Annotated in this window: 170 protein-coding genes, 1 tRNA gene and 1 pseudogene (1 of these 172 running past the window's edge); 71 read left to right on the plus strand and 101 right to left on the minus strand. The window is 62.2% G+C overall.

Annotated features, from left to right (window positions below; genetic code table 11):
• The 4 genes from dnaK to AC1RTP_RS15555 form a co-directional block, all read right to left on the minus strand.
• A protein-coding gene (gene dnaK, locus AC1RTP_RS15540) for a molecular chaperone DnaK (protein ID WP_498608527.1) crosses the window boundary here: on the minus strand, nucleotides 1-986 show its 5' portion. The gene continues 952 nt to the left of window position 1, outside the view; 986 of the gene's 1,938 nt are visible here — the first part of the coding sequence; it begins with the start codon at nucleotides 984-986; its stop codon lies beyond the left edge, outside the window.
• A 70-nt stretch (nucleotides 987-1,056) separates the two neighbouring features.
• Nucleotides 1,057-1,602 carry a nucleotide exchange factor GrpE gene (gene grpE / locus AC1RTP_RS15545; RefSeq protein ID WP_498608528.1) on the minus strand — a complete coding sequence of 182 codons (546 nt, stop codon included), beginning with the start codon at nucleotides 1,600-1,602 and terminating at the stop codon, nucleotides 1,057-1,059.
• Between the two features lie 385 nt (nucleotides 1,603-1,987).
• Nucleotides 1,988-3,037 (minus strand): ferrochelatase, encoded by a 1,050-nt coding sequence (hemH, locus tag AC1RTP_RS15550; RefSeq protein ID WP_498608529.1) that lies wholly within the window; start codon nucleotides 3,035-3,037, stop codon nucleotides 1,988-1,990.
• Between the two features lie 39 nt (nucleotides 3,038-3,076).
• Nucleotides 3,077-3,475 (minus strand): VOC family protein, encoded by a 399-nt coding sequence (locus AC1RTP_RS15555; protein ID WP_498608530.1) that lies wholly within the window; start codon nucleotides 3,473-3,475, stop codon nucleotides 3,077-3,079.
• Nucleotides 3,476-3,621: 146 nt separating this feature from the next.
• Between AC1RTP_RS15555 and AC1RTP_RS15560 the strand changes: the two genes are divergently transcribed.
• Nucleotides 3,622-4,044, plus strand: a complete 423-nt coding sequence (locus AC1RTP_RS15560) for a hypothetical protein (RefSeq protein ID WP_498608531.1) — start codon at nucleotides 3,622-3,624, stop codon at nucleotides 4,042-4,044.
• A gap of 25 nt (nucleotides 4,045-4,069) precedes the next feature.
• Here the strand turns inward: AC1RTP_RS15560 and recN are convergent, their stop codons facing one another.
• Both recN and AC1RTP_RS15570 read right to left on the minus strand, forming a co-directional pair.
• Nucleotides 4,070-5,716, minus strand: coding sequence for a DNA repair protein RecN (recN, locus tag AC1RTP_RS15565; RefSeq protein WP_498608532.1), 1,647 nt, complete (start codon nucleotides 5,714-5,716; stop codon nucleotides 4,070-4,072).
• Entirely contained in the window at nucleotides 5,716-6,615 is a 900-nt protein-coding gene (locus tag AC1RTP_RS15570; RefSeq protein WP_498608533.1) for an NAD kinase, read from the minus strand. The genes recN and AC1RTP_RS15570 overlap by 1 nt, the downstream gene beginning before the upstream one ends.
• Nucleotides 6,616-6,754: 139 nt before the next feature.
• On the opposite strand from AC1RTP_RS15570, the gene AC1RTP_RS15575 reads away from it, so the two are divergent.
• The 4 genes from AC1RTP_RS15575 to AC1RTP_RS15590 all read left to right on the plus strand — a co-directional run bounded on the left by AC1RTP_RS15575 (nucleotide 6,755) and on the right by AC1RTP_RS15590 (nucleotide 8,662).
• Complete coding sequence (locus tag AC1RTP_RS15575) at nucleotides 6,755-7,132, plus strand: VOC family protein (protein ID WP_498608534.1); 378 nt, start codon at nucleotides 6,755-6,757, stop codon at nucleotides 7,130-7,132.
• Nucleotides 7,133-7,258: 126 nt separating this feature from the next.
• Nucleotides 7,259-7,702 carry a hypothetical protein gene (locus AC1RTP_RS15580; protein ID WP_498608535.1) on the plus strand — a complete coding sequence of 148 codons (444 nt, stop codon included), beginning with the start codon at nucleotides 7,259-7,261 and terminating at the stop codon, nucleotides 7,700-7,702.
• A 49-nt stretch (nucleotides 7,703-7,751) separates the two neighbouring features.
• Nucleotides 7,752-7,994 (plus strand): hypothetical protein, encoded by a 243-nt coding sequence (locus tag AC1RTP_RS15585; protein WP_498608536.1) that lies wholly within the window; start codon nucleotides 7,752-7,754, stop codon nucleotides 7,992-7,994.
• On the plus strand, nucleotides 7,991-8,662 hold the full coding sequence (locus tag AC1RTP_RS15590; protein ID WP_498608537.1) for an alpha/beta fold hydrolase: 672 nt from the start codon (nucleotides 7,991-7,993) through the stop codon (nucleotides 8,660-8,662). Before AC1RTP_RS15585 ends, AC1RTP_RS15590 begins: the two co-directional genes overlap by 4 nt.
• Here AC1RTP_RS15590 and AC1RTP_RS15595 read toward each other — a convergent pair.
• On the minus strand, nucleotides 8,659-9,516 hold the full coding sequence (locus AC1RTP_RS15595) for a DUF3667 domain-containing protein (protein ID WP_498608538.1): 858 nt from the start codon (nucleotides 9,514-9,516) through the stop codon (nucleotides 8,659-8,661). The genes AC1RTP_RS15590 and AC1RTP_RS15595 overlap by 4 nt on opposite strands.
• Before the next feature lie 89 nt (nucleotides 9,517-9,605).
• On the opposite strand from AC1RTP_RS15595, the gene AC1RTP_RS15600 reads away from it, so the two are divergent.
• Genes AC1RTP_RS15600 through gloA form a run of 3 tightly spaced genes read left to right on the plus strand, consistent with a single transcriptional unit; the run spans nucleotide 9,606 to nucleotide 11,602 of the window.
• Nucleotides 9,606-9,866: a hypothetical protein gene (locus AC1RTP_RS15600; RefSeq protein ID WP_498608539.1), complete on the plus strand. Its 261-nt coding sequence runs from the start codon at nucleotides 9,606-9,608 to the stop codon at nucleotides 9,864-9,866.
• An 8-nt stretch (nucleotides 9,867-9,874) separates the two neighbouring features.
• Entirely contained in the window at nucleotides 9,875-11,179 is a 1,305-nt protein-coding gene (locus AC1RTP_RS15605; RefSeq protein ID WP_498608540.1) for a PQQ-dependent sugar dehydrogenase, read from the plus strand.
• 12 nt (nucleotides 11,180-11,191) lie between these two features.
• On the plus strand, nucleotides 11,192-11,602 hold the full coding sequence (gloA, locus tag AC1RTP_RS15610; protein WP_498608541.1) for a lactoylglutathione lyase: 411 nt from the start codon (nucleotides 11,192-11,194) through the stop codon (nucleotides 11,600-11,602).
• Nucleotides 11,603-11,647: 45 nt separating this feature from the next.
• On the opposite strand, the gene AC1RTP_RS15615 is transcribed toward gloA, so the two are convergent.
• From AC1RTP_RS15615 to AC1RTP_RS15630, 4 genes are all read right to left on the minus strand, one after another.
• Nucleotides 11,648-12,958, minus strand: a complete 1,311-nt coding sequence (locus tag AC1RTP_RS15615) for a TolC family outer membrane protein (RefSeq protein ID WP_498608542.1) — start codon at nucleotides 12,956-12,958, stop codon at nucleotides 11,648-11,650.
• Nucleotides 12,959-13,001: 43 nt separating this feature from the next.
• Nucleotides 13,002-13,325 carry a rhodanese-like domain-containing protein gene (locus tag AC1RTP_RS15620; protein ID WP_498608543.1) on the minus strand — a complete coding sequence of 108 codons (324 nt, stop codon included), beginning with the start codon at nucleotides 13,323-13,325 and terminating at the stop codon, nucleotides 13,002-13,004.
• Between the two features lie 9 nt (nucleotides 13,326-13,334).
• Nucleotides 13,335-13,988, minus strand: a complete 654-nt coding sequence (locus AC1RTP_RS15625; RefSeq protein ID WP_498608544.1) for a protein-L-isoaspartate O-methyltransferase family protein — start codon at nucleotides 13,986-13,988, stop codon at nucleotides 13,335-13,337.
• Between the two features lie 149 nt (nucleotides 13,989-14,137).
• Nucleotides 14,138-14,782, minus strand: a complete 645-nt coding sequence (locus AC1RTP_RS15630) for a TetR/AcrR family transcriptional regulator (RefSeq protein WP_498608545.1) — start codon at nucleotides 14,780-14,782, stop codon at nucleotides 14,138-14,140.
• Between the two features lie 149 nt (nucleotides 14,783-14,931).
• Here AC1RTP_RS15630 and AC1RTP_RS15635 point away from each other — a divergent pair, with 149 nt between their 5' ends.
• Nucleotides 14,932-15,915 carry a catalase family peroxidase gene (locus AC1RTP_RS15635; RefSeq protein ID WP_498608546.1) on the plus strand — a complete coding sequence of 328 codons (984 nt, stop codon included), beginning with the start codon at nucleotides 14,932-14,934 and terminating at the stop codon, nucleotides 15,913-15,915.
• Here AC1RTP_RS15635 and AC1RTP_RS15640 read toward each other — a convergent pair.
• Nucleotides 15,912-16,817: a LysR family transcriptional regulator gene (locus AC1RTP_RS15640; RefSeq protein ID WP_498608547.1), complete on the minus strand. Its 906-nt coding sequence runs from the start codon at nucleotides 16,815-16,817 to the stop codon at nucleotides 15,912-15,914. The genes AC1RTP_RS15635 and AC1RTP_RS15640 overlap by 4 nt on opposite strands.
• Nucleotides 16,818-16,929: 112 nt before the next feature.
• Here AC1RTP_RS15640 and AC1RTP_RS15645 point away from each other — a divergent pair, with 112 nt between their 5' ends.
• Nucleotides 16,930-18,351, plus strand: coding sequence for an aldehyde dehydrogenase family protein (locus AC1RTP_RS15645; protein ID WP_498608548.1), 1,422 nt, complete (start codon nucleotides 16,930-16,932; stop codon nucleotides 18,349-18,351).
• A 47-nt stretch (nucleotides 18,352-18,398) separates the two neighbouring features.
• Here the strand turns inward: AC1RTP_RS15645 and AC1RTP_RS15650 are convergent, their stop codons facing one another.
• Complete coding sequence (locus tag AC1RTP_RS15650) at nucleotides 18,399-20,489, minus strand: acyltransferase family protein (protein WP_498608549.1); 2,091 nt, start codon at nucleotides 20,487-20,489, stop codon at nucleotides 18,399-18,401.
• Nucleotides 20,490-20,615: 126 nt separating this feature from the next.
• Between AC1RTP_RS15650 and AC1RTP_RS15655 the strand changes: the two genes are divergently transcribed.
• Complete coding sequence (locus tag AC1RTP_RS15655) at nucleotides 20,616-20,921, plus strand: hypothetical protein (protein ID WP_498608550.1); 306 nt, start codon at nucleotides 20,616-20,618, stop codon at nucleotides 20,919-20,921.
• On the opposite strand, the gene AC1RTP_RS15660 is transcribed toward AC1RTP_RS15655, so the two are convergent.
• On the minus strand, nucleotides 20,918-22,369 hold the full coding sequence (locus AC1RTP_RS15660; RefSeq protein WP_498608551.1) for a S41 family peptidase: 1,452 nt from the start codon (nucleotides 22,367-22,369) through the stop codon (nucleotides 20,918-20,920). The two genes, AC1RTP_RS15655 and AC1RTP_RS15660, sit on opposite strands and share 4 nt — an antisense overlap.
• Nucleotides 22,370-22,442: 73 nt before the next feature.
• Here AC1RTP_RS15660 and AC1RTP_RS15665 point away from each other — a divergent pair, with 73 nt between their 5' ends.
• From AC1RTP_RS15665 to recQ, 5 genes are all read left to right on the plus strand, one after another.
• Complete coding sequence (locus AC1RTP_RS15665) at nucleotides 22,443-22,700, plus strand: YkgJ family cysteine cluster protein (protein ID WP_498608552.1); 258 nt, start codon at nucleotides 22,443-22,445, stop codon at nucleotides 22,698-22,700.
• Between the two features lie 14 nt (nucleotides 22,701-22,714).
• Nucleotides 22,715-22,981 (plus strand): YkgJ family cysteine cluster protein, encoded by a 267-nt coding sequence (locus tag AC1RTP_RS15670; RefSeq protein WP_498608553.1) that lies wholly within the window; start codon nucleotides 22,715-22,717, stop codon nucleotides 22,979-22,981.
• Between the two features lie 417 nt (nucleotides 22,982-23,398).
• Nucleotides 23,399-24,547, plus strand: coding sequence for an MFS transporter (locus AC1RTP_RS15675; RefSeq protein ID WP_498608554.1), 1,149 nt, complete (start codon nucleotides 23,399-23,401; stop codon nucleotides 24,545-24,547).
• A gap of 146 nt (nucleotides 24,548-24,693) precedes the next feature.
• Entirely contained in the window at nucleotides 24,694-25,527 is an 834-nt protein-coding gene (locus AC1RTP_RS15680; RefSeq protein WP_498608555.1) for an undecaprenyl-diphosphate phosphatase, read from the plus strand.
• 3 nt (nucleotides 25,528-25,530) lie between these two features.
• Nucleotides 25,531-27,351 (plus strand): DNA helicase RecQ, encoded by a 1,821-nt coding sequence (gene recQ / locus AC1RTP_RS15685; protein WP_498608556.1) that lies wholly within the window; start codon nucleotides 25,531-25,533, stop codon nucleotides 27,349-27,351.
• Nucleotides 27,352-27,369: 18 nt separating this feature from the next.
• On the opposite strand, the gene AC1RTP_RS15690 is transcribed toward recQ, so the two are convergent.
• Nucleotides 27,370-28,290 (minus strand): helix-turn-helix transcriptional regulator, encoded by a 921-nt coding sequence (locus AC1RTP_RS15690; RefSeq protein ID WP_498608712.1) that lies wholly within the window; start codon nucleotides 28,288-28,290, stop codon nucleotides 27,370-27,372.
• 203 nt (nucleotides 28,291-28,493) lie between these two features.
• Between AC1RTP_RS15690 and AC1RTP_RS15695 the strand changes: the two genes are divergently transcribed.
• Entirely contained in the window at nucleotides 28,494-29,060 is a 567-nt protein-coding gene (locus AC1RTP_RS15695; protein ID WP_498608557.1) for a PEP-CTERM sorting domain-containing protein, read from the plus strand.
• A gap of 53 nt (nucleotides 29,061-29,113) precedes the next feature.
• Nucleotides 29,114-30,010: a DMT family transporter gene (locus AC1RTP_RS15700; RefSeq protein ID WP_498608558.1), complete on the plus strand. Its 897-nt coding sequence runs from the start codon at nucleotides 29,114-29,116 to the stop codon at nucleotides 30,008-30,010.
• A 1-nt stretch (nucleotide 30,011) separates the two neighbouring features.
• Here AC1RTP_RS15700 and trmB read toward each other — a convergent pair whose 3' ends face one another.
• Nucleotides 30,012-30,692: a tRNA (guanosine(46)-N7)-methyltransferase TrmB gene (gene trmB, locus AC1RTP_RS15705; RefSeq protein ID WP_498608713.1), complete on the minus strand. Its 681-nt coding sequence runs from the start codon at nucleotides 30,690-30,692 to the stop codon at nucleotides 30,012-30,014.
• Between the two features lie 127 nt (nucleotides 30,693-30,819).
• Here trmB and AC1RTP_RS15710 point away from each other — a divergent pair, with 127 nt between their 5' ends.
• From AC1RTP_RS15710 to AC1RTP_RS15720, 3 genes are all read left to right on the plus strand, one after another.
• Nucleotides 30,820-31,323, plus strand: a complete 504-nt coding sequence (locus tag AC1RTP_RS15710; protein WP_498608559.1) for a hypothetical protein — start codon at nucleotides 30,820-30,822, stop codon at nucleotides 31,321-31,323.
• Between the two features lie 103 nt (nucleotides 31,324-31,426).
• A complete protein-coding gene (locus AC1RTP_RS15715) occupies nucleotides 31,427-32,158 on the plus strand; it encodes a hypothetical protein (protein WP_498608560.1) in 732 nt (243 codons plus the stop codon).
• A gap of 66 nt (nucleotides 32,159-32,224) precedes the next feature.
• Entirely contained in the window at nucleotides 32,225-32,458 is a 234-nt protein-coding gene (locus AC1RTP_RS15720; protein WP_498608561.1) for a hypothetical protein, read from the plus strand.
• Here AC1RTP_RS15720 and AC1RTP_RS15725 read toward each other — a convergent pair.
• From AC1RTP_RS15725 to AC1RTP_RS15745, 5 genes are all read right to left on the minus strand, one after another.
• A complete protein-coding gene (locus AC1RTP_RS15725) occupies nucleotides 32,455-32,949 on the minus strand; it encodes a hypothetical protein (protein ID WP_498608562.1) in 495 nt (164 codons plus the stop codon). The two genes, AC1RTP_RS15720 and AC1RTP_RS15725, sit on opposite strands and share 4 nt — an antisense overlap.
• The gene (locus tag AC1RTP_RS15730) at nucleotides 32,949-33,644 is read right to left on the minus strand and encodes a DUF4197 domain-containing protein (RefSeq protein ID WP_498608563.1); all 696 of its coding nucleotides are present in this window, start codon (nucleotides 33,642-33,644) and stop codon (nucleotides 32,949-32,951) included. The genes AC1RTP_RS15725 and AC1RTP_RS15730 overlap by 1 nt, the downstream gene beginning before the upstream one ends.
• 106 nt (nucleotides 33,645-33,750) lie before the next feature.
• A tRNA-Gly gene (locus AC1RTP_RS15735) sits at nucleotides 33,751-33,824 on the minus strand.
• Nucleotides 33,825-33,868: 44 nt separating this feature from the next.
• Nucleotides 33,869-34,261: a YidB family protein gene (locus tag AC1RTP_RS15740; RefSeq protein ID WP_498608564.1), complete on the minus strand. Its 393-nt coding sequence runs from the start codon at nucleotides 34,259-34,261 to the stop codon at nucleotides 33,869-33,871.
• Nucleotides 34,262-34,333: 72 nt separating this feature from the next.
• Nucleotides 34,334-35,233: a LysR family transcriptional regulator gene (locus tag AC1RTP_RS15745; protein ID WP_498608565.1), complete on the minus strand. Its 900-nt coding sequence runs from the start codon at nucleotides 35,231-35,233 to the stop codon at nucleotides 34,334-34,336.
• 101 nt (nucleotides 35,234-35,334) lie between these two features.
• Between AC1RTP_RS15745 and AC1RTP_RS15750 the strand changes: the two genes are divergently transcribed.
• Together AC1RTP_RS15750 and AC1RTP_RS15755 are read left to right on the plus strand one after the other, a co-directional pair.
• Complete coding sequence (locus AC1RTP_RS15750; protein ID WP_498608566.1) at nucleotides 35,335-35,769, plus strand: carboxymuconolactone decarboxylase family protein; 435 nt, start codon at nucleotides 35,335-35,337, stop codon at nucleotides 35,767-35,769.
• Nucleotides 35,770-35,890: 121 nt separating this feature from the next.
• Nucleotides 35,891-37,477: a methyl-accepting chemotaxis protein gene (locus AC1RTP_RS15755; protein ID WP_498608567.1), complete on the plus strand. Its 1,587-nt coding sequence runs from the start codon at nucleotides 35,891-35,893 to the stop codon at nucleotides 37,475-37,477.
• Between the two features lie 122 nt (nucleotides 37,478-37,599).
• On the opposite strand, the gene AC1RTP_RS15760 is transcribed toward AC1RTP_RS15755, so the two are convergent.
• The 7 genes from AC1RTP_RS15760 to AC1RTP_RS15790 form a co-directional block, all read right to left on the minus strand.
• Nucleotides 37,600-38,163: a hypothetical protein gene (locus tag AC1RTP_RS15760; RefSeq protein WP_498608568.1), complete on the minus strand. Its 564-nt coding sequence runs from the start codon at nucleotides 38,161-38,163 to the stop codon at nucleotides 37,600-37,602.
• Nucleotides 38,150-38,539 (minus strand): hypothetical protein, encoded by a 390-nt coding sequence (locus AC1RTP_RS15765; protein ID WP_498608569.1) that lies wholly within the window; start codon nucleotides 38,537-38,539, stop codon nucleotides 38,150-38,152. The genes AC1RTP_RS15760 and AC1RTP_RS15765 overlap by 14 nt, the downstream gene beginning before the upstream one ends.
• Nucleotides 38,540-38,600: 61 nt before the next feature.
• Nucleotides 38,601-38,858, minus strand: a complete 258-nt coding sequence (locus AC1RTP_RS15770) for a hypothetical protein (RefSeq protein WP_498608570.1) — start codon at nucleotides 38,856-38,858, stop codon at nucleotides 38,601-38,603.
• A 96-nt stretch (nucleotides 38,859-38,954) separates the two neighbouring features.
• Nucleotides 38,955-39,482 carry a hypothetical protein gene (locus tag AC1RTP_RS15775; protein WP_498608571.1) on the minus strand — a complete coding sequence of 176 codons (528 nt, stop codon included), beginning with the start codon at nucleotides 39,480-39,482 and terminating at the stop codon, nucleotides 38,955-38,957.
• Nucleotides 39,483-39,556: 74 nt separating this feature from the next.
• Nucleotides 39,557-40,087, minus strand: coding sequence for an Imm42 family immunity protein (locus AC1RTP_RS15780; protein ID WP_498608572.1), 531 nt, complete (start codon nucleotides 40,085-40,087; stop codon nucleotides 39,557-39,559).
• An 85-nt stretch (nucleotides 40,088-40,172) separates the two neighbouring features.
• Nucleotides 40,173-40,583 carry a hypothetical protein gene (locus AC1RTP_RS15785; RefSeq protein WP_498608573.1) on the minus strand — a complete coding sequence of 137 codons (411 nt, stop codon included), beginning with the start codon at nucleotides 40,581-40,583 and terminating at the stop codon, nucleotides 40,173-40,175.
• A gap of 176 nt (nucleotides 40,584-40,759) precedes the next feature.
• Complete coding sequence (locus tag AC1RTP_RS15790) at nucleotides 40,760-41,014, minus strand: hypothetical protein (protein WP_498608574.1); 255 nt, start codon at nucleotides 41,012-41,014, stop codon at nucleotides 40,760-40,762.
• A gap of 100 nt (nucleotides 41,015-41,114) precedes the next feature.
• On the opposite strand from AC1RTP_RS15790, the gene AC1RTP_RS15795 reads away from it, so the two are divergent.
• Entirely contained in the window at nucleotides 41,115-41,903 is a 789-nt protein-coding gene (locus AC1RTP_RS15795) for a hypothetical protein (RefSeq protein ID WP_498608575.1), read from the plus strand.
• A gap of 10 nt (nucleotides 41,904-41,913) precedes the next feature.
• Here the strand turns inward: AC1RTP_RS15795 and AC1RTP_RS15800 are convergent, their stop codons facing one another.
• The 6 genes from AC1RTP_RS15800 to AC1RTP_RS15825 form a co-directional block, all read right to left on the minus strand.
• The gene (locus AC1RTP_RS15800; protein WP_498608576.1) at nucleotides 41,914-42,900 is read right to left on the minus strand and encodes a TraB/GumN family protein; all 987 of its coding nucleotides are present in this window, start codon (nucleotides 42,898-42,900) and stop codon (nucleotides 41,914-41,916) included.
• Nucleotides 42,901-42,938: 38 nt separating this feature from the next.
• Nucleotides 42,939-44,108 (minus strand): purple acid phosphatase family protein, encoded by a 1,170-nt coding sequence (locus tag AC1RTP_RS15805; RefSeq protein WP_498608577.1) that lies wholly within the window; start codon nucleotides 44,106-44,108, stop codon nucleotides 42,939-42,941.
• Entirely contained in the window at nucleotides 44,108-45,472 is a 1,365-nt protein-coding gene (locus tag AC1RTP_RS15810; RefSeq protein ID WP_498608578.1) for a Gfo/Idh/MocA family protein, read from the minus strand. Before AC1RTP_RS15810 ends, AC1RTP_RS15805 begins: the two co-directional genes overlap by 1 nt.
• A gap of 30 nt (nucleotides 45,473-45,502) precedes the next feature.
• Nucleotides 45,503-48,460: a TonB-dependent receptor plug domain-containing protein gene (locus AC1RTP_RS15815; protein ID WP_498608579.1), complete on the minus strand. Its 2,958-nt coding sequence runs from the start codon at nucleotides 48,458-48,460 to the stop codon at nucleotides 45,503-45,505.
• A gap of 15 nt (nucleotides 48,461-48,475) precedes the next feature.
• Entirely contained in the window at nucleotides 48,476-51,469 is a 2,994-nt protein-coding gene (locus AC1RTP_RS15820) for a TonB-dependent receptor (RefSeq protein WP_498608580.1), read from the minus strand.
• An 85-nt stretch (nucleotides 51,470-51,554) separates the two neighbouring features.
• Nucleotides 51,555-54,890 (minus strand): TIM-barrel domain-containing protein, encoded by a 3,336-nt coding sequence (locus AC1RTP_RS15825; RefSeq protein WP_498608581.1) that lies wholly within the window; start codon nucleotides 54,888-54,890, stop codon nucleotides 51,555-51,557.
• A 281-nt stretch (nucleotides 54,891-55,171) separates the two neighbouring features.
• Between AC1RTP_RS15825 and AC1RTP_RS15830 the strand changes: the two genes are divergently transcribed.
• Genes AC1RTP_RS15830 through AC1RTP_RS15855 form a run of 6 tightly spaced genes read left to right on the plus strand, consistent with a single transcriptional unit; the run spans nucleotide 55,172 to nucleotide 62,342 of the window.
• Complete coding sequence (locus AC1RTP_RS15830; RefSeq protein WP_498608582.1) at nucleotides 55,172-56,308, plus strand: SIS domain-containing protein; 1,137 nt, start codon at nucleotides 55,172-55,174, stop codon at nucleotides 56,306-56,308.
• Nucleotides 56,295-57,245, plus strand: a complete 951-nt coding sequence (locus tag AC1RTP_RS15835) for an ROK family protein (protein ID WP_498608583.1) — start codon at nucleotides 56,295-56,297, stop codon at nucleotides 57,243-57,245. The genes AC1RTP_RS15830 and AC1RTP_RS15835 overlap by 14 nt, the downstream gene beginning before the upstream one ends.
• Nucleotides 57,246-57,250: 5 nt before the next feature.
• On the plus strand, nucleotides 57,251-58,555 hold the full coding sequence (locus tag AC1RTP_RS15840) for a D-tagatose-bisphosphate aldolase, class II, non-catalytic subunit (protein ID WP_498608584.1): 1,305 nt from the start codon (nucleotides 57,251-57,253) through the stop codon (nucleotides 58,553-58,555).
• Between the two features lie 34 nt (nucleotides 58,556-58,589).
• Nucleotides 58,590-59,357, plus strand: coding sequence for a DeoR family transcriptional regulator (locus AC1RTP_RS15845; protein WP_498608585.1), 768 nt, complete (start codon nucleotides 58,590-58,592; stop codon nucleotides 59,355-59,357).
• Nucleotides 59,358-59,363: 6 nt separating this feature from the next.
• Complete coding sequence (locus tag AC1RTP_RS15850) at nucleotides 59,364-60,449, plus strand: N-acetylglucosamine-6-phosphate deacetylase (protein ID WP_498608586.1); 1,086 nt, start codon at nucleotides 59,364-59,366, stop codon at nucleotides 60,447-60,449.
• A gap of 15 nt (nucleotides 60,450-60,464) precedes the next feature.
• Nucleotides 60,465-62,342, plus strand: a complete 1,878-nt coding sequence (locus tag AC1RTP_RS15855) for an MFS transporter (RefSeq protein WP_498608587.1) — start codon at nucleotides 60,465-60,467, stop codon at nucleotides 62,340-62,342.
• Here the strand turns inward: AC1RTP_RS15855 and AC1RTP_RS15860 are convergent.
• Nucleotides 62,339-63,097, minus strand: coding sequence for a type 2 periplasmic-binding domain-containing protein (locus AC1RTP_RS15860; protein ID WP_498608588.1), 759 nt, complete (start codon nucleotides 63,095-63,097; stop codon nucleotides 62,339-62,341). The two genes, AC1RTP_RS15855 and AC1RTP_RS15860, sit on opposite strands and share 4 nt — an antisense overlap.
• 117 nt (nucleotides 63,098-63,214) lie before the next feature.
• On the opposite strand from AC1RTP_RS15860, the gene AC1RTP_RS15865 reads away from it, so the two are divergent.
• The 3 genes from AC1RTP_RS15865 to AC1RTP_RS15875 all read left to right on the plus strand — a co-directional run bounded on the left by AC1RTP_RS15865 (nucleotide 63,215) and on the right by AC1RTP_RS15875 (nucleotide 66,511).
• Complete coding sequence (locus AC1RTP_RS15865) at nucleotides 63,215-65,020, plus strand: FAD-binding oxidoreductase (protein ID WP_498608589.1); 1,806 nt, start codon at nucleotides 63,215-63,217, stop codon at nucleotides 65,018-65,020.
• 262 nt (nucleotides 65,021-65,282) lie between these two features.
• Nucleotides 65,283-65,546 (plus strand): translation initiation factor IF-1, encoded by a 264-nt coding sequence (gene infA, locus AC1RTP_RS15870; RefSeq protein ID WP_498608590.1) that lies wholly within the window; start codon nucleotides 65,283-65,285, stop codon nucleotides 65,544-65,546.
• 83 nt (nucleotides 65,547-65,629) lie between these two features.
• Nucleotides 65,630-66,511 (plus strand): TolB family protein, encoded by an 882-nt coding sequence (locus tag AC1RTP_RS15875; protein WP_498608591.1) that lies wholly within the window; start codon nucleotides 65,630-65,632, stop codon nucleotides 66,509-66,511.
• Between the two features lie 75 nt (nucleotides 66,512-66,586).
• Here AC1RTP_RS15875 and AC1RTP_RS15880 read toward each other — a convergent pair whose 3' ends face one another.
• The 10 genes from AC1RTP_RS15880 to leuS form a co-directional block, all read right to left on the minus strand.
• Nucleotides 66,587-68,143, minus strand: a complete 1,557-nt coding sequence (locus AC1RTP_RS15880; protein WP_498608592.1) for an SEL1-like repeat protein — start codon at nucleotides 68,141-68,143, stop codon at nucleotides 66,587-66,589.
• Between the two features lie 7 nt (nucleotides 68,144-68,150).
• Complete coding sequence (locus AC1RTP_RS15885; protein ID WP_498608593.1) at nucleotides 68,151-70,364, minus strand: putative bifunctional diguanylate cyclase/phosphodiesterase; 2,214 nt, start codon at nucleotides 70,362-70,364, stop codon at nucleotides 68,151-68,153.
• A 7-nt stretch (nucleotides 70,365-70,371) separates the two neighbouring features.
• Nucleotides 70,372-72,522 (minus strand): HDOD domain-containing protein, encoded by a 2,151-nt coding sequence (locus AC1RTP_RS15890; protein ID WP_498608594.1) that lies wholly within the window; start codon nucleotides 72,520-72,522, stop codon nucleotides 70,372-70,374.
• Nucleotides 72,523-72,671: 149 nt separating this feature from the next.
• Nucleotides 72,672-73,943 carry a multidrug effflux MFS transporter gene (locus AC1RTP_RS15895; protein WP_498608595.1) on the minus strand — a complete coding sequence of 424 codons (1,272 nt, stop codon included), beginning with the start codon at nucleotides 73,941-73,943 and terminating at the stop codon, nucleotides 72,672-72,674.
• Between the two features lie 144 nt (nucleotides 73,944-74,087).
• On the minus strand, nucleotides 74,088-75,287 hold the full coding sequence (locus AC1RTP_RS15900) for a THUMP domain-containing class I SAM-dependent RNA methyltransferase (RefSeq protein WP_498608596.1): 1,200 nt from the start codon (nucleotides 75,285-75,287) through the stop codon (nucleotides 74,088-74,090).
• Between the two features lie 145 nt (nucleotides 75,288-75,432).
• Nucleotides 75,433-75,849: a CopD family protein gene (locus AC1RTP_RS15905; protein ID WP_498608597.1), complete on the minus strand. Its 417-nt coding sequence runs from the start codon at nucleotides 75,847-75,849 to the stop codon at nucleotides 75,433-75,435.
• Between the two features lie 5 nt (nucleotides 75,850-75,854).
• The gene (locus AC1RTP_RS15910; RefSeq protein ID WP_498608598.1) at nucleotides 75,855-77,126 is read right to left on the minus strand and encodes a glutamate-5-semialdehyde dehydrogenase; all 1,272 of its coding nucleotides are present in this window, start codon (nucleotides 77,124-77,126) and stop codon (nucleotides 75,855-75,857) included.
• Between the two features lie 5 nt (nucleotides 77,127-77,131).
• Nucleotides 77,132-78,148 (minus strand): DNA polymerase III subunit delta, encoded by a 1,017-nt coding sequence (holA, locus tag AC1RTP_RS15915; protein ID WP_498608599.1) that lies wholly within the window; start codon nucleotides 78,146-78,148, stop codon nucleotides 77,132-77,134.
• Nucleotides 78,149-78,157: 9 nt separating this feature from the next.
• Entirely contained in the window at nucleotides 78,158-78,769 is a 612-nt protein-coding gene (locus AC1RTP_RS15920) for an LPS-assembly lipoprotein LptE (RefSeq protein WP_498608600.1), read from the minus strand.
• Nucleotides 78,770-78,776: 7 nt separating this feature from the next.
• Nucleotides 78,777-81,398 carry a leucine--tRNA ligase gene (gene leuS / locus AC1RTP_RS15925; protein ID WP_498608601.1) on the minus strand — a complete coding sequence of 874 codons (2,622 nt, stop codon included), beginning with the start codon at nucleotides 81,396-81,398 and terminating at the stop codon, nucleotides 78,777-78,779.
• A 70-nt stretch (nucleotides 81,399-81,468) separates the two neighbouring features.
• Between leuS and AC1RTP_RS15930 the strand changes: the two genes are divergently transcribed.
• From AC1RTP_RS15930 to map, 4 genes are all read left to right on the plus strand, one after another.
• Nucleotides 81,469-82,329, plus strand: coding sequence for a DUF6597 domain-containing transcriptional factor (locus AC1RTP_RS15930; protein WP_498608602.1), 861 nt, complete (start codon nucleotides 81,469-81,471; stop codon nucleotides 82,327-82,329).
• 82 nt (nucleotides 82,330-82,411) lie between these two features.
• The gene (locus AC1RTP_RS15935; protein WP_498608603.1) at nucleotides 82,412-83,008 is read left to right on the plus strand and encodes a hypothetical protein; all 597 of its coding nucleotides are present in this window, start codon (nucleotides 82,412-82,414) and stop codon (nucleotides 83,006-83,008) included.
• A gap of 76 nt (nucleotides 83,009-83,084) precedes the next feature.
• Entirely contained in the window at nucleotides 83,085-83,450 is a 366-nt protein-coding gene (locus AC1RTP_RS15940) for a VOC family protein (RefSeq protein WP_498608604.1), read from the plus strand.
• A 15-nt stretch (nucleotides 83,451-83,465) separates the two neighbouring features.
• Nucleotides 83,466-84,257 carry a type I methionyl aminopeptidase gene (map, locus tag AC1RTP_RS15945; protein ID WP_498608605.1) on the plus strand — a complete coding sequence of 264 codons (792 nt, stop codon included), beginning with the start codon at nucleotides 83,466-83,468 and terminating at the stop codon, nucleotides 84,255-84,257.
• Between the two features lie 91 nt (nucleotides 84,258-84,348).
• Here the strand turns inward: map and AC1RTP_RS15950 are convergent, their stop codons facing one another.
• The 5 genes from AC1RTP_RS15950 to AC1RTP_RS15970 are packed head-to-tail and all read right to left on the minus strand — an operon-like array spanning nucleotide 84,349 to nucleotide 87,101.
• Entirely contained in the window at nucleotides 84,349-84,666 is a 318-nt protein-coding gene (locus tag AC1RTP_RS15950; RefSeq protein ID WP_498608606.1) for a barstar family protein, read from the minus strand.
• Nucleotides 84,666-85,088, minus strand: coding sequence for an ExbD/TolR family protein (locus tag AC1RTP_RS15955; protein ID WP_498608607.1), 423 nt, complete (start codon nucleotides 85,086-85,088; stop codon nucleotides 84,666-84,668). Before AC1RTP_RS15955 ends, AC1RTP_RS15950 begins: the two co-directional genes overlap by 1 nt.
• A gap of 5 nt (nucleotides 85,089-85,093) precedes the next feature.
• Nucleotides 85,094-85,750 carry a MotA/TolQ/ExbB proton channel family protein gene (locus AC1RTP_RS15960; protein WP_498608608.1) on the minus strand — a complete coding sequence of 219 codons (657 nt, stop codon included), beginning with the start codon at nucleotides 85,748-85,750 and terminating at the stop codon, nucleotides 85,094-85,096.
• Complete coding sequence (dapB, locus tag AC1RTP_RS15965; RefSeq protein WP_498608609.1) at nucleotides 85,750-86,559, minus strand: 4-hydroxy-tetrahydrodipicolinate reductase; 810 nt, start codon at nucleotides 86,557-86,559, stop codon at nucleotides 85,750-85,752. Before dapB ends, AC1RTP_RS15960 begins: the two co-directional genes overlap by 1 nt.
• Before the next feature lie 14 nt (nucleotides 86,560-86,573).
• Entirely contained in the window at nucleotides 86,574-87,101 is a 528-nt protein-coding gene (locus tag AC1RTP_RS15970; protein WP_498608610.1) for an outer membrane protein assembly factor BamE, read from the minus strand.
• 105 nt (nucleotides 87,102-87,206) lie between these two features.
• On the opposite strand from AC1RTP_RS15970, the gene fur reads away from it, so the two are divergent.
• Complete coding sequence (fur, locus tag AC1RTP_RS15975; protein WP_498608611.1) at nucleotides 87,207-87,635, plus strand: ferric iron uptake transcriptional regulator; 429 nt, start codon at nucleotides 87,207-87,209, stop codon at nucleotides 87,633-87,635.
• Nucleotides 87,636-87,685: 50 nt separating this feature from the next.
• Here fur and hrcA read toward each other — a convergent pair whose 3' ends face one another.
• Nucleotides 87,686-88,702, minus strand: a complete 1,017-nt coding sequence (gene hrcA, locus AC1RTP_RS15980) for a heat-inducible transcriptional repressor HrcA (protein ID WP_498608612.1) — start codon at nucleotides 88,700-88,702, stop codon at nucleotides 87,686-87,688.
• Between the two features lie 4 nt (nucleotides 88,703-88,706).
• A complete protein-coding gene (locus tag AC1RTP_RS15985) occupies nucleotides 88,707-89,402 on the minus strand; it encodes an HAD family hydrolase (protein ID WP_498608613.1) in 696 nt (231 codons plus the stop codon).
• Nucleotides 89,403-89,526: 124 nt separating this feature from the next.
• On the opposite strand from AC1RTP_RS15985, the gene AC1RTP_RS15990 reads away from it, so the two are divergent.
• Both AC1RTP_RS15990 and AC1RTP_RS15995 read left to right on the plus strand, forming a co-directional pair.
• Nucleotides 89,527-90,150, plus strand: a complete 624-nt coding sequence (locus tag AC1RTP_RS15990) for a hypothetical protein (protein ID WP_498608614.1) — start codon at nucleotides 89,527-89,529, stop codon at nucleotides 90,148-90,150.
• Nucleotides 90,151-90,163: 13 nt separating this feature from the next.
• Nucleotides 90,164-90,733, plus strand: a complete 570-nt coding sequence (locus tag AC1RTP_RS15995; RefSeq protein WP_498608615.1) for a hypothetical protein — start codon at nucleotides 90,164-90,166, stop codon at nucleotides 90,731-90,733.
• 137 nt (nucleotides 90,734-90,870) lie between these two features.
• Here AC1RTP_RS15995 and rsmA read toward each other — a convergent pair whose 3' ends face one another.
• The 4 genes from rsmA to AC1RTP_RS16015 are packed head-to-tail and all read right to left on the minus strand — an operon-like array spanning nucleotide 90,871 to nucleotide 96,423.
• The gene (gene rsmA, locus AC1RTP_RS16000) at nucleotides 90,871-91,641 is read right to left on the minus strand and encodes a 16S rRNA (adenine(1518)-N(6)/adenine(1519)-N(6))-dimethyltransferase RsmA (RefSeq protein ID WP_498608616.1); all 771 of its coding nucleotides are present in this window, start codon (nucleotides 91,639-91,641) and stop codon (nucleotides 90,871-90,873) included.
• A gap of 15 nt (nucleotides 91,642-91,656) precedes the next feature.
• A complete protein-coding gene (pdxA, locus tag AC1RTP_RS16005) occupies nucleotides 91,657-92,736 on the minus strand; it encodes a 4-hydroxythreonine-4-phosphate dehydrogenase PdxA (RefSeq protein ID WP_498608617.1) in 1,080 nt (359 codons plus the stop codon).
• A gap of 16 nt (nucleotides 92,737-92,752) precedes the next feature.
• Nucleotides 92,753-94,141: a peptidylprolyl isomerase gene (locus AC1RTP_RS16010; protein ID WP_498608618.1), complete on the minus strand. Its 1,389-nt coding sequence runs from the start codon at nucleotides 94,139-94,141 to the stop codon at nucleotides 92,753-92,755.
• Nucleotides 94,142-94,182: 41 nt separating this feature from the next.
• Entirely contained in the window at nucleotides 94,183-96,423 is a 2,241-nt protein-coding gene (locus tag AC1RTP_RS16015; RefSeq protein ID WP_498608619.1) for an LPS-assembly protein LptD, read from the minus strand.
• Nucleotides 96,424-96,523: 100 nt separating this feature from the next.
• Here AC1RTP_RS16015 and AC1RTP_RS16020 point away from each other — a divergent pair, with 100 nt between their 5' ends.
• The 5 genes from AC1RTP_RS16020 to AC1RTP_RS16040 are packed head-to-tail and all read left to right on the plus strand — an operon-like array spanning nucleotide 96,524 to nucleotide 101,613.
• A complete protein-coding gene (locus tag AC1RTP_RS16020) occupies nucleotides 96,524-97,576 on the plus strand; it encodes an aminoglycoside phosphotransferase family protein (protein ID WP_498608620.1) in 1,053 nt (350 codons plus the stop codon).
• A gap of 10 nt (nucleotides 97,577-97,586) precedes the next feature.
• The gene (murU, locus tag AC1RTP_RS16025; RefSeq protein ID WP_498608621.1) at nucleotides 97,587-98,282 is read left to right on the plus strand and encodes an N-acetylmuramate alpha-1-phosphate uridylyltransferase MurU; all 696 of its coding nucleotides are present in this window, start codon (nucleotides 97,587-97,589) and stop codon (nucleotides 98,280-98,282) included.
• Complete coding sequence (gene pepP / locus AC1RTP_RS16030) at nucleotides 98,279-99,604, plus strand: Xaa-Pro aminopeptidase (protein ID WP_498608622.1); 1,326 nt, start codon at nucleotides 98,279-98,281, stop codon at nucleotides 99,602-99,604. Before murU ends, pepP begins: the two co-directional genes overlap by 4 nt.
• Nucleotides 99,601-100,737 carry an FAD-dependent monooxygenase gene (locus AC1RTP_RS16035; RefSeq protein ID WP_498608623.1) on the plus strand — a complete coding sequence of 379 codons (1,137 nt, stop codon included), beginning with the start codon at nucleotides 99,601-99,603 and terminating at the stop codon, nucleotides 100,735-100,737. The genes pepP and AC1RTP_RS16035 overlap by 4 nt, the downstream gene beginning before the upstream one ends.
• A 9-nt stretch (nucleotides 100,738-100,746) precedes the next feature.
• Entirely contained in the window at nucleotides 100,747-101,613 is an 867-nt protein-coding gene (locus tag AC1RTP_RS16040) for a TIGR02285 family protein (protein WP_498608624.1), read from the plus strand.
• Nucleotides 101,614-101,745: 132 nt separating this feature from the next.
• Here AC1RTP_RS16040 and AC1RTP_RS16045 read toward each other — a convergent pair whose 3' ends face one another.
• From AC1RTP_RS16045 to AC1RTP_RS16055, 3 genes are read right to left on the minus strand one after another with little or no spacing between them, the layout of a single operon-like run.
• Nucleotides 101,746-103,221 (minus strand): NAD(P)(+) transhydrogenase (Re/Si-specific) subunit beta, encoded by a 1,476-nt coding sequence (locus AC1RTP_RS16045; protein ID WP_498608625.1) that lies wholly within the window; start codon nucleotides 103,219-103,221, stop codon nucleotides 101,746-101,748.
• Nucleotides 103,218-103,535, minus strand: coding sequence for an NAD(P) transhydrogenase subunit alpha part 2 (locus AC1RTP_RS16050; RefSeq protein ID WP_498608626.1), 318 nt, complete (start codon nucleotides 103,533-103,535; stop codon nucleotides 103,218-103,220). The genes AC1RTP_RS16045 and AC1RTP_RS16050 overlap by 4 nt, the downstream gene beginning before the upstream one ends.
• A gap of 11 nt (nucleotides 103,536-103,546) precedes the next feature.
• On the minus strand, nucleotides 103,547-104,659 hold the full coding sequence (locus AC1RTP_RS16055; protein WP_498608627.1) for a Re/Si-specific NAD(P)(+) transhydrogenase subunit alpha: 1,113 nt from the start codon (nucleotides 104,657-104,659) through the stop codon (nucleotides 103,547-103,549).
• A 165-nt stretch (nucleotides 104,660-104,824) separates the two neighbouring features.
• Here AC1RTP_RS16055 and AC1RTP_RS16060 point away from each other — a divergent pair, with 165 nt between their 5' ends.
• Nucleotides 104,825-105,307 (plus strand): NUDIX hydrolase, encoded by a 483-nt coding sequence (locus AC1RTP_RS16060; RefSeq protein ID WP_498608628.1) that lies wholly within the window; start codon nucleotides 104,825-104,827, stop codon nucleotides 105,305-105,307.
• Between the two features lie 30 nt (nucleotides 105,308-105,337).
• Nucleotides 105,338-106,447 carry a tRNA 2-thiouridine(34) synthase MnmA gene (mnmA, locus tag AC1RTP_RS16065; RefSeq protein ID WP_498608629.1) on the plus strand — a complete coding sequence of 370 codons (1,110 nt, stop codon included), beginning with the start codon at nucleotides 105,338-105,340 and terminating at the stop codon, nucleotides 106,445-106,447.
• Here mnmA and AC1RTP_RS16070 read toward each other — a convergent pair.
• The 4 genes from AC1RTP_RS16070 to AC1RTP_RS16085 form a co-directional block, all read right to left on the minus strand.
• On the minus strand, nucleotides 106,433-106,864 hold the full coding sequence (locus AC1RTP_RS16070) for a response regulator (RefSeq protein ID WP_498608630.1): 432 nt from the start codon (nucleotides 106,862-106,864) through the stop codon (nucleotides 106,433-106,435). The two genes, mnmA and AC1RTP_RS16070, sit on opposite strands and share 15 nt — an antisense overlap.
• A gap of 9 nt (nucleotides 106,865-106,873) precedes the next feature.
• A complete protein-coding gene (locus AC1RTP_RS16075) occupies nucleotides 106,874-107,653 on the minus strand; it encodes a 5'-3' exonuclease (RefSeq protein ID WP_498608631.1) in 780 nt (259 codons plus the stop codon).
• Nucleotides 107,654-107,674: 21 nt separating this feature from the next.
• The gene (locus AC1RTP_RS16080; RefSeq protein WP_498608632.1) at nucleotides 107,675-107,929 is read right to left on the minus strand and encodes a hypothetical protein; all 255 of its coding nucleotides are present in this window, start codon (nucleotides 107,927-107,929) and stop codon (nucleotides 107,675-107,677) included.
• Between the two features lie 243 nt (nucleotides 107,930-108,172).
• The gene (locus AC1RTP_RS16085; RefSeq protein WP_498608633.1) at nucleotides 108,173-108,844 is read right to left on the minus strand and encodes a glutathione S-transferase family protein; all 672 of its coding nucleotides are present in this window, start codon (nucleotides 108,842-108,844) and stop codon (nucleotides 108,173-108,175) included.
• A 30-nt stretch (nucleotides 108,845-108,874) separates the two neighbouring features.
• Between AC1RTP_RS16085 and AC1RTP_RS16090 the strand changes: the two genes are divergently transcribed.
• Nucleotides 108,875-109,246 carry a group III truncated hemoglobin gene (locus AC1RTP_RS16090; RefSeq protein ID WP_498608634.1) on the plus strand — a complete coding sequence of 124 codons (372 nt, stop codon included), beginning with the start codon at nucleotides 108,875-108,877 and terminating at the stop codon, nucleotides 109,244-109,246.
• Here the strand turns inward: AC1RTP_RS16090 and AC1RTP_RS16095 are convergent.
• The 3 genes from AC1RTP_RS16095 to AC1RTP_RS16105 all read right to left on the minus strand — a co-directional run bounded on the left by AC1RTP_RS16095 (nucleotide 109,239) and on the right by AC1RTP_RS16105 (nucleotide 112,573).
• Nucleotides 109,239-109,793 carry an EAL domain-containing protein gene (locus tag AC1RTP_RS16095; RefSeq protein ID WP_498608635.1) on the minus strand — a complete coding sequence of 185 codons (555 nt, stop codon included), beginning with the start codon at nucleotides 109,791-109,793 and terminating at the stop codon, nucleotides 109,239-109,241. The two genes, AC1RTP_RS16090 and AC1RTP_RS16095, sit on opposite strands and share 8 nt — an antisense overlap.
• Nucleotides 109,783-112,071, minus strand: coding sequence for a TonB-dependent receptor (locus AC1RTP_RS16100; protein ID WP_498608636.1), 2,289 nt, complete (start codon nucleotides 112,069-112,071; stop codon nucleotides 109,783-109,785). The genes AC1RTP_RS16095 and AC1RTP_RS16100 overlap by 11 nt, the downstream gene beginning before the upstream one ends.
• Nucleotides 112,072-112,165: 94 nt before the next feature.
• Entirely contained in the window at nucleotides 112,166-112,573 is a 408-nt protein-coding gene (locus tag AC1RTP_RS16105) for a DUF2946 family protein (protein WP_498608637.1), read from the minus strand.
• A gap of 76 nt (nucleotides 112,574-112,649) precedes the next feature.
• Between AC1RTP_RS16105 and AC1RTP_RS16110 the strand changes: the two genes are divergently transcribed.
• Nucleotides 112,650-112,934, plus strand: coding sequence for a hypothetical protein (locus AC1RTP_RS16110; protein WP_498608638.1), 285 nt, complete (start codon nucleotides 112,650-112,652; stop codon nucleotides 112,932-112,934).
• Here AC1RTP_RS16110 and AC1RTP_RS16115 read toward each other — a convergent pair.
• The 3 genes from AC1RTP_RS16115 to AC1RTP_RS16125 are packed head-to-tail and all read right to left on the minus strand — an operon-like array spanning nucleotide 112,913 to nucleotide 115,367.
• Nucleotides 112,913-113,197 (minus strand): DUF6587 family protein, encoded by a 285-nt coding sequence (locus AC1RTP_RS16115; RefSeq protein WP_498608639.1) that lies wholly within the window; start codon nucleotides 113,195-113,197, stop codon nucleotides 112,913-112,915. The two genes, AC1RTP_RS16110 and AC1RTP_RS16115, sit on opposite strands and share 22 nt — an antisense overlap.
• A gap of 3 nt (nucleotides 113,198-113,200) precedes the next feature.
• Nucleotides 113,201-115,090: a ferrous iron transporter B gene (gene feoB / locus AC1RTP_RS16120; RefSeq protein ID WP_498608640.1), complete on the minus strand. Its 1,890-nt coding sequence runs from the start codon at nucleotides 115,088-115,090 to the stop codon at nucleotides 113,201-113,203.
• 4 nt (nucleotides 115,091-115,094) lie between these two features.
• Nucleotides 115,095-115,367 (minus strand): FeoA family protein, encoded by a 273-nt coding sequence (locus AC1RTP_RS16125; RefSeq protein WP_028102662.1) that lies wholly within the window; start codon nucleotides 115,365-115,367, stop codon nucleotides 115,095-115,097.
• A gap of 165 nt (nucleotides 115,368-115,532) precedes the next feature.
• On the opposite strand from AC1RTP_RS16125, the gene AC1RTP_RS16130 reads away from it, so the two are divergent.
• Nucleotides 115,533-115,742 carry a (2Fe-2S)-binding protein gene (locus AC1RTP_RS16130; protein WP_498608641.1) on the plus strand — a complete coding sequence of 70 codons (210 nt, stop codon included), beginning with the start codon at nucleotides 115,533-115,535 and terminating at the stop codon, nucleotides 115,740-115,742.
• An 8-nt stretch (nucleotides 115,743-115,750) separates the two neighbouring features.
• Nucleotides 115,751-116,425: an energy transducer TonB gene (locus tag AC1RTP_RS16135; RefSeq protein ID WP_498608642.1), complete on the plus strand. Its 675-nt coding sequence runs from the start codon at nucleotides 115,751-115,753 to the stop codon at nucleotides 116,423-116,425.
• Between the two features lie 50 nt (nucleotides 116,426-116,475).
• Here AC1RTP_RS16135 and AC1RTP_RS16140 read toward each other — a convergent pair whose 3' ends face one another.
• Together AC1RTP_RS16140 and AC1RTP_RS16145 are read right to left on the minus strand one after the other, a co-directional pair.
• Nucleotides 116,476-117,156 carry a Fe2+-dependent dioxygenase gene (locus AC1RTP_RS16140; RefSeq protein WP_498608643.1) on the minus strand — a complete coding sequence of 227 codons (681 nt, stop codon included), beginning with the start codon at nucleotides 117,154-117,156 and terminating at the stop codon, nucleotides 116,476-116,478.
• Between the two features lies 1 nt (nucleotide 117,157).
• Nucleotides 117,158-119,449 (minus strand): TonB-dependent receptor, encoded by a 2,292-nt coding sequence (locus AC1RTP_RS16145; protein WP_498608644.1) that lies wholly within the window; start codon nucleotides 119,447-119,449, stop codon nucleotides 117,158-117,160.
• Nucleotides 119,450-119,606: 157 nt separating this feature from the next.
• Between AC1RTP_RS16145 and bfr the strand changes: the two genes are divergently transcribed.
• Genes bfr through AC1RTP_RS16160 form a run of 3 tightly spaced genes read left to right on the plus strand, consistent with a single transcriptional unit; the run spans nucleotide 119,607 to nucleotide 120,978 of the window.
• The gene (gene bfr, locus AC1RTP_RS16150) at nucleotides 119,607-120,083 is read left to right on the plus strand and encodes a bacterioferritin (protein ID WP_498608645.1); all 477 of its coding nucleotides are present in this window, start codon (nucleotides 119,607-119,609) and stop codon (nucleotides 120,081-120,083) included.
• Nucleotides 120,080-120,559, plus strand: coding sequence for a helix-turn-helix domain-containing protein (locus AC1RTP_RS16155; protein WP_498608646.1), 480 nt, complete (start codon nucleotides 120,080-120,082; stop codon nucleotides 120,557-120,559). Before bfr ends, AC1RTP_RS16155 begins: the two co-directional genes overlap by 4 nt.
• Nucleotides 120,556-120,978 (plus strand): VOC family protein, encoded by a 423-nt coding sequence (locus AC1RTP_RS16160; protein WP_498608647.1) that lies wholly within the window; start codon nucleotides 120,556-120,558, stop codon nucleotides 120,976-120,978. The genes AC1RTP_RS16155 and AC1RTP_RS16160 overlap by 4 nt, the downstream gene beginning before the upstream one ends.
• Here the strand turns inward: AC1RTP_RS16160 and AC1RTP_RS16165 are convergent.
• The 7 genes from AC1RTP_RS16165 to AC1RTP_RS16195 form a co-directional block, all read right to left on the minus strand.
• A complete protein-coding gene (locus tag AC1RTP_RS16165; protein WP_498608648.1) occupies nucleotides 120,975-121,904 on the minus strand; it encodes a PfkB family carbohydrate kinase in 930 nt (309 codons plus the stop codon). The two genes, AC1RTP_RS16160 and AC1RTP_RS16165, sit on opposite strands and share 4 nt — an antisense overlap.
• A gap of 31 nt (nucleotides 121,905-121,935) precedes the next feature.
• On the minus strand, nucleotides 121,936-123,288 hold the full coding sequence (locus AC1RTP_RS16170; RefSeq protein ID WP_498608649.1) for an MFS transporter: 1,353 nt from the start codon (nucleotides 123,286-123,288) through the stop codon (nucleotides 121,936-121,938).
• Nucleotides 123,285-124,226, minus strand: coding sequence for a PfkB family carbohydrate kinase (locus AC1RTP_RS16175; protein ID WP_498608650.1), 942 nt, complete (start codon nucleotides 124,224-124,226; stop codon nucleotides 123,285-123,287). The genes AC1RTP_RS16170 and AC1RTP_RS16175 overlap by 4 nt, the downstream gene beginning before the upstream one ends.
• Nucleotides 124,227-124,237: 11 nt before the next feature.
• On the minus strand, nucleotides 124,238-126,133 hold the full coding sequence (locus AC1RTP_RS16180) for an alpha-amylase family protein (protein WP_498608651.1): 1,896 nt from the start codon (nucleotides 126,131-126,133) through the stop codon (nucleotides 124,238-124,240).
• A 13-nt stretch (nucleotides 126,134-126,146) separates the two neighbouring features.
• Nucleotides 126,147-128,450: a TonB-dependent receptor domain-containing protein gene (locus AC1RTP_RS16185; RefSeq protein ID WP_498608652.1), complete on the minus strand. Its 2,304-nt coding sequence runs from the start codon at nucleotides 128,448-128,450 to the stop codon at nucleotides 126,147-126,149.
• 160 nt (nucleotides 128,451-128,610) lie between these two features.
• Complete coding sequence (locus AC1RTP_RS16190) at nucleotides 128,611-129,636, minus strand: LacI family DNA-binding transcriptional regulator (RefSeq protein ID WP_498608653.1); 1,026 nt, start codon at nucleotides 129,634-129,636, stop codon at nucleotides 128,611-128,613.
• Nucleotides 129,637-129,648: 12 nt separating this feature from the next.
• Nucleotides 129,649-130,260, minus strand: coding sequence for a glutathione S-transferase family protein (locus tag AC1RTP_RS16195; RefSeq protein WP_498608654.1), 612 nt, complete (start codon nucleotides 130,258-130,260; stop codon nucleotides 129,649-129,651).
• A 134-nt stretch (nucleotides 130,261-130,394) separates the two neighbouring features.
• Here AC1RTP_RS16195 and purB point away from each other — a divergent pair, with 134 nt between their 5' ends.
• The 6 genes from purB (at nucleotide 130,395) to AC1RTP_RS16225 (ending at nucleotide 136,359) form a co-directional block, all read left to right on the plus strand.
• The gene (gene purB, locus AC1RTP_RS16200) at nucleotides 130,395-131,768 is read left to right on the plus strand and encodes an adenylosuccinate lyase (protein WP_498608655.1); all 1,374 of its coding nucleotides are present in this window, start codon (nucleotides 130,395-130,397) and stop codon (nucleotides 131,766-131,768) included.
• 125 nt (nucleotides 131,769-131,893) lie between these two features.
• The gene (locus AC1RTP_RS16205; RefSeq protein ID WP_498608656.1) at nucleotides 131,894-132,418 is read left to right on the plus strand and encodes a cytochrome b; all 525 of its coding nucleotides are present in this window, start codon (nucleotides 131,894-131,896) and stop codon (nucleotides 132,416-132,418) included.
• Nucleotides 132,419-132,432: 14 nt separating this feature from the next.
• Complete coding sequence (locus tag AC1RTP_RS16210; protein WP_498608657.1) at nucleotides 132,433-132,978, plus strand: YceI family protein; 546 nt, start codon at nucleotides 132,433-132,435, stop codon at nucleotides 132,976-132,978.
• 15 nt (nucleotides 132,979-132,993) lie between these two features.
• Nucleotides 132,994-133,560, plus strand: coding sequence for a YceI family protein (locus tag AC1RTP_RS16215; RefSeq protein WP_498608658.1), 567 nt, complete (start codon nucleotides 132,994-132,996; stop codon nucleotides 133,558-133,560).
• A 192-nt stretch (nucleotides 133,561-133,752) separates the two neighbouring features.
• Nucleotides 133,753-134,163, plus strand: a complete 411-nt coding sequence (locus AC1RTP_RS16220; RefSeq protein ID WP_498608659.1) for a PEGA domain-containing protein — start codon at nucleotides 133,753-133,755, stop codon at nucleotides 134,161-134,163.
• Nucleotides 134,164-134,205: 42 nt separating this feature from the next.
• Entirely contained in the window at nucleotides 134,206-136,359 is a 2,154-nt protein-coding gene (locus AC1RTP_RS16225) for an Lnb N-terminal periplasmic domain-containing protein (protein WP_498608660.1), read from the plus strand.
• A gap of 4 nt (nucleotides 136,360-136,363) precedes the next feature.
• Here AC1RTP_RS16225 and AC1RTP_RS16230 read toward each other — a convergent pair whose 3' ends face one another.
• Entirely contained in the window at nucleotides 136,364-137,461 is a 1,098-nt protein-coding gene (locus tag AC1RTP_RS16230) for a hypothetical protein (protein ID WP_498608661.1), read from the minus strand.
• A 130-nt stretch (nucleotides 137,462-137,591) separates the two neighbouring features.
• Here AC1RTP_RS16230 and AC1RTP_RS16235 point away from each other — a divergent pair, with 130 nt between their 5' ends.
• Nucleotides 137,592-137,861: a GlsB/YeaQ/YmgE family stress response membrane protein gene (locus tag AC1RTP_RS16235; RefSeq protein WP_498608662.1), complete on the plus strand. Its 270-nt coding sequence runs from the start codon at nucleotides 137,592-137,594 to the stop codon at nucleotides 137,859-137,861.
• A gap of 188 nt (nucleotides 137,862-138,049) precedes the next feature.
• Nucleotides 138,050-140,212: a S46 family peptidase gene (locus AC1RTP_RS16240; protein WP_498608663.1), complete on the plus strand. Its 2,163-nt coding sequence runs from the start codon at nucleotides 138,050-138,052 to the stop codon at nucleotides 140,210-140,212.
• A 118-nt stretch (nucleotides 140,213-140,330) separates the two neighbouring features.
• Here AC1RTP_RS16240 and AC1RTP_RS16245 read toward each other — a convergent pair whose 3' ends face one another.
• Nucleotides 140,331-140,654, minus strand: a complete 324-nt coding sequence (locus AC1RTP_RS16245; RefSeq protein WP_498608664.1) for a DMT family transporter — start codon at nucleotides 140,652-140,654, stop codon at nucleotides 140,331-140,333.
• Nucleotides 140,651-141,268 (minus strand): glutathione S-transferase family protein, encoded by a 618-nt coding sequence (locus tag AC1RTP_RS16250; protein ID WP_498608665.1) that lies wholly within the window; start codon nucleotides 141,266-141,268, stop codon nucleotides 140,651-140,653. Before AC1RTP_RS16250 ends, AC1RTP_RS16245 begins: the two co-directional genes overlap by 4 nt.
• A gap of 91 nt (nucleotides 141,269-141,359) precedes the next feature.
• On the opposite strand from AC1RTP_RS16250, the gene AC1RTP_RS16255 reads away from it, so the two are divergent.
• The 5 genes from AC1RTP_RS16255 to AC1RTP_RS16275 are packed head-to-tail and all read left to right on the plus strand — an operon-like array spanning nucleotide 141,360 to nucleotide 147,105.
• Entirely contained in the window at nucleotides 141,360-142,259 is a 900-nt protein-coding gene (locus tag AC1RTP_RS16255; RefSeq protein WP_498608666.1) for a LysR family transcriptional regulator, read from the plus strand.
• Between the two features lie 51 nt (nucleotides 142,260-142,310).
• Complete coding sequence (locus AC1RTP_RS16260; protein WP_498608667.1) at nucleotides 142,311-142,874, plus strand: NADPH-dependent FMN reductase; 564 nt, start codon at nucleotides 142,311-142,313, stop codon at nucleotides 142,872-142,874.
• 37 nt (nucleotides 142,875-142,911) lie between these two features.
• Nucleotides 142,912-144,621 carry a M14 family zinc carboxypeptidase gene (locus AC1RTP_RS16265; protein ID WP_498608668.1) on the plus strand — a complete coding sequence of 570 codons (1,710 nt, stop codon included), beginning with the start codon at nucleotides 142,912-142,914 and terminating at the stop codon, nucleotides 144,619-144,621.
• Between the two features lie 10 nt (nucleotides 144,622-144,631).
• Nucleotides 144,632-146,788 (plus strand): FUSC family protein, encoded by a 2,157-nt coding sequence (locus AC1RTP_RS16270; protein WP_498608669.1) that lies wholly within the window; start codon nucleotides 144,632-144,634, stop codon nucleotides 146,786-146,788.
• An 8-nt stretch (nucleotides 146,789-146,796) separates the two neighbouring features.
• Nucleotides 146,797-147,105 (plus strand): YkgJ family cysteine cluster protein, encoded by a 309-nt coding sequence (locus AC1RTP_RS16275; protein WP_498608670.1) that lies wholly within the window; start codon nucleotides 146,797-146,799, stop codon nucleotides 147,103-147,105.
• Here the strand turns inward: AC1RTP_RS16275 and AC1RTP_RS16280 are convergent.
• The 15 genes from AC1RTP_RS16280 to AC1RTP_RS16350 form a co-directional block, all read right to left on the minus strand.
• The gene (locus AC1RTP_RS16280) at nucleotides 147,074-147,889 is read right to left on the minus strand and encodes a hypothetical protein (protein WP_498608671.1); all 816 of its coding nucleotides are present in this window, start codon (nucleotides 147,887-147,889) and stop codon (nucleotides 147,074-147,076) included. The genes AC1RTP_RS16275 and AC1RTP_RS16280 overlap by 32 nt on opposite strands.
• Before the next feature lie 12 nt (nucleotides 147,890-147,901).
• The gene (locus AC1RTP_RS16285) at nucleotides 147,902-149,326 is read right to left on the minus strand and encodes a sensor domain-containing diguanylate cyclase (RefSeq protein WP_498608672.1); all 1,425 of its coding nucleotides are present in this window, start codon (nucleotides 149,324-149,326) and stop codon (nucleotides 147,902-147,904) included.
• 2 nt (nucleotides 149,327-149,328) lie between these two features.
• Complete coding sequence (locus AC1RTP_RS16290) at nucleotides 149,329-151,278, minus strand: S9 family peptidase (protein WP_498608673.1); 1,950 nt, start codon at nucleotides 151,276-151,278, stop codon at nucleotides 149,329-149,331.
• 4 nt (nucleotides 151,279-151,282) lie between these two features.
• Nucleotides 151,283-152,758, minus strand: a complete 1,476-nt coding sequence (locus AC1RTP_RS16295; RefSeq protein WP_498608674.1) for an APC family permease — start codon at nucleotides 152,756-152,758, stop codon at nucleotides 151,283-151,285.
• Nucleotides 152,759-152,875: 117 nt separating this feature from the next.
• Nucleotides 152,876-153,988 (minus strand): NADH:flavin oxidoreductase/NADH oxidase, encoded by a 1,113-nt coding sequence (locus AC1RTP_RS16300; RefSeq protein WP_498608675.1) that lies wholly within the window; start codon nucleotides 153,986-153,988, stop codon nucleotides 152,876-152,878.
• A gap of 212 nt (nucleotides 153,989-154,200) precedes the next feature.
• On the minus strand, nucleotides 154,201-154,713 hold the full coding sequence (locus AC1RTP_RS16305) for a DUF1993 domain-containing protein (protein ID WP_498608676.1): 513 nt from the start codon (nucleotides 154,711-154,713) through the stop codon (nucleotides 154,201-154,203).
• 58 nt (nucleotides 154,714-154,771) lie between these two features.
• On the minus strand, nucleotides 154,772-155,761 hold the full coding sequence (locus AC1RTP_RS16310; protein ID WP_498608677.1) for a succinylglutamate desuccinylase: 990 nt from the start codon (nucleotides 155,759-155,761) through the stop codon (nucleotides 154,772-154,774).
• 80 nt (nucleotides 155,762-155,841) lie between these two features.
• Entirely contained in the window at nucleotides 155,842-160,542 is a 4,701-nt protein-coding gene (locus AC1RTP_RS16315) for an NAD-glutamate dehydrogenase domain-containing protein (protein ID WP_498608678.1), read from the minus strand.
• A gap of 170 nt (nucleotides 160,543-160,712) precedes the next feature.
• On the minus strand, nucleotides 160,713-162,053 hold the full coding sequence (gene astB / locus AC1RTP_RS16320) for an N-succinylarginine dihydrolase (RefSeq protein WP_498608679.1): 1,341 nt from the start codon (nucleotides 162,051-162,053) through the stop codon (nucleotides 160,713-160,715).
• Nucleotides 162,054-162,061: 8 nt separating this feature from the next.
• On the minus strand, nucleotides 162,062-163,531 hold the full coding sequence (gene astD, locus AC1RTP_RS16325) for a succinylglutamate-semialdehyde dehydrogenase (protein WP_498608680.1): 1,470 nt from the start codon (nucleotides 163,529-163,531) through the stop codon (nucleotides 162,062-162,064).
• Complete coding sequence (gene astA / locus AC1RTP_RS16330) at nucleotides 163,524-164,576, minus strand: arginine N-succinyltransferase (protein ID WP_498608681.1); 1,053 nt, start codon at nucleotides 164,574-164,576, stop codon at nucleotides 163,524-163,526. The genes astD and astA overlap by 8 nt, the downstream gene beginning before the upstream one ends.
• A gap of 14 nt (nucleotides 164,577-164,590) precedes the next feature.
• Nucleotides 164,591-165,622 (minus strand): arginine N-succinyltransferase, encoded by a 1,032-nt coding sequence (locus AC1RTP_RS16335; protein ID WP_498608682.1) that lies wholly within the window; start codon nucleotides 165,620-165,622, stop codon nucleotides 164,591-164,593.
• 129 nt (nucleotides 165,623-165,751) lie between these two features.
• The gene (locus AC1RTP_RS16340; RefSeq protein WP_498608683.1) at nucleotides 165,752-166,996 is read right to left on the minus strand and encodes an acetylornithine/succinyldiaminopimelate transaminase; all 1,245 of its coding nucleotides are present in this window, start codon (nucleotides 166,994-166,996) and stop codon (nucleotides 165,752-165,754) included.
• 155 nt (nucleotides 166,997-167,151) lie between these two features.
• Nucleotides 167,152-168,087, minus strand: a complete 936-nt coding sequence (locus tag AC1RTP_RS16345; RefSeq protein WP_498608684.1) for a GlxA family transcriptional regulator — start codon at nucleotides 168,085-168,087, stop codon at nucleotides 167,152-167,154.
• 3 nt (nucleotides 168,088-168,090) lie between these two features.
• Nucleotides 168,091-169,008 carry a DMT family transporter gene (locus tag AC1RTP_RS16350; protein WP_498608685.1) on the minus strand — a complete coding sequence of 306 codons (918 nt, stop codon included), beginning with the start codon at nucleotides 169,006-169,008 and terminating at the stop codon, nucleotides 168,091-168,093.
• Nucleotides 169,009-169,133: 125 nt separating this feature from the next.
• Here AC1RTP_RS16350 and AC1RTP_RS16355 point away from each other — a divergent pair, with 125 nt between their 5' ends.
• The 3 genes from AC1RTP_RS16355 (at nucleotide 169,134) to AC1RTP_RS16365 (ending at nucleotide 170,772) form a co-directional block, all read left to right on the plus strand.
• Nucleotides 169,134-169,547, plus strand: a complete 414-nt coding sequence (locus AC1RTP_RS16355) for a MarR family winged helix-turn-helix transcriptional regulator (RefSeq protein ID WP_498608686.1) — start codon at nucleotides 169,134-169,136, stop codon at nucleotides 169,545-169,547.
• Nucleotides 169,541-169,825, plus strand: a complete 285-nt coding sequence (locus tag AC1RTP_RS16360) for a hypothetical protein (RefSeq protein ID WP_498608687.1) — start codon at nucleotides 169,541-169,543, stop codon at nucleotides 169,823-169,825. Before AC1RTP_RS16355 ends, AC1RTP_RS16360 begins: the two co-directional genes overlap by 7 nt.
• A 110-nt stretch (nucleotides 169,826-169,935) precedes the next feature.
• Nucleotides 169,936-170,772 carry an HDOD domain-containing protein gene (locus AC1RTP_RS16365; RefSeq protein ID WP_498608688.1) on the plus strand — a complete coding sequence of 279 codons (837 nt, stop codon included), beginning with the start codon at nucleotides 169,936-169,938 and terminating at the stop codon, nucleotides 170,770-170,772.
• On the opposite strand, the gene AC1RTP_RS16370 is transcribed toward AC1RTP_RS16365, so the two are convergent.
• Nucleotides 170,773-171,183, minus strand: a complete 411-nt coding sequence (locus AC1RTP_RS16370; RefSeq protein WP_498608689.1) for a DUF4019 domain-containing protein — start codon at nucleotides 171,181-171,183, stop codon at nucleotides 170,773-170,775.
• Nucleotides 171,184-171,304: 121 nt separating this feature from the next.
• A complete protein-coding gene (locus AC1RTP_RS16375) occupies nucleotides 171,305-172,672 on the minus strand; it encodes an FAD/NAD(P)-binding protein (protein ID WP_498608690.1) in 1,368 nt (455 codons plus the stop codon).
• A gap of 72 nt (nucleotides 172,673-172,744) precedes the next feature.
• On the opposite strand from AC1RTP_RS16375, the pseudogene cysC reads away from it, so the two are divergent.
• A pseudogene (gene cysC, locus AC1RTP_RS16380) lies at nucleotides 172,745-173,221 on the plus strand (adenylyl-sulfate kinase); the annotation flags it as partial.
• Here cysC and AC1RTP_RS16385 read toward each other — a convergent pair.
• The 3 genes from AC1RTP_RS16385 to AC1RTP_RS16395 are packed head-to-tail and all read right to left on the minus strand — an operon-like array spanning nucleotide 173,173 to nucleotide 176,031.
• On the minus strand, nucleotides 173,173-174,102 hold the full coding sequence (locus AC1RTP_RS16385) for an arginase family protein (RefSeq protein ID WP_498608691.1): 930 nt from the start codon (nucleotides 174,100-174,102) through the stop codon (nucleotides 173,173-173,175). The pseudogene cysC and the gene AC1RTP_RS16385 overlap by 49 nt on opposite strands.
• Nucleotides 174,099-175,343 carry a hypothetical protein gene (locus AC1RTP_RS16390; RefSeq protein ID WP_498608692.1) on the minus strand — a complete coding sequence of 415 codons (1,245 nt, stop codon included), beginning with the start codon at nucleotides 175,341-175,343 and terminating at the stop codon, nucleotides 174,099-174,101. Before AC1RTP_RS16390 ends, AC1RTP_RS16385 begins: the two co-directional genes overlap by 4 nt.
• Nucleotides 175,327-176,031, minus strand: coding sequence for a methyltransferase (locus AC1RTP_RS16395; RefSeq protein ID WP_498608693.1), 705 nt, complete (start codon nucleotides 176,029-176,031; stop codon nucleotides 175,327-175,329). The genes AC1RTP_RS16390 and AC1RTP_RS16395 overlap by 17 nt, the downstream gene beginning before the upstream one ends.
• Between the last annotated feature and the right edge of the window lie 141 nt (nucleotides 176,032-176,172).

A 176,172-nucleotide genomic window follows, 5' to 3' on the forward strand; every position in this document is an offset into this window, starting at 1 on the left:
CCGGCGTCCTTGATCGCGGTGCGGCAAGGCTCGATGGTGGCGGTGATCAGCTCCTCAACCAGGGACTCCAGCTTGGCGCGGGTCATCTTCAGGTTCAGGTGGACTGGAGCGCCGTTCGCCATGGCGATGTAAGGCTCGTTGATTTCGGTCTGCTGCGAGGAGGACAGTTCGATCTTCGCGCGCTCGGCCGATGCCTTGATACGCTGCAGGGCGATTGGGTCCTTCTTCAGGTCCAGGCCGTTGATCTTCTTGAACTCTTCGATGATGTAGTCGATCACTCGCTGGTCGAAGTCTTCGCCGCCCAGGAAGGTGTCGCCGTTGGTCGACAGAACTTCGAACTGCTTCTCGCCGTCCACGTCGGCGATTTCGATGATCGACACGTCGAAAGTACCGCCACCCAGGTCATACACGGCGATCTTGCGGTCGCCCTTGTCGGTCTTGTCCAGGCCGAATGCCAGTGCGGCTGCGGTAGGTTCGTTGATGATGCGCTTGACTTCCAGGCCAGCGATACGGCCGGCGTCCTTGGTTGCCTGGCGCTGCGAGTCGTTGAAGTACGCAGGCACGGTGATGACCGCTTCGGTCACTTCTTCGCCCAGGTAGTCTTCGGCGGTCTTCTTCATCTTGCGCAGGACTTCTGCGGAGATCTGAGGAGGAGCCAGTTTCTTGTCACGTACGCCGATCCAGGCGTCGCCGTTGTCGGCTTTCATGATTTCGTAAGGCATCAGGGAGATGTCCTTCTGGACTTCTTTCTCCTGGAATTTACGGCCGATCAGGCGCTTCACCGCGAACAGGGTGTTCTTTGGGTTGGTCACAGCCTGGCGTTTGGCAGGTGCGCCAACCAGGATTTCGCCGTCTTCTTGGTAGGCGATGATGGAAGGGGTGGTACGCGCGCCTTCCGCATTCTCGATGACCTTCGGCGCGCCATTTTCCATGATGGCGACGCAGGAATTGGTGGTGCCCAGGTCAATACCGATGATTTTGCCCATGATTTGTTCTTCCTTGTGTACTAAGTTTAATTACTTCTTATATGTGGAATTTGTGTTTCTTTTCAAGTGCTTACTTTGGCTGGGCAGCCGTCACGATGGCGGGACGCAGCAGGCGATCCGCAATCATGTAACCCTTTTGCAGCACTGCTACAACGGTGTTCGCTTCTTGTTCGGCAGGCACCATGGCGACGGCCTGGTGCTTGTTCGGGTCCAGCTTTTCGCCGGCCGCCGGCATCACTTCCACCAGGCGGTTGCGCTCGAAGGCGGAGCTCAGCTGCTTCAGGGTCATTTCGACGCCTTCTTTCAGCGATTCCAGGGTCGGGTTTTCGACTTTCAGGGCCATTTCCAGGCTGTCCTTCACCGGCACCATGGCTTCGGCGAAGCTTTCAACGGCGAATTTGTGCGCCTTGGAGACGTCTTCCTGCGCGCGGCGGCGGATGTTTTCGCTCTCGGCCTTGGCACGCATGAAAGCGTCGTGCATTTCTGCCAGTTTTGCCTCGGTCTGGGACAGCTGGGCTTCCAGGTCGGACATTGCCGGCGCTTCGGCTGGAGTCGTTTGCTCTTCTGCCTGGTCCACTTCGGGGTTCTGGCTTGGCTGGTTTTCCTGGTCTTGCATCTAAAAGACTCCTACAAAATCAAATTTAATCAAAAGCACCAGCAAGAAATGGGGCTTTCCCCTATCTTTTCAAGGGGTATTCTGCCCCTCTGTGCAAAGGATCGGCGCACGCCGTTGGGAGCGTTGTTGTAACAGCAGAGTTACAATTTTTACAAAGCTCAGTGATACGTAAACCGGGGTTTTGACTAAGATGAATCTATGCGGTGCCTGGACACCGCGCCCCTCGGAGCGCATCATGAAGTTGCCATTTATTACAGCATCGATCATCGCGTGGAGCTTCCTTGCAACAGCGGTGATCGTCTTCAGCGAACTCTTTCCCTAACCAGTTATTTTAGCAGGTTAGCACTCAACACCCGCAAGTGCTAACAACGCTGGCTTGCGGTGATCAGCGCATCTTGCGCATGGACGACATGGTCGGCCAGCCGATCATGTGCTGTTCGGCGACTTCCGTCAGGGCGGAAATCCAGGCCGGATGGCTGTTCAGGCAAGGGATGTAATTGAATTCCTTGCCGCCGTTGGCCTTGAACTCGTGCCGCACTTCCATCGCAATTTCTTCCAGGGTTTCCAGGCAATCGCTGGTAAAGCCCGGGCAAATCACGTCCAGCTTGCGCACGCCGTCTTTTGCCAATTGCGCCACGGTTGGCGCGGTGTAGGGCTGTAGCCACTCAGCCTTGCCGAAGCGGGACTGGAAAGTGACCAGGTAGTCGTTTTCATTCAGGCGCAGCTTTTGCGCCAGCAGGAGCGCCGTTTCCATGCATTCGCGCTGGTAGGTGTCGCCCAGGTCGATGGTCCGTTTTGGCACGCCGTGGAAGCTCATCAGCAGCTTTTCGCCGCGGCCGTGGGTTTCCCAGTGGGCAAGGACGGTCTTTTTCAGTGCATCCACATAGCCGTCGTGGTCGTGGTAATCGCGCACGAAGCGCAGCTCGGGCACGTTGCGCACCTTCTTATAGTGGTCAAACACGGCGTCGCTGACCGAGGCGGTGGTGGTGCCGGAGTATTGCGGGTAGGCCGGCAGGATGAGGATGCGGTCATGGCCGTCGGCTTTGAGCTTGCCCAGCACTTCGGGCAGGGACGGGGAGCCGTAGCGCATGGCCATGGCGACGGTCACGTCATTGTGGCCGCGCTCACCGAGCAGGCCGCGCAGCAGCTTGGCTTGCGCTTGCGTGTGGAATTTGAGCGGCGACCCGTCGCTGGTCCAGATCGAGGCGTATTTTTGCGCCGACTGCTTGGCGCGGAATGGCAGGATGATGCCGTTCAGGATGAACCACCAGATGGCCTTCGGGATTTCGACCACGCGCGGGTCGGACAGGAATTCCTTCAGGTAACGGCGGACGGCGCCTGGCGTTGGTTCATCGGGAGTGCCGAGATTGACCAGAACCACAGCGGTTCTGGTCACGGTGCCTTGTGGGATTTGTGGTTCTTTGGCGAACGGCATGGAGGCTCTTTTCTTATTCGTGAGCCAACCATTATAAATTCATTCCTGTGGCGCGACCCAGACCAGGTTCCACAGGTGGCCGTCGATGTCCTCAAAACCCTGGTCGTACATGAAGCCGTGATCCTCGGGCGGATGCGGAATGCGGGCGCCTCCCGCTTGTGCCTTGGCGATCAGGTTGTCGACTTCCTCGCGGCTGTCGCACATCAGGCAGATCACGACTTCATTCGCCTCTTTCGCCTGCACCACCGGCTTGTTGATCAGCGACTTGAAGAAGGTTTCTGTCGTCAGCATGGCGTCGATTCCGCCTTCGACGACGTGCATGTAAGCCGCGTCCTGGTTGCTGAATTGTGGATTGAACGTGAATCCCAGTGCGGCAAAGAAGGCCTTGGATTTTTCCAGGTTCCTGACCGGCAGGTTAAAGATGACTGACTTTTTCATAGCGTCTCCATGTCAAGGTGGTGGGTCTTACATCCCTACGACGAACAAGGGCGGGCCAAATCGACAGTTACCTCAAATTTTGACTCACAGTCGATTTTCCCGTGTACAATTAGTTAGCAATTCTTTAACAACTCTTTGGAGAGTACATGAAAATCATTGGAGTCAGTCTGGCCGCCCTCGCGGTCTGGTGTTCCGTTGTTCCCGCGTACGCCCAGCAGCAAGAGCAAACTGCACAAGCTGTCGAAACTCCACAAACCTTTGAGAGCGTCACCGTCACCGCACGGCGCTTCAAAATTGTGCCGCAGGAGTTCGCAGATTACGAGTACGCCTACCATCTCAACAACGGAGACGTGGCGCGCTTCAGCCGCAAGGTGGGGCGCTACTATGTTTCTGTCAAAGGCCAGCCTGTAGTGGAAATCTTCTCCACCGCCATTGACCGTTTCGTCACCAAGCGCGGCGCCAAGCTACTCTTCACCGAGGGTGGCGAAGCGCTGACCATCGATAACTACGAGCAGCTGCAGATTGAATCGGGCTTGCCAGTGACAACCTTGGCGGCAGCGCCGAAATAATCGAGGCCGCCACGCCTCCAGGTATTTAAGAGGCCAGCAACTCTCGGGCGTGTTTGCGGGTGGTGGCGGTGATTTCGAGGCCACCCAGCATGCGCGCCACTTCTTCGATGCGCGCCTTCTGGTCCAGTACTTCGATGCGTGAGGCGGTGCGGCCATTGTCTGCCGGGCCCTTCGCAACCTGGAAGTGCTGGTTACCCTGGCTCGCCACTTGCGGCAGGTGGGTCACGCACAGCACCTGGCGCTCCTGGCCCAGCCGCTTGAGCAAGCGGCCGACTACTTCGGCGACGCCGCCGCCAATGCCGCTATCGACCTCGTCGAAGATCAGGGTCGGCACCGTCGTCGCGTGCGAAGCAATGACCGAAATCGCCAGCGAGATACGCGCCAGTTCGCCGCCCGAGGCCACCTTGGCCAGCGGCCGTGGCGCGACGCCGGCATGGCCGGCCACCAGGAACTCCACCTGCTCCACGCCGTACGCGCCAGGCTCACAAGGCCGCAGCGCAATTTCAAAGCGCCCGCCGGACATGCTCAATTCCTGCATGCCTTGCGTGACGGCTGCGCCTAACGCTTGCGCCGCCGTCGCGCGCGTTGCCGACAGCTCGGTCGCTACAGCGAGATATGCAGCCTTCAATTTCTCTTCCTGCTTGCGCAAGCCTTCCAGGTCCGCTGCATCGGCCAATTGCGCCAGTTTTTCCGACAGGCGCTCGTGCTCGTCCGGCAGGTCGTCCGCCAGCACGCGGAATTTACGGGATGCCGAATGCAGCGCCTCCATGCGTGCATCGACCTGGCGCAGGCGCTCGGGATCAAGCTCCACGTGATCCATGTAGTTATTCAGCGCGTACACCGATTCCTGCAACTGGATCCGCGCGGATTCGAGCATTTCGACCACCGGCTGCAGTTCGGCATCAACCGATACCAGCTTGCCGAGGCGCGTGCTGATTGCGGTTACCTGCGACAGCACCGGGTGCTCGTCCGCTTCCGACAACACGCCCAGCGCCTCCTGCGCGCCTTCCAGCAAACTGGCGGCGTGAGACAGACGCGAATGCTCGTTGCCGATTTCCGCCCACTCGCCTTTTTTCGGCGCCAGCTTATCCAGCTCCGTCACCTGCCACTCCAGGCGCTCGCGCTCAAACTGCAGGTTGGCCGCGTTGGCCTCGTATTCTTCCAGCTGCTTCGACAATGCGCGCCAGGCGCGGTAAGCCGTGGTCACATCGCGCACATTGGCGCCGCACTGGTTGTCCAGCAGCTCGCGCTGCGAATCGTTTTTCAGCAGGGACTGGTGGGCGTGCTGGCCGTGGATATCCACCAGCATATCGCCCAGTTCGCGCAACTGGCCCGCCGTCGCCGCCACGCCGTTGATGAAGGCTTTCGAGCGCCCGGCATTGTCGATCACGCGGCGCAGCAGCGCACCGCCTTCCTCCACCGCGAACTCATTCGCCGCCAGCCAGGCCTGCGCCTGTTCGGTCAATGCGAAATCGGCGGTGATGTCGGCCTTGGCCGCGCCTTCGCGCACCATGCTGCCATCGCCCCGGCCGCCCAGCGCCAGCGTCAGTGCATCAATCAGTATGGACTTACCGGCACCGGTTTCGCCGGTGAAAACTGTGAAGCCTGAGGAAAATTCCAATTCAATCGAATCGACAATAACGAAGTCGCGGATGGACAGGGTTCGAAGCATCAGATTTTGCCGTCAGTAGAAGGGTATTCGTTCCAGTGCAGCTTTTCGCGCAGGGTGTTGTAGTAGCTCCAGCCCTCCGGATGCAGGAAGGTGATGGTGTGCGGCGAGAGGCGGATATGGATCTGGTCACCGTTGGCCGCACTGGCGAAAGTCTGCATGTCAAAGTTTACGGTGATGTCCTTGCCGCGCTTGATCTCGATCACGATCTCGCTGGAATCAGGTAGCACGATCGGGCGGTTGGACAGCGCATGCGGCGCAATCGGCACCATGACGATACCGCCCAAGGTCGGGTGCAGCAGCGGGCCGCCGGCCGACAGCGCGTAGGCGGTGGAACCGGTCGGGGTCGAGATAATCAAGCCGTCGGAGCGTTGGTTGTACATGAACTGGTTGTCGACGTCGACGCTCAGCTCCACCATGCCGGCGCCGGCGCCGCGCGAGACCACCACGTCGTTGACTGCGGTGCCGAAGAAGATCGCTTTACCGTCGCGCATGACGCGACCTTCGAGCAAGGTGCGGCGTTCCGCTTTATGCGTACCGCCCAGGATACGTCCCAGCACGGGCAGCATGTCTTCCTGACGAATGTCGGTCATGAAGCCGAGGCGGCCCTGGTTAATCCCGATCAGCGGCGTGTCGTAAGAGGACAGCTGGCGCGCGATGCCCAGCATGGTGCCGTCGCCGCCCATCACCACCACAGCATCGGCGCGCTCGCCAATGCCCTGCACGCTCATGGAAGGAATGTCGGTGATGCCGAGATGCTCCGCCGTGTCGGCTTCCAGCACGACGCTATAGCCGCCCTGCTTCAGGAAATTGATGACATCGCGCACCGGTTCTTCGATGCCGGTGGTGTTTGGTCGGACAACCAGGGCAATCGTGTTGTACATCGGGTGCGTAACGGACATATCAATCTCGGTCAAAAATATGGGGTGGCAACACGCAGCAGAGTAACCCATAATGCTTGCTCATGCCATGCATTGCAACGCTGGCCGATACGCTCAAAAATACTGTATGTTTGCACAGTATATATCAAGGGAGGCGGGTATGGCAAAAGCATTGGGCATCGGCGGGATTTTCTTCAAATCCAAGGATCCGGTGGCGCTGATGGCCTGGTACCAGGCTTGCCTGGGTCTACCGGCAGAAGCCAAGGAATATGCCTCCTTCGCGCCCGCGACAATGCCGTCGAATGGCGCTACCCTATTCAGCCCCTTCAAAAGCACCACATCCTATTTCGCCCCGTCCAAGCGCGACTTCATGATCAATTTCATCGTGGATGACCTGGACGGCGCGCTGAAGCAGGTGGCCGATGGCGGCGCGACCCTGGTGGGCGACCCGCAATCCTTCGACTACGGCCGCTTTGGCTGGTTCATTGATCCCGACGGGAATAAGGTCGAGCTGTGGCAGCCGACTGCTGCGAAGTGAGGAATCGCAAGGCCTGACGAAACTGCTGATCCGGCTCAAAACGCGGCCAGAAGCCGCTTTCCATGCGGCAAGCTTGTTGTACAATCGTAAGTCTTAAGAGCTTGTCCAACCCCGCCCATCCGCGCCATGGATTCCGTATCAGAAGCACAATTCGAGCTTGACCAATTGCGCCACCAAGCCAAGAAGCAGTTACTTGGGACCGTGGTGCTGGGTGTCATGGCGGGTTTGCTGGCGCTGGTCGGCCAGAGTGCGCTGGGGCAGGCGCGTCCTTTGCTTGAGACATCCTTCGGCACTTGGCAATCCTTCTACACAGTCGTGCTGTGGGCGCTGGCGATTGCCTGGCTTGTCGCCCTGGTACAGCAAGCCCTCCACTACCAGAACATCAGCGAACAGTTCGAATCACGCCGCCGCCTCGACACGGTCTATGCCGAACGCGCCGCCAAGGCGCAGGCCGCAGAAGAGGATCGCCAGCGCCAGCGCGCCGAATCCGAAGCGCGCCAAACCGCCGAGCGCGCCCGGCGCCTCAACAAAACCAACCGCAGTACCAAGTTCGACTTCTGGCAGGAATGATCAAGTAACGATCTGATAACATTGACGTCCTTATCTTGAGGAGGATGCTTTGCTTATTTTGTTTGCTGCGTTGATGGCCGGCTATGTCATCGGAAAATTCATGCCAACGGGTAAGGCCGCCTATGGCGTCTGCACCCCAGTCAGCATTGCTTGCTATGCCCTCGTGAAATCGATGCTAGGCGATTTGCCAGCAATTGAAATACTCATTCTGGGTGGAGTTGTGCAGTCGCCAATCCTAATGCTGGGCGTGGTCCTCGCCCGCCGTAATAGCAAACGCAATTCCTACGAATGATCCCCATCCTCGTGCTGCTGCCCGGGATGGACGGCACGGGCGAGCTTTTTGCGCCGTTTCTCGCGGCGCTTGGCGAGGGGTTTGATGTGCGGGTGGTGAAATATCTTGGCGATCATTGCGGCGGGTATGAGGAGCTGGAGGCGCTCGCGCGGGCGGCGATTCCGGAAGACCGGCCTTACGTTCTTTTGGGCGAGTCTTTCTCGGGGCCGATTGCGATGTCGATTGCGGCATTGGCGCCGGGGCAGTTACGGGCGCTAGTGTTGTGTTGCACATTTGCGCGCAATCCAAGACCTGCGTTGGCGACGTTGAAGGCGCTGATTGGTGTATTGCCGCTCAAAGTGCTGCCGGCGGGCAGGCTGGTCGGCGCGCAGATGCGGGCGGCGTTCAAGGCAGCAATGGATCGCGTGACGTCCGCTGCACTTAAGGCACGTTTGCGTGCGGTGCTGGCGGTTGATGTCAGCGGCCGGCTGGCGCTATGCGAGGTGCCGATCCTTTACCTGCGGGCGAGGCGCGATCTTCTGGTGCCGCCCAGTGCGGCGGACGTCATCAAGGGCATCAGGCCGGCGACGACGGTGATCGAATTCGACGCGCCGCACTTCCTGCTGCAAACGGCGCCAGAGCAGGCCGCGCGCGAAGTCGCGGCCTTTGTGCGGGCCTGCGCGGCTTAGTGCACTGTGACGATTGCGAGGCCCATCGCGATGAAGATGGCGATGGCAAGCGATATGCCGTGCATCAGGCCTAGCAGCAGCCAGCGCCACGCAGTGCCCCACTTTCCTTTCTGGTAGACGCGCTGCATTGCCCAAGGCAGGTAGCCAGCCACCCAGCAGAACGCCACGAACTTCAGGAACCCTTCCGGCAGGAACATGAAGAGGCCAAGCATGACGAAGGCGAATGCGTTCGTGTGCAGAGCGAACAGCAGATGCTCGCCATACCGCTTGCCGGTGCCGAGGTAGAGCACCTTCAGCCAAAGCGCGAACAGTGGCATCAGCAGGAAGATCGCATACGGCGCGTATTTGTAGAAGCCAGCCTGCATGACGGCGCTCTTCTCTTTGTCCGGCAAGTGGTTGAAGCGGTCGATGGAATGGTAGATGCCCGGTGCTTTGCGCTCCAGCATTTCCTGCACCTGGTCGACGTCACCCGGCGCTTTCTCTTTTTCAGACGCGACTTGCTGCTGCATGGCCGGCTGCTCGGGGTGCGGGTCGACGTTCACGATGCCGACATCGGTCAGCTTCAGTACGGCGAAGAAGATAATGCTCAGCGAAAGATACAGGCGCAAGGGCTCGACATAGCGCTTGCGGCGCCCCGCAATGTATTCCGTGGTCAGCAGGCCGGGGCGGAACAGCAGCCGCGTAATCGTGCCCCATAAGCGCCCTTCCAGCGCCACGTAGTGCCCAATGAACTCGTGCAGGAATTCTCCGAGACTCGGTGCGTGCAAGCGCGTCTCCTGTCCGCACATATGGCAGAAGTTGCCGGAAGTGGTGGCGCCGCAGTTGCGGCAGCTATGGTCGGTAATGTTAGTCATCCTGCAATGCTACCGGTGGAATTGCTTCTGTTCAAGCTGGCGACCCTGGCTGTGTCGCTTCGCTACCATGGATCGAGGAGGACCTCACCATGGAACCGAACAGCAAAGACCGCAAGGTCAACACGCAAGAACCCGTGGACCGCAGCGGCGGCAAGCGCCTGCCGCATGAGCGCGACGAGTCGCCGCAGGGTGAAAGCCAGCAGAAAGAGCGCAGTGTGATCCGCCAGGCGGCAGAGGACGTCGAACAGGGCCTGGTCGACACCGACCTGCACGGCAGGCCCGGTCTGCAAAAGCCCGCCGCCGGCAATCAAGCGAAGGCGAATCCCCTGCCCGGCACCAAACGCGATTGAGGCCCATCATGCGAACCGCGATACTTTCCCTCCTCGCCTGCGCCGCCGGCACTGGCGCAGCCCTTGCCCAAACCTATCCGATGGGCTGGGGCCCCAACCCCGCCCTGGCGGAGCCGAACAAGACACTGATCCCGACCATGAACGTGGCGCCGGTCGAGCGTTGGAAAGGCGACGAAAAGCCGGTGCCCGCTTCCGGTTTCAATGTCAGCGCTTATGCGCGCGATCTGTCGCACCCGCGCTGGCTGTACGTGCTGCCGAACGGCGACGTGCTGGTGGCAGAGACCGCCGCCCCGCCCAAGCCGGAAGACGGCAAGGGCATCAAGGGCGCGATCATGAAACACGAGATGAAGAAAGCCGGTTCGGCCGCGCAGTCTGCCAACCGCATCACGCTGCTACGTGATATCGACGAGAACGGCGTGGCAAAAACGCGAGGCACTTTCCTCAAGGACCTCAACTCGCCCTTCGGCATGGTGCTGGTGGATAAGGACCTGTACGTCGCCAACACCGACGCGGTCATGCGTTTTCCTTACACGGAAGGCGCAACCTCCATCACGTCGGCCGGCATCAAAGTGCTTGAGTTACCAGGTGGCCCGCTAAACCATCACTGGACCAAGAACATCACGGCCAGCCCGGATGGCCGCTTCCTCTACATCACGGTAGGTTCAAACAGCAACGTCGGTGAAAACGGCATGGAGAAGGAGGAAGGCCGCGCCGCCATCTGGGAATTTGAACGCGCCACCGGCAAATCCCGCCTGTACGCAACCGGCCTGCGCAATGCAAACGGCATGGCGTGGGAGCCCAGGACAAAAGCACTGTGGACGGTGGTGAACGAGCGCGATGAACTGGGCGACGACCTGGTGCCCGACTATCTTACCTCCGTGAAGGACGGCGCCTTCTACGGCTGGCCCTACAGCTACTACGGCCAACGCATCGATACGCGCGTCAAGCCGCCGCGGCCAGAGATGGTGCAAAAGGCCATCATGCCGGACTACGGCCTTGGCTCGCATACCGCTTCGCTCGGACTGTCGTTTTATGAAGCGAAGCTGTTCCCGCCCAGCTGGCAAGGCGGCGCCTTCATCGGCCAGCACGGCTCCTGGAACCGCAAGGAATTCAGCGGCTATAAGGTGGTGTTCGTGCCGTTCGCTGACGGCCGGCCTTCGGGTCCACCGATAGACTTCCTGGCCGGCTTCCTGACGCGCGAGGGCAAGGCGAAGGGACGGCCGGTCGGCGTGGCGGTAGACAAGGCCGGGGCGCTATTGGTTGCGGACGACGTGGGAAATATTGTGTGGCGTGTGAGCCCTGCGACGCGCTGATACAATCAAGCCATGCGAATCCTACACACGATGCTGCGGGTTGGTGACCTGCAGCGATCCGTCGACTTCTACACCAAGGTGCTGGGCATGAAACTTCTGCGCACCAGCGACAATCCTGAATACAAGTACACGTTGGCTTTCCTCGGCTACGGGCATAACCCGGAGCATGCGGAGCTGGAGCTGACGTACAACTACGGCGTGGACAAATACGATATGGGCAATGCCTACGGCCATATCGCTATTTCGGCGACTGATATCGTTTCGGCTTGCGAAGCGGTGCGCGCCAATGGCGGCAATGTGACGCGCGAACCGGGACCGGTGAAAGGCGGCACTACCGTGATTGCCTTTGTCACCGACCCGGACGGGTACAAGATTGAGCTGATTGAGCGCAGCTTTGAGGGCCAGGGGGCCGGATTGCGCTAGAAGGAAGGTGCCCGACCCTGCGGGTCAGGCACCGGTTTACCGGTTTTAGTGCTGCAGCAGTGCGTTGATCGGCTCCAGGTCCGCTTCCTTCAGCGAACCTGCGGCCGACTTCAGGCGCAGGCCATTCATGATGGTGTCGTAGCGCGCTTTCGACAGGTCTTTCTGCGTGGTGTACAGCTGGCGCTGTGCATTCAGCACGTCGATATTGATACGCACGCCCACCTGGTAACCCAGCTTATTCGATTCCAGCGCGGATTTGGACGACACTTCCGCCGCCTCCAGCGCCTTCACCTGTGCCAGGCCGCTGTTCACACCAAGGAAAGCCTGGCGCGCGGTCTGCGCTGCCTGGCGGCGCGATGCCTCCAGGTCGTTGCGGGCCTTGTCTTCCAAAGCGATCGATTCACGCACTTTGCTGGTCACGGCGAAGCCGTTGAAGATCGGTACATTCCAGGTGATGCCAATACCGTTGTTCTTGTTGATGGCGCCGCCCGGGCCGCTCGCGGTCTGGCGGGTCGAGTTGGCGATCAGGTCAACAGTCGGCATATGGCCTGCGCGCTGCTTGCCGATTTCGCGCTTGGCGATTTCCACATTCAGCTTGGCGCCGGTCACGCCGTAGTTCTGCTCTTCCGCTGCCGACACCCAAGGTTCCAGGGTTGCAGGCTGAGGGCTGGCAATGGCCACGCCGGTACGCAGCGGCGCCAGGGTGCCAGGCACTTCGCCGATGATCTGTTGCAGCGCGGTGCGCTTTACTTCCAGGTCATTCAGCGCGGCGAATTCCTGCGCCACCACCAGGTCGTACGCAGCTTGCGCTTCATGGGTATCGGTGATGGTCTGGGTGCCCACTTCGAAATTGCGCTTGGCCGATGCCAGCTGTTCGGTGGTTGCTGCCTTCTGCGCCTGGGTCGCGGTCAGGTTGTCCTGCGCGGTCAGCACGTCGAAGTAAGCCTGCGATACGCGCAGGATGACGTCCTGCTGCGATTGCGCGAACACGGCTTCCGAAGCGGCGACAGCCAGCTTGCTCTGCTGGTAGCTTTCCCAGTTGGCCCAGCGGAACAGCGGCTGGGTCAGCTGCACTTGCACCAGTCCACTGTAGTTGTCGTGGTTGACGAAACCGGTCTTCTCAGGCGACACCTCACCATCGTTCTTCAGGTGCTGGCCGCTGGCGAAGATGGTTGGCAGCAAGCCAGAACGCCCCTGCGTCGTTTTTTCCTGGCCGGCCGCCAGTGCGGCGCGTGCGCTGGCGTAGGTGGCGTCGTTGGCGAGCGCCTGTTTGTACACCTGGACCAGGTCAGCCGCTTGCGTATTCAGCGAGAACATTGCGCTGGCAACCAGCACGGCGAGAAGGGGTTTCTGCATTTGCATCTCCGTTGGAGTCGTCAAAAAGGTTTAGTTTTCGTGCCTAGTACTTCGGCATTGAGCTGTCTACCTGCACAGCCCAGGCGTGAATACCGCCTGTCAGATTGCTTACCTTGCTGAAACCATGATGCTCGAGGAAGGCTGCCACGTTGAGGCTGCGCGCCCCGTGGTGGCAGATGCAGACAATCTCCGCATCCTCGTCGAGAGCGTCGATGCTGGCCGGGATGGTCTGCATCGGCATGAGGGTCGAGCCTGCGATATGGCAGGTCTCATATTCCCAGTTCTCGCGCACGTCCAGCAGGAATGGTTGTGACTTGGCTGAGTCATTCAGCCAAGCTGCCAGTTCCGGTGCAGTAATGTGCTGCATGGCGTTCCCTTAGAAAGTGAACGCCGAAGGTTTCACCGCCAGGTCGAGCGGCTTGACATCGGTTTCAAACAGTTTGACGGTGTCGTAGCCGTGTTCGCCGGTGCGGGTAATGCGCTGCGCGGACATCACAGGCGAATCGCCGAGGATGACCACGATGCGGCCGCCTACCTTCACTTGCTGCAGTACTGCTTCCGGCAGTACCGGCAGCGAGCCGGAGAATACGATCACGTCGAACGGCGCACCGTTGGACCAGCCCTGGGCGCCATTGCCCAGTTCCACGGTCACGTTGGCGATGCCGTTGTCCGCCAGGTTCTTTGCCGCCAGCGCCTTCAGTTCAGGGGCGATTTCGACGGCGGTCACGTGGCGTGCACGGTGGGCCAGCAGCGCGGCCAGGTAGCCGGTGCCTGCGCCGACCAGCAGCACGTTTTCATGTTTTTTGATCTGTGCATCTTGAGCGATGCGCGCTTCCAGCTTCGGGGTCAGCATTTGCTCGCCACCCGCCAGCGGGATGAAAGTGTCGACAAAAGCCAGGTTCTTGTAGGCTTCTGGCACGAAGTTCTCGCGTTTTACGACCAGCAAGAGATCGAGGATGTCCGTATCCAGCACGTCCCAAGGACGGATTTGCTGTTCGATCATATTGAAACGGGCTTGTTCGATATTCATCTTTGTTGACTCGGTGAGGGATAAATAATCCGTCATTTTATCGTTTGTCTGGTCAGGTGGGCATATTAACGATTAAGACAACGGATCGCGGGAAATTGCGACAGTCTGCAGATTTGGGGGGGTGAACGCGCAAAATCGGGACTAAAGCTTCATTCCTGAGGGGCGAGCCCCTGCTGGACCAGGCCGAGGAAGCAGTCCATGAAGGCGTCGGCATCCACCCCTTCGTGCGTTTCACAAGGGAAGAAGCTGTGCTTCCACATCATCAGCGTGAGCACCGGGGCGATCAGGACGTTGGTCATCATCACCGGGTCCAGCGGGCGGAATTCGCCGCGCGCCACGCCGCGTTCGAGGATGCGGGTCAGGAGCGCGCTGCCGCGCTCGATGACTTCTTCGTTATAGAACTGCGCCAGTTCGGGGAAATTGCCGGATTCGGCCATCATCAGCTTGGTCAGGCCGGCGACCCTGGTGGCGCCAACCTGGGTCCACCAGGTGCGCAGCATCTGGCGCAACAGCTCGTCGCTGGGCATGTCGCGCGCGGCGGCGGCATCGCTTTCCGCCTGGCCGATGGTTTGCACGATGGTGTCGCGCACCACGGCCTTGAACAGGTCCTGCTTGTTTTCGAAATACAGGTAGAGCGTGCCCTTGGAGACGCCGGCGGCGCGCGCCACGTCTTCCAGTCGGGTGGCGGCAAATCCTCGATCGACGAACAGCTCCAGCGCGGCCGCCAGCAATTCCTGCGGACGCGCGTCCTTGCGCCGCTCCCAGCGGGGCTTGGTATCTGTCGGGGCTTGCATGATAAATATTAAGAATTAGTAACTTACTCGTGAGTCATTTATCTTAATTCCCCGGCCTATAGACGTCAAGCTTCCGGCGGCTTTCTTGATTCGCCTCAACTTTTTGCTAAATTGGACATTACTTTCCAATTTTGAATCGAGGAGTGACCGTGAATTCGACAATCCGATCCGCGATGGCCTTGGCGTTGGCGTTCAACCTATCGAGCGCCTATGCACAAGAAGAGCAAAAGCCCTTGCCCGCCGCATTGGTGGAGGCAATGAATAAGCTGTCCGGCGGCCCCCACCAGGGCTTCCGCGCCAATCATGCAAAGGGGGTCATGGTCACTGGCACGTTCACCCCATCGGCACAAGCGAAGGCACTTAGTAAGGCGCCGCACTTCCTGAAGCCCGTGCCGGTCACGGTGCGCTTCTCGAATGCCACAGGTGTTCCAGCTATGCCGGATGCCGATCCTCATGCGCGCCCGCATGGGATGGCGATACGCTTCCAGTTGGCCGGCAACGCGACGACGGATATCGTTTCGATTTCGGCGAATGCCTTCCCGGCCGCGACACCCGAAGAATTCCTGTCCATGCTGCAAGCGGTTGCCGCCAGCGGCCCGGATGCTGCCAAGCCAACTCCCATCGAGAAATACCTGGAATCCCATCCTACGGCATCGAAATTTGTGACCACGCCGCGCCCTGCGCCGGAAAGCTTTGGCACACTGGCCTTTTACGGCGTGAATGCGTTCAAGTTCACAAACTCCAAGGGTAAGAGCAGCTATATCCGCTACCAGATTATGCCTATGGCGGGCGAGCACTTTCTGGCGGAAGCTGCAAAGCCGGAGCCCAATTACTTGATGGACGAACTGCCAAAGCGCGTCGCCATGGGACCAGTGAAATTCAAGCTGCTGGCGCAAGTCGCCAATGCAGGAGACAACACAAAAGACCCTACCTCGGTATGGCCGGCCACGAACAAAATTGTCGAACTCGGCATCATCACCCTGAACAAGACATTGGGTGACCAGGTAGCCGAGCAGAAGAAGATTCTGTACAACCCAGTCTCCCTGCCAGCTGGTATTGAACCTTCGGATGATCCGATACTCGCAATGCGTTTCCCAGCTTATGCAGTGAGCTATGGGCAGCGCGGGAACTAAGCGAAGCTGTTTTGACCAAGCTCCCGGATGAGGTCAACCAGGGCGCGAAGTCCCGCCGGCACGTGCCGCCCAGGCGGATAGTACAGCGCCAGCCCTGGATAGCGCGGCGTCCAGTCCTGCAGCACGCGAACGAGCCGTCCAGCCGCGATGTCGTCACGCACATACCAATCGGCGAGATAGGCGAGGCCGGCGCCGGCAAGGGCGGCCTCGCGCATCAGGCCCGGCTCGTCGAGCGTGAGTGGCCCGTTCACCTCGACATTCATCGGTTCGCCATGCCGGAAAAATTCCCAGCGCGACGGAGCACCGCTGGGAAACCGGGCACGCAGGCACGGATGCATGGCAAGGTCAGCCGGCGATGCGGGGATCGGGAAGCGTGAGAAATGCTCGGGTGAGCCGACTACCGCCATTTCGAGATCGCCGCCGATCGCAATGCGGACCATGTCTTGCGGCACCGTCTCGCTCAATCGAATCCCCGCATCGAAGCCCTCGGCCACGATGTCGACCATACGCCCCTCGGTCACGATCTCCACTCTCATGTCGGGATAGCGCTTCAGATACGCCAATATGATCGGCGCAAATACCATGCGGGCGGCGCCCAGGGAAGTATTGATGCGCAAAGTGCCAATGGGGGATTGGCGATTCAGGTTGGTTTCCTCCATGGCGCTGAGAATCTCGGACAACGCTGGCGCGACCCGGGCTACAAAGTGCTCCCCGGCTTCGGTCAGTGAGACACTTCGCGTGGTCCGATGAAACAGGCGAACGCCCAGTCGTGTCTCCAGGCCCGCGACGGCATTGCTCACGGCCGTGGTCGACAGGCCGAGTTCATTTGCCGCGCGCCGAAAGCTCCGGCAGCGGGCGACTGCAAGTACGGCCTCCATGCCAACTAAACCTGATTTTTGCATTGTCCCGTTTTTCGAAATAAAGCATCAACTTTAATCCATCTTATCAGAACAAAAGGGGCGCCATACACTGCATGCACACCTCCCGACAATCCGGGATCACTCAGGAGCGACCATGCAATTCATTGACCAGATCTACATTGACGGTGCCTTTGCAGCACCTCATGGCACGGAAACCGTAGACATCATCAACCCGACCACCGGAAGGCCACTTGCCCGCGCAACGCTCGCCGATGCCGAGGATACGCGGCGCGCCATTGCCGCAGCAAAAAAGGCGCAGCCCTCATTTGCACGCACGACAGTCGCCGAGCGCGTAGCCATGCTCAAGCGGCTACATGCGGCCATCCTCGCATGCAGCGATGCATTGCGCGATGTGACGATTGAAGAATATGGCGCGCCTGTTTCAAGGGCGGCGTGGATCGCCCGCTTCTCAGCGCAATCGTTCCTTGACGCCGCGGCGACATTGGAGGCTTACGAATTCAGCCGTGTAATGGGAGCATCCACCGTCATCATGGAAGCGGTGGGCGTCGCCGCCCTCATCACGCCCTGGAACAGCACTGCCGGTTCGATCTGCAGCAAGTTGGCGATGGCGATCGCGGCCGGCTGCACATCGGTGATCAAACCGAGCGAATTGAGCCCGATGCAGAACAAGATCGTCACGGAAGCGATTCATGCGGCGGAGCTGCCGGCCGGCGTTGTCAACATCATCACAGGACGCGGCGACATGGTTGGCGCAGAACTGAGCACGCACCCGGACATCGCGAAGATCTCATTTACCGGCTCCACTACGGTGGGAAAGATCATCCAGCGCGCGGCGACCGACTCCATGAAACGCGTCCACCTGGCATTGGGCGGGAAATCCCCGTCCATCATTCTTGACGACGCGGACCTGGCGACGGCGGTGCCGCTCGCGCTCAATGCCGCGTTCATGAATAACGGTCAGGCATGCATCGCGGGCAGCCGGTTGCTGGTCCCGGCGCAGCGCCTGGAAGAAGTCATCGCGATCGTCAAAGAGACAGTCGCATTGATGAAGGTTGGCGACCCGGCCGACCCATCGACCATCATTGGCCCGCTGGCCAGTCGCACTCAGTACGAGCGCATCCAGCATTACATCCGGCTCGGTCTCTCCGAAGGCGCCACCTTGGTTACCGGCGGCGAGGGACATCCGGCCGGGCTCGAAGAAGGCTATTTCGTGAAGCCGACCGTTTTCACCAACGTGCGCAACGAGATGAGCATCGCACGAGAAGAAATTTTCGGTCCCGTCTTGTCCATCCTGACCTATGCCACAGAAGAGGAAGCCATCGATTTGGCCAATGACACGATATTTGGCCTGCATGCCTATGTGATGTCGTCCGATCCGGCCCGGGCAAAGGCTGTGGCGGCCAGGCTGCAAGCCGGTCGCGTCATGATCAACACGCTCCAGCACGACCCCTTGGCACCGTTCGGCGGATACAAACAGTCAGGCATTGGGCGCGATTACGGTCTGCTTGGCCTGGAATCCTATCTCGAGGCAAAAACGCTACTTGGCGCGCTGTGAATCGATGCGTCGAGGGCCGCGCGTGAGTGACTGCGAAAAATCCATGGTTAGCTCCTTCCAGGCCAGAGCTGGGTTTCCAGCGCGTGGCTATTACGGATGCGCTGGCTCAAAACTTCGACACCTTGCGGGCTCAGGTGGAAGTGATCGAGAATCATGGGCACGCCCTGCGGTGTGATCAGCGGGCAGCCGCCTTCGCAATACAACTGCAGGCGGTTCAGGTAGCCAAAGCGGTTGTCGTGGGCGAAGGCTTGCATGGCGTCGGCGTAGGCCAGGTAGGCTGGTTCCATCATGTTGCCGGCAATCGCCGCCAGCGACTGCTTGCGGTCCAGGCGCAGCATAGCCATCGCCAGGTTATCGCTGAAGGTGAGCGGCGGGCCGGCCAGCAGCAAGGGCGCGCCGCCGGCACGGAAGCGTTGCAAGTCATCCAGGGCGACGCGGAAATCGTCCTGCCACAAAGAGGCGACCACGACGCCATCGAGCTTGTGGCCTGCGGCAAACTGCTGTGCGTATTCCAGCATACGCACACAGTAATGTTCCTGGTGGCGGTAGGCGGCCCGGAAGGGTTTACAGGCCGAGCCGGTAATCTGCAGGAAGTTCACATCGGGATAAGCACTGGAAAGTGCGGCGCGCAATTCGGCTGCGGCGCTGTCGCCGTACACCAGCACGTTCTTGCGGCCTTCGGCCAGAGTGATGCAGTCAGGGTTGGCGGCGTAATAGCTTGCGAACGATGCCGGTGCGTTGGTGATCTCCATCAGGTGGCAGGTGCTGTAGCGCTCAATGCGGTTGCGCTCCAGCTGCAGGCGGCCGACGTAATGGTAGTCAGCCGCGCGGCGCGCGCGCAGGCGGTCCATGGCCAACGCGGTTTCAGGCGTGTCTGGCGACATCACGGCGTGGGTGCCCGCAAATGTGTCCTCGTCACCGTACGCGATGGAACCAGGTGCGCCCTGCTTCGCGCTTTGCGCCTGCGCTGGCGCTTTCGCCACGCTCGGCGCCAGAGGCAGGTACTGTCCAAGATTGACGACCTCGCGTTGCGGCAGGCCATCCATGCGGTGCAGCTGCCAGCCAAGTCCGCCGAGCACGAACAAACTGCTGGCCAGCGCCAGCGGCACCACGGCCTTGCCGGGCAGCGCGAAACGGATGCGTCCCTCGACCAGCTCGCAAGTGATCCAGGCCAGCGCCAGGCTCAGCGCCAGTGCTGTCCACAGCACAGAGTCCGCAACTTTGCCGCCCTGCAGGATATGGGCGAATGCCAGCAGGGGCCAGTGCCACAGGTAGAGCGGATAGCTGATGCGCCCGAACCAGGTCATGGGCGCGAAGCGGAACAGCGAGGCATTCAGCGTGGCGCCTGGCCCGGCGGCCAGAAGCGTCGCCGTACCGCCGACCGGCAGCAGCGCCCAATAACCCGGGAAGAGGCTGTTCTTGTCGATCAGTTCGAAGGCGGAAATGATGGCGGCCACTGCGGCCAGGGTCCATACCGGCGCCGGCGTAGGCCGCTGCGGTGAAGAGGCATGCCAATACGCCACCAGGCCGCCAGCGGCCAACTCCCAGAAGCGCGACAGCGGCGAGTAGAAGGCAGCTTCCGGCGCGTGGAGGGAAGCCGTGACGCTGTAGGCAAAGGAAGCCAGCGCCAGCAAGACTGTCACGGGCACGAAAGCCTTTCGCCAGCGCGAAAGAAGCCACAGCAGCAATGGCCAGGCCAGGTAGAACTGCTCTTCCACGCCGAGCGACCACAGGTGCAGGAATGGCTTGGAGTCGGCACTGTTATCGAAGTAGCCGGTCTCTTGCCACAGCAGGAAGTTGGAAGCAAAGCCTGCGCCGCCGGCTGCGTGGCGCCCCAGTTGCGAGAGTTCTTCCGGCAGCAGGACAAACCAGCCAAACACCAGCGTCGCCACCATCACCAGCAGCAAGGCCGGGAAAATGCGGCGCACGCGGCGCGCATAGAAATCGCCAATGCTGAAACGTCCCTCTTCCAGCGAGCGCCACAGGATGCCTGTGATCAGGTAGCCGGAAATGACAAAGAAAATGTCCACCCCGACAAAGCCTCCCGGCAGCGCATCAGGAAAGGCATGGAACAGCACCACGGCGAGCACGGCCAGGGCCCGCAGGCCATCAATATGGGGATAGTGAACAGGGGACATAAAAACTAGCCAACAAAGCAATACTTGTTGTTATAAAGATCCAATTTTACGATTTAATTGGTAAATCAGGAGATTTAGGTATTTACTGCTAAGTACGCGTCAAAGAACGTGTCTGGGAGAGTAAAAATGCATAACAAGACAACTTTGCAAGTCCTGGCCGCCGCCTCGGGACTTGGGGATGAGCGCATCCAGGAGCTGTGGGAAGGTGCGGATATGTTTGCGCGCGCCCAAGCCGGCAACCCCGATTCCCCACGCTACCAGCAAGTGCTGCACGAGCGCATGGCGGTGATGGTCGAACGCGAGGTGGCAAAGCGTCATTCATCCGATGGCGAGCCATGGGTGCTGGCCGACGCCCACCTCGGGCAAATCGAGGTGTCGCTGACCGACGCGCTCAAAGCCTTCGGCAGCCGAACGGATCACGTCATTCATTAACGAGGCAACGCAGCCAGCACGGCCTTGCGCACCGCCGCGTCGTCGCGGATATCGACTTGCAGCGGCACGTCCGGATGCCACGCTTCGTTGTTGCCGCGCAGGTGGTTGCGCCAGACCTTCATGGGCAGCATCAAATGGTTGCCGCTTGGCATGCCGACCCAGGTGATCTCGATGTAAGCCGTGTCAGCGCTGGTGGCCTGTCCCATGTGGATGGAGCCCGGCACGCTGCGCACCAGGTCGGCGAAGTTCAGGCAAGAGCTGACGCAATCCTCATCCGTCACAAGCACCACCGGACCGCTGAAGCGGCGCAGCTTGCCGTGCCGGGCCGCGATATCGGCGCGCGTCAGGCGCGGTTTGCCCGGCGTCACGATCCACTGTTCTCCCGCGGCCTTGGCGATGCGCAGTCGGTCTCGCATCGCTGCCTCCCTTTTGGCGTCGTCGCTGTCGCGGCCATAGGACGCGGCAAAGTTCTCGGCGCGGGTCTCCATGCCGGCAACCGAATAATCCGATACGCGCCATTCCGCATAAGTAATCGGCAACCCTTCCAGCTTGTCCTTGTCGAAATCCAGGCCGCCGGTAGCTGCGTTGAAGATGCGGTCGCCAATTGCGCTGTTGCCGCCGCCGTTGCCGCGCGAATCGAACACAATGGCGCGCACGCCCTGCAACTGTGGCAACTCCTGCACGATCTTGTCGATCTGCTGCGCCGCTGCCTGGTCGGGGGCGAAATTACCGGCGCGGATCCACAGCACGCCATCCTGCAGCGTATAGCCATTGACGTGATCCGTGTCCGAACGCGATTTGTTCATTTCCCGATCGTCGGCGACCTTCACTTGCTGGTAATTCTGCGCAAATTGCAGCACCTTGCCCTGGGAGGTGCGGAAGCTGCATTGCTTCATTTCTTCACCCGGCATGTCCAGCTGCGTGAACACGGTAGCCAAGGCATGGCGTATGCCGGGCAGGTCGCGCACATCATAGTATTTCGCGATCTGGCGAATGCGCTGCTCCGGTTGCAAGCCGTCGCAGGAAAGCAGTTCGGCGCCCACCGGCGGCAAAGGCTTTGGCCAGTTGGGCATGACTGCGCCCACGCGATAGGTGCCGTTCACGTAGTCCAGGCGCCAGCCCGCGAGCGTGATGCTGTCGTCAGCCTTGCGAATATCGCTGGAATAGAACAGGTGGCCGTCCTTGAAACCGGCGGCGTAGGAGCGCACTGCGGCCAGCATGCTGTCATAGCTGTTCACGCGCGGCAGCAGGGCGCGCGCCTGCTCATAGCCCTTAGCTTCCCATGTGCGGAAGTCCGGGTTCTGCTCGTCGATGTAGCCGGGGTGGCCGGCGCGGATGGCGACGCGGGCGGCGTCAAGGTCGGCGGCCGCGAGGGCGCGCCAGTCGGTAGCAGCGCAAGCCGCACCTGCCGCGAGCAGGCCAGCCAACAAAATGACGGAATTTTTCATGAACGCCATTATGCAAGTCACCGCTGCCGAAAAGTCTATCGAATGTCCACACCAGGGCTAGAATGAGCCGACCATGAACCGCGCCCCGATCCCGTGCCGCCCACAATGCGGCGCCTGCTGCACGGCGCCCGCGATCTCCAGCGCCATCCCCGGCATGCCCGAGGGTAAGCCGGCTGGCGTGCCCTGCATCCAGTTGGACGAACAGCGGCGCTGCAAGCTGTATGGCTCGCCCGCACGGCCGAAGGTATGCGTCGACTTTGCCGCCGACGAATCGGTTTGCGGCGAATCGCGCGAGCAGGCCATGCGTTGGCTGGGTTGGGCGAAAGGGTAAAATACTGCCCCATTATGAGTTTCCAATGCCGCCCAGCCTGCGGCGCCTGTTGCACGGCGCCCTCCATCACCTCCCCGATTCCCGGAATGCCGAACGGTAAACCGGCGGGCGTGCGCTGCGTACAACTGGGCGAAGACAATCGCTGCATGATCTTCGGCCGCCCCGAACGGCCCGCCTTCTGCGCCGGCCTGCAGCCGTCCGCCGAAATGTGCGGAGAGACGCGCGAACAGGCCATGCAGTGGCTGGGCGATCTTGAAGCCCTCACCCGCCCGGGCAATTGATGTTAAGGCACGTTCTTGCATTGCTGATGCTGGCAAGTGGCGGGCTGGGATGTGTTGCTGCATTGGCCGGGACATGGCCGCTTCCCCTCGCACAATGGCCCTGGGTGGCCGCACTGGGAATAGCGTCGGGCGCCCTATTGCTATGGTGGATGGCAGCCGGCCTGTGGAGCGGGCTTCTATGTTCCGCGCTGCAGGCATTTCGATTCTTCCCTTACGACGGCACGAGTGGGTTTGGTAGCAAGTGGGGCCTGAGCCTCTCAACTGTCCTGCATTTGCCAAACGGTGTCCTGGTCGTCAACGTCCTGGCATTGGCCATGGGGCTTACATGCGCCGGCCTCCTATGGCGGAATCGCCTGCCGGCAGCACGCTGAAGCGCTCCGCATCATGCAGCTTGGATTCAAGCTAGAATGTTCAGCTATGAATCAAATTATCGACCACCGCCACCGCCACCGCCTTTCGACCCGCCTCGCCTTCCTGACGGCGGGACTTGCCATGTCCGCCTGGGCGCCGCTAGTGCCATATGCCAAGGAGCGCTTGGCGCTGGGTGAGGGTCCGTTGGGACTGCTTTTGCTGTGCTTGGGGCTGGGCTCGCTGCTGGCCATGCCGCTGACGGGAGCGTTGGCGGCGCGCTTTGGCTGCCGCAAGGTGGTGCTGTGGTCGGCCCTGGCAGTGTGCCTGGCCCTGCCCGGCCTGGCGCTGGCGCCGACGCCGCTGCTGCTGGGCGTGGTGCTCTTCTTCTTTGGCGCTTCGCTCGGCACCATGGATGTGGCGATGAATGTGCAGGCCGTGATGGTGGAAAAAGCCAGCGGCGGCGCCTTGATGTCCGGCTTCCACGGCATGTTCAGCCTGGGCGGGTTTGCCGGCGCGGGTACGATGGCTTTGCTGCTGTGGCTCGGCAGTGGCCCGCTGGTCGCCTGCCTGGCCATTGTGGCCCTGGTGGCGCTGCTCCTGTGGCGCGCTGCTCCGGACCTGCTGCATGAGCCGGAAGCGCGCGACGGCGACAGCCCGAGCTTCGTTATGCCACACGGCGCAGTGATCTTCATCGGCGCGCTGTGCTTCATCGTCTTCCTGGCCGAAGGCGCCATGCTGGACTGGAGCGCCGTCTTCCTGACTGCAGAGCGCGGGCTGGAGGAAGGCCGTGCCGGCCTTGGCTACGCCGCCTTTGCCGTCGCCATGACCGCCGGCCGCCTGACCGGCGACCGCGTGGTGGCGCGCTTTGGCGGGCGCCGTGTGCTGCTGGCCGGTGGCCTGTGCGCCGCGGCCGGCTTCTTCACAGCCGTCTGCGCGCCAAGCCCGGGCGCGGCCTTGTCCGGCTTCGTGCTGGTCGGCCTGGGCGCCTCAAACATCGTGCCTATCCTGTTCACCGCAGCCGGCAACCAGCGCGCCATGCCGGCGAGCCTGGCCATTGCCGCCATCACCACCATCGGCTACGCCGGCATCCTGGCCGGGCCGGCCCTGATCGGGCTGGTCGCCCACCTGTCGAGCCTGGAGCTCGCGTTTGCCGCACTTGGCGGCGCCCTGTTGCTGGTCGCCGCCAGCAGCCGCCTGGTGCGCGTGCACTCCTGACGCAGCGCAAACCGGGGCCCTGGCAACGGGGCTAATCTTGGCTTATTTGGTCCGCCGAGTGCATAGGCCAGGGGCGCGCGTGGTAAGCTTCGTGCCCGCGTGGCATCCCGTCCGCCCTCCCTACCGACACTCTTAACAAAATCACAATGGATATCGTTCTTGCGCTGAAGGCTCTGATCATGGGTCTGGTCGAAGGTTTCACTGAATTCCTGCCGATTTCGTCCACTGGCCACCTTGTACTGGCGGGCAGCCTGCTGAACTTCACCGGCGAAAAGGCCAAAGTATTCGAGATCGCGATCCAGGGCGGCGCCATGGTTGCGGTGATTTGGGAGTACCACAAGAAGATTTGCGAAGTGTTGTTTGGCATGTTCCGCGAAGAGCGCGCGCGCCGCTTCGTCCTGAACGTGGTGGTGGCCTTCATCCCGGCCGCAGCACTGGGCTTCCTGTTCAGCAAAAAAATCAAGGCCGTGCTGTTTGCGCCAGTGCCGGTGGCGCTGGCCTTCATCATCGGCGGCTTCATCATCCTGTGGGTGGAGCGCAATGCCAAGAACAATCCGGTGGCCGTGCGCGTGCAGTCGGTCGATGACATGACCATGCTCGATGCGCTGAAAGTCGGCATCGCCCAGGTGTTCGCTCTGATCCCCGGCACCAGCCGTTCCGGCGCCACCATCATCGGGGGCATGATGTTCGGCCTGTCGCGCAAGGTGGCGACCGAGTTCTCCTTCTACCTGGCGATCCCGACCCTGCTGGCAGCTACTTTCTACTCGCTGTGGAAAGAACGCGCGCTGCTGTCCGTATCGGACGTGCCGCTGTTCGGCATCGGCTCCGTGGTGGCCTTTGTATCGGCCTTCGCCTGCATCCGCTGGCTGCTGCGCTACATCAGCACCCACACCTTCACCGTATTTGCCTGGTACCGCATTGTGTTCGGCATCGTGGTGATCATCTCCGCCTACTCCGGTCTGGTCGTCTGGGCCGAATAAAGCATGCCTGAACAGGACACCAGCCAACGCGCCCTCCACCTGCTCCAGACCGTATTCGGCTACCCAGCCTTCCGCGGCCAGCAGGGGCAGATTGTCGAACATGTCGGCAATGGCGGCGATGCACTGGTGTTGATGCCGACCGGCGGCGGCAAGTCGCTGTGCTACCAGATCCCGGCCATGATCCGGGACGGCGTGGGCGTAGTGGTGTCGCCGCTGATCGCGTTGATGCAGGACCAGGTCGACGCGCTGGCCGAAGTCGGCGTGCGCGCGGCCTTCCTCAATTCCACGCAAACGTATGAAGAAGCAGCGCGCATTGAACGCCTGGTGCGCACCAATCAGATCGACTTGCTGTACGTGGCCCCGGAGCGCCTGCTGACGCAGCGCTGTTTCGACCTGCTGCAGGATTCGCAGATCGCATTGTTCGCCATCGACGAAGCGCACTGCGTATCGCAATGGGGCCATGACTTCCGCCCCGAGTACATCAAGCTGTCGGTGCTGCACGAGCAGTTCCCGAATGTGCCGCGCATCGCGCTGACCGCGACTGCCGACCAGCAGACGCGCGCTGAAATTATCCACCGCCTGGCGCTGAACGATGCCGCGCAGTTCGTATCGTCCTTCGACCGGCCGAACATCCGCTACCAGATCGTCGAAAAGACCAACGGCCGCAAGCAGCTGCTGGACTTCATCACCACCGAACATGCCGGTGACTGCGGCATCGTCTACTGCCTGTCGCGCAAAAAGGTGGAAGAGACTGCGGAATTCCTGAACGAACACGGCGTACGCGCCATGGCCTACCACGCCGGCATGGAACACGCGAAGCGTGCCGACAATCAAGCCCGCTTCCTGCGCGAAGAGAACATTGTGATGGTGGCGACAATCGCCTTCGGCATGGGTATCGACAAGCCGGACGTGCGTTTCGTCTGTCACCTGGACTTGCCAAAGTCGATCGAAGGCTACTACCAGGAGACCGGCCGTGCGGGCCGCGACGGCATGCCGGCCAGCGCATGGATGTCCTACGGCTTGCAAGACGTTGTGCTGCAGCGGCGCATGATCGACGAGTCGGAAGCGGACGAGAACTTCAAGCGCGTCCTGTCGACCAAGCTCGATTCCATGCTTGGCCTGTGCGAGACCCTGAGCTGCCGCCGCATGCGGCTGCTGGAATACTTCGGCGAACCGGCCACCCCTTGCGGCAATTGCGACACGTGCCTGATTCCACCGGTGTCGTTCGACGGCACGGTGCCGGTGCAGAAACTGCTATCCGCGATTTACCGCTGCGACCAGCGCTTCGCCGCCGGCCATGTGATCGACGTGCTGCGCGGCGCCGAATCCGAGCGCATTCTCACCTGGCACCACGACAAGCTGTCGGTGTTCGGCATTGGCGCCGACCGCAGCGAGCAGGAATGGCGCGCCATCTTGCGCCAGGTGATTGCGCTGGGCCTGGTGACGGTCGACCACGAACAATTCAGCTCCCTCAAGCTGACCGACGCCGCGCGCCCGGTGCTGAAGGGCGGCCAGAAAGTGCAGCTGCGCCAATACCAGAAGCCGATCAAACAGAAACGCAGCAGCTCAGCACCGAAGGGCTATGAAGAGAGCAGCCTGGATGGCGACGAACAGCGCCTTTTCGACCGACTGCGCTCCTGGCGCATGGGGGCTGCACGCGAACACGGCGTGCCAGCCTATGTGATATTCAACGACGCTACCCTGCGCGAGATTGCCAAGGTGCGCCCATCCACGCTGGGCGAGATGCGAGGCATCTCCGGCGTCGGCGAGAAAAAGCTCGTCTCCTACGGCGACGAAATCGTCAGCCTAATCGCCAGCCTCTAAGAAATGTCCACCTTGGGGTCAGGAACAGAAGTGGACATTTCCTGCAGAAATGTCCACTTCTGTTCCTGACCCCAAGGTGGACATTACCTCTCGATAACGCCCTGGCGGTGCGCCTGCCGCTTCGCGGAAGCGGTGGGTGAAGTGGCTCAGGTCTGCGTAGCCGCAGGTTTGCGCGACTTGCTGCAAGGGCAGGCGTCCCTGCCTCAACAACCCTCTTGCGCGTTCGATGCGGCACGTTGCAATCCACGCCGACGGCGGCATGCCGAAACTGACGCGGAACATGCGGGCAAGGTGGTATTCCGACATGCATGCCAGTGTCGCCAGCATGCCCAGCGTGATGTTCTGGTCGAGGTGGGCTTCGATGTAGTCATTCAAGCGGCGGCGCACCAGCGGCGCCAATCCACCTCGCAAGCGTTGACCAGGCTTGCTCATTGACTGCGATAGCAACAGTTCGCTTAACGCCTCGTGTGTGATCTCGTTGGCGCGCAGCAGGCGGTCGGCGTCGTCCCAAGGTTGCTGCAGCAAGGCGCCGCACAGGCGCACCAGCTTTTCGTTCTCAAAATATGTGCGGTCCTGCAGTGTGAGCTCGCGCGGCTCGCGGTCCAGTTCCGCAACAGCGCGCTGGGTGAAGTGCTCGGGCATGAAGTAGATGTGCAGCATGCGCAATTGGCCGCGCACCACCCACTCCGAATCATGCCAGTCCGGCAGTGAGCAAAGCCGCTGCGGTGCGCCGTATTGGCCCGGCAAGCCTTCCCGCTCGACGCTGTAGCCGCCGCCAAGGTAGCAAGATAAGGTGTGGTGGCCAGGCTGGTGGTAGCCCGTAAGTGCCTCCTCCGTGCTGCGATGCCAAACTGCCGCCGCGAGCCCGTCACCGAGCCAGGCGAAGCGCTCCAGCGTCGCGTCGGTGCTGGACATGGTGCGGAATACCGCATGCGACATCGCGTCGCGCGGCACGGCTTCACCGAGTTTTCCAGAAAGGGGCTTCACGGCAAAAAGTCTAGCATGCAGCCTTTTTCGCTGCCTGCCGCCACCAAAGAACTGCGCAAGATCAGACAAGTGAAATTGCTTTAGGGAATTGTAATTCGGAAAATTGGCTTTTTTTATAAGATTCCGAAAAGCACTTTAACCTGAAAGGAGATGGAATGAAGAAATTTGCATGCCTCGCTGCCCTTGCCTTCAGCTTCTCGGCTGCACATGCGGCCCCGCTCACTCTCGACCTGACCAGCGGTACCTGGAGCAACGTCAATAACTCGGCGGTAGTTGATACATACACCGAGGCCGGCTTCCGCCTGCGCACGGTGCGGGCCGGCGACCATTTTGATCCGGCGTACATCAGCGATATCGGCATTCACAACGGCTTCCAGAATGGCGATGACGTGAGCTGGGTGCTCGACTTCTTCGGCGCCAGCTTCAGCCTCCTGAGCTTCAACCTCGCCGGCTTCGACGCCGGTGCAACATCGATCACGCTGACCGGCTCCAACGGCGCCACGCAAACCCTGTCCGGGCTGGGCGACTTGGCCATCAACGGCATGGGCGACGTGACCTCGGTCGTATTCAACATCGACCAGGATGGCGGCACGCAGGGCGTCGGCTTCTCCGCAATCAGCGTCGACAATGCGCCCGCGCAGCAAGTGCCCGTGCCAGGCTCGCTGGCCCTGCTCGGCCTCGGCTTGAGCGCGATGGGCTTCTCGCGCCGCCGCCAGAAGTAATCCGCAAGTTCAGACAACTGCCGGTGTGCTGAGGGCTGCACACTGGCAGGACTATGAATATTGCCCTCTACCTCACCACGGTGCTCATTTGGGGCACCACCTGGATCGCGATCAAATTCCAGCTTGGCGCTGTGCCGGCGCCGGTGTCGATCGCTTATCGTTTCTGGATTGCTTCGCTAGTGCTGATACTGATCCTGCTCGTGCGAAGGCAGCAAATCCTGCCGCCGCGCTCCGCCTGGCGCTACCTGCTGGCGCAGGGTCTTGCGCTGTTCTGCTGTAATTTCCTGTGCTTCTACTACGCCACCATGACGGTGCCAAGTGGGTTGGTAGCGGTGGTGTTTTCCACCGCGCCGATCTGGAATGCGATCAATGGCCGCATCTTCATGAAGCGTCCGATCCGGCCACAGGTGCTGGGTGGGGCGGTGCTTGGACTGGCAGGCATTGTGCTGCTGTTCCTGCCTTCGATGAAAGGGCTCTGGAACGACAGCGGCATGCTGTCCGGCCTGGGCCTCGCGCTGCTTGGTACGCTGTGCTTCTCGACCGGTAACCTGCTCTCGAGCCGCATGCAGGCGCTGGGCATGCAGCCCTGGCTGACCAATGCCTGGGCCATGTTGTGCGGTACGACGATCCTGACGATTGGCGCGCTGGCCCTTGGCATGCCGTTCAACTTCGACCCGAGCCCGCGCTACGTCGGTGCGCTGATTTACCTGGCCGTGCCGGGATCGGTGGTGGCCTTCACGGCTTACCTGATGCTGGTGGGGAGGATCGGGCCGGACCGGGCGGCTTACTGCACGGTGCTGTTCCCGGTGGTGGCGCTGACGGTGTCCACCGTCTTCGAGGGATACCAGTGGAGCAGTATGGCGCTGGCCGGGCTGCTGCTGGTGATCGGAGGGAATTTGCTGGCGTTCATGCCGGCGCGGGCGAAGGCCCAGGCGCCGGCGACTGCCTGAATTACTTCTTGGTGAAGACCAGGTCCCACACGCCGTGGCCCAGTTTCAGGCCGCGGTTTTCGAACTTGGTCAGCGGACGGTACGAAGGCTGCGGCGCGTAGCCTTCGGCAGTATTCTGCAGGGCCGGTTCGGCGCTCAGCACTTCCAGCATCTGCACCGCGTAGTCTTCCCAGTCGGTAGCCAGGTGGATATAGCCGCCCGGCGCCAGGTGCTCGCACAGGGTCTTCACGAAAGGCGACTGGATCAGGCGGCGCTTGTTGTGGCGCGCCTTGTGCCATGGGTCCGGGAAGTAGATATGCACGCCAGCCAGCGAATTGGCCGGGATCATATCGCGCAGAACTTCCACCGCATCGTGCTGGATCACGCGCAGGTTGGTGATGCCTTCATCGCCGATCATCTTGAGCAGGCTGCCCACGCCAGGGGTGTGCACTTCCACGCCGATAAAATCCTTCTCCGGCATGACCTTGGCGATGTGGGCGGTGGTGCCGCCCATGCCGAAGCCGATTTCCAGGATCACCGGCGCCTTGCGGCCGAAGGCCTTCTCGTAGTCCAGCGCTTCTTTCGTGTGTTCGACCAGGAATTGCGGGCCGAACTCTTTCAGGCCACGTTCCTGGCCCGTGGACAGGCGGCCAGCACGCGTAACAAAGCTGCGAATGCGGTGTTCGGTCGGGTCATAGAGCATTTTGCCCTTTGGCGTGGATTCGGAAGACATGGCTGAAAAGTGCTGGAAAAAGGGGCGATTATACCATTCCGTTTTTTGCGCCCGGCCTGCGATAATAGCGGGTCTTGTCCCTTAGGAAGCCCCTGAAATGGCCCTCGCACTGAATATCCTGATCATCGTCCTGGCGCTGGTAACGCTGTATTTCCTGCTCAAAGGCGGGCCAAAGGCAGACACGTCGCCGGTGGGCAAGCCAGTCGGCGGTTCCTACACCCCGCTGCCGCAGGGCGAAGCGGTGCACCATTGGACCGATGACGGCCGCTTCCAGCTGGAAGTGCTGGGCGAATCGCGTTATTCCGACACCATCCGGGAACTGGCCGGCGATCACGGCGACGCCGCTGCCGACACCCGCCTCAAAGCCCTGCTGCTGGCGGACGATAACAATCCTTACGAAGACAAGGCCGTTGCAGTCTTTCTCAATAAGGAGATGGTGGGCTACCTGGCGCCGAAAGACGCGCAAGCCTTCCGCATCATGCTGGCGCGCCAGGAAATCACCGGCCAGCTCACCTCTACCGACGCCGTGATCCGCGGCGGCCAGTTGTACGAAGGCAAACGCCTGTCCTATACCGTGCTGCTTGACGTTCATGTTGCGTAAATAGCACCAAGTAAATACCGCACCCCGCGCACCATTGAATGCACGGGGTGTTTGTGACATTATCGGCCACTTGTTGTTTTGATAATCAATAAGGGAGCCGTGAATGAAGACCAAGTACGCCTTGCTGTTACCTGCCCTGCTGCTCGCCGCCTGCGCCAAGAAAGCGCCAGAGCCGGTGTCCGCAGCGGAAGCCGCACCGGCACCTGCCGCCGCCGCTGCGCCCGCCCCAACTCCTGCGCCCGCACCTGCCCCGGCAGCAAACGCTCCCGCCGCTGCAGCCGCCAACGGCGGCCCGCTGCCAACTCCGCAAATCAACATGGAAAACCTGAGCGACGAGCAAAAGGAGATGGCCAAGCGCCAGGCCAAGCTTGATTATTCCAATATGGAAGACGGCTACATCAACGACGCCAACGCGCAATGGGCCCAGTCGGCCACCGCTACCTCGGAATACGGCGGCAGCAGCTACGTGCCTGCCAATGCCACCGGCAAGGTCGATGGCAAATACTTTTCGACTAAGAGCAGCGACGTCGGTTTCGATTCCCTGGAAGTGACGTTCGAGAAGCCGGTCAACGCTACCCAGTTGCGTGTCGCACTCACTGACGGCTACGGCCTGGATGGCATCACCAAGCTGGAATTGCAGGACACCGACGGCAAGTGGAACACCGTCTGGAGTGGCGTCCACACCGTCAAAGCCGACAAGCGCGGCGCCCGCACCTGGTTCGTGCAGCCGATCGAAAAGACCAGCTACAAGGCCAAGGCCGCGCGCATCACCAAGTCCAACAACATGACCAGGGACTACCTGTACGTTGACGCAGTGCAGCTGGTAGGTTCCTGACTGTAACTAACGACTCGCCTTGCCCAACAGGCGTATGATGGTTGTAGCTGCTTGCAGGAGGCAACCATGGAACGTGAACGGGCAAAGGCGGGCGATGCGGTGCGGCCCTTGGGCTGGCACCATAAGATGCTGGTCATCCGCACCACGCCAGGCCGCAGCGGCCTGGGTGATGACGACGACGTGATTTGCCGCTGGCACGACAGCGACGGAGAGCATCAGCAAACCTTCAAAGCAGGCCAGCTGGAAGTGCTTAACTCAGCAGCGCAAGCACGCAACCCGCGCCGCCGAACCCTGATTTAAATTCCTCCGCAAGCCACCGAGCTGCCATCGCGCGATGCCTGGCAATGATTCGCCTGGCCGCCGCACGCGACATTGTGGCCATCCGGCGATTGCTCACAGTAGTTAGCTTTGCCGCCGCAGGCCACGGCTTGTCCATTCGGCGACTTCTCGCAATACGATGCGGCGCCACCGCATGCCACCTTCTTGCCGTCGCCCGATTTCGTGCAGAACGAAGCTTCGCCGCCGCAGGCTACCTGCTGGCCATTGGTGGAGGTTTCGCAGAATGTCGCCCTGCCTCCGCAGGCAACTGCGCTACCGTCGCTCGACTTCTGGCAGAAGGCGGCCTGGCCGCCGCAAGCGACAGACTTGCCGTCGAATGAGACCTGGCAGTACGTCGCGCCTTTGGCCACGGTGACAGGGGCGGACGGCTGTGCATCTGATGGCGACGGCACGATGGCCACGCAGCCTGCGCACATCAAAGTGGCAAACAACGAGGTGATCGCCCGGATCATCACTTCAGCAGGCCGAAGACTTTGGCGATTGCCTTGCTGCCGTACGAGACAGGGTTCTCACGGATTTTCTTCTCTTCTTCGCCGATCATCAGGTACAGGCCATCAAGCGCGCGCTGGGTAACGTAGCCTTCCACCGTCGCCTGGTCTTCGCTGGCCAGGCCGTATTTGGTCGCGGAAGCCATCGCGGTGTTGAATTTTCCGGACAGCTTGGACTTGTCCGTCACGCCTTTCACGATCGGCTTGAATTTCACGCTCAACTGCGCCGCCGTTTTCTCCTTGAAGAAATCGGTGACGGAAGTTTCGCCGCCAGTCAGGATGGCTTTGGCATCGCTCAGCGACATCGATTTAACAGCATTCACCAGCAAAGGTTTCGCCAGCGGGACGGCTTGTTCAGCGGCGTGGTTCATGGATGCCTCCAGCTCATCCAGCTGCTCGCCATGGCCGGTCATTTCCAGCAGCGGACGGGCTTTCTGCAGCACGCCCGGCAGCTTGATGCGCACCGCATCGTTATTCAGAAAACCGCCTTCAACGCCCAACTTGCCGACAGCGGCCACCGAGCCCGCTTCCAGCGCAGCTTTCAGGCCACCGTTGGCTTCCTTGTCGGTCAGGGCATCCAAGGGGCCGCCTGCATGCACGCCGGCGGCGAGCGCCAGGCCGGCCAGCATTAGTGAAATATTTTTCTTGATGATGCTCATGGCGCTGCTCCTGAATGGAAATTGGAAAGTGTCACGAAGGGAGACGAATGTCTCCTTTGGGGAATCGATTGTCTCCCTTTCGGAATCGAATGGAAGCGAGGAAATCTGGAGCGGGTGATGGGAATCGAACCCACGTCTAAAGCTTGGGAAGCTGCCGTTCTACCATTGAACTACACCCGCGTGCCACGCATTCTATTCGGCTTTAGGCACTATTGGCAACCTTGCTAGGAGCGCCCGAACAGGCCGCCCAGGACAGCACCGAGTCCACCGCCATCTTGCGGGATCGTGCCATCCGGTGTGAGCTTATCGACTACTTGCGGCAGCAATTGCGAAAGGTGGCCGGCAACGTCCTGTGGGTTGATGCCTAGCTGGCTGGCGATCTGCTGCAAATGTTCGTTGCCCAGCACCGACTGCAGCTGGTCCGCACTGATTGGCTGGTTTTGACCGGTGCCGATCCAGGACGCGATCACGCCGCCCATGCCGCCCTGCTGGAACTGTGTCACCAATCCTTGCAGGCCGCCGATGCGCGGATCGTTCAGCATCGTGGTGACCGCTTCCAGCATTCCTTCGGGATGATTACCGCCCGAGAACTGGTTCAGCACATCGAGAATACCCATGGCACACCTCCTCAAATAAACGGACAGAATACCAACAGTAACACATCAAACTCAGCAATTACTTAGCGCGAGTCAGCGCCATAACGGATCATTCGCGAACAAGGCAGTGGCCCAATCGGTGAAGGCGCGTACGCGAGCCGACAGCCGCCGTGCGTATGGATAAACGAGGCTGATCTGCATGCTGCCCAACTGCCAGTCGGGCAGCACTTCCACCAGCGCGCCGCTACGCAAATGCGGCGCGGCTTCCGCGCGCGGGATGTTGAGGATGCCGAGGCCCGAAACACCAGCGGCGATGTAAGCGGCGGCGCTATTGAAGCGCATCGCCGGCTGCTGGTCGATGATGTAGCGCTGTTCGCCGCGCAGCAAGGTTTGTATGTGCTGACGGCCCGTTGCGGCAAATACGAAGCCGAGGTAACGGTGTGCGGGCAAATCCTCGACCGCGGCAAGGCGCGGAGCAGCGGCGAGGTAGCTCGGTGCTGCGCAAAGGCAGAAGCGCATATTGCCAAGCACCCGCGCGACCAGGTCCTGGTCCGCCACAGGCCCGCCGCGCAAGGCGCAATCAATCCCTTCCTGCACGATGTCGACGACCCGTTCGCCGCAGCCGATATCGAGCTGCACGTCCGGATAGCGCGCCGCAAAATACGGCAGCGCGGGGATGATGAGGGAGGTTCCGACGGGCGATGGCATTTCCACCCGCACGCGGCCACGCAAATCGTGGCGCGAAGACTCCAGGTCATCGAGGTCGTCGAGCAAGGCGCGGGCGCCTTCGTAATAGGCGGCACCGTCGGCGGTGGGCGAGACGCGGCGCGTCGTCCGGTGCAGCAGCTTCATGCCGAGGTGGGCTTCCAGGCCCTGGATCTGGCCGGAAATCGTGGTCTTGGGCACGCCCAGCGCATCCGCCGCGCCGACGAAACTGCCTACTTCAACGATGCGGCAGAAGGCGCGCATCGCGTCCAAACGGTCAAAAGCCATGATTAGCCGACTTTCCGTATATTCAAAACGCAAAAAGCCAGTTTATCCGCAATCTCGTCCGGACTAAAGTGGATTCATCACAACTCACGGAGGAATCCACCATGCTACGCATCGACTACTTCAAAGCCGCCCCAACCGCCATGAAGGCCATGATGGGCCTGGAACGCGCCGCCGCCGAATCGCTGCTGCCGCTCAAGCTGCGCGAACTGGTCAAGATCCGCGCGTCGCAGATCAACGGCTGCGCTTATTGCATCGACATGCACAGCAAGGACGCCATCAAGAACGGCGAGGAAGTGCGCCGTCTTCTGGTTCTCTCAGCCTGGCGCGAAACGCCTTTCTTCGACGAACGCGAACGCGCCGCCCTGCTGTGGACTGAAACCCTGACCGAGCTGTCGAAGCATGGCGCGCCGGACGAGGTGTACAGCTCGGTAGCCGCCCAGTTCAGCGAACAGGAACTGTCGGAGCTGACCTTCGTGATCGGCGCCATCAATGCCTGGAACCGCTTTGGCGTCGGCTTCGCGATGGAACTGCCATAAATTAAATCCGCGACAATAGTTTTGGCGGAAATACCACGAAAAGGCCACGCTTCCGAGCGTGGCCTTGCTTCGATCTGCTAGTATGTTCAGCGATATTTCCCAACTGAAACTAAGTGTCAACATGCGCAGCACACTCACCGCAGCCGAACGTGAAACCCTCCTCGAAGACGGCAAGCCAATCGTCATCACCACGGACCTGCAAGGCCGCCTGACTTACGCCAATTCGACCTTCATCACGGTCAGCGGCTATACCGACGAAGACCTCGCCGGACGCCAGCAAAAATCGCTCTACCACCCGGACATGCCGCGCGATGTCGACGAAGACATGCTGCGCACCACCTTGTCGGGCGAGCCATGGCGCGGCCTGGTCAAATACCGCTGCGCCGATGGCGGCTATTTCTGGTGCATCGCCAACGTTACGCCAGTGATCGAAAAGGAGCGCACCACCGGCTTCATGTCGGTCTGCACCAAACCAAAGCGCGAACAGGTCCAGGATGCGGAAGCCTTGTACCGCACCGTGCGCGGCGCCAATCCTGACGGCGTGCGCATTGCGCGCGGCAGCGCCGCCCCGCGAGGCTGGAAGAAGTACTCCAAGGCGCTGCGCGATATCTCGCTGACCCAGCGTATGACTCTCTGCTTCGGCAGCATGACGCTGCTGTCACTGTCGATGGCGCTGCATGCCGTGCTGCCCTACTCCACGACCGCATTACACGTGCAAGCGCTCTTGCTGGCTGGTGTCGCCCTGTACGGCTGGTACAACTTGCACCACGCGGTCGTGGCGCCGATCCAGGCCTGCATCAAAGCCACCCGCATTCTCGCCGGCGGCGACTTGACTACGCGCATGGCGGTGGATCGTCACGATGAACTGGGCCAGCTGCAAGCGTTTGTGCGTCAGCTGAACCTGAACCTGGCCTCGATTCTCGGCGACATCCGCGGCAACTTCGCGCTGACGCGCAGCACCACCACGCAAGTACGCACCGCCAACGCGGACCTGGCGGCGCGCACCGAAGCGCAGGCAGCCAACCTGGAACAGACCTCTGCGCATATGGGCCAGATCACCGGCACTGTGAGCCAGACTGCCGACAACGTAAACACCGCCAACGGCGTGGCGACCGAAGCGACCGCGCTAGCCGGACGCACTGGCGTGGCGGTCGCTCAAGTCGTGACAGCGATGGACGAAATCCGCCAGTCCTCGCACAAGATCGTGGATATCATTAGCCTGATCGACGGCATCGCGTTCCAGACAAATATCCTGGCGCTGAATGCAGCGGTGGAAGCAGCACGCGCCGGCGAAAGCGGACGCGGTTTCGCCGTAGTCGCCAGCGAAGTGCGCAACCTGGCGCAGCGCAGCGCGGCAGCGGCCAAGGACATCAAGGCCTTGATCGATACCTCGGCACACAAGATTGAAGACGGCGCCAGCGTGGCAACGACGGCCGGCAACGATATGGATGCGGTGATTGCCGCCATTGGCCGCGTAGCCTCCATCATGGGCGACATCCGCGGCGCAACGCGCGAACAGAGCGACGGCGTGAACCAGGTCAAGGACGCCATCGTGCAGCTCGACGAAGTGACGCGCCAGAACAGCCAGATGGTGGAGGAAGCATCCACCGCCACCGGGGTGCTGGACCTGCAAGCGCAGGCCGTGGCCAAGGCGCTGGAAGTATTCAAGCTGCCGCCGCAGAGCAGCGGCAAGGCCAAGCGCGCTTAATTTACCGAATCGGAATTATGCTGCCCGCGGCGCCAAGCCGTCGGCAGCTTCCGCCCCAACTCGGACCTTCGCGATTATTATCGAAATCGTCCCATTGCGGACCCTCGCAATTGGACTTGTAGCTAGTAGTCAGAGCCAAAGTCATTGATGGCTAATGGCATACCAAATAAGCTCTCCAATTTATCGGCATTGTTCCGAAGCCAGGATAAGGCATCCTCATCAAAATGGGCCACTTCGAAGAAGACCACAGAGCCCCGGTTTTCCTGAAGCTTCGCCTCAAATGAAACAAAGCCAGGACCCTTCGCCCTACGCATGAAACAGATCGACAAGCCTTCTGTGTTTTGAACGTCAATCGAGATTGCCTGGTGTTTTCGAGCTATGCCAATGGACTGCGAGCCAAAGTCTTTCCACGCAATTAGTTGCCAAGGCTTGGCATTTGCGCTGAGTTCGGCCACAACCGGTGGCACGCCATCGTAATTACTCCGGCCGGGGGGAATGGTGAATGGCCATGAAACGCTTTCGTCGAGAACTTCTACTTGAATCGTGCGCATCTGTTTCTTGAAGTCGATAGTTGAGCTTTGAAGCGAGTCGTCCGGTTCTGGCCGGGATCTGCCTGCTTCCTGGATATCACCGTGCCTGAAGCGGTTAGCCCAATATCGAAAGTGAAGCCTGTTAATCGGAGTCATCGTACCCGATATCAAGACGGGAAATTTCGAAATCGACATGTCCATCGCTCAGTGCCCCCATCTCGATCAAAAATCCTTGTACTTCGACCAGACCTTGGCTTTGATCAAGGACGCGTCCCCGCCCTCGATAAGCGTAGTGGCCGATGCGTTCGATCCACTCAGTGGAAAGTGCTTCCTTTTCTGCATCTGGCCAGTCTGAAAGGTATGTGGCAAGAACATCTGCGTCCAAGACACGCAGTCGATTTTCAATAATGTCACCGACCTTCAAATTACATGGGTGGCAAAACGCCACGAGTTCGCCTTTCGCACTGCGCAGGGTGACTGACGCAGACTCCTCATCTGGCGGGTCGATCAAAACCACAGTGAGCTTGTTCATTTCTTCAAGATGCGTTGCAGGTTAAAAATGAGATGGAAGTCCGCAATTGGCCGTACGTCGCCTATAAGGTTTTATTGTCTGGCTGTAGTACGGTCAATATCTCCTCGTGGAAGAGATCAGCCGCTGCATTTTCAGCACTCCAAGCCGGTGAACTGGAGAAGATCTGCTTGGCTTCGCGAAGGTCAACATTTAGCACAGAGCGAATTGCTTTGATTACTTCAATTGGAGAGACTTCATTCTGACGTAAGTCAGCCAATGCGAGCTCAAGGGGCCTCCCATGCGAAAGAGATTTTTCTAGAAGCTCAGTGGCGTTCACCATTTAGATCCTAACGTGCTCAAGGCTCTACTCCAAATGAAGATCAAGGGCTGCTGTTGGCCGATTACTTCCGTCGGAGTAGCCCAGAATTGACAGCAACTAAGGGCGTTCCCGCTCGATCTTTGCCGAATCTAGCAGTAGGTTCCAGATCTCTCGCTGACCTGGGCTGTGCAGATACGCATAAGGGATGTTCTCTCCATCCCTATAAACTTCGCCACCACCGCATTCGAAACACAAGACAAAGTCGTAAGTATGCCCATTCGAGACTACCCGTGCGCCATGCCTTGGATTAAAGCAATTAGCAAATACTTTGGGAACTGGCTGACGAATCCACTGAACCAAATTATCGGAAATCCGCTTTGCCTCGGTGCTCGATATCGAAATTTTACCCAAGGAAAACCAGCCTTGGAAACATGAGCCGGCACACTGCTCATCCGGAGCCTTGGCTCCCCATGATTTCGATGGCGACAGGGAAAAGACCTGTACGCTGTCCGCCTTGGCGATATCGGCAATAAGCGTGGCCTTACGAGAATCTGCATGAACATTCAGTGTCCAAACAGCACAGATCAAAAATAGAAGAATTCTTTGCACTCGGTTTCCCAATTCGTCTTCTAGTAACGCTTCCAAGTATATCTACGGGTGAAGGTTAAACCTTACGCACTCCGCTGTCCGCTCCTGGCCGCATGCCGTCAAGTTGGCCGCTACTTCCCGCCTTGATCAACCCAATCAAGGAACCCGCGTACAACTGCGCAAAATGTTCCGACTTCCACTTTCATGCTTTCTAAAGCGTCATCGCCCCTTTTAAAAAGCAATCGTACACTGCCACCGTCTCGAACTATGAAGGATTTCGAATTGTCGAATGACTCACCGCCGTTAGTCAGAAAGTCGTATTGGGAAAAGCGTTCAGAATCCGCGACAACTTCTTCAGTTGAACGGTCATCGTCAAGGTAAAGCGCCTTGTCGATGAGGTCCCATGCTAATGCATCGCTCTGTTCCTGGAAAAGTTTGCAATCCATCTGTGGAAGATGCTCCAGGATCACCTGAAGGTGGCTCGCAGTCACGTTCAGCATGCAGGCCGGCTCATCAAAATCACCTAGTACCTTATCGCCTGCGCGAATGCACATTCTGCCAAACACGTGGCGCGGCTCACTTCCAAACGGTTCATGAGCGCAAACAATGGCGAATTGGGTCTGGTCCCCAAAGTGCCTATAAATCGATACTTCTGAAGTCATTCGATTGTCGTGAGTTTAAATACTTGGGAGCCAATTGCGAGCGGCGGCTTCTGGCCGGCTGCCGCCATAAGCGTGGGGGTTGAGATTACTTCTGGCTCGACGCGGGATTTTGATTTTGATAGCCCGAGGTAATGCAATCCGGGAAAAAGCCGTACTTGCCAGCTTTGTACGTAGCCAGGAGTTCGGTAAGCACTCTGACCTGCCAAGCTTGTATCTTCGGCCAAATCTTGTAGTCCATCCCTCCGACATAGCCGAGCAATTGCGTCCCTGGCAGTTGCGAGGTCATCGAGTGGTCTGCGTACTTCAAAGCATCGGCAATCTCTGGAAGTGGTCCATCGCATCTGACCAAGTAGTAGTGATAGACGATCTCGAACTGTTGTCTTTGCTCTTCCCATTCGCCCTCACTGAGCTTGATACCAGATCGTGCCTGGAATGCTGTCAAATCGCTCGCTAAGCGGCCCGACAGATACCAGACGAATCCATCGTCATACGCCAAGTTGCTTCCAGGCTGGGCCTTGGCAACGGAGCAAACGATTAAAACTAAAAATGCTGCGCACCATGACTTCACCGTTAACTCCCAATGTCACACTACAAATTGTTGGCCCGCTACTGGCCGACGACCGCTAGATTACTGCACCAACGCCAACTCAACATCTTCGGGGCCGAAAGCCATCAGCCACTGCGTAATTCCATTCGCATCACAACATCCAACTCATAGCCGGGCGGGGTGGAATAAATTTCGATGATGCACGCAAAGTCCCCGATCTCCGGCTGGCGCAAGTTGAATTCGTCTTTAGCACTAAGAATCGGCAGGTTTATCTTCTTCAGCCTTACTGCATCGTACTGTTTAAAATTCAATCCAAAATTTCCTTGTTCAAGTAGATCCCTTGGCCTCCGCAAGTAGCCGTTTGCCATCCAGTCCAGCATACCATCTTGCCATGACGAAAAATGCGTAGATTTTCACGCCGAGCTTTTCCATGTCGCGAGCCCGAGGTATATAGGTTACGGGTTACCCGCCCAAGTGCGTATGGCGTTTCCGCTGAAATGGGTCGCTGTTTTCTGCTGTTTTCCGCTGTTTTTTTTGGAACCTTCCGCGCGCAGGGTGATCCAAACAAAAACAGCGGAAAACAGCGCGATTCAGCGCAAAACAGCGGAGGAAAACAGCATGAAAGACATAGCGACCCTGGCGATACCCACCGCCACCTTGTGTCGGCTACTGCAGTATGCCGATTCCCATCAAGCCGAACCGTGTGCCGGCGAACTCGCCGCGATCGCGATTGAGGAATGGCTTGCCAGAGCCGACGGAGCGAACGCGCCCAGTATTCGTCTGCGTGGTTACCAATGGAAAGCAGCCTTCCTTCCCGAAGGCACCCAGCTACGCGCCTGGAACCGCATCGGTTTCGCTTACGCCGAAGTGATTGGGGATAACATCGTGTATCTGGGCGAAGCAGTATCACCACACGAATTCATTTGCCGCTGCAAAGGCATTTCCCGGAGTGCCTGGGCGGAGATAGCCTTGCTCTTCCCCGGCGAGAATCACTGGAAGCGAGCTGACGACCATCGCCGCGCACTTTCTCGACAATCCATGCCGCAGGCCGCGCCCACGCCCCCGTCGTCACCGCCCGAACTGCCCGCGCCGAAATTTTCGAGCGTGCTACCACCAGTCCGCTCGCGCCTTCCTCGAGTGCTACCGATTCCGACGCAAGCCCGCCTTCAGGCTGAATCTCAAAAGACAATGGCGGCAGAAAGAGCGCGCCTTAACGCACCTGATCGCCGCCACGGCTACCGCAGGCAGGAGGATTTGCTGCTTGACTAGTACTCAGGAACTACTCTGGTGCTTCCACTTTGTAGCCCTTGGCCTTTAACTCCGCAACCGGGCCTTTCGGGTTGAGGATCTGGTGCAGCGACAGCACGGCGAAAGTCGTGTTGTTCGTATCCAGAGCACGCTCCGCATTGGCCACCCAGTTCTTCTGCAAGTTCACCGTCACATCCTTCAGCTTCTCCTTGAACGCGTCGTTATTGAGGACGGCGTCCTTGCAGGATTCTTCACGGTCGGCAAAGCTCAGGGAAGAGATCTTCGACATATCGCCAACGGCCCACGCATTGGCACGTACGCGCATGGCATCGATGTCGGATTCAAGGCGTTCTACTGTCTTGGCAAAGCAGTCCGTGTCCTTAACGGGCGAGTTCTTGAATGCCTTCAGGGTCTTGCCTGGCTCCTCCATCTCCATTTCGACATTGCTGGAAGTGGTCTTGACCTTGTACTGCTTGGCCAGTTTGTCCAGCCGGGAGAACACTTCGGTGCTCATGGTCAGGCCATTCTTCTCCAGGCCTTTCTTGTACAGCGTTTCGGCTGCGAACATCGGGCGCTCACGCTCGATACCATTGTCCTTGCCGATGTATTTGGCCTTGAGCACTTGCCAGCGATCGTAAGTTTCGGCTGGCAGCACATCGACCAGTTTCGCGCCGTCGGGATTGTCCCGGAAGCCGATCAGGGATGGCAGCATTTTCAGTCCGCCCCAAAAGCCAACCCCGATACCGAAGCCTGGCTTGGGCAGGTATTCTTGCGACTTGGAGATGATGGTTTCTACTTCATGGGAGCGCCAGTCCATCTTGACCGGCAGCGGCGCGTAGTCGCCGAAGACGTACAGCACGTGATCGCCTTTGCTGATTTTCCAAAGGCCTGGGCCAGGGCGCTGGCCGACGATCAGAACTTGTTCGGTATCCGCTGCGGACGCAGGAACTTCTTCCTGCGCCCACGCCGCGCCGGCCAGCAGGCAGAGGGCTGCGGCGGCGATAGTGCGTTTGACCATAATTACTCTGTTTGCCAAAAAGGCAACAGAGTAACATGTTATCGGCGCACTGGGATGGTCAGCGTATGCACCGGCACGCCTTTATCGCTGACGACCTTGACGGTCAGCGTGCGGTCGTTGGCTTCGACGCGCGCCAGCTGGTCCTGGCCCAGGATCAGCGTGTGATAGGTATGCGCCTTGTCGGGAGCGTGGTAGGAGAAGGTGTGGTCATGGCCGGCAATCACCAGGTCAACGCCTGCCTGGTTAGCCAGCGCAGTCCAAGCGGCGCCGTTATCCGGCAGCCAGCCCCAGTCGCCCTGGTGCATCGCCACGACGCGGAACGGCGCCTTGGCGAAGTGCTGGTTGCCGCTCACTTCCCCGCGCAGCCATGCCAGCTCGCTTTCACGGTAAGGCACGGTACGATTGAGCTGCGCATAGACGTTGGTGTCGTCCGGCTTGTCCTCGGCGGTGTCGAGCACCAGCAGGTGCACTGGCCCCATGGAGCGCGAGTAGTAATACGTGCCTTCAGGCGTCGGCACGTAGCCAGCCAGCTCGCGTGCATAGGCACCGCGCAGCTCGTGGTTGCCGCGTGCGAACAGCAGCGGCTTGCCCGCTCCCATGGCAGCGACGGTTGGACGCAGCCACTTGGCCCACACCTGCTCTTCCGAATCCACCCAGTGGAAGGCATCGCCCAGGTGCACCAGCGCGTCGGTGCTGTTCCAGTCGACCATCTTCATCAGGCGGCTGATGCGCGCAGTGTCTTCGTGCGTGTCGGTGACGACGCTGAAGGCGATGCGCGGCTGCTGCGGACTGAAGGTGGTGAACGCCACTAGCGCGCTGCAGGTGCTCAGGCCCTTGTCCGGCCAGTAGGGCTTGAGCTTGACCACGCGCGTGGCGACGGCTTCGTAGGAATAGCGCTTGCCAGGTTCGAGACCGGTGATCGTCACCACGTGGCGCTGGCCGACAGGCACCAGGCCGTCGACCTGCGGTTCGATCTCGCGCACCTTGTCGCCATCGTGCAAGCGCACTTTGGCGTGGCTGGGCGCATCCGTCATCCACATTACCGACGCCGCGGTGTCGGAGAGTGCGGACAAATACGGGCCTTCGATGATGACAGGTTTGGTGTCGAAGACCTTGTACGGTTCGGACTGGGCCCCTGCCATCCCTGGCGCGGCCAATACTGCAAGGCCAAAGCACAGGGATGCCAGCGCAGTGTGGGCGTGCTTCATCAGTAGCTGTCGTTGAAGGCGAAGATCGGCTTGCGCTTGCTCCACTGGCCCCGGGTGAAGTCTGGGAAGTCCAGCGTCTGGAAGTTCTGCGCGATCGATTGTTCGGACAGCGGCGTGATGGCGCTCCAGGTCACCGCATCGTAGATATCGATCGGCATTGGCGCGCGCGCCTTCAGCGCTTCCACAAAGGCGTGGATCACGAAGTAGTCCATACCGCCGTGGCCCGCGCCTTCCGCCTGGGTGGCGTACTTGCGCCACAGCGGATGGTCGAACTGGTCTTGGTAGGCCTGGAAATCATCCCACTGGTGCGGCTTGCTCTTGCCTTCGACGTGGATGGAATGGTTCACGTCCATCCACAAGCCGTTGGTGCCCTGCACGCGGAAGCCCAGCGAGTAAGGGCGCGGCAGCGAGGTGTCGTGCTGCAGGATGATGGTTTCGCCGTTTTCGCAGGACAGGGTAGTGGTTACCACGTCGCCCAGGCTGAACTTCACCTTGCCGCTCGGATGATCGGTGCCGCCTTGCTTGACGATGTAGTCGTGCAGACCGCGCGCCTTGGTGGCGAAGGTGTTGATGCGGGTGAAGCGGTTGCCGCGGTTGATGTTGGTGTACATCGCGCACGGGCCGATGCCATGGCTTGGATACAGCTCACCGTTGCGCTCAACCGAATGCTGCGTGCGCCACTTGGCTTCCGACCAGCCCTTGTCGCCGAACTCGACGCCGCCGCCGTAAGGCTTGGCCGGGTCGCCGCTATTGAACTTCACGGCGCGCAGGTCGTGCTGGTAGCCGCCCTGCAGGTGCACCAGTTCTCCAAACAGGCCGGAACGCACCATCTGCAGCACCGCCATCACGTCGCGGCGATAGCACACGTTCTCCAGCAGCATGTAAGGGGTGCCGGTTTTCAGCTGGGTGTCCAGCACGTCCCAGTGGTCCTTCAGCGTGACGCCAGCCACCACTTCGCAGCCGACAGGAACCTTGGCCTGCATGGCGTCGATCGCCATTTGCGTATGCCATTCCCACGGGGTTGCGATGATGACGCCATCCAGCTCTTTCGAGTCCAGCATGCGGCGGTAGGCGTGCTTGTCGCCGTTTTCGCCGAAGGTGCGCGGTTTCTTTTTGCCGGCCTTATCGAACTGCGCCAGGGCTTTACCCAAGTTGATCGGTTCGATATCGCACAGCGCAGCCACTTCCACGTCGTCGCGCCGAACCAGCTCGCGCAGCAGCACCTGGCCGCGCGCGCCGGTGCCGATCATGCCCAGGCGGAGCTTTTCGCGGCCACCGGCCGCAAAGGCGGTCGGCAGCAGCAGGCTGCCCGCCAGCGCGGCGCCAGCGGTGAGGAAGTGTCGTCGGTTGAATTGCTTGTCCATCTTTTCAAAACCTCTCAGTGATAATGCAGATTACCAGAACTTGTAGCTGGCCGAGAGCGCGAAGGTGCGGCCGAACAGGTTCTGTTGGTGGTTGTAGCCTTCCCAGCCGTTCGGGTCGTAGTACGGCATCTTATTGGTGACGTTCTTGATGTTCAGGCCCACGTCCAGGTTCTTGACCGGCTTCCAGTTGATGCCAAGGTTGACCGTGTAATACGAAGGCTGGCCGCCGCACAGGTTCTTCGGCAGGTCCACGCCGCCGGCGGTGCAGTTCTCCGGCGCGTTGTCGGTGTCGTATTCGCCGTAGGCCCACTTGGCGCCGCCGGTGTAGTTCACGAACAGGCTGGTGACGAAGTTCTGGTAGGCCCAGTCAGCGTTCAGGGTCGCACGCAGGCGCGGCGAATCATAGTAGCCAACGTAGTTGCCGGAGAAGCCGCCGCCGTCGTCGTAGTTGTAGGTTTCGCGCTTGCGGATGGTGAAGGCAGCGCCGGTACCCAGCTTGCCCCACGAGCCGAGCGAGAAGCGTGCGCGCGCATCGATATCGAAGCCGTCCAGCAAGGTGCGGCCGCGGTTCGAGTAGGAGTTGATCAAGCCGCCGATATTGCCCACCGAGTACTTCGGCAGCGTGCCGGTGCAAGCCGCGGCGTTGGCAGGGTTGGCGCACATGGTGGTGACGGCTGCCATGTTGGCGCGGTCGGCATCGGTCAGGTCGTTGCGGATCGCCTGGTTGGTGCCGGCCAGGGTTGGGCCGTACTTGTCGACCAGCTCAGTGAACAGCTGGTTGAAGTCCTGGCGCACGATCTCGTTGCGGCGATAGACGAACCAGTAGTCCAGAGAGATGCTGACATCCTTGGCTGGCTGCAGCACCAGGCCCAGGGTCGAGATCTTCGCTTTCTCCGGTTGCAGGTCCGGGTTCGGCGGGGTCAGGCCGCCGACGGTGGTCGAGCAGTTCGAGTTGAGCAGGGATTTGCCCAGGTCTTTTTCGGTCGCGCTGACGGACTTCATCAGCAACTTGGCGATGGCATTGGTTTCGTCGCAGCGCACGGTGTCGCGGATGCCGCCCACCTGTGCGAACACGCCGCCGCTGCCCGATTCGGCCAGGTTAGGCGCACGGAAGCCTTCCGAATAAGTACCGCGCAGCATGACCTGCGGCAGCGCCCGCCATTGCACGCCGATCTTCGGCGCCAGGTTGGCCTTGAAGTGCGGGTATTTGTCCAGGCGGGCCGCGGCGTTCACTTCGAGCTTGTCGGTGACCGGCACAACTACTTCGCCGAACAAGGCGCTGATACTGCGCTTGCCGTCGAACCAGGAACCGCCCTGCTGCGTGATCAGGCCATTCGCGGCATCGGCATTGCCAGGGGTGTCGAAGCTTTCGCGCATCAGGTTGGTGCCGACGGCCGCGCGCACTTCACGGTCGTCCAGCTTGAACAGCGTACCTTCGACCTTGGCGTCGAAAGTAATCAGCTTCGTCCAGGACTGGATGTCGAAGGTCGGATACGCCTCTCGGATCAGGGCCGCATTGGCTTCGCTGATTTCGCCGAACTTGAAGGCGGGATTGTCCGAGATATAGGTGCGGCCGGTGACCGGGTCCTTGTAAGTCGGGCCAAAGGCTTTCTCGAAGCCCTTGGTGTTGATATTGGTGGTCTGGTACAGAGTAGAGTGGCTGCCTGCCACGCCCAGCGCGGTTTCAAAGTCCCAGTTGTCGGTCAGCTTACCTTTCAGGCCGGCCAGCACGCGGTAGTTGTCGTCCAGGTTCTTCTGGCCGAAGTGACCGACCGCGTCCTGCATGATGTAATTCAGGCCCGCGGCGCCACCCATCATGGCCGCCATATCCGGATCGAGCTTGCCCTTCAGGTAGACGTTGTTAGGGCCGAGGTAAGGCTGGGTGAAGGTATTCAGCTGGGTGCCGGTATTGCGCGAGAACCAGTTGTTGACCGAGCCGCTATTGAAGCTGCGCGGGCCGTTTTCGCCGCGCATCTTGATGTGGGTGTACGACGCTTCAGCGAAGGCTTCCAGGTCGTCGCCGAACTTTTTGCGGCCGGACAGGAAGGCCGTCACGCGGTCCGAGGTCGGGCCGGTGTCCAGCGAGTACGGCAGGTTGTTCCACACGCAGCGCGTGCCGGAGGCTTCGGTGATGGCGGTGGTGCAGCCTGGCACCGCGCGCTGGGTGCGGGCATTCTTGTTGGCCGGGTCGAAGACGAAGAAGGTGCCCGGGTTAGGCTGGCCTGGTTCGCTGCCGACGCCGACGCGGAAGTTCGAAATGAAGTTAGGGTTGTTGACGTAGAAGTACTCCGGGCGCTTGTCGTAGGTGTCCGCCAGCGCAATGCGGTCGCGGTGGTAGACGTTCAGCGAGGCCATGACGTTGTAGCCGTCGTTGCCCATGTCGCCCTGGCCGTACACCAGGCTGGCCTGGTGCTCGCCGTAAGCCGATACCTTCTGCGAATGGTCGGTGCTGACTTTCGCTTCTAGTCCCTGGTAGTTCTTTTTGGTGATGACGTTGATCACACCGGCCACCGCGTCGGAGCCGTAGACCGCGGAGGCGCCGTCGGTCAGGATTTCCATGCGTTCGATCGCCGCAGCAGGAATGGCGTCGATGTTGACGAACATGGTCTGGAAGCCGGCCGGCGCGCCATAGAAGGAGAGGCGGCGGCCGTTCAGCAGCACCAGGGTGCCTTGCGCACCCAGGCCGCGCAGGTTGGCTTGCGAGCCGCCGTCGGAACCCGTGAACATGGAGCGGAAGTCCTGCTGCGCTGGGCGCGCGGCAGGCAGGTTGTCCAGCACCTGCATCAGCGTGCGGGCGCCCATGTTTTCAATCTGCTTGGCGTCGATCACCTGCACCGGCGATGCGGTTTCGGCGTTGATGCGCTTCAGGCTGGAGCCCGTCACTTCTACGCGCTGCAGCTTTTCGCCGTCGCCGTCACCATCGGCAGCCAGGGCGCCGCCGGCTAGTCCCGCAGCCATCAGCGCTGCGATCAGTCGTTTCAATTCCATCTGTCTCTCTCCTTTTTAGAAGTTATATTCGGCAGTCAGGCGCACGGAGCGCGGCGAGGTTCGCGAGCTCACTTCCAGGTAGTGGCGGGCGATGGCGCCCGCGTCCTCGCGGGTTTCGTTGTAGCGGGTCACGGTCTGGCGATTGAACACATTGAATACGTCGACCTTCAGGCTCAAGCCCTTGGCCCAGGCCGGGGTGTAGGCCACGTTCAGGTCCAACTGGGTCTGCCATGGCATGCGGCCCTGGCTGCCGCGCGGTGCTGGTTGGCCGTTGCAGAAGAAATAGGCGTCGCCGTAGTCGTTATCCCAGTGCAGGCTTTCAGGCAGTGCGCCGATGCAATTGCGCGGTGCGCCGGAAGTGAGCGCCAGGTTGCCGCCCACCATCCACTCCGGCGTCGCCTGCCAGAAGCCGTAAGCCTTGAACTGGTGACGATGGTCGCTAGGCAGGTAACCGTAGGCGTTGTACATCAGCTCCTTGTGGTCGTCGCTCACCGTCAGCGCCACGTCGCCGCCGCCGATGGTGTCGGTCTGGCCTTCCATATTGCCCTTCAGCGAAGACAGGGTGTAGGTCAGCTTGCCGTACCAGCCGTCGCTCATTGGGTGCTCGACCGAGAGGTTCAGCGCGCGGTAAGTGCGGTTCGGTTTCGGATTGCCCCATTCGGCAGCCGAAATGTCGACCTGGCGCAGGCCCTTGCCGTCGGCGAAGTCGATCCACAGGTTGTTGTCGCGACCCGGATTGATGATGGCGCACTGGAAACCGCTCCAGTTGCTGGTGTCCACGTTATTGCGCGCAGCCCAGGCGTCGATCGGGCGCTGGTCGCAGGTGTCATCGTTGGTGTCGTTCAGCTTGCGGTACAGCAGGCCGGCGCCCACCACCAGCTTGCGGCTGATGGCTTTCTCGAAACCGAGCGCGAATTCATCCTGCGACAGCGGCTTCAGGCCGATCGCCGTCACTTCGCGCGCATCGCGGCCCACGCCGTAGGAATTATTGGCCGAATACGGCTTGCTGATGGCGTGCAGCCCTGTCGGCGCGCCGGTTGCCGGGTCGACGCCGGTGTAGGTGAAGAACTCGCTGGTGCCGAGCGCCGGGCTGGCCATATTGCTCGACAGGTTGGACGGCACCGGCAGGTGGTAGCGGCCGGCATTGGCGAATACCTTCAGCGAACTGTCGCCGTAGGCATCCCAGGTGGCGCCCAGGCGCGGTGCGATCATGTTGCGCTGTTCGATGAAGGCGTTGCCTTCGCTGGTGTAGTTGGTGAACTGCTCGCGGCGCAGGCCCAGGTCGAGCAGCAGGCGATCGCTGACCTGGTAGTGGTCCTGCAGGTATTGCGCGGACTGCGTACTGGTCGGCCGTGCCAGGCGGTTGCTGATATCCTTGGTGACGTAGTAACCCTGGGCGCCGTAGCCGCCACCCTGCGCCGGCGTTTCGAAGGCGCCGTTGATCGGACGGTTAGGGTCGCTGGCCTTGCGGTAGCTCCAGCGGTAGCCGCCAGCCAGGGTAGTGCCAACCAGCGAGTCGACTTTCAGGCGATCGATACCTGCGCGCAGCGAGTGCGCGCCCAGCTTATACTCGGCGTCCAGACGCATGCCCTTCTGGTTGTCATGTGAGGATGGATCAACCAGGCTGCCGGTCACGGTCTGCGGATTATTGTAGGTCAGGCCAAGCACTTGCGACGTGACGGAGGAAGAAGTCTGCGCCAGGGCCGGGTTATACCCGTCCGGAATGCGGCGGTGCGAGGTGCGCGAATCGCCGTACAGCGCTGTGACGGTCAAGTCGTCGGTCAGGTAGCCGGTGTATTTGAAGATGCCGATATTGGCGCCCGGCGCTGTCGCCGAGGAGCAGCAGTTGATGTACTTCTGCGCCGTTCCGCCAGGGACATCGTTATGCGTCAGCGTATCGTAGCTGTAGCCGTAAACCTGGCTGCGCGTGGTGGTCTGGTCGTACAGCTTGGTGAACTCGAAATGGTGGCTATCGGTCAGGTTGTAGTCGATTTTGGCCAGGTAGCGCTTGACGGTTGTGTCGCTGGCGCTCCAGCCGTCCTTGGTTACCTGCCCGCCGCTGGTGGCCTTGCCGATCGATTCGGAATCGGTCTTGGTCTGCTCCAGCGCGACGAATGCAAACAGCTTGTTCTCGATGATCGGTCCGCTGCCGTAAAGGCCCGCCACTTTACTGGTGGTGCGGTTGTCGCGGTTCCACCACAGCAGCTTGCCATCAGTATCGGGATTGGCGCCGGTGTTCGGGTAATAGGTGTTCTCCGGCTTGCCGCGCAGGGAGGCAGGAATCGTGGCCAGCTTTCCACCGAACTGGAATTTGTTGCCGCCGCTACGGGTGGTGATGTTGATCACGCCGCCGGTGGATCGGCCGAACTCGGCGCCGTAGCCGCCCGACAGCACCTGCATGTTGGAGATCGCGCCGAACGGCAGTTCCGCAGCCCCGACTTGGGTCAGGATATTGGTAATCGGGAAGCCGTTGACGTAGAACGAGTTCTCCGACTGCCCCGAGCCGGCAATCGAAGGCGCGCTGCCATACTGGCCGTTGGTGCCGCGCGAGACGCCCGGCGTCAGTTGCACGACGGACGCGATGTCGTTCGCCACTGGCAGCTGCTTCAGCTCTTTCGCCGTGAAGACCACGCCGTTATTGGTGTTGGAGACGTCGATGCGGTTGCGCACCGAGCTCACGACAACCTTTTGCAGGTCGGCGCCGCCGAAGTTGGCTTCCACGCCGCTGCCGACACGCGCTTCCACTTCCTGGGTCGCTTCCACCGCACCGGAACGCAACACCTTGACTGCGTAGCGGCCCGGCGGCATGGAGTTGGCCACGTAGCGGCCCGCCGCATCAGGGGTCAGCGTGCGCTGCACACCGGTCTCGAGGTTCTGCACCACGATGCTGGCGCCGGATGGCGCTTTCACTTCGCCGAAGATGGTGGTGGTGGCGTTGGACTGGCCCCAGGCCTGGCCGGCCAGCGCCAGTCCAATCATGATGGCAAGGGCCTTTTTACGAGTATGCATGCAGTGTCTCCGTCTTTCGTATGGTTGTAAGCCGCCCGCCCCGGTCCGAAGAGGGGCTGGCGTTTTTATGACGATAAGGGTGCGGTCAGCGCATTCGGACGGTGGCGTCCTCTGTGCCTATCAGTACAGCGTTGGCCCAGTTGCCGCAGACCTGGGCAGGTTGGGCGCCGCGTGCGCCCAGGGTTCGCAGGCTGAGTTGCCTCAATCCGCGTACATCGATTTCCGGCTTGACCACCGCGGGTGCGGTGACAAGGCCGCTGTCGTACAGCAGGCGTTCGCCGCTCCAGACCTGGAACTGCAGGCCGCCCGCGCTGCGGCAGCTGTCGTCCACACCAAGGTCGGCGCGCAGCAGGTTCCAGTTGCCATCCAGCTGCAGGTCGACGCGGCTGGCCGCGCCAACGCCCAGGCCCTTGCGGAACCAAAGGCCGTTCATGCGCATTTCCTTGCCTTTGCCAGCCGGGCGGTCGCGTGATACGCCCTTAGGCAATGGCAAGTCCGACAGGAAGCTTTGCTGCTCCGCGCCTTCTTTTGCACGGGCCTCCAGGATGCGGAAGGTGGACAGTGCGATCGGGCCTACTTCCGCCGGCTGCAAGGCGTTGACGGCCTTAGCCGCTGCGCCTGGCTGCGCCGCCGTCACCATTGGATCGGTGGCTGCTGCGCCTTCGCCGTCAGGATTCTGTGTGCTCAATACGCGGAAGCGCAGCAGGCGGCCTGCCGTGGCAGGGAAGTTGATGGTTTGCGTTTCCTTCTGCAGCTTCAGGCGCCCGGTGAAGCTTGGCTTGCCCCACTCGCCGTTGCTGTCGGCGATGTAGATTTCGTAGTCGCGCACCTGGCCGTGCTGCCAGTGCTCGTCATTGCGCGGTGCGATCTCGATACCGTCGATCAGGCGGCGCTCGGTGAAGCCGACGGTCCATTCGTGGGCGCCGATGCGAATCGACTGGTTGCGGGTGGTGCGGAACCAGGTGCCCGGTTTGTCGTCGAAGGCGTTTTCCAGCGGATGGCCTGGTTCTTCGGCCGGGCGGTTCACCACCAGCAGCGCGTCAGGCGGCAGTGCGCGGCCCAGTTCAGGCGCGGATGGGAATACGCCGTCTTGCGAGGCCAGGGCTTGCGCGCCCTGCACGGTGATGCGCAGTGGCTGGCGGATGTCCTGCTTGGCAGTTTTGACGTACACGGTGCCGCTGCGGTCTTGCTGGTCGTAGAACCAGCCCTCCACTGCCGCGTCATATGCTGCGCGGTCCGTAAGCGCCGCCAGCGTGCGGCCCGCAGCGTCCACGGCGCCTGGGCGCTGGCGGGACAGCATGCGCAGGGCGTAGCTGCGCTGCGGCTCCTGGCCGGCGTAGCTGCCTTCAACCGGTGCGATATCGACGGCCACGGAGCCGTTGGCTTCGTGCATCCGCAGCACTTGCTGGCTCGATGCGCCCTTCTGGTATTGGCGCGTATTGCCGTCGTCTTCGTACAGCGTGAACGAGGATTCACCGTGCGGGTAGAGGTCCAGGGTCAGCACGTCCTTCGGCTTCTCGCCGTCGTACAGCACTTCCGGATACATCGGCAGGATGGCGCCGGCGCGGACGAAGACCGGCAGCTTGTCGAGCGTGACTTGCAGGTCCAGGTCGCGCCCCGCGGCGCCGGCAGTCGCCTGGCGGCCGTCCCAGTATTCAAACCAGGTACCCTGCGGCAGGTGGATCGCCTTGCGCCAGCCTTGCGACACGGCCTGGCTGCGGTACACCGGCGCCACCAGCATGTCGCGGCCCAGCAGGAACTGGTATTTGTGCGCTTCGGTGAAGGCGGTTGGATCGGAAGGGTAGTCCCACATCAGGCCGCGCACCAGCGGCGCGCCGGTCTGCTCTGCTTCGCGAGCCAGCGTGTACATGTACGGCGTCAGGCGCAGCTTGAGTTTCAGGTAGCGGCGGTTGATGCTGCGGTATGGCTCATCAAACCACCATGGGTGCTTGCGCTCATTGGCCGACCAGCCGGACATGCCCATCAGCACAGGCGTAAAAGCCTTCCACTGCAAATCACGCGTGTAGGTCTCGGGGCTGCCGCCAAAGATCGCATCGACGTCGCCGGTGGCATAAGCCTGGCCCGAGAGGCCGGAGCCCACCAGGGTTGGCACGTGCCAGCGGATGTAGTCCCAGCTTGCGCTCTGGTCGCCGGTCCACGCCACGGCGTAGCGCTGCGTGCCGGCCCAGCCCATCACGGTCCAGATGAAAGGGCGACTGTCCGAATTTTCCAGGATGCCGTCGTAGGCGGACTTGTTCGCGTCCAGCGAGAACTGGTAGCCTTTGCCGGTCCATGCCACATCCAGCTTTTGCACGCGGGTGCCGGCGGCGCCGACTTCCCATTTGATTTTGTCGACGCCGTTCTCGGTCCACAGGCCGGTGCGGAAGCCGTATTTCGCCAGGCCCTGCACGGTGTCCGGCAAGCTGCTGTAGCCGCAGCCATAGCCGTCGTTCGGCAGGATCCAGCCGCCCGGCATATCGTTCTCGCGGTACTTGCGCGCCACGGCATCGACAACATCCGGCGTCTTGCCGGTCGGGCCATCGCTCCAGCCTTTCGGCACGGTGCCCGGCTTCTTCACGTTGTCGCCGTCGTTGTAGCAATCGGCGTCGCCGTATTCCAGCGCCCAGCGCGGCAGCATGCGCGCGCGGCCGGTCCATTCGGTGTATCGCGCCAGCACGTCGCGCACGTCCTTGCCGACGAAGTAGTAAGCGTCGAAGCGCGGCTCGGCGTGCTGCAAAGCCACCACGTCCTGCTGGCGCAAATCGTAGCTGCCGTCGGCCCAGGTATTGCGCAGCATGCCCCAGCCGCGCGAGCTCATAAGGAAAGGCGCCGGGCTTGGGCGGTCGCCCTCTTCCCATCCGCCGGAGTAGGACACGTCCAGCTGGCGGCCCTTGAATTCATAGCGGCCATTCTGCTGGCCGCCGCCGAAGAAGCGCTCCGCTTTATCGCTTGACAGGGTTTGCACGCTGGCCTTGTCTCCCAGTTCCAGCGGCTGCACCTCGCGCCACAGCGGCTGCGTTTCGCCGGCACGGTACAAGGTAAAGCGCAGCGGGCTGCGGTCGATGCGCAGGGTCAGTTTGGCAGTGCGCAGCAAGATATGGGCAGGCTGCTCGCTTACACTATGCTCGATATGGGCGGCCGGCTTGCCGATTACGATGGCGGCGGCCTTGTCGCCGGCGTCGGTCAGCTTGCCTTTCGGGCCGGCCCAGATGCGCAGCACATCATCTTGCAGCAGGGTGACGCGCACCAGCGCGCCGGATTCAGTCATCAGGTCCCAGGACTGGCCGCCGTTTTCAGCGGTGGCGGCTGGGGTAGCGCTCATGCTGCGCAGCTTGCCCAGCGGCGCGGCCAGAACGGAACTGCCAGCCAGGACCAGAACAGCGGCGGCGATTGCGGTACGAGTGAGATTCTTCGTTTTCATGAGGCTACTTTAGAAATAAAAGCAAAAAAGGTCAACAAAAAGAAAGTAAAACGAGCGTTTCAATCGTTTTTTTGCATATTTATCTTTCGAAATGACCTCTATTGCGGCGCAATATCTTTCGTTTAGTAGTGCATACGCAACGTTTCGCGCCAAAAAAGCGCGCATCGATGCCTGTTTCAGCATAGTTGGGTACAAGTTATTTCTTTCGATTTACTTTCGTATTTGACTTTTCGAAATATGTTATTTATGCTTTCGGCTAACTTATAACTTTTCTTTTTTCGATGACTACCCTCCTCCAGCGTGACCAACAAGCCTGGCGCGATATCCGCGGCCTGGATACCGCAGAAGAGATTGCGCAACAGCCAGCCCTGTGGCGTGAACTGGGCGCCAGCCTGCAAAGCCGCGCCGCCGATGTTGCGGCCTTCCTCGGCGGCTGCCTGCACAATCCGCAGCAGCGCGTGATCCTGACCGGCGCAGGCAGCTCTTGCTACGTTGGCGAAATCGTTGCCGATGAACTGAACGCCGCCTGGCCTGCGCAAGTGCGTGCAGTGGCGACTACCAGCCTGCTGACCCACCCTGAGCTCTATCTGGAAGCGGATGCCCCGACCCTGCTGGTTTCCTTCGCACGCAGCGGCAGCAGCCCGGAAAGCCTGGCCGCGGTTGAACTGGTGCGCGAAGTAGTGGCCGATGCGCGTTTCCTGAATATCACCTGCAATCCGCAAGGCCAGCTGGCGCGCCAGGGCGACACCGATGCACGCACCTTCAACCTGCTGATGCCTGCCGCCAGCTGCGACCGCGGCTTCGCCATGACCAGCAGCTTCACCTGCATGCTGCTGGCTGCCTTGTGCACGCTGGGCCGCGGCGAATGGCAGCAGCACCTGGCAGCGCTGGCGCAAGCTGGCGATGCAGCCCTGCACGACTGGGCAGCGCCTGTCGCGGCACTGGCCGCGCAGCCGGTGCAGCGCGTGGTCTACTTGGGCAGCGGTCCACTGGAAGCGCTGGCCAAGGAATCCGCATTGAAGATCCTGGAATTGACGGGCGGTCGCGTGCTTGCCATGTCGAACACCGCCCTCGGTTTCCGCCACGGTCCGAAATCGGCGCTGAATAAAGACTCGCTTGTGGTGGTTTTCCGCAGCAGCAAAGCGCTGTCGCGCCGCTATGAAGAAGACTTGCTGCAAGAGCTGCGCCGTGATGGCATTGCCGGCAGCGTGGTCACCGTGGGCGCCGACTCCGATTTCTCCGTTGCCGCACCTGCGCTGCCGGACGCCTGGCTGGCGCCACTGTGGCTGCTGATGGCGCAGCAATACGCGCTGCACCAATCGGCCGTCCTGGGCCTGACCCCGGACAATCCTTTCGCCGACGGCACCGTCAACCGCGTGGTGCAAGGCGTTACTATCTATCGTCATGACCAATTCTGAGCAACGCGCCTACCACGGCATCGACATCGGCGGCACCAAAATTGAACTGGTGTCGTGGGTCGATGCCGGCGGTGAGTTGCAGGAAGTTTTCCGCGAGCGTGTCGCCACGCCGGGCAACGACTTCAAGGAATTCGTCAGCGCCATCGTCGGCCTCGTAGCGCGCGGCGACGCCGCCCTCGGGCCGCAAGCCTCGCCGGCTCCAGTCGGGATTGGCCTCCCCGGCGTGATCGACAGCGCCACCGGCCGCCAGATCAGCTCCAACGTACCTGCACTGAACGACCTTAACGTCGCTGCCGCGTTGCAGGAAGCGCTGCAACGTACCGTCGTCATCGGCAACGACTGCCAGTGCTTCGCCCTGTCGGAAGCGCAAGGCGGCGCCGCAGCCGGCCTGCCAAGCATGTTCGGCGCCATCATCGGCACCGGCGCCGGCGGCGGCTACTGCGTCGATGGCCACCTGCTGCGCGGCTTCAACGCCATCGCCGGCGAGTGGGGCCATTGGACCGTGCCCGCGCCGCTATTGGAACAATACAAATTGCCGGTACTGGACTGCCCTTGCGGCAAAAAGGGCTGCGTGGAGCGCTATGTCTCCGGCCCCGGCCTGTCGAAACTGCACGCCCACCTGGGCGGCGACGGCGCCGAGCCGCTGGCCATCGTAGCGCGCGCCAACAGCGGCGACGCCCTGGCAGTAGAAGCGCTGGCGATCCACCTCGACCTGCTGGGGCATGCCCTGGCCGGGCTGGTGCTGGCCTATGACCCGCACGCCATCGTGCTGGGGGGCGGCCTGTCAAAGCTCGAGCACCTGTACCAGCAACTGCCGGCAGCCATGCTGCGCCACCTGTTCCGCGGCGTGCAAGCGCCGCCCGTACTGCCGCCCCGCTTCGGCGACGCCGGCGGTGCACGCGGCGCCGCCCTGCTGGCCCGCCAACAAACAAAATAAACGATATGAATGCTTCCGAATCCCCAGTCCTGCAAATCGTCAAAGCGCACCGTCGCGGCGAGAAGGTCGGCCTGTACAGCGTGTGCTGCAGCCACCCCACCGTGCTGCGCGCCGCGCTCAAGGTAGCCGCCCAATACGGCACGCCCCTGCTGGTGGAAGCCACCTCCAACCAGGTGGACCAGTTCGGCGGCTACACCGGCATGCAGCCGGCGGAGTTTCGCGACTACGTACACCGCCTGGCGCAGGAACAGGGCTTCCCGGCCGAACGCCTGGTGCTGGGCGGCGACCACCTCGGCCCCAACGCCTGGCAGTCGCAGGACGCGGCGACCGCCATGGCCTTGGCCGAAGTGCTGGTCGACGCTTACGCAACTGCGGGCTTCCACAAGATCCACCTCGACTGCAGCATGCGCTGCGCCGACGACGCGCCGGTGCTGAGCGACGAAGTGGTCGCTGCGCGCGCAGTGCGCCTGGCCATTATCGCCGAGCGCGCCGCAGCCAGCGCCGGCCTGCCGCCGCCGGTCTACGTGATCGGAACCGAAGTGCCTGTGCCGGGCGGCGAAGCCTCGCTCGCGCAGGCCTTGGCCGTCACGGCGCCGCAAGCGGCTGCGCGCACGCTGGAGATCCACCGCAGCGCCTTCGCCGACGCAGGCCTGCACGACGCCTGGCAGCGCGTCATTGCAATGGTGGTGCAGCCGGGCGTCGACTTCGACCAGGCCAATGTGCAGCACTACAATGCCAAAGCCGCCGTCGAACTGTCGGCCTTCGTCGCCGGCCAGCCCGGCCTGGTGTTCGAAGCCCACTCCACCGACTACCAGCGCGAATCGGGCCTGCACGACATGGTGCGCGACCACTACGCCATCCTCAAGGTCGGCCCGGCAGCCACCTTCGCCCTGCGCGAGGGCTTCATGGCGTTGTGCCTGATCGAAGAAGCCTTGCTGGGCAAGGAAAACGCCTCGCGCCTGATGGACGTGCTGGATGAAGTCATGCTGGCCAAGCCTAAACACTGGCAGAAGCACTACCTGGGCAGCCCGCAGGAGCAAGGCCTGATGCGCCGCTACGGCCTGTCCGACCGCTGCCGCTACTACTGGGGCGAGCCGGAAGTGGCGGCCGCCGTCAGCCGCCTGTTCGCCAACCTGGCCGGCCGCAGCATCCCCCTGCCTTTGCTAAGCCAATACCTGCCCGAGCAATTCCTCGCCGTGCTGCAGGGCGAACTGGCCGCAGAACCGCAAGCGCTGGTGGAACACAAAATCGGCCGCTTGCTGGGGCAATATGCAAGGGCTTGCAGCGCCAACACCGCCGTCATCTGTTAAGCTCGACGTTTTCGAATTACCCTCGACAGAAGATATGCGAAATACCAGCCAACGCCGCGAAACCATCCTGCAGGCGATCGTACAACATGGTTCGGTCCAGGTATCCGACCTGGTGGACAAGCTTGGCGTGTCCGCCGTCACCATCCGCAGCGACCTCAGTGTGCTTGAGTCGCAAGGCCTGGTGCAGCGCAGCCACGGCGGCGCCCTGCTGGCACGCACCCCGCCTACTGAACACACGATCCGCCAGAAGGATTCCCTGAACCAGGCGCAGAAAGAGCAAATCGGCCTGCTGGCCGCACGCATGGTGCAGCCGGGCGACAACGTCATCATCGACTCCGGCACCACCACCATTTACCTGGCGCGCCACCTGCGCGAAGCCGGCGACATCACGGTACTGACCAATGGCCTGAACATCGCCTGGGAACTGGCCGATGCACCGGGCGTCGACCTGATCCTGACCGGCGGCCGCCTGCGCAAGCAATCGCTGTCGCTGCAAGGCGCCCAAGCCGAAGCCTGCCTGGCGGCCTACAACTTCGACACCCTGTTCCTGGGCGTCGACGGTTTCGACCTGCAGTTCGGCATCACCACCCACCACGAGGCGGAAGCGAACCTGAACCACAAGATGGTGGAACGCGCCAAGAAAGTGGTGGTACTGACCGACGCCTCCAAGTTTGGCCGCGTGTCCCTGCACCGCATCGTGCAGCTGGACCGCGTGCACGCCGTGATCACCGACGCCAGCATCAGCGCCGAGTACCGCGAAGGGCTGGAAAAGCGCGGCATCGAAGTCATCATCGCGGAGTAAAGTGTAATGCTGCAAGGCCGTATCCTCACACCCGGCGGCTGGATTGAAGGTAGTATCGCCTTCGACCAGCGCATCACCAGCATCACCGAAGGACCGTCCGGTGCCGGCCTGACCATCATCCCCGGTTTCGTCGACCTGCACGTGCACGGCGCCTCCGGCGTCGACATCATGGAAGGCGGCGATGCCGGCGCCGTCGTGGCGCGCAGCCATGCCCGCCACGGCACCACCGCGCTGCTCGGCACCACCCTGACCGCAAAAGAAGATTCGATCCGCCACGCCCTGCAAGGCCTGGCCGGCGTCATCGCCAACCGCCCGCAGCACGGCGCCCGCATGCTGGGCGTGCACCTGGAAGGACCTTTCCTGAACCGCCGCCGCCTCGGCGCCCAGCCGCCCGACGTGGTGACCGGCAGCCGCGCCCTGGTGGAAAGCTATAACGCCATCGCCCCGATCCGCGTGCTGACCATGGCGCCCGAAGTCACAGGCCACCTGGAACTGATCCCGCACCTGAAGGACATGGGCATCCGCGTCCAGATCGGCCACAGCGCCGGCAGCTACGACGACGGCGTGGCCGCCCTGCGCGCCGGCGCCGCCGGCTTCACCCACCTGTTCAACGGCATGAGCGGCATGAGCCACAAGGAGCCGGGCATGGTGGACGTGGCCATGGCGCATGCCGAATACGCCGAAATCATTCCCGACCTGCTGCACGTGCACCCGGGCGCCATGCGCGCCGCGCTGCGCGCCATCCCGCGCCTGTACGGCGTGACCGACGCCACCTCCGCCACCGGCATGCCGGACGGCGAGTACGCGCTCGGCACCCAGCGCGTGTTCAAGTGCATGGGCTGCGTGCGCCTTGCCACCGGCTCCCTGGCCGGCTCGGTGCTGACCATGGACCAGGCGCTGCGCAACTTCGTCAGCCTGGGCATGGAAGTCGCAGAAGCATCGCAGCGCCTGTCGCTGTTCCCGGCCGATTACCTGGGCGAGTCGCAGCGCGGCCGCCTGGCGTTGGGCGCGTGGGCCGACATCGTCGTGCTGGACCAGTCTTTACACCCCGTGGCCGTCTTCGTTGAAGGCGAAGCCATTCCACTCTTATAAGAAACAGGAGATCCAATGCAGGCCTTATCCATGCGCTACTTACTTTTTATCGCCGGGATGGGCGGCCTGCTTTACGGGATCGACGTCGGCATCATTGCCGGCGCCCTGCCTTATCTTGAATCGACCGCCTCCGCCGCGTGGAAACTGAGCGCGCAGCAACTGAGCTTCATCGTTGCCGCCGTGCTGCTTGGCTCCGTGCTGTCCTCCCTGTTCGCCGGCGCTATCGCCGACGCCATCGGCCGCCGCTGGGCCATGGTGCTGGCCGGCGCCCTGTTCACCGCCAGCATTCCCATGATCGCCCTGTCGGACGGCTACACCCCTCTGCTGCTGGGACGCCTGCTGCAAGGCATCAGCGGCGGCCTGATTGGCGTGGTGGTCCCGCTCTACCTGGCCGAATGCCTGCGCGCCGACAAGCGCGGACGCGGCGCCGCCCTGTTCCAGCTGTTGCTCACCATCGGCCTGGTGGCAGCGGCCCTGATCGGGCTGGTGCAGGCGCAGAACGTGGAAGGCGCCACCCAAGCCGCGCAAGCCTTGCCGGAAGCCGCCCGCGCCAGCGCCGTCTTCGATGCCAAGGATCACGCATGGCGCAGCATCTTCTGGATGTGCCTGGCCCCGGGCCTGGTATTCACCTTCGGTAGCCTGCTGCTGGCCGAATCGCCGCGCTGGCTGGTACAGCGCGGCCGCCAGGAGAAAGCCCGCGCCGCCCTGCTGCGCACCCGTCCCGCCGATGAAGTCGACGCCGAACTGCGCGACATGCAGCGCGCCGCCGGCGTAGCGGTACGCGCCAGCGCCGCCGCAGGCGAACCGACGGACGGCGACATCGCCGCAGCGCGTGGCGTCGTTGCAGGCCGCGGCAGCGTGCCAGCCGCACATGGTGCAGCCAATACAGGCGCCAGCCCAGCCGACGACCGTCTCCTGAGCCGCCGCTACGTGCTGCCCTTCCTGCTGGCTTGCCTGGTGCTCGCCTGCACCCAAGCCACCGGCATCAACTCCGTGCTGGCCTACGTGGTCAACATCCTGAACCAGGCAGGCCTGCCAGGCGCCACAGCCAACAAGGCCGACGTCGGCCTCAAGCTGCTGAACGCAATCATGACCGTGGTGGCAGTGCTGCTGGTCGACCGCAAGGGCCGCAAGTTCCTGCTGATGCTGGGCAGCGGCGGTATCGTGGTAGCCCTGCTGGCTGCTGGCTTGCTGTTCCGCAGCGCAGAGAGCGAACAGCGCGACGTGCGCGCCGTCGTGGCAGCGCAAGCCAAAGGCGACATGCTGTCGCTGCGCCTCGATTCGCACACGCTGGAAGCGCTCGGCGCCCCGGCCAGCAAGGACGCCGCGCCGCAGCTGCTGACCGTCTCCTATTCCTACGGCCCCTTCACCAATGTGCAGACGCGCCGCAGCGACGACCCTGCGCTGGCGCCGATGGTGCTCTCGCGTGAAGACACCGTGCAGCCGGACAGCGTGATCGGCGCATTCTTCCGTACCCTGCACCTGAATCCCTTTGCCGACCCGGCACAAGGCCGCGACGCCCAGCTGCGTATCGAGCAGGCGCAGATCGGCGCCCTGCCGTCAGTGGCGCATGGCTGGCAAGTGACGCTGGCGATCTGCCTCTTCGTCGCCAGCTTCGCCGTTGGCCCTGGCGTGTGCGTCTGGCTCGCCCTGTCCGAACTGATGCCGACCCGCATCCGTTCCAACGGCATGAGCATTGCGCTGCTGGTCAACCAGTTCGTCTCCACCACCATTGCGGCGGTGTTCCTGCCGACAGTGGGCCAGCATGGCTATGCAGCGATGTTCTTCTTCTGGGCCGGCTGCACGGTGGTGTACTTCCTCGCCGCCGCCTTCCTGCTGCCTGAAACCAAAGGCAAGACCCTGGAAGAAATCGAAGCGCACTTCGCGCGCTAATCTTCCTGCAGCTGGTAGCGTCTGCGCAGCGCCTGCAAGGCGCCGGACGCTTCCAGCTGGCGCAGCCCCGCCTCCAGGGCCGCCAATGACGCGGCAGCCTTCGGGCTGTCCGCCGCAAAGCCCACCGTCAACGGCAGCCGCCGTTCCAGGCAGCCTGCGCGCCGCAAGCGCCGCGACGCGTGCTCTTCCGCCGCCAGTCTCTCCATCACAGCCTCGTGTTCCAGCACGACAGGCACACGCCCATGCAGCAGCATGCGCAGGTTGTTCACGCCGGCCGCCTGCCCATAAGCCAGGTGCAGCTTCTCGGCCTGCTGCCGATTGCGGCTAACGTATGCATCCATCGCACCGTCGTCGTAACCGTAATCGTCGATGATGCCAAGCTGCTGGCCGGCCAGCGAAGCCATCCCGCTGAAGCGCCAGGTCGAACCAGGCAAGGTGTAGAAGCAGGCCCGCGAATGCGCCAACGGCACGCTCAGGCGCAAGCGCGCATCGATGGCAGGCGCGTACACGCCATCGATACGACCACGCACGGTTTCCTGCATGGCCCGATTGAGCGGCATCAGCACCGGCACTGCATCAAAGCCCTGCAAAGCCAACGCTTCGGACGCCGCATCGACCAGGTAACCGCCCGCCACTTGTTCGCCTTTCGTGCAGACGAAGGGACACCATGCATCCGACGCCAGGCGCACCGGCTCGCCCGCCTGGGCTAGCGGCGCAGCGATCAACAGCACGGCAAGTGCGGCGAAGTTGGGCATGACCGTTCCATCATACCCGTTCACCCCTCCGCAAAGCGCTTCGCCACATTTCGGTGGCAATGCAATCAATTGCCGTATAACATTGCTAAATTACTAATAACAACGAAAGACAGCGCAATGAAACGACGGTCCCTGCTCAAAGCTGCAATGATTCCAGCCCTGCCGCTCGCTCCTGCATGGGCGGCGCCCGCGCCCATGCCTGCGGCGCGCCTGCGCCCACGCGTGCGCCCAGGCAGCGCAGGCTGGCCGTCCGCAGCCAAGTGGCAGGAATTGCGGACAGCAGTCGGCGGCCGCCTGCTGCGCCTCGAACCCTTCTTCGCCGCCTGCGCCAGCCCCGCCGCTGCGGCATGCGGCAAGGCGCAAGAGGAGATCAAAAACCCCTACGCGATCGGCGACCAGCCAGCACTGACCCAAACCAGCGGCTGGCTCGACGCCTGGGACTCCAAACCATCCGCCTACGCATTGGCCGCCGAAAACACGGCCGACATCGTCGCCGCCGTCAACTTCGCCCGCACCCACAACCTGCGCCTGGTGGTCAAAGGCGGCGGCCATAGCTACCAGGGCACGTCCGACGCACCCGACTCCCTGCTGGTATGGACGCGCAAGATGAACAGCATCGCCATGCACGAAGCCTTCGTCGCACAAGGCAGTAGCGAAGCCCCGCAGCCCGCCGTCTCGCTGGGAGCCGGCGCCATGTGGATCGACGCCTACGACGCCGTTACCACCAAAGGCGGCCGCTATGTGCAGGGCGGCGGCTGCGCCACGGTCGGCGTAGCGGGCCTGGTGCAAAGCGGCGGTTTTGGCAGCTTCTCGAAAAACTTCGGCACCGCATCGGCCGGCCTGCTGGAAGCGGAAGTGGTGACGGCCGACGGCAAGGTATTGATCGCCAACGCCAGCCAGAACGCAGACCTGTTCTGGGCATTCAAAGGAGGTGGCGGCGGCAGCATCGGCGTCATCACCCGCCTCACGCTGCGCACGCGCGAACTGCCCGCAAGCTTCGGCGGCGTGATGTTCAAACTCAAGGCGACTAACGACCAAGCCTACCGCGCACTGATCGAACAGCTGCTGTCCTTCTACGCCAGCGCCCTGTTCAACCCGCAGTGGGGCGAGCAAATCGGCTTCGAAACGGACAACACCGTCAAGATCAGCATGGTGTTCCAAGGCCTGAGCCAGCAACAAGCCGCAGCAGCCTGGGCGCCCATGCTCGACTGGCTGAAAGCCCGCCCTGAATACAACTTCGAAGAAGAATTCAAATGCATCGCACTGCCTGCCCGCCACTTCTGGAACGTCGACTTCTTCCGCAAGCACGCACCAGGCCTGATCGCCGAAGACAATCGCCCCGGCGCACCCGCCCACCACATGATCTGGAAAGGCGACCACGAACAAGCCGGCTGGTACATCCACGGCTACAAATCCGCCTGGATGGATGCCGCTCTGCTGGCGCCCGCACGCATGGCCTCGCTGGCCGACGCCGTATTCAAAGCCTCTCGCCACTGGCACGTCGGTTTCCACTTCAATAAAGGCCTGGCCGGCGCACCGGCAGCGGAAATCGAAGCAGCCCGCAACAGCGCAATGAACCCCGCCATGCTGAACGCCTTCGCCCTGGTGATTATCGCCGGCGGCGGCCCAGCGCAATTCCAAGGCATGCCTGGCGCCCTGCAAGAACGCGCCATCGCAAGGCAACGCGCCCGCGATATCGGCAAAGCGATGGACGAACTGCTGGTAGTACAGCCCGATGCCGGCTCATATATATCGGAGAGCGACTATTTCCTCGCCAACTGGCAGTCCGCATTCTGGGGCAGCAACTACCCACGCCTGGCGCAGGTAAAGCAGAAGTACGACCCCCAAGGCCTGTTTTTCATCCGCCACGGCATCGGCAGCGAGCGCTGGAGCGACGACGGCTTCACTCCGCGCCACCCCTGACCACTAAAAAATAATTTGTGCACCGCACAAAACCTGTGTTATACTGCGTTCTGTGGTGAAGTACTCGAGAACTTCATCCTGTAGCACCAAACATTGGTCACAGGCTGGCACCTTGCAGATAGCATGGGCTGACCGCTTCGCACCGCGCAGATAGCGCGGGCTGTAGCAGCGATTGAAACATTGGCATTACATTGAAACGAAGCCCGCAACAACGCGGGCTTTTTTTTCGCACCTCGCCCTCCCAATCGCAAAGGAAAACACCATGGCAAAAGAAGAACTCATTGAAATGAACGGCGTGGTCACCGAGATCCTGCCGGAGCAACGCTTTCGCGTAGACCTGGACAATGGTCACAAGCTGATTGCCTACACCGGCGGCCGCATGAAGAAAAACTTCATCCGCATCATCGCTGGCGACAAGGTAACGCTGGAGCTTTCTCCTTATGACTTGAACAAAGGCCGCATCGTATTCCGTCACATCGAACAGCGCGGCCCTTCCGGCCCGAGGCCGCAACAGCGTCGCCGCTGACAAGGCAAGGCCACCTCCGTGGCCGCTGCCGTATTTTTGCCGACTGTCCTGCAAATCCTGCGCTTCGTCGCAAGGCTCCGCGCATGGTTTTGGCGCTGCGGCACAATGGCCGCATGATGAATATCACCTCTCTCCTGTTAGCGGCGGCCTTGTCCGCCGCAGCGCCAAGCGACGGCCTGTTCGAACCGGGCCTTGTATCCGACAATGGCGTGTTCGGATTTACGCTCTCACCCGACGGCCAGCACGCATTGTGGGTGCAGTCAGGCGGCGCGCGAACCAAACTCGTGATCGTTGAATCGCACAAAGTGGACGGCAAATGGCAAGCGCCAACACCGGTGCCGTTTTCCGCCACGGACGGTTCGCGCGACATCGACCCGGCATTTGCGCCGGACGGCAAATCCGTCATCTTCCAATCCAACCGCCCGGTGCCTGACAAGCCGCAACGCAAAGGCTTCGACATCTACTCGGTAGCACTGCAGGACGGCCGCTGGGGTCCCGCCGTGCACCTGGGCCACGACATCAACAGCGACGAATCCGAATCATCCGGCTCGATCGCAGCCGACGGCACAATCTACTTCATGAAGAACGGAACCGAAGGCAAATCCGACCTGTGGCGCTCGCGCCGTGTCGACGGCAAATACACCGCCCCTGAACGGCTGGCGGAACCGGTCAACACCGGCCCATGGCGCGAATCAAACCCGTTCATCGCCCCCGATCAAAGCTACGTGCTGTACTTCTCCGACACCCCCGGCGGCGCCGGCGACATGGACCTGTACATCAGCTTCAACGGCAAGGAAGGCTGGAGCACCCCGAAAAATATCGGCGCCCCCTTTAACACCGCCCAAGCCGAGTTCACCCCCTTCGTCCACGGCAGTCGCCTCTACCTGGCACGCCAGGCAAAAGACGGCGAACGCTTCATCGAAAACATCTACTCCTACCCCTTCAACCCAGATAACTATCGTTGATAAAAGTCGGGGTCAGGTCGAGCAAATGGACAAAACGCGTGCGTTTTGTCCATTTGCTCGACCTGACCCCGACTTTTACGCTGGAAGTTGTTGGGTGGTGAGGCGGGCGGCGGCGGTGTTGAGGTGGCGGGCGGCGTTGGGTTGGCCGCTGCGTTCGGCCAGCGATAGCCAGCGCCAGGCTTGTTCGGCGTCGGCTTCCGTGCCTTGGCCGGAGAGGAACATCAGGCCGGCGTTGAGCTGGGCGCGGGCGTGGCCTTGGCGGGCGGCGGCGAGGTACCAGGACAGCGCTTGCTTGAAGTCGCGCGGCAGGCCTTGGCCGTTGTCGTAGCGCAGGCCGAGCGTGAAGCAGGCGAGCGTGTGCCCTTGTTCGGCGGCCTTGCGGTACCAGGCGTTCGCTTGGGCCAGGTCGGGCGCTGGTCCGTCGTCGCGGTCGTGGATCTGGCCGAGCATGAATTGGGCGGCGACGTAATCCTGGTCGGCGGCGCGACGGAACCAGCCCAGCGCTTTGCGTCCGTCTTGCGGCACGCCTTGTCCCATGTCGTAACGCAGGCCCAGGTCGAATTGGGCGCGCAGGTGGCCCTGGTCGGCAGCCTTGCGGTACCAGAAGATGGCCTCCTGCTGGTCGCGCGCTACGCCGTGGCCTTGTTCGTACAGCAGGGCGAGGTGGTATTGCGCGGCGGGGTGGCCGGATTCGGAGGCTTTGCGGTACCAGTGCGCGGCTTCGCGGTAGTCTTGCGCTACGCCGAGGCCTTGGTCGTAGCGTTGGCCGAGGTTGTTCTGGGCGCCGGCGTGTCCTAATTCGGCGGCGCGGCGGTACCACTGCAGCGCCAGCACTTCGTCGCGCGCGACGCCGTTGCCGTTGTCGTAGATCAGGGCCAGGTTGAATTGGGAGCTGACGTGGTCTTGCTCGGCGGCTTGCGTGTACCACTTGATGGCGCGTGCGGCGTCGGGGGCGACGTCCTGGCCTTTGTCGTAGCGCAGGGCGAGGTTGAACTGGGCGGCTGCGTAGCCTTGTTCGGCGGCCTTGCGGAACCAGCCCAATGCCTGCTTGCCGTCCTGCGTGACGCCCTGGCCGTTGTCGTAGCGCAGGCCGAGGTTGAACTGGGCGCGCGCGTATCCCTGGTCGGCGGCTTTGCGGTACCACATGATCGCTTGCGCGTAATCCTGCGGGACGCCTTTGCCGGTGTCGTACATCATGCCGAGGTTGTTCTGCGCGCCGGGGTCGCCCTGTTCGGCGGCCTTGGCGAACCAGTAGCGCGCGTGCTCGGTGTCTTGCTGCACGCCCTGGCCTTTGGCGTACAGCCAACCAAGGTTGTACTGGGCTGCGGCGTAGCCTTGTTCGGCGGCCAGCTGGTACCAGTGCGCTGCTTCGGCGAAGTCGACTTCGACGCCCTGCCCTTTCTGGAACATCACGCCGAGGTTGTATTGCGCGTGTTCGAGGCCGGCGTTGGCGGCCTGGCGGTACCAGGCGACGGCCAGCTCATAGCTTTGTGCTACGCCCTGGCCGTTGAAATACATGAAGCCCAGGCTGTGCTGGGCGTTGGCGACGCCGCGTTCGGCGAGCTGGCGCACGCGCAGGAATTCGGCGACAAAATGGTCGTTGCTGCTTGTTTCGGTTGCGACGCGCTGCATGCTGCCCTTATGCCTGGATCGCCAGGCGCGGGCCGGCCGGGATGGCGGGTGCGTCGGCCTGGTTTTGCGCCGCCAGCACTTCCATGAAGGTGGTGAGGGCGATCGGGCGGTGGTACAGGTAGCCCTGCATGGTGGCGCAGCCGTTGGCGGCCAGGTAGCGCGCCTGCACTTCGGTTTCCACGCCTTCGGCGACCAGGTGCAGGCCGAGGCCGCGCGCGATCGAGATGATGGCCAGGATCACCGGATAGTGGCCATGTTCGTCGTGGATCTCTTTGACGAAGCTCTGGTCGATCTTGATGGTGTGGATCGGGAAGCGGTGCAAGTAGGACAGCGAGGAGTAGCCGGTGCCGAAATCGTCGATAGCGACCGACACGCCCAGCTGGCAAAGCTTGTTCAGCTGTTCGATGGCGTATTGAGGGTTGCGGATGCAGATGTTTTCGGTGATCTCGACTTCGATTTGCGATGGCGAAATCTGGTAGCGCGCCAGCGCATTGCGCATCTTCTCGAAGAAGTCGCCTCGGTCCAGGTATTGCGGCGAGAGGTTCAGCGACAGGCGGATATTGTCGGCGCCATTGGCGTTCCACAGCAGCAGGTCGCGGCACAGGGCGCCGATCATCCAGTCGGAAATCGGCAGCATCAGGCCGTTCTCTTCGGCGAACGGCAGGAACTCGCCGGCCGACAGCAGGCCGCGCGTCGGGTGGTTCCAGCGCATCAGGCCTTCGGCGCCGATGATGCGGCCGGTGGCCATGTCGACTTGCGGCTGGTAGTACATTTCCAGCTCGTTGTTTTCCAGCGCCTTGCGCAGCGACTGCTCCAGCACGATCTTCTGGTGCGACATGTCCTGCATCGCCGGATGGTAGAAGCTGTGGCCGTTCTTGCCCTGCGCCTTGACCTGGTACATGGCGATGTCGGCGTGACGCAGCAGTTCTTCGATCGAGTCGCCGTCGCTCGGGTAGACCGCAATACCGATCGAGGCGGAGATGTGCACAACGTGTCCATCCAGGTCGAACGGCTGCTGCAGCACTTCCTGGAATTTGTCGGCGATGGCTTTGGCGTCGGCGCGGTCGCGCAGCTCCGGCAGCACGATGGTGAATTCGTCGCCGCTGTGGCGTGCCAGGGTGTCGCCCTTGCGCAGGCATTCCTTCAGGCGCCGTGCGGCTTGCTGCAGCAGCTCGTCGCCCTTGACGTGGCCCAGCGTGTCGTTGACCAGCTTGAAGCGATCGAGGTCGATGAACATCACGGCCAGCTCGGCGAGCTTGCGCTTGGCCTGGATCACGGCCAGGCCCAAACGGTCCTTGAACAGGATGCGGTTCGGCAGGTCGGTCAGGATGTCGTGGTAAGCCTGGTAGGAGATCATCTCCTCGGCGCGCTTGCGGTCGGTGATGTCGCGCGCCACGCCGTAGGTGCCGAAAAATTCGTGCTTGGCCACTTCCTCGCCCGGCACGTGCATGCCGATCGCGTTGAGCGAGATCGTCATCAGGGTGTTGTTGAAGGTGCGGTCGCCGGCGGCGCTGTTATTGCACTTCAGGCGCAGCTCCACATTGCGCGAGGCGCGTTCGTCGACACGGCGCTCGTTGAACACATAGCGTGCTCGTTCCTGGTCTTCGTCGTGCACCAGCACCGAGTAGTGGCGGCCGATCAGCTCTTCGCGCGAATAGCCCAGCAGCTGGTAGGCGCGGTCGTTGACGAAGGTGAAGCAGCCTTCGTGGTTCAGGGTGTAGATGATGTCGGGCGAGCTGTCCACCAGGTAGCGGTACATCTTTTCCGAGTTTTCCAGGCGCTGGGCGATGCGCGTGTTCTCCACCGCCAGGCGGCGCTTTTGCAGCGCATTCTCCACGGTCTTGAGCAGCTCGGGCGGGTTATAAGGCTTGCGCAGGTAGTCGTAGGCGCCGCGCTTCAGGGCGCCGATGGCGGCTTCGATGCCGGCTTCGCCGCTCATCACGATCACGTCGCAGTCGATCTCGCGCGCGTTCACGAAATCCATGATGTCGTGGCCGCTCATGTCGGGCAGGCGCAGGTCGAGCAGCAGCAGGTCGAAGCGCTGGCGATTCAGTGCGGCCAGTGCTTCGGCGCCATTGGTGGCGGTGACCAGCTGGTAGCTGTCCTGCACGCGCAGCAGTTCGTACAAAGAGGATAGGAGTCGCGGTTCATCGTCTACCAGCAGCAAACGTGGCTGGAATTCCGGTGCCGGGGGCTGGGGCGTCGGGATGATCGGGTTCATGCGGGCCTTATACGGAATCCACCACGCCGCGCGCCGGCAGCGCCGCGAGCTGGCTGGTGCTGCCGCGTGCCGGCAGCAGGAGTTCGAACGATGTGCCGTGAGCACCGCTGCGGCAGCTGATCATGCCGTTCAGTTTTTTGACCAGGCTATGTACGATCGACAGGCCCAGGCCATGGTGCTTGCCTTCCTTGCTGCTCTTCACGGCGGTAAACAAATTGGCCAGCACTTCCTGCGACAGGCCGGGACCGGCGTCGCTGACCACCAGCTCCACATACAGCCGGCGTTCGCGGTTGACCAGCCCGCGGTTGGCGATCTCGATGCGGCCGCCGCCCGGCTGGGCTTCGATCGCGTTCTTGACCAGGTTGACCAGGATTTGCTTGAGCAGGTCGGCGTCGCCGTCGACCTCCTGCGGACCGTCCTGCATGCGCGTGAGCACCTGTACCGAGGCAGGCAGGAAGTCGGTGGCGCGGAACAGGCGCAGCACATCTTCCACCACGCGCGCCACGTTCGTCACGCTGCTGGCGTCCGATGGCTGCAGGTCGGCCAGGCTGTTGATCAGGTGGCCGACGCGGTCGATCTCTTCGTTCAGGATCGACATTTCGGACACCACCGGTTCGCGCCGCGCCAGCTTGGCGTCCAGCACCGACAGGTAGTTCTTGATGATCGACAGGGGGTTGTTCACCTCGTGCACCACACGGCGCGAGGCTTCGCGGTATTCCTCGGCGACGTGCGCCACCTGGCGGCGCGCGTGGCCGCGTTCGGACAGCGCGGTTTCCAATGCATTGGCGGCCTGGCTGCTGAAGGCTTGCAGGAAGCGTTCTTTCTTTTGCACCAGCGGCAGCTGCCAGGCCGGTACGCCGCCTACGATCATGCCCAGGCAGCGCTGGCCGGCCACCAGGGGCAGGCACACCAGCGCTTCGCTGCCGACGATGCGGAACAGCTGTTCTTCGGCGATGCCTACGTTGCCAGCGACGCGCGCGGCGAAGGCCAACTGGCGGTTATTGGCGGCATCGGCCAGCAGGCCCGGTTTATTCAGTGGCACGGTGTATTCGGACAGGCGCTGCTGGGCCTCGCCGCTGCCTGCGCCTTGCAGTGCGTGGCCGGTGGGGCTCTCCAGCAGGATCACCGTGGTTTCAAGGTCGAACAGGATGCGCGCGGAACGGGTCATGGCGTCCAGCATGCCGCCTTCGCCTTGCTGGCGCGCGAAGCTCTGGCCCATCTCCTGCACCAGTACCATATTGCGCACTTCTTCGGAGAGGCGGGCCTGCACCGGGTCAACCGGAGCTGGCGGCGCGGCGGGCGGCGCCGGCACGTCGTCGGCGCCGGCCAGGTCGATGCCCAGCGCTTCGGCAGCGCGCGCCACCTGGCGGGCGGCCGATTTGACGAAGGCATCGAGCTTGTCTTCTTCGATGCCGCACAACGCGGCCGCTTCAACGGCGCCCTGCGGCGTTTCGGCGTGGTAGCACAGCTGGTGCGCCAGGCGCACGATGCGGATCAATGGATGCGCCGCTTCCAGGCGCGGCACCGGCTCGTGGTGGTACAGCACCGAGTCGGCCAGGAAGGAGTCGAGGTTCCAGCGCTCGATCAGCCAGGCGCCCGCTTCGGCGTGGGTGATTTCCAGCGTGCGCTGCTCCACTGCGCACAGCTCTTCGTCGTCGCGCGCGGTGAAGTTGTAGGCGTATTCTTTAGGCGCGGTCGCGAGCAACGCAAGGCGGCCGACGTTGTGCAGCAGGCCGGCCAGGTAGGCTTCTTCCACATGCGGGTAGTCGATCACGCGCGCGATGTCGCGGGCGATGACGGCGGTGGTCAGCGAGCCCTTCCAGAAGGCGCGCAGATCGGTGCTGCCGCTATGGGGGAAGTTGTTGAAGGTCTGGAATACCGACTCGGAGATCACCAGGGTCTTGATCATGTCGGTGCCGAGGGAAACCAGGGCTTGCTCCAATCCCACCGTCCGGTTGTGGCGCTGGTAGGCCGAGCTGTTTGCCACAGCGAGGATCTTGCTGGCCATCCCGGCATCCTTGGCGATTAAAGCGGCCAACTCCGGCATGCCGGCGTCATCGGCTTGCAGGAGCTCAATCAGCTTGATCAGGATCTGCGGCATGGCTGGAAGCCGCGCGATCAGCAAGCGATTGCGGATGTCTTGGTCGGGGTGTTGCATTAGGCTCTATTCCTGCTTGCAATCCACTGGCAAATTGGCATAAATATACTATAACTTAGCAGCAATACAAATTTCTGACGGCAATAAGTTGCATTTGTGTAGAAAGAACTACACTATTGGTATCCATTTACTCTGTACCAACAATATTTTCAAATAGGCACTATCTTGCGCCGTAGCACGCGCGCCGTCAACCATAGGCCGAGGGCAGTCATCGTCAGCGTCAATTGGCCGCAGGCCAGCCAAAGTAGCGAGTGGGAAGCCAGCGGTGCGAGGACGCCGGCGACCAGGGCGCCCAGCAGCGTGGTGGCGAACGATTGCACCGAAGCGACCGTGCCGCGGATGTGCGGGAACAGGTCCAGCGCGAGCAGGGTGGCGGCGGGTGCCGCCAGCGACATGCCGAAGGTGTAGAAGAACAGCGGCAGCACGCTCCACGGCAGCGCAGGGGCGGCCAGCAGATGGTAGGCCACGTTGACAGTGGCGGCGGTGATCAGGAAGCAGAAGCCGAAAGCAATCTGGCGCGAGAAGCTTGTCTTGCCGGCGATGCGGTTGGCGGCCAGCGCGCCAAGGAAGATGCCGGAAACGGCCGGCACGAACATCCACGCGAATTGCTCGGGGCCCAGGTGCAGCTGGGTGGGCAGCACTACCGGTGCGGCCGTGATGTAGAGGAACAGGCCGGCGAAGTTGAAGGCCACCACGCCTGTCTTCAAATGGAATAGCGGCGAGGACAGGATGGATTTGTAGTTGCGCCACAGGTAGCGCGGGTTGAAAGGCTGTCGCTTGTCGCGCGGCAGCGTGTCGGGCAGGCGGCGGTAGCAGACGATGAACAGGCCCACCGTATACCCGGCCAGCGCGAGGAAGATGGTGCGCCAGTCCGAGTACTTGACGATGAAGCCGCCCAGCACGGGCGCTATGGCGGGCGCGATGGAGAAGATCATCGTCACCATGGACAGCAGTCTTGCGGCGGCGGCATCGGCGTACAGGTCGCGGATGATGGCGCGCCCCACGACGACGCCGGCGCCGGCCGACACGCCCTGCAGCACGCGGAAGAACCACAGGTATTGCACCGAATGCGCGGCGGCGCAGCCTACGGTGCCTAGGAGGAAAGCTACCAGCGAGACCAGGATCACATTGCGCCGGCCGAATGCATCGGACAGCGCGCCATGCCAAAGCACCATGCCGGCGAAGGCCAGCATGTAGGCGGTCAAGGATTGCTGGACTTCGATCGGCGTCGCGTGCAGCGTTGCCTGGATATTGGGGAAGGCGGGGAGGTAGGCGTCAATCGAGAAGGGACCCAGCATCGACAGGCTGGCAAGCACCGCCGCCAGCGCCCCGGGCCCCAGCGGTTTCCGGTGCGGCGCCTCTGGCTCAGGAATATTGGAGGGGGGGTCGGGCGGAAGCGGAGGAGTAGGCGTAGAAAGCATCCGGCGATTTTACGCCGATCCCGCGCCACTTGCTCACGACAAATGTCCACCTTGGGGTCAGGAACAGAAGTGGACATTTTCGGAGGAAATGTCCACTTTGGTTCCTGACCCCAAGGTGGACATTTGGCGGGCCAGCGGCGGCGGTTACTCGGCTGCGTCGCCTTGCGGCTTGCGGTTGAAGCCGGCCACCATGTCGAAGCGGAACAGGCGGCACTCGAGCGCGCCGTTGAAGAACGGGGTCTTGCGCGATTCTTTCAGGCGCAGCAATTTCGGCAGGCCCAGGTCGGCGGTGAACAGGTAGGCGGTCCAGCCGGAGAAGCGCTGCTTCAGCGTGGTCGAGAAGGCGCTGTAGAAGCTGCGCGCCAGTTCGTCTTCTTCCAGGCTGGCGTCGCCGCGCACACCGATACGCTCACCGTACGGCGGGTTGGTCAGCAGGATGCCCGGCTCTTTGGTCGGCGCCTGCACTTGCTGGGCTTCGATCTGCTTGAGCGGTACTTCGAACATGATGCCGGCGCTGCGCAGGTTGTGGCGCGCCATCGCGACCATATCGCCGGAAATGTCGGAGCCGAAAATCGTCGGTTCGGTCGGCAGCGGATTCGGTTTGAAGTCGGTCTTCATTTTGTTCCACGGCTCGGGATCGAAGTCGTGGAATTTCTCGAAGGCGAAGCGGCGGCGGGCGCCGGGCGGGATGCCCTGCACCATCTGCGCGGCTTCGCACAGGATGGTGCCGGAGCCGCACATCGGGTCGAACAGCGGCATGCCTGGCTTCCAGCCGGAGACGCGCAGCAGGCCGGCGGCCAGGTTTTCGCGCAGCGGCGCGTCGCCGGTCTCTTCACGCCAGCCGCGCTTGAACAGCGCTTCGCCGGAGGTGTCGAGGTAGACCATGAACTGGCGCTGGTCGAGGAAGCCGAAGATGCGCATGTCGGGGTCGCGCGTGTTGACCGACGGGCGCTTGCCGTACATGTCGCGGAAGCGGTCGCAGACGGCGTCCTTGATTTTCAGCGTGGTGAATTCCAGCGATTTCAACGGCGACTTGATGGCGGTGACGTCGACGCGGATGGTGTGATGGATGCCGAACCATTCTTCCCATGCCTGGCCGAGGACCAGGTCGTAGATGTCGTTTTCGTTCTGGTAGTGGCAGACGCCCATGCGCATCAGCACGCGCGAGGCGATGCGGGAGTGCAGGTTGATGCGGTAGGCGTCGTACAGGTCGCCGGAGGCGTGGACGCCGCCGGGGACTTGGTTGTGCACCTTGAGCGTTGGGCTCATGGCGGCGATTTCAGTGAGTTCTTCCGCCAGGGCGGCTTCCAGGCCGCGCGGGCATGGGCAGAAATAAGATGGCATTTTTGGGGGACCCTTTATCCGTTGTTTGATCAAAAACCGGTAATGCGGTGTCTGACCCGCAGGGTCAGACACCGGGTATGCCGAAGCCAGAGGCCGCAGCGCAGACAGTGTCTGACCCTGCGGGTCTGACACTGGTTTACCGGTTTCAGAAAGGCTTGACGACGACCAGTATGACGATCGCCAGCAACATCAGCACCGGCACTTCATTGAACCACCGGTAGAACACATGTCCGCGGGTGTTTGCGCCGCGTTCAAATTTTTTCAGCAGCGAGCCGCATGCGTGGTGGTAGCCCATTACCAGGAACACTACGAACAGCTTGGCATGCAGCCAGCCCGGCATCTTCGCGCCGTATTGCAGCACCGCCAGCCAGATCCCGAACACCACCGCCGGCAGCGCCAGCATGGTGGTGAAACGGTACAGCTTGCGCGCCATCGTCAGCAGCCGCTCGGTCGCCGGTCCCGGCTTTTCCATCGCCAGGTTGACGAAGATGCGCGGCAAGTAGAACAGGCCGGACATCCAGGAGACGATAAAGACGATATGCAGCGCTTTAATCCAGAGCATTCAGATTACTTTCTAATCTCACCGTGGCCGAACACCACGTATTTAAGGGAAGTCAGCCCTTCCAGGCCAACCGGGCCACGTGCGTGCAGCTTGTCGTTGGAGATGCCGATCTCCGCGCCCAGGCCGTATTCGAAACCGTCGGCAAAGCGCGTGGAGGCGTTGATCATCACCGAGGCGGAATCGACTTCGCGCAGGAAGCGCATCGCGGCCGAGTAATCCTCGGTGACGATCGCTTCGGTGTGCTTGGACGACCAGGTGTTGCAATGCTCGATTGCGGCATCAAGGCCGTCGACCACGCGCACGGCGAGGATAGGCGCCAGGTATTCGGTGGCCCAGTCTTCCTCGGTGGCGTGCGCCAGGTGCGGGTAGCTGGCTGCGGCCAGGATGACGTGCGCTTCGGCGTCGGCACGCAGTTCGACCGATTCGGTCAGGTAGCGCGCGGCCAGTTGCGGCAGGACCTCTGCGGCGACGGCGCGCGAAACGAGCAGCGTTTCCATGGTGTTGCAGGTGCCGTAGCGGTGGCATTTGGCGTTGAAGCCGATGTCCAGCGCCTTGGCCATATCGGCCTTGGCGTCGATATAGACGTGGCAGATGCCGTCCAGATGCTTGATCATCGGCACGGTGGCTTCTTCCATTAGGCGCGCGATCAGGCCTTTGCCGCCGCGCGGCACGATCACGTCCACGTATTGCGGCATGGTGATCAGGGCGCCCACGGCGGCGCGGTCGGTGGTGTCGACTACCTGCACGCCGTCAGCCGGCAGGCCGGCGCCTTGCAAGCCTTCGGCCACCAGCTTGGCCAGCGCGCGGTTGCAGTGGATGGCTTCCGAGCCGCCGCGCAGGATGGTGGCGTTGCCGCTCTTGATGCACAGGCCGGCCGCGTCCACGGTCACATTCGGGCGGGCTTCGTAGATGATGCCGATCACGCCCAGCGGCACGCGCATCTGGCCGACCTGGATGCCGGACGGGCGGATTTTCACGTTCGAGATTTCGCCCACCGGGTCCGGCAGGGATACGATCTGGCGCAGGCCTTCCACCATGGTGGCGATGGCCTTGTCGGTCAGGGCCAGGCGGTCCAGCATGGCGGGCGCCAGGCCCGCGGCGCGTGCGGCGGCCAGGTCTTGCTCATTGGCGGCGCGCAGGGCCGGCGCTTCGCGCTCGATGGCGGCGGCGATCAATTCCAGTGCGCGGTTGCGGGTCGCGCTGTCGGCGCGCGCCATGCCGCGCGATGCGGCGCGGGCGCGGCGCCCGATATCTTCCATATACTGCTTGATGTCCATATTCTTTAACCTCGTGCGACCTTCAACGCAAGCTGCAGCATGGCGTCCCACTGGTCGCCGGCGAACGCCTTGGCGCGCAAGCCCTTGACCATGCGGTCGACCTGGGCGGCCTGCTGCATCGCCGCCTCCAGGGTGGGCAGCGAGATGCGGCGCAGCGCCGGCTCCATCAGCCGTTCGCGCGGGCCCCAGATGCGGTATTCCTTCAGGAGCGCCGGCAGCGGACGGCCCTGGGCCATGCCTGCCTTTAATTTTAGCAGCGTGCGGATTTCTTCGGAGACGGCCCACAAAACCAGCGGCAGCGCTTCGCCCTCGCCCTTCAAGCCCTCCAGCATGCGGATCAGGCGCGCGGTGTCGCCGGAGAGCATGGCTTCGGACAGCTTGAAGACGTCGTAGCGCGCCACATTGAGCACGGCGTCCTGCACCTGCTCGTGGGCCAGCTTGCCCGGCTCGTGCAGCAAGCCGAGTTTCTGGATTTCCTGGTGTGCCGCCAGCAGGTTGCCTTCGACGCGGTCGGCGATGAAGTCAAGGCTGGCACGCTCCGCGCTCTGCCCTTGTGCGGCGAGACGGTTCGCAATCCATCCCGGCAGCGCGTTGCGCTCGATGTTCGGGATGTCGATGTACACGGCGGCCTGCTGCAAGGCCGCCACCCACGCCGCCTTCTGCGTCTGCCAGTCAAGCTTGGGCAGGGTAATCAGCGTGAGGTTGTCGGGGGAGAGATCTTTGGCGTAAGCCTGCAGGGCGGCGCCGCCATCCTTGCCCGGCTTGCCGGACGGGATGCGCAGCTCGATCAGCTTCTTGTCGCCGAACAGGCTCATGGCCTGGTTGGCGGCGAGCAGCTCGCCCCATTTGAAACTGCGTTCGACGGTGAGCACGTCGCGTTCGGAGTAGCCCTGCGCGCGCGCAGCGCGGCGGATCTTGTCGGCCGCCTCCAGCGCCAGCAAGTGCTCGTCGCTGGTGATCACATAGAGAGGGGCCAGCGTCTTGGCAACGTGGCCGTCCAGGGCGTCGGCGCGCAACTGCATGGCGGCCTCTTAGCGCGTGGTGTCAGGCGCAACCAGCACGCCAGGCAGCACGCCCGATGGAACCGGGGCCGGCGCCGGTGCGCCAGGTTTGATGGCGGCGATGCGGCGCATCATTTGCTGCACCAGGTCGGTCTGCATATCCTTGTACAGCAAGGCTTCTTCCTGCTCTTTCGCCAGCAACTGGGTTTCGTTGAAGGTGATCGGGCGGCCCAGGGTGATCTGGGTCGGCGCCAGCAGCTCGTTGCCGGCCTTGTCGGTCACGCGGAACAGGATGTTGTAGCTCAGGAGGTATTCACGCACGCGGCCATTGCTGTTCAGGGACAGGATGGTCTTGCTGCGGGTCTTTTCCGGATTGCTCAGCACTTCGATCACGCCGTCCGCTTCCTTGGCGGTGGCGGCGACCGCGGTGTGGCCGTTGGCGCGGATATTGCGCTTGAGGTCAATCGCCAGCGGCGACGACTCCGGCAAGCCCACGTACAGAGCGTCGAAAGGCAGCGTGTAATTGCCGCCCGAGCCGCGCAGGTGGAAGCCGCAGCCGGTGGCCAATACGGCCACGCCCAGGGCGGCAGCCGCCAGCATGGCGCGACGCACCGCGCCGCGGGAGAACAGAGTCGTCGTCATCTTTACCTTACACCACAATGTTAACCAGTTTGCCCGGTACCACGATGACCTTCTTCGGCGTGCCTTCGAGGAACTTCTGCACGCTTTCCTCGGCCAGCGCGGCGGCTTCGATGGCGGCCTTGTCGGCAGCCTTCGGCACCTTGACGGAGCCGCGCAGCTTGCCGTTCACCTGGATCATCATTTCGATCTCGGACTGCTCCAGCGCGGCCGGGTCGACTTGCGGCCAGGCTGCGTCGAGAATGTCGCCAGCATAGCCCATCTCCTGCCACAGCACGTGGGTGATGTGCGGGGCGACTGGGTTCAGCAGGCGCAGGAAGATCGCATAACCTTCGGACAGCACGGCTGCTTCCACGCCTTTCGCCGATTCCAGGGTGTTCAGCATCTTCATGCAGGCCGATACCACGGTGTTGTACTGGATGCGCTTGATGTCGTAGTCGGCTTGCTGCAGCACCTTGTGCACTTCGCGGCGCAGCGCCTTGCCGTCGTCGGTGGCGGCAACGGCGGCCAGCGGCGAGCCGGCGGCGCGGATCGCGTCGCGCTGGGCAAAGCCGAAGTTCCACACGCGCTTCAGGTAGCGATTGGCGCCTTCCACGCCGGAGCCGGACCATTCCAGGGTTTGCTCTGGCGGCGAAGCGAACATGGTGAACAGGCGCGCGGTGTCGGCGCCGTACTGCTCGATCTGCACTTGCGGGTCAATGCCGTTGTTCTTGGACTTGGACATTTTCTCGATGCCGCCCAGGTTCACCGGTTGGCCGTCGGCCTTCAGCACGGCCGATACAGGGCGGCCGCGGTCGTCGGTGGTCAGGGTCACGTCGTCCGGATTGAACCAGTGCTTCTTGCCGGAGGCTTCTTCGCGGTAGTAGGTCTCGTTCAGCACCATGCCCTGGGTCAGCAGGTTGGTGAACGGTTCGTCGAACTTCACCAGGCCGAAGTCGCGCATCACCTTGGTCCAGAAGCGGGCGTACAGCAAGTGCAGCACGGCGTGCTCGATGCCGCCGATGTACTGGTCCATCGGCATCCAGTAGTCGTTGCGTTCATCGATCATCGCCTTGTCGGAACCTGGCGAGGTATAGCGCATGTAGTACCAGCACGAGTCGACGAAGGTGTCCATGGTGTCGGTTTCGCGGCGCGCCGGCTTGCCGCATTTCGGGCAGTCGCACTTCAGGAAAGCTTCATGCTTGTTCAGCGGGTTGCCGGTGCCGTCCGGTACGCAGTCTTCCGGCAGTACGACAGGCAGGTCCTTTTCAGGAACCGGCACGCTGCCGCAGCTGTCGCAGTGGATCATCGGGATCGGGGTGCCCCAGTAGCGCTGGCGCGAAATGCCCCAGTCGCGCAGGCGGAAGGTGGTCTTCTTCTCGCCCAGGCCTTGTGCGGCCAGGTCGGCGGCGATGGCTTCCAGCGCTTCGCTGTAGCGCAGGCCGTCGTACTTGCCGGAGTTGGTGACCACGGAGACGGCCTTGTCGCCGTACCATTCCTGCCATGCTTCGTCGCTGTAGGCCTGGCCTTCGGCAGCGATCACTTGCTTGATCGGCAGGTTGTATTTCTTGGCGAAGGCGAAGTCGCGCTCATCGTGCGCAGGCACGCCCATCACGGCGCCGTCGCCGTAGGTCATGAGGACGTAGTTGCCGATCCAGACTTCGACTTGGGCGCCGGTCAGCGGATGGGTGACGAACAGGCCGGTCGGCATGCCCTTCTTCTCCATCGTCGCCATGTCGGCTTCGATCACGGAGCCCATCTTGCATTCGGCGATGAAGGCTTGCAGTTCAGGCTTGTCTTGCGCGGCGTGGGCGGCCAGCGGGTGCTCGGCTGCCACGGCGCAGAAGGTCACGCCCATCACGGTGTCTGGGCGGGTCGTGAACACGAACAGCTTGCCGTCATTGATCAACTGGCCGTCGTTGCCCTTGATCTGGTGCGGGAAGGCGAAGCGCACGCCGGTCGATTTGCCGATCCAGTTCGACTGCATGATGCGCACGCGCTCAGGCCAGCCTGGCAGTTTGTTGTCGACGTAGTCCAGCAGCTCGTCGGCGTAGTCGGTGATGCGCACGTAATACATCGGGATTTCGCGCTTTTCGATCAGCGCGCCCGAACGCCAGCCGCGGCCGTCGACCACCTGCTCGTTCGCCAGCACGGTCTGGTCGACCGGGTCCCAGTTCACGGTGCCGGTTTTCTGGTAGATGATGCCTTTTTCCAGCATCTTCAGGAACATCCACTGGTTCCACTTGTAGTATTCAGGCTTGCAGGCGGCCATCTCGCGCGACCAGTCGATCGCCAGGCCCATCGACTGCATCTGCTCTTTCATGTGGTCGATGTTGGAGTAGGTCCATTTGGCCGGCGGCACGTTGTTGGCCATCGCCGCGTTTTCGGCTGGCATGCCGAAGGCGTCCCAGCCCATCGGCATCAGCACGTTGTAGCCGTTCATCCGCAGGTAGCGGTACATCACGTCATTGATCGTATAGTTGCGCACGTGGCCCATGTGCAGCTTGCCCGAAGGGTAAGGCAGCATCGAGCAAGCGTAATACTTGCCTTTTGGGAAACGCGGGTCGTTCTCGACGGCTTTGTAGGCGTCGATCGCCTTCCAGTGCGATTGGGCGGCTTTTTCGACTTCTGCTGGACTATATTTTTCTTGCATGATGTGGCGCACTAAAATAGATGGGATATGAACCCTTCATTATAACAATGCATTGGTGCGGCGCGTCAGAATGAGATATCAGGAATTTCCGCCTCCTGCGGGGCTGGCTGGGCTGGTGGACTGCCTTTGGCTGTCCGAGGCTGCTGCCGCCCCTGCTGCGGCTGCGGTCTCGAAACGCGTGCTGCCCGATAATTGCACCGATATCTTATGGCAGGACAGCGGGGACGCCTTCTTTGTCGGCATGATGAGCACCTGGTTTGATGTGCCGGCTTCCCGCCAAGTGCGGACGGTGGCGGTGCGCTTCCGGCCGGGGGCGGCCAGCTTGTTCCTGGGGCCGGTGCCCTTGGCGGGCCTGGTCGATACGCGGGCCGATCTCGATCTGCTGTGGGGGCGTTCCGTCGCCGAGCGCCTGGGTGATGCACTGTGGTCGGTCGCGCGCAATGATGCGGAACGCCTGGCGCTGCTGACCGAGGCCCTTTACGCCCGCCTCTCCCTTGCTGCGCCGGGCGCCCGCGCCGCAAGCGCGCTTGCCTCCCGCGTGGAGCATGATGCCGCAGCGGCAGCTGCCCGTCTTACCTCAGCCGCGCCAGCGGGCCAGCTCCTGGCTTTGCGCGCAGTGGCCGAGCTCGAAGCAAGCGACGGCGCACTGCGCGTTGAAACGCTGGCCGACAAGCTTGGCGTTTCTCGCCAATACCTGGCCGCCCAGTTCCGCGACCATGTCGGCTTGTCACCCAAGCTGTTCGCCCGCATCTGCCGATTCCGCAGCGCCCGCGCCGCCGCGCTCGCCACCGCGCCCTGCGACGCCGCCCCGCACGACCACGACTGGGCCACGCTCGCCCTCGACAGCGGCTACTTCGACCAATCCCACCTGATCCGCGACTTCCAGGACTTCACCGGCGCCTCCCCCGACGTCCATATGAACAAGCGGTGACGCTCCCCACCCTGTCGCGAGAAAGTGCGATTTTCAGGCCAATTCAGGGCAAAAATCGCACTTTCTCGCGCCGGAGGTAAACATGGAACCCAATGTGTGTATAGCCATTTCAAGCAAAACACTGCGCGCCATCTTCGACTACCAGGAGGAGCAAGAATGGGCGCTCGATCCCGCCAGCCTGGCTGAGTTCGCCATTCACGACTGGCTAGAGCGCCAACGCGAGGCCGCCAAACCGCAAGGCCAGCGCGGCTATTTCTGGAAGAAGCTATTCCTGCCTGATGGCACGCGGCTGCGCGTCTCCAACCACAGCACCACACGCTACGCCGCCATTGTTGGCGACGATCTCGTCTACGAAAGCATGACCATGTCGCCGAACCGGTTTGTGCAATCAACCCTGGGCTCCGCGCGCAACGCCTGGAATGTGGTCTATGTTCAGATGCCGGGGCAACGCGAATGGAAGATGGCCTTCCGCATGCGCTGCGAGCAAGAAGCCGAGGCGCGCCGCAAAGCCAGTCGAGTAACGCCGCCCAAACCTGTCGAACCGCCTGCGCCAGCGGCCAGCTCGGAGCTGCCGCCACGCTCGCTGCCGGACGGCCCCTTGCTCGCGCCGAAACTCAGGCCCGGCGCCGAAGAACGCCGCCTCAGCTACCGCCGGGCGGAAGACCTGCTGCTCGACTAGTTTCCATTTTTCCAATCGCGGGGGCGAACCGCGTGGCAAGATGCAGCCATTGAATACCAACCAAGAGGAGAACATCATGATCAAAGGCCTGCGCACCGCCATCTACCCTACCCCCGACCTGGAGGCCGGCAAGGAGTGGTACAGCAAAGTTTTCCAGACCAAGCCCTACTTCGACCAGCCCTTCTACGTCGGCTTTGAAATCGGCGGATTCGAGCTCGGCCTGGTGCCCGATGGCAAACCCGTCAAGCATGGCGTCCAGGCTTACTGGGGCGTGGAAGACATCGCCAAAGAAGTCAAACGCATCGTCAAGCTGGGAGCAAGCACTCACTCTGACATCCAGGAAGTAGGCGAAGGCATCAAGGTCGCCGAACTGGCCGATCCCTTCGGCAACCTGCTCGGCCTGATTGAGAACCCGCATTTCGACTTGTCCAGGGTCGCGTGATACCATGCACCCCCTATGGCCAAACGCAATAACAAATCTATCCTGATCAAGACGCCCGACCAGGTCGAGCTGGCCCGCGTGGCCGGCCAACTGGCGGCTGACGTGCTGACCTTCATCGCGCCGCACGTCAAGCCGGGCGTCTCCACCGCGCAGCTGGACCAGCTGTGCAACGACTACATCGTCAACACCCAGAAAGTCATCCCGGCCAATGTCGGCTATGGCGGCTTCACCGGCACCGTATGCACCTCGGTCAACGAGGTGGTCTGCCACGGCATTCCGACGCCGAAGAAGGTGCTGAAGGACGGCGACATCATCAACATCGACGTCGCCGTTATTAAAGACGAATGGTTTGGCGACACCAGCCGCATGTACTACGTCGGCACTCCGTCCAAGGCAGCGCAAAAATTATGCGAAGTGACGTATGACGCCATGTGGGCCGGCATCCGTGCGGTCAAGCCGGGTAAGCGCCTCGGCGACGTTGGCCACGCGATCCAGAAACTGGCCGAAGCGGCGGGCTACAGCGTGGTGCGCGATTATTGCGGGCATGGCATTGGCATGGTGTACCACGAAGACCCACAGGTCCTGCACTACGGCCGTCCGGATACCGGGCTGCTGCTGGAGCCTGGTATGGTTTTCACGATTGAGCCGATGATCAACGCCGGCAAGCATGCCACGCGCGCGCTGCCGGATGGGTGGACGGTGGTGACGGCCGATCGCTCGCTGTCGGCGCAGTGGGAGCATATGGTGGCGGTTACGGAGACGGGCTTCGACGTGTTGACTTTAGCGCCGGGCGAGCAAACCCGGTAACCCAGTGTCTGACCCGCAGGGTCAGACACTGATACGCGACGGCCGCAGGCCAAGGTGTCTGACCCTGCGGGTCAGACACCGGTTCACCGGTTTAGCGCAACGTCAGTTTCAACGCCGGCTTCTCGCCGTAATCCTCGTAGCGCTCATTGATCCCGCCCACGCAGAAGGAAATCTCCTCCAGCAAATCAGCCGGCATCTTCTTGGAATCGGTAATGACAAGCTCCAGCACCTCATTCGGCTTGAGCCTGAAGCGCGTCATATTCTCGTCATCGCGCAGGTAGGAAAGGCAATCGACCCAGGCATCAATGGTCGCGCCATAACCAGAAGGGAATCCAAGTTCCGCCTGGCACGTCGCATGGAAAGCAGCTTCATCGCCGATCGCGGCGCCGTTCAAAGTGGCAGTAGCCATTATTTCTTTTCCTTCGGATCGGTGACAAACCCAATGCGGGTCAGGCCATGCGACTGTGCAGCCGCCATCACCTGCGCCACCACTTCATAGCGGGTATCCTTATCCGCCCGCAGCTGCAAATCCGGCTGCTGCGGCAAAGCCGCCGCCTCGCTCAGGCGCTGCTCCAGCTCGCCCGCCTGCAAGGCATCGTTATTCCAATAAACCGTACCAGCGGCATCGATCGCCAGCGACACAGCCTCCTGCTCCTGTTGCAAGGCCTTGGCCTGCGCCTTCGGCAACTCCAGCTGCACCGCGTTGGTAAACATCGGCGCGCTGATGATGAAGATCACCAAAAGCACCAGCATCACATCCACCATCGGCGTGACATTGATGTCCGCCATGGATTCCTTCTGCCGGTGATGGTTGAAGGAGCCGAAAGCCATAAGCCTTAGTCCCTGGTCAGGTAAGCGTGCAAGTCGTGCGCGAACGCGTCCAGTTCGGACAGCGTGATGCGATTGATGCGGTTAAAACCGTTATACGCCAGCACTGCCGGAATCGCCACGGTCAGGCCAACGCCGGTCATGATCAGCGCCTCGCCCACCGGGCCGGCTACCTTGTCGATCTGCACCGTGCCCTGCGCCGACACCGCCGCCAGCGCATGGTAGATGCCCCAAACGGTGCCCAGCAAGCCGACAAACGGCGCGGTCGAAGCGATCGACGCCAAGAGCGTCAGCCCTGACTCCAGCCGGGTAGTAGAAACGTGGATCGCATCGCGCAGCACGCGCGTCGCCTGCTCGCCGCGGCCCATCTCCGCCGCAATACTGCCAGCCTTGGCATGCGCCAGCTGGCCGGCGCCGGCATGCGCCACCGCCGCGAAAATACCTTCTTGGTCGCGCGCGCCCATCAGGGCCACGCCGTCCGCCACCGAAGGGGCATCCCAGAACGCCTGCACCGCCGGCGCCGCGCGCCGGATGCGCCACGACGACCAGCCCTTCCACAGGATGAAGAACCACGACGCCAGCGACATCGCCAGCAGCAGGTAAGCCACGGCGTGCGACAGCGCGTCGCCTCGCTGCCAATAGCTGGCGAAGGTAAAGTGCTCCATCAGCCCTTCAGGCCCAGCACGTCGTACATATCGTACAAGCCGGCCTTCTTGTCGGCCAGGAAGGCTGCCGCACGCAGCGAGCCGTTGGCATAGTGCTGGCGCGAAGAAGACTTGTGGCTGATCTCGATGCGCTCACCTTCGGTGGCAAACATCACGGTATGGTCGCCGATGATGTCGCCGCCGCGCACGGTGGCAAAGCCGATCGAGGAAGGATCGCGCGCACCGGTCACGCCTTCGCGTGCGAACACGCCGCACTCTTTCAGGTCGCGCCCCAGCGCATCGGCGATCACCTCGCCCATTTTCAACGCGGTGCCGGACGGCGCATCCACCTTGTGGCGGTGGTGCGCCTCGATGATCTCGATGTCGTAGCCGATGTCGAACTGCTTGGCCGCGAATTCCAGCAGCTTCAGGGTCACGTTCACGCCCACGCTCATATTCGGCGCGAACACGATGGCGGTCTTTTCAGCCGCAGCCGCGATGGCAGCCTTGCCCGCTTCGTCGAAGCCGGTGGTGCCGATCACCATCTTCACGCCATGCTCGGCGCAATAAGCCAGGTGGGCCAGGGTGCCTTCCGGTCGGGTGAAGTCGATCAGCACGTCGGCGCCGGCCAGGCCCGTCGCCAGGTCGGCCGAAATGGCCACGCCGGCTGGCTGGCCCATGAAGGCCGCCGCATCGCTACCCAGCGAAGGCGCACCCTCGCGGTCCAGCGCGCCCGACAGGCGCGCCTCTGGCGTCTTCTGCACCGCCTCGATCAGCATATGGCCCATGCGGCCGCTGGCGCCGGCGATGGCGATATTCAATTGCTTCATCACTTTTTCCTTAATTACTGCTTCTGGCCCGATTCCTGGCCGCCCGGCAGCGGGGACTTGCCCGACTTGACGCTGGCCTTGGCTTCTTCCGCCTCTTTGAAATCCTTGAGCGGGCCGGCGATGCGGGAGATGTATTCACGCTCGCTTGGCAGCTCCCCGCCTTCAAAGCGCTCCACTTTGTTGTCCTTGTCGAAGTAGACCACGACCGTGCTGGTGGTCAGCTCGCCGCTGCCCTTAGCCAGGCGGAACGGGTAATCCCAGCGCTGGCCATGGAAGGCGTCCGCCATCAATGGCGTACCGAGCAGGAACTTGACCTGGTCCTTCGTCATGCCGGCTTTGAGCTGGGCCAGCATCTCCTTGGAGACGAAATTGCCTTGCTGAATGTCAGGACGATAAGGCGAGAAGAACCACAGGAATTTCTGGACCTGGGTGATCTGCGTGGTCTGCGCGCCCTGCGCAGCCTCCACCGGAGCCACCGGCGCCGGCGCGCTGGCGCAGGCGGCCAGGAGGGCTGCAGCCAGCAGCGGGGTGCTTCGTTGCAAGAAAGACAGCGGGGTCAAACGCATATATGCATACCTCAATTCCGTGAGCAGAAGTGCCTAAAACGCTATATCATAAAGCACTTCCCGCAACTGACGTTAGCAAACATGAGTAACAGCCCTACCGACCTGAAGGCGTCCGGCCTGAAGGCTACCTTGCCGCGCCTGAAGATCCTCGACATTTTCCAGAGCAGCCCCGTGCGCCATTTGACGGCGGAAGACGTGTACAAGCTGCTGCTGGCGGAGAATATGGACGTCGGCCTCGCCACGGTGTACCGCGTGCTGACCCAGTTCGAACAAGCCGGCCTGCTCAATCGCAACCACTTCGAAAGCGGCAAGGCGATTTTCGAGCTCAACGAAGGTTCCCACCACGACCACCTGGTCTGCCTCGATTGCGGCCGCGTGGAAGAATTCGTTGACGAAGAAATTGAAAAGCGGCAACAAAGCATTGCCGCCGAGCGCGGCTTCAAGATCGCCGAGCATGCGCTGGCGATTTACGGCACCTGCACCAAGGCGCAGTGCCCGCATAAGCATTAAACCCGGAAATTCTGGGTCAGACCCAAGGGTCTGACCCAGGTTTACCGGGTTTAATGGTTGCTTAAAGCATTCGACAGCAAGCGCGAAGTAATATCCACAATCGGAATCACCCGCTCATACGCCATGCGGGTCGGTCCGATCACCCCCAGCGTCCCCACGATCTTGCCATTCGCTTCATAAGGCGCGGTCACCACGCTCATTTCTTCCATCGGCACAAGCTGCGACTCGCCGCCGATAAAAATCTGCACCCCCGACGCCTTGGACGACACATCCAGCAGCTGCATCAACCCCGTCTTCTGCTCGAACAAATCAAACATCGCCCGCAGCGAGCTCATATTCGACGACAAATCCGTCACCGACAGCAGGTTGCGCTCGCCCGCGATCACCATATCGTCAGCCGATTCCGCCATCGCCTGCGAGCCCGCTTCCACCGCCGCCTGCATCAAGCGCCCCATATCGTCGCGCAGCTGGCGCAGCTCATGCTGCAAGCGCCCACGCACATCCTCAAAGGACAGCCCGGAATAATGCTGGTTGATGAAATTGGCCGACTGCTGCAGCTGGGCCGGCGTGTAATCGACATCGGTCAGCAGGATGCGGTTTTGCACATCGCCCGAAGGCGCCACGATCACCAGCAGCACCCGTTTCTCGCCCAGGCGCAAAAACTCAATCTGCTGGAACACCGATTCATGGCGCGGCGCCAGCACCACCCCCGCGAACTGTGTCAGCGAAGACAGCATCTGCGCCGCATTGGCGATCAGCTTTTGCGGCTGCGGCGAAGCGGCCTGCAAGCGCGCCTGCACCGCGCTCTCATCGATATGCTGCACCGTGAGCAAGGTGTCAACGAAGATACGGTAACCGCGCGGCGTCGGCACCCGGCCGGCCGAGGTATGCGGGCTGGCCACATAGCCCTGCTCCTCCAGGTCGGCCATGATATTGCGGATGGTGGCGGGCGACAGCTCCAGTCCGGAAATCTTGGACAGGGCGCGCGAGCCGACCGGCTGGCCGTCGGCGATATACCGCTCCACCAGGGCTTTGAGCAGGGTTTGGGCACGAAGATCGAGTTGCATAAGCCTATTCTGCCAACTGTTGTTCCAGCCACGCAAGCAATTCATCAAGCGTAGCGCATACCGCGTCCGGTACCGGCGCCCCTGCGGGCAGCGCCTTGCCATGGCGGTTCATCCACACCGCCCGCATGCCGGCCGCCTGCGCCCCGGCCACGTCGAGCGCCAAGTCGTCGCCGACATAGACCGCATCCTGCGGCGCCACGCCCAGCGCATCGCACGCCGCCCGGAAAATCCCGGCATCCGGCTTGAGCGCACCGAAATGGGCCGCCGCCAGCGATACCTCGAAATGGTGGGCAAGCCCGATGACTTCAAGGTCGGCATTGCCATTGGAAATGGTGCCCAGCTGCACATGCTGGCGCAGCTTGAGCAAGCCCGGCAGCACATCGTCATACGGCGTGACCGCATTGCGCGCCGCGAAAAAGTGCGCCATCGCGCCCTCCACATGGGCAGCATCCTCGCCCGCCGCCGCAAACGCCGCCTGCAAGCTGGCACGCCGCAGCGACCCAAGGTCGACCAGCAGCTCGGGCTGGGCTGCCGCCAGTTCGGCACGGTGGGCGCGCAGCGCATCGATCGACCACTCCGAGGCCACTTTGGGCGCATGCGCCGCGAGCCAGGCGTGCAGCGTCAATTCCGCCTCGGCGATGACGGGCGCGATCGGCCACAGGGTATCGTCGAGGTCAAACAGGATGGCTTTGGGCTTCATGGCCGCATTGTACTCCGCCCGGTTGCAAGCTGTTACAAGGGAAAAGCTGGGCAAATCGGCTAAAGAAGTGGCAAATGCACTAAAATAGGCGCCGATTTGGTCAATCCGACGTGGAGAATGTGCAATGAAGAGTAAGTACCTGAATGCCGCTGCCGCGCTGCTGTGCGCCGCCGGCTTGGCAGCGTGTGGTGGCAAAGGCAACGGCAGTATCGCCCTGGGCGTCCAGGTGTTCGGCCTGGACCGCAGCGGCCTGGTGCTGCAAAACAATGGCGGCGACGACTTAACCGTATCCGGCACCGGCAATGTTTACTTCGCCACCCTGATGGCGCCCGACGACACCTACAACGTCACGATCAAGACCCTGCCGGACGGCGTCACCTGCACCCTGGCCAACAATAGCTCCAAGATCAACTACTACACCTATTTGCAAACCACGGCCAGCTGCGCCGCCGTGCCCTACGTCCTGGGTGGCAAGATCAACGGCCTGAATGGTAACGGCCTGGTGCTGACCAACGGCTCGCTGACCCTGGCGGTGCCGCAAGGCGCCAGCACTTGGGAATTCGCGACCAAGATCGGCAATGGCAGCATTTACGGCGTGACCGTGCTGGCGAACCCGACCCGCGTCGAAAACGGCGTCACCATCACGCAGAACTGCACGGTGACCAATGGCACCGGCAAAATGCCGCAGTTCAACTTACCAGATCCACAGGGTCGGGTTCTCGACATTGTCGTGAACTGCGTCAACTAATTTAGGAAAGCAGATGAAAGCACAACTCATTGGCGCGGCCCTGCTGGCCGCCACCCTGGCCGCCTGCGGCGGCAAAGCCAGTTTCGTCGTGGGCGGCCAGATTACCGGCCTGAGCAACCAAGGGCTGGTACTGCAACTGGATGGCGGCAACGACCTGACGGTGGCCTCCGGCGCCGCCACCTTCAGTTTCCCCAACACCATCAGCTACGGCACCGAGTACAACGTCACCATCAAGACCCAGCCTGACCACATGACCTGCGCCGTAGCCAACCCGACCGGTTCGGCTGGCCACACCACCAGCATCAACGTTGTGATCAACTGCGCGCAAAACTCCTACACACTGGGCGGCAGCGTGACCAACCTGACCACCGACGGCCTGGTGATCGTCAACGGCGCGAATGGCAGCCTGACTGTACTCAAGGGCGCCACCACCTTCACCATGGGCGGCACCATCCCTGTCGGCACCGCCTACGGCCTGTCCGTCCTGACCCAGCCGACCGGCCAGACCTGCACCATCACCAACGCTTCGGGTGTCATGGGCGACGCCAATCGCTCGAACGCCGCGATCAGCTGCGCCCCGTGATATAAGCAAGTGGAATGACTGGAATTCCAAAAATAAATTGGAACAATATGCCGCGACGCAGCATAATCAATCCCGTCTCCTCCACTTCTTAACAGAAATGGATTTAGCCCGCTCTCAAGCGGGCTTTTTTTTGCGCGTTAAACAGGCAGGTTGGCGAGGGCGACGTAGGATTCGACCGGCACCGCTTCCGGGCGGTCTTGCGGGTTGATGCCGGCGGCGACCAGCTGTTCCGGGGTGAACATGCCGGCCACGCAGTTGCGGATCACTTTGCGGCGCTGGGAGAAGGCTTTCTGCACCACGGCTTCCAGGCGGGCCTGGTCGCATGGCAGTGGATTTTCAATCGGGACCATGCGCACGATGGCCGAATCGACTTTCGGCGGCGGGTCGAAGGCGTCCGGCGGCACGATGAACAGCAGCGCCATGCGGTAGCGCCATTGCAGCATCACGGACAGGCGGCTGTAGGCCTTGGTGCCAGGTTCGGCCACCATGCGCTCAACCACTTCCTTTTGCAGCATGAAGTGCTGGTCTTGCACGACGGGCGCGAATTCGGCCAGGTGGAACAGCAGCGGCGAGGAAATGTTGTACGGCAGGTTGCCCACCACGCGCAGCTTTTTCCCTTCCGGTACCGGGATGTAGCCGAAGTCGAACTTCAGCGCGTCGCCGGCGTGGATGGTGAGCTTTTCGCGCGGATAGCGCTTTTCCAGGCGCGCCACCAGGTCGCGGTCCAGTTCCACCACGTGCATATGCGGCAGGGATTTGAGCAGCAGGTCGGTCATGGCGGCCAGGCCGGGCCCGATTTCCACCATGGTGTCGCCGGCCGCTGGCGCGATGCTGTCAATGATGTCGCCGAGGACGCGGTCGTCCTGCAGGAAGTTCTGGCCGAAGCGTTTGCGGGCAATGTGTTTCATGTTTTTTCTTTCTACTTATTGGCCGGACGTGCTGGCCTGGGCCATTTCCAGCGCGGCCGTCAGGGCGGCCTGCATGCTCGAGCAGTCGGCGCGGCCCAGGCCTTGCGCGGCCAGGTCGAGCGCCGTGCCGTGGTCGACCGAGGTGCGGATCAGCGGCAGGCCAAGGGTGATATTGACGCCGTGGCCGAAGGTGGCGTACTTCAGGACCGGCAGGCCCTGGTCGTGGTACATGGCCAGGACGCAGTCGGCGTCTTTCAGGTATTTGGGCTGGAACAGGGTGTCCGCCGGGTACGGGCCGCGGGCGTCGATGCCGCGCGCGCGGGCCGCTTCCAGCGCCGGGGTGATAGTGTCGATTTCCTCGCGCCCCAGGTAGCCGTTCTCGCCGGCGTGCGGGTTCAGGCCCGCCACCAGGATGCGCGGGGCGGCGATGCCGAACTTGGCGCGCAGGTCGGCGTGGATGATGTCCAGCGCCTCACGCAGGCTGTCCTGGGTAATGGCGGCGCTCACGTCTTTCAGCGGCAGGTGGGTGGTGGCCAGGGCCACGCGCAATTGCGGCGCATCTTCGGCCCCGACGACGGCGTGCGGCTGGCCGGCCAGCATCATCACCACGCGCGCGGTGCCGGTCCGCTCGGCGAAGTATTCGGTGTGGCCGGAGAACGGTACACCGGCGTCGTTGATGGTGGATTTCTGCACCGGCGCGGTGGCCACAGCCTCGAACCAGCCGGCCTTGATGCCTTCGATGGCGGCGTCCAGCGTGGCGAGCACGTAGCGGCCGTTTTCCTTATCCAGCACACCCGGTTGCACATGGGCGCCCAGCGGGATGTCCAGCGCGCACAAACGGTCGGCGCCGAAATGCGGCAGGCCGGCATTGCGCGCCGCCATGGTGGTGACGGCGCTGATGCGGATCTCGGGATCGATTTCGGCCGCAGTCATGGCCAGGAAGGCAGCGTCGCCCACCAGCACCGCATTGACCTGGTGCCGCATGCCCCACGCCGCACGGATGGCGATTTCCGGGCCGATGCCGGCCGGCTCGCCGGTAGTGATCGCAATGACAGGGCGCACACCCGGGCGCCGTAATTGCAGGTTGGCGCTCATGGTGTCCCCCGCCTGCTTATTTCAGCGATTCGTCGCGGTATTCGACGTAAGCACGGTCGCGCACTTCACGCTGCCAGTCTTCCGCCGCGTCCACCAGCTTGCGCTCGCGCAGGGCATTGCGTGCAGCGCTGCGCTGCTTCTCTTTCGAGACGTCGTCGCTCTTACGCTCCAGCACTTCGATCAGGTGGTAGCCGAAGGAGGTTTCCACCGGCTCCGATACCTGGCCGACCTTGAGCGCGTTCATGGCTTGTTCCATTTCCGGCACGGTATCGCCCGGGTACAGCCAACCCAGGTCGCCGCCCTTGCTGGCGGAACCGTCGTTGGAGAACAGGCGCGCCAGGTCTTCGAACTTGGCGGCCTTGTTGTCCAGGCGCTCTTTCAGTTCCTGCAGCTTGCGCTTGGCGTCGGCCGCGCTCATGGTCGGCGTGATCTTCAGCAGGATGTGGCGCACGTGGGTCTGCTGCACGGTTTCCTGCGCTGCCGAATCGGCCATGCTGCGCTTGTCAACCAGCTTCAGGATGTGAAAGCCGGCGGCGCTCTTGATGATCTGGGTCACCTGGCCCGGCTTCAGCTTGTTCAGCGCATCGGCGAACAGCGGAGGCAGGGTGGTGCTTGGACGCCAGCCCACGGAGCCGCCATGCAGCGCGTCGGAAGCGTCGGAATAGGTGGCGGCCATCTTGGCGAAATCGGCACCGGTACGCAGCTGGCGCGCCACTTCTTCGGCGCGCTTCTGGCGCTGGCCGATCACTTCCGGCGAAGCGTTTTCCGGGATGCGCACCATGATCTGCGAGATGTTCATTTCGAACTGCTCGGAAGCGGCGGCCTTTTCGGAGGCGATGAAGTTGTCCACTTCCGCTTCCGAGATATTGATCTTGTTGTCGACCTCATACTCGCGCAAGCGCTGCATGGTGATCTCTTCGCGAATCTCTTCGCGGAAGGAAGCGAAGGTGGTGCCCTCTTTTTCCATCTGGTTGCGCAGCTGCTGCACCGTCATCTTTTGCTGCTCGGCGATACGCGCGATGGCGCGGTCCAGCATATTGTCGTCGACGCGCACGCCCATTTCCTTGGCCAGCTGCAGCTGGGCGCGTTCCACGATCATGCGCTCCAGCACCTGCTTGCGCAGTTCTGCCGCTTCCGGCAGGGCCACTTTCTGGTCCTTCATGCGCTGCATGATGGTGGTCACACGCTCGTTCAGTTCGCGCTGGGTGATCACTTCATCGTTGACGATGACGGCGATGGCGTCGATCGGCGAGTTGGCCGACTGGCCCGGCGGCGTGAAGCCCTTCGATTGCGCTGGTGCAGCCACCGGTTTGGCAGCTGCGGTGGCAGGCTTGGCGTCTTGCGCCAAGGCCGGAACGGCGAGGGTGGCACACAGCAGGGCAGCAGCTAATTTAATCGGGTGCATATCTGAAACGCTCATGTATCAGTGTTGAGGAAGTCGAAAGCTTAACGCACGCTTTCATTCACGCGGCGATAGCCAGGGATGCTGTTTTTCAGCACCTCCAGCGGGTTGCCGAGACCGAATTTGGACAGCCCGTTCAGCTCCAGCTGGAAGAAGAACTGGGTCGAGGTCTTGTTGGCGGTGGTGACGAAGCGCTGCGCGCCCATGCGGAATACCCAGCAATCGCAGTTGTATTCCAGGCCGATCACGTTCTCCAGCACCTTGTGTTCGCGCAGCGAGTATGACACACGGCCGACGCCGAACCATTTGTCCGTAATCGGCCACTGGGCCGACAGGTCGGCATTCCTGAAGCTGTCACGCACATAGCGGTAGCCGGCGTTGATCACCTTGTAGGTGCCCGGCATGTACTGCACCGTCAAGTTCGAGGTGGTGACCTTGCTGGTGGACGGGTTGTACTGCACCAGGCTATCGACGCCCCAGGAATTGGAGATACGGCCGGTCGCAGCCAGCAGCATGTCGGAACGGGTGCTGTTGACTGGCGTGGTGTTATCGATCTGCACGCGCTGGTCGGCGAAGTAGAAGCGCTGGCCGAACGCCAGGCGCAGTCGTTCCGCGCCGGACGATTCCAGGAAGCGCGACACCACGGCCGCCGTCACCTGGTTGGCGTCGCCGATGCGGTCGGAGCCGACGAAGCGGTTCTCGCTGAAGATCTGCGAGAAGTTGAAAGTGGCCGGCGCCGTGTCGAAGTTCGGGAGCTGGTCCTGCTTGCGGTACGGCGTGTAGACGTAGAACAGGCGCGGCTCCAGGGTCTGGGTCGCCTTGTTGCCGCCCAGCTTTGCGTCGCGCTCGAATACCAGGCCCGAATCGAGCGAGAAGGTCGGCACGGCGCGCGTCATCGACTTCGATGGGTCGGTACCGAAGGCGTCGAGCTGGTAGGCGCTGGCGTTCAGCATCACCTTCGGCGTCATGAAGTAGGACGAGCCGATGATCGGGTAGCTCAGTTGCGGCTGCACCACCATGCGGTTGCCCTTGATCAGGTCCGGATGCCAGAAGCGGGTCAGCTCGGAGTCGACCTGCCAGTCGAAGCCTCCCAGGTCGTATTGCGCCGCGTGGAAGTTGATCGCCGGCAGGCGGTCGTAAGGGCGCGTGACGAACAGCGACGGGTTGGTCACCGAGTCCGGGTCCTGCAGCACGTGGTACTTCTGGGCGCGCGCTGTCAGGCTCCAGAATTCGCCGTGGTAGTCGGTGCGCAGTTCTTTCAGCAACTGGCGCTCGGCCGACGACGAAATGGTTTTCGAAAAATCGTTCGGATAGTTGTTATCCGACGCGGCGCGCAGGTTCCAGCCGTAAGTCCAGTCCTTGGCCAGCGCCTGGGTATGCACCGACTGCAGCTGCCAGCGGTCGCGGTTCGCTTCCTTATCGTTCGGCAGGTACTCGAGGAAAGTGCGGCCCTCGTAGTAGTTGCCGGCGTCGGTCTCGCCGATATAACGGGCAACGGCGCCGAGCTGGAAGCCGCGACGCGAAATATAGCGCGGGTACAGCGTCAGGTCGCGGTTCGGCGCGATATTGAAATAGTAAGGCAGCAGCAGTTCGGCGCCGCCGCGCGAGTTATACGAGGGCGTCGGCGGCAGCCAGCCCGAGCGGCGCGCGCCCGACAGCGAGAAGGACAGCGCCGGCGTGCCCAGGATAGGCACATCCTTGAAATAGATCAGGGTGGCGCCGGCGGTGCCGACGTCGCGGCCCTGGTCCAGGTTCAGCGAACGCGCCTTCAGGTACCAGTCCGGATTCGGGCCCTGGCAGGTGCTGTACGTGCCATCGACCACCTGCGCTTCGTCTTCGTTCAGGAAGTTGATGCGCTGCGCCTTGCCCTGGGCATTATTCGCCTCCAGCTGGTAGGTCGGCTGCAGCGCATAGCCGCGCCCCGTTTCCATGTTCAGCTTCAGTTCATCGGCGGTGAAATAGTCGCCGAAGCGCCAGATACGCACACTGCCCTTGGCTTCCAGCTCCTGCTCCACTTGCTGGAAGTTGGCGGCGTCGGAAGTCACGCGCGTCTTGTCGTGCACCACTTCCACGTCGCGCAGCAGGCGCAATTCGCGCTCAGGGCGGCCGGAAATATCTTCCGCACGCACCGTGGTGACGGCGTTCTTGTCTTCCACGCGCGGCGCGCGCTTGACGGCGGTATGCGTCTGCGCATGGGCGGACGCCGCCGCAGTGGCGGCGGCAATGGCGGTCAAGGCGAACGCCCAGCGTTTCTTATTGTTAGGGGGAGCCAGGAACCGGGTCATGGGTGGTGGGACGCGTGAAACACCATAAAGGCGATTTTTTAATGTGAATCCCTTATTATATGGGAATCTTTACCCACAACCGGTTTTGCAGGCTGCTTTAATGTCTTTATTATCTAATTCACCATCTCCCGACACCGATCCACGCCTGGCCGCGCTCACCGCATGGCTGCAAGGCACGGGCCTGGTGGATGCCGCTTCGGCCCGTCCCGCCTCCGAGGACGCCAGCTTCCGCCGCTATTTCCGCGTTGACGTTTTGCCTGATCACCGCGCCGCCCACGGCGCCACCATGGTCGCCATGGATGCCCCGCCCGAGCGCGAAAACGTGCCCGCCTTCGTGAAAGTCGACCGCCTGCTGGCCGACGCCGGCGTATCGGTACCGAAAATCGCCGCCGAAAACCTGGAGCAGGGCTTCGTGCTGATGTCGGACCTGGGCACGGTCACCTACCTGCAAGCGCTGAACCACGATTCGGCCGCCACCCTGTATGCCGAAGCGCTGTCCTCCCTGGTCAAGATCCAGCAGGCCAGCCAGCCCGGCGTGCTGCCCGAATTCGACCGCGCCTTCATGCTGCGCGAACTGAATATCTTCCCGGAGTGGTATATCGGCAAGCACCTGGCCGCGACCCTGAGCGAAAAACAGCAGCAGGAACTGGACAAGGTATTCGAGGCCATCCTGGCCAACTGCCTGGCGCAGACCCAGGTCTTCATGCACCGCGACTACCACTCGCGCAACCTGATGTGGATGGACGAGGGCAACCCCGGCATCCTCGACTTCCAGGACGCGGTCTGGGGGCCGATCACCTACGACGCCGCCTCGCTGCTGCGCGATGCCTATGTATCGTGGGACGAGGAACTGGTGCTCGACTGGCTGATCCGCTACTGGCAGCATGGGTGCAGCGCCGGCCTGCCGATGAAGAAGGACTTCGATGAGTTCTACAAGGACTTCGAGTACATGGCCCTGCAGCGCCACCTGAAGATCCTCGGCATCTTCTGCCGCCTGAACTACCGCGACGGCAAGCCGAACTACCTGGGCGACCTGCCGACCGTGATGGAATACGTGCGCAAGACCGCCAACCGCTACCGCGACCTCAAGCCGCTCATCAAGCTGCTCGACGCGCTGGAAGGCAACGCGCCGCAAGTCGGCTACACCTTCTAAGGGGCGACGCATGAAAGCCATGATCCTCGCCGCCGGCCGCGGCGAACGTATGCGCCCCCTGACCGACACCTGCCCCAAGCCGCTGCTGCCTGTACGCGGCCGCCCGCTGATCGTGTGGCATATCCAGAACCTGGTGCGCGCCGGGATCACGGACATCGTGATCAACCACGCCCACCTCGGCCACATGATCGAGGAAGCGCTGGGCGACGGCTCGCAGTTCGGCGCCAAGATCCAGTATTCGCGCGAAGCGGAAGCGCTGGAAACGGCTGGCGGCATCGCCAACGCCCTGCACCTGCTGGGCGATGAACCTTTCCTGGCGCTTTCGGGCGATATCTACTGCCCGCATTTCGATTTTTCCGAAGCGCTGGACGTGTTGAAGGACAAGGACCACCGCGGCGATCCGTATCCCGCCCACGTGCGCGACATCGCCTGGATCTGGCTCACGCCTAACCCATGGCACAACCCGGAAGGCGACTTCGCCCTGAACTTGTACACCGTTGCCAGCGAAGGTTCTCCGAAATGGAACTTCGCCAATATCGGCGTGTACCGTCCTGAAATGTTCGCCGCCATCGCGCCGGGCCGGAAGGCCGGCCTGGGCAAGCTGCTGTTCGAATTCGCCGACCAGGGCCGCATCGGCGGCGAAATCTACCAGGACGAATGGGTCAACGTCGGCACCGTGCAGCAGCTGGAAGAGCTCAACGCATGAAACCCTACATCGACCGCCGCACGCGCCTCCTGGCCATGATGGAGCCGGGCAGCGTGGCGGTCTTCGGCACCGCGCCCGAAGTGGCGCGCAACGCCGACACCGAATACCCCTACCGCCACGACAGCTCCTTCTACTACCTGACCGGCTTCACCGAGCCGGAGGCAGTGCTGGTGCTGGTTGCACGGCGCGGCGCGGCGGGCGCGCAGAGCATCCTGTTCTGCCGCGAGAAACACCTTGAATCGGAAATCTGGGACGGCTACCGCTACGGCCCGGAAGCCGCGCGCGAGGCCTTCTGCTTCGACGCCGCCTTCCCCATCGACGCGCTGGACGAACACATGGTGCGCCACCTGTCCAACGCCAGCGCCCTGTATGCGCCCCTCGCCCGAGGCGGCGAAGAGCAGCAGCGCCGCTGGTTCGACGGCGTGCGCAAGCTCTCCCGCAGCGGCACCACCGCACCGCCCGTGCTGCGCGACCTGCCGCCGCTGGTGGATGAAATGCGCCTGTTCAAGGACGAACACGAAAGCGCCATCATGCTGCGCGCCGGGAAAATTTCCGCCGGCGCCCACGCCCGCGCCATGCGCTTCGCCGCTGCGCAGCGCGGCGCCGGCAACGGCATCTACGAATACGAGCTGGAAGCCGAACTGCTGCACGAGTTCCGTCGCCACGGCGCGCAATTCCCGGCCTACACCCCCATCGTCGCCTCCGGCCCGAATGCCTGCGTACTGCACTACAACGTCAACAACCGCCGCATCGCCGACGGCGACCTGGTGCTGATCGACGCCGGCTGCGAGCTCGATGGCTACGCCTCCGACATCACACGCACCTTCCCAGTGAACGGCCGCTTCAGCCCCGCCCAGCGCGAGCTGTACGAACTGGTGCTGGCAGCGCAGCAAGCCGCCTTCGACGCCATCGCCCCCGGCCGCAAGTACCACGACGCTCACGACGCGGCAGTGCGTGTGCTGGCGCAAGGCATGCTCGACTTCGGCCTGCTGCAAGGCGCGCTGGACGAAGTGCTGGCCGAGAAAAAATTTACCCGGTTTTACATGCACGGCACCGGCCACTGGATCGGAATGGACGTGCACGACGTCGGCCTGTACCGCGACGTCACGCGTGAAGACAAGCCATCGCGCCTGCTGCAGCCCGGCATGGCGATGACGGTGGAACCGGGCATCTACGTACGCCCGGCAGAAGGCGTACCCGAGAAATACTGGAACATCGGCATCCGCATCGAAGACGACGTCATCGTCCGCGACGGCGGGTATCAGCTGTTGACGGGCGGCGCGCCCAAGACAGTAGCCGAGATTGAAGCGTTGATGAAATGATTGATTACGATATCGTCATCTGCGGCGCCGGCCCGGCCGGCATGGCGCTGGCGGCACTGCTGGTGAAGCGCGGCGTCGACGCATCGCGCATGGTGCTGGTCGACGCCAAGCCTCTCGAGCAAGCCATGCAGGACCCGCGCACCCTGGCCCTGTCCTACGGCAGCCGCCAGATCCTCGAACAGGTGGGCGCCTGGCCGATCCAGGCCACCGCCATCCACGAAATCCACGTCTCACGGCGCGGCCAGTTCGGCCGCAGCATGATCACACGCGACGAACACAGACTGCCGGCGCTGGGCTATGTCACGCGCTACGGCGCCATCGTCGAAGCGCTGGGCAACGTCTGCAAGCGCCTCGGCATCGCCGCCCTGCGACCGGTGCGCGTGACCGGCAGCGACGAAGCAACCGACAGCGTCACCCTGCATCTCGAAAGAGAAGGCGAAGGCCCGCGCGTGCTGCGGGCCGCAGTCGTAGTGCAAGCCGAAGGCGGCCTGTTTGGAGAACAGGCCGACAAAGCCGAAACGCGCGACTACCAGCAGAGCGCCATCATCGCCCAGGTGCACACCAGCGCCCCAGTGGCGCATCGCGCCTACGAACGCTTCACCAATGAAGGCCCGCTCGCCCTGCTACCGCAGGACGACGGCTACTCGCTCGTATGGTGCGCCCGCCCCGAAAACGCGCAAGCGATCCTGGGCCTGGACGACGCAGCCTTCCTCGCCAAACTGGGCGAAACCTTCGGCGAGCGCCTCGGAAAATTCACGCACGCCACGCGCCGCCTGGCCTTCCCGCTCGGCCTGAACGCCGGCGTCACCGGCAGCGCGCGCAGCGTCGCCATCGGCAATGCCGCACAAACCCTGCACCCCGTCGCAGGCCAAGGCCTCAACCTGGGCCTGCGCGACGCCAGCGAACTGGCGCGCGCCCTCGCGCGCGGCGCGACCCCGCAAGCGCTGGCCGACTACGCCGAACTGCGCCGCCAGGACCGCAAACTGACCGTGCGCCTGACCGACACCATGGCACGCATCTTCGCCAACGAATCCGCCCTGCAGCCCCTGCTCGGTCTGGGCCTGGCCGCCATCGACGTTGCCGCCCCGGCGCGCGCCGTGCTGGCCGAGCTGATGATGTACGGCCGCCGCTAAAGGACAGCAATGTCCCGCATCACGCCAGCCCTGGCCCTGCTCTCAGCCCTGCTGATGCCGGGTGCGCAAGCGCGCGACAAGATGTCCTGGCTGATGCCCGACGTCCCGCCTGCCTCCATGCCGCAAGATGGCAAGCCCACCACCGGCATCGCCGACCAGATCGTGCTGTACATCACGGCACGCTGGCCTGACACCGACCACCGCTTCATCTACGCCAATCCCAAGCGCACCTGGCTGATGGTCGAACGCGGCGAACAAGCCTGCGTGGTGGCAGCGCTGCGCAATACCGAAAGGGAGAAGCTGGCCTACTTCGTCAACACCAACCTGGTGCCGCCCTTGCAGCTCGTCGCGCAAGAGCACACCTTGCCGCACCTGCCGTTGAACGCGCATGGCGAAGTCGATTTGCAGAAATTACTGAGCAATCCCGTCATGCGCGGCATCGTAGTGGAGCGCCGCAGCTACGGCGCAGCAATGGATGAATTACTCGCCAACCGCCCTGCAAACTCACGCCTGGAAACAACCTCGGTCGGCGACTACGGACGCAATGTATTGAAGCTGGTCTTGCATGGCCGCGCCGACTACACCCTCGACTACGACTACGCGCTGCAATACGCCAGCAAGACCGAGCCGGATATCGCCAAGCTGCAGACCGTACCGATCGTGCAGAACAACAAGCCCATGCTGGGCGGCATCGCCTGTCCCCGCAATGCCTGGGGCATGGCAGCAGTGAAACGCATCGACCAGATCGTCGGCACCCCCGAAGGCGCCGCCGCCATGATCAAAGCCCAAAACAGCTGGCACACGCCAGCCTCGCAGCAACGCTACGCCGCGCAAATCAGCGAATTCCAGCGCCAGCGCGCCAAACCCACCCGTTAACGGAAGAGCCCGTGTCACACCTTGGGGTCACACCCCAAATGAGACACGGGCTCTTCCTTTCAACTGCCGAGTCCGTGTCCCGAATCGGGTGTGACCCCAAGGTGGGACACGGGCTGAGCTGTGGGTAGCCGCTTATTCGACGGCTTTCACCATGTCTTCCAGCACTTTCTTGGCGTCGCCGAAGACCATCATGGTCTTGTCCATGTAGAACAGCTCGTTGTCCAGGCCTGCATAGCCGGACGCCATCGAGCGTTTGTTGACGATGATGGTTTTCGCTTTGTACGCTTCGAGGATAGGCATGCCGGCGATCGGGGACTTCGGATCTTTCGCGGCCGGGTTCACCACGTCGTTCGCGCCCAATACCAGTACCACGTCGGCTTGCGCGAATTCGCTGTTGATGTCTTCCATTTCGAATACCTGGTCATATGGCACTTCGGCTTCCGCCAGCAGCACGTTCATATGGCCCGGCATGCGGCCTGCGACCGGGTGGATCGCGTATTTCACCGTCACGCCGTGGTGGCCCAGTTTTTCGACCAGTTCCTTCAGCGCGTGCTGAGCGCGTGCCACCGCCAGGCCGTAGCCAGGGACAATGATCACGGTTTCGGCGTTCTGCATCAGGAACACGGCGTCGTCGGAGGAGCCCGACTTGACGTTGCGCTGTGTTTGCGCACCGCCTGCCGCTGCTGCCGAAGCGTCGCCGCCGAAACCGCCCAGGATCACGTTGAAGAACGAACGGTTCATCGCCTTGCACATGATGTAGGACAGGATCGCACCCGAGGAACCTACCAGCGAGCCAGCGATGATCAGCATCGAGTTATTGAGCGAGAAGCCAATGCCCGCCGCTGCCCAGCCGGAGTAGGAGTTCAGCATCGATACCACCACCGGCATGTCGGCGCCGCCAATCGGGATGATGATCAGCACGCCCAGCACAAAGGCAATCGCCGTCATGATCAGGAACGGTGTCCAGGCCGGCTCATTACCGCCGCTGAACACGAACACCAGGCCCAGGCCGACCATGATGATCGCCAGCACCAGGTTCAGCATGTGCTGGCCGCCGAATACCACCGGCGCGCCCTGGAACAGGCGGAACTTGTACTTGCCTGCCAGCTTGCCGAATGCGATCACGGAACCGCTGAAGGTGATCGCGCCGACAAAGGTGCCGATGAACAGCTCGATGCGGTTACCCGTCGGCAGCGCTTCGCCGCGCAAGGCGATGCCAAAGGCGTGCGGTTCGGCCACTGCGGCGACGGCGATACACACTGCCGCCATACCGATCAGCGAGTGCATCGCCGCCACCAACTCCGGCATCTTGGTCATCTCAACGCGCTTGGCCAGCACGGCGCCAATGCCGCCGCCCACCAGCACGCCCAGCGCCACCAGGCCGAGGCCCAGTCCACCGGAACCGCCAGCCGCTGCAGCCGCTGCATCCGCCTTCAAGCGCAGGATCAGGGCGATGGTGGTGACGGCGGCAATCGCCATCCCCGCCATGCCGAAGGCATTACCCTTACGAGCCGATGCAGGCGACGACAGTCCCTTCAGCGCCTGGATGAAGAACACAGATGCGATCAGGTACATCATCGTGACAAGGTTCATGCTGATAAAGCTCATGCCTTGCCTCCTTCCGACGTCGCCTTCTTTTCCTTCTTCTTGAACATCTCCAGCATGCGCTGGGTGACAAGGAATCCGCCGAACACATTGACCGCGGCCAGCGCCACGGCGACCGTGCCCATGATTTGCCCAACCAGGCCCTCGGTCAGCGCAGCCGCCAGCATGGCGCCCACGATGATGATGGCCGATACCGCATTAGTGACCGCCATCAGCGGCGTATGCAGCGCCGGCGTGACGTTCCAGACCACGTGATAGCCCACATACACGGCCAGCACGAAAATGATCAGGTTGATGATGGTGTGACTGACTTCCATTCCTCTGTCTCCTATTTCCGCAACTGCTCGCCGGCATGGCAGACCAGGGTTGCTTTGATGATTTCGTCCTCGCGGTCGATGACCAGCTTGTCCTCTTTATCGAAGACCAGCTTGAGGAAATCGAGCACGTTGCGCGCGTACAGGGCGGAGGCATCCGCCGCGACGTGGCAGGCCAGGTTAGGCTCGCCCACGATGTACACGCCATGCTTGACCACCGTCTTGCCCAGTTCGGACAAGGGGCAATTGCCGCCCTGCTCCACCGCCAGGTCGACGATGACGGAGCCGGGCTTCATGGCCTTCACGGTTTCTTCGGAGATCAGCACAGGCGCCGGACGGCCCGGGATCAGTGCCGTGGTAATGATGATGTCAGCCTGCTTGGCGCGTTCATGCACCAGCTCCGCCTGTCGTTTCATCCATTCAGGCGGCATCGGGCGCGCATAGCCGCCGACGCCTTTGGCGATTTCTCGCTCCTCGTCGGTCAGGTAAGGCACGTCGATGAATTTTGCGCCGAGCGACTCCACCTGCTCTTTCACCGGCGGACGCACGTCGGACGCTTCGATCACGGCGCCCAGGCGCTTGGCGGTTGCAATTGCTTGCAGGCCGGCCACGCCAACGCCCATGATCAGCACACGGGCAGCTTTCACGGTTCCCGCTGCTGTCATCAGCATGGGCATGAAACGCTGGTAGGTATTCGCGCCAACCATCACGGCCTTGTAGCCCGCGATATTGGCCTGGGAGGACAGGACGTCCATCGACTGCGCGCGCGTGATACGCGGCACAGCTTCCAATGCAAAGGCGGACAGGCCGGAAGCCGCCATAGCCGCAATGTTTTCCCCATCAAAAGGATTCAGCATGCCGACCACCACGGCGCCCGGTTTCATCTGGGCCCGTTCGTCGGCATTCGGGGCGCGCACCTTCAGTACCATTTCCGCGCCCAGTGCCTCTGCGGCGGTGCCAATCGTGGCGCCGGCAGCGGCATATGCTTCGTCCGTCACCGAGGCTGGAATGCCGGCTCCCGCCTGCACTATCACCTGGTGTTTGACTGCTAGTTTCTTGACCGTTTCTGGCGTTGCCGCCACTCGGGTCTCCCCCGGCCTTGACTCGGCCGGTACGCCAATCTTCATATTGCCTCCTAATAGTGGGAAAAACTGACTAAAATCTAACATGAAATGAACAGGGGGCAACATCAGGTATGCCGAATTGTTGCAATGCACAAGCTTTTAACACCCGTGTCACAACGAAGAGGCAAGATCAGGCTACAATGTCGGGTCTTGTGAGAATGGACTAACATGCCGCGCACTTGGAAACCGAATGTCACAGTCGCCGCCGTCATCGAGCGCGACGGGAAGTTTCTTCTGATCGAAGAAGAAACCAGTGATGGCATTCGCCTGAACCAGCCGGCTGGCCACCTCGATCCCCTGGAATCGCTGGAACAGGCCGTCATCCGCGAAACCCTGGAAGAAACCGCCTACGATTTCACCCCGACCGCCCTGGTGGGCATGTATATGTCGCGTTACCGCTCGGCACGTACCGGGCAATTGGTGACCTTCCTGCGCTTCGCCTTTTGCGGCGAAGTGGGTGATTACTATCCTGAACGGCCGCTGGATGAGGGCATCCTGCGCACCCATTGGATGACGCGCGATGAAATTGCAGCTTGCCGCGAGCGCCACCGCAGCCCCCTGCTGCTGACTTGCGTAGACGAATATTTGGCGGGCAAACGTGCTCCGCTGGAAATCCTGCACACCCACGTGTCGGTATTCGAGGAAGTCTGAAGACTTCTTCTAGTTTGGAAAAAACACAACATGAGCAAGAAAAAAGTTGTCATCGGCATGTCCGGTGGCGTTGACTCCTCCGTTTCCGCTTGGTTACTGAAAGAACAAGGCTATGAAGTTATCGGCCTGTTCATGAAGAACTGGGAAGACGACGACGATTCCGAATACTGTTCCACCCGCCAGGACTGGATCGACGCAGCCAGCGTCGCCGACGTGGTGGGCGTGGACATCGAAGCCGTTAACTTCGCCGCCGAATACAAGGACCGCGTGTTCGCGGAATTCCTGCGCGAATACCAGGCCGGCCGCACCCCGAATCCGGACGTTTTGTGCAATGCCGAAATCAAATTCAAGGCCTTCCTCGACCACGCCATGCACTTGGGCGCGGACCTGATCGCCACCGGCCACTATGCGCGCGTGCGCCACAACACCCTGACCGGGCGCCACGAGCTGCTGAAAGCCGTCGACCACACCAAGGACCAGAGCTACTTCCTGCACCGCCTGAACCAGGCGCAGTTGTCGAAGACCCTGTTCCCGCTGGGCGAAATCCCAAAAACGGAAGTGCGCAAGATCGCCGAAAAACTGCAGCTGCCAAATGCGGCCAAGAAGGATTCCACCGGCATCTGCTTCATCGGCGAGCGCCCGTTCCGCGAATTCCTGAACCGCTACCTGTCGTATAAATCCGGCCCGATCAGGACCCCCGACGGCAAGGTGGTGGGCGAGCACGTGGGCCTGTCCTTCTACACCCTGGGCCAGCGCAAGGGCATCGGCATCGGCGGCGTGAAGACTTACCAGAACGCCGACGGCTCTTCCGACGCCTGGTACGTGGCGCGCAAGGATGTCGAAAACAATACGCTGTGGGTGGTGCAGGGCCACGACCATCCGTGGCTGCTGTCGGAAGGGCTGCATGCGGCCCAGGCCAGCTGGGTTGCCGGCGTGGCGCCGGAAGCAGGCCGCATCAGCGCCAAGACCCGCTACCGCCAGGCCGACGTGCCTTGCGACGTTGCCGCCAATGGCGACAGCGAGTTCGCGCTGAAATTCATGGATGCCCAATGGGCAGTCACCCCAGGCCAGTCGGCCGTGCTGTACGACGGCGACGTCTGCCTGGGCGGCGGCATCATCAACGGCTCAAGCTTCGTCTGACCCAGGGGCCGGGCCGGCGCCTTGCGCGTCGGCCTGCGCCTTCTGTTGACGCTTCACCGCCGTAATAATGGTGTTACGCACCGTCTTCAATACCGTCCCGCCGTTGAACGGCTTTACGATATAGCCATTAATGCCCATCGCATGGGCTTTCTGGATCGTGGCCTGGTCGAATTCCGACGAGACCATGAAGATCATGGCTTTCGGCCAATCCTTGCGCATAGCCTGCATGGCCGCTTCATCAGCTTCGATGCAGTCGCGCGCAACACAGATGATCTGCGGGTTGTGCTTGATCAGCAGCACATTCGCAGCCACGCAGGTATGCGCCTGGCCGACCACGTCGTAGCCGCCGTCGATCAGCACCGTATTGAGCAGGCCCCGTGCTATGGCGCTGCTGTCGATAAGAACTGCTTTTAACATCAGAAGGTCTTAACGGTGGTCCCAGGCCAGCATATTCCAGCTCACGCCGATCCGGACGTCCGTTTTTAGTTGTACTAATTGACGAGAAAGATACAACATCTCGCGCTCTTTTCGTAGGCTTTCGCCCACTTTGTCCTTCAGGATGCCTGCGCCGGCCATGATTGCGTCCAGATTGCCGTATGTGCGCAACAGTTTGGCGGCGGTCTTCACGCCCACGTTGGAAACGCCGGGGATGGAGTCGGTCTCGTCGCCCATCAGCGCCAGCAGGTCCGGCAGCATGCCGGGCGTGACGCCCCACTTCTTCTCGACCCACTCCCGGTCGTGCCACTCGGACTTGAAATGGTCCCAGATGCGGGCGCCCTCGGCGATCAAGCAATGGAGGTCCTTGTCGGTGGTAGCCACCACGGCCTCGCCCCGGTTTTCCGTCAGCCAGCGCGTGACCACGGTGCCGATCACGTCGTCCGCTTCCACATCGGGGATGGCGATCGGGCACATGCCGATGTTCGTCAGCTGCATATAGAACTCGGGAAGCGCTTCGCGCAGGACATCCGGCATCGGCTGCCGGCCTTCGCGGTAGCCCTTGTACAGGGTATGGCGCCAGGTGCTGCCGCCGTAATCGAAGGCAGGCAGGATATGGGTCGGCTCGTGGCCGTTGACCAGGCGCTGGAATGCGTTGAACGCATGGCGCATCGCTATCTCGGCTTTGAGGTCGGAGTCCGGCTCCGGACTCGCCTCATACACACGCCGCACAATATTCAAACCATCAATGGCCAGCAATCTTCCTGTCATAGCCGACATTTTACCGTACAGCTACTTGCTCTCGGCCTTTGCCTCGGCAGGTAATTCACTGGCTCTGTTATCGCGGTCGTAAAAATCACGCTGCTCAGGAGTCAGCAATTCTCGTGGGTAACGCCAACCGCGAACTGGAACCACTTTTGCAAGTTCTTCCTCAGTCCATGGCTGTGCATCTGGGTCTGCCAGCGCAGCTTCGACGATTTGACGATCTTCCTCGTCAGATGGCAACTCAATCCGGCGACCGTTAGGCATTAAGAGATACTCTGGCATACAAATTCCTTTCCTGCTTGTTCGCCTTTCTCAGAGTCAGCACCCGCATTCGCCACTTCCTCTCGACAAATGCCACAAAGAACAATCCATCAGCAGAAGGGACCAAACAGCATAGGACAACGGACGTCCGTGTAGTCGCTTGTTGTCGCGGTTCTTGCGCTGATCGAACTCTATTTCCACACTATCCTCACCGAGTAAGCTGGTCAAGCAAGCTTATCCGGCGGTGGCAGGGAGCGTTTTGCGTTAGCGCAGCAGTTCGTAGGGACCGCCGCGTTCGAGCGCGCGCTGGAAGGCGGGGCGGGCGTGGATGCGCTGCAGGAAGGCTTGCAGGCGCGGGTGGCTGGCGCCGAGGCCGGCGCGGGCGGCGGCGGCTTCAAGCGGGAAGCTCATCTGGATGTCGGCGGCGCTGAACTCATTGCCGGCGAACCAGTCGCGGTTGGCGAGCTCGGCTTCGAGGAAAGCCAGGTGGCGGTCAATATTGGGCTGCACGAAGCTCGACAGGACCTTTTGCACAATGGCGCGCTTGATCGGCTTGACGAAGAATGGCGCAGGCGAGGACTCCACCTTGTCGAACACGAGCTTCATCAGCAGCGGCGACATCAGCGAGCCTTCTGCGTAATGCATGAAGTAGCGCCAGCGCAGCTTGTCCGGCGTACCGGCGGGCGGCACCAGGCGGTCGTTGCCGTGCTTCTCCACCAGGTACTCGATAATCGCGCCGGATTCGGCCACGATATTGCCTTCATGCTCAATCACCGGCGATTTGCCAAGCGGGTGCACCTTGATCAGCTCCGGCGGCGCCAGCATGGTTTTCGGGTTGCGCTGGTAATGCTTGATCTCATAGGCCAGCCCCAGCTCTTCCAGCAACCACAGCACGCGCTGCGAACGGGAGTTATTGAGGTGGTGGACGATGATCATGCGCGGACTCCGGAGGGTTAAAATGGAGCCATGACTTTACCATTGACCCAGGAATCCATCGCGACACTCGTGCACGAGTTCTACGAGGGCGTGCGCGCGGATCCGGAACTGGGTCCGGTCTTCAACGCGGCCATTGACGACTGGGAACCGCACCTGGCGCGCATGATCGAGTTCTGGAGCACCACCATGCTCGGCACCAAGAGCTTCCAGGGCAATGTCTACGGCAAGCATATGGCGCTGCCGGGCGTGCAGCCGCAGCACTTCCAGCGCTGGCTTTCCCTCTTCCAGTCAACCGTGGACCGCCTGTTTGAGCCAGCCGTGGCGGAGGAATTCCGCACCGTGGCCAGCCGTATTGCACAGAGTTTGCAATACGGCTTCTTCGGCCAGGTGCATTTCAGCTGAAGGCGTCGGCGGCACTCATCACCGAGTAGCTTGCCTGCCAGCGGCGCAGCGCAACCGGCAGCACGTGCACCGGCTGCGGCGAGGCGATGAATTCGCCCGCGGCATGCGCGCAGCCGGCGGCGCGCACCTGCAGCCAATCCAGCAAGTCCGCCACATCGCAGCAGGCATCGCCGCCACCGGCTTTCAGAGACAGGCGCGTTGACGCCATGCCTGCCTGCGCCAGCAACCCCGCCACGGCATCGCGCAAGGACGGCTCGTCCAGAACGGACTGCGGCAAGGGTAGCGCCAGCACCATGTCCAGCTCAAAGCCCTCCGCACTCCACATGCGCAGGGCAGCGAGGGCGTCGCACACCATGTGCAGCACAAACAGCTCCTGCGCTGCGTGACCGGCCAACGCGCCAGCAATGGCCGGCGTTGCGGCCAGGCTGCCATCCTGCCGGCGCCAACGCACCTCGGCCTGCACGCAGGCGATGCTGCCGTCGCGCGCCGCCACGTGCGGGTGGCACCAGAGTTCGAACTCGCCGAGTTCGAGGGCATTACCAATCAAATTTCACCTCCGCAGAGTAAGAGCGCTGTGGATACGGATGGAAGTTCCAGTACTTGTAGTTGTTGGCATTGTCGATGCCGAAGGCGGCGCTCCAGTGCTTGTCGATGCGATAGCGCACGCGCGCGTCGACCGTGAAGTACTTGCTGGCGCCCTGGTAGGCAAAGCCGTTGACGTCCGTGTTATCCAGCGTGGAGTACTGCTTGCCGCTGTAGCGCGCAGCCAGCGTGGCGGTCAGCTTGTCGTTGACACGGTAAGTCGCCACGGCACTGGCGCGCCACTCCGGAATGCGCGGCTGCCATTTGCCTACACTGGCAGGGAATTTCTCATTGCGCTTAATCTTGGAATCGGTCCAGGTCAGGCTGGCCTGCATGTCCAGGCCCTCCACCAGCACGTTTTCGTTCGACCACGCGGTTTCCAGGCCATGGGTGCGGATCAGGTCCACGTTCTGCACATTGGTCACGTTCGGCGTCACCAGCACATTGGTCTGCGAGTACAGAGCATCGCTGTTGCGCTCGAAGAAGGCCGTGATGCGCAGGGCGGAATTGCCGACCAGGCGTTCGGCCGTCAGCTCCGTGGTCCAGGAGCGTTCAGGCTTCAGGTTCGGATCGTTGTTGATCAGGGTGCCGGTGTTGTTGATGCCGCCCTGGTACAGCTCGGACACGGTCGGCATGCGCACGGCGCGGCCGGTGGAGGCTTTCAGCGTCCAGTCCTCATTGGCCTGGTAGGCCAGCGCCGCTTTTGGCGAAACATAGTTGCCGCTACGCTCAGGATGGTGCACGACGGTGGTCGCATTGGCGGTCTCGCCGTCGCGGCCTTCCCAATGCTCGAAGCGGGCGCCGAGTACCGTCTTCCAATCTTGCGACAGCTTCCAGGTGTCTTGCAAATACAGGCTGTCGATGCTAGTGCGGCCGGAGAAGGCCTGGTTGCGAGCACCTGGTTCGCCGTTCAGCCAGTCCGTCGTTGTGCGTTCGATGGTGGACAGCTTGTACGCCGCGCGCTGGTAGCCGAAATCGAAAATGTGCGCGCCACGCATGCCGTCTGGACGATAGACGCCCTTCAGCGACAAAGTGTTCCAGCCAGTGCCGCCCTGGTCGACGATGCGGCCTGCGCCGCCGGTAGCCGCAGCAGGGCGCGCTGTGGTCGGAGCACGCAGGATGTCTTTGCTGTAGTCATACAGGCTGGCCGCTACCTCCCAGTCGAACAGACCCTTGGTATTGCTCTTCACGGTCAGACCATGCATCAGGTGGCGCAGTTCCTCCTTCGAGGAGTTGAAGTCGGAAGCGGCCAGCGTGAAGCTGCGGCCATTAATCACCACCGGCCCGCTGAACACCGGCTTGCCGGCCGAATCGCGCAGGTACGTATCCGGCGAACCATGCGAATCGTTCTGCCACCAGCCCAGCGAATAGCTGGCGCGCACGGTCGGTGAAAAATCGTAGGCCAGCTTGATCTTGGCGTGGTCCTGCACCGTTTTGTACTGGGTGGCGGTGCCGAGGATGTAGATGTCGCGGTTGGTGCGGTCCTTGTCAACCACGGCGCCGCTTACCGGCACGCCGGCGCCGCCTGCAGTACCGGCCGAAATGACGCGGCTGGTGAAGGTCTGCGGCTGGCCGTCGCTATCTGTGCGGTTCACGCTGACGAACCACGACCACGCGCCGAAGCGGTTACCGAGCGACATGCTGGACTGGCGCGCGGTGGAGGTCATCTTCGTGTTGTACAGCTCAAAAGGCTGGCGTACATAGCCCACGCGGGCATGAGCTTCGAACTGCTTTGGCATGCGCGTCACATAATCGACGACAGCACCGACCGAATTGCCCCCATAGGCCGCGGAGAACGGGCCGTACAGCACGTCGACGCGTTCGATTTCTTCCGGCGCCACCATGCCCCAGCGCGGCGCGAAAGTGGCGCCGTTACCGAGATAGTTCGACAGCAATACGCCATCCGCATACACCGCCGAACGTGCGCTGTTGCCGGTGCCAGAAGCGCGGGTGGAGAGCACTGCGTGGTTGTAGTCGCCGATGTAACGCTTGCGCACCAGCAGGCTTGGCAGGTATTTGAGCGCGTCTTCCGCATCGCTGGCGTTGACCTGGTCTTCGATCTGGGCACGGGTGATGCCCTCGATGGTGGTCGGGATCTGGGTCGGCAGCGAAGTCGGATGGTTGCCGGCGATGACGACGGTGCCTACCAGCTTGAGCGGCGATTCCCCTTCATGTTCGGCATACGCAGGAGCCGAGAAGACGGCCAGCACGGCGGCGGCCAGGGGAATGAGACGGGTGTTCATGATGCTTCCTTTCTTGTGTTCGAGCGGTGGCCTTGCGACCGCGCCGCCAAAGGGCGCGTGCAATGCAAGGCTGTTGAGTACTGCGGTGGAAGGATCAGGCGGAAGGCGGGGCCCGCGACGGCGGGGCGAGTCGTTCCTGCTGCGGCAGCGCTGCGGGCGCCGCCAGTTCGGGCACGCTGCGTGATGGCAGCGTCAGGGCCAGCGCCAGGCCGGCGGGTGGCGGCGGCCCGGCAGGCAGGTCGGCCTGCACCATGCAGTAGCCGCATTTCTGCAGCACGTGGTGAGCTTTGGGCTGCTGCTGCGCGTGGCAGTGCGCCACATTATTTTCGCCGCAGGCCGCGGCCAGCAACGTGGACAAGGTCGGAGCGGAGACGGCCATCAGCATCGCAAACAGCGCGATCCTGACTATTCCGGCAATCTGTCTCCTGCTCCAGCCCACGATGGCTCCCACAATGCAAACTCGATAAGTAGCATTGTAGATACACGTTTCGGGCGGCGACATGCCCTAGATCAAGTTTTCACTTGCAGGGCTTGCCCTCGGGCTGATATTGTCAATATTTCAGCAATGTCATAGCCCCATGAACCATTTACTCGCTATCGAGTTGGCAGGAATGCTGTTCCTCCTGTCCTGCCTGCCCATCTGGCTGGCGGGAAAGTGGTATGCCGCGCGTGGTGCACGGCCCGCACTAAAGCGATCGTTCGTGATTAACCTGGTGCTGGTCCTGGTCGGCATCGGCCTGGCCTGTGCGGCAGCAGCGATGGGAATGCGCGAGCCCAAGGCCATGCTCACATTTGCCTTTGGCTTGCTGGGATTTGCGGGACTACTGGTCTCCGCCGCGCTTCACGCGTTCGATGAAGTGTAGATCTTGATGACGCGGCGCGCCGGTCCGCCTTCGGGCGGCGGCGCAGGAGGAGCGGACGAGGAATCGCCGCATCCGCCGCAGGAACCGCAGCCGCTACTGCAGCTCGATTCGGTATTGAAGAAGCGCGCCAGCCGCTCTTGCGACAGGCCGCCGCGCGACAGGGTATAGACGATCTGTTGGCGCCACGCGGTAGGCAGGTATTTGCGCGCCGCTTGCAGCGCGGCGGCTGCCACGATGATGCCGACAACGATTTCCTGCCACATGGTTCAGCCTCCGAACGCCAGCGCGACGCGGTAAGTGATGAAGGTGGCCGTATAGGCCAGCACGAACATATAGCCCGCCATCATCAACGGGTACTTCATCGAATTGGTCTCGCGGCGCACCACGGTCAGCGTGGACAAGCACTGCGGCGCAAACACATACCAGGCCAGCAGCGCCAGCGCGGTCGCCATGCTCCAGCTGGAAGCAATCACCGGCTGCAGCGAATTGGCCAGCTCGTCGCCGGTCTGGGACAGCGCATACACAGTACCCAGGGCGCCCACCGCCACTTCACGCGCGGCCATGCCCGGCACCAGCGCAATGCAAATCTGCCAGTTGAAGCCAATCGGCGCGAAGATGAATTCCAGTGCGCGGCCCAGCATGCCCGCAATGCTGTAGTAGATCGGCGGATGGGTAGCGCCTTCCGGTGCACCCGGGAAGCTGGACAGGGCCCACAGCAGCACCATCAGCGTGAGGATGGTGGTGCCAACGCGTGTTAGGAAAATCTTGGCGCGCTCGTACAGGCCGATGGCCAGGTTGCGCATATGCGGCCAGTGGTAGGCAGGCAGTTCCAGCATCAGCGGTTGGTTGCGCTTGGCGCGCATGGAGCGCTTCATTACCCAGGCAACGGCCATGGCGGAGAAGATGCCGGCGAAGTAAAGGCAGAACAGCACCAGCCCTTGCAGGTTGAAGGCGCCCCACACTTCGCGGTTCGGGATGAAGGCGGCAATCACCAGCGCATACACAGGCAGGCGCGCGGAGCAAGTCATGAGCGGCGCGATCATGATGGTCACGATGCGGTCGCGCGGATTCTGGATAGTGCGCGCCGCCATGATGCCCGGGATTGCGCAGGCGAACGACGACAGCAGCGGAATGAAGGCGCGGCCCGAAAGGCCGACGCCGCCCATCAGGCGGTCCAGCAGGAAGGCGGCGCGCGGCAGGTAGCCGCAATCTTCCAGCACCAGGATGAAGAAGAACAGGATCAGGATCTGCGGCAGGAACACCAGCACGGCGCCGACACCACTGAAAACACCATCCACCAGCAGCGAGCGCAGGATGCCGTCCGCCATATGGTTGCTGATCAGGACGCCGAGGTCGGCCACGCCGGCAGCGATCATGTCCATCGGCTCCTTGGCCCAGCTGAACACGGCCTGGAATACACAGAACATCAGTACGGCCAGGATGATCGGGCCCATGACCGGGTGCAGCACGAAGTGGTCGATCTTTTCGGTGCGGTTGCCACGGTCGTCGGCATCCTTCACGGCGACCGACAGGATGCGGCGCACTTCGCGCTGGGTGTCTTCCACGCTGACAGCATCGATGGCGGACAGCGGGTTCGACTGGCTCTCATAGAAGGGCCACATGCCGTCCAGCGCATCGAGCAGGGCCTTTTCGCCGCCGGACTTGACGGCGACGGTTTCCACCACCGGCATGCCGAGTTCCTGCGACAGCCTGGCCACATCGACCACGATGCCGCGCTTCTTGGCCACGTCGACCATGTTCAGGCACAACACCATCGGCAGGCCGAGGCGTTTAATTTCCAGCACCAGGCGCAGGTTCAGGCGCAGGTTGGTGGCGTCGACCACGCACACCACCACGTCGGGAGAACGTTCGCCTTCGCGCAGGCCCGCGACCACGTCGCGCGTGATCATTTCATCCGGGGTGTGGGCGGACAGGCTGTACGCGCCCGGCAGGTCGAGCAGGCGGAAGCTGTTGCCTGCGGCGGAGGTGAACTGGCCTTCCTTGCGCTCGATGGTCACGCCGGCGTAGTTGGCGACCTTCTGGCGGGCGCCGGTCAGGCGGTTGAACAGTGCGGTCTTGCCGCAATTCGGGTTGCCAAGAAGGGCAACCATTGGCTGCTGCGCGACGGCTTGCGCGGCCTTTTCTACTGCACCCATTGCTTTATTCCGGTTGGATCGAGATCAGCGCAGCTTCGAAGCGGCGCAAGGCAAACGTGGCGTTGCCTACTTTAATGGCGAGAGGTTCGCCGCCTGGCAGGCCACGCTTGAGCATGCGGATGCGCTCGCCGGGCACAAAGCCCAGCTCCATCAGGCGGCGCGCCAGGTCGGCGCCGTCCTCGGTATCGTCGGGGTTGCCCGGGGCAATGTGAATCACCGTTCCGCTCTGCCCCACCGGCAGGGAATCAAGCTTGATCAAGGTAGGAGCAAGGGTCATGGCGATCTTTCGATGTAACTCTACCGTCACATTATAAATGAGAATTTAAATGAGAATTGTTCTTAATGCGCTTGCATTGTAGTCCGGTTCGGGTAGAATGGGAACCGTAATGATAATGATTCTCAGTAACGGAATCGCAATCTTAGCCAGAAGGTAATCTCCGAAATGATCGTTTGTGTCTGCAACAACATCTCTGATCGAGAAATCCGTCAAGCCATAGATATGGGTATCAGCTCCATGGACGAGTTGCGCGAAGCGCTCGGCGTGGCCACCTGCTGCGGCAACTGCCTCAGCTATGCGGTGGAAGTGCTGGATGAACATCTGGGCAGCGGAATCCAGGAAACGGTTCTGAAACGCCCATCACTCGCAGTGTAAGGAGCGTTATGCAGACGATGACTTTCCCGGCCGGGGGCTTTGGTTCCGGCGCTGGCAGCAACAAGCTGCCCAAGATCGCAGTCGTCGTCGCCTTGCATGCCGCCTTGGGTTATGCGTTCGTCAACGGTACGATGCACCGTTTGGTTGAAAGCATTCCCGAAGTCGTGAATGTCACTTTTGTGGCGCCACCGCCACCTCCCCCACCTGTTTCGCAGCCAAAGATAGTAGAAGTCGCGCAGAAAGCGCCTGCTATCGCTCCTCCGCCGCTGCCGATGCTGCCGGTGGTGGTTGAGAACACCATTACTCCTCCACCGTCGCAAGTGCGCGTTTCCGAACCTGCGCCGGCGCCAGTTGTTGCAGCACCAGTTGCTTCGGCACCAGCAGCGCCAGCGGCGCCGGCTGGGCCGCGCGTGATTTCGGCTGTTGAATATATTCGTGCACCGCAGCCGGTGTATCCGTCTTCGTCGCGCCGCATGGGCGAACAGGGTGTTGTGACCTTGCGCGTGCTGGTGAATGAGAAGGGGTATGCGGAGCAGGCTTCGATTCAGAAGTCTTCCGGCTCCAGCAACCTGGACGAAGCTGGCCGCGCTGCGGTCATGCGCGCAGTGTTCAAGCCTTATGTAGAAGATGGCAAGGCGCAGTCGGTGTACGTTGTTGTGCCGATTAATTTCCAGATGTCTTAAACCCGGTTAAGCTGGGTCCGACCCTTGGGTCGTACCCAGGTTTACCGGGTTTACAGGTCAGCCCACATGCGCAGCAGGTTGTGATAGTGCCCCGCCAAGCCAACGGTCGCCTCATCATCCCCATGCGCGCCGCGCAGCTTCTGGATATTCTGGTCCAGCTCAAACAGCATCGAACGCTTCCAATCATCACGCACCATCGACTGCGTCCAAAGGAACGAAGCCACGCGCTCGCCTGAAGTCACAGGATTCACTCGGTGCACGCTGCTAGCGGGGTAGATAATCGCATCGCCCGCCGGCAGCTTGACCTCATGCGCCCCGTAGCTATCCATCACAGTCAGCTCGCCCCCTCCATACTCCTCAGGCTCCGACAGGAACACGGTAGTGGAAACGTCCGAACGCATCACATCCGACGACCCAGCCATATGCCGGATCGCGCCATCGATATGCAAGCCGTAGGTCTCACCGCCCGCATAGCTATTGAAATACGGCGGCAGAATCTTCAACGGCAAAACCGCCGAATAAAACAGCGGATTCTTTGCCAACGATTTGATGATGATATCCCCGAGCTCCAGCGCCAGCGGCGTCCCTTCCGCGATCTGCCGGTTGCGCTTGACCTGCGCCCCCTGCGACCCCACGCTGGCGCGGCCGTCGATCCACTCGGCGGCCGCCAGGCGTTGGCGGAAGGTTTTGACTTGCTCCGGCGTCAGCACGCCGGGGATATGCAGCATCATATTAGTAGCGGAAGTTCGCAGTCAGGATTGCGGTACGGCCAGCCGCCACTTGTGCGTAATGGTTCGAGACCGATTTGTCGAAGTAGAATTTATCGGTCAGGTTCTGCACGTTCAGTTGCAGGCTGATGTTCTTGTTCACTTCGTAGCTCGCCATTGCGTCCAGGCGGGTGTAGCCAGGCACGTACTTGGTGTTGTTGATATTAGCCCAGATCTTGGCCGAGTAGTTCACGCCGCCGCCGACGGTCAGGCCCGGCAGCACGGTGTAGGAAGTCCACAGCGAAGCGCTGGTCTTAGGCACGCCCGGGAAGGTATTGCCATCGTATGGCGACTTCACCCACACCGGAGCAACGGTGGTGCCGACGTTGGTGTAGCCGTTGTCGCCCACTTCCGCGTCAAGCCAGGTCGCGCCGCCGAACACTTGCCAGTTGTTGGTGATGGAACCGCTGACGCCGAATTCCACGCCGCGCACAGTCTTCTTGCCGGCGTTATAGGAGCCGCCATTGGCGTTGCTGACCCGGGCGTTGTTCATCTTGCTTTCGAAGATGGCGCCGCTCAGGGACAGCCGGCGTGCCAGCACTTCCCACTTGGTGCCCAGCTCCCAGTTCTTGCTGTCCTGCGGCTTCAGGTCCTGCACGGCCACGGTCAGTCCATCGACGCCTTCGCCGCCATCGTTGCCCGGCGGGGTAGACGAGGTACCGTAAGAAACGTAGATGCTGCTGTTAGCCGCCGGCTTGTACACCAGGCCCGCCTGGTAATTGGTGAAGGTGGACTTCACTTCAGCGTTCACGGCTGCGGTAGCAGGCGTTGCGGTCGGGTTGGCGGCGGTAGCCAGCGCGGAACGGAACGAGTCCCAACGCAGGCCCACGTTCAACAGCCACTGAGGATTGAACTCGATGGTGTCGAAGGCATAAGCGGAGCGGCTGTTGGTATGCACATTGGTCGCGGCAGGCGACACGCTGCGCACCTGGCCCACGGTCCATGGATCGTTCGGGTTAGGGTTCAGCAGGGTGGTGCAGTTGTAAAGGGTCGCTGCGCCGGAGGTCGGGCAGGTGCTGGTCTTGGTCAGCGGGTTGTTGGTGCCCGGGGTAAACAGGTAGGTGCTGCGGTCGGTGATCTCGCGGCTCAGTTCAATACCGGTGGTGAAGCTGTGCTTGATGCCGGCGGCGGTAAATTCGCCGGTCAGGCTGGAAGCATTGGCCAGCGCGTCGGTTTCAGCGACGCGGCTATTGGCGCGGCGCCACAAGGTACCGTACAGCACCACGTTGCCCTTGGAATCGTCAGGCTGGGTGTAGACGTAATCGTTCTCGGTCTTGCCGTAACGGGTCACGTTGCGGAAAGACAGGCCGTTGCGGAAGTCGTGCTTGATGTCGATGGTGCCGATATCGGACTTGGTGTCGCGGAAGTCGCGGTCAACCAGGCCGTAATAGGTGTCGCGCGGTACCGACATCGGGGTGCCGTTGCCGTTCTTGGCGACGTTGGCGCCGGTGGTGAACGGGTTATTGAAAGGAATGCCGCTATCCGGCAGTTCGCTCGACTGCATGTGGTAGTAGGACAGGTTGACCTTGGTAGGACCGGTCAGGCCGAAGGACACGGTCGGTGCGAAGCCCCAGCGGTCGCCGTGGATTTCGTTGCGGCCGGCTACATGGTTCTCATGGCCCATCACGTTCAGGCGGATCGCTGCATCGTCGCCAACCATGCGGTTGATGTCGACGGTGGCGCGGCGGTACTGCGCGCTGCCGATGCCGACCGAAGCGTTGCTGAAGTTTTCGGCCTTGGCAGTCTTGGAGACCATGTTCACACCGCCGCCGGCGGAAGAACGGCCGCCGTAGGCCGAATTCGGGCCCTTCACGACTTCGATCTGCTCGAGGTCGAAGATTTCGCGGCTCTGGGAGCCGGTGTCGCGGATGCCGTCAATATAGGTGTCGCTCTGCGCGTTGTAACCGCGGATCAGCAGGTTGTCGCCCACCGGCTGGCCGCCTTCGGCCGCGCCCACGGTAATGCCAGGCACGGTGCGCAGGGCATCGGTCAGGGAAGTGGCGCCGGTCTGGGCGATCACTTCGGTAGGAATAACGGTAACGGCTTTCGGAGTGTCCAGCAGAGGCGCGGTGAATTTGTCGGAGGCGGATTTCTTGACTTGGAAATCGTTGCCATTCTGGCCAGTTACGACCACTTCCTGCATTTTCTGCTCAGGTGCATCGCCGTTGTTATCGGCGTGCGCCATTGGCATTGCGAGGGTAGCGGCGATGGCTGCGAGGGTGGCTGGCGAGTGCTTGCGGCTCTTAATATAAGACATGGACAACTCTGAAAATGTGGGCATAAAACGCAAATGATAATTGTTTTCATTTAGATTAGCAACGTCGTTAGCAATCCTATGTCGGCCAAACGGCTAGGTTGCCGCCCTGCTTCGTGGCAAAATGCCATTATTCCCAACCCTATAAGAAGGAAACCCCATGAAGGGCGACAAAGACGTACTCCGTCTGCTGAATGCACAGCTGACCAACGAACTGACGGCGATTAACCAGTACTTCCTGCATGCGCGCATGTACCGTCACTGGGGCTTCGACAAGCTGGGCAAGAAAGAATATGACGAGTCCATCGGCGAAATGAAGCACGCCGACCGCCTGATCGACCGCATCCTGATGCTGGACGGCCTGCCTAACCTGCAAGCCCTGCACAAGCTGCTGATCGGCGAAAACACCGAAGAAATGCTGGCCGCCGACCTGAAGCTGGAAAAAGGCGCGCATGTGACCGTCAAGGAAGGCATTGCGCAGTCCGAGAAAGTCGGCGATTACGTTTCGCGCGACCTGCTGCTGGATATCCTGAAGGATACCGAGGAGCATATCGAATGGCTGGAAACCCAGATCGACATCATCGGCAAGATCGGCATCCAGAACTACCTGCAATCCCAGATGTCGGAATCCGAATGACGCTGGATCCGGTCCTCTTGCGCCGCTTGCTGCGCGCCAAAGACCGGATGGACGCCGCCTCGCAAGAGGAATGGCCGGTAAGCCGCCTGGCGGAAGTGAGCTGCGTCTCCGCAACTCACTTCGCCCGCTCCTTCAAGGAAGCTTTCGGCCTGCCACCCCACCGCTACCTGCTCACGCGCCGCATTGAAAAGGCCGTGACGCTGCTGCGCGAAACCGACCTCCCCATCACGGACATCGCCTATTCCACCGGCTGGAATAGCCTGGGAACCTTTGGCCGCACTTTCCGCGATATCACCGGTAAAAACCCGGGTGACATCCGTGAAGCAAGCCGCGCCAGCGTAACCGAGCCGGACAAAGTGCCCGCCTGCGTGCTGAGCGCCGCGCACCGGCCCGACCTCACAATGGCGGTTTCGGAGAAGCGGCGCCAGGAAGCCGTCCCTACAATGGAGTCTCACTTAAAGGAGACCACCCCATGACTCAAGGTATTCAAACCGTAGGCCTGTACGTTCGCGACCAGGATGAAGCGCTGGCTTTCTATGTCGACAAACTTGGTTTCAAGGTGCATACCGACGTGCGCAACGGCGACTACCGCTGGCTGACCGTGCAGCATCCTGACCAGCCATCGTTCCAGCTTGGACTGTACGTGCCGGGTCCTCCGGTGCATGATGCAGCCACCGCACAGTCGCTGAACGCGCTGGTCGCCAAGGGCGCCATGCCGCCGATGGTGCTGGAAGTGGACGACTGTTTCGCCGCCTACGACAAGATGCACCAGAAGGGCGTGGAATTCACGCAGGAGCCGGTGGAGCGTTACGGCACGGTGGATGCAGGCTTCCGCGACCCATCAGGCAACGGCTGGAAAATGATCCAGGCCCGCCGCAAGGTAGCAGCAGCTTAATTGAGGCCCCATGCTTTGCGCCAGGGGTCGTAGAACGCCAGGTCCTGCGGTACCGCTCCAGTAATGCCGCAGACCGCGCCCGCAAAGGCGTTGGCCCGCTCCAGGATCAGCGGCATTTCCCAGCCGCGAGCCCGCCCCGCCAGGAAGACGGCGGCAAATGCATCACCAGCGCCCACCGAATCGACAAACCGGGCCGGCTTGCTGGCCTGGTGGTCAATCACACGCGACCCATCGGCGCCAAAATACATCGCTCCCCGCTCGCCCAGCGTGATCAGCAAGCCCTGGATGGAAAAGTTATGCATCATGGCGCGCGCTTCCGTTTCGACGGCGGCGCAATCCATGTCCACTGTGTCGGGACAGGTGTGGCAATACCAGGAGAACAGCGCCTGCAGTTCATCCTCGTTAACCTTGACGATATCGGCACGCTGCAAGGAATCGAATACCGTCGACTCCTCCACGCCATTGCGCAGGTTCAGGTCCAGGAAGTGTTCGGCCTCGCCAGCGCCATCCAGCACGGCCTTGAGCGCCTCGCGCGAATCAGGCTCGCGCTGGGCCAGCGTACCGAAATAAACAGTATTGGGAGAAAAGGCCCGCATCACATCGACCGCCGATGCGGCTTCAATGTGATCGTAGGCTTGCCCGGACAGAATATGGAAGCGATGTCCACCATCGCCCTCCCGCTCGACCACCACGCGGCCGGTCGGTTCAAGGCCATGCTGCAAGCCTTCGCTGCTCATGCCGAAACGGTTGAACTCCTCGCGCAGCAAATCGCCGTGCGCATCATGGCCGACACGCGTCACCATCAAGGTGGGGTGGCCCAGTGCAGCCAGGTTGCGCGCCACATTAAAGGGGGCGCCACCGATAACTTGCCGGTCGCCAAAATCATCCAGCAGGGCTTCGCCAAAGACCAGAACTCTCGCTGACATTGCTGCCCTCCCCCACGTTAAACGGCTCGGGCTATTTTAGCAAAACTGCCTCCTGACCCGAGGAAGTATCGGCCAACGGTCGCGCGGCCCGCAGCTTGACGAACAGCACGGCCACGGCGGCACACAGCAGCAGCGCACCGGCCAGGCGCACCACATTGGCGGGATCACCGTGCAGCAGGCTGCGGTAAAACAGAGGTAGGGTGAAAATCTGGATGATCATCGGAATCACGATGAACATATTGAAGATGCCCATGTACACGCCGGTACGCTCCGGCGGAATGCTGCCCGCGAGCATCACATACGGATTGCCCATGATGCTGGCCCACGCCAGTCCCACACCCAGCATTGGCCACAGCAGCTGCAATGGTTCGCGAATCGACGGGATGCTCAGCATGCCGACGCCCGCCGCCGCCAGGCAAATGCTGTGCGTGATCTTCGGCCCGAACCGGCGCGTGAAAGGCACCAGCGCAAACGCAGCGATGAAGGCGACGAAATTGTAAAAGGCGCCCACTTGCCCATTCAGCAGGCCCGCCTCGCGAAAGCCGGCCGAAGCCGGATCGGAAGTTTTGTAAATCGAAGACGCCAGCGCCAGCATGATGTACTGCCAGTAGCAGAACATGGCATACCACTGGAACAGTTTGACCACCGCCAGCTGCTTCATGGTGGGCGGCATGTCGCGCAACGCATCGCCGATTTCGCGCAGGGTGTCGCGCCAGCCGGTGGGCTTGGCGCGCAGCTCCGCTTCTTCCTGCGGCGACAGCGGCAACTCGGGCGTGGTCCAGCAGCTCCACAGCACGGAGGCAAGCGAGAACACAGCGCCCAACAGGAATGCGCCGATCACGGTGTACGGAATATGATGGCTGTTCACCGCGTCGCGGCTGGTGCCAAGGTAGACCAGGATCGAGGGCGTCAGATAGGCCAGCGTTTGTCCCAGCCCGGTGAAGGCGCTCTGGGTAAGGAAGCCCAGCGAATGCTGGCGCACGGCGAGGCGGTCGCTGACGAAGGCACGGTAGGGTTCCATTGTCACGTTGTTGGCGGCATCAAGAATCCACAGCAGGCCGGCCGCCATCCACAGCACGGGGCTGAAGGGCATGGCCAACAAGCCAAGGCTGCAAAGCAGTGCGCCGACCAGGAAGTACGGCGTGCGGCGTCCCCAGCGTGAAACAGTGCGGTCGCTCAGCGCACCGATAATGGGCTGCACCAGCAGGCCGGTGACAGGGCCGGCGAGCCACAAGTAAGGCAGGCTGGCTTCGTCGGCGCCCAGGTATTTATAGATCGGGCTCATGCTGCTTTGCTGCAGCCCGAAGCTGAACTGGATTCCGAAGAAGCCGATGTTCATGTTGACGATCTGCCGGAACGACAGATGCGGTTTTTGCTGCATCATCGCGTGGCTCCTTCCGCTGCGGCTTGCCAGCGCTGGGTCCATGGTTCGTAAAAGGCCATGTCTTGCGGCACGGCGCCGGACAGGCTGCACACTGCGCCGGCAAAGGCGTTGGCGCGCGCCATGGTGAGCGCCAGGTCCCAGCCTTGCACATGGCCGTGCAGGAAAACGGCGGAAAATGCGTCGCCGGCCCCCACGGTGTCGACCAGTTTGTACGGCTCCTCGTTGCCATGTTCACGGATTACACGGCCATCCGCACCAATATACATCGCCCCGCGCGGGCCGAGGGTGACCACCATGGCCTGCAGGCTGAATTTTTCGATCAGCAGGGAGCATGCCGGCGGCAGGTCGGGATCGTGGGCGCGCACCAGTTGCGGGCCTGCCGGGGCGTACCAGGCCAACAGGGCTGCCAGTTCGTCTTCGTTGACCTTCAGGATGTCGGCGTGGCGCAGGGATTCGTACACGCTCCGTTCGGTGTACTGCCCTTCACGCAGGTTCAGGTCGAGGTAGCGGGTGGCCGGGCTGGCCTCCAGCAGTTCAATCAGGGCCGTGCGGGATGTCAGGTGGCGCTGGGCCAGCGTGCCGAAGTAAAGCACTTGCGGCTTGGCTTCGCCCAGCACCAATTTGGCGGGGGCAGCTTCGATATGGTCGTAAGCCTGGCCGGGAAGGATGTGGAAGGCGTGGCCGTGCTGGCCGCGCTCTACCACCACGCGGCCGGTGGGCCAGGCATCGTCCGTTTGCAGGCCCCATTGCGCCATGCCATAGCGCTGGAATTCGGCGCGCACGGCGTCACCGTTGGCGTCCTGGCCGATGCGGGTGATCATCAACGCTGGCGTGCCCAAGGCGGCCAGGTTGCGCGCTGCGTTGAAAGGCGCGCCGCCGACTACTTGCTCGCTGCCGAAATCATCGACGAGGGCTTCGCCGAACATTGCCACACTCATGGCGGTCTCCATCATTTTGTCGTGTTGTCGCGCTGGAGCCAGAGCATGGCCCATGGCGCTAGCGTTGTTTCGCCCTCGTGGCTTTGCGTGCTTGCCAGGCAGTCCTGCCAGCGTCCGTCCAGCTTGAACTGCTGGGGCTCGCCCGAGAAATTGTAGAGCGCCAGGAAGGTTGGGCCGCGCTGCAGCGCAAGCACCGCCGATGCTGCGGGCAGCAGCGAACGCGGTTCGCCCGCCGCCAATGCAGGCAGATGCTGGCGGGTCGCCACCAGGGCGCGCAAGCCAGCATAGACACACCCTGCTTGCGTGCTGCTGTCATGGCGCTCAGCGAAGCGCTGTTCGTCCAGCATGGGGCGCTGCAACCAGCGGCTGTCCATCGCGCGGTCCAGACGCTCGCGGAAGCTGTAATCATTGGTCTGCCCTAGCTCATCGCCCATGTAGAGTACGGGCAGTGCGCCGAAGCTCAGCGCAAGACCGTGCAACAACAGCAAACGGCGCAAGGCCAACGCTTCCGCCTCCTCGCCGCCGTCCTCGCTCGCTACGCCTTCGAGGCCGACCAGGCTTGCGGCCATGCCATTGCTGCCGTGCGCGGCGTGCGGGTCGCTGCTTTGGAAAGCTTCGCCGCGTGCAAAGCTACTGTCTGTGCCCGCGAAGAAGCGCGAGATCGCAGCAAGGCGCGCCTGCGGGTCGCGCTCGTGGCCGTCCGCACCTTCCGCAGCTTCTGCGCGCAGCACGTTCCAGCCGATGTCGTCGTGGCAGCGCACATAACTGAGCCAGCTGGCGTGCGGCGGCAGCGGCGGCGTACCTGCAATCACGCTGCGTACCAGCCCCGCATCCTGCTCGGCCAGCGAGCCCCATGCCGCCGCCATCAGGCTGCTGTGGTAAGCGATATGGCACTCCGGCTGCGCAGGCTTGCCGAAGTAGGCCGGCAGCTCACGCATCGGCACAATCGCCTCCGCCTTCAACAGCACGCCCGGCGCGGCGATGGAGGCCAGCGCACGCAGCGCCTGAAGGATCAGGTGCGCCTCCGGCTGGTTCATGCAATTGGTCCCTTCGCGCTTCCACAAGAATGCAGTGGAATCGAGACGGAACACTTCAATCCCCCGATTCGCCAGCCGCAGCAAGGCGCCCGCCATGGCCGCGAAAACTTCTGGATTGGCCCAGTTCAGATCCCACTGATAGGGATAGAACGTCGTCCATGCCCAACCATTCATCGCCGGCACATAGGTAAAGTTGCCAGGCGCCGCCTGCGGAAAGACCTGTCCCAGCGTGCGCTCGAAGGCATCCGGTTGCGAGCGGTCCGGGAACACGTGGAAGAAGCCACGCAGCCGCTCGTCACCAAGGCGTGCGCCCTGCGCCCACGCATGGTCATCCGCCACGTGGTTCAGGATGAAATCCGAACACAGGCTGATGCCTGCTTTGCGCAAGCTGGCCGTCAGCGACTCCAGGTCGGCATTGCTGCCGAAACGCGGATCCACTTCCTCAAAACTGGCCACCGCAAAACCGCCATCATTCTCCCCTGCCCGCATCTTCAGGAAAGGCAGCAGGTGCAGGTAACGCACACCCAGCTCTTGCAAGTGCGGGATGCGCGACGCGACGCCGCGCAAATCGCCGCCGAATCGGTCCACATAGCTGCAATAGCCAAGCATCTGCTGCCCCAGGAACCAATCCGGCTGGGCAGAGCGCGCCGTGTCCTGCGCCGCCAGCGCCGGGCTGCGCGCGCCAAGCAATTCGCCCGTTGCGGCGAGCAGGCTGCCGTACCACTGCTCAAACCCTGGCGCCTCGCCGTACAGGCTATGCAAGCAGCTGCGCAGCGCCGGCCCGTGCACCGTATAACGGCGTGCCGCCTCCGCACGCCGTCCCTCAGGCACGGCATTGAGCAAATGATGGATGGAAGAAGACATCGGCATTACGGTTTCCAAATCAGAAGGAGTAGTTCAGGCCCATCTTCACAGCACGGCCGCCGATCGAACGCGCGGCATGGCCGTCGCCTTCAACTTCGGTGTAGCCGATCTTGTCGAACAGGTTGTTGACACTCAGCGACAAGCTAAGTTGCGAATTGAACTGGTAGCGCGCGAACAGGTTCACCGTGCGGAAGGCGGGCATATCGATGGTGTTGGCATCGTCCGCCCAAGAGCGGCTGGTACCAACCAGGCTGCCGCCAATGGTCAGCGGACCAGCGTTGTAGCTCGGCGCGATCTGGTAAGTGATGCGCGCCTGCCGACGTGGCGTATGGCCGATGTTCGACTCCTGGCCCGGCGCGGTGCCGACGATTTCGGCATCGGTCCAGGTCAGGCCGCCATTGATGCGGAAGTCGCCCAGGCTCCATGCCGCTTCCAGCTCCGCGCCCTTGGCGTCGTAGCGGTTGGCCGTGCTGATCTGCGTCGTTGCCTCGAAGTTCGACTCATTGGTCTTGGCGCGGAATAGCGTCAGGAAAGCACTGGTGCTGCCGGAACGCCACTTCACGCCGCCCTCCACCTGGCGCACGGTGTTGATGCTGATCGGCGCGCTGCCATCAAGCGGCGTGCCGAACAGGATGCGGTCCGCATTGAAGGCCACACCATCGCTGGCACGGGCAAACAGCGCGAGGTCGCGGTTGATCTGGTAATTGCCGCCCACCGAATACGATGTATGGTGGATCTTGTAGTCGACCAGCTGCTCGTTGGCAGGCTCATAGACCAGTCCATTGGTCGCGATATTGGCCGTGCCATTGGCGCGCTGGCGGTCCTGGCGCACGCTGGCGTCAAAGTTCAGCGGCCCCTTTTCCCAGCCTACGTTCAAGTAAGGCGAGAGCAGCTTGTACTCCATGTCCACAGCACGCATGCAGCAGCCGCCCCAGGCTGGACCGATCAAGCCTGGCGTGGAGGATGCCGTCTGCAGCAAGGCAGGCTTGTCGCCGGTCAGCTGCATCAGGTACTCGTTGAAGTTCCAGGTCAGGCCCAGTTTCTGCAGCGAGGTATAGAGGCCGGCGGTAGCGGTCAGCTTGCCGCCGTCGATGGCGAAGGCCTTGGCCAGCTTCAGGTCATTCAGCGTGTTGTCGGCATTATCGATCGAGGTGTTGAACACCACGGCGTTGAAAGCGGGGCCGTTGTATGCCTGGCCTTTATTGGGGCCGGTGGCGATCACATAATTTCCAGCCACGCCATTATTGGCAGGGAAAACGCCGAGGAAGCGGCCGCTGTTATTCGCCTTGCGGAAGTTGTCGCTCAACGTGATCCCGTTGCCCAGGTCAAATGACGCAGCGATGCCAAAGCTGTCGCTCTTCACGCGCAGGCCGTCGTTGACGTTGCTGGAAGCCTTGCCATTTTCCTTGGTCAGCGAAATATCGCGCGTCCAGTAAGGCGAATAGAAGGTGGTGTCGCGCGGATCAATGCCCGGAATTTCGCTGATGCGGCCATTGCTCACGCTCACCGGCACCGGCAACGCTGTCGGCGCCCTGTCGTCCAGGTGCTTGAAGGAGAGCCTGATCCAGCCGTTCGACAATTCCTGCGTGATGTTGCCGCGGATTTGCCCGCCTTCCTGCGTGTTCATGCCGGTCTTGCGCTGGCCTTCGCCGGTGCGGTAATGGCCACCGATGAAGAAGCGCGTCTTCTCAGCCAGGCGGCCGCCGTAATCGAAGTCGTAGCGCGTTTCGTCGTAGCCCAGGCCGCGCTGGATACCGATATTGCCGCCCTGCTGTTCGCCGGTCTTGCCGATGAAGTTGATGATGCCGCCCGGCGAGTTGGTCGCCAGCGTGGAGGCCGAACCGCCGCGCACCACTTCCAGGTGATCAAGCGTGCCGTCGATCTTCACATAGCTGTCCGGCGTGATGAAATTGAAGTCGCCCGATTGCAGCACGGGCAAGCCATCTTCCTGCATCTGCACATAGCGCGCACCGCCTGCGGAAATCGGCACGCCGCGCACGGTGATATTGGCATTGCCCTCGCCGCCGGACGATTCGGCGCGTACGCCAGGGATGGAACGCAGTACTTCGGCAGCGCTGGTCGGCGCAGCCAGGGAAATAGCTTCCGACTCCATGGTGCTGACCGACACGCTCGACCGCATTTTCGAGCTGCGGCTGGCGGTGCCGGTGACGACCACGCGCTCAAGTTTCAAACCGTCGGCCGGGGCTGGGGCGGCGGCAGGCGCCTGGGCTTCCTGGGCGATTTCCTGGGCAAATGCTGGGTGGGCGAATGCAGCAGCGATGGCAGCAGCCATGCAGCCGCGTTGGGCTGTACGTAAAACCATTGTCTCCTCCGTTTGGGGCTTATTCATCGGCCGGTTGGCCGCGTCTGTTTATCTGCAGATGCCTCATTATTCATCAGCTTTTTGCAAATTGCAATCGATTGCAAAGAATATTTGAAAAACGATCGTGCACTTATGTTGCGCCAAATGCAAACGGTTGCAATTAGCGCGAGCTGGCGCGCTGAATCAGGGAAGTAGGAAGTTCGACCGAGCGGGCCGCCTGGCCCTCAGTCTGCTGCAACAGGGCAGCCACCATGGCGCGCCCCGCTTCCTGCACGGGCTGGCGCACCGTGGTCAGGGGAGGATGGAAATAGGAAGACAGTTCGATATCGTCGTACCCGACGACCGCCACATCGCCCGGCACTGAGCGGCCCTGCTCACGCAAGGCATTAATGGTCATCATGCCCAGCAAGTCGGAGCAGGCAAACACCGCGTCGTACTGCACACCGCGCTGCGCCAGCTCCGCCACCGCCTCGCGCCCGCCCTCCGGCAGGAAAGAAGCCGCCACGCATAGCGCCGGATCAACGGCGATACCGGCCGCTTGCAACGCAGCGCAATAACCAAGGTAGCGCTGCTCGACTTCAGGCAGGCGCGTGTCGCCGAAGAAGGCGATACGGCGGCGCCCTGAAGCCAGCAGGTGTTCAGTCGCCAGCCGGCCGCCGCTCTCATTGGCGCCGCCGACCGTGCAATAAAGCTGTTGCGGCATTTGCGCGCCCCACACCACCAGCGGCACATGGCGCGCAGCCATTTCGTTCAACTGGTCATGGTGGCCCCACTGGCCGATCAGGATGATACCGATCACGCGACCGGTATCGAAAGGTGTGGCGGCAGTATCGAGCTGCTCCGCATCGACGCGCGACAGCAGCATATCGAAGCCTTGCTCCGTCAGCGCATCGGCCAGGGAGCCGATCATCGACAGGAAGAAGGGATCGGTCAGGCTCTGGTGCACCTTGGCGTCGGACGGCACCACCACCGCCACCGAACGGTTCTGCTTCAGCCGCAGGTTCTGCGCACCGACATTGATCGTGTATTTGAGCGAGCGCGCCAGCTCCATGATGCGGGTGCGCGTTTCCTCGTTGACCAGCTTACTGCCGGCCAGCGCGCGCGACACGGTAGAAGTGGACACGCCCGCCAGGCGGGCGATGTCCGCCATTTGCAGGCGTTCCTGTGACGGAGGCTTGGCTGCCATGCGTTGCGGCCCTCAGGCCTGGGGCACGGTGTCTTTGAAGGATTGACGCTCGGACAGCTTGTCGAACAAGCGGCCCAGGTTAGGGTGCTTGCTGCGCCATTCGATTTCCGGGAAGCGGAAGCTGAGCCAACCCAGGCAGCAGCCCACCGCTACGTCGGCCAGCGAGTAATGGTTGCTGGCGCAGTAGGTATCGTCGCCCAGGCGCTCGGACATCGAAGCCAGGCCCAGTTCAACTTTCAGCAACTGGCGCGCGATCCACTCCTCGCTCTGTTGCGCTTTCGGACGCTGGTTGCGTTCAAGGCGAACCAGCACGCCCGCATCCAGCACGCCATCGGCCAGCGCTTCCCAGCACTTGATGTCGGCACGCTCCCGGCCATTCGGCGGCAACAGCTTGCAGACCGGCGACACGGCATCCAGGTACTCCACGATCACGCGCGAATCCTGCATGGCGTAACCGTCCTCCATGACCAGGCAAGGCACTTTGCCCAGCGGGTTGAGTTTCTGGATGGTGGTTTCCGGGGCCCAGACATTTTCAAGTTCGAGGTGATAGTCGAGCTTTTTTTCCGCGAGGACGACACGAACCTTGCGTACATAAGGGCTGGCGAGTGAACCGATTAGTTTCATAGATACTGGTAGTGGAGAATTAGACAACAGTATAGCATCGCGACCTAAAGGCAGGCGCAGCGCTGGCGGCGGTAATGGTAACGCCACCAGTGGTAAAATCCTGTTTTTTCCCGCCTCCTCCTGCCAGCATTATCATGACAACTCCTTACTCCACCCTGTCGGCCCTGTCCCCGCTGGACGGCCGTTACGCCTCGAAAACCGACAAGCTGCGCCCGATCCTGTCCGAATCCGGCTTCATGCACCACCGCGTGAAAGTCGAAATCGCATGGCTGCAAGCCCTGTCCCTGGCTGGTTTCGCCGAAATCAAGCCATTCTCCGCAGCCGGCACCGCCCTGCTGGACAAGCTGGCCGCCGACTTCACCGAAGCCGACGCTGCCCGCATCAAGGAAATCGAAGCCGTCACCAACCACGACGTCAAGGCCGTGGAGTACTGGCTGAAGGAAAAAGTGAAGGATGTGCCTGAGCTGGTGGCCGCCTCCGAGTTCATTCACTTTGCCTGCACCTCGGAAGACATCAACAACACCTCGCACGGCATGATGCTGAAAGCCGCCCGTGACGGTGTGATGGTGCCGGCCTTGAACGGCGTGGTCGCCAAGCTGACCGAAATCGCCCACGCAAACGCCGAGCTGCCTATGCTGTCCCGGACCCACGGCCAGACCGCCAGCCCGACCACCCTGGGCAAGGAATTCGCCAATGTGATCGCCCGCCTGCAGCGCGCTATCGACCGCATCGCCAAAGTTGAAATCCTGGGCAAGATGAACGGCGCCGTGGGTAACTACAACGCCCACCTGTCGGCTTACCCATCGTTCGACTGGCCTGCATTCTCCAAGAACGTGATCGAGCAGCGCCTGGGCCTGGTGTTCAATCCGTACACCATCCAGATCGAACCGCACGATTACATGGCCGAGCTGTTCGACGCGGTTGCCCGCGCCAACACCATCCTGCTGGACCTGAACCGCGATATCTGGACTTACGTTTCGCTGGGCTACTTCAAGCAGAAGCTGAAGGCTGGCGAAATCGGCTCTTCCACCATGCCGCACAAGGTCAACCCGATCGACTTCGAAAACTCCGAAGGCAACCTGGGCCTGGCCAATGCCGTGCTGAAGCACCTGTCCGAGAAGCTGCCGGTGTCCCGCATGCAGCGCGACCTGACCGATTCGACCGTGCTGCGTAATATCGGCGTTGGTTTCGGCTACACCCTGCTGGCTTATGACTCGTGCCTGCGCGGTTTGAACAAGCTGGAAGTGAACCCTGCCCGCCTGGCGGCTGACCTGGATGCGTCGTGGGAAGTGCTGGCGGAGCCGGTGCAGACTGTGATGCGTCGTTACGGTATTGAGAATCCGTATGAGCAGCTGAAAGAGCTGACTCGCGGTAAGGGCATTACCAAAGAGGCGCTGCGTGAGTTCATTACCGGCCTGGCGATTCCGCAGGATGCTAAGAACCATCTGCTGGCGATGACTCCGGCGAACTATATCGGTATCGCTGCTTCGCTGGCTAAAGCCATCTAAAACCGGTAAACCTGGGTCTGACCCTTGGGTCAGACCCCGAATTACCGGTTTTAAGGAAGCTGTAAGCAAGTTCCATTACCCTCTGGTATATTAGTCCTAACACGTACTATTTACCAAAAATCGCAATGGAACGCTATTCCAAAACCGCCATCGCACTGCACTGGCTGATCGCCCTGCTGATCGTCGCCGCGTTCATTCTCGGCCTGGTGATGACCGACATCCCCGGCCTAACCCCGACCAAGCTCAAATACTATTCCTGGCATAAATGGCTGGGCGTCACCGTGCTCGCCCTGGCCGCCGGCCGCCTGCTGTGGCGCCTGAAGCAAAAGCCGCCCGCACTACCAGTCTCCATGACCCAGGGCCAGAAAAAAGCCGCCGAAGCCGGCCACTGGTTCCTCTACTTCCTGATGTTCGCCGTGCCGATTTCCGGCTACCTGTACACCACCGCCGCCGGCGTGCCCGTGGTCTACCTCGGCCTGGTCAAAATCCCCGCACTGTTCGACGCCAGTCCCGCGCTCAAGGAAATCCTGAAGCCTGTACATTACTGGCTCAACATGCTGCTCGCCGCCGTCGTCATCGGCCATATCGGCGCAGCGCTGAAACACCAATTCATCGACAAAGACGGCCTGCTCAAGCGCATGCTGCCCTAACCTGGAGCCTCACCATGAAGAAAAGCGTATTACTGGCCGCACTGCTGGCCGTGGCGGCTGCAGCCAGCGCCGCCGTGCTGAAGACCGATCCGGCCAAGAGCAGCGTCTCGGCCGTGTTCAAGCAAATGAACGTGCCGATCGAATCACCGTTCAAAAAGCACAATATTGTCATCGACTACAACGCCGCCGCACCAGACACCTCCAAAGCCACGGTCGAAATCGAGACCGCCAGCCTGGACCTGGGCGAAGCCGACATGAACAAGGAAGTGGCCAAGAAAGACTGGTTCAATTCCGCTCAATTCCCTAAAGCCACCTTCGTCTCCAGCGCGATCAAGAGCGCCGGCGCCGGCAAGCTGAATGTCAGCGGCAAACTGAGCATCAAGGGCAAGGTTGCCGACGTCACCTTCCCGGTCACCGTGAAGACCGACGGCGGCAAGCAAGTGTTCGACGGCGCACTGCCGATCAAGCGCCTGGCCTTCAACATTGGTGAAGGCGAATGGAAAGACACCGGCATGGTTGCCGATGAAGTGACCATCAAGTTCCACGTAGTAGCTCAATAAACCCCTGGAGACACCATGAAGCTGAAGTTCCTGACCGCCGCACTGCTGGCCGTATCCGCTGTTGCCGCCAACGCCGCCAACTACAACATCGACCCATCGCACACCTTCCCAAGCTTCGAAGCCGACCACATGGGTCTGTCGGTATGGCGCGGCAAGTTCGACAAGACCAACGGCACGATCCAGATGGACCGCGCAGCGAAGACCGGCACCATGGACATCACCATTGACGCAGCGTCGATTGATTTCGGCCTGGACAAGATGAACAGCCACGCCAAATCGGCCGACATGTTCAACGTCGAGAAATTCCCGACCGTGACCTACAAGGGCAAGCACTTCGTATTCGAAGGCGAGCAGCTGGTGGCCGTGGAAGGCGAACTGACCATGCTGGGCGTGACCAAACCGGTCACGCTGAAGGTCAACAAGTTCAAGTGCATCATGCACCCACGCTACAAGCGCGAAGCATGCGGCGCCGACGCCACCGCAGAATTCAAGCGCACCGACTTCGGCCTGAACTACGCCACTCCAACCTTCGCTCCCGAAGTGAAGCTGGCAATCCAGGTAGAAGCCATCAAGGCCGAATAAAAATGTCCACCATGGGGTCAGGAACTGAAGTGGACATTTCCTGCAGAAATGTCCACTTTAGTTCCTGACCCCGAGGTGGACAGTGGCCGCCTACAACGCGGCCACTTTCATTTCCAGCAAGCAATCAGGTTGCATAGGTTATAATTTTGCGCCCCGCAATTTTGCGGCAAAAATAACAACCTGAAAGCGAAGATGAAGCAGAAAATGTTTGCGGCCGCCCTCGGCCTCGCCCTTCTTTCCGGCTGCGCCAGCATGCAGACCGGCACCACCCAGGAAGTCAAGATCAGCTCCAATCCGGACGGCGCCGACGTGTACGTTGCCGTCATGAGCACCAAGAACAACCAGGTTCAGTACGTGAACAAGGTCAAAGTTGGCCAGACTCCGCTGACCGTGCGTGTGGCGCGTAAAGACGGCGTTGTGATCCTGGAAAAAGACGGCTTCCAGCAAACCATGGTGCCGATGAACCGCGGCATGAACCCATGGGTCTGGGGCGACATCCTGCTGACCAGCCCGCTGAGCACCTCGATCGACACCTCGACCGGTGCAGCTTATGAATACGACCCTGGCGAGTACATGGTCGACATGAAGCCAGCCACCAAGTAATTCCCCGGCGGCCAGCGCACCTGGCCGCCAGCAAGTCCCTCCATGCGTTTCGCCCTCCTGCTGCTACTGACCATTACCCAAGCCGCCCAAAGTGCGCCTTGCGGATGCCCCGCGCCTGAAACCCCGGTCCAGGCCGATGCACAACGCCGGCTGCGCGACTTCGCCCTGTTCAATCATCGCCGCATCGTCGATGACCTTGTGCGCCGGGAAGGCATTTACCTCGACACGCTCCTCGAAGCCCTTCCGCAATGCATGAACCGCAGCGCACAAATCAGCTGGCTGCGCCAGCTCGCGGCCGACACGCCAGACACTGCCGCCTTCGCCCAGCGCCTTAGCGCCTGCCCGGCAGTGCCCCTGCCGCCGCCGACGACCATGCCGGAGGCGGCAGCGGCCGGACCGCAGCAAGCCGCGGCGGCGGATATTTCCAGCCTGGCAAATGCGCCGGGCTGGCTGGCCTTGCTGCATTACCGCAGCACTGGCAGCGGTCAATGGCAAAGCCAGGCCGACCAGCCAGGCTTCTTCCTGACCGCCGGGGGCCGCTCCGCGCCGCGCGACGAACTCAGGGCCGCACTTGAAGCCATGCAGTCGGAAGGCCGCGCAGCCTTCGCCTGCCGCTTTCCCGCGCGCTACGAATGGTTGCGCCGAAATGCAGGCTTGCCGTCATTGCCTCCCGCAACTGAGTTATGCCCGGAGCTGGCTGCATGGCTGGGCCAGTTCCAGGGCCAGCGCATCAGCATCAATTTCGCCTCCAGCTACCTGGAAAACCCTTCGTCGACGTTCGGCCACACCTTCCTGAAAGTGTTCCGGCATTCCGGCGCTGAACTCCAGAGCCGGACGATTAATTACGCCGCACGCGCCGACGAACGCGTGAGCGAACTGTCCTTTATCCGGCGCGGCCTGCTGGGCGGCTTCCCCGGCGTGGCCGATGAATTGCCGTATTACCGCCGCCTGCGCATCTACACCGAAGACGAAGGCCGCGACATCTGGGAATACGAACTCTCCCTCGATCCAGGCGAATTGCAGCAATTGCTGCTGCATGCCTGGGAAACCAAGGATGGAGTATTCAACTACTACTTCATCGACGAGAACTGCGCCTACCGCACGCTGGCCCTGATTGACGCAGTGCGCCCCGGCCTGAAATTGCTGGACCATTTCGGGGTGGCCACCGTGCCGGTCGATACCATCCGCGTGCTGCGCGAGAATGGCCTGCTGGCCGCAACCTCCGTTTGGCCCGCCTTCCCCAAACAGCTGCGGCATCACCAGCAGCAGATGCAGGCAAGCGACGCCGCCCTGGCCTTGCGGCTGGCGCAAGGCCAAATCGCCCCGGACCAGCTGGACGTGGACGAGGCGACGCGGCGCGCCGCCATCCTGCAGCTGGCCTATGAGTTTGCATCGGTCGAGATCAACCGCGACCGCTCCGACCGGGCGACGCGCAAGGACATCATCAACGCCATCGCGCGCGCCCGCTTTGAAACGGATGCAGCCAGCCCCCTGCAAGCGCCACCGACACCGCCCAACCCCGAGTCCGGCCATGAAGGCAGCCCTGCCATGATCGGCGCCATGCGGCGCGCCGGCAGCAATGCGCTGACGCTCTCGTGGGCCGGCTTCCAGCACACGCTCACGGACCGGCTGCAAGGCTTCGAACCACATGCCGCAATCACGGTACTGCAGCCGGAAGTGGTGCTCCAGCCCGGCCACGGCCCGCAGCTGGAAAGCATAGCGTGGTTATCCGTGCAATCCACCATTCCAGTGTCCGCACTGTACACGCCGCGCGCATGGCGGCTCGCCGTCAACACCAGCCGCAAGCCCTTTGAGGATGGCCGCCATATGGCAAGCACGCTGTCCTTCAATGGCGGGCGCGCCTGGAGTATCGGCAACATCGACTTGAGCTTTTCCCCAGGAGTTGCGCTCGAAGCCAGCCGCGCCTTGCCGCACCAGGCGGCGCTGGCAGCTACCGCCTGGCTGGCGGCCAGCCGGCAGGGTACCGGCTGGAGCGCCATTCTGGAAATGGATGCCGGCCGCTTCGTCGCAGGAAGCAAACTGCTGCGCACCCAGTCGCGTGCCGAATTTGCGTGGCACCTGTCGCGCAATGACGCGCTCGTGCTCTCCGCAACACGGGAAATCCACCCGGGCCGGCAAACGGAAGTGCGGATCGCATACCGCAGCTTCCGCCGCCTGCCTGGCGTGTGGCGCTAAGCGCCTAAGGCACTTCCTTTTCGTAGGCTGAGCGCACCGCGTGGCGCGCGTGCTCCCACTCCATACGCGACCTGCCCTTCACGGTTTCCCAATCCCGTCCCAGCTGGTTTTCCAGCTCGTTCCACGTGCCGCGATAGCGCTGGCGCGCAGTGTAACCGAGCATGTAGGCCGGCTCATAATCGTCGTAGTCGAAATTGGGATCGAAGTAGGCTTCGTTCCGGTAGTGGTCTTGCCAGTAGACGCGCTCCTCGCTCGGGTTGAGCAAGGTACCGATGCCCTGGCCCGCCAGCCCGCCAGCCAAAGCGCCGATCGCGCCGCCGGCTGCCATGCCAAGCGGACCCGCCGGCGTACCGGCAACAATGCCGGCTGCAGCGCCGCCAGCGCCCCCTACACCGGTGGCGAGGTTGTGGTCTTCCTCATTGTCTTCCAGTTTCGGGTTGACGATTTCCGCCGCGCCCTTGCCGACAAAGGCCCCCGCCACGCCGCCAATGATGGCGCCGGCCACCATGCCTGCGGGCCCGCCCGGCGAACCGGCCGTTGCGCCAGCCAGCGCGCCGCCCGTGGTGCCGAGGCCGACGCCGATCACGTGCTCGCCCTCACCTTCCTTCCAGGCCTGCTCGATGTCGGCCGCGTCGACCGAGTCGCGCACATTCACGCCCATCAGGATGCCGCCGCCACGGATGCCTTCTTCATAGTGCTTGATGCGCTCTTCCGGAATGCCGGCGCCGATCAGTGCGCCCACCAGGCCGCCCGCCACGCCTCCAGCGCCAGCACCAGCCAGCGCTGCTGCAAGAGGGCCGGCCACCACGATGCCCAAGCCCGGCAGCACCAGCGTGGTGCCCATCGCCGCCACCGCGGCCAGCGCCGCACCAATCGCGCCGCCGACGCTGGCGCCAATGCCGGCGCCCTCCCCGGCTTTCGAACCCAACTCCGTTTCCGACGATCCGCTGAAATAACGCTTGCGGGTATCGTCGCTCATGACGACATTGATATCGTCCTTACCATAGCCGCGGGAGGTGGCGTGCTGCCAGGCACGCTCGGCGCTGCTGCGATCGCGGAACAGGCCGGTTACCATGCGGGATTGCTTGTCTGCAGTATTCATGGGAATTCCCCCTTTTTGCATGAGTCGAGGACACGATAGGCCGCGGCGCACCCCAAATCTGTACGTTGGCGCACCGAATTTCGGCGTGCGTATGTTCTACACTGGAAGCATCAACAATAAGGGGGCGGACATGAACTTCATTATCTGGATCGTGATTGGAGGCGTGCTTGGCTGGCTGGCCAGCCTGGTAATGAAAACCGACGCTCAGCAGGGCATGTTCCTGAATGTCGTGGTGGGTATTGTCGGCGCCCTGCTCGGCGGCTGGCTGCTGTCGCCGCTATTCGGGGCGGGCACAATTAATGCGGACGATTTCAGCGTAATGTCGCTGGCGGTTTCTTTCCTTGGGGCATTGATCCTGCTCGCCATCGTCAACCTGGTCTTCCGCGGCCGCGTCAGATAGCCCACAAAGTTCCTCACAAACCAGCGCCGCGGCGCTGGTTTTTTTTCGCCGTCGCCAGGGCCAAAGTGCTGCACCGCAGCAACATGAGGCTACATTTTGGGAGTTGACGCCAGCCCCCACCATGCCGATACTCTAGGTCGCCTGCTGGCCCAGCCTGCCGGGCCACCAAATCAACCAATTCGAGACCCATGAAAAAATCTCTCCTCGCGCTCGCCATCCTGAGCACCACCTCCGCAGCCTTCGCAGACGAAGGCATGTGGATGCCGCAGCAGCTGCCACAAGTAGCCAAGCAACTGAAAGCCGCCGGCCTGAAGCTGGACCCAGCCTCGCTGACCAAGCTGACCGAGTTCCCGATGAACGCCATCGTGAGCCTGGGCGGCTGCTCCGCGTCCTTCGTGTCGCCGCAAGGCCTGGTCGTGACCAACCACCACTGTGTGTACAACAGCGTGGCGGTCAACTCCACCAAGGAACGCGACCTGCTGGCTAACGGCTTCGTAGCCCACAACTTCGGCGAAGAACTGCCAGCCTCCCCAGGCAGCCGCATTTTCGTCACCAAGGAAGTGCTGAACGTCACCGACAAGATCATCACCCCGGAAGTGGCCAAGCTGCAGGGCAAAGCGCGCGTGGACGCGATCGAGAAGAACCAGAAAGCCCTGACCGCCGAATGCGAAAAGGATGAAGGCCACCGCTGCACCGTGTCTTCCTTCTACGGCGGCCTGGAGTACTACCAGATCAAACAGCTGGAAATCCGCGACGTGCGCCTGGTGCACGCACCGGCAGCCGGCGTCGGCAAATTCGGCGGCGACACCGACAACTGGATGTGGCCGCGCCACACCGGCGACTACGGTTTCTACCGCGCCTACGTGAGCAAGGACGGCAAGGCCGCCGACTACTCCAAGGACAACGTCCCTTACGAGCCTAAGTCCTACCTGAAGCTGGCCAAAGAAGGCGTAAAAGAAGGCGACTTCGTGATGGTACTGGGCTACCCAGGCCGCACCAACCGCCACCGCCTGCCATCCGAAGTGTCCACCACCTTCGGCTGGGAATACCCTGCCTTCATCCAGAACTCCAACGAGACCCTGGCCATCATCGACCGCGAAACCAAGGGCGACCGCGATGCGGCCCTGAAGGTAGCCGGCCAGGTAGCAGGCATCAACAATTACTACAAGAACCGCAAGGGCATGCTGAACAGCTACGAGGGCAGCGACATCCTCGAGCGCAAGACCAAAGAGCATGACGCCCTGAAGGCATGGGTCAACGCCGATGCCAAGCGCAAGGCCGCCTTCGGCGCCGACCTGGAAAACGTGGAGAAGCTGATGGCCCAGCGCACCGCTGAAGCCAAGCGCGATTACTTCCTGGACCGATCCTCGCCAACGCTGCTGAACGCCGCGCGCATGATGTACCGCCTCGCCAACGAGAACACCAAGCCTAACGCCGACCGCAAAGCAGGCTACCAGGAACGCGACGCCAAGCGCATCAAGGCTTCCATCGAAGGCGTGAACAAGACTTACGTCGCCAAGGTGAACAAAGCCATCGTGCTGAACAACATGAAGCACTACGCCGCGCAGCCAGCGTCCGAGCACAATGCAGTCTTCGACGCAGCAATGGGCATCAAGGCAGGCATGAACGAAGCCGAACTGACCGCAGCGCTGGACAAGCTGTACGCCGGCTCCAAGCTGGAAGACGCAGCCTTCCGCACCGAATGGCTGGGCAAATCGGTAGCCGACTTCAAAGCCAGCGACGATGCCTTCATCAAGGCCGCCGTCGCCCTGTACGACGACGCCATGAAGCGTGAAGCGGAAGAAGAAGAACTGGGTGGCAAGATCCAGCAAGCCTACGGCAACTACATGAAGGCCAAGATCGCTTACATGAACTCCAAAGGCCAGGCTGTGTACCCGGACGCCAACAGCACCCTGCGCGTCACCTTCGGCAAGATCGCCGGCCGCGACACCGGCGCCGACGGCACCTCCGGCTGGACCGCCTTCACCACCGTGGCAGGCGTGAAAGCCAAAGCCACCGGCGAAGGCGAGTTCAATGCACCGCAAGCGCAGCTCGACGCGATCAACAAGAAGGAATTCGGCAAATACGTCGATCCGAAGCTGAAGACGGTGCCGGTCAACTTCCTGGCCACGCTGGACATCACCGGCGGCAACTCCGGTTCCGCAGCACTGAACTCGAAAGCCGAGCTGGTAGGCCTGGCGTTCGACGGCACCCTGGACTCCATCATCTCGGACTGGGACTTCAACAAAGCCAAGACCCGCGACATCCAGGTCGACCTGCGCTACATGCTGTGGAACATGAAGTACATCGACAAAGCCGACAACCTGCTGAAGGAAATGAAGGCCGAGTAATCCACGGCCCAGCCCGTGTTCCACCTTGGGGTCACACCCCTTTTGGGACACGGGCACAAGCATTTCACGGCTGAGCCCGTGTCTCATTTCGGGTGTGACCCCAAGGTGGGACACGGGCTCAGCCGTTTGTGAGCTTGAGGCCGGCGATGCTGGCGATGATGGCTCCGATTAGCAGCAGCCGTAGCGGTGTGGCGCTTTCGCCGTAGGCTACGATTCCTACCAAAGCGGCGCCCGCCGCGCCAATCCCTGTGAAGACCGCAAACGCTGTGCCGACTGGCAGCTGGCGCAAGGCCATCGTCAGTAGTACGATCGCGCCGTTGGCGAAGGCCAGGCCGGCGAGGCTGGGCCAGAGCCGCGTCCAACCTTCGGCGTGCTTGAGCGCGACCGCCATGGCGATGTCCACCAAGGCTGCTGCCAGCAGCAGCAACCACGCCGTGATCATGGCTTGGCCGACGCCAGGCCGCGTTGCACGGCGGGACGCGCTTCAATGCGCGCTACCCAATCAGCCACCGCGGGGTAGTCGAATAGCGTAACGCCCAATTCGTGGTGCGAGCGTATCCATGGGAAGCTGGCGATATCGGCAATCGTGTATTCATCTCCCGCCAGGTATGCCTTGTCGCGCAGGCGTTCTTCGAACACGCCCAGCAGGCGCAAGGTCTCGCGGCCGTAGCGTTCGAGCGCCTGTTCGTTCGGTTTGCCCTTGCCCGCGCCCGCGCTATGGCGGAAATACCATAATTGCCCCAGCATCGGCCCGATGCTGCCCACCTGCAGGAACAGCCATTGCAGCGCTACGCTGCGCGCTTCGCCGGATGCCGGCAGCAACATGCCTGCCTTGTCGGCCAGGTGGATCAGGATGGCGCCGGATTCGAAGATTGGCGTCGTTTCATCCACCAGTAATGGAATCTTGTGGTTCGGGCTCATTTCGCTGAACGGCGGCTGGTGCTGCTCACCGGCGGACAGGTTCACGTGGTGCACCCGGTGCGGCAGGCCGAGTTCCTCCAGTGCGATGGTGATCTTCTGCCCGTTGGGGGTATCGGCGGTGTACAACGTCAGCATGGTCGGCTCCTCGAGTGTTTTGACTGGACCCAGTGTATGCGCCGCAAAAACGCATTAAAATTCCAGAAAACAGCGGAACGGTTACGCAAATATGCAGAAGCTCGATTGGGAAGACCTGCGCTACTTCGCCGCCGTCGCGCGCGGCGGTTCCATCTCGGCCGCGGCACGCGAGCTGGCTGTGAATCATTCCACCGTGCTGCGCAGGCTGGATAGCCTGGAGCAGTCCCTCGGCGTGCGCCTGTTCGAGCGCCTGCAGTCTGGTTATGTAATGACCGGCGCTGGCGAAACCCTGCGCGGCCGCCTGGGGCCCATCGAGGAGGAAATCGGCAGCGCCCAGCGCGAAGTGGGCGGTCTCGATGAGGAGCTGCGCGGTTCCATCCGCCTGACCACCACCGACACCCTGGCGCATGGCCTCCTGATGCCCTACCTGCAGCGCTTCCAGGATGCGCACCCCGCCGTGCAGCTGCAGCTGGTGGTGAACAACAGCTTCCTCAACCTCACCCAGCGCGAAGCCGACATCGCCGTGCGTCCGTCGAATACGCCGCCGGCCAACCTGGTCGGCCGCAAGGTCGGCGCAGTCGCGACCGCGCTGTATGCTTCCCACGCCTACCTGCGCCGCGCCGAGCGCGAAGGCATCGCACGCGACGACTGGCCCGCGCACCGCTGGGTGGCGCCGGACGATAGCCTGTCCCACCTCGCCGCAGCCCAGTGGCTGGCCGAGCGCGTGCCGCCATCGCAAGTGGCGGTGTGCGCCGACAGCCTGATCACCATGGTGGATGCCGCGCGCAACGGCATGGGCGTGGCGCCCCTGCTTTGCCTGCTGGCCGATCGCGAGCGCACGCTGGAGCAGTTGGCGCCGCCCGATCCGTGCTTCCACACCCAGCTCTGGGTGCTGAGCCATCGCGACTTGCGCAACGTGGCGCGCATCAAAGCCCTCAGCCAATACCTGTATGACGCGTTACGCCAGGACGCGCATGTTTTCCCCGCTTGATGTACATTGTCATTCCGACATTCCCTCACTTCCACAACAATGGAGCCTCACATGACCAAGAAAATCGCCCTCATCGTCGGCAGCCTGCGCAAGGATTCACTGAACCGCAAATTCGCCAACGCGCTGGTGGAAGTGGCGCCCGCTGAACTGCAATTCGAATTCGTCGACATCGGCGACCTGCCGCTGTACAACCAGGACCTGGACGACGCCCACACCCCGCCTGCCGCCTGGACCGCCTTCCGCGACAAGCTGCGTTCCGTGGACGGCATCGTGTTCGCCACCCCTGAATACAACCGCGCCATGCCGGGCAGTCTGAAAAACGCTATCGACGTCGGTTCGCGCCCTTGGGGCAAGAGCATCTGGGCCGGCAAGCCGGTCGGCGTGATTTCCGCCTCCATCGGCGCCGTGGGCGGTTTCGCCGCCAACATGCAGGTGCGCCAGTCCATGGTGACCCTGAACGCGCCGACCATGCCTGGCCCTGAGGTCTACATCGGCAACGGTTCCGCCCTGATCGGCGAAGATGGCAAGGTCAATAACGAAAAGACCAGGGAAGTGCTGGCCGGCTGGGCTGCCGCTTACGCCAAATGGGTGGAGGCCAATGGCCATAAGGCTTAATTCAGGGCTGAAGTGGTAAAATCGCTGATCCCCCTACATGCAGAAGACTGAGATCCAGACCATGCAAGAAATGCTCACGCCTTACGAAAAAGGCAACAAGAACCAGACTACCCTCTGGACCGAGTGCATCGCCTTCTACGAAGAACTGGCACGCCGCTTCCCGAAAATCCTGAAGTTTGAACAGGCAGCCGTATCGGACGGCGGCATCCCCCTGCATGTGGGCGTGGTCAGCGCCGACGGCGTTTTCGACCGCGAAACGATTAAGCGCGAAGGCCGCACGGTCTTCTTCAACAACAACGGCATCCATCCTGGCGAGCCGGAAGGCATCGACTCCTGCATGGCCACGGTGCGCGACATGTGCTTCAAGCCGGAGCTGCTGGCCAGCCTGGGCAAGACCGTGCTGCTGTTCGTCCCGATCTACAACGTGGACGGCTGCCTGAATCGCCAGAACACCTCGCGCGCCAACCAGGACGGCCCGGAGATGTTCGGCTTCCGCGGCAACAGCCGCCACTTGGACCTGAACCGCGACTTCGTCAAATGCGACACGCTGAACGCGAAGTTCTTCAACCAGCTGATCACCGCCTGGGATCCGGACGTGATGGTCGACACCCACACCTCCAACGGCGCCGACTACAGCTACACCATGACCCTGATCCACACGCAGTGCGACAAGCTGGGTGGTGAACTGGGCGAATTCCTGCGCGACACCATGCTGCCGCAGATTTACGAAGACATGGCCGCTGCCGGATGGCCGACCTGCCCTTACGTGAACCCTGTGGTGGAAACCCCGGACGACGGCATCGCCGACTTCCTGGAAACCGCGCGCTTCTCGACCGGCTTCACCGCGCTGCATAACATCATCGGCTTCATGCCGGAGACGCATATGCTGAAGCCATACGCCGACCGCTACGACTCCATGCGCGCCCTGGTGGACACCGTGCGCAACTTCACCGTCAAGCACGGTGAACAAATCAAGGCCATGCGCGCCGCCACCAAAGCCGCGCAGCGCAAGCAGAAGGAGTGGGCCATCACCTGGCGCATGGATGAAGAGAATCCAGGCAGCTTCCACTTCAAGGGCTACGAAGCGCAGCACAGCCCATCGAAGCTGGGCGACTACATGCGCTTGTCCTACGACCGCAGCAAGCCGTGGTCGCGCGACATCAAGTGGTTCAACCGCTTCCCTGCCGACACCTTGGTCAAGACGCCAAAAGCCTACGTGGTTCCGCAGCAGTGGCGCGAAGCGATCGAGCGCCTGCAATGGAACGGCGTGCAGATGACCCGCATCGAAGCACCGACCACCGTGCAAGCCCAGTACTACCACATCAGCAACGTCGTCTCGCGCCCGACCGCCTACGAAGGCCATATGTTCCACGACGAAGTGGAAGTCGAAAAACGCGAAGCCACCTTTGAACTGAGCGCCGGCGACTGGTACCTGTCGCTGGACCAGGACAATGCGCGCTACGCCGTTGAAACCCTGGAACCGCAAGGCCACGATTCCTTCTTCCGCTGGGGCTTCTTCAACTCCGTGCTGGAGCGCAAGGAGAACATCTCCGACTACGTGTTCGAAGACCTGGCCGCCGACATCCTGGCCACCGAGCCGGAAACCAAAACCTTGTTCGAAAACTGGAAAGCCGCCAACCCGGCCCTGGTGAAGGACAAGGACGCAGTGCTGCACTTCATCTTCCACAACTGCCAGCGACAGCGCGAGCCTGAATGGCGCCGCTACCCTGTCCTGTCGATTGTGTAAGACGGGGACCATGCACTACGCACTAGACCCCCGCACCTTCTTCTACAGCCATTACTTCCACCTGGGCCTGCGCTTCGGCGCCGGACTGGTGGGCGTTATTGCGCTGGCCTTGTGGCTGACGGACATCCATATCGCGATGTCGATCGGCATTGGCGCCCTGTGTACGGCGCTGATGGACATGCCAAGCCCGCTGCGCCACAAGTTCAACGAGATGATGGCATCGGTGCTGCTTTGCACCGCGGTCACGCTGTTGATCAGCCTTTGCGGACCGTATTACTGGCTGATGATGCCGATGCTGGTGGTGGTGAGCTTCTTCGCCAGCATGATGGTCGTGTATGGCAAGAAGTCAATGCCGCTACAGCTGGCGACGCTGTTCATCATGACCATGTCGACGGAGCATACGCTCACGCCGGCGCAATCGTTCGCACATGCCGGCCTGTTCATGCTCGGCGCCCTCGCCTACCTGGCCTACGCAATGGGCATCGCCTATGTGCTGCGCCACCGCATCAAGCAGCAGGTGCTGGCGGAAGCGCTGTTCGAGCTGGCGGCCTATATCGACATCAAGGCCGACTTTTACGACTCGCGCTACAACCTCACCGAGCAGTTCAACAAACTGGTGCGCCACCAGGCTTTGCTGGCCGACCGTCAGCAGGCTTCGCGCGACCTGATCCTGCGTGCGCACAACAACCGCAAGGACGCCGTCGTGGTGCAGATTCACGTCTGCATGCTGGACCTGTACGAACAGATCCTGGCCACGCATACCGACTACGCGGCGCTGCGCACCCACCTGCTCGATTCGCCTGCCCTGCGCACCTTGCATGACCTGGCGTACAAGGCAGCGCGCGATATCGAATCGGTGGCTTATGCGGTGACGCGCAAGCGCGCCTCCTATCCGGAAGTCGACTACTCGCCGGAGCTGATGGCGCTGGAGCAGCAGATCGCCGGCCTGCAGGACGACCTCGACGCGGGCAAGCCGCGCCGCGAAGCCGTCACTGTGCTGCGCGCCCAGCGCAACAAGATCACCGCCATCATCCGCATGATCGGCGAGCTGCACGTGTCGAGCCAGAAGGTCTACGAAGACACGCCGTTCTGGCGCGATATGGATATGCAGCCTTTCCTGTCGCAGCAGAAGTACGAACTGCAGCTGATGGTGTCGCACTTCCGCATGGATTCGCCAGTCTTCCGCTTTGCCTTGCGCGTGTCGATGGCGATTGCGGCCGGCCTGGCGATAGGCGCCATGCTGCCCTACCAGGCGCACAGCTACTGGATTGTGCTGACCATCGTGATCATTTTGAAGCCAAGCTTCAGCATGACCAAGCAGCGCCGCTCGGACCGCATTGTCGGCACCATCATCGGCTGCATCATCACCGCCGTCGTGCTGAAGTTCATGCCCCACCCGGCGGCGATCCTGGCGGTGCTGGTGCTGGCCTCCATTGCCACGCCGACCTTCATCTACCTGCGCTACCGCTACGCGGCGATCGCGGTGTCGGTGATGATCCTGCTGTGGATGTATCTGGTGGCGCCGAGCAGCAACCTGATTTCCGAACGCCTGGTCGACACCTTCGTCGGGGCTGCGATTGCAACCGCCTTCAGCTTCGTGCTGGCGAACTGGGAATATCAGTCGCTGCCGCACCTGGTCAAGCTGGTGCTGTCGGTGAACCTGAGCTATATGGAGGCGTCCTTCGACCTCCTGCAGGGCAAGTATCGCAATGACTTCATCTACCGCATCCAGCGCAAGCGCCTGATGGAAACCCTGGCTGCGCTCAGCGCCGCCCTGGTGCGCATGCTGGACGAGCCGGAGAGCAAACAGCGCGCTGCGGAAGACATCAACCTCTTCATCGTGCAGAACTACCTGCTGGTGGCCCACGTGGCAGCGCTGCGAGCCATCCTGCGCCGCCATGTGCGCGATATCCCGAGCGATGCCGTGAATGCGATGCTGGAAACGAGCCACGCCACCGTATGCCGCACGCTGTCGGTTGCCCTGTCGCGCCATACCGGCGCGACGCCGCCTGCCGCCCCGCTGCGCCGTGAACCGGCGGCCGAGCCGGAAGTCGCCTGGTCAGGCTGGCCGCTGGTGCAGCGACGCATACGCCTGCTTCAGGCAGATGCGGATAAAATCATCGTTCACAGCGAAGCGATTGTGCGCAACGTTGCCAACGGTGATTAAGGTGAAGGATGTCCCACTGCCAGAACTGCGGCGCATGCTGCGCCAGTTTCAGGGTATCGTTTTATTGGGGTGAAGAGGTGCCGGCGCACCTGACGATCCCCATCACTCCCCACCGTGCCGCCATGCGCGGCACGGACGTGCGGCCCGTGCGCTGCATCGCACTGGAAGGGAAAGTCGGCAAGCAAGTCGGCTGCAACATCTACTCCCAGCGCTCATCCACCTGCCGCGAGTTCACCGAATACACCCCCGAATGCAACAAAGCCCGCGCCATGCACGGACTTCCGTCTATTCAGGCTGAGCGACGTACAGCCTCTTAGCCTTCACGTCGAACACCACGCGGTGGCTGCGGAAGAATGGCGCACCGAGGATGCCGTCGAACGGAGCGCCATCCAACTTGAGGCGATAGATTTTCGTGGAGAAGTTGAGCGTGCCGCTGATGTCACGCAGCTCGCAAGCCTGGTTCGTATCGCATGCAACGCCTTGCTTGATCACGTTGACCTGAGCACCGGTATCCAGCACGAACTTGAGCTGCTTGCCTTCCGCCAGCATGATCAGCACCGGTCCCTTGCCGTCGTATTGCAGGTCGAGCGCGCGCCATTTCGGCAGGCCAAGCTGGGCGACTTCTTCGGCATCGAGGATCGACATCGTGCCCTTTTTATAGTCGAACATCAGCGGAAAATTCATAAAGGCCGCAAGGCCGATCGCTCCGCCGGCGCGTGCCTTGGTCAATTCGGCTTCAGGGCCTTCGGGTGCGCCGCCCCACTGCGTGTGGACCTGGCCTTTTACCGGCGCGAGCAGGGTCGAACCTACAACAACCTTTTCCGCTACGACGCGGGGCACTTCATAGAACTTGCCTTGCAGGTCCTGGAACTTCTGCTTTTCGTCGAGCACCGTCACCGAGCCTGACTGTTCGATCGTTGCGGCGGGCAGCGAAATGCCAAGGCGGCCGCCCGAATCAAACATGACGCGGGCCTGGGCTGCGCCGACCGAAATATTCATGAACGGAATTCCGTTGATGAATTCAAGTGGCACCACGTCTGCCGCCGTGGCAGCCTGCTGGCTGATTGCTGCGGCAAAGATAAAGCTTGAAAGAATGCGCAATATATCCTCTGGTTAAACGAAACAAACTCGGTTGCGGCCGGATTCCTTGGCACGGTACAACAGCGCGTCGGCTTTCTGCAGCATGGTTTCCGCGCTGCCGGCGGCGATGTCGGCGTAGACGCCCATGCTCATGGTGACCTTCAGATCAGGATGCACTTCGTGCCAGGGGAAGGCTTCGATCAGGCCGCGCAGCTTGTCGCACAGGGCCGCAGCTTGCGGGCCGGCAGTTTCGGGGAAAGCCATGACGAATTCTTCGCCGCCGTAGCGCGCTACCAGGTCGGACAGGCGCATATGCGTGCGCAGGATGTTGCCGACGTGGCGCAGCACGATGTCGCCGATGGCGTGCGAGTAGCTGTCGTTGATTTTCTTGAAGTGATCGATATCGCAGATCACCAGCGCCAGCGGGCGCTTGTGGCGCACGGCCTGGTTGAACAGGGTGTTGGCCTGTTCGTCGAAATGGCGGCGGTTGTACAGCTGCGTGAGGGCGTCGCGAATACTGAGTTCGCGCAGTTGCTCCGCCTGCTCAAGGATCGTGGTGTGCGATGTGGCCAGCTGCGCGCTCATCTCGTTGAAGGCGGCTGCCAGCGCGGCGGCCTCGTCGCGGCCTTCGACCGGCACTTGCTGGAGCAGCTCGCCTTTCTGCATGCGCTTCACGGCCTTGGTGAGGCTACTGAGGCTGCGCGACAGGCCGCGGCTTAGCAGCACGCCTAGCAGCGTCGCCAGGCCGGCTGCGGCTGCGATGCCCCACAACAGGGAGTTGTACAACGCGTCCAGGTATTTCTGCTCTTGCGGCGAAGGGGCCAGCTTGCCATCCGCCGACATGTAGGCAACGGTCTGATTTTTCACCACGATAGCGCGTGCTGTCGCGCGCAGGTTTTCAGGCAGCGGGTCCCCGTGACGGAATTGACCGCCCCCGAGCAGGACGCGGTAGCCGGCATCGGTCAGGATGAAACGGAAAGGCGGCGGTCCGTCGCCGCGACGCGGTGGCGGGGGACGGTCCGGCGCGCCGGGGTCTTGCCCGCCTAGCATCCCGCCTGCCAGCCGCACGCCGGGCGGGGGAGGCGGGCGGCCGAAGTCTTCGTCCGGGCCGTGCGGCGCGCCGCCTTCACCCGGCAGGGGCGCGGCGAAGCGGGCCTGGTTGTTGATGCGCGGCGGCATGCGCTCCAGCATTTCGCTGGGCAGCTCGCGGCCTGCGGCGCGCTCGCCCTCCTGCCGCCGCACGAAGCGGTCGAACGATTCCGTCGCGACGGCTGTATCCCAGTCGCCGTACTCGGCCAGGTAGGCCGACATATAGGTGTAGAAATGCTCCGCCGCTTGCTGGCGCCGCAGCGAATCAACCTTGTAATTCACGCCGACGTAGGCGACGCCGCCCACCAGCGCAACAGACCCAAGCCCTGTCGCCAGCAGGGCCGCCATCAGTTTGTACCGCAAACGCATTGTTACTGGCCCAGGTAGCGGCCGAACCACTCGATCGTGCGCTTGCGCAGGTCCTGCTGGTGCTCAGGCTTGCGGATGCTGTGGCCTTCGCCGTCGTAGATCACCAGCGAAGACGGCACGCCCATCGCCTTCAGTCCATGCCAGAATTCCATCGACTGCGCCGGCGGGCATTCGACGTCGCGCTCGCCGACATACACCAGCGTTGGGGTGCGCGCCACCTTGATCGAATCGATCGGCGACAACTGGCGGTAGATCGCCGGATCGTCATATGCCGATGCGCCGAAGTACGGAATCATCCATTGGTCGATACCGTTCTGTCCATAGTACGAGATCCAGTTCGAGATACCGGCGCCCGCAACAGCGGCCTTGAAGCGCTGCGTATGCGTCACGCCCCACATGGTCATGAAGCCGCCGTAGGAATGGCCGATCAGCCCCATGCGATTGGTATCGACCGGCGCCGCAGCGGCAACGGCGTCGATGCCTGCCATGATGTCGCGCAGGTCGCCGCCGCCGAAATCGCGGCGGTTGGCGCGGGTGAATTCCTGGCCCTGGCCAAAGCTGCCGCGCGGGTTAGGCAGAAAAACAAAGTAGCCCTTCTCCGTCAGTTCGCGCACCAGGGGATTGCCTTGCTCTCCCGGCGAAACATAACGCGGCGAGGCGGCAGCGGCGGGACCCCCATGCACTTGCACAATCAGCGGATACTTCTTGCCTGCTTCCGTTGCGCGCGGGCCGATCAGCCAGCCCTGCACATTGAAGCCTTCATTCTGCCAGTTGATGTTCTGTACGGAGACCTGCGGCAGCAGGCTGCCGTTGTCGTCGGTCACAGCGCGCATGGCCGCAATCGGGCCGGTCACAATGGCCGGAGCGTGCTCGAAATCCTCCTGCGCCGCCGCGGCTTTGCTGCCGTCGGCGCTGAAGGACATACGACCATCCGCAGCGCTGGTGGAAGCGGCGACAGAGCGCAGCACATTGCGGTGGCCTTGCAGGTCCAGCGACACCACATTGGCCTTGTCGCCCATCAGCGCAGTGCCCAGCAAGCCCTTGCCGCGCCATGCCAGCGCATTGAAGCTGCCCTTGAAGCCTGGGGTCAGGTTGACCGGCTCGCCGCCCGCCAGCGGAACGGTGTAGACATCGCCGCCGATCGAGCCGAAATCGCTCATCAAGCCGCCGATGAAGGCCACGGTGCGGCCGTCCGGCGACACGCGCGGCATATTGGCCTGGGTGGAAGGACTCGCCACGATGCGCAGCGCACCGCTGGCCGCATCGACGTGCGACAGCTTGGCAACCCACCAGTTGTTATCGCCATTGCCCTTGGCGCTGGTGGCGATAAAGCCCTTGCCGTCCGGCGTCCAGTCGTATTCGTAGACGAAGGTGTCTTCCGGCGACACCAGCTTGAAGTTACCGCCCTCGGAAGGAATGATGGCGATGCGCTGCGCGTCATCGTCGGAGCCGATCTCGCCGATCTGGCGCGCGCCCGCCGCCGTGGCGCCGGTTTCCTTCTTCGCGCCGACAGTTGCCAGCATGGCCAGCGTGCGTCCGTCCGGCGACCAGCGCGCGGTGCTCGCCACGCCCTGCAGGGTGGTCAGCGAGCGGGTTTTGCCGCCGGTGGCGACATACAGCCAAGCAGATCCTGCCTTGCTGTCGGTGGCGACGAAGGCCAGCGACTTACCATCCGGCGACCATGACGGCTTGTCATAACTGCATGTGGAGCATGGATCGAATTCGGAGGCGATGGCGCCTGTCGACGCGTCGCGCACCACGATAGTGGAGTGCGGACGCTTGCCGTTGCCGGTGTCGATGGATTCCAGCGACACGATACGGTCGCCGGCTGGGGAGATTGCTACCGAGCGGTAATCACGGATCGCGATTCCGGAAGATGCAGCCTGGGCAACCGCCCCAGAGATTATGGCCGAAGCCAGGAATACTGATTGGGCGATTGCTTTGACCTGCATGTATTTACACCTTGTTAAGTCGCGAGTTTCGAATACCGTAGATGAAATAGGTTAGCACTGCTACGACCATCCAGATAGTGAAAATTACCTTGGTGGCGTGCGAAAGATTGATCATCAGGTAGCCGCAAGCCAGGATGCTCAGGCCCGGCACGAAGTATGGACCGAACGGCACGCGGAAGCCGCCTTTGACATAGGTACCCGCAGCGCGTTCCTGCGAACGCAGCACCGGCACCGCAATCGACACCACGATGAAGGCGGTCAGGGTGCCCATCGAGACCATATCCCACAGGAAGGTCGAATCGACCAGGCCTGCCACAATGCCAACCACCAGGCTGACGATGACGGTATTGGCAACCGGCGAGTGCGACTTGGCGTTCACTCGCTGGAAAGCCTTTGGCACCAGGCCGTCCTTGGCGATGGCATACAGGATGCGGGTCTGGCCGTAAATCGTCACCAGGGTCACGGAGAACACCGAAATTACGGCGCCTGCGGACAGGATCAGTGCAGGCCATGCCTTGCCGGTCACGTTCTGCAGGATCACGGAAAGGCCGGCGGCCTGGCCTTCGAACTTGCTCGCCGGCTGGGCGCCCATCGCGGCCATGGCGACCAGCATGTAGAACACAGTCACCAGGATCAGCGCGGCGATGATGCCGACCGGGACGTTGCGTTTCGGGTTGCGTACTTCTTCACCTGCGGTAGCAATGGTGTCCAGGCCGATGAAGGAGAAGAACACGGTGCCTGCTGCGGCAGCAATGCCGCTCGCACCCGGCAGCCATTCGCCTGGCGTGTGCTTGAGGAACGGGGTGAAGTTATTGGTGTCGAAGCCGGTGAAGGCGATGGCGCAGAAGAAAATCAGGATCGCCAGCTTGATCATCACCATGATGGCGTTGGCGGTGGCCGACTCCTTGGCGCCGCGAATCAGCAGGAAGCAGCACAGCGTCACCAGGATCACCGGCGGCAGGTTGAAGTGACTGGTATTCCACACCGTGCCCTCCGGCGTCGAAACGATCATCGGCGAGCGCAGGGACTCAGGAATCTGCCAGTGGAAAGCGTTGATCAGGAAGTTGTTCAGGTAATCCGACCAGCCGATCGCTGTCGCACTGGCCGCCAACCCGTATTCGAGCAGCAGGCAGAAGGCAACAATGAAGGCCATGAATTCGCCCAGCGTGCGGTAAGCGAAGGAGTAAGCCGAACCGGCGGCGGGAACGCGGAAGGACAGCTCGGCATAGCACAGCGCGGTCAGGCCCGCGGTCAGTGCCGCCAGCAGGAAGGAAAGCACCACGGAGGGGCCGGCTTTCGGCACCGCTTCGACCATGGTGAAGAAGATACCCGTGCCGATTGTCGCGCCGACGCCGATCATCGTCAGGGAAAACAGGCCGATGGAGCGGCTCAGGCCCTCCCCGTGCAGGCTCGTGCCGGCATCCGTTTCCACCGGGATCGGCTTAGTACGGGTCAGCTTCTGGACCAGCGATTGATTCACAGGCATATCCTTCAGGGCAAAAAAACTCCACGATTATAAGACTTCGCAGATGCGGCACCTAAAGGATTTTGATATAGGAAAGGCAAGCGTGGCGGGCGCCCCACGGCGCCCGTACTTTTAGCGCTGGCCGAGGCGCGTATCGCCAAACAGGTTTTTCAATTCGCGGGGCTGCGAGCGCCAGTACTGCGGCGGTGCAGCAACCTGCGCGCCTAATGCGGCAGCGGCGTGCCATGGCCAACGCGGGTTGTACAGCATGGCGCGCGCCAAGCCCACCATATCGGCCTGGCCATTGGCAATGATCGCCTCCGCGTGCAGGGGTTCGGTGATCAGTCCCACGCCAATCGTTGGCATGCCCGTTTCGGCCTTGATGCGCTGCGCAAAATGGACCTGGTAACCGGGGCCGAGAGGGATCTGCTGCAGGGGCGAAACGCCGCCGCTGGAGACGTGGATAAAGTCGGCGCCGCGCTGCTTCAGCTGCTGCGCCAGCACGACGCTTTGTTCGATGTCCCAGCCGCCTTCCACCCAGTCAGAAGCCGAAACACGCATACCGACCGCCATTTCGGGCGGAACGGCGGCGCGCACCGCGTCGAAAATCTCGAGCGGGAAGCGCATACGGTTCTCCAGCGAGCCTCCGTACTGGTCGCTGCGCTGGTTGGATAGCGGCGACAGGAACTGGTGCAGCAAGTAGCCATGGGCGCCGTGCAGCTCGATCGCTTCGATGCCCAGGGCAAGCACACGCAGCGCGGCACTCACGAAATCCGCCTTGACCTTGGCCAGGCCGGCTGCGTCGAGCGCCAGCGGCGCCGGGTCGCTCGGCCCGTGCGGCAGCGCGGAAGGAGCGACGGTCTGCCAGCCGCCCTTTTCTGGCGGCACGGCTTGCCCGCCTTCGAAAGGCGGCGCGCTGGATGCCTTGCGGCCTGCGTGCGCCAGCTGCACGGCAAGCCTGATCGGCGCATAACGGCGGATCGCCTGCACGATAGGGGCAAGCGCCTGCTGGTGCGCAGCCGACCACAGCCCCAGGTCGGCGGCCGAAATGCGGCCCTCCGGCGAGATCGCGGTCGCTTCCAGTATCAGCAAGCCGGCGCCGGACAGCGCCAGGTGGCCGTAGTGGATCATGTGCCAGTCGGTGGCCAGGCCGTCGCAGGCGGAATACTGGCACATGGGGGCAATCGCAATGCGGTTCGCCAGCTCCAGCGAACCCAGTGCGTATGGGGAGAATAAATGGCTCATGTTACAAGTAGATACTATTGATACAGGCTTACCGCTAGTTTGGCGCAGCAGGCGTTGATAATCTGTGACGCATGCACTACCGCCATTGAAAAGGAGCCAGCCATGTACAGAAAAATCCCTACCGTTTCGTCCCGCCTCAATCCAACGAAGGCCTTTTCCGTCGGCGTGCTCCTGATGGCAATGGCAGTAACTTACGCCATGCGCATCAGCTTTTAACCCTCATACGGACCCAGGAAGTCGATCTTGCCGATCTTGACTCCCTGGTTCCGCAAGATGTCGTGCAGTGTCACGACATGGAAGTAGAAATTCGGCAGCGCGAAAGTCAGCAGATAGCTCTCGCCAGTGAAGGTTGGCTTGAAGCTGCCGAAACTCAGTGCCACCTCGCGCGTTTCGCTGTTCGCGAAATGCTCCTCCCCCACACTCTCGATATAGGCGATCGTGTTCGCGATGCGCTGTTGCAGCTGCTCGAAACTGGCTTCGTTGTCGGGGAATTTCGGTGCGGCGACGCCGCTCAGGCGTTCGATGGAGAGTTTGCTGGTATCGCTGGCGCGCTGCACCTGAGCGGTCAGCGGCAGCATATCGTCGACCAGGCGGGCCGACAGCAGTGATTCGGGGACTTTACCGCTTTCCTCTGCGTAGGCTTCGGCCTTGCGCAGCAAGTCAGCCATCACTTTCAGGCCGCGCACGAAGGTTGGCGCGGAAACTTTGTACATGGACAGGGACATGCGCTACTCCTTTCCGGTGAGTGTACCGGCCAGTGTAGCGCAATCCTTTCGCCGCTGCTTAGCGTACCCGCGTAACCATCATGCCGGCCCGCAGGCCAATGCGGACGTCGGGGTTGGGGAAGACCACCAGCTCTTCGTCGTGCTCTACGGTGTAGACGGTGTCGCCATCGCGGGCGATCTCGTCACCCTTTTTCAGCGCGGTGAAGTTTTGGGTCTCTTTGCCGAACGCCATCTTGAAGTTGTCGCTCAATTTGATGATGTTCCGGGCGACCTTGAAGACGTGCGGTGCATGCGCTGCCTCTGCGGCAGGCTCGCCGCGCAGCAGGCGGCTGAGCGCCACGCGTGCTTCTTCGAATTGCGACAGGTCGTTCTGCCCCAGGGTGCCAATGCGACCCAGCTCAATCGTGGTGCCGGCGGCGGCGTGGTGCTCGGCGCTGTAGTAGCTGTAGGTCCCTGCGGAAGCCGGGTTCATGATGATGGCGCCGATGGCCGCTTCACCCAGCCAGCCGATCAGTTGCTCCTTGGCTGCATCGCCGATCAGGTCGGGGACGATGGCGAAGGTTGGGTACACGCTTGGGCGGATTGCGGTGTGCAGGTCCAGGTGCCAGCGTTCCTTGCCAGCGTTGGCGAAAAAGTCGCTCGTCGCGGCGATCATCACGTCGGCACGCGCGGCTTCGGCGGTGCCGGCCAGGGTGCCGCGTTCGGCGCGGAACATGCGGTTCAGGTCTGCGTCGATGAAACGCTTGGCCTGGCGGATGGCGCCGATGTTGCCGACGCAGAGCATCAGGTCGACTTTCAGGGCTTGCGGCTCCTGCGCCAAGGCGTCGAGCAGGTAGGCTACCAGCTCGATTGGGCCGGTCTCGTCGCCGTGCACGCCGACTGAGACCAGCACCGCCGGACGGCCTTGCTGCTTCCTGCGGATGGTGAGTATGCCGTCGGCGGGTTGGCCTACCTTGTAGCCGGCTTGCTCGAAACTGCGTGCTACCGCGCTGAAATCGGCTTCAGCGAGGGCGCGGACTGCGGGGGGGAGGGTTTGGGTTTCTGCCATTCTGTTGCTGTTCTTGTCTATTCCGCCAACCCCGGCAAGCCAGGGTCAGACCCTTGGGTCTGACCCTGGTTTACCGGGTTTCAGGCTGCCAGGCCGACGGCGTTGACCGCTTCCGACAACGCCCACACATCCAGCATCGCCTGCTCCAGGTCCGCCGAAGCTGCATAGCCCGACAAGCCCAGGGTGCAGGTCACCAGCTCCACCGCTTCGGCCGCATCATGGCCGTTGGTGGCGCGGGCCAGCACTTGCGACAGCAATTTCTGCTGCGTGCGGCGCAATGCCTGCTGCGCGTAGCTGCGCAGGTGTTCCTGCGACTTCGACGTCGCCGGCAGCTTCAGGCCGCGTTCCAGCGTATCGATGCCCGCTGCCGAACGGAGAGCCATGCCAACAGCCAGGAAGCCCGGCAGGTCCATGCCCGCAGGACGCTTGACCGACAGCGCAGCGAACACGAATGCCGCCACGCCTTCCAGCGCATCGACAGCATTCCATGCCTGCACGAATTCAGCACGCAGGCCTGGGTTGGTTGCCGCTTCCGACTGCACATCGGCAGCCATCTTGCGCACGGTGGCAGGATCTGCGAACAGCTTGGTCAGCTCGGCGATGCCGGCGCCGCGCAGTTGGTCTTTCGACACGCCCATCACGCCTTCCATCACAGCCTTCAGCATGGCGCGGGTGCGCACATCGACGCGCATCGCCACGTTGCGCGGTACGTTCAGCGCATCGGCATCCAGGGTGTCGAAGATCGGCGCCAGGTCCAGCGCGGACCATGCCTGGCCCCAGGCCAGGATCACGTCCTGCTCGCTACCGTTGTTGGCGGCAGCGAGGTCGCGGATCATCAGCGGGCCGCAGCGGTTCACCACTTCATTCGCCAGCACGGTCGCCAGGATGGCGTTCGACAGCGGGTGGTTCAGCGGTGGACGGGTTGCCACCAGCTGCTCAGGGAAGTAAGGACGCAGCACCTTCTCCGCCCAGCTTTCGTCCGTCAGCGGCATGGCCGACAGAAGGCGCTTGTAGCGGTTCTTCACGTTGGCGATGACCACCGCCAGTTCCGGCGTAGTCAGGCCGCGGCCATCGGCCTTGCGGCGCGCCAGTTCGGCTACGCTCGGCAGGTGCTCCAGTTCGCGCGACAGAGCGCCCTCTTCTTCCAGGTCGGCGATCAGGTCGGCGTAGCCATCTTGCACATGACCTTCGGATTGGGCCTGGAATTCACGCACCAGCAAACGGGTTTGCTGGATGTTGTCGCGCAGGACCAGGCGTTCCACTTCCATGGTCATGTCGTTCAGCAGCTGGTTACGCGCCGCTTCGGTGGTCTGGCCGGCGTTGACTTCCACGTCCAGCCACATCTTGCAGTTCACTTCATGGTCGGAGCAATCCACGCCGGCCGAGTTGTCGATCGCATCGGTGAAAATGCGGCCGCCGGCCAGGGCGAATTCGATACGGCCAGCCTGGGTCGCGCCCAGGTTGCCGCCTTCCGCCACGACCTTGCAGCGCAGTTCATTGCCGCTGACGCGGATATTGTCGTTGGCGCGGTCTTTCACCTGCGCGTGGGTTTCGATGGAGGACTTGATGTAGGTACCGATACCGCCGTTGTAGAACAGGTCTACAGGGGCCAGCAGGATGCGGTGCATCAGCTCTTCCGGCGTCAGCGAGGTTTCTTCGATATCCAGTGCAGCGCGGATTTCAGGCGACAGATCGATCGAGCGCGCGCTACGCGGGAACACGCCGCCGCCTTTCGAAATCAGGTCCTTGTTGTAGTCTTCCCACGAGGAGCGCGGCAGCGCGAACATGCGCTGGCGTTCAGCGAAGGATTTCGCGGTATCCGGATTCGGGTCCAGGAAGATGTGGCGGTGGTCGAAGGCTGCCAGCAGTTTGATCTGGTGCGACAGCAGCACGCCGTTGCCGAACACGTCGCCCGACATATCGCCCACGCCCACCACGGTGAACGGGGTGGTGTTCATGTCGTGGCCCATCTCGTAGAAGTGGCGCTTGACCGCTTCAAACGCGCCCTTGGCGGTAATGCCCATCTTCTTGTGGTCATAGCCGTTGGAGCCGCCCGATGCGAAAGCGTCGCCCAGCCAGAAGCCGCGCTTCACTGCGATGCCGTTGGCGATGTCGGAGAAGGTTGCGGTGCCCTTGTCGGCAGCCACCACCAGGTATGGGTCGTCGTTGTCGTAGCGGACGGTGTCTTCAGGCGGAACGATCTTGCCCAGCACGCGGTTGTCGGTCATTTCCAGCAGGCTGGCGATGAACAGGCGGTAGACTGCTTCGCCTTCCGCAGCGATCACCTCGCGCGGCGCGTCTTTCGGCATCTGCTTGCAGACGAAGCCGCCCTTTGCACCAGCCGGCACGATCACGGCGTTCTTCACCATCTGCGCCTTCACCAGGCCCAGGACTTCTGTGCGGTAGTCTTCCATACGGTCGGACCAGCGCAGGCCGCCGCGGGCAACCGGGCCGCCGCGCAGGTGCACGCCTTCGAAGCGGCGCGAGAACACATAGATCTCGCGGAATGGACGCGGTTCCGGCACCAGGTGCAGGTTGCTGGTATCGAACTTGAAGATGATCTTGTCGCCCTGGCCGCCGTTCTGGAAGTAATTGGTGCGCAGAGTGGCCAGCATCAGGTCGATCATGGCCGCGACGATCACTTCGGTGTCGGCGTGGTTGATCGATGGCAGGCGGCCTTTGATGGCGTGCAGCTTGTCCTTGGCCACGGTGCGAGTGGCCTCCGGCAGCGATGGATCGAAGCGCTCTTTCCATGCATCGACCAGTTCCTTCACCAGCGCCGGCTGGCGGCGCAGGGTTTCCGCGATATAGCGCACGGAGAACTGGGTACCGGCCTGGCGCCAGTAGCTCATGTAGGCACGCACCAGTTGCACTTCGCGCAGGCGCAGGCCGCCTTCGACGACCAGGCCATTCAGGCGGCCGTCTTCGGCTTCATTGTTGAACAGGGCGTTGAACAGGTCTTCCGCCACGGCCACTACTCCAGGGCGCGACAGTTCGAGGGCGCTTTGCGCATCGACGGCCAGGCTGGTGACGTAATGCTTCTTGCCGTCGTTGGTGCGGATGGTGTGCGCGGATTCGCGCTCGATGGCCACGCCGGCGTTATGCAGCGCAGGCAGGATCGAAGACAGCGCAGGCACGCGGTCCACCGAGTACAGGCGGATGGTGGTGGAGGAATTGCCTTCCGATGGCAGCTCGACGCGTACGGCGACGCGCTCTTCCAGGCCATTGCGCAGGATCTTGTCCAGGTCATGGAAGGCCACGCTTGGCGGGGTCGAAGCCACGTAGTCCACCGGCAGCGTGGAGCACAGCTTGCGCAGGCTATTACGCAGCGGCTCTTCGCCTACCTTGTCGGCCAGTTCGGAGAAGCGGTCATGCCAGCCGTCCAGCACCGTCAGCAGCGGACGCTGGATATCGCTTTCCAGGTCTAGCGGATAACGTGCGGCGTGGGCGATCAGGTACAGGCGGGCCAGTGGACCGTCCGACACCAGGGTTTGCGAGCTGACGTGGGTGGCGCCGGAGCTGTCCTGCAGGGCGCGCGCCAGTGCGTGCGCCACGGAGGCGGAGTAGCGTTCGCGCGGCAGGTAGACCAGCACGTTCAGGTGGCGGGCATACACGTCGCGGCGCGCAAAGACTTTGGCGCGCGGCTGCTTGTACAGCGATACCACGGCGCCGCACACTTCGGCCAGCCATTCAGGTTCCGCTTCCAGCGCTTCGGTGCGCGGCAGCGATTCCAGGATCTCGATGAATTTCTCGGCACGGAAGCCGGTTTCGCGCACGCCGGCAATCTTCAGCACTTGTGCGATGCGGCCGCGTGCGAACGGCAGGCGGGCCAGCGGGGTCAGGTTGGCGGCGCGGGTGAACAGGCCGACGAAGCAATGCTCGCCCAGGATGGCGCCCTTGCCGTCGGTGTGGCGCACGCCGATGAAGTCCAGCGACTGGTCGCGGTGCAGCGTGCCGCCGACGTCGGCTTTGACGATCGACAGGGTGTGGGCGCGCTTGGACAGGGTGTCGAAGTCGCCAGGGATGTTGGCCAGGCAGGTACCGTAGATCGGGTGTGCGGTGTCCTGCAATACGCCGACGCGGCTTGGGATGTCGCGTTCCAATTCGCGCGCGCCCGGCTTGACCTGGTAATAAGCGTAGCCGTGCACTTCGAAGCCCTCGTCGCGGGCCCACTGCAGGAAGGCAGCTACTTCCTGGCCTTCTTCGCCGTGGGCGGCGGATTCGGTGGCGACGGCGCTGAAGCGGTCCTTCATCGCGGCCTGGTCGCGTTTCACGACGGCGGCGTCGCGCGCCACCATTTCAATGCGGTCGGTCAGTTCTTTCAGCGCGCCGTCTTCCAGCTTTTCGGAAAGCAGGCACAGGACCATGGATTCGAGCTTGTCGCCTTTTTGGCCAACTGCTTCCACCGAGCCGTCGGCGCTGCGGCGTACCGGCAGCACGGCGTTCAGCACGCCGTTCGAGCCGACGCGCAGCTTGCGCATGGCGATCACGATGGAGTCGACGAGGTAAGGCATGTCATCGTTGACGATCAGCAGGGCGGTGGCGTGGCCGCCGCGCGCTTCTTCGTATTGGAGCTTGGCGATCTGGCAGCCGGAGGCGGTGCGCTTGGCCAGTTGGGTGAAACCATCCACAAGGACTGGCGCCAGGCTGCCGGGAGACAGGTCGGCCAGGTCTTCATCGTCCAGGGAGCCGAGCCAGGCTTCGATCAGTTGCGCGATCGGGCCGCTGGCTTTGACCAGTTCGAGCGTTTGCTTGCGCAACTCTTGTGGCATTTGTTTCATCTGCTTCTCCAAATACGTTGTGGGTACTTTGTTTTCTAAACCGGTAAACCAGTGTCTGACCCGCAGGGTCTGACACTGTCTGCTCGTCGGCCAAAGGTACTTTTAGCACCCCAGCCTTCGCACAGAAGGGTGTCTGCCCCTGCGGGTCAGACACCGGTTTACCGGTTTTATTACAGGTCGTAAAGGCCAGGTAAGCCCAGGATCTGTTCCAGCTCTTTCAATGCGGTATGCACTTCAACAGCCAATTGCGGATCTGCTAAATCTTTTGGTTCCAAATGGTCGCGATAGTGTTTCTCCACCCATGCGACCAGGCTATGGTACAGCGTTTCGGTCATGACTACACCCTGGTGCATGGCCGCCGCTTCTTCATCGGTCAGCGCCACGCGCAGGCGCAGGCAGGCAGGCCCGCCGCCGTTGCGCATGGACTGGCGCAGGTCGAAATGAATCAGTTCATCGACCGGGCCGCCGGAGGCGACCAGTTTCTCCAGGAAGGCCGCAACAGCTGGAATCTCCTGGCATTCATGCGGCGTCACCAGCGCCATCTTGCCGTCCGGCTTGGACAGCAATTGGGTATTGAACAGGTAGGACGACACTGCATCCAGGACCGACACTTCGGCGGTCGGCACGCGAATCGCCACCAGCTCCGCCCCCACGCCCTTCATGGCGGAACGGATCGCGGCCAGTGCAGCCTGTTCATCGGCAAACGCTTGCTCGTGATAAAACAGCACATTGCCATTGCCTACGGCGATCACGTCGTTGTGGAACACGCCCTGGTCGATCACGTCCGGATTCTGCTGCACGAACACGCAGCGCGCAGGATCCAGGCCGTGCAGGCGGGCCACGGCTTGCGATGCTTCCAGCGTATGACGGGCCGGGAACTTCTTCGGCGCCGGTGCGGAAGGATCGAACTCCACGCGGCCATAGACGAACAGTTCGACGGCAGGATTGCCATGCCGGTCGCACAGGCGGGTATGGTTGGCCGCGCCTTCATCGCCAAAGGCTGGGGTGCCAGGCAGCGCATCGTGCACGGCGAAGAAACGCGGGTCCTTGAAGATGGCGCGCAGAGAGCGGGCCGACTGCACGTGCTCGAATGCGCGGTGCAGTTTGTTGTTCAGGTTTGCAGCGGTGAAATGCACGCGGCCATCGGCGGTATCGGCAGACGGGCTGACGGTAGCGGCATTAGCAGTCCACATCGGCGAAGCCGAATAGGCGCAAGCCAGGATTACCGGCGAATCGTTGTACGCCTTCGCGATCACGTCCGCGTCGGAGCCGGTGTAGCCCAGGCTGCGCAGCAGGCGGAAGTTCGGGCGGTCCTGCGGCGGCAGCAGCGCTTGCGCGAAACCGCGCTTGGCCAGCTCGCGCATCTTGGCCAGGCCCTGCAGGGCGGCCTGCTTCGGGTTCGAAGCGCTTTTGACGTTATTGAAGGAGGCAACGTTACCGAACGACAGGCCGGCGTAGTTGTGCGAAGGCCCAACCAGGCCGTCGAAGTTGTATTCGCGTGCAGGGCGCATGGTCATCCTCAGAAGTTCATGCCAGGCGACAGCTTGGCAGGCATTTCAAGGGCGCCGTTCTCGATCGACGCGACCGGGTAGGCGCAGTAGTCCGCTGCATAGTATGCGCTTGGACGGTGGTTGCCGGACTTGCCGACGCCGCCGAACGGTGCGGAGCTGGCCGCGCCGGTGGTCGGACGATTCCAGTTCACGATGCCGGCGCGGGCGCGCAGCTGGAACTTCTGCCACAGCGATTCGTCGGTCGACAGCAATGCTGCTGCCAGGCCGTAGCCAGTGTTGTTGGCGGCGCGGATCGCAGCGTCGAAATCATCGACGCGGACGATCTGGGCCAGTGGGCCGAACCATTCTTCGTCAACGATGCCTTTGGCGTCGGTGGTGTCCACGATGCCGGCGGAAACGAAGCCGGTGCCCGGTTCCAGCAGGCGCATTTCCAGCAGCATCTGGCCGCCCTTGGCGACCATGTCGGCTTGCGCCTGCACCAGCTTTTCAGCCACGGCAGCGGAAACCACAGGACCCATGAACGGTGCCGGCTCGGCAGCCGGAGCGCCTACGCCTAGTTTCGACGCCACTTCAACGAAGCGCTTGACGAAGGCATCGCCCTGCTCGCCCTTCTGCACGATCACGCGGCGCGCGCAGGTGCAGCGCTGGCCGGCGGAGATGAAGGACGAGGAAATCGCCATGAACACGGCCGCGTCGATATCGGTCGGGTTCCACACGATCAGCGGGTTGTTGCCGCCCATTTCCAGCGCCAGCAGCTTGCCTGGCTGGCCACCGAACTGCTTGTGCAGTGCCGCGCCGGTCTGGCTGGAGCCGGTGAACAGCACGCCGTCGATTTCAGTGTTCTGGCCCAGCGCGATGCCGGTTTCGCGGCCGCCGTTGACCAGGTTGATCACGCCAGCAGGAACGCCGGCTTTTTCCCACAGCGCTACGGTCTTGATGGCGGTGCGCGGTGCGTATTCGCTAGGCTTGAACACCACGGTGTTACCCGCGATCAGTGCAGGCACGATATGGCCGTTCGGCAGGTGGCCAGGGAAGTTGTAAGGACCGAACACGCCGAACACGCCGTGCGGACGGTGGCGCAGAACGGCTTCGCCATCGGCCACCTTGTTGCGGGTTTCGCCGGTGCGGTTGCCGTAGGAGGTAACGGAGATGTCCACCTTGTTGGCCATGGTGGTGACTTCGGTGCGCGCTTCCCACAGCGGCTTGCCGACTTCTTCGGAAATGGTCTGCGCCAGGTCTTCCGCGTTTTCCTTCAGCAGGTCGCGGAACTTGGTGACGATGGCGATGCGCTCTTCCAGCGGACGGTAGGCCCAGGCTTCGAAGGCGGCGCGCGCTGCATGCGCAGCTTCCGCCACATCGTCAGCGGTCGATTCCTGCGACGAGTAGATATGCTTGCCGGTGGCCGGGTTGGTGGTCACGATGGTCTCGCCGTGGCCGGATTTCCATTGGCCGTTGATGAAATTGCTCAGTTCAGACATTCTGGTTCTTCCTCACGTTGAGAGACAGGGTGCGCACGGTTTCGCCGGAGTGGCAGTGCAGCAGTGCTTGTTCCTCCTTGGACAGGTCAATGCCGCCGTCGGATGGATTGGCGTCGGTCAGGATCATGCGGAAGTCCTGCATGACGGTGTTCGACACCAGGTATGGTTCGGTGGTGTGCAGCGCGCAGGCGTGGGCCGTGTCGGTATCGCGCTCCACGGTTGCCAGTTCGCTGTCGCGCATGGCGCGCAGTTCGGAAACGCGCGCTTGCAGCACGGGGCCCGCGTCGAAAATATCGACATAACCTTCATAGTGCAGGCCTTCCTGCTCCAGCAGGCGGCGTGCAGGCGCGGTGGCCTGGTGCACTTTGCCGATCGCTTCCTGCGCGTCTTTCGGCAGGTAGTCGACGTACAGCGGCTGGCGCGGCATCAATTCGGCGATGAAGGACTTCTTGCCCAGCGCGGTCAAATCGTCCACGTGGTGGAAGTCCATCTTGAAGAAATAGCGGCCCAGGCCCTCGTAGAACGGCGAGCTGCCGTCTTCGGCCTGGTAGCCGCGCATCTCGGCGATGATCTTCTGCTCGAACAGGTGCGGGAACTGGGCGATGAACAGGAAGCGGCTCTTCGAGAGCAGCTTGCCGTTATTGCCCTGGCGGTAGTCAGGGTGCAGGAACAGGGAGCACAGCTCGGAGCAGCCGGTCAAATCGTTCGACAGGTACAGCGTGTCCATGCGGGTGAACACATTCAGCTCGCGGCTGGAGTGCACCAGGGTGCCGATGCGGTAGTTGTAGAAAGGCTCGGTCAGGCCGACCGCGCCCTTGATGGCGCACACGCCGGCCAGGCGGCCGGTATCGGTGTCTTCCATCACGAACAGATAGTCGCGTTCTTCCGGCGGGATGGTTTCGGCGAAGGAGGCCACGGCGACGGCGACGCGGTCGCCCATCATCTTCATGTCCGGCTTCAGCGTGGTCATGCCGGTGCCTACCTGGCTGGCCAGGTTGAACAATCCGTCCAGGTCATTCGCTTTAATGGCGCGTACAACTAGCATAGGTATTCTCGTTCTTAAATGCGGACGCAGGTCACGGTGTCGCCTTCTTCCACGCGCAGGATTTCCTGGGCTTGCGGGGACAGGCAAACGGTATCGGTATTTTCCAGCGGTGCGCAGTTGATCGTCACCGCGCGGAAGCGCTGGTCAGGGCCGGTGGACACGGCGTACGTCGCCACAGCATCGCTGGCTTGCGTGCCATTGACGCTGGCCACGCGGCGCGGCAGCGAAGAGCTGAAGGTACGCAGCGTGTGCTTGTGCGCCTGCAGGATCGGGCCGCCGTCGAAGATGTCGATGTACTCGTCGGCTTCAAAGCCTTCGGAGGTCAGCAGGTTGAAGGCCAGTTCGCCGCTTGGATGGATCTGGCCCATCACGGCCTGTGCATCGCCGGGCAGCAGCGGCACATACACCGGGTAGTGCGGCATCAGTTCCACGATCAGGGTGCGGTTACGCGCACCGCCGATCACGCGCTCGGCATCCAGGAAATCCATCTTGAAGAACTTGCGGCCCAGCGCGTCCCAGAATGGCGAACCACCGTTGTCGTCGGTCAGGCCGGCCAGCGGCACGAAGAAACGGTCGCCGAAACGGTGCGGCGCCTGCACTGCATACAGCAGGCGGGAACGCGACAGCAGCGCTGCTTCCGGACGCTGCGCCACGCTGGCGTCGACGTAGAAACCGGACAGCTGCGAGTAGGCGGTCAGCTCGGAGCACAGCGTCAGAGCGTGCACGCTATGGCTGATGTTCAGGTCGCGCGAGACTTGCTGGATAACGTCGTTACGGAAGGAGAAGTAGGTGCCGTTCGAGCCTGCGGAGGCGTGGATGGCGGCGGTGCCGACGATCTTTTTATCGGCCAGCGACTCCATCACGAACATATACGACTCTTCGCTCGGGATGTCGACGTGGGCGGAGAAGGAAGCGATGGAACGCTCTACTGCCTGCTCGATCTTTTCGCGCGTCTTCGGCAGGGTATGAACACCCGGCATGCTGACCGCGGCCAGTGATTCGAGGGCGGCGATGTCGGCGGTTTCTACCGGACGGACTACGTACATTTATAGCTCCTGTTCTTCTTTGAATCGAAACCGGTAACCCGATGTCTGACCCGCAGGGTCAGACACCTGGCCTGCGGCAGCCGCGGGCCGGGTGCCTGACCCTGCGGGCCAGGCACCGTATTACCGGTTTTAGGCGGCCTTGGTCAGCTCAGCAATCGCCACACGGATAATGCGATCCGCTTCATCAATCTGCGCATCGGATACGATCAGCGCAGGCGCCAGGCGCACCACATCCATGCCGGCGATCAGGATCATCAGGCCCTGGGCTTCAGCAGCGCGTTGGATATCCTTGGAACGGCCCTTGAACGGCTCAGCCACAACCAGACCCAGCAGCAGACCCGCACCGCGCACAGCGGAGAACACTTGCGGGAAATCACGCACCAGGCCTTCCAGCTTGCCGATCAGCTTCTCGGAAGCCTCTTTCACGCGCGCCAGGAAAGCCGGCTGGTTGATGGTATCCAGCACGGTCAGCGCCACGGTGGCAGCCATCGGGTTGCCGCCGTAGGTGGTGCCGTGGGTGCCCACTGCCAAGTGCTTGGCCAGTTCTTCGGTGGTCAGCATGGCGCCGATCGGGTAGCCGTTGCCCAGCGCTTTGGCCGAGGTCAGGATGTCCGGAGTCACGCCGTAGCCCTGGTAAGCGAACAGGGAACCGGTACGGCCCATGCCGCACTGCACTTCGTCGAAGATCAGCACGGCGCCGACTTTGTCGCACAGCTCGCGCAGGGTCTTCAGGTATTCAGGATTGCCCGGCATCACGCCGCCTTCACCCTGCACCGGCTCAACGATCACGGCGCAGACGTCGTCGCCGATGGCAGCCTTGGCCGCTTCGATATCGTTGTAAGGAATGTGGTCGATCGATGGTGGCAGCGGCTCGAAACCTTCGGTGTACTTAGCCTGGCCGCCGACGGACACGGTGAACAGGGTACGGCCGTGGAAGGAGTTCAGGCAGGACACGATGCGCGGCTTCTTGTCGCCGTATTTGGCGTGGGCAGCCTTGCGGGCCAGCTTCAGGGCCGCTTCGTTGGCTTCGGCGCCGGAGTTGCAGAAGAAGGCGCGGTCGGCGAAGGTGGCTTCGGTCAGGGCCAGGGCCAAGCGCAGCACAGGCTCATTGGTATAGCCATTGCCCAGGTGCCACAGGGTATTGGCTTGCTTGGTCAGCGCTTCCACCAGCACTGGGTTGCAATGGCCCAGGGAGGCCACGGCGATGCCGGAGGTGAAGTCCAGGTAATGCTTGCCGTTCTGGTCCCACAGGTCCAGGCCCGCTGCTCGCACTGGCACCATTTGGGCAGGTGCGTAAGTCGGGACGAGCACCTCGTCGAAGGTGGCGCGGGTTACAGGGCGGGTGGTAACAGTCGAGTCAAGCTTGGCGTTCATAGCAAATCCCCATCAATGGTAAGGTGTACTGCATTGTAAAAGCGGGGATGCTAAAACTCTTTTGAATCTGCGACAAGGATTTTCAAAATTGTCCAAAACCCTGAAACCCGGTAAACCTGGGTACGGCCCAAGGGCCGGACCCGGGTTTACCGGGTTTAGCGGTTCAATTTGCGCTGCCGCTCCTCACGCGGCGTATTGCCGAAAAGCGTGCCAAACGCGGTGGAAAAGTGCGATCCCGACGAGAATCCGCACATCAGCCCAACTTGCACAATGGAATGGTTTGTTTCTAAAAGTAATTGCCGCGCCCGTTGCAGGCGCAGCTCCAGGTAATACCGCGAAGGCAAAGACCCCAAATACTGCTTGAACAGCCGCTCCAGCTGCCGCCGCGACAAGCCCACCAGTCCCGCAATATCGTCAGTCGACAAAGGCTCCTCAATATTCGCCTCCATCAAGGTCACAGCCTCCGACAGCTTAGGCTGCAGCGCACCAAAGCGCGCCTGCAAAGCCACCCGCTGCCGCTCCTCCGACGAGCGCACCCGGTCAATACACAAGGCTTCCTTGATCTCAGCCTGCACATTCGCCCCGAACAGCGCCTCGATCAAAGTCAGCGAAAAGTCCAGCGAAGCCGCCCCGCCGCAGCAGGAAACCAGCCTGCCATCGATCTCGAACAAATTCGGTGTGAGTATGGCGCGCTCGGTAACATCCTCGGTTTCCGCATATAGCGCCCAAGGCAAGGCAATGCGCGCCCCGCCCGCGGCCCCGGTCTGGGCCAGCCACAGGACGCCAGCCCCTACGCCGCCCCAATACTCCGCCTCACGGCAGCGCTCGATCACCGCGCGCAGCTCGCCATCGGCAAGGCGCGCGGTACCTTCATCCGCAACGAGCAGCGCCAGCTGCCAGTCCCCGGCGGTACCGGCTGCCTGGGACGGGCTGATCACGTCAAGCTGGAAACTGCCGTTCAGGATGCGCTGGGCCAACCGCAATGGCTGCACCAGGCCGGACCAGGCCAGGCTATCCGGCTCGCCCGCATTCACCAGCAGCATGCGCAGCGGCCGCTCCCGGGTCAGGCGACTAAGTTGAGCAAATGACATCTTCTATTCAGGGACGAGCGCCGACGCCGGTCGCTCAGGGGTATTCCATTGGCTGACAATCATACCGGAGATCAATAGTGCCGCGCCCAGCAGCTGCATCACACCCATCGTCTCGCCCAGCCAGAAGTAGCCGAAAATGGCCGCGCTGGCGGGTTCGAAAGCGTAAATCACGGCCGCCTCGTTGGCCGTGGCATGGCTCTGGCCCCAGGTTTGCAGGGAAATTATGGCCGCCGTGGCGATCACGCCCAGGTAGATCAGGTTCCACTTGTAGACCATCAGGTTCTGCCAGATATAGCTGTAGTAATCAGACACATCATGCGGCACGTCGATCACTCCGCGCGGCACTTCACGCAGCAGGATCCACAGGCCGGCGAACAGGGCCACGGTCCAGATCTGGGCCACGGTCAGGGTCATCAACCGGTCGACCTTGCGCGAGAACTGCTCCATCACCTTGATGTAGAGGCCAAACAGGAAGGCCGCAGCCAAGGCCAGCCAATCGCCACGCCCCCAGCTGAAGCTGCCATCCCAGCACAGGGCGAACAGGCCGCCCACGGCCAGCAGCAGCGCCAGCACAATGCGCTTGTCTGGCCACTTGCCCATGGCAATGCCCAGCAACGGAACCACCAGCACATTCAGGCCGCAGATAAAGGCATTGCGGTTGGAGGAAGTCAGGGTCAGGCCTTCGACCTGGGTCAGGTAGCAGAAGAATAGCAGCACCCCGGCCAGGAAGCCGTAGTGCAGGTCGCGCCATTTGGCGCGCCACAGGAAGGGGGAAAGCAGCAATCCGGCGATGGCAAAGCGCGACACCACGATCCAGTTGGCCGACAAGTTGTCGGTCATGTCCTTCATGGCGGGGAAGGTGGTGCCCCAAACGATGGTCACCACCAGCAGGGCCAGGATACCGCGAGCGTGTTGGGGCATGGCGAAAACCACATCTTGTTATAAGTTTGCATATAGTAACCGATGCCGGGCAAGGCTGGCGGGCGCTATAATTCCAAGCCATGGGCGAACGATATTTGAAAAGCATCCGGTTGTTGGCTGAATGCATGCAAGGGTTTGAGAGGTGGTCCGGCGATCATGTTCGCCAATGCGGCCTCACCCACGCACAATTCGATATCATCGCCACACTGGGCAACACCAAAGGCATGAGCTATAAGGAGCTGGGCGAGCGCACCCTGATCACCAAAGGCACCCTGACCGGCGTCATCGAACGCCTGGAACAGAAGGGCCTGGTGGAACGGGAACGCAATGCCGACGACAAACGCTCCTTCTTCGTCCGCCTGACACCGGCGGGCGAGCAGCTATTTGCCGAAGTGTTCCCGATTATCGTCGCCAAGGGTGTAGAGTTATTCTCAGACTACAGCGATGCCGATTATGAAGCCCTGGAACGCACCCTGGCCGGGCTGAAGGCCACGATCAGTGCCGCTTCACCACTACTTAAAGAACGAGAAGAATGTTAAAGACCACCCTGCTGGAAGGCATCAAGCCGGCCAAATTCGACAAGCAAATCTCCGGCAACCTGCTGCTGGAAACAACGTCGGTTGATGCCGTGCGCATGGAAAAACTGCTGATTGGCATTCGTAATGAAGACGGTGAAATCTACCGCCTGATCGGCGCCACCAAGCACAACAGCTTCACCAATGCTGTAGAAGAACTCGAAGACCTGGAACTGGTCGACGAGCTGGGCGATGTCGAAGGTACCGTGGAAGGCTGCGACGCCATTTTCGGCGAAGGCTAAGCGGGACGCATAGCCTGTTTTAATGGGGTCCGGCATGGCCTGCGGAAAAATTCATCAAAATAAACGCCCTTTGATAGTTCCTCAGGGCAATTTCTGCTTATAATTTTCGCATGGACAGACTGGAAGCCTTCAAAGCAATTGCAGCCCAAGCGGGCCGCGGTGAGCTCACATTTCCCACCAATATCGACGCGTCGATCAAGCTGCAGCGCGCGCTGAACGACGAGAATTGCCATATCGACCTGGCAGCCAAGCTGGTGCAAGCCGACCCGCTGCTGGCTGCACGCACGGTGGCGATTGCCAACTCGGTGGCCTATAACCGCTCCGGCATGGAGATTTCCAGCGTCAAGACAGCGGTGCAGCGCCTCGGCGTGCGCACCCTGCAATCGCTGGTAACTTCGGTGATCGTGCGCCAGTTGGGCACCAAAATCCGCAATCCCCTACTCAAGGCCAAGGCCAACCAGCTGTGGGAGCACACGGCCCACGTGGCGGCGCTGGCTCAAGTGATCGCACGGCGCGTTTCCCACGTCGACCCCGATACCGCCATGTTTGCCGGCATCGTGCACGAAGTTGGCGGCTTCTACATGCTGTCGCAGGCCGAAGCCTATCCGGAAGTAATGGAAGGCGATCCGGAAGAATGGACTACCTTCGGCGAAGTGCAGATCGGCCGCGGCGTGCTGCAAAAGCTGATGATCCCCGAGAACGTGTTCAAAGCCGTGGAAGCCATGTGGGAAGGCATGCGCGCCCTGCCGCCCGAGAACCTGGGCGACACGCTGTTGCTGGCCAACGACCTCTCCCCAATCGCCTCCCCGCTGCACGCCCGCCCGGGCGCCACCTCGGTAGCCGCAGCCAGCACCATCGACTTCGCCGTCGGCGACGGCACACTGGCCTCCATCATGGAAGAGTCGGCGGAAGAAGTGAAATCCCTCACTTCCGCGCTGCTGCACTAACTATTTGATGAAGTAGCCGGACACGCGCCAATTGCCGTCCGGTTCCTTCATTGGGGTGACCGTTTCCACGGCGGCGGCCTTGTTCTCGAATTGCGTGGTGAATTGCAAGACGAAGTAGTCTCCATCGGGTGCGCCAGGCAGGCTGTGGGTGAACTGCGCGTTGGTCAGGCGGCGCACCTTCACGGCGCCCAAGGGCATGCGCACGTTGCGCAAGGCTTGCTCCCAGCCCGGCTTGTTGACCGCCTTCTGGAAAGCAGGGGCCGCCTTATCCCAACTGGCGCCATAGTTGCCGGCATCGGTCAGGGCCAGCCAATCGCTGGCGGCAGCCTTGGCCGAATCGCCCGACGCAGCATCCTGCGCCAACACCGCACCCGACAACAACAAACCCGCAAACAACAAAGCAGCACGCATCGTCATCCTCCTTCATGAATTAATCACATTATGAAAGTCGGGGTCAGGTCTGGCAATCGGACACGAGCCCAGCCGCTAAGCGGCTGGGCTCGTGTCCGATTGCCAGACCTGACCCCGACTTTCAATTACTTAGGCACGTGTGGGCGATGGTGGTGGCGAACTGGCGGAGCTCGGGGACCGCGGTGGCTTCCCAATAGCCGGCTTTGAGCCAGGGGCCAATGTAGTAGAGGCCGGGCGTTGGCTGGCCGTTCGCGCCGAGCACGCCACATTTGGCGTCTACTTCTACACCGAGGCCGAGTGCGTCGGCTCGCATCATACCGTCGGCGAGCAGTTGCCGGACCAGAGGCACCGTGGCGCGGCGTGGGCTGGCGCAGCTTCCGGTGCAGTTGATGATCCGGGCGGCTCGCAAGTCGATGCTATTGGCGCGGCCACGCGGCTGCACTGTCACTACCGCGAGCTCGGCTTCGTCGCGGATGCATTGTATGCGGCCCGCCGTCACGCGTAACGCGCCACTCGCCAGCGCCGCTGATAGCTCTGACTGCACAGCGGGTGGCAGCTGGTGGCGGTGCACTTCCCAGTAGGGGCGCAGATGGCGCAGGAAGCGGCGCCGTTCTGCGGCGGGCCAGCCTTGCCAGATGCTTGCAGTCTGCGCTCGCATTGCGGCGAGTGCCTCGTGCCAGCCAAAGCCTGCGCCTTCCAATATTTCCACCTGCTGAAGGAACGCGCGCATGGCGGCGCGGGCGGTCGGCAGTTCTTCATGCAGCAGTGTACTGGCAGCTAGTTGCGCACTTGGCGCGGTGTAAGGCTGCGGTAGCAAGCCGTGGCGCGATACAGCATGCACGTGCAGGCTTGGATGGCGGCGCAGCAGCTGCAGCGCGATGTCGACTGCGGTCAAGCCGGTCCCCAGCAGCAGCACCGGCTCGTGCGCGCGGATTGTCGATAGCAAGCCAGCTTGCCAGGGATCGGCGACATAATGCGCGCTGTCGGTCAGCGCGCCTTGCGCCAGAGCGGGCGGCGGCGCGGCGAAGTGGCCAAACGCGAGCACCACTTGGCTAGCTTCGATGCGGCGGCCGTCTTCCAGCGTGGCAGACAAGGCTCCGTCTGGGGTGGCTTGCAAGTGCTGCACGCTGCCGCTCACGCAATCCAGCGTCGCATGGCGTGGCGCCTGCGATTGCGCCTGCAGCAGCGCCCATTCAAGGTAATCGCCATACACGCTGCGGGCAACGAAGGAATTCGCCGTTACTCGGCTGTCGCGCATGCTGGCGTAATGCAGGAAGTGTTCTGGATCGTCATGCAGCACACTCATATTGGAAGCCACCACATTGAGCAGGTGCTGCGGGCTTTGCGTGCCGTAGGCCATGCCGCGCGCGAGCTTCCCGCTGCGGTTAAGCAGCAGCACGCGAAGCGGCTCGCGGCCTGCGCCGCGCAGCAGCTGTATCGCGCACGCCACACCTGAAAACCCGGCGCCGACGATCAGTATCGTGCGCATGCTTGCCACCTGCTTCGCGTATATAGTCGCATCATGGACTCCTTCCACATTTCGCGCCGACAGCGCGAGGAAATGCATGGCCATCGCGGCGCGGTGGTCTGGTTCACTGGCCTGTCCGGCGCCGGAAAGACGACACTGGCGCACGCCCTGGAGCAGCGCCTGTTCCAGTACGGCTGCCAGGTTGTTGTACTGGATGGCGACCGCCTGCGGCAAGGCCTGTGCTCCGGTCTTGGCTTCTCTCCCGAAGACCGAAGCGAAAACATCCGCCGCGCTGGCGAGGCGGCACATTTGCTTGCAGATGCCGGCATCATCGTGCTCGCCGCACTGATCTCCCCACTGCGCGCCGACCGTGCCCGCGTGCGCGCCATGCAGGCCGAGGGCGACTTCATTGAGGCATGGTGCCAGTGCCCGCTGGAAGTCTGCGAACAGCGCGACGTCAAAGGCTTGTACCGCCGCGCGCGGGCTGGGGAAGTGGCGCAGTTCACGGGCGTTTCCGCGCCTTACGAAGCGCCGCTTGCGCCCGAATTGTCGCTCGATACCGCCCGCTGCAGCCTGGCCGAATGCGTCGAACTGGTGCTGGACGAGTTGTTCTCGCGCAGCGTGTTGCGCGCGCCGGGCAGCAGCTCGTTAAGCAGCTCCAGGCAGATGCGCGCGGCCTGGTCGCCTTCGTCCAACTCGGCGTGCCAGGCCGATACTGATACTGCCAGCAACGGGTAATCACGCAGGCGGCGGAACAGCTCCGCCATTTCCTCTACACGCGGCCCGGCGGGCACGTGGTATTTCAAGGCAGGCATACGCTGCGCCTCGTCCAGCACGTCGGTATCGAAATGCACGTAGAGCGATTCGTGCGGCGACAGGTGCTGCAATATTTCGTCCAGCGGGCAGCGCACGATCGCCGATCGAGCCAGCGCTTCGTCCTCGCCTGGATCAAGGTCGCGCGCATCGGACAACACTACTTGTGCTTCAGCGTATGGCCGCGCCCCCAATGCCTGGCGCAAGGCACTGATGCTGTCGCGACGGTGCTGACGCCGGTCCTGGCTTCCGACCAGCATTGCCAGCGGCATGCCGCCCAGGTATTGCGTATGGGTTGTGCCCCAGGTATGGAAGTCGCCATGCGCATCCAGCCATAGCATGCGCTGCGGTTCGCGTCCCGCGCGCTGCAGGCCGGCCATCACACCCATGGTCGACACGCAATCGCCCGAAATGCTCAAGGGAAGATCGCCCACCGCAGCTGCGGCTTCAACGTGCTGCGCCAGCACCGCATAGACGCGGCCCATGCTGCGCATCTGTTCATCCTTCTCGAGCAATTCAGTGGCGGTTGATTGCGGTGACTGCAGCACGGCCCACGGATGCTCGTCGAGCAGCTGCACGCGCTGCAAGCCATCGCGCCGTTTGCCCATCAGGTAAGGCACAAGAAGGCGGCGGATCATGACCACTGCTCCGGCGCGCGGCTATAACCAAGGGTATGCATCATTTCTTCCACCTCCGTACGCTGCACTAGCGGCAGCAGTTGGTCGCTGCGTTTGCGCCAGCGGCCGGGTGTTGGCTCCTCGGTAGCCATGGTGACCGGCAGTTCCGGGGAATGCGGTGGCGGCGGCAGGCCAAGCCACTCGCAGCTTCGCGCCAGCACACTGTCGGGATCGGCGAGGAAGTGCTCGAAGCGCACTGGCAGGCTCGCAACCCCGCTGTCGATGATGTGGCGATGGCAGGACAGCCACTGATTCAGGCACACCTCCTCCAGCGGCGCAGCGACGTAACTGCGCCAGTTCGGCGGCAAGTCGAATTTCCACCAGCGATGGCCGCCTTCGCATTGCTCCGAATAGCCGCTAATGCCTAACGTAACGCCATGCCGCTGCATATCGTGTGCGTGGAAGCCGACGGGTGACAGCCAGCCATCCATCAAGCCATTGACGCTGGCGGCGGCGCTGCGTGCAAGGTGGAGGTAACGCACCTGCGCATTAGGGAACAGCTGCTCATAGAGGCCTGCACGGTAAGCATCGGACGGGGTCTTGAACAGCAGGACCTTGCCGGCCGCGTCGTCTTCAGTGAAATGCCGGGCATGCACGGCTGGGGAGACGAAAGGCGGCTCCTCGATCTTGGCGGCTTCGCTGAAAGGCCGGCGCTGGCCGGGGCCATGACCTCCATCGTAATAATAAAGCCGCCACGGTTCGCGCCAGAACACTGCGCTCAACACGGCACGCTGCAGCTCCCGCTCACTCGGCGCGTCCGAAGAACGGGTGAATAGCAACGCCTCGTCCAGTGCACGCTCGAGCTGTGCATACGCAGGCGGCGCCGCAAACAAGGCGGGAAACTGCAACAGCAGGCGTTTGCGCCAACGCTCTTTCAATTCCGCCAGCGGAGCGGGCCGCTCGCCTGGCACCATCAGGCCATCGAAAATATCGTCGGCAAGGGCATCCGCATTTCGCAGGCGCGCAATGGCATCACTGCTGCAGGCTGGATCGTAGCCGAAGCCATTGCCGCTCAGGGCCAGGAAAGGCTCCGCCTCGCCATCCAGGCTTGCGATCTCGGGATGCCGCGCCAGCGCCGCCTTGAACAGCGTGGAGCCCGAGCGCGAGCTGGTGAGGATGACCGCAACGCGCTTTACCTGTGCGCGCCAGGGCGCGTGCGGCACGGCGCGCAGCTGGCGGATCGACTCAAGCAGCCCGTCCATGCTTGTCCGCTGGTTTGATCAGGAAGGCGAAGAACTGGCGCTCCTGGTCGCGCTCCGCCGCGCTCCTCGCCATCATGCGGATGCTGAAGCCATTCTGTTTCGCCAGCCGGCGCACTTCCTCCACCGCGCCGAAATTCGAATGCGCGAAGTAGATCCGGCCGCCGGGTTTGAGATGGCTCGCAGCCTGCTCGAAGAAAAGCGTATTGGTACGGAATTCCGTGTCCCACTGCGAGCGGGCCACCACGTCCGGCGCGGGCTTGTCACGGAAAGGCAGGTTCGCGGTGATCACATCGAAGCGCTCATCGCCCACTTTCTCGAACAAGTCGGAGCGGCGCACTTCCATCACATCGCCAAAGCCGTGTGCCTCCGCGTTGTGACGCGCACTGCGGATGGCCGCCGGGTTCACATCCAGCGCCAGCACGCGCGAAGCCTGCTGGTAGCAGGCGAAGACCGCGATCACCCCGGAGCCGGTACCGACATCAAGCACGCTTTCGCCAGGCTTGATGCGGAAGTTGCGCACCAGCGGCTGGCTATCGAGGAAGGGCCAGAAAGTATTCGGGTAAACGTGGAATTTTTTGCCGAGGTAGGTGATCGTTCGGCCACCATCGGGCACTGACTTGAAAGCCTTCTGGCGCATGGCTTGCCAACGATCGACTTGTTCAGTCGTAGGAAGTGCGGGTGCAGGCATCTCTGGTCCCCCTTATCCGTTTGATGCCATCCTATCGAGTCCGCTTGGCGAGAGCAAGAGTGCTTTTTTGCTTACATTCTGAAAGTCGGGGGGGGGGGGGGGGGGGGGGGGGGGGGGGGGGGGGGGGGGGGGGGGGGGCGG

The sequence above is a fragment of the Pseudoduganella sp. GW821-FHT11H04 genome (assembly GCF_058807935.1).

Coding starts and splice junctions, on each gene's coding strand:
- AC1RTP_RS16220 (WP_498608659.1), top strand. CDS start 133,753: ATGAAGCAGAAAATGTTTGCGGCCGCCCTCGGCCTCGCCCTTCTTTCC.
- AC1RTP_RS15840 (WP_498608584.1), top strand. CDS start 57,251: ATGAATGCTTCCGAATCCCCAGTCCTGCAAATCGTCAAAGCGCACCGT.
- AC1RTP_RS16215 (WP_498608658.1), top strand. CDS start 132,994: ATGAAGCTGAAGTTCCTGACCGCCGCACTGCTGGCCGTATCCGCTGTT.
- AC1RTP_RS16055 (WP_498608627.1), bottom strand. CDS start 104,659: ATGAAGATTGGCGTACCGGCCGAGTCAAGGCCGGGGGAGACCCGAGTG.
- AC1RTP_RS15720 (WP_498608561.1), top strand. CDS start 32,225: ATGGAACGTGAACGGGCAAAGGCGGGCGATGCGGTGCGGCCCTTGGGC.
- AC1RTP_RS16010 (WP_498608618.1), bottom strand. CDS start 94,141: ATGCACCCGATTAAATTAGCTGCTGCCCTGCTGTGTGCCACCCTCGCC.
- AC1RTP_RS16050 (WP_498608626.1), bottom strand. CDS start 103,535: ATGGAAGTCAGTCACACCATCATCAACCTGATCATTTTCGTGCTGGCC.
- AC1RTP_RS16285 (WP_498608672.1), bottom strand. CDS start 149,326: ATGCGTTTGCGGTACAAACTGATGGCGGCCCTGCTGGCGACAGGGCTT.
- AC1RTP_RS15875 (WP_498608591.1), top strand. CDS start 65,630: ATGGTTTTGGCGCTGCGGCACAATGGCCGCATGATGAATATCACCTCT.
- trmB (WP_498608713.1), bottom strand. CDS start 30,692: ATGCTCTATGACCCGACCGAACACCGCATTCGCAGCTTTGTTACGCGT.
- AC1RTP_RS16360 (WP_498608687.1), top strand. CDS start 169,541: ATGTTAAAGACCACCCTGCTGGAAGGCATCAAGCCGGCCAAATTCGAC.
- AC1RTP_RS15575 (WP_498608534.1), top strand. CDS start 6,755: ATGGCAAAAGCATTGGGCATCGGCGGGATTTTCTTCAAATCCAAGGAT.
- AC1RTP_RS15595 (WP_498608538.1), bottom strand. CDS start 9,516: ATGACTAACATTACCGACCATAGCTGCCGCAACTGCGGCGCCACCACT.
- AC1RTP_RS16045 (WP_498608625.1), bottom strand. CDS start 103,221: ATGAGCTTTATCAGCATGAACCTTGTCACGATGATGTACCTGATCGCA.
- AC1RTP_RS15700 (WP_498608558.1), top strand. CDS start 29,114: ATGAATATTGCCCTCTACCTCACCACGGTGCTCATTTGGGGCACCACC.
- AC1RTP_RS16190 (WP_498608653.1), bottom strand. CDS start 129,636: ATGGCAGCCAAGCCTCCGTCACAGGAACGCCTGCAAATGGCGGACATC.
- pepP (WP_498608622.1), top strand. CDS start 98,279: ATGAAACCCTACATCGACCGCCGCACGCGCCTCCTGGCCATGATGGAG.
- AC1RTP_RS15930 (WP_498608602.1), top strand. CDS start 81,469: ATGAGATATCAGGAATTTCCGCCTCCTGCGGGGCTGGCTGGGCTGGTG.
- AC1RTP_RS15570 (WP_498608533.1), bottom strand. CDS start 6,615: ATGTCCGTTACGCACCCGATGTACAACACGATTGCCCTGGTTGTCCGA.
- AC1RTP_RS16040 (WP_498608624.1), top strand. CDS start 100,747: ATGTCCCGCATCACGCCAGCCCTGGCCCTGCTCTCAGCCCTGCTGATG.
- AC1RTP_RS16275 (WP_498608670.1), top strand. CDS start 146,797: ATGTCCCACTGCCAGAACTGCGGCGCATGCTGCGCCAGTTTCAGGGTA.
- AC1RTP_RS15750 (WP_498608566.1), top strand. CDS start 35,335: ATGCTACGCATCGACTACTTCAAAGCCGCCCCAACCGCCATGAAGGCC.
- AC1RTP_RS15560 (WP_498608531.1), top strand. CDS start 3,622: ATGAAAATCATTGGAGTCAGTCTGGCCGCCCTCGCGGTCTGGTGTTCC.
- AC1RTP_RS16135 (WP_498608642.1), top strand. CDS start 115,751: ATGCAGACGATGACTTTCCCGGCCGGGGGCTTTGGTTCCGGCGCTGGC.
- rsmA (WP_498608616.1), bottom strand. CDS start 91,641: ATGAAACACATTGCCCGCAAACGCTTCGGCCAGAACTTCCTGCAGGAC.
- AC1RTP_RS15580 (WP_498608535.1), top strand. CDS start 7,259: ATGGATTCCGTATCAGAAGCACAATTCGAGCTTGACCAATTGCGCCAC.
- AC1RTP_RS15725 (WP_498608562.1), bottom strand. CDS start 32,949: ATGATCCGGGCGATCACCTCGTTGTTTGCCACTTTGATGTGCGCAGGC.
- AC1RTP_RS15780 (WP_498608572.1), bottom strand. CDS start 40,087: ATGACTTCAGAAGTATCGATTTATAGGCACTTTGGGGACCAGACCCAA.
- AC1RTP_RS16035 (WP_498608623.1), top strand. CDS start 99,601: ATGATTGATTACGATATCGTCATCTGCGGCGCCGGCCCGGCCGGCATG.
- mnmA (WP_498608629.1), top strand. CDS start 105,338: ATGAGCAAGAAAAAAGTTGTCATCGGCATGTCCGGTGGCGTTGACTCC.
- AC1RTP_RS15645 (WP_498608548.1), top strand. CDS start 16,930: ATGCAATTCATTGACCAGATCTACATTGACGGTGCCTTTGCAGCACCT.
- AC1RTP_RS15755 (WP_498608567.1), top strand. CDS start 35,891: ATGCGCAGCACACTCACCGCAGCCGAACGTGAAACCCTCCTCGAAGAC.
- AC1RTP_RS15655 (WP_498608550.1), top strand. CDS start 20,616: ATGCATAACAAGACAACTTTGCAAGTCCTGGCCGCCGCCTCGGGACTT.
- AC1RTP_RS15640 (WP_498608547.1), bottom strand. CDS start 16,817: ATGCAAAAATCAGGTTTAGTTGGCATGGAGGCCGTACTTGCAGTCGCC.
- AC1RTP_RS15790 (WP_498608574.1), bottom strand. CDS start 41,014: ATGCTGGACTGGATGGCAAACGGCTACTTGCGGAGGCCAAGGGATCTA.
- AC1RTP_RS15770 (WP_498608570.1), bottom strand. CDS start 38,858: ATGGTGAACGCCACTGAGCTTCTAGAAAAATCTCTTTCGCATGGGAGG.
- AC1RTP_RS15830 (WP_498608582.1), top strand. CDS start 55,172: ATGACTACCCTCCTCCAGCGTGACCAACAAGCCTGGCGCGATATCCGC.
- AC1RTP_RS15745 (WP_498608565.1), bottom strand. CDS start 35,233: ATGGCTTTTGACCGTTTGGACGCGATGCGCGCCTTCTGCCGCATCGTT.
- AC1RTP_RS16115 (WP_498608639.1), bottom strand. CDS start 113,197: ATGTGGCAGGAAATCGTTGTCGGCATCATCGTGGCAGCCGCCGCGCTG.
- AC1RTP_RS15955 (WP_498608607.1), bottom strand. CDS start 85,088: ATGGCTTTCGGCTCCTTCAACCATCACCGGCAGAAGGAATCCATGGCG.
- AC1RTP_RS15690 (WP_498608712.1), bottom strand. CDS start 28,290: ATGTCGCATGCGGTATTCCGCACCATGTCCAGCACCGACGCGACGCTG.
- AC1RTP_RS15625 (WP_498608544.1), bottom strand. CDS start 13,988: ATGAATATCGAACAAGCCCGTTTCAATATGATCGAACAGCAAATCCGT.
- AC1RTP_RS16145 (WP_498608644.1), bottom strand. CDS start 119,449: ATGTCTTATATTAAGAGCCGCAAGCACTCGCCAGCCACCCTCGCAGCC.
- AC1RTP_RS16235 (WP_498608662.1), top strand. CDS start 137,592: ATGAACTTCATTATCTGGATCGTGATTGGAGGCGTGCTTGGCTGGCTG.
- AC1RTP_RS16355 (WP_498608686.1), top strand. CDS start 169,134: ATGCAAGGGTTTGAGAGGTGGTCCGGCGATCATGTTCGCCAATGCGGC.
- AC1RTP_RS16300 (WP_498608675.1), bottom strand. CDS start 153,988: ATGAGCCATTTATTCTCCCCATACGCACTGGGTTCGCTGGAGCTGGCG.
- AC1RTP_RS15740 (WP_498608564.1), bottom strand. CDS start 34,261: ATGGGTATTCTCGATGTGCTGAACCAGTTCTCGGGCGGTAATCATCCC.
- pdxA (WP_498608617.1), bottom strand. CDS start 92,736: ATGAGCGCCAACCTGCAATTACGGCGCCCGGGTGTGCGCCCTGTCATT.
- AC1RTP_RS16335 (WP_498608682.1), bottom strand. CDS start 165,622: ATGTACGTAGTCCGTCCGGTAGAAACCGCCGACATCGCCGCCCTCGAA.
- astD (WP_498608680.1), bottom strand. CDS start 163,531: ATGTCTGAACTGAGCAATTTCATCAACGGCCAATGGAAATCCGGCCAC.
- holA (WP_498608599.1), bottom strand. CDS start 78,148: ATGCAGTTGCGCGCCGACGCCCTGGACGGCCACGTTGCCAAGACGCTG.
- AC1RTP_RS15910 (WP_498608598.1), bottom strand. CDS start 77,126: ATGGACATCAAGCAGTATATGGAAGATATCGGGCGCCGCGCCCGCGCC.
- AC1RTP_RS16265 (WP_498608668.1), top strand. CDS start 142,912: ATGCAGAAGACTGAGATCCAGACCATGCAAGAAATGCTCACGCCTTAC.
- AC1RTP_RS16160 (WP_498608647.1), top strand. CDS start 120,556: ATGACTCAAGGTATTCAAACCGTAGGCCTGTACGTTCGCGACCAGGAT.
- AC1RTP_RS16250 (WP_498608665.1), bottom strand. CDS start 141,268: ATGCTGACGTTGTACACCGCCGATACCCCCAACGGGCAGAAGATCACC.
- AC1RTP_RS16310 (WP_498608677.1), bottom strand. CDS start 155,761: ATGGCAGAAACCCAAACCCTCCCCCCCGCAGTCCGCGCCCTCGCTGAA.
- map (WP_498608605.1), top strand. CDS start 83,466: ATGGCCAAACGCAATAACAAATCTATCCTGATCAAGACGCCCGACCAG.
- AC1RTP_RS15665 (WP_498608552.1), top strand. CDS start 22,443: ATGAACCGCGCCCCGATCCCGTGCCGCCCACAATGCGGCGCCTGCTGC.
- AC1RTP_RS15760 (WP_498608568.1), bottom strand. CDS start 38,163: ATGACTCCGATTAACAGGCTTCACTTTCGATATTGGGCTAACCGCTTC.
- AC1RTP_RS16060 (WP_498608628.1), top strand. CDS start 104,825: ATGCCGCGCACTTGGAAACCGAATGTCACAGTCGCCGCCGTCATCGAG.
- AC1RTP_RS15650 (WP_498608549.1), bottom strand. CDS start 20,489: ATGTCCCCTGTTCACTATCCCCATATTGATGGCCTGCGGGCCCTGGCC.
- AC1RTP_RS15630 (WP_498608545.1), bottom strand. CDS start 14,782: ATGCAAGCCCCGACAGATACCAAGCCCCGCTGGGAGCGGCGCAAGGAC.
- AC1RTP_RS16315 (WP_498608678.1), bottom strand. CDS start 160,542: ATGAAACAAATGCCACAAGAGTTGCGCAAGCAAACGCTCGAACTGGTC.
- AC1RTP_RS15825 (WP_498608581.1), bottom strand. CDS start 54,890: ATGAAAACGAAGAATCTCACTCGTACCGCAATCGCCGCCGCTGTTCTG.
- AC1RTP_RS16270 (WP_498608669.1), top strand. CDS start 144,632: ATGCACTACGCACTAGACCCCCGCACCTTCTTCTACAGCCATTACTTC.
- recN (WP_498608532.1), bottom strand. CDS start 5,716: ATGCTTCGAACCCTGTCCATCCGCGACTTCGTTATTGTCGATTCGATT.
- AC1RTP_RS15845 (WP_498608585.1), top strand. CDS start 58,590: ATGCGAAATACCAGCCAACGCCGCGAAACCATCCTGCAGGCGATCGTA.
- AC1RTP_RS16125 (WP_028102662.1), bottom strand. CDS start 115,367: ATGACCCTTGCTCCTACCTTGATCAAGCTTGATTCCCTGCCGGTGGGG.
- AC1RTP_RS16290 (WP_498608673.1), bottom strand. CDS start 151,278: ATGCAGGTCAAAGCAATCGCCCAATCAGTATTCCTGGCTTCGGCCATA.
- astA (WP_498608681.1), bottom strand. CDS start 164,576: ATGCTAGTTGTACGCGCCATTAAAGCGAATGACCTGGACGGATTGTTC.
- AC1RTP_RS15940 (WP_498608604.1), top strand. CDS start 83,085: ATGATCAAAGGCCTGCGCACCGCCATCTACCCTACCCCCGACCTGGAG.
- AC1RTP_RS16140 (WP_498608643.1), bottom strand. CDS start 117,156: ATGATGCTGCATATCCCCGGCGTGCTGACGCCGGAGCAAGTCAAAACC.
- AC1RTP_RS16175 (WP_498608650.1), bottom strand. CDS start 124,226: ATGAGTGTGGCAATGTTCGGCGAAGCCCTCGTCGATGATTTCGGCAGC.
- AC1RTP_RS15855 (WP_498608587.1), top strand. CDS start 60,465: ATGCAGGCCTTATCCATGCGCTACTTACTTTTTATCGCCGGGATGGGC.
- AC1RTP_RS15810 (WP_498608578.1), bottom strand. CDS start 45,472: ATGGACAAGCAATTCAACCGACGACACTTCCTCACCGCTGGCGCCGCG.
- AC1RTP_RS15850 (WP_498608586.1), top strand. CDS start 59,364: ATGCTGCAAGGCCGTATCCTCACACCCGGCGGCTGGATTGAAGGTAGT.
- infA (WP_498608590.1), top strand. CDS start 65,283: ATGGCAAAAGAAGAACTCATTGAAATGAACGGCGTGGTCACCGAGATC.
- AC1RTP_RS16370 (WP_498608689.1), bottom strand. CDS start 171,183: ATGCGTGCTGCTTTGTTGTTTGCGGGTTTGTTGTTGTCGGGTGCGGTG.
- AC1RTP_RS15920 (WP_498608600.1), bottom strand. CDS start 78,769: ATGACGACGACTCTGTTCTCCCGCGGCGCGGTGCGTCGCGCCATGCTG.
- AC1RTP_RS16180 (WP_498608651.1), bottom strand. CDS start 126,133: ATGCCGATGTCTTCTTCCATCCATCATTTGCTCAATGCCGTGCCTGAG.
- AC1RTP_RS15800 (WP_498608576.1), bottom strand. CDS start 42,900: ATGGTCAAACGCACTATCGCCGCCGCAGCCCTCTGCCTGCTGGCCGGC.
- AC1RTP_RS15905 (WP_498608597.1), bottom strand. CDS start 75,849: ATGCTCTGGATTAAAGCGCTGCATATCGTCTTTATCGTCTCCTGGATG.
- AC1RTP_RS15680 (WP_498608555.1), top strand. CDS start 24,694: ATGGATATCGTTCTTGCGCTGAAGGCTCTGATCATGGGTCTGGTCGAA.
- AC1RTP_RS15985 (WP_498608613.1), bottom strand. CDS start 89,402: ATGAAGCCCAAAGCCATCCTGTTTGACCTCGACGATACCCTGTGGCCG.
- purB (WP_498608655.1), top strand. CDS start 130,395: ATGACAACTCCTTACTCCACCCTGTCGGCCCTGTCCCCGCTGGACGGC.
- feoB (WP_498608640.1), bottom strand. CDS start 115,090: ATGGGTGCAGTAGAAAAGGCCGCGCAAGCCGTCGCGCAGCAGCCAATG.
- AC1RTP_RS16130 (WP_498608641.1), top strand. CDS start 115,533: ATGATCGTTTGTGTCTGCAACAACATCTCTGATCGAGAAATCCGTCAA.
- recQ (WP_498608556.1), top strand. CDS start 25,531: ATGCCTGAACAGGACACCAGCCAACGCGCCCTCCACCTGCTCCAGACC.
- AC1RTP_RS15960 (WP_498608608.1), bottom strand. CDS start 85,750: ATGGAGCACTTTACCTTCGCCAGCTATTGGCAGCGAGGCGACGCGCTG.
- AC1RTP_RS16240 (WP_498608663.1), top strand. CDS start 138,050: ATGAAAAAATCTCTCCTCGCGCTCGCCATCCTGAGCACCACCTCCGCA.
- murU (WP_498608621.1), top strand. CDS start 97,587: ATGAAAGCCATGATCCTCGCCGCCGGCCGCGGCGAACGTATGCGCCCC.
- AC1RTP_RS15815 (WP_498608579.1), bottom strand. CDS start 48,460: ATGGAATTGAAACGACTGATCGCAGCGCTGATGGCTGCGGGACTAGCC.
- AC1RTP_RS16100 (WP_498608636.1), bottom strand. CDS start 112,071: ATGAACACCCGTCTCATTCCCCTGGCCGCCGCCGTGCTGGCCGTCTTC.
- AC1RTP_RS16075 (WP_498608631.1), bottom strand. CDS start 107,653: ATGACAGGAAGATTGCTGGCCATTGATGGTTTGAATATTGTGCGGCGT.
- AC1RTP_RS16085 (WP_498608633.1), bottom strand. CDS start 108,844: ATGATCATCGTCCACCACCTCAATAACTCCCGTTCGCAGCGCGTGCTG.
- AC1RTP_RS16390 (WP_498608692.1), bottom strand. CDS start 175,343: ATGGACGGGCTGCTTGAGTCGATCCGCCAGCTGCGCGCCGTGCCGCAC.
- AC1RTP_RS16090 (WP_498608634.1), top strand. CDS start 108,875: ATGACTTTACCATTGACCCAGGAATCCATCGCGACACTCGTGCACGAG.
- AC1RTP_RS16385 (WP_498608691.1), bottom strand. CDS start 174,102: ATGATCCGCCGCCTTCTTGTGCCTTACCTGATGGGCAAACGGCGCGAT.
- grpE (WP_498608528.1), bottom strand. CDS start 1,602: ATGCAAGACCAGGAAAACCAGCCAAGCCAGAACCCCGAAGTGGACCAG.
- AC1RTP_RS15615 (WP_498608542.1), bottom strand. CDS start 12,958: ATGCAGAAACCCCTTCTCGCCGTGCTGGTTGCCAGCGCAATGTTCTCG.
- AC1RTP_RS16195 (WP_498608654.1), bottom strand. CDS start 130,260: ATGAAACTAATCGGTTCACTCGCCAGCCCTTATGTACGCAAGGTTCGT.
- AC1RTP_RS15860 (WP_498608588.1), bottom strand. CDS start 63,097: ATGCCCAACTTCGCCGCACTTGCCGTGCTGTTGATCGCTGCGCCGCTA.
- AC1RTP_RS15590 (WP_498608537.1), top strand. CDS start 7,991: ATGATCCCCATCCTCGTGCTGCTGCCCGGGATGGACGGCACGGGCGAG.
- dapB (WP_498608609.1), bottom strand. CDS start 86,559: ATGAAGCAATTGAATATCGCCATCGCCGGCGCCAGCGGCCGCATGGGC.
- AC1RTP_RS16015 (WP_498608619.1), bottom strand. CDS start 96,423: ATGACCCGGTTCCTGGCTCCCCCTAACAATAAGAAACGCTGGGCGTTC.
- AC1RTP_RS15600 (WP_498608539.1), top strand. CDS start 9,606: ATGGAACCGAACAGCAAAGACCGCAAGGTCAACACGCAAGAACCCGTG.
- AC1RTP_RS16105 (WP_498608637.1), bottom strand. CDS start 112,573: ATGTCGCCGCCCGAAACGTGTATCTACAATGCTACTTATCGAGTTTGC.
- AC1RTP_RS16260 (WP_498608667.1), top strand. CDS start 142,311: ATGACCAAGAAAATCGCCCTCATCGTCGGCAGCCTGCGCAAGGATTCA.
- AC1RTP_RS15660 (WP_498608551.1), bottom strand. CDS start 22,369: ATGAAAAATTCCGTCATTTTGTTGGCTGGCCTGCTCGCGGCAGGTGCG.
- AC1RTP_RS16375 (WP_498608690.1), bottom strand. CDS start 172,672: ATGCGCACGATACTGATCGTCGGCGCCGGGTTTTCAGGTGTGGCGTGC.
- AC1RTP_RS16245 (WP_498608664.1), bottom strand. CDS start 140,654: ATGATCACGGCGTGGTTGCTGCTGCTGGCAGCAGCCTTGGTGGACATC.
- AC1RTP_RS16365 (WP_498608688.1), top strand. CDS start 169,936: ATGGACAGACTGGAAGCCTTCAAAGCAATTGCAGCCCAAGCGGGCCGC.
- AC1RTP_RS16080 (WP_498608632.1), bottom strand. CDS start 107,929: ATGCCAGAGTATCTCTTAATGCCTAACGGTCGCCGGATTGAGTTGCCA.
- fur (WP_498608611.1), top strand. CDS start 87,207: ATGAGTAACAGCCCTACCGACCTGAAGGCGTCCGGCCTGAAGGCTACC.
- AC1RTP_RS15890 (WP_498608594.1), bottom strand. CDS start 72,522: ATGCAACACCCCGACCAAGACATCCGCAATCGCTTGCTGATCGCGCGG.
- AC1RTP_RS15865 (WP_498608589.1), top strand. CDS start 63,215: ATGAAACGACGGTCCCTGCTCAAAGCTGCAATGATTCCAGCCCTGCCG.
- AC1RTP_RS15795 (WP_498608575.1), top strand. CDS start 41,115: ATGGCGTTTCCGCTGAAATGGGTCGCTGTTTTCTGCTGTTTTCCGCTG.
- AC1RTP_RS16395 (WP_498608693.1), bottom strand. CDS start 176,031: ATGCCTGCACCCGCACTTCCTACGACTGAACAAGTCGATCGTTGGCAA.
- leuS (WP_498608601.1), bottom strand. CDS start 81,398: ATGCAAGAAAAATATAGTCCAGCAGAAGTCGAAAAAGCCGCCCAATCG.
- AC1RTP_RS15935 (WP_498608603.1), top strand. CDS start 82,412: ATGGAACCCAATGTGTGTATAGCCATTTCAAGCAAAACACTGCGCGCC.
- bfr (WP_498608645.1), top strand. CDS start 119,607: ATGAAGGGCGACAAAGACGTACTCCGTCTGCTGAATGCACAGCTGACC.
- gloA (WP_498608541.1), top strand. CDS start 11,192: ATGCGAATCCTACACACGATGCTGCGGGTTGGTGACCTGCAGCGATCC.
- AC1RTP_RS15555 (WP_498608530.1), bottom strand. CDS start 3,475: ATGAAAAAGTCAGTCATCTTTAACCTGCCGGTCAGGAACCTGGAAAAA.
- AC1RTP_RS15880 (WP_498608592.1), bottom strand. CDS start 68,143: ATGCAGCGCGTCGCAACCGAAACAAGCAGCAACGACCATTTTGTCGCC.
- AC1RTP_RS15805 (WP_498608577.1), bottom strand. CDS start 44,108: ATGAAGCACGCCCACACTGCGCTGGCATCCCTGTGCTTTGGCCTTGCA.
- AC1RTP_RS16225 (WP_498608660.1), top strand. CDS start 134,206: ATGCGTTTCGCCCTCCTGCTGCTACTGACCATTACCCAAGCCGCCCAA.
- AC1RTP_RS15620 (WP_498608543.1), bottom strand. CDS start 13,325: ATGCAGCACATTACTGCACCGGAACTGGCAGCTTGGCTGAATGACTCA.
- AC1RTP_RS15835 (WP_498608583.1), top strand. CDS start 56,295: ATGACCAATTCTGAGCAACGCGCCTACCACGGCATCGACATCGGCGGC.
- AC1RTP_RS15715 (WP_498608560.1), top strand. CDS start 31,427: ATGAAGACCAAGTACGCCTTGCTGTTACCTGCCCTGCTGCTCGCCGCC.
- AC1RTP_RS16205 (WP_498608656.1), top strand. CDS start 131,894: ATGGAACGCTATTCCAAAACCGCCATCGCACTGCACTGGCTGATCGCC.
- AC1RTP_RS15895 (WP_498608595.1), bottom strand. CDS start 73,943: ATGCTTTCTACGCCTACTCCTCCGCTTCCGCCCGACCCCCCCTCCAAT.
- AC1RTP_RS15990 (WP_498608614.1), top strand. CDS start 89,527: ATGAAGAGTAAGTACCTGAATGCCGCTGCCGCGCTGCTGTGCGCCGCC.
- AC1RTP_RS15695 (WP_498608557.1), top strand. CDS start 28,494: ATGAAGAAATTTGCATGCCTCGCTGCCCTTGCCTTCAGCTTCTCGGCT.
- AC1RTP_RS15675 (WP_498608554.1), top strand. CDS start 23,399: ATGAATCAAATTATCGACCACCGCCACCGCCACCGCCTTTCGACCCGC.
- AC1RTP_RS15765 (WP_498608569.1), bottom strand. CDS start 38,539: ATGAACAAGCTCACTGTGGTTTTGATCGACCCGCCAGATGAGGAGTCT.
- AC1RTP_RS15900 (WP_498608596.1), bottom strand. CDS start 75,287: ATGCCATCTTATTTCTGCCCATGCCCGCGCGGCCTGGAAGCCGCCCTG.
- AC1RTP_RS16350 (WP_498608685.1), bottom strand. CDS start 169,008: ATGCCCCAACACGCTCGCGGTATCCTGGCCCTGCTGGTGGTGACCATC.
- AC1RTP_RS15885 (WP_498608593.1), bottom strand. CDS start 70,364: ATGAACCCGATCATCCCGACGCCCCAGCCCCCGGCACCGGAATTCCAG.
- AC1RTP_RS16255 (WP_498608666.1), top strand. CDS start 141,360: ATGCAGAAGCTCGATTGGGAAGACCTGCGCTACTTCGCCGCCGTCGCG.
- astB (WP_498608679.1), bottom strand. CDS start 162,053: ATGCGCCCTGCACGCGAATACAACTTCGACGGCCTGGTTGGGCCTTCG.
- AC1RTP_RS15670 (WP_498608553.1), top strand. CDS start 22,715: ATGAGTTTCCAATGCCGCCCAGCCTGCGGCGCCTGTTGCACGGCGCCC.
- AC1RTP_RS16340 (WP_498608683.1), bottom strand. CDS start 166,996: ATGAACGCCAAGCTTGACTCGACTGTTACCACCCGCCCTGTAACCCGC.
- hemH (WP_498608529.1), bottom strand. CDS start 3,037: ATGCCGTTCGCCAAAGAACCACAAATCCCACAAGGCACCGTGACCAGA.
- AC1RTP_RS15820 (WP_498608580.1), bottom strand. CDS start 51,469: ATGCATACTCGTAAAAAGGCCCTTGCCATCATGATTGGACTGGCGCTG.
- AC1RTP_RS15730 (WP_498608563.1), bottom strand. CDS start 33,644: ATGAGCATCATCAAGAAAAATATTTCACTAATGCTGGCCGGCCTGGCG.
- AC1RTP_RS16155 (WP_498608646.1), top strand. CDS start 120,080: ATGACGCTGGATCCGGTCCTCTTGCGCCGCTTGCTGCGCGCCAAAGAC.
- AC1RTP_RS15605 (WP_498608540.1), top strand. CDS start 9,875: ATGCGAACCGCGATACTTTCCCTCCTCGCCTGCGCCGCCGGCACTGGC.
- AC1RTP_RS16230 (WP_498608661.1), bottom strand. CDS start 137,461: ATGAATACTGCAGACAAGCAATCCCGCATGGTAACCGGCCTGTTCCGC.
- AC1RTP_RS16345 (WP_498608684.1), bottom strand. CDS start 168,087: ATGTCATTTGCTCAACTTAGTCGCCTGACCCGGGAGCGGCCGCTGCGC.
- AC1RTP_RS16165 (WP_498608648.1), bottom strand. CDS start 121,904: ATGTCAGCGAGAGTTCTGGTCTTTGGCGAAGCCCTGCTGGATGATTTT.
- AC1RTP_RS16070 (WP_498608630.1), bottom strand. CDS start 106,864: ATGTTAAAAGCAGTTCTTATCGACAGCAGCGCCATAGCACGGGGCCTG.
- AC1RTP_RS16020 (WP_498608620.1), top strand. CDS start 96,524: ATGTCTTTATTATCTAATTCACCATCTCCCGACACCGATCCACGCCTG.
- AC1RTP_RS15950 (WP_498608606.1), bottom strand. CDS start 84,666: ATGGCTACTGCCACTTTGAACGGCGCCGCGATCGGCGATGAAGCTGCT.
- hrcA (WP_498608612.1), bottom strand. CDS start 88,702: ATGCAACTCGATCTTCGTGCCCAAACCCTGCTCAAAGCCCTGGTGGAG.
- AC1RTP_RS16110 (WP_498608638.1), top strand. CDS start 112,650: ATGAACCATTTACTCGCTATCGAGTTGGCAGGAATGCTGTTCCTCCTG.
- AC1RTP_RS15995 (WP_498608615.1), top strand. CDS start 90,164: ATGAAAGCACAACTCATTGGCGCGGCCCTGCTGGCCGCCACCCTGGCC.
- AC1RTP_RS16185 (WP_498608652.1), bottom strand. CDS start 128,450: ATGGTTTTACGTACAGCCCAACGCGGCTGCATGGCTGCTGCCATCGCT.
- AC1RTP_RS16305 (WP_498608676.1), bottom strand. CDS start 154,713: ATGTCCCTGTCCATGTACAAAGTTTCCGCGCCAACCTTCGTGCGCGGC.
- AC1RTP_RS15710 (WP_498608559.1), top strand. CDS start 30,820: ATGGCCCTCGCACTGAATATCCTGATCATCGTCCTGGCGCTGGTAACG.
- AC1RTP_RS16210 (WP_498608657.1), top strand. CDS start 132,433: ATGAAGAAAAGCGTATTACTGGCCGCACTGCTGGCCGTGGCGGCTGCA.
- AC1RTP_RS16170 (WP_498608649.1), bottom strand. CDS start 123,288: ATGATGCAGCAAAAACCGCATCTGTCGTTCCGGCAGATCGTCAACATG.